Genomic DNA, 230,686 nt, shown 5'->3' on the forward strand with positions numbered 1-230,686 from the left:
CGCTCCTGCCAGGGACCGATGCTGCCGCGCTCCGGATCGATGCCGCGGTAGCGGAAGCGCACCTGGCGCAGGCCCTCGGCCAGCGACTCGGGCGCACGCGGCTTGTCCTCGGCGATCTGCTTGCCGGCCTGCACCTGCACCAGCGCGATCGCCAGGCGCTGCCGGCCGCCATCGCCGCTGACGCTGAGGTCGTGCACGTAGGGGCCGCCGCGGCCCAGGTAATCGGGAAGATCGGCGACGAACTGCATGCGCTGCGGTTCGCCGACGAAGCGCACCGGCTGCAGGGTGCGGCTGTCGATGTCCAGCGCCAGCGCCTGCGCGCCGCTCAGGCGCCGGCGCAGGAACCCCTCGACCGCGCGCATGCGCTCGCTGCGCCCGGCGATGGTCTCGCCGCGGCCGCTGATCGCGGTGGCCGAGCGCAGCGTGGCGAACGCCAGGGTCAGCCCGCCGACCAGCAGCACCGTGGCCAGCAGCACCTCGATCAGGGTGAAGCCGCGCGCGGCGGCGCGGCGCGGTGCGCGCTTCACTGCGGCACCCCGTTGCCCTGCGCGCTGACCAGGCGCAGCGTCTTCCACTGCAGCGCCTGCGCCGGCGCATCGCCCCAGCGCACCTGCAGGTTCAGTTGCAGCAGCGTCGGCGCGCCCGGCGTCAGCGTCGTGTCCGGCGGGCGCCGCGCATCGACGTACGGCGCCACGTCCAGAGTCCAGCGGTAATGGCCCTGCTCGAAACTGCCCTGTTCGCGGCCGGGTTGCAGCGGCTGCTCCACGCCTTGCGCGGCCAGCAACGATTGCGCGTACAGCGTGGCGCGGCTGAGCTGGTCGGCACGCTGGACCTGGCGCGCGGCGCCGGACAGCGAGCCGAGCAGCAGGGTCAGCGCCAGCGCCAGCAGCGCGAACGCCACGATCACCTCGATCAGCGTGTAGCCGCGTTGCGCCTTCATGGCATGCCCTGCTGCGGCGGACGCCCGACCTTGACCTCGCCGGTCAGCCAGGCCACGTCGATGCGCCAGCTGGCCTTGCGGGTCAGCAATTCGATGCGCCCGCCGGTGGCGGCGCCGTCCTCGAAGAACTGGATCGCGCCTTCGTCTTCGCGCCGCTGCGCCTCGCGTGCGCCGCTGAAGCGGATCGCCAGCGACGGCGGGATCTCGCCATGGCGGCCGTTGGGCGCCTGCCAGCGGTGCGCCTGCGGATCGATCAGGAAGCGCTGCGGCTGCCCGGTGGCGATCGCCTGCGCCCGCGTGTAGCGCAGTTGCGCGGCGATCTCCTTGGCCGACGAGCGCAAGCGCATGCCGTCGATGCCGCCGGTCAGCACCGAGGCGGCCAGCATCGCGGCGATCGCGATCAGGCCCACCACCAGCAGCATCTCCAGCAGCGACACGCCGCGCATGCGTGCACGCGCCAGCGGTACGCACGCGTGCGCACCGCGCTGGGGAACGCCGGCAGGGGCGTGGATCACGGCGCCGGGATCACTCGTACTTGATGTCGGCGTCGTAGCTGCTGCCGCCGGGCTGGCCGTCCTTGCCCAGGCTGATCAGGTCGAACGGCTTGCCGTCGCCGGGCACCTTGTACTCGATCGGGTGGCCCCACGGATCGTTCAGTTCGGCGGGCTTGGCATACGGGCCGAGCCAGCCGCTGACGCCGCCCGGCGCGGCGACCAGATCGTCGAGCTTGGACGGCAGCTTGCCGGTGTCGAGCTGGTAGTTGTCGATCTTGCCGGCCATGGTCTGGATCTGCGACTTGGCCAGATTGGCCTTGCCGCGATCGGCGCCGCCGAGCACGCGGCTGCCGACCAGGGTCAGCACCGCGCCGATCAGCACGATGACGATGATGATTTCCAGCAGGCTCATGCCCGACTGGCGCGCGGCGGAAGGGGAACGGGTCAGGGAACGGATATTTCGCATTGCATCGGATCCTTGCGGTGAAAAACCTTATGTAACCGAACGCGGTGACAAGGGTCGCCATCGGGTGCGGTGCGTGCAGCTGCGCTTCATGCGCGGGAACGGGTTTGGCGCGGCGGCGATCGACCCATGCCGCATTTCGCGCATGACGTGGCGCACAGATGGCCTGGTCATGGCTGTCGCCATCGCTTGGACCGTGCGCGGCGCGACGGGTTCACGCTGCCCTCCCTGGCGCGGCGCCACATGCGCCATGGCGCGGCGCGCGGAGGCTTCCGGCATGGGCGTCGCCGTCCATGGCGCGACAGGGCTGCACCCGGACAGACCTGCCCGGCCATGCGCGAACCAGTGGTTCGCAAATGCATGGCCTCCTTCAATCCGGCAATTCGCTGCGCCTTGGGTTCATGCCGCCATCTCTGGCGCGGCACCACGTGCGCCGGAACCACCGGCCCGGCCATCCGTGGCCGGGCGTTCGGCACCACATGCGCCATGGCGCGGCGCGCGGATGCTGCAGGTATGTCCGCTGCCGTCCATGGCGCGACAGGGCTGCACCCAGACAGACCTGCCCGGCCATCCATGGCCGGGCGTTCGGCCATGCGCGAACCAGTGGTTCGCAAACGCATGGCCTCCTTCAATCCGGCAATTCGCTGCGTCTTGGGTTCATGCCGCCATCCCTGGCGCGACGCCACGTGCGCCGGAACCACCGGCCCGGCCATCCGTGGCCGGGCGTTCGGCGCCACATGCGCCATGGCGCGGCGCGAGGATGCTTCCGGCATGGGCGTCGCCGTCCATGGCGCGACAGGGCTGCACCCGGACAGACCTGCCCGGCCATCCATGGCCGGGCGTTCGGCCATGCGCGAACCAGTGGTTCGCAAACGCATGGCCTCACCCAATCGCATTGGTGAGGTCGTACAGGGGGACGAGGACGGAAATGATCACCAGCCCGACCACCGAGGCCAGGACCAGGGTGATCAACGGCACCAGCGCGGCGAGCAGGCGGTCGATCGCCTGCGCGGTTTCCTGTTCGAAGGTATCGGCGGTCTTCAGCAGCATCGTGTCCAGCGCGCCGGATTCCTCGCCGACCTGGATCATCTGCAGCGCCAGCCGCGGGAAGCGCTTGCCCTTGGACAGCGACGCCGACAGGCCGTGGCCGTTCTTGACGTCGTCGGCCGCGGCGCCGACGTCGGCGGTCAGTGCCAGGTTCGACAGCACGTTGCGCGAAATGCCCAGCGCGGCCAGCAGCGGCACGCCGTTGCGCAGCAGCGTGCCCAGGGTGCGAGTCAGCCGCGCGGTTTCCAGCCGCGCGATCAGCACGCCGATGAAGCGCTGCTTGAGCAGCCAGGCGTCGAAGCTGGCGCGGAACACCGGATCGCGGCGCTTGCGGTCCACCGCCAGCAGCGCCAGCCCGGGCACCACCAGCAACAGGATCCACCAGTCGCGCACGAACAGGCCCACGCTCAGCACCGCCTGGGTGAACCACGGCAGCTGCACGTCCAGGCTCTCGTACATCAGCGCGAACTGCGGCACCACGTAGCCGAGCAGGAACAGCAGCGCGCAGCCGACCACGCTGACCAGGATCGCCGGATAGATCAGCGCATTGATCACCCGCCCTTTCAGCTCGCGGCTGCGCTCCAGGTATTCGGCCAGGCGCTGCAGCGTGTCGTGCAGGCTGCCGCCGGCCTCGCCGGCGCGGACCATGTTGATGTACAGGCGCGAGAACAACCCATGCTGCCGCTCCAGCGCGGTGGACAGCGGCGCGCCGCCGCGCACCGCGTCGCGGATGTCGCCGACGGTGCGCTTGGAGCGCTCGTCCTCGGGCAGTTCGAGCAGGATCGTCAGCGCGCGGTCCAGCGGCTGGCCGGCGCCGAGCAGGGTCGCCAGTTGCTGGGTGAACTGCACCAGCGCCGCGCCGTCGAACGGCTTGGGCCGGAACAGGCCGCGCAGCGAGGTGCCGCCGCCCTGCGCCGCGAGCTTGGCCTCCATCGGCATATGCCCCTGCTCCTGCAGGCGCAGCGCCACCTCGGCGTCGCTGGCGGCCTCCATCTGGCCTTCCAGGATCTCGCCGTGCGGGTTGAGCGCTTTGTAGCGGTACAGGGGCATTAGGGCTGGGAATGGGGAATGGGGAACGGGGAATCGGAAAGCAGGCTGCGCGCGTGCCGGCGCGAACGCCGCAGCCCCACTGCGCCGCTGCGCGCTGCCGCGCCGGGGACGGTGCGCATCAGGTTTCCTCCGTCACGCGCAGCACTTCCTCGATCGTGGTCTGGCCGCTGAGCGCCTTGCCGATGCCGTCCTCGTACATCGTGCGCATGCCGGCCTCGCGCGCCAGCTGTTCGATCTCGCCCATGCCGGCGTGGCGCATCACCGCGCGGCGCAGCGCGTCGTTCATCACCAGGAATTCCATGATCGTGGTGCGGCCCAGGTAGCCGGTCGGCGCGATCGCCGAGGGCCGCGGGCGGAACAGGAAAATGTCGCCCTCGGGCTGCAGCCGGCGCAGTTCGAACTTCTCGATCTCCTCCGGCGAGGCCGCATAGCGCTCGGCATGGGTCGGCTCCAGCCGCCGCACCAGGCGCTGCGCCAGGATGCCGTTGATGGTGGAGGTCAGCAGATAGTCCTCCACGCCCATGTCGAGCAGGCGGGTGATGCCGCCGGCGGCGTTGTTGGTATGCAGCGTGGACAGCACCAGGTGGCCGGTCAGCGCCGACTGGATCGCGATGCGCGCGGTTTCCAGGTCGCGCATTTCGCCGATCATGATGATGTCCGGGTCCTGGCGCACGATGCTGCGCAGCGCGTGCGAGAAATCCAGCCCGATCTGCGGCTTGGCCTGGATCTGGTTGATGCCCTCGATCTGGTATTCGACCGGATCCTCGACGGTGATGATCTTGACGTCGGCGGTATTGAGCTGGCTCAGCGCGGTGTACAGCGTGGTGGTCTTGCCCGAGCCGGTGGGGCCGGTGACCAGCAGGATCCCGTGCGGCTGCTCCAGCACCTTGCGGAACTGCGGCAGGAACGCGTCGGTGAAGCCGAGCCGGTGGAAGTCGAACACCACCGTCTCGCGGTCGAGCAGGCGCATCACCACGCTCTCGCCGTGCGCGGTGGGCACGGTGCTCACGCGCAGGTCCAGTTCCTTGCCCTGCACGCGCAGCATGATGCGTCCGTCCTGCGGCAGGCGGCGTTCGGCGATGTTGAGCTTGGCCATGATCTTGACCCGGCTGATCACCGCCGCGGTCAGGTTGGCCGGCGGGCTTTCGCCGTCGATCAGCACGCCGTCGACGCGGTAGCGCACCTTCAGCCGGTTCTCGAACGGTTCGATGTGGATGTCCGAGGCGCGCAGTTCCACCGCGCGCTGGATCACCAGGTTCACCAGCCGGATCACCGGCGCTTCCGAGGCCAGGTCGCGCAGGTGCTCGATGTCGTCGGCCGCCGTGCTGTCGCCGTCGGCGGTCTCCACGATCGCGCCCATCGCGCTGCGGCCCTGGCCGAACCAGCGCTCGATCAGGTCGTCGATCTCCGAGCGCAGGCCGACCCGCGGCAGCACCTGGAAACCGGTGGCCAGGCGCACCGCATCGGCGGCATAGGCCTCGTGCGGGTCGGACATCCACAGTTCCAGCACGCCGTCGCGCTCGCCCAGCGGGCACACGTGGAATTGCTTGAGGAAGCGCAGCGACAGCGGCTGCGCCTCGGGCAGGTGCTCCGGCGCGGTGGCCGGCAATTGCTTGGCGTCGAGCAGCGGCAGGCCCAGCACTTCGGCGCTGACCTCGGCGTGGTCGCGTTCGGAGACCAGTCCCAGCCGCGCCAGCAGCGACAGCAGGCCGCCGCCGGATTCGCGCTGCAACTGGCGCGCGCGCAGCAGGTCGCCCTCCTTGAGCCGGCCCTTGGCCAGCAACGCATCGACGATGCGCGCCTCGGGCGTATCGACAGCGGCAGCAGTGTCCTTGACGAGCGCGTTCACACAATCCCTCCAGAGCGTGCGGCGACTTTAGCAGTTCGGCGCGACCTGCCGCCCGCCCGCGCCGCATCGGCCCGCCGCACTGTCTACGACGCCGTGGCGGCGCGGCACGCCGTCATTGGCGTGACATACGCGGCGCGCAGCATCGCGCGTTGCGGCGCGGTGTGCACGCCGCGCGCGGCACCGGCGTTGCAGCGCACAAGCGCAACGGACAATGGCGCACGCTTGCGCAGCGGCCGCTGCGCCGGCAACGGCAGCGACCGGCGCGCTCGAGGTTTTCAGCTCCAAAACGCAGGAAACCCGGCCGGAGCCGGGTTTCCTGGGTCACTCCGGCGCCGTTGCCGGCGCCGTCCAGCGCACGCTTACTGGCGCGCGACCAGGCTGACGCCGCTGTAGCTCGAGGTGCCGACCAGCTTGACGTAGTAGGTGCCGGCCTGCGGCGCGGTGAAGCGCACCGTCTCGTTGTTGCCCGGACGCGCCGACTTGGCGTCGTAGCTGGTGGTGCTGGGCTCCTTGTCGAAGCTCACGTACAGCGACACGTTGCCGCTGCCGCCGTAGGTGAGGAAGCTCAGCACCGCACCGGCCTCGGCCTCGAAGCTGTACAGCACTTCGTTGCCTGCCGCACCGGTCAACCCGGCCACCGCCACCTTGTTGGTCAGCGCAGTCGCCGGCGGCGCGCACTCTTCGGTCTGCGGGTCGCACGGCACTTCCAGCGCCTTGTCCAGCGCCGCCTTGGCATCGACGATGCCGGTACCGATCGGAGTGCTGGTCGGGATCGACACCGGGAACGGACGCGCGGTCTGCTTGAGCAGGGTTTCCAGCGCGGCCGGGGTCAGCGGCGCGTTGCCGGCGGCGATCACCGCGCTCTGCACCAGGGCCGCCACCGCCGCCACGTGCGGCGAGGCCATCGAGGTGCCGCCCATGCCCATGTAGGTGTAGTTGCCCGAGGTCGGCGTGGTCGCACCGGTATAGCCGTTCTGCCAGACGAAGCCGCCCGGGTTGCCGTCGACGCTGCCGCCGCCGCCCGGACCGGACAGGTCCACCGCCGCGCCATAGTTCGAGTAGTAGGCGATGCCGCCGGTGATGCGCGTCGCGCCGACCGCGATCACGTTGGCGCAGCTGGCCGGACGGAAGTTGGCCGCATTGCCGGCGCTGTTGCCGGCCGCCACCACCACCGTGGTGCCGCGCGCCACCGCGCCGTTGATCGCATCCTGGTACAGCGTGTCGCAGGTGCCGCTGCCGCCCAGGCTCATGTTGATGACCTCGGCCGGATTGGCGTTGGCCGGCACGCCGGCGACGGTGCCGCCGGAGGCCCAGGTGATCGCGTCGGCGATGTCGGACAGGTAGCCGCCGCACTTGCCGAGCACGCGCACCGGCAGCACCGTGGCGTTCGGCGCGACGCCGGCCATGCCGACACCGTTGTTGGTGGCCTCGGCGACGGTGCCGGCGACATGGCTGCCGTGCCAGGAGCTGTCCTCGGCGAGCGAGCCCGCATAGCACTCGTTGTCGTTCTCGACCCAGTCGCCGTAGTCCAGCGCGCCCGGCACGCGCGCGTCGGTCGGACGCCGCGAGGTCTCCGCATCGGAGATGAAGTCGTAGCCCTGCAGCAGGTTCACCGCCACGTCCGGATGGTTCGGCAGGATGCCGGTATCCAGCACCGCGACGACCACGCCATCGCCCTTGGACACGTCCCAGGCGGCCGGCGAGTTGATGCCGCCGGTGGCGCTGCTCAGGTGCCACTGGTACTGCGCGTACAGCGGGTCGTTGGGCACCAGCTGCGGCTGCTCCAGCGTCGCCTTGGGCAGCTCGGTGCGCTGCAGCTTGACGTCCACCTGCGCGTACTTGACCGCCGGGTCGGCGGCGATTTCCGCCACCACCTTGTCCACGTCGGCCTTGCTCAGCTTGCCCGACAGGCGGATCAGGTCGGCGCCCACGCCCAGGGTACGCACGTATTCGGCGCGCACGCTGGCGGCCGCGGCACGCGAGATGCCGTTGCTGCCGCCCAGGCTGGCGCGGGTCACGGCCGACTGCACCGCCGACAGCTTGGCGCTGCGGTCGCTGGCGGCGGCGCTGCCGGCGTTGTAGCGCACCACGATGCGGCTGGAAGTCTGCGCGTCGGCCGGCGCGGCCTTGGCCGGTTGCTTGACCGGCAGCGACGCGGCACCGGCCGCGAATGCGCTCGAGGCCCCCAGCGACATCGCCAGCATGGCGGCGGCGATGGCATTGATACGGAGATTTTGCTTGTCGATCACGTTGACGTCCTCTTCAAAGTTTCGTGGATCAGGCGACTGTTGCGGCCGTAAAAAAGCTCCTTTTTCCCGAATCCGTTGGCCGGCCCAGCCAAGGTCCTTAGGTCTGCCCCCTCAGGCCATTGCGTGGGCGGACGGCGGCGCGCGCCGCCGTCCGCGATGGCTCACCAGCCGAAGCCGGCGCCGATGCCGACCGAGCTGTCGTCGCCGCTGAACGCGCCGCCGATGGTCAGCGTGGCGCGCTCGCTGAAGGCGCGCTGGTAGCCCACCGACAGCGCCGACTCGCCGTTCTGGAAACCGACGCCGGCACCGACCCGGTTCTGGGTGCGGATGCCCGCCGCGCTGGTGGCCATGTTGAGCATCGCCGCGCTCATCGCGCCCTGCCGGTCGATGCGGCGATCCTGGTCGCGCAACCGCGCATCGACGTCGCCGCGCAGCACGTCGAAGCTGTCGGCCATCGTGTTGAAGCGCGTGTCGGTGTACGACTTGGCGGTGGCGACGCCGCTGTCGAGCTGGCTCTTGTTGACCGCATCGGTAGCCTGGGTGCCGGCGGCAACGTTGGCGACCTGGCGCTCGTTGCCGGCGCTGCCCACCGACACCGTGTTGGCGCGGTCGGCGACCGAGCCCTGGCCCAGCGCGACCGCCCCCTGCGCCGTGGCGCTGGCGCCCTGGCCGAGCGCGGTGCCCGAGGCCGCAGTGACGCTGGCGCCCTCGCCCATCGCCACCGCATTGGTCGCCACCGCGGCGATGTGGCTGTTGGCGCCCACCGCGGTGCTGCCGTCGGCGTTGACCTTGGCGTTGCTGCCGATCGCGGTGTCGTTGGGGCCGTGCGCATAGGCGCTGCCGCCGATCGCGGTGCCGGTGACGTCATTGGCGCGCGCCGCGGTGCCGACCGCCGTCGCGCTCGTCCCCGCATCGGCCACGGCCGTCTCGCCGACCTGCGCGGTGGACGCGGTGCCGGACACGGTCGCCGACTCGGACACCGCCTGCGCGCTGGCCACGGTCGACTCCGGCTCGGCCACCGACGCCACGCTGGCGACACGCGCATTGCGTGCCACGCTGGCGGTACCGCCACTGCGCGCATCCAGTTCGCTGACCTTGCCGTCCAGCGCCGCCAGCGCATCGCCGACGTTGCTGTAGCTGGCGCCCTGGATCACGTAGGTCGGCGCCACGAACAGGCCTTGCGCGCCGAGTCCGGCGCCGCCGCCGAGGAACGTGGCCATGTTGCTCAGCGACTGGTACAGCTGGCTGCCGTTGATCGCCTCGGTGCTGCCGGCGGCGACGCTGCCCGCGGTCAGATTGACGATACGCCGCGTGGCCGGGCCGCCGCGGCCGTTGCCGCTGCCCAGCGACACCGTGTCGGCCTCGTAGACGCGCGAACCGGCGCCCAGCGCGACCGCGTTGTCGGCCGACACGCCGGCATTGGCGCCGATCGCCACGCCGTTGCTGCCGCTGTTGCGGACGAAGCTGTTGTAGCCCAGCGCCACGCCGTTCTCGCCGATCGCATTGGTCTGCAGGCCGACGGCGGTGCTGCGCGCGCCGCTGGCCGAACTGCTGGCGCCCGACGCAGTCGCGCCGGCGCCGCTGGCGAGGCTGTCCACGCCCAGCGCGGTGCTGCGCAGGCCGCTGGCCGTGGCGCCGGCACCGGCCGCGGTGCTGTTCACGCCGCTGGCGCTGGCCACGCCGCTGCCCGAGCTCTGGAAGTTGGCGCTGGTTTCGCCGGCGGCCGCCGCCACCGCATCGAGCTGCGTCTTGTTCACCGCATCGGTGGCGTTGACCGCCGCGCCGACGTTGGTGATGCGACGCGTGGCCGGCGCGCTGACGCCGTTGCCGCCGCCCACCGACACCACGTTGGCCTCGCTGGCGCGCGAACCGGCGCCCAGCGCGACGCTGTTGCTGCCGCTGGCCCAGGCGCTGGTGCCCAGCGCGGTGGCGTTGATGCCGCTGTAGGCATAGGCATCCTGGCCGATCGCGGTGCCGCCCTGCGCGGTGGCCCAGGCGAACTGGCCCACCGCGGTGGTCTGCGCCGCGGTGGCCCAGGCCGACGCGCCGAGCGCGGTCGCATCCTCGCCGGTGGCGCGCGAGCTGTAGCCCAGCGCCGACGCATACGCGCCGGACGCGGTGCTGCCCCAGCCCAGTGCCGAGGCGTAGTCGCCCGCCGCCTCGGCGCCGTAGCCGAAGGCGCTGGTGCGGGTGCCGCTGGCGCTGCTGAACGCACCGACCGCGGTGCTGTAGTCGGTCGTGGCTTCGGCCTTGTAGCCGTTGGCGGTGGACTGCAGGCCGGCAGCGGTAGCGCCGGCGCCGCTGGCGCTGCTGAACGCGGCGGTGGCCTGCGCGCCCGCACCGAGCGCGGTGGCGCCGACGTCGCTGGCGGTGGTGGTGCCGTCGAGCAGCACGTTGCCGGCGTCGTCGGTGTAGTACAGCGAACCGCCGATCGCGGTGCTGGACTCGCCGGTGGCGGTGGCGTTGTAGCCGGACGCGGTGGCGTACTGCGCGCCGGCCAGCGCGCCGCTGCCGAACGCCGAGGCGCCGGTGCCGAAGGCGTTGGACGCCTCGCCAGCGGCGGTGGCGTAGTTGCCTTCGACATAGCTGCCGACGTCGTCGGCCGGCTCTGCGCCGCCGCTGGCCTTGAACTGCTTGCCGGTGGCATCGGCGGACTGCTTGACCGCATCCAGCTGCGCGACGTTGACCGCATCGGTGGCTTCGGTACCGGCGGCGACGTTGGCGATCTGCCGCTCGCTGCCGACGCTGCCCACCGACACGGTGTTGTCGCGGTCGGCCTCGGACAGCGCGCCCAGCGCCACGCTGTTGCTGGCGGACGCATAGGCGCCGTAGCCGAAGGCGCTGGAATCGGCGGCGCTGGCGTAGGCCAGGCTGCCGATGGCGGTGCTGAAGTCGGCGGTGGCGCCGGCGCCGGCGCCGAACGCCGACGAATTGGCACCGGAGGCTTCGGCCGGAATCAGCCCGAAGAACGAGGTGCCGCCGACCGCGACGCTCTCCTCGCCGGATGCCACGCTGTACTCGCCCACCGCCACGCTGCTGGTGCCGGAGGCGGTGGAGGCGACGCCGACCGCGGTGCCGTAGTCGCCGGCGGCGAGCGCGCCATAGCCCAGCGCCGAGGACAGGTAGCCGCTGGCTTCGCTGTAGCCGCCGAGCGCGGTGGCGCCGATGTTCGAGGCACTGCTGCGGAAACCGGTGGCGGTGGCCTGGTTGTCCGACGCCACCGCCTCGCTGCCGGTGGCAGTGGAGTAGGTACCGCTGGCCTGCGCACCGGCACCGCTGGCGCTGGCGCCGATCTCGCTGGCCAGCGCACCGTTGCCGATGGCGATGCTGTCCTGGCCCAGCGCCTGGCTGTCGCTGCCGAGCGCGACCGCATCGCTGCCGCTGGACACCGCGTTGAAGCCGATCGCGGTGGCCCCGGCCGCCAGCGCGTTGGCGCCGCCGCCCAGCGCGGTGCTGCCGTCGCCGATCGCATTGGCCGCCTCGCCGGCGGCCAGCGCATTGTCGCCTTCGACATAGGCGCCGGCATCGCTGGCGTCGCTGCCGCTGGCCTGGAAGTACTTGCTGGTGGTTTCCGCCGCCTGCTTGACCGCATCGAGCTGGGCGACGTTGACCGCGTCGGTGGCTTCGGTGCCGGCGGCGACGTTGGTGATCTGGCGCTCGTTGCCGGCGCTGCCGACCGACACGCTGTAGGCGCGATCGGCCACCGAGCCTGCGCCCAGCGCCACGGCGTTGGAGGCGGTCGCCTCGCTGCCGGCGCCGATCGCCACCGCGCTTTCCGCATCGGCCAGGCTGTTGGTGCCCAGGGCGATCGTGTTGACCTGGTTGCCCAGCGCCTGGAAGCCCATCGCCACGCTGTAGTTGCCGTAGCCGAACGCGCCGCGGCCCACCGCGGTGGCGCTGAGGCCCGGTGCCCAGCTGTTGAAGCCGATCGAGGTGGCGCCGCTGCCGCTGGCCCACGCACCGGTGCCGAAGGCCGAGGCATTGGTGCCGGTCGCCCACGCCGAGGCGCCGAACGCCGACGCGCCGTCGGCGGTGGCCCAGGCATAGGCGCCGCTGGCGCTGGCGTCGTCGCCGCTGGCCCAGGCGTTGTCGCCCTGCGCCAGGCTGTAGCTGCCGGTCGCACGCGCCTTGTAGCCGCCGGCGGTGCTGTGGTCGCCGGTGGCCTGTGCGCCGTAGCCGGTGGCGGTTGCCAGCGCACCGGTGGCCTGGGCGCCGGCGCCGATGGCGGTGGCATTCTCGCCGGCGTTGGCGCCGATCAGCTGCGCGTTGCCGTCGGCATCGGTGATCGGCTGGTTGTACTGGTCGAAGGCCTGGCCCTGGCCGCCGATCGCGGTGCTGCCGGTACCGCCGGCGGTGCTGCCGTTGCCGAGCGCGACCGCGTCGCTGCCGATCGCGGCGGCGCCGCTGCCGTACGCGGCCGCGCCGTTGCCGTAGGCATTGGCCGCATCGCCTGCCGCGACCGCGCCTTCGCCATCGGCGTAGGCGCCGACCGTACCGCTGCCGCTGCTGGTGAAGAATTTGGCGGTGGTCTCGGCGGTCTGCTTCACCGCGTCCAGCTGCGCCACGTTGACCGCGTCGGTGGCCTGGCTGCCGGCAGCGACGTTGGCGATCTGCCGTTCGCTGCCCACATCGCCGACCGATACCGTGTTGGCGCGGCGCGCGACCGAGTTGGAACCCAGCGCCACGCTGTCGGCGGCGAGCGCGGTGCTGTAGTAGCCGATCGCGGTGCTGTTGGCGCCGCTGGCCCAGGACTCGGCGCCGAGCGCCGTGGCGAAGGCGCCCGGCGCATAGGCGAAGTAGCCCAGCGCGGTGCTTTCCAGGCCGGAGGCCTCGCTGAGGCTGCCGCTGGCGAGGCTGTAGTCGCCCGAGGCGATCGCGCCGGCACCGAACGCCGCCGCGCTCTCGCCGCTGGCCTGGGTCTGCACGAACAGGCCCAGGCCCGGGATCAGGTCGGCCGGACCGCCGACGGCGACGCTGCTGGCGCCGGTCGCCGCGCTCTGCGTGCCGACCGCGGTGGCGTAGTCGCCGGTGGCGTTGGCCACCGCGCCGAAAGCCGAGGCCTGCGCGCCGCTGGCGTAGGCGCCCACGCCTACCGCCGAGGCGGCGAAGCCGCCGGCATCGGCGCTGGCGCCCAGCGCGGTGCCGCCGACGCCGGCGCTGGTCGCGCCGGTGTCCACCGCCACCCCGCCGTTGGTGATCAGCGGGTCGCCGTTCTCGTCGACCGCCACACCGCCCACGGCCACCGCCGCCGGGCCGGTGGCCTGCGCGTTGGTGCCGAACGCGGCGCTGTTCTGCCCCGCCGCGACCGCGCCGCTGCCCACCGCGGTGGCGCCGCTGCTCAGCGCATCGGCACCGCCGCCGAGCGCGGTGCTGCCGTTGCCGATGGCATTGGCCGCCTCGCCCGCGGCCAGCGCATCGTCGCCTTCGACATAGGCGCCGGCGTCGCTGTTGCCGGCGCTGGCCTGCAGGTACTTGCCCGCCGCCTGCAGTTGCGCGACGTTGACCGCGTCGGTGGCCTCGGTACCGGCGGCGACGCTGGTGATCTGCCGGGTCAGGCCGCTGGCCACGTCGCCGACCGAGACGCTGTTGTCGCGGTCCGCGTAGGAATACGCGCCGAGCGCGACCGCGCTGGATGCGGAACGGTTCTGCGCGTCCTCGAGCCAGCTGCTGACCCGCGCGCCGTAGCCGATCGCGGTCGCGTCGGTGCCGTTGGCCGCGCTGTTGGCGCCGATCGCGGTGCTGCTGTCGTGGAACATCGAGGTCACCGCATCGGCGCCGAGGGCCACGCTGTTGGCGGTCCACGCGGTGGACGCCTGGCCGATCGCCACTCCGCCCTCGCCCGCGGACAGCGCATGGGCGCCGAGCGAGACGGTGTGCGGCGCGAACGAACCGGCGCTGTGGCCGATCGCCACCGAGTCGGCGGTACCGTTCTCCAGGTTCGGGAACACGTTGGCGTTGTAGCCCAGCGCGATCGCGTAGTCGCCCTGGCTCTGCGCGCCCGCGCCCAGGGCGACGCCGCCGACGCCGGTCGCCGCGGCGATGCCGACGCTGTTGCCGGCGCTTTCGGCGGCGGTGCTGACGCCGCCGATGGCGACGCTGTCGGTGCCGCTGGCCAGGGCATTCATGCCCATCGCCACGGTACTGGTCGCGGTCGCCCGCGCGCCGATGCCGGTCGCGGTGGCGTAGTCGCCCGCGGCGCGCGAGCCGTAGCCCACCGCCGTGCCCAGCGCGCCGGACACTTCGGACAGGCCGCCGACCGCAGTGGCGCCGTCCTGGAAGGTCTGCGCGTGATAGCCCAGCGCGGTACTCTGCACGCCGCTGGCCGAGCTGCCGGTGCCGACCGCGGTGCTCAGCGGATCCAGCGCCTGCGCGCCGCCGCCGATCGCCGTGGCCGCGGTGCCCAGCGCCTGCGTGGTCTGCTCGCGGCTGCCGACGATGAAGCCGTTCTCGTCGTATTCGTACACGGTGGCGACGCCGCCGATCGCGGTCGCCGACTCGCCGTCGGCGGTGGCGTTGGCGCCAAGCGCGCTGGCGTTCTGGCCGTTGGCCACCGCGCCGCTGCCGATCGCGGACGCCGCGGTGCCGCCGGCGAAGCTGCTGGAGCCCAGCGCGGTGGCGTAGTCGCCGTCGGCCAGCGCGTTGGAACCGGAGGCGGTGGCCTCCTCGCCCTGCGCCAGCGCGCTGCCTTCGCCGTTGGCGGAGAACAGGCGCGCGGTGGTGTCGGCGACGTTGGCGACCGCATCGAGCTGGTCCAGGTTCACCGCATCGGTGCCCTCGGTACCGGCGGCGACGTTGGCGATCTGGCGCTCGTTGCCGGCGCTGCCGACCGAGACCGTGTCGGCGCGATCGGCAGTGGAGCCCTGGCCCAGCGCGACGCTGCCGGCGGCCGCGGCCTTGGCGCCGTAGCCCAGCGCGGTGGAGTCCTCGGCCTGCGCCCAGGAGGCGCCGCCGAGCGCGGTGCTGGAGTCGCCGTCGGCCGAACTCAGCCAGCCGATCGAGGTGGAGAACGCGCCGTTGGCCCAGGCGCCGGCGCCGAACGCCGAACCGCCTTCGCCCTGCGCTTCGGTGGCGAAAAAGCCGAGCACGCTGCCGCCGACCGCGGTGCTGGATTCGCCGCTGGCCAGGCTCGACTCGCCCACCGCCACGGCGCTGCCGCCGCTGGCGTTGGCGCCGTAACCGAACGCGGAGGCGAAATCGCCGCCGGCCTGGCTGAAGCCGCCGTTCGCGGTGCTGGCGAGGCCGCCGGCCTCGGCGGAGAAACCGGTGGCCGTGCTCTGCACGCCGTCGGCGCGCGCGGCGGTACCGAGCGCGGTGGAGAACGCACCGTTGCCCTGCGCGCCGGCGCCGAACGCGCTGGCGCCCTGCGCCGCGGCGCTGGTGGTGCCTTCCAGCAGCACCTCGCCGTTCTCGTCGACGATCGACAGCGCACCGCCGACCGCGGTCGCCGAAGCGCCCGTCGCGGTCGCGTTGCTGCCCACCGCGGTGGCATTGCCGCCCACGCTGGTGGCGCCGCTGCCCAGCGCGCTGCTGCCGTTGCCGATCGCATTGGCGGCTTCGCCGGCGGCCAGTGCGTTGTCGCCTTCCACGTAGGCGCCGGCATCGCTGTCGGCGCTGCCGCTGGACTGGAAATACTTGGCGGTGGTGTCGGCGGTCTGCTTGACCGCGTCGAGCTGGGCCACGTTGACCGCATCGGTGGCTTCGCTGCCGGCGGCGACGTTGGTGATCTGGCGTTCGCCGCCGGCCTTGCCGACCGACACGCTGTTGTCGCGATCGGCGAGCGCATCGGCGCCCAGCGCCACGCTGTTCTCGCCCTGCGCCACGGCGGCATTGCCGAGCGCGGTGCTGTTGTAGCCGATCGCGGTGGCGAAGCCGCCGACCGCGGTCGCGAAGTCGGCATCGGCGGTGGCGCCGAGGCCGACCGCCGCGGTGGCGGTGCCGTTGGCGACGCTTTCGGCGCCGAGCGCGGTCGCGCCGATGCCGGTGGCGGTGCTGTAGTAGCCGAGGGCAGTGGATTCCAGGCCGTTCGCTTCGCTGAGCGCGCCGCTGGCCACGCTGCCGTCGCCGCTGGCGTTGCTGGCCGCGCCGGTGGCGGTGCTCTGTTCGCCGCTGGCGTTGCTTTCGGCGCCGACCGCGGTGGCGTAGTCGCCGCTGGCGCTGGCGCCGTCGCCGATCTGCAGCGCCTGCGCCTGTGCGGCCGAGGGCAGCACGGATCCGCCGGCGCCCAGCGCCATGGCGATCGCGGCCGACAAGGCCAGGCCCTGCGCGCGCCCAGCCCTGCCTTCGCGAACGAGCTGGCCGCGGGAATCGCCGCTGGCCAGTTCCGAGGCCACGGTCCACATCCCCAACGCCTTGTTCCAGACCTTGCGATAAATCCGATTCATCGAGTACTGCTCCTCAATAGGCTGGTTTTTGGTCAAAAAGCCACCCTCGCCCGGCATTCCAGCCGGCCGACCCCCTGTCGGTATATGCGCCGCATCCCTGACTCGCAGCGCGACAGGCTGGCGCCTGTCGCTGCCCGTCTGCCTTGATGAACCAAGACGAAATGCGGAACTGTCTGGAGTGTTAACCCCGTATCTTGAGTACGTCAAGTTTTTGACTAAAAACGGCACGACAAGGGATGGAGATCTCGGATTTACAACTTAATTGTTAATATTTCGATAAATTTCAATCAAAACAAGACATTCCGCCAAATTCTCGGCACGGCACTTGCCATACGTTGACATTGGGCCGGCGCGGCATTCGCTGTTGCGCCAAGGGTTTGACGCGCATCGGGGTGATGGCGGAGAAGGCTTGCCGCTGGCCTGAGGGCGAGGGCCGTGTTCCGTCGTGCACAAGCGCAACTGCGCAGAATGCAGCCGTTGGCCGGCAGCGGAAGGCCGCGGTCAGTCCGCCATCGAGGGGTGCGAAACGAGGTTTTCTTCAGCCGGTTTCAGGCTGCAGCGGCCTGGCCGCCACTCGGCGATACGAGACACGGCTCTGACGGTTCGCCGAGGCTGCGTCCGTACCCTCATCCGCCCCTGCGGGGGCACCTTCCCCCGAAAAGGGGACCATGGTCCCGACGGGAGAAGGGAACGGCCGCGGTGTGCTTTAGCCCCTCTCCCACCGGGAGAGGGGTTGGGGTGAGGGTACGGCGCGAAGCGACTCGCGGAGTTGGGTGCACGAGGCTGCGCCCGGCCCCTCATCCACCCCTGCGGGGCACCTTCTCCCGAAAAGGGGGCCATGGTCCCGAGGGGAGAAGGGAACGGCGCGGTGTGCTTTAGCCCCTCTCCCACCGGGAGAGGGGTTGGGGTGAGGGTCCGGCGCGAAGCGTCTCGCGGCGTTTGGGAGCACGAGGCTACGCCCGCACCCTCATCCGCCCCTTCGGGGCACCTTCTCCCGAAAAGGGGGCCATGGTCCCGAAGGGAGAAGGAAACAGCCGAGCACGCATAGCCCCTCTCCCACCGGGAGAGGGGTTGGGGTGAGGGTCCGGCGCGAAGCGACTCGTGGACTTGGGCGCACGAGGCTTGCTCACGTACCCTCATCCGGCCCTGCGGGCCACCTGCTCCCGGTGGGAGAAGGAACAGCCGCTGAGTGCATAGCCCTTCTGCGCCGGGCCGGCGCAGGGCGTGCTCGCCTGCACCATGCCGCCGCGCCCGCCGACGGCGGACGCGGCAGGTGGGCGCTCTCAGCCCACCCACACCCGCGCGTTGCGGAACATGCGCAGCCACGGCGAAGCGTCCACCCAGCCCTCGGGATGCCAGCTGAGGTTGAGCGCGCGCGGGGTGCGCTCGGGATGCGGCATCAGGATCGTCACCTGTCCGTCGTCGCTGGTCAGGCCGGTGATGCCGTCGGGCGAGCCGTTCGGGTTCAGCGGATAGCGCTGCGCGACCTCGCCGTTGCCGTCGACGAACCGCAGCGCCACGCGCGCGGCGGCCTGGTCCACGGCATTGTCGAACTCGGCGCGGCCTTCGCCATGCGCCACCGCCACCGGGATCCGCGAGCCGGCCATGCCGCGCAGGAAGATCGACGGCGACTCCACCACTTCCAGCAGGCTGGTACGCGCCTCGAACTGCTCGCTGCGGTTACGCAGGAAACGCGGCCAGTGTTCGGCGCCGGGAATGATGTCCTTGAGCTGGCTGAGCATCTGGCAGCCGTTGCACACGCCCAGCGCGAAGGTGTCGGGGCGCGCGAAGAACGCCGCGAACGCATCGCGCAGCGCGGGCCGCTCCAGGATCGAGGTGGCCCAGCCGCGGCCGGCGCCGAGTACGTCGCCGTAGCTGAAGCCGCCGCAGGCCGCCAGCCCGACGAACTCGGCCAGGTCCACGCGCCCGGCGATCAGGTCGCTCATGTGCACGTCGAAGGCGCGGAAGCCTGCCTGCTCGAACGCGTTGGCCATCTCGATCTGGCCGTTGACGCCCTGCTCGCGCAGGATCGCCACCTTGGGCCGCTGCCCGCTGGCGACGAACGGCGCTCCCACATCCTCGGCCGGGTCGAACGCCAGCTTCGGCCTCAGGCCGGGCGCGGCGAAATCGCGCGCCACCGCGCGCTCCTCGTCGGCGCTGTCGGGGTTGTCGCGCAGCTTCTGCATGGCATGGCTCACCGACCACCACGCGTCGAACAGCTCTTCCCAGCGCCACTCGACCAGGGTCTTGCCGGCCAGGCCCACGCGCACCACCGCGGCGGTGCTGGGACGGGCGATGCGCTGCGCGCACTCGGTCAGCGCATGCCGCTCGATCAGATCGGCGAACGCGGCGCGGTCCTCGTTGGCGACCTGCACCACCGCGCCCAGTTCCTCGTTGAACAGGCTGCGGAACGGATCGTCGCCCCAGGCATCGAGGTTGATCTCCAGGCCCTGGCGCGAAGCGAACGCCATCTCGCACAGGGTGGCGAAGGCGCCGCCGTCGCTGCGGTCGTGGTAGGCCAGCAGCAAGCCGGACTCGCGCGCATCGCGGATCAGTTCGAAGAACGCGCGCAGGCGCTGCGCATCGTCCAGGTCCGGCACCGCGCCGCCGAATGCCGGCAAGCCGCCCTCGGCATGCACCTGCGCCAGCACCGACCCGCCCAGGCGCTGCTTGCCGCCGCCCAGCCCGATCAGCCACAGCTCGCTCTCCGCCTCACGCGCCAGCAACGGCGTCAGCTGCGCGCGCGCGTCGGCTACCGGGGCGAACGCGGAGACGATGAGGGAGACGGGCGATACCGACTTGTGGGTGGCGGTGGAGCCGGGATTGGGGAGTGGGGATTCGGGATTGGCAACAGCACTGTCCGTGCCCGTCGACCCGCTTCCACCAATCCCCAATGCCGCTCGCTCTTCGGCAGCCGCAGGCTGACCATCCCGAATCCCGGCTACTGCCCACTGCGCCTGCATCGACAACGAATCCTTGCCGACCGGAATGCTCAGGTCCAGCTGCGGGCACAGTTCCATGCCCACCGCCTTGACCGCGGCGTACAGCCGCGCGTCCTCGCCGGCGTGGTTGGCCGCGGCCATCCAGTTCGCCGACAGCTTGACCTGGTCCAGCGCCTCGACCGGCGCGGCGCACAGGTTCGTGATCGCCTCGCCGACCGCCATGCGCGCCGCCGCAGCGGCATCGAGCAGCGCCAGCGGGGTGCGTTCGCCGATCGCCATCGCTTCGCCGGCGTAGGTATCGAACCCGGCCAGGGTGATCGCGCAATCGGCCAGCGGCAGCTGCCACGGACCGATCATCTGCTCGCGTGCGGTCAGGCCGCCGACACTGCGGTCGCCGATCGTGACCAGGAAACTCTTCGCCGCCACCGCCGGATGCGCCAGCACGCGCAACCCGGCCTCGCGCAGGTCCAGCGTGTCGGTATCCAGCTCCGGCCAGCGCGGCGCCGGCGGCTGCCGCGCATCGCGGTGCATCTTCGGCGGCTTGCCGAACAGCACGTCCATCGGCAGGTCGATTGGATGCTGGGAATGGGGAATGGGGAATGGGGAATGGGTAGAAGCGGGATGGGCTGGCTTTTCACCATTCCCGATTCCCGATTCCCCATTCCCGCCGTCGAAGACGCCATAGCCCACGATGAGCCGTTCCTCGGCGGTCGCCACGCCGACCGCGGCGAACGGACAGCGCTCGCGTTCGCAGATCGCGGCGAATTCGGCCAGGCGCGCCTGCGGCACGCCGAGCACGTAGCGTTCCTGCGATTCGTTGCACCACAGCTGCATCGGCGACAGCGACGGGTCGTCGCTGGGCACGCGGTCCAGGTCGACGATGCCGCCCACGCCCGAGTCGTGCAGCAACTCGGGAATGGCGTTGGACAGGCCGCCGGCGCCGACGTCGTGGAACCAGCGGATCGGATTGTCCGCGCCCAGCGCCACGCAGCGGTCGATGACCTCCTGCACGCGCCGCTCCATCTCCGGGTTGTCGCGCTGCACGCTGGCGAAATCCAGGTCCTCGGCGCTGTCGCCGGAGGCCACCGAACTGGCCGCGCCGCCGCCCAGGCCGATCAGCATCGCCGGGCCGCCGAGCACGATCACCGCATCGCCCGGCTGCAGGCGGATCTTCTCGACCTGGATGCGGTCGATCGCGCCGAGGCCGCCGGCGAGCATGATCGGCTTGTCGTAGGCGCGGGTCAGGTCCTGCGCCTCGGGCAGCTCGAAGCTGCGGAAATAGCCGAGCAGGTTGGGCCGGCCGAATTCGTTGTTGAACGCGGCGCCGCCGAGCGGGGCCTCGAGCATGATCTCCAGCGCCGGGGCCATGCGCGGGTTCAACGGGCGCTCGCCCTCCCACGGCTGCGGCAGGGTCGGGATGCGCAGGTGCGAGACGCTGAAGCCGGTCAGGCCGGCCTTGGGCTTGCCGCCGCGGCCGGTGGCGCCCTCGTCGCGGATCTCGCCGCCGGCGCCGGTGGAGGCGCCCGGGAACGGCGCGATCGCGGTCGGGTGGTTGTGGGTCTCGACCTTGATGCAGAACGCCGACGGCGTCACCGCCTCGCTGCGGTATTCGCCGCTGGCCGGGTCCGGGCGGTAGCGCGCGGCCGGCTGCCCTTCCACCACCGCCGCATTGTCGCTGTACGCGCTGAGCGTGTGCTGCGGGGTCTGCTGGTGGGTGTGCTTGATCATCCGGAACAGCGAGCGGTCCTGCTCCTTGCCGTCGATGCTCCAGCTGGCGTTGAAGATCTTGTGCCGGCAGTGCTCGGAATTGGCCTGCGCGAACATCATCAGCTCGACGTCGGCCGGATCGCGGCCGAGTTCGCCGAAGCGCTGGCGCAGGTAGTCGATCTCGTCCTGCGCCAGGGCCAGGCCCAGCCGCGCGTTGGCCGCTTCCAGCTGGTCCAGCGCGATGCGCTCGACGTCGCCGCGCGCCGGCGCCTGGAACAGCGCCTGCGCCTGCGCCGCGCCGTCCAGCAGCGACTGGGTCATCGGGTCGTGCAGCAACTTGGCCAGCGCCGCCTGCTGGCTGGCGTCGTCCGGCCAGCCGGCCAGGTCCAGGCGGGTGCCGCGCTCCACGCGGCGGATCGCCAGGCCGGCGCCGCGCACCAGCTCGGTAGCCTTGCTCGACCACGGCGAGCGCGTGCCCAGCCGCGGCACTACGTAGCGCGAGCAGGTGCCGGCCTCGGCCGCGATCGGCGCGTCCTGCGCCTGCAGGATGCGCTGCGCGGCGGCGGTATCCACCGCGCCGTCGGCGTCGCTGTCGATGAAGTAGACGTGCCAGGCGCCTGCGATGCGCAGACCGGGAACGACGGATTGCAGGCGGGTTTCGAGCCGAGCGCGACGGAACGGCGAAAGGGCGGAAGCGCCCTCGAGGACGATCATGTCCGGGGAACCGTGTGAGGTAAACGGGCTGCGTAGTGTAGCCGGGACTCGGGACCGGGGACTCGGGACTCGCAAAAGCTGTTTTCGGCGGCCGGGGAAATTCCCAGAAAATCAATAACTAACGCACACGATGCGAATGCCCGCGGCAACGCTCGCATGCCGGGGACGCGCGTTTGCGAATCCCCAATCCCGAAGGCCCAATCCCGGCCGCTTAGCGACCGCCCCCCGCCCGACCCGCCTCGGCCGCACGCTTGTCCAGCGCCTCGCGCAGCTGCGCCGGCGGCAGGTAGCCGCCGAGCTGGGTGCCGTCCGGAGCGAAGATCGCCGGGGTGCCGTTGACGCCCAGGCGCTGGCCCAGGTTGTACTGCATGGTCACCGGGTTCTTGCAGTTGGCCGCGCTCGGCACCTTGCCGTTGGCCTTGGCCTCGGTCAGCGCCTTCTTCTTGTCGGCCGCACACCACACCGCGACCATGTCCTTGTAGTCCTGGCTGCCCAGGCCCATGCGCGGGAACGCCAGGTACTCCACCGCGATGCCCTGCTTGTTGAGCTCGGCGATCTGGCTGTGCAGCTTGCGGCAGTAGCCGCACTCGATGTCGGTGAACACGCTGATGGTGTACTTCGGGTTGGCCGGGGCGAACACGATGCGCTCGGTGCGCGGCGCGGACTCCAGCAGCTTGCGGCGGTAGTTCAGCAGGCCCTCGCTAGAGGCGAACTGCCTTTCCTGGATGTCGAACGGCTGCGCCTGGAACAGGTAGCGGCCATCGTCGGACACGTACAGCACCTGCCCGCCGACCACCACTTCGCGGAAACCCGGGAACGGCGCGGCGCCGATGAAGTCGGGCTTGAAGTTCGGATCCAGCTGCAGCAGCGCCGCACGCACGCGCTGGTCGCCCGGGGTGCCGGCGGGAGCGGCGGCCGGCTTGGCGGGGGCGGCGCCGGCACCGGTAGGCGAAGCCGGCTGCGCGCAGGCGGAAAGGGACGTGGCGCCCAGCAGCGCAAAAAGAGCAAAACGGAGCATTGGCTATCCATGAGGGCTGCGAATCGGCTGGATTGTCGCATACCGATTGGTCCGCTCCATGTAGACAGGCTGAGCCGGCCCTGGACGCGGCAAGCGCAAGCGGACGCGGGCACCGCCCGGGGCGCCTCAGCCGCGCGGATGGTGCTTGCTGTGCAGTTTCTGCAGGTGTTCGCGCGCCACCAGGGTGTAGATCTGGGTGGTGGACAGCGAGCTGTGCCCGAGCAGCATCTGCAGCGCGCGCAGGTCGGCGCCGCGGTTGAGCAGGTGGGTGGCGAAGCTGTGGCGCAGGCCGTGCGGGCTGACCGAGACCGGGTCGATGCCGGCCAGCGCCGCATAGCGCTTGACCAGGCCCCAGAACTGCTGCCGGCTCAGCGGACGCCGCGCCGCATCGATGAACATCGGCACGGTGCCGTCGCTGGCCGGCACCGCCTGCCCCGCCGCCAACGCCGGCCGCGCCGTGTCCAGGTAGCGCTGCAGCCAGTGCTGCGATTCCTCGCCCAGCGGCACCAGGCGTTCCTTGCTGCCCTTGCCGGTGACCCGCAGCACGCCCTGGCGCAGGTTCACCGCGTTCGCCGGCAGGTTCACCAGTTCGCTGACGCGCAGCCCCGCGGCGTACATCAGCTCGAGCATGGCGCGGTCGCGCAGGCCGGCCGGGGCGCTGTCGTCCGGGGTCGCCAGCAGCGCGTCGATCTGGCTCTCGGCCAAGGCCTTGGGCAGGGAGCGCGGCAGCTTGGGCGGGTCCAGCAGTGCGGTCGGATCGTCGCCGCGCTCGCCGCGGCGCAGGCGCAAGGCGAAGAACGCGCGCAGCGACGACAGCCAGCGTGCGTTGCTGCGCTGCGAATAGCCCATGCGGGCACGCCAGGCCAGGTAGTCGAACAAGGCCTGGCGATCGGCGCCGGTCAGGCCGCCGCCGGCGCCGTCGCGCCAGCGCGCGAAGCCCTCCAGGTCGCGCCGGTAGCTGTCCAGGCTCTGCCGCGCCAGGCCCTGCTCGGCCCAGGCCGTGTCCAGGAACTGCTGGATCGCGGCGGCATCGGCATCGCGCAGCGGGGCGAGCCGCTGCGCCTGCTGGCGGCGTTCGGCGGGGGTGCGGAGTTCGGGCATCGGGAGAGCTTACGGGACTCGGGACTCGGGACTTGGGACTTGGGACTTGGGACTTGGGATTCGGGATTCGGGATTCGGGATTCGGGATTCGGGATTCGGGAAAAGCCTAGCGCCGACTTGGCGCGACACAAGGCGTTGGCGGCGCGAGCCGGTGACGGGTTGGTGGCCCTGCCGCTAAGCTGTGGCGATGACCGCCGCGTCCTCCACCGCCACCGCTTCCCGTCCGCGCGCGCTGCTGCCGTGGCGGCTGCTGGCGCTGTTCTACGATGCCTGGCCGGTATTGGCGCTGTGGTTCGCGATCTCCGCGCTGTTCACCCTCGGCTACACGCTCGAAGGCCACGCGCCGCGCGAGAACATCGCCCCGTTCAGCGCCTTGCAGTGGCTGCTGTGGCTGTGCTGCTGGCTGGCCGCCGGGCTGTACGCGACGCTGAGCTGGCGCCGCGGCGGCCAGACCCTGGGCATGCGCCCGTGGCGGCTGCGCCTGCATGGCGCCGATGGCGGCACGCCGAGCTGGGGCGCGCTGTGGCGGCGCTACCTGGTCGGCACGCTGTCGCTGCTGCTGGGCGGGCTGGGGTTCTGGTGGGCGCTGTTCGATCGCGACCGGTTGACGTGGCACGACCGCGCCAGCGGCACGCGGCTGGTTCGACTGCCGAAGCAAACGCCCTGACCGCAGCGGATGGGCAGGCGGCGAACCCGATTGCCGCGTCAATGCCCTGCGGCGCAAGGCGCTCCGCTCAGCCCGGTCGCGCAAGGCGTATCGCGATGCGGCGCAATGTCGCCCCCAGCAGATGTCCCGCCAAATACAGCAATAGCAGCAGCGGCGGCACCAGCAACACGTAACCGGCAATCCAGGACATGCCGCGCAACCACGCGTCGGCCCCCAGCGCATCCAGCACCAGCAACTGCGGGGTCAACGGCAGTTGCAGCAACACGAAGTGCCCTTTGTCGTCGGCACCCTGGGCACCCCACACGCACAACGCGGTCGGCACTGCATACAGCAGGCACAGGCCCACCCCGAGCAGGCTCAACCGGCGCATCGACTCAACTGCTGCGCTTGCGGAACAACAGCCACGACACGGTCAGCATCACCAGCGGCGGCAACGCGTAGGCGATGCGGTAGTCGAACTTGAGCGCGCCGGCCATGCGCCCGAAGAACAGCTGCAGCAGCCAGAACACCAGCGCGAACAGGATGCCCAGGAACAGGCGCTTGCCCATGCCGCCGCTGCGCAGCGCGCCGAACGCGAACGGGATCGCGGCGAAGCACAGCGCCAGCACGTTGACCGGATAGAACCAGCGGCTCCAGTACTGGTCCTCGTAGTCGCGCGCGTCCAGGCCGTTGCGGCGCCGGTACTCGATGCTGGTGTGCAGGTCGTGCGCGGACAGGTTGCGCGGCTTGGCCAGGCCCGAGGCCAGCGCCGCGGCGTCCAGCCGCGAGGCCCACGGCAGGCTGTCGAACTTCTCGCGCTGCACCGAACGCTCGGCGAAGGTGTCGCGGTAGGCCTGCTTCAGGGTCCAGCCGCTGCTGCGGTGCTCGGCGGTGGTGGCGTGGGTCAGCGAGGCCAGGCGCCCGGCCTGGTCCAGCGTGTACAGGCGCACGTCGCGCAGCTCCAGCCAGGTGCCGCCGCTGCCTTCCAGGTGTTCCTCGCCGGCCTGCGCGTTGAGGAAGGTGTCGCCCTCGCGCGCCCACACCCCGGAGTAGCGGGCCATGCTCATGTTGCCGTTGTACTTGGCGTTGGCCTTGATCGTGTCGGCCTGGTTCTGCGCCCACGGCGCCAGGGTCTCGCCGCTGAACACCATCGCCACGGTCAGCAGCAGCATCGTCGCCGCCGCGGCCACGCTCAGCCGCGGCCGCGACAGGCCCAGCGCGCGCAGCGCGGTCAGTTCGGAGGTGGCCGCCAGCTGCCCCAGGCCCATCAGCACGCCGATCACCGCGCCGGTCGGGAACAGGGTGTAGGCGCGCCGCGGCACGGTGTAGGCGACGAACGCCACGGCGTGGCCGAGGCTGTAGCTGCCCTTGCCGATGTCCTTGAATTCGTTGGACAAGGCCATGATCACGTCGAGCCCGAGCAGCACCGCCCAGGTCAGCAGGACGGTGCCGAGCACGGCGCGGCCGACGTAGACGTCGTGCAGGTTGGGACGCAGCCTCATGCCGCCTGCCTCCGCGGCCGCGACAGCTGGCCGTCGCGCAGATAGGTCCACACCGCCAGCACCAGCAGCGGCACGGTCAGCCACCACAGGCCCAGCGCGCGCGGCAGCTTGTCGGTGCTCAGCCACTGGGTGCCGATGAACATCAGGTTGGTGCCGACCAGGTAGGCCAGGAACGCCAGCATGATCCGGCCGTAGCGCTGCTGCCGCGGCGAACTGCGCGATAGCGGCAGGGTCAGCAGGGCGAAGGCCAGCGCCAGCAGCGGCGGGGCGATGCGCGCGTGCAGTTGCGCATTGGCCTGCGGCCGCGGGTCGCCGATCAGCTTGGCGGTGGGCAGCAGTTCCGGATCGTCGTCCTTGCGCGCCTCATCGCGGTCCGGCAGGGCCACGTCGTTGCTCACGTAGCGCATCAGCCGGTAGTCCATGCCGTCGCCGGCCAGCGGCCCTTCCACGCGGTAGCCGTCCTCCAGGCGCAGGTAACGGTCGGCCTTGCCCTCGAAGAACATCGCGCCGCGCTGCGCGGTGACCACGTCCAGGCGGTCGTCCTTCTGCCGCTGCATGAACACCTTGCCCAGCTTGGTGCCGTCGCCGGACAGGGTGCTGATGTAGACGATGCCGCCGTCGGACAGCGGGGTGAAGCGCCCGGCCTCCAGCCCGGCCATCAGCAGGCTGCGGTTGGCCTCGTCGATCAGCCGGTCGGAGGTGCGGTCGGCCCAGGGGCCCAGCCACAGCGAGCACAGTCCGACCAGGGCCACCACCGGCACCACCAGCATCAGGATCGGCCGCAGCAGGCGCCGCGGGCCGACGCCGATGGCGGTGATCACCGCCATTTCCGAGTCGCGGTACAGCCGCGCCAGCGCCAGCAGCAGGCCCAGCATCAGCGCCAGCGGCAGGATCAGCGGCAAATACACCACGAACTGCAGGCCCAACTGGGAAAACAGCAACTTGGCCGGGATGCGGCCATCGGCGATGTTGCCCAGGATGTCGACCAGCACGCCGCCGACACTGACCACCAGCAACACGATGAGGGTCGCCAAGAAGCTCTGGATGAAATCGCGCAGCAGGTATCGATCGAGCTTCGGCATGGGGGTGGGTTGATTTAAACTCTCGGATTCGTTCGCGGCGGAGCCAGCCTAACCCGGCTGGACGTAAACAGCCCGCGATTGTACGGATTTGCCAACGGAATCTGATCAATGGCCCTGGAATTCACCCTGAACCACGACGCCCCGGCTACTGCGGCGTTCGATTGCATCGTCGTCGGCATGTTCGCCGACAAGCGTCTGTCGCCCGCCGCCCAGGCCCTGGATGCGGCCAGCGGCGGACGCCTGACGGCCCTGGCCGGCCGCGGCGACGTCAGCGGCAAGACCGGCGCCAGCGCGCTGCTGCACGACCTGCCCGGGGTGACCGCGCCGCGCGTGCTGGTGGTCGGCCTGGGCGAGGCCGCCAAGTTCGGCGTGCCGCAGTACCTGAAGGCGGTCGGCGACGCGGCGCGCGCGCTGAAGAGCGGGCCGTCCGCCAAGGCGCTGTTCACCCTGTCCGAGCTGGAGATCAAGGGCCGCGACCAGGCCTGGGCGATCCGCCAGGCGGTGATCGCCAGCGACCACGCCTGCTACCGCTACACCGCCACGCTGGGCAAGAAGAAGCCCGACGACAGCGGCCTGGCCAGCCTGGCCGTGCTCGGCGAGGATGCCACCGCGCTGGCCCAGGGCCAGGCCATCGCCGCCGGCGTCAAGTTCGCCCGCGAGCTCGGCAACCTGCCGCCGAACCTGTGCACCCCGGCCTACCTGGCCGAGACCGCGGCCGCCTTCGCCCACGGCGTCGACGGCGCCGAGGCCGAGATCCTCGACGAAGCGCAGATGCAGGAGCTGGGCATGGGCTCGCTGCTGGCGGTGGCGCGCGGCTCGGCCAACCGCCCGCGGCTGCTGGTGCTGAAGTGGCACGGCGGCGGCGATGCCAAGCCCTACGTGCTGGTCGGCAAGGGCATCACCTTCGATACCGGCGGCGTCAACCTGAAGACCCAGGGCGGCATCGAGGAGATGAAGTACGACATGTGCGGCGGCGCCAACGTCATCGGCACCTTCGTCGCCGCGGCGACCGCGCGCCTGCCGCTGAACCTGGTGGTGGTGGTGCCGGCGGTGGAGAACGCGATCGACGGCGACGCCTACCGCCCCTCCGACGTGATCACCAGCATGTCCGGCAAGACCATCGAGGTCGGCAACACCGACGCCGAAGGCCGCCTGATCCTGTGCGACGCGCTGACCTACGCCGAGCGCTTCAACCCCGAGGCGCTGATCGACGTGGCCACCCTGACCGGCGCCTGCATGGTCGCCCTCGGCCACCAGACCGCCGGCCTGATGAGCAAGCACGACGACCTGGCCAACGAACTGCTGGCCGCCGGCGAGCACGTGTTCGACCGCGCCTGGCGCCTGCCGCTGTGGGACGAATACCAGGGCCTGCTCGATTCCAGCTTCGCCGACGTCTACAACATCGGCGGCCGCTGGGCCGGCGCCATCACCGCCGGCTGCTTCCTGTCGCGCTTCACCGAAGGCCAGCGCTGGGCGCACCTGGACATCGCCGGCGTGGCCAGCGACGAAGGCAAGCGCGGCATGGCCACCGGTCGGCCGGTGGGGTTGTTGTCGCAGTGGTTGCTCGACCGCGTTGCGGCCGGGAATTGAGAATGGGGAATCGGGAATCGTGAAAAGCGCCCTGTCTTCCCCCGCCGCGCGCGGCGCACTCGCCGCCGCCGGCTGTTCCCATTCCCTATTCTCCATTCCCCGTTCCCCGCTCTGATGCGCGCCGATTTCTACCTGATCGCCAAGCCGCGCTTCCTGACCGAGCCGCTGCGGCTGGTGTGCGAACTGGCGCGCAAGGCCAACGACGCCAACCTGTGGACCTTGGTGCTGGCGCGCGACGAGGCGCAGGCCGAGGAGCTGGACGAGTTGCTGTGGGCGTTCGACGACGACGCCTACATCCCGCACCAGATCGCCGGCGTCGATGTCGACGAGGAAGAGGCGCAGGTGCTGATCGTCCCGCCCGGCGTGGAAGCGCCGTCGCGCGCGCTGGTGATCAACCTGCGCGACGACGCCTACCGCGGCACCTGCGAGCGCGTGCTGGAAGTGGTGCCGGCCGACCCCGCCGCGCGCGAACCGCTGCGCGAACGCTGGAAACAGTACAAGGCGCTGGGCTTCGAGGTCAGCAAGTACGACATGTGATGAAGCCGGGATTGGGGATTTGGGATTCGGGATGGATCCCTGCACTGTCCCCCCTCCATCGGCATGGCACCGCAACGAATCCCGAATCACGAATCCCCAATCCCGGCTCCTCAATGACCACCCTCGCCCCCAGCTACGACCCCACCTCCTTCGAATCGCGCCTGTACGCCCAGTGGGAGGCGGCCGGCTATTTCAAGCCGTCCGGGCAGGGCGAGGCGTACACGGTGCTGCTGCCGCCGCCGAACGTGACCGGCACCCTGCACATGGGCCACGCCTTCCAGCAGACGCTGATGGACGCGCTGGTGCGCTATCACCGCATGCGCGGCTTCGACACGCTGTGGCAGGTCGGCAGCGACCACGCCGGCATCGCCACCGAGATGGTGGTGTCGCGCAACCTGGCGCTGGAAGGCAAGGGCGAGACCCGCGACTCGCTGGGGCGCGAGGGCTTCATCGCCAAGGTGTGGGAGTGGAAGGCGCAGTCGGGCGACACCATCGAGCGGCAGATGCGCCGCCTGGGCACCTCCAGCGACTGGTCGCGCAGCACCTTCACCATGGACCCGCAGCCGTCGGCGGCGGTGGTCGAGGCGTTCGTGCGCTGGCACGAACAGGGCCTGATCTACCGCGGCCAGCGCCTGGTCAATTGGGACCCGGTGTTGAAGACCGCGATCTCCGACCTGGAAGTGGAGAACGTCGAGGAAGACGGCTTCCTGTGGTCGATCGCCTACGCGCTCGAGGACGGCGCCAGCTACGAGCACGTCGAGCACGACGCCGACGGCAACGAGACCCTGCGCGAGACCCGCGACTACCTGGTGGTGGCCACCACGCGCCCGGAAACCCTGCTCGGCGACACCGCGGTGATGGTGCACCCGCAGGACGCGCGCTACGCCCACCTGATCGGCAGGACGGTGACGCTGCCGCTGACCGGCCGCCAGGTGCCGGTGATCGGCGACGACTACGTGGACCGCGCGTTCGGCACCGGCGTGGTCAAGGTGACGCCGGCGCACGATTTCAACGATTACCAGGTCGGCGTGCGCCACAGCCTGCCGATGATCAACCTGTTCACCCCGACCGCGGCGATCAACGACAACGCGCCTGAGAAGTACCGTGGCCTGGACCGCTACGACGCGCGCAAGGCGGTGCTCGCCGACCTGGAAGACCTCGGCATCCTGGTCGAGACCAAGCCGCACAAGCTGCAGGTGCCGCGCGGCGACCGCACCGGCCAGGTGATCGAGCCCTACCTCACCGACCAGTGGTTCGTGAAGATGGACGCGCTGGCCAAACGCGGCCTGGAACTGGTCGAGTCGGGCCAGGTCAAGTTCGTGCCGCCGAACTGGATCAACACCTATCGGCACTGGATGGAGAACATCCAGGACTGGTGCATCAGCCGCCAGCTGTGGTGGGGCCACCGCATTCCGGCCTGGTTCGACGACGCCGGCACTTGCTACGTCGGTCGCGACGAGGCCGAGGCGCGCGCGAAGCACGGCCTTGGCGCCGACGTCGCCCTGCACCAGGACAGCGACGTGCTGGAGACCTGGTTCTCCTCGCAGCTGTGGCCGTTCTCGACGATGGGCTGGCCCGATCCGCAGGCGATGGCCGAGCGCGGCTACGAGCGCTACCTGCCGTCGAGCGTGCTGGTCACCGGCTTCGACATCATCTTCTTCTGGGTGGCGCGGATGATCATGGCCACCGACAGCTTCACCGGCCAGGTGCCGTTCCGCGACGTGTACATCACCGGCCTGATCCGCGACAAGGACGGGCAGAAGATGTCCAAGTCCAAGGGCAACGTGCTCGATCCGCTGGACATCATCGACGGCATCAGCATCGAGGACCTGGTCGCCAAGCGCACCACCGGGCTGATGAAGCCCAAGGACGCCCCGAAGATCGAGAAGGCCACGCGCAAGGAATTCCCCGAGGGCATCATCGCCCATGGCGCCGACGCGCTGCGCTTCACCATCGCCGCGCTGGCCGGCCACGGCCGCGACATCAAGTTCGACCTCGGCCGCGCCGAGGGCTACAAGAACTTCTGCAACAAGCTGTGGAACGCCAGCCGCTTCGTGCTCATGAACACGGAGGGACGGGACTCGGGACTCGGGACCCGGGACTCGGCACAGCACGCGCCGGTCACCGATGCCGAGAAGTGGATCCTGGTGCGGCTGGACAAGGTCGCCGCCGAAGCGCAGGCGCACTACGCCGCCTACCGCTTCGACCTGCTCGCGCAATCGCTGTACGAGTTCGCCTGGAACGAGTTCTGCGACTGGTTCCTGGAGCTGACCAAGCCGGCCTTGAACGGCGACGACGCGGTCGCCGCCGACAGCACCCGCCACACCCTGCTGCAGGTGCTGGAGACGCTGCTGCGCCTGCTGCACCCGCTGACCCCGTTCGTCACCGAGGAACTGTGGCAGCAGGTGGCGCCGCGCCTGGGCATCGCCGCGCCGACCATCTCGCTGCAACCGTATCCGCGCGCCGGCGACCTGGACGTGAGCGCCTACGCCGGTGCCGAAGCCGATATCGAATGGCTCAAGGCCATGGTCTCGGCGCTGCGCCGGGTGCGCAGCGAACTCAACGTGCCGCCGTCCAGGCTGGTGCCGCTGCTGCTGCAGGGCGGCCACGCCGAAGACCGCGCGCGGGTGGAACGCTTCGCCTCGCAGCTGAAGTTCCTGCTGCGGCTGGAGGCGATCCAGTGGCTGGACGCGGCGCAGGACGCACCGCCGGCCGCGGCGGCGATCGTCGGCGAACTGCGGCTGCTGGTGCCGCTGGAAGGACTGGTCGACCTGGATGCCGAACGCACCCGCCTGGACAAGGAGATCAAGCGCGTGGACGCGGAGATCGGCAAGTGCAACGGCAAGCTCGGCAACGCCACCTTCGTGCAGAACGCACCGGCGGCGGTGGTCGAACAGGAACGCGCGCGCCTGGCCGACTGGACCACGCAACTGGCTGGCCTGCGCGAGCAGCGCGCCAAGCTGTAAGTCGCGGACAATCCCAAGCGCATGAAGCTGCGCGTGCCGCCGCCGCTGATCGTGGTCGCCGGCGCGCTGTGCGCATGGGTTGCCGCACATGCCTGGCCGGCGGCGACGTTGCTGCTGCCGGGTCAACGCTCGTTGGGCGCAGCGATGATCGTTGCCGGAGCGGTCGCCAACGTGGCGCCCAAGCTGCATTTTCGCCGCGCAGGGACCACGGTCAATCCGTTGCACCCGCAGCGCGCCAGCGCCTTGGTGCAATCCGGGCTGCATCGCTATTCGCGCAACCCGATGTACGTGGGGCATGCGCTGATACTGCTGGGCTGGCTACTGTGCCTCGGCCATCCGGCCGCAGGTCTTTCCCTGGCGCTCTACCTGCTGTACGTCGATCGCGTGCAGATTCCGAGCGAAGAAGAGGCATTACGCGAACGTTTCGGCGCGGACTACGCGGGTTATTGCCGGCGCGTGCGCCGCTGGCTGTAGAGGGAACTTCACAACGGCGACAATCGACCGCCGCCCGGCATCGCGGGCGGCGGTCTTCAACACTCAGAGCTTTCCGGCGCCCGCCTTGGCCTTGACGTCGTTCGCCACCTGGTTCGCCGGCAGCAGCGAATAGGTGTACGGCGGGGTCCAGCCGATGCTGTTGTTCCACGAGCAGGTCAGCGCCTTGCCGTTGAGCAGCGAGCCGAAATCGCGGTACACGCTGCCGCCGTAGTTGGCGGCGATCTTGTCGCAGCTGCTGACCCCGCTGATGTCGAAGGCGTTGTTCTCGGAGAAGATCTTCGACTCCTTGCCGACGCCATGCGCATGCGAGAACGGATACACCGCGTGGCTGGTGCTGCCGACGTGGTAGTTGTTGTACAGGTGCACCTGGCCGAACCGCACCCGCGGCGCGCGCGCGGAAATGTTCTCGAACAGCGTGTTGTGGATGGTCACCTTGAGCTTGCCGCTGTCGGTGCTGGAGGCGCTGTCGCTGGAGCCGATCAGGTTGTTCTTCTCGTGCGACTTGAACGCCGAGTACGAGATGGTCACGTAGTTGGCGCCCTTCTTGACGTCCAGCGCGCCGTCGTGATGCTGCTTGGGGCGGCCGTTGGCGGTGCCGTTCTGGTCGTCGGTGCGGCGCCCGTCGGTGAAGGTGACATGGTCCACCCACACGTTGCTGGCGCCTTCGATGGTCAGGCCGTCGTATTCGGAATTCCAGTTGCCGGCGCTGCCGTCGTCCGGATCCCACACCGGCTGCGGATCCCACGGATTCTCGATGGTGAGGTTGCGGATGATCACGTCGTTGGCCTTGACGTACAGATAGCCTTCGCGGATCTGCGCATTGGAACCGACGCCGATCAGCGTGGTCTTGGTGGGGACGTCCAGGCGCGCGCGGCTCTTCATGTCCGCGGTGGTGCTGTACGGCGTGCCCTCGCTGACGTCGATGATGCCGCTGATCTTGATGATGCGGCCGTTGCTGCCGACGCTGGCCTTCAGCGCGGTCTTCAGCTGCGCGGCGGTGCTGACGCTGTAGACGTTGGCCGCCGCGGCCTTGGAGCCGCCCTTGGTGCCGCCGTTCTGCGTCGCCCACCCGGTGCTGGCGACCTCCAGGCTGGCATCGGCGTAGGCGCTGCCGGTCGCGCCCGCCAGGCAGACTGCAAGCGCAATCGCGTGGGTGAGCGTGCGCGGGGATGCGATGAGTGACTGTGTCTTCATCCTGGAACCTCGTAAGCATGGGTGGAGTCGTCGCACGCGTGGCGCGGTTCCGCAGCGCGGAAAACGCAAGCGACGCGCGCGCATTCGCTGTCCCTTCGGACAACTGCGCCTCATGCCATCGAATCAGGCAGCGCCGAAGAGGCGCGCACTGTAGGGAGCGCGTTCGGCTTGGGAAGAGACAAATGCAGGGCGTGCGGATCCAACGCTGCGATATGGGGAAGGCATCTAACAAAACCCATTGGCGATGCCGCTTCCGCATCCGCTCCCGCTGCGGGACAACAACGCTGTCCCGACGACATGTCGCGACATTGCGCGAATGCGCGATGCATTCCGGACGTGCTGAAAAACCCGTACCGCAGGCGGCATCGTCGGCAGGCATCGGCAGAGCGACGGCGGGCGACACCGGGTCTATCGGTCGCGGCTGGCAACACCGATCACGTCCATCGCGACCGATGGCCCTGGATCACCCGGCGTCGCTCCCACCGCATTCCGTCGGCCGTAAAACGGCCAAGGCCGAAATGCTCCAATCATCGGAAGTGAAACGGCGCGCACCGGCCGCAGAGCGGCGGCGGCAGGCCGTCGCGGGTTACGACATGCCTTCGAAGAACAGCTCGATCGCCATCACCAGCGCATCCTCGCGGCCGTTCGCCGCCGGGTAGTAGCGCGGGCGGCGGCCGATCTCGTTGAAACCTTCGCTGTGGTACAGCGCGATCGCGCTGGGATTGGACGGGCGTACTTCCAGGAACACGCGGCGCGCGCCCAGGTCGGCGCCGTACTTGATCAGCGCGCGCAGCAGCAGGCGGCCGTAGCCGCGCGATTGCCGTTCCGGCGCGATGCAGACGTTGAGGATGTGCGCCTCGTCGGCGGCGACGCTGATCACGCCGTAGCCGACGATCTGGCCCTGCTCCAGCAGCACCCAGCCCGGATAACCGGCCTGCAGGCAATCGCGGAAGATGCCGCGCGTCCACGGGAACGGATAGGCGCGGCGCTCGATCTCCATCACCGTGTCGAGGTCGGTCTCGCGCAACGTGCGCAGCGTCGCCGCCGCCGGCGAGGACGCCGTGCCCAGCGCGCTCATCGCGGCGCCTGCTTGCGCAGCGCGCGCAGCTGCGGCCACAGCGCGCGCTTGGCGGCGGCATTGCCGCGCAGTTCGGCCAGCGGCCAGGTCGCCATCAACGTCTGCGTGGCCGGATCGTTCGGATTGCGCCCGGAGGCGCGCAACAACGCGATCTGCAGCCGATCGGGCAGACGCAGGCCGGCGCGGCGCGCAGCCGGCGCAGGCGCCGCGCGTTGCGGCTCCGGATAGTCCGCGGGCGCGGCCGGCGCCCGCCCGCGCAGCGACGGCTCCGCAGCCGCGGGCGCTGCGGCGCGCGGCGCGTGAGCCGGTGTCGCGTGCGCGGACGCCCTGGCCGGCGCAGCCACGTCGGCGGCAGGGGCATCGCGCTCCTCGGCCAGCGACGGCTGCGCGACCACCGCGCCGACGTCGGCGTCGGCCCCGACATAGAGCGTATGGCCCAATGCCTGCAGCCAGCCGTGCTGCTCGGCCGACCACAGCGGCGCGGCGTTGGCCATCGCCTCGCTCACGTCGCGTCCGGCAGCTTGCGCCAGCGCCGCCACAGCCAGTAGCAGGGACCGGACAGGGCGTACAGCACGCCGATCGCCAGCAACGCGCGCGACAGGTCGATGACCAGCACCGCGATCACCACCGGCGCCAGCACCAGCATCAGGAACGGCACCCGGTCGGCACGCGGGCCTTTGGCGGCGCCGCCCTTGAAGCTCCAGAAACGGATGCGGCTGACCATCAGCAGCGCCGCGACCACGGTCACGCCCAGCGCCACGTAGCGCAGCTGCTCGCCGTCCCAGCCCAGGTTGCCGTCGGCGAACGCCCACACGAAGGCCATCATCAGCCCCGCCGCAGCCGGACTGGCCAGGCCCACGAACCAGCGCTTGTCGACGGTGCCGACCTGGGTGTTGAAGCGCGCCAGGCGCAGCGCGGCGCAGGCCGCGTACAGGAACGCCACCGACCAGCCGACCCGGCCCATCACGCTGCCGTCGAACTTCAGCGCCGACAGCGACCAGTGGTACATCACCAGCGCCGGGGCCATGCCGAAGCTGACCAGGTCGGCCAGCGAGTCGTACTGCACGCCGAATTCGCTGCTGGTGCCGGTCAGCCGCGCCACCCGTCCGTCCAGCCCGTCCATCACCGCGGCGACGAACACCGCCACGCTGGCATGCACGAACTGGCCGTTGGCGGCGGCGATGATGGCGTAGAAACCGGAGAACAGGCCGGCGGTGGTGAACAGGTTCGGCAGCAGATAGATGGTGCGCGAACGGGGAGGCGGTCGGGATGGGTCCATGCCGGGCAGTTTAATCGACTTGCCAGGCCCGACGGCGGGTGCTGCAATCGGCCCTCGCCCTCGTGCCCCCGGAGAACGTGATGCGCGCCCTGACCCGGCTTTGCTGCCTGTCCCTGCTCGCCGCCAGCGGCGTGGCCGGCGCCGCCACCCTGTACCAATGGAAGGATGCGCAGGGCGTCACCCACTATTCGCAGAGCCCTCCGCCCGGCGGCAAGTACCAGGCGCGGCGGGTCGACCGCCACGGCGACGCCCCGGTCGAGGCCACCGAAGCCGCCGCCCCGGCCGAGAACGCCAACTGCCTGAGCGCGCGCAAGAACCTGGAGATCCTGGGCAAGCCGGGCAAGGTGATGACCGACCGCGACGGCGACGGCAAGCCCGACGCGGAGCTGGACGACGCCCAGCGCGACGCGCAGAAGGGCCTGGCCGAGGCCGCGATCAAGGCCTATTGCGCGCCCCCCGCCGCCGCGGAGTGAGCGCGGCGCGGCGGCACGGACGCGGCGCTGGCCGCCGCACATCCCCGCAGCGCCGGCAATGACTGGCAAAATGGGCGCCCGCCGTTAGCGAAGCCCCTCGATGCGCCTTTCCCAGTTCCACCTGCACACCACCAAGGAAACTCCGGCCGACGCCGAACTGGTCAGCCACCGGCTGATGCTGCGCGCCGGCATGATCCGCAAGCTCGCCTCCGGCCTGTACACCTGGTCGCCGCTGGGTCTGCGCGTGCTGCGCAAGGTGGAAGCGGTGGTGCGCGAGGAAATGAACCGCGCCGGCGCGGTGGAAGTGCTGTTCCCGACCATCCAGCCGCGCGAACTGTGGGAAGCCACCGGGCGCTGGAAGAAGTTCGGCGGCCTGATGCTCCGGATGAAGGACCGCAAGGAGCAGGAATACTGCTACAGCCCCACCGCCGAGGAGGCCGCCGCCGATTTCGCGCGCCAGGAACTGAGCAGCTACAAGCAGCTGCCGGTCAATTTCTACCAGATCCAGACCAAGTTCCGCGACGAGATCCGGCCGCGCTTCGGGGTGATGCGCGCGCGCGAGTTCCTGATGAAGGACGCCTATTCGTTCCACGTCAGCGACGAGGACCTGGCCCGCGAATACGAGAACATGAAGGCCGCCTACAGCCGCATCTTCACCCGCCTGGGCCTGCAGTTCCGCGCGGTGCAGGCCGATTCCGGCGACATCGGCGGCGACGCCTCGCAGGAATTCCACGTGCTGGCCGAGTCCGGCGAAGACTCGCTGGCGTTCTCCACCGGTTCGGACTACGCCGCCAATGTCGAGACAGCGGTCGCCGCCGATCCGGCGCCCCGCGCGGCGGCGCAGGAGGAACTGCGCAAGGTCGCCACGCCCACCCAGAAGACCTGCGAGGCCGCGGCGCAATTGCTCGGCGTCGCGCTGCAGCGCACGGTCAAGTCGGTCGCGGTGATGGCCGGCGACGCGTTCGTGCTGGCGCTGGTGCGCGGCGATCACGCGGTGAACGAGATCAAGCTGGGCAAGGTCGCCGGCCTGGCCGGCTACCGCATGGCCAACGAGGCCGAGATCCGCGCCCACCTCGGCAGCGAGCCGGGCTTCCTCGGACCGCTGAACCCCAGCCAGCCGATCCGCGTGGTCGCCGACCGCGACGTGGCGGCGATGGCCGATTTCGTGGTCGGCGCCAACGAGACCGGCTTCCATCTGGCCGGAGTCAACTGGGGCCGCGACCTGCCCGAGCCGGAGACCGTGGCCGACCTGCGCAACGTGGTCGAAGGCGAGCGCGCGCACGACGGCGGCGAGATCCGCCTGGCGCGCGGCATCGAAGTCGGCCACGTGTTCCAGCTCGGCCGCCAGTATGCGCAGGCGCTGGACGCCACCGTGCTGGACGAGAACGGCAAGACCGTGGCGATGGCGATGGGCTGCTACGGCATCGGCATTTCGCGCATTGTCGCCGCGGCGATCGAGCAGAACCACGACGAGGCCGGCATCCGCTGGCCGCAGCCGATGGCGCCGTGGTCGGTGGCGGTGTGCGTGATCAATCCCAAGCGCGATCCGGCGATCGACGCGGCCGGCGAGGCGCTGCTGGCCGAACTGCAGCAGGCCGGCCTGGACGCCGCGCTCGACGATCGCGGCCTGCGCGCCGGCGCGATGTTCGCCGATATCGAACTGATCGGCATCCCGCACCGCGTGGTGGTCTCCGAGCGCGGGCTGGCCGCCGGCACCTTCGAATATCGCGCGCGCAGCGGCGGCGACGCCGAGAACCTGGACCGCGCCGGATTGCTGGCGCGCCTGCAGGGTTAATCGGAAAGGCCGGGAATATATCCCGGCCTTTTTTTTTGCGCCGCGATTCGTCACGACGCGGCCTCGACATTTGCCGGGTCAATATGCCGATCGAATCAGCGGCGTTACCCCGCGTTGATTTGACAATCGGAATTCGGTGCGTATAAGTGACACCCACGCCGATCCAGCGATCGGCGTGCCTATCGAAATACCCGGAATATTTGTCAATCCGATAAAGCGATATTATGATTCCGCTCTAGCCAGGGAATGGCTGTATGCCCATCACCCATTTTCCGGAGTACAAATGACCATCGATCTCAGTGGCCTGTCGGCCAAGCAGTTGGGCGCTCTCATCAAGACGGCCAAGAAGCAACAGACCATCGTCGCCAAGCGCACGCCCATCGCCAAGGTCCGCACGCAGCTGGCACGCCTGGCCAAGTCGCACGGTTACAGCATCGACGAAGTCTTCGATGGCGCCGCTCCGGCCAAGCGCGGCCGCAAGCCGGCTGCCGGCAAGCCGGGTCCGAAGCCGGGCCGCAAGCTGGGCAAGGTGCCGCCGAAGTACCGCAATCCGGCCAATACCGCCGAAACCTGGACCGGCCGCGGCAAGCAGCCGCGCTGGCTGGCCGAGCAGGTGGCCAAGGGCAAGAAGGTCGACGACTTCCTGATCGCAGCGCCGGCCAAGTCCGCCGCGCCGGCCAAGAAGACGGCGAAGAAGGCCACCAAGAAAGTCGCCAAGGTCGCCAAGAAAGCCAGCAAGTCCGCCGCCCCGAAAAACTGATCGGCACCCCGATCCGGCAATGGGTCGGGGATCGGTCGTTTATTCGAGAAACGCCGGCGCAAGCCGGCGTTTTTTATGCCTGCCGCAGCGACCGCGGAACTAGAGATTCTTCCGCGCCGGCACCAGCAGATTGCCGAACAGCAGTCCGGCGACCAGCGCCATCACGATATTGGTCACCGCCAGCAGCGCCGACTGCCCGCCGGACACGTCGTGCTGCTGCACCAGGGTCAGCAGTCCGCGCAGGCTGGCGCTGCCGGGCACCAGCATGATGATGCCGGGCAGGCGGATCAGCGCGCCCGGACGCTGCACCAGCCGGCCGAACAGATTGCCGGCCGCGGTCAGCGACATCGCCGACAGGAAGATCCCGACCGGGCTGCCCCAAGCCTCGCCGGCGAAGCGCGCGATCGCGTAGCCGGCCACCGAGGCGGCCATCACCCACGGATAGTCGCGGCCGTTGGCCTTGAACAGCAACGCGAACGCGTACGCCGCGACCAGCAGCGACGCCCATTCCACCCACACCGCCTGCGGCCGCGACGCGTGCACCAGTGGCTCCAGTCCGAGCAACTGCGCCAGGGTCACCGCGATCACCGCGCCCACGGTGAGCTTGAGGATGGTGGTGACCGCGCCGGCGAAGCGCGCCGTGCCGGACACCCAGTGCTGGCTGGTCAGTTCGTTGACCGCATTGGTCAGCGCCATCCCCGGCAGCAGCACCACCAGCGAGGCGATGATCACCGAATTGAGGTTCAGCGGCGCCACGAAGGTCGCCACCAGCGCGGCGACGACGCCGGCCAGCAGCGCCGCCAGCGCCTCGTTGGCCTCCTTGGCGGCCGGGCGCTTGTCGGTGAGCTGGGTCAGCGCGCCGATCAGCAGGCCGATCGCGGTGGCGGTGGCGATGTCAAGCCACGGCAGCCGCCACAGCCCGGCCACGCCCAGCGCGGCCAGGCCGAAGCCGAGCACCTGCATCGCCTTCCAGCGCCGCCCCGGCGGGCGGTCCAGCTGGCGCAGCGCGGTATGGCCCTGGGCCACGCTCATGCGTCCGCTGGCGACGTCGTCGGCGATGCTGTCGGCGACGCTGAGCTTGTGCAGATCGTTGTCGCCCGGCGCCAGCCGCACCACGCGGGTGATGTCGCTGGAGCCGATCGCCTTGGTCGGATCGCTGAAGCTGAGGATCAGCCCGGTCGGGTTGGACCAGGGTTCGCAATCCAGGTCCAACTGCTGCGACAACGCCACCACCGCCGCCTCCAGGCGTTGCGCGGTGGTGCCGTAGGTGTGCAGGCGGCCGGCGATCTCGGAGACGAAGGCGATCCGTTGCGCATAGGTGGCGCTGGCAGAGGGAGTGGCGATGGGCGCGGCTTGCATGTCGGCTAGTATGGCGCGAACCCCGCGCACAGCCACCCTGTGGCGCACGACGACATTGCGGTGCAGGCGAAACAGGTATGCTCGCGCCCGGACACCCCATGATCGAACCGCAACCGCCAACACTCAGCCAGGACGACCGAGACCCCACGCGGGTGCGGCTATCCGGCAGTTGGACGCTGGCCACCGCGCTGGCGTCGTCCGACGTGCTGCGCACGCTGCCGGCCGGCACCACCGGCATCGACGCCAGCGGCATCGGCCAGCTGGATTCGGCCGGCGTGCTGCAGCTGATGCGCTACGCCACCCGCAACGGCATCGCGCACGAGGCGCTGAACTTCCGCCACGACCACCAGGCGCTGGTCAGCACCATCGAGGACGTCGCCGACGACCGCCCCAAGCGCAAGCGCGACTACGGCTTCGCCGCGGCGCTGGAGCGCCTGGGCTACGCGGTGCACCGCAACGGCAAGGAGATCGTCGCCCTGGTCGGCTTCCTCGGCGAGACCCTGGTCAAGGTGCTGCGCCTGGTGCACGAACCGCGGCGTTTCCGCCTGACCTCCACCGTGCACCACATGGAACAGGTCGGGCTGGACGCGGTGCCGCTGGTCGCCCTGCTGTCCTATCTGGTCGGCGCGGTGATCGCGTTCCTGGGCTCGACCATCCTGCGCGACTTCGGCGCCGAGATCTACGTGGTGGAACTGGTCAGCATCGCCTTCCTGCGCGAATTCGCGGTGCTGCTGACCGCGATCGTGCTGGCCGGGCGCACCGCCAGCGCGTTCACCGCGCAGATCGGCGCGATGAAGGCGCGCGAAGAGGTGGATGCGATCCAGACCCTGGGTCTGGACCCGATGGACCTGCTGGTGATCCCGCGGCTGGTGGCGCTGCTGGTGATGCTGCCGCTGCTGACCTTCGTGGCGATGATCGCCGGCCTGGCCGGCGGCGTCACCGTCGGCGCCTTCGACCTGGGCATCCCGCCACAGATGTACCTGGCGCGCATGCACGACACCATCCAGCTGCGGCACATGCTGGTGGGCCTGTCGAAGGCGCCGATCTTCGCGATCGTGATCGGCCTGATCGGCTGCCTGGAAGGCCTGCGCGTGGAAGGCACCGCGCAATCGGTCGGCGAGCGCACCACCTCCAGCGTGGTGCAGACGATCTCGCTGGTGATCATCATCGACGCGATTGCCGCGCTGTGGTTCATGAACGTGGGGTGGTGACGTGAGGCCGGGAATCGGAAATCGGGAATCGGGAATCGGGAAAGCCGGCTGCATCAGTGCATCCGGCCGGGAGTGCACGCTTTGACCATTCCCGATTCCCCAGTCCCGATTCCCGACCAAGAACTGGCCATCTCGGTCCGCGGCCTGCTCAACCGCTTCGGCACCCAGACCGTGCACGAAGACCTGGACCTGGACGTGCGCCGCGGCGAGATCCTCGGCGTGGTCGGCGGCTCGGGCACCGGCAAGTCGGTGCTGATGCGCAGCATCCTCGGCCTGCGCGAGCCCGATGCCGGCCACATCCGCGTGCTCGGCGTGGACACCGACTCCCGGCGCCGCGAAGACCGCCTGCACGTGGAGCGCAATACCGGCGTGCTGTTCCAGGACGGCGCGCTGTTCTCCTCGCTGAGCGTGGGCGAAAACGTGCAGGTGCCGCTGAAGGAGCACTTCGGCGAACTGCCCGACAGCTGGCATTACGAACTGGCGCTGCTGAAGGTGAAGCTGGCCGGGCTGCCGGCCGATGCGATCAACAAGCTGCCCTCGCAGCTGTCCGGCGGCATGCGCAAGCGCGCCGGGCTGGCGCGCGCGCTGGCGCTGGACCCGCCGCTGCTGTTCCTGGACGAACCCACCGCCGGGCTGGACCCGATCGGCGCGGCCGCCTTCGACCGCCTGATCCGCACCCTGCAGGAAGCGTTGGGGCTGACCGTGTTCCTCATCACCCACGACCTGGACACCTTGTACGCTATCTGCGACCGCGTGGCGGTGCTGGCCGACCGCAAGGTCATCGCTACCGCGCCGCTGGCCGAGATCGAGCAGGTCGACCACCCCTGGATCCAGGACTATTTCCACGGCCCGCGCGCGCGCGCGGCGCGCGACGCCAAAACCGCCTGGACCGAGACCCACTGAGCCATGGAAACCAAAGCCAACTACGTCCTGATCGGCGCCTTCACCATCGTGGCCGGGCTGGCCTTGCTGCTGTTCGGGCTGTGGGCCGCCAAGTATTCGTCCGACCGCACCTGGCAGGAATACCGGGTGGTGTTCCGCGAGGCGGTGACCGGCCTGTCGGTGGGCAGCCCGGTGCAGTACAACGGCATCGCGGTCGGCTCGATCACCGAACTGACCCTGGCGCCGAACGATCCGCGCCAGGTGGTGGCGCGGGTGCGGCTGAACTCGACCACGCCGATCAAGAGCGACACCCGCGCCAAGCTGGGCATCACCAGCCTGACCGGGCCGTCGATCATCCAGCTCTCCGGCGGCACCCCGGAGGCGCCGTCGCTGACCTCCATCGACACCAGCGACGCGCCGATCATCCAGACCACGCCGTCGGCGCTGCAGAACATCACCGACACCGCCAACCGCATCGTCGAGCGCCTGGACGAAGTGCTCAGCGACCGCAACGTGGCCAGCATCACCGCCACCCTGCACAACCTGGAAACGATCAGCGGCTCGCTGGCCGACCGCGACGAAGGCATGCAATCGCTGATCCTCAGCGCGCGCGATGCCGCGCGCAATCTCGACGTGACCCTGAAGACCACCAACGGCACCATCCAGCGCCTGGACCAGAACCTGGTGCAGCAGCTGCCGCCGATCCTGGACAAGCTGGAAAGCACGCTGAGCAAGCTCGATTCGGCATCCGGCAACGCCGACAAGATCCTGGGCGAGAACCGCGCGGCGATCAACAGCTTCGCCAACGACGGCCTGGGCCAGCTCGGCCCGACCCTGACCGAACTGCGCGGGCTGATCCGCGACCTGCGCCGGGTCAGCGACCGCCTGGACAACAACCCCGCGCGCTACCTGCTCGGCCGCGACGCCCCGAAGGAGTTCAAACCCAAATGAAGCCGACGCGCGCCCTCCTGCTGCTCGCCCTTCCGGCCCTGCTGCTCGCTGGCTGCTCCGCGCTGGGCGGCGGCAGCAAGGACCCGGTGACGATCTACGCGCCCAACGTGCGCGTCGCGCCGGACCCGACCTGGCCGCAGGTGACCTGGCAGCTGGCGATCGCCAAGCCCAGCGCCGCGCGGGTGGTCGACAGCCCGCGCATCGCAGTGCGCCCCACCCCGGGCGAACTGCAGGTCTACAGCGGCGTCAGCTGGGCGCAGCCGGCCACCGACATGCTGGAGGACACCCTGGTCCGCGCGTTCGAGGATTCCGGCCGCATTCCCGGCGTGGCCCGGCTCGGCACCGGCATCCGCGCCGACTACAAGCTGTTGCTGGACCTGCGCCGCTTCGAATCCGATTACGCCGGCCACGACGTGCCATCGGCCACGATCGAGCTCAACGCCAAGTTGCTGTACACGCCCGACCAGCGCGTGGTCGCCTCGCGCACCTTCCTCGCCGCGCAACCGGCCGCCAGCACCGCGCAGGCGCAGGTCGCCGACGCCTTCAGCCAGGCGCTGTCGCAGGTGACCGGCGACGTGGTCGGCTGGACCCTGCAGCAGGGCCAGGCCGATGCGGCCACGGCCCTGGCGCCGGTGCCAAAGGTCGCACCGGCACCGCGCCGCTGATCCAAAGCCCCTCTCCCACCGGGAGAGGGGTTGGGGTGAGGGTCCGGCGCGAAGCGTCTCGCGGAGTTGGGGGCACGGGGCTTCGCCCTTACCCGCATCCGCCCCTTCGAGGCACTTCCCCCGAAAAGGAGGCCATGCTCCCGAGGGGAGAAGGGAATTCGTGGCCGCTAACGCGCGGCGATTTTCCGAAACGTCAGATTGATCCGCTCGCCGACCGGTTTCGCAGTCCGCGGCAAGGCATGCCGGTACAGGCGCTGGGTCTCCCCGCCCATCAACAGCAAGCCACCGGCGCTCAGTTCCAGCGCCTGGCGCAGCGCCGGCTCCTGGCGATGGCGCAGCACGAAGCGGCGCGTGGCGCCCAGGCTCAGCGAGGCGATCAGCGGACGCGCGCCCAATTCCTTTTCGTCGTCGCTGTGCCAGCCCATCGCATCGCGGCCGTCGCGATAGCGATTGGCCAGCACGCTGTTGAACGCGACTCCGGTCTCCGCGGCCAGCCGTTCGCGCAACGGCTGCAACGCCGGCGGCCACGGATGCGGCGCGAAGCGGGTACCGGAATAGCGGTAGCTCGCCTCCGGGTCGCCGATCCAGCAGCTCAGCCGCGGCGAATCCACCATCCGCCCGAACAGGCGGATGCGGTGAACCTCCCAGGCCACCCCGGACAGCAAGTGCGCCAACAGCGCCGCCGCCTCGGCCGGGGCGAGCCAGCCGGGCAGCCAGCGGACGTCGGCGCCGGGCAGATCGAGTTGCATCGCGCCACGCTAGCATGCCGGCCGGCACCATACGCCAGCGTGCGGAATTTGCCCCGTCACGCACAAAGCCTGAAAATGCAGACAGCCAGATCGAGCCAACGGGAGCGGACCAGATGACGGAATTGGAGGGCGGCGCCAACGCGCCGGAGCCAGTGGAACGCGACGTCATGGAATACGACGTGGTCACCGTCGGCGCGGGTCCGGCCGGGCTGGCGTTCGCGATCCGGCTCAAGCAACTCAACCCGGACATCTCGGTCTGCGTGATCGAGAAGGCCAGCACGGTCGGTGCGCAGATCCTGTCCGGCGCGGTGATCGAACCGGCGCCGCTCGACGCGCTGCTGCCCGGCTGGCGCGACAGCCCGCCGCCGATCTGCGTGCCCGCCGGCGAAGACGAGTTCTGGCACCTGAGCAAGGACGGCGGGCGCAAGTTCCCGATCGTGCCGCCGGGCATGCGCAACCACGGCAACTTCATCGTCAGCCTCGGCGCGCTGTGCGCGTGGCTGGCGCCGCAGGCCGAAGCGCTGGGCGTGGAAATCTATCCCGGCTTCGCCGCCGCCGAGACCCTGCATGCCGACGACGGCACGGTGCTCGGCGTGCGCATCGGCGACATGGGCGTGGCCAAGGACGGGTCGCACAAGCCCGGCTACACCCCCGGCATCGATATCCGCGCCAAGGTCACGGTGCTGGCCGAAGGCGCGCGCGGGCACCTGACCAAGCGCCTGGTCAAGCGCTTCGCGCTGGACGCCGACAGCGACCCGCAGGCCTATTCGATCGGCATCAAGGAACTGTGGCAGCTGCCGGAAGGCCGCGTGGTGCCCGGCAAGATCGTGCATACCCTGGGCTGGCCGGCTGACAACGCCACCTATGCCGGCAGCTTCCTGTACCACCTGGAGAACAACCAGGTGGCGCTGGGCTACGTCAGCGGCCTGGACTACCACGACCCGGAATACCGGCCGTGGGAAGCGTTCCAGCAGTGGAAGAACCACCCGCTGATGAAGCCGCTGCTGGAAGGCGGCACCATCCTGTCGGCCGGCGCCCGCGCCATCGCCAGCGGCGGCTGGCAGTCGTTGCCGAAGGTGGAGATGCCCGGCGCGCTGCTGATCGGCGACAGCGCCGGCCTGCTCAACGTGCCCAAGATCAAGGGCACCCACCAGGCGATCCGCAGCGGCATGCTCGCCGCCGAACACCTTGCCGCCGGCGCGGCGCTGAACCCGGCCGGCTTCGACGCGCGGCTGCGCGGCTCGGAGGTGATGGCCGAACTGCGCCAGGTGCGCAACATCAAGCCCGGTTTCAAGAAGGGCATGTGGTTCGGCCTGCTCAACGGCGCCTGGGAGACCCTGGTCAAGGGGGCCTCGCCGTGGACGCTGAAGGTGACCGCCGACTGGTCGTCGCTGGACCGGCTGGGCGAACACGAACAGCCTAAGCGCGACTACGTGCAGCGCGACCTGGCGCCGCGCGACCGCCTGCAGGCCGTGTACTTCGCCGCCACCGAACACGACGAGGACCAGCCCGTGCACCTGCAGGTGCTGGACCCGCAGATCTGCGTGACCCGCTGCACCGAGGAATACGGCAACCCCTGCACCCGCTTCTGCCCCGCCGCGGTGTACGAGATCGTCGACGACGCGGCCGGCAAGCGCCTGCAGATCAACGCCGCCAACTGCGTGCACTGCAAGACCTGCGACATCAAGGACCCCTACGAAATCATCAACTGGGTCACGCCGGAAGGCGGCTCCGGGCCGAACTACCAGAACCTGTGAGCCACACGCTTCCGACACGATGCTCCTGCTGCGCCGCCGCCGCGTTCTTCGCCACGTGACATCGCGATGAGAGCCCGCTGGCGCAAGGCCGGGCTTGCCGCGCGTGCGGCCGTCGAGCGGCACGGCGGCGGCTGGCGCGGCCTGGTCGCGGTTGCCGAGCGCAGCTGGAAGGTCCTGCGAGCGCTGGGCCTTGCCGGTTTCGTGCGGCGCCTGCGCAATGCCGCGCACGCGCAAACGTCGGCACCTCCGCCATCGGATGTCGCGTTTCCCGCGCCGACGCCGATCGAGCGCGTGCAACTGCGCGTGGGCGTGATGGCCCACGTTTTTTACCCCGACCTGCTGGGTGAATTGGCTGAGGCGCTGACCGCCATGCCGGTGCCGTACGTGCTGATGGTGTCGGTCATCGACGCCGACGCGCAGGCCGCGGCCCAACAGCGCCTGGCGTCGTTGCCCAACCTGCAGACGCTGCACGTGCGCAAGGTCGCCAATCGTGGCCGCGACCTGGCGCCGTTGATCGTGACGTTCCGCGAGGACATCCTCGCGCTCGACATCGTGGCGCACTGGCATAGCAAAAAATCGCTGTATACCGGCAACGAGCGCCAGGATTGGCGCAACTACCTGACCGCGTCCCTGTTCGGTTCGGCGCAGCGGATCGGCTGGATTCTGGGCATGTTCGCCGCCGAACCGCGGCTGGGCATCGTGTATCCGGAAAGCTTCGCCGGCGTGCCGCTGTGGGCGCATACGTGGCTGAGCAACCTGCAGGCCTGTCGCGAACTGGGCCAGCGACTGGGCGTCGGCATCGATGCGACAGCCTATATCGATTTCCCGGCCGGCTCGATGTTCTGGGCGCGCGTGGAGGCATTGCGGCCGATCTACGCACTGGGCTTGAACCTGCACGATTTCCCGGAAGAGCGCGGCCAGATCGACGGGACGCTGCAGCATGCCCTGGAGCGGATGTTCGTGGCGGTGGCGCGCCAGCACGGGCTGCTGGCCGGCATTCTGCCAGCGGACGGAACGCTCGCGCTGAGCACGGAAGGAAGCCGCAACTGGATGCAGGCCTTCCAGATGCCGCTGGCCACACGCGTGGCGCTCTCGGCGATCGATGCCCACGTGGTATCGCTGGACGTGTTCGACACCCTGGTGACGCGCCCCTTCCTGACCCCTGCCGGCGCGCGCGCCTATCTCGCTCATCTGGCCGCCGAAACGCTGGGCGTCGCCGACTTCGCCATGTTGCGCGAGGGCGCCGAAGCGCGCGCGCGCGCAACGGCCGGGCGCGATGTCGACCTGGACGCCATCTATGCCGCGATGGCGCACCTCGCGGAGGCGAAAGACCTTCCCTTGCACGCCCTGCAGGAACTCGAACTGGATACCGAAGCGCGCCTGTTGCGGCCGCGTCAGGCGCTGGTCGCCGCTGCCGCCGCGCTCGCCGGCAACGGCCGGCGCCTGGTCGCCGTGTCGGACATGTACCTGGACAGCGCCGACCTGCAGAGGGTGCTGCCATCGGCAGTGCGCGGACTGCCGCAAGCCTGGTACGTGTCTTGCGAAACCGGCTGGCGCAAGGACGACGACCAGGCCTGGGAACGGCTGCCGGCGCGCGAAGGCGTGGCGGCGCGGCAGTGGCTGCATGTCGGCGACAACGAACAGGCGGATATCCAGCGCCCGCAGATGCATGGCTATCTCACGCCCGTGCATGTGCTGCGGCCAGCGGCCTTGCTCGACGTGGTCCCGGCGTTGCGCCCGTTGCGGCCTGCCGCGGGCGCATCCAGTCCCTGGCAGGATCAGTTGTGGCTGGGCCTGCTCAGTGGCCACCTGGCGGATCTGGCCGATGCCCGGCCGGAGCAGTTCGGCCACCGCCTGCGCCTGGAGTCGCCGACCTCGCTCGGCTACCTGGTCTTCGGCCCGTTGCTCGCCGACTACCTGCTGTGGCTGTCGCGCGTGGCGCTGTCGCGCGGCATCGGCCAGATCCTGTTCCTGAGCCGGGAAGGCTATCTGCTGCAAAAGGCGTTTGCGCAGCTCCAGGCGGCATGTCCGCCGCTGGCCGCGCTGCGCGGCCGCTATCTGCTGGCCTCGCGCCGCGGCACCGGCGTGCCGACGCTGCGCGAGGCCAGCGACCTGGAGGCATTGCTCGGCAGTACCTACACCGGCAGCCTGCAGGATCTGCTGCAGGCACGGCTCGGCACTGCAGCGACACGCGCGATCGCAGCGCAGCTCGGCGCCGCAGACATGCGCGGCATGGTGATGCTGCCGGAGATGCGCACCGCTTTGCTGCAAAAACTGGCGCCTGCGATGCCGGCGCTGCTCGACGTCGCCGCAGTCGAACGCGAAAGCTATCTGCGTTACTGGCGCGCCACGGTCGAAGACGCGCCAGCCATGGTGGCGGACCTGGGCTACGCAGGCACCATCCAGGCGCAACTGGGCAGGTTGACCGGAACCGCGCTGGGCGGCGGCTATTTCGCGGTGAACGACGGCATCGCGCAGGTCCAGGCCAGCGGCTGGGCCGAAGCGCGCTACTTCGATGGCCGCAAAGGGGATGCGGAAACCTCGGCGATCCTGCGACACGACCTGCTGCTGGAAACCTTCCTGACCGCACCGGACGGCCAGTTCTCGCACTTCGCGTTGCGCGACGATGGCAAGGTCGAACCCGTCTTCGCCGACAACGAACTGGATCCCACGCACTTCGCCACGGTCGCCGCAGTCCAGCAAGGCGCGCTCAATTTCGTCGCCGACCTTTGCGCCGTCGGCGGCAGCGAGACCTGGCAATTCACGTTCGACCGGGCATTGATCCAGGCGCCATTGCGCTGCCTGGGCGAGGGCCGCTGGCAGGCCGGCGACTGGGCGCGAGGCTTGGCGGTCGGCGATGCGTTCACTGGCCGCGGCCGGGTCGCCGTGACCATCTGAGCGGCGTCCGCGCCGCGGTAGCGTCAGGCTCTGCGGAAAGCGACCCCGGTCTTGGCAACCAGTTCCGCTTCGTCCACGCCGTCGGCCGCCTCGACCAGCACCAGGCCCTCCGCGCTCACGTCGAACACCGCCAGGTCGGTGATGATGCGGTCGACCACGCCCACGCCGGTCAGCGGCAGGTCGCACTCGGGCAGCAGCTTGTGGCTGCCGTCCTTGGCCACGTGCTCCATCAGCACCACCACGCGCTTGACCCCGGCGACCAGATCCATCGCCCCGCCCATGCCCTTGACCATCTTGCCGGGCACCATCCAGTTGGCCAGGTCGCCGCGCGCGCTGACCTGCATCGCGCCGAGGATCGCCAGGTCGATATGCCCGCCGCGGATCATCGCGAAGGAATCGTGGCTGCCGAAATAGCTGGCACCGGCGCGGGCGGTGACGGTCTGCTTGCCGGCATTGATCAGGTCGGCGTCCACCTCGTCCTCGCTCGGGAACGGGCCGATGCCGAGCAGGCCGTTCTCCGACTGCAGCCACACGTCCACGCCCTCGGGGATGTGGTTGGCGACCAGGGTCGGCAGGCCGATGCCCAGGTTCACGTAGGCGCCATCGGTGAGTTCGCGGGCGGCGCGCTGCGCCATTTCGTCGCGGGTCCAGGCCATGTCAGGCGTCCTTCTGGCGCAGGGTGCGCTGTTCGATGCGTTTCTCGGGATGCGGGTTGTGCACGATACGATCGACGTAGATGCCGGGTAGATGCACCTGGTCCGGATCGATGCTGCCGGTCTCGACGACCTCCTCGACCTCGGCGATGCAGACCTTGCCGGCCATCGCGCAGGCCGGGTTGAAATTGCGCGCGGTCTTGCGGAACACCAGGTTGCCGGCCGCGTCGGCCTTCCAGGCCTTGACCAGGGCCACGTCGGCCTGCAGCGCGGTCTCCAGCACGTAGTGCTTGCCGCCGAATTCGCGCGTCTCCTTGCCCTCGGCGACGATGGTGCCGTAGCCGGTGGCGGTGAAGAATGCGGGAATGCCGGCGCCGCCGGCGCGCAGGCGCTCGGCCAGGGTGCCCTGCGGATTGAACTCCAGCTCCAGCTCGCCGGCCAGGTACTGGCGCTCGAATTCCTTGTTCTCGCCGACGTAGGACGAGATCATCTTGCGGATCTGCCGGGTCGCCAGCAGCTGGCCCAGGCCGAAGCCATCGACGCCGGCGTTGTTGGAGATCACGGTCAGGCCGGTCACCGCACTGTCGCGCAGCGCGGCGATCAAGGCCTCGGGGATGCCGCACAGGCCGAACCCGCCGACCGCCAGGGTCTGGCCATCGCCCACCACGTCGGCCAGCGCCGTGGCCGCGTCGGGGAAAAGCTTGCCGCGCCGTCCGGTCGCCCGGGTAGAGGTGTCGCCCATTCGCCAGCTCCGCATCGGAAGTAGACAAGTAGTTTAGCCGGTCGCCGCGCGCGGCCCGCTGCGCACTGCCGCAATGACCGATTAAGGGCCGGAACGTTACACTCCAGGTTCCCCCATGCAAGGTCCCTCCCCTATGTCGCTTCCCGCATTCAAGGCCTACGACATCCGCGGTCGCGTTCCCGACGAACTGAACGAGGACCTGGCCCGCCGCATCGGCGTGGCATTGGCGGGGCAATTGGAGAGCGGGCCGGTGGTGGTGGGCCACGACGTGCGCCTGGCCAGCCAGGGGCTGCAGGACGCGCTGTCGGCCGGCCTGCGCGCCAGCGGCCGCGAGGTCATCGACATCGGCCTGTGCGGCACCGAGGAAGTGTATTTCCAGACCGACCACCTGCAGGCCGCCGGCGGGGTGATGGTCACCGCCAGCCACAACCCGATGGACTACAACGGGATGAAGCTGGTGCGCGAGAATGCGCGCCCGATCAGCTCCGATACCGGCCTGTTCGCGATCCGCGACACCGTGGCCGCCGACACTGCGCCTGCCGGCACGCCGACCGCGGCCGAGCACAGCCGCACGGACAAGTCCGCCTATATCGCGCACCTGCTGAGCTACATCGACATCGGCTCGCTCAAGCCGCTGAAGCTGGTGGTCAACGCCGGCAACGGCGGCGCCGGCGCCATCGTCGACCTGCTGGCGCCGCACCTGCCGTTCGAGTTCGTGCGCGTGTTCCACGAGCCGGACGGCCACTTCCCCAACGGCATCCCCAATCCGCTGCTGCCCGAGAACCGCGAGGCCACCGCCAAGGCGGTCAAGGAACACGGCGCGGACTTCGGCATCGCCTGGGACGGCGATTTCGACCGCTGCTTCTTCTTCGACGAGAACGGCCGCTTCATCGAAGGCTATTACCTGGTCGGCCTGCTCGCGCAGGCGATCCTGGCCAAGCAGCCGGGCGGCAAGGTCGTGCACGACCCGCGCCTGACCTGGAACACGATCGAGATGGTGGAAGATGCCGGCGGCGTGCCGGTGCTGTGCAAGAGCGGGCATGCCTTCATCAAGGAGAAGATGCGCAGCGAAAACGCCGTGTACGGCGGCGAGATGAGCGCGCACCACTATTTCCGCGAGTTCGCCTACGCCGACTCGGGCATGATCCCGTGGCTGCTGATCGCCGAACTGGTGTCGCAGTCGGGCCGTTCGCTGGCCGACCTGGTCGAGGCGCGCATGCAGAAGTTCCCGTGCAGCGGCGAGATCAACTTCAAGGTCGCCGATGCCAAGGCCGCGGTGGCGCGGGTGATGGAGCATTTCGCCACGCACGCGCCGGCGCTGGACTATACCGACGGCATCAGCGCCGAATTCGCCGACTGGCGCTTCAACCTGCGCAGCTCCAATACCGAACCGCTGTTGCGCCTGAACGTGGAAACGCGTGGCGATGCGGCATTGCTGGAAGCGCGCACGCAGGAAATTTCCGACCTGCTGCGCGACTGATCTCCCCTCCCCCCAGACGCACTATGGAGTTCCCCCGCCCATGAGCGACGTCCTACCCATCATCCTGTCCGGCGGTTCCGGCACCCGGCTCTGGCCGCTGTCGCGCGAGTCCTACCCGAAACAGTTCCTGCCGCTGGTCGGCGAACACAGCATGCTGCAGGCCACGTGGTTGCGTGCGGCGCCCGTGGCCGGGCACGCGCCGATCGTGGTCGCCAACGAAGAGCACCGCTTCGTCGCCGCCGAGCAGTTGCAGCAGATCGGCGTGAAGCCGCAGTCGATCCTGCTCGAACCCAAGGGCCGCAATACCGCCCCGGCGATCGCCGTGGCGGCGCTGGAGGCCACCCGCAACGGCGCCGATCCGCTGCTGCTGATCCTGCCCTCCGACCACGTGATCCGCGACGAAGCGGCGTTCCAGGCCGCGGTACGCGCGGCGGCCGCCGCCGCCGAGCAGGGCAAGCTGGTCACCTTCGGGATCAAGCCGACCGCGCCGGAAACCGGCTACGGCTACATCAAGGCCGGCGCCGGCAACGGCGTCAGCGCCGTCGAGCGCTTCGTCGAGAAGCCGGACCTGGCCACCGCGCAGGGCTACCTGGCTTCGGGCGAGTACTACTGGAACAGCGGCATGTTCCTGTTCCGCGCCTCGCGCTACCTGGAAGAGCTGCGCCGCTTCCAGCCGGCGATCGCCGACGCCTGCAGCAAGGCCTGGGAAGCGTCCAAGCGCGACGCCGATTTCACCCGCCTGGACAAGGACGCCTTCGCCGCCAGCCCGTCGGACTCGATCGACTACGCGGTGATGGAGAAGACCGCCGATGCGGTGGTGGTGCCGCTCGACGCCGGCTGGAACGACGTCGGCTCCTGGTCGGCCCTGCTCGAAGTCTCGCCGCAGGACGCGCAGGGCAATGCGCACCACGGCGACGTGATCGAGATCGATTGCCGCAACACCTACGCCTACGGTTCGCGGCTGATCGCGATGGTCGGGCTGCAGGACGTGGTGGTGGTGGAGACCGACGACGCGGTGCTGGTCGGGCACCGCGAGCGGATCCAGGAGGTCAAGGAGATCGTGGCCAGGATCAAGGCCAGCGGCCGCTCCGAGGCCACCTGGCATCGCAAGGTGTATCGCCCGTGGGGCGCCTACGATTCGATCGACAACGGCCAGCGTTTCCAGGTCAAGCGCATCACCGTCAAGCCCGGCGCCACGCTGAGCCTGCAGATGCACCACCACCGCGCCGAGCACTGGATCGTGGTCAGCGGCACCGCCGAGGTCACCCGTGGCGAGGAAGTGCTGCTGCTCACCGAGAACCAGAGCACCTACATCCCGCTGGGCGTGACCCATCGCCTGAAGAACCCGGGCAAGCTGCCGCTGGAACTGATCGAAGTGCAGTCCGGCAGCTATCTGGGCGAGGACGACATCGTGCGCTTCGAGGACACCTACGGGCGCACTTGAGTCCTGCTGCAGCGAAACGAAAAAAGCCGGGTCGATGCCCGGCTTTTTTCGTTTCCGCCCTTCAGGTCGACACGCGCCGCGCTATGCGGACTGCGGCGCCTGCGCGGCCAGTTCGCCGATCACCCGGCGCAGGCCATCGCGCCACTGCGGCAACACCAGCGAAAAATCCCGCTGCAGCCTGGAGATATCCAACCGCGAATACGCCGGACGCCTGGCCGGGGTCGGATACTCGGCCGTGGCGATCGGCAGCACGCGCGGCGCACGCGCCAGCAGGCCCGCGGCGAGCGCCTCTTCGAAGATCGCCTCGGCGAAGCCGTGCCAGGTGGTCTCGCCGGCGGCGGTCAGGTGCCAGGTGCCAGATTGCGCGGCAGCGCGTTGCGCGAGGACGTGCGCGGTGACGTCGGCGATCAACGCTGCCGGCGTCGGCGTGCCCACTTGGTCTGCGACCACGCGCAATTCGTCGCGTTCGGCGCCGACGCGCAGCATGGTGCGCAGGAAGTTGCTGCCATGCGCGGCGTAGACCCAGGCGGTGCGGAAGATCAGGTGCTGCGCGCCGGAGGCGCGGATCGCGTCTTCGCCGGCGAGCTTGGTCGCGCCGTACACGCCCAGCGGCGCCGTCGGCGCGTCTTCCGGATACGGGTGGGTGCCCTGGCCGTCGAACACGTAGTCGGTGGAGTAATGCACCAGCGGCACGCCATGCGCCGCACACCAGCCGGCGATCGCGGCCGGCACCTCGGCATTGGCGCGCAACGCGGCGTCTCGGTCCTGTTCGGCGCGATCCACGGCGGTATAGGCGGCCGCATTGACCACGGCCGTCGGCTGCAGCCGGTCCAGCAAGGCGCCCAGCGTCTGCGGCTGATCGAAGTCGGCTGTTTCGCAGGCGCTGCCGTCGGGCAAGCGGCCGCTGCGCGTGGTCGCCAGCAACGGCCCGCGCCCAGCCAGCGCGCGCAACAGCTCCTGGCCGACCTGGCCGTTGGCGCCGAACACCAGCGTGGTCACGGCGCGTACACCGGCAGGCGGTCTTCGGCGATGTCGGCCAGGAACGGCGCCATCGCATCCTTGGCCGACAGCACCGGCTGGCTGATCGGCCAGTCCACGCCGATCGCCGCGTCGTCCCAGCGCACGCCGGCGTCGGCTTCCTTCACGTACACGTCGGTGCACAGATAGCTGAACACCGCGCGCTCGGACAGCACCGCGAAGCCGTGCGCGAAACCTTCCGGGATCCAGAACTGTTTCTTGTTCTCCGCGCTCAGCACCACCGCCGCCCAGCGACCGAAGTGCGGCGAGCCGCGGCGGATGTCCACGGCGACGTCGTAGACCTCGCCTTCCAGCACGCTGACCAGCTTGCCCTGCGGGCGCGGCCACTGATAGTGCAGCCCGCGCAGCACGCCCTTGGCCGAGGTCGAGACGTTGCTCTGCACGAAGTGGGTGGGCAGCCCATGCTGGCCGAACCGCTCGGCGTTCCAGGTCTCGAAGAAGTAGCCGCGTTCGTCGCCGAACACCGCCGGCTCGATCACCACGCAGCCGGGCAGATTGGTTTCAATCACTTTCACGGAACAATTCCTCGGACAGCCAGTTCATGCAGGTATTTGCCATAGTCGTTCTTCAACAGCGGCGCGGCGAGTTTTTCCAGCTGCGCGGCATCGATCCAGCCCTGGCCGAACGCGATCTCTTCCGGGCAGCACACCTGCAAGCCCTGTCGCGACTGGATGGTCTCGATGAAGTTGGAGGCCTCGTGCAGCGACTGATGCGTGCCGGTATCCAGCCAGGCGTAGCCGCGGCCCAGCGGTTCCAGGTGCAGTTCGCCCGCCTCCAGGTAACGCCGGTTGAGATCGGTGATTTCCAGCTCCCCGCGCGGCGAGGGCTTCAACGCGGCCGCGTGCTCGCTGGCCTGGCCGTCGTAGAAGTACAGGCCGGTCACCGCATAGTTGGAGCGCGGCTGGGCCGGCTTTTCGGCGATGTCGATGACCTTGCCGGCCTGGTCGAACTCGGCCACGCCATAGCGCTCCGGATCGTTGACCCAATAGCCGAACACGGTGGCGCCGTGCTGCCGCGCGTCGGCGCGGCGCAGGGTCTCGGTCAGGCCATGGCCGTGGAAGATGTTGTCGCCCAGCACCAGGCAGCTCGGCTTGCCGTCGATGAACTCGCGGCCGATCAGGTAGGCCTGCGCCAACCCGTCCGGACTCGGCTGCACCGCGTACTCCAGGCGCATGCCCCACTGCGAGCCGTCGCCCAGCAACGCGCGGAACAAGGCCTGCTCGTGCGGGGTGTTGATGATCAGCACCTCGCGGATGCCGGCCAGCATCAGCACGCTGAGCGGGTAGTAGATCATCGGCTTGTCGTACACCGGCAGCAGCTGCTTGCTGACGCCCTTGGTGATCGGATACAGCCGGGTGCCGGAGCCGCCGGCCAGGATGATGCCTTTGCGTTGGGTCATGAGGTGCTTCCTAGGAAGTCCGCACATCGATGTGCGGGCTCTTTTGCGAGGGACTCGCGTTATGCCGCCGTGCCGATGCGTTCCAGCCGGTAGCTGCCGTCGAGCACGCCCTGCACCCAGGCCTGGTTGGCCAGGTACCAGTCCACGGTGATGGCGATGCCCTGCTCGAAGCTGTACTGCGGCTCCCAGCCCAGCTCGTTCTTCAGCTTGGACGCATCGATCGCGTAGCGCCGGTCGTGGCCGGGGCGGTCGGCGACATGGGTGATCTGGCTGGCGCGCGGCTGGCCGTCGGCGCGCGGGCGGCGCGCGTCGAGCAGCGCGCAGATCGCCTGCACCACCTCGATGTTCTGCTTCTCGGAGTTGCCGCCGACGTTGTAGGTCTCGCCGACCCGGCCCTTGGCCAGCACGGTGCGGATCGCCTCGCAATGGTCGCCGACGAACAGCCAGTCGCGCACCTGCTTGCCGTCGCCGTAGACCGGCAGCGGCTCGCCGGCCAGTGCCTTGGCGATCACCAGCGGCACCAGCTTTTCCGGGAAGTGGTACGGACCGTAGTTGTTGGAGCAGTTCGTGGTCAGCACCGGCAGGCCGTAGGTGTGGTGGAACGCGCGCACCAGGTGGTCGGAAGCGGCCTTGGAGGCCGAGTACGGCGAATTGGGCGCGTACGGCGTGGTCTCGGAGAACTTGCCGGTCTCGCCCAGGGTGCCGTAGACCTCGTCGGTGGACACGTGCAGGAAGCGGAATGCGGCGCGCGGTCCTTCCGGCAGCGCCTTCCAGTGGTCGCGCACCGCTTCCAGCAGGCCCAGGGTGCCGACCACGTTGGTCTGGATGAAGGCGCCAGGGCCATCGATCGAGCGGTCCACATGGCTCTCGGCGGCGAAGTTCAGCACCGCGTCGGGCTGGTGCTCGCGCAGCAGTTGCGCCACCAGATCGCGATCGCCGATATCGCCCTGCACGAAGACGTGGTCGGGATTGCCTTCCAGCGTCACCAACGTGTTCAGATTGCCGGCATAGGTCAATGCGTCCAGATTGATCACGCGCACCCCGCGCGACACCGCTTCCAGCACGAAATTGCCGCCGATGAACCCGGCGCCGCCGGTTACTAGCCATGTAGCCACTGTCACGTCTCCTGGTCGGCGCTGCGAGGCGCGCCGCTGCTCAAACCGCACAGGATATACGCTTTGCCGGGGATGGTCGCCTGCGCCTGCCGGGCCGGGTTCAGACTGGGGCAGCCGCCTCCGACCGCCACCATACGCCCTCGCATGGTCCATCGCCGCCGGTTAGAATCCACCGACTGCCCCGTGCCAGCCGCCGCGGCCGGGCCTTCCCGCACTGCTGAAGGATCTCGTACAAGATGAAAATCCTCGTCGCCTACAAGCGCGTGGTGGACTACAACGTCCGCATCCAGGTCAAGCCGGACGGCTCCGGCGTCGTGACCGAGGGCGTCAAGCTTTCCCCCAATCCGTTCGACGAAATCGCCCTGGAAGAGGCGCTGCGCCTGCGCGACGCCGGCGTCGCCAGCGAGGTGGTGGTGGTCACCCTGGCTCCGGCCGATGCCGCCGCGCACCTGCGCAACGGCCTGGCGATGGGCGCCAACCGCGCCATCCACGTCGTCACCGATGCCGCGATCCAGCCGCTGACCGCGGCCCGCACCCTGCTCAAACTGGTCGAGCAGGAGCAGCCGGACCTGGTGATCCTGGGCAAGCAGGCGATCGACGACGACGCCAACCAGACCGGGCAGATGCTGGCCACGCTGTGGGGCCGCCCGCAGGCGACCTTCGCCGGCAAGCTGGTGGTCGCCGACGGCAAGGCCACGGTGACCCGCGAAGTCGACGCCGGCCTGGAAACGCTGGAAGTGGACCTGCCGGCGGTGGTCACCACCGACCTGCGCCTGAACGAGCCGCGCTTCATCAAGCTGCCCGACATCATGAAGGCCAAGAGCAAGCCGCTGCAGACCCTGGCCTTCGCCGACCTGGGCGTGGAGTCCAACGACAGCCTCGCCACCACCCACTACGCGCCGCCGCCCAAGCGCAGCCGCGGCGTGATGGTCAAGGACGCCGCCGAACTGGTGGCCGCACTCAAGCAGAAGGGGTTGCTGTAATGGCCAAGATCCTCGTCGTCGCCGAACACCTGAACGGCCAGCTCAACGCGGCCACCGCCAAGACGGTCAGCGCCGCGCAGGCGCTGTCGCCGGAAACCATCGACATCGTCGTGCTGGCCGCCGACCCGGCCGCCGTCGCCGCACAGGCCGCGCAGATCGCCGGCGTGAGCCGCGTGCTCACCGTCGCCGACCCGGCCAACGCACACGCCATCGCGCAGGTGCTGGGGCCGCAGATCGCACAGCTGGCGCAGGGCTACAGCCACGTGTTCGGTCCCTCCACCACCTTCGGCAAGGACCTGATGCCGGTGGTCGCCGCGCTGCTCGGGGTCAACCAGATCTCCGACCTGATGGCGGTCGATGGCGACTATGCCTTCAAGCGCCCGATCTACGCCGGCAACGCGATCATCAGCGTGCAGGCGCCCGCCGACCAGACCGTGGTCGCCACCGTGCGCAGCGCCTCGTGGCCGGAAGCGGCACAGGGCGGCAGCGCGGCGATCGAAGCGGCCAGCGTCAGCGCCACGCTGCCCACCCACACCCGCTTCGTCGGCCTGGCCGCGGGCAGCTCCGACCGCCCCGACCTGCAGAGCGCCAAGCGCGTGGTCTCCGGCGGCCGCGGCGTGGGCTCGGCGGAGAACTTCCAGATCATCTACAAGCTGGCCGACAAGCTCGGCGCCGCGGTTGGCGCTTCGCGCGCGGCGGTGGATGCCGGCTACGTGCCCAACGAACTGCAGGTCGGCCAGACCGGCAAGATCATCGCCCCGGACCTGTACGTGGCGGTCGGCATCTCCGGCGCGATCCAGCACCTGACCGGGATCAAGGACGCCGGCACCATCGTCGCGATCAACAAGGATCCGGAATCGCCGATCTTCGAGATCGCCGACATCGGGCTGGTGGGTGACCTGTTCACCTTGCTCCCGGAACTGGAAACGGCACTGGGTTGACGCCGATGCGGTTCCGATGACTTCGCTGCCGCCCTCCGGCGCCGACGGCATGCCGATGCCGCGGCGACGGCGCATGGACCACCTGGCCGGGTTCGTGCTGCTGTTGTGCGCGGGCTACGTGGCCACGCTGTTCTGGGTGGACCGCGGCAACGGCACGTTCTCGCGATTGAGCGAGGTCGGCCACCTGATGGCGCTGGCGACCTTGCCGGTCAGCGCCAGCTACCTGTTCCGGTACTGGCGCTGGCGCTGGCTGCTGCAGCGCTACGGCCATCCGGTCCCGTTGTTCGCCGGGCTGGCCGGCTATCTGGCCGGCTTCGCCTTGACCGCGACGCCGGGCAAGGCCGGCGAATTGCTGCGTATCCGCTATTTTGCCCGCATGGGCGTGCCCGCGCGGCGCACCATCGCCGTGTTCGTGTTCGAGCGCGCGTCCGACCTGCTGGTCATCCTGGCGCTGTCGCTGCTGGCCGCTCCGGTGTTCCCTACGCTGGGTGTGCTGGCGGCGGTGGTCCTTGCCTTCGTGGGCCTGTTGTTCGGCGCGGCCGCCTGGCCGCCGCTGCTGGACCGGTTGACCGGCCTGGTGCGCTGGATGCCCGGGCGCTGGCTGCAGCGCCTGGCCCAGTTCGCGCTGGCCGCAGCGCTGGAACTGCGCGGCTGCCTCGGTGCGCGCCAGTTCGGCCAAAGCATGGTCGCCGGGTTGATGGCCTGGGGCCTGACCTCCTCGGTGTTCGTCGGCCTGTGCCTGGGGATGGGCCTGGAGCTGGATCCCATCGTGGCGTTCGGCATCTACCCGCTGGCGATGCTGGTGGGCGCGCTGTCCTTCGTGCCCGGCGGCGTCGGCACCACCGAACTGGCGATCGTGCTGATGCTCGACCGCCTCGGCATCGCCACCGCCGACGCGATCGCCGTGGCGGTGGCGGCGCGCCTGGTCACGCTGTGGTACGCCATTCTGGTCGGCGCGCTGGCGATGATCAGGGCCGAGTTCCTGCCCCGCGGCGAGAGCGCCTGATTCGCTAGGTATAATCGCGGCCCCGCAATGGACCGCCAGGCCATCGAATGTCTGCCCCTACCAGTTCCCCGCCCCACCATCCGGCAGTTTCGGGGCGCGCCCTGTGCGTGGATCTGGATGGCACCCTGCTGAACTCGGACATTCTCTACGAATCGGTGCTGGCGCTGCTGGCACGCAATCCGCTGTACCTGTTCCTGCTGCCGCTGTGGTTGCTGCGCGGCAAGGCGGCGCTGAAACGCGAACTGGCCTCGCGCGTCACCCTGCCGGCCGAGACCCTGCCCTACAACGAAAAAGTCCTGGAACTGCTGCGTACCACCACGCAGCGTCCGCGCGTGTTGTGCACCGCATCCGATGCCTTGCTGGTGACGCCGATCGCGGAGTATCTGGGCCTGTTCGAGCAGGTGATCGCCAGCGACGGCAAACGCAATCTCTCCGGGCGCAACAAGGCCGATGTCCTGGTCGAAACGTTCGGTGCCGGCAATTTCGACTATGCCGGCAACGGCAGCGTGGACCTGCACGTATGGGAGAAAGCCGGCGGCGCCTGGGTCGTCAACAATGGCAACGCGCTCAGCAAGGCCGCCGCGCAGCGCACCACGGTGCATGCGCATTGGCCCGCGCCGCCGCGCGCCCGCGCCTGGCTGAAGGCGCTGCGGCTGCACCAGTGGCTGAAGAACCTGCTGGTGTTCGTCCCGCTGCTGACCGCGCATCGCTTCCTGGATCCGGAGTCGGTGCTGCAGGCGGCGATCGCGCTGGTCGCGTTCGGCTTGTGCGCCTCCGGCGTGTACGTGCTGAACGATTTACTCGATCTCACCCCGGACCGGCAGCACCCGCGCAAGCGCAAGCGCCCCTTCGCCGCCGGCCGCCTTCCCCTGCTGCACGGCCTGTTCGCCGCGCCGGCGCTGACCGTGGCCGGGCTCGCGCTGTCGCTGGCCTGCAGCCTGGAATTCACCCTGGTGCTGCTGGCCTACTACGTGATGACGCTGGCGTACTCGCTGCGGCTGAAGCGGATCGTGATGATCGACGTGGTGCTGCTGGCGGCGCTGTACACGGTGCGGATCATCGGCGGCGCGATGGCGATCGGCGTCGAGCTGTCGTTCTGGCTGTTGGCGTTCTCGATGTTCATCTTCCTGTCGCTGGCCCTGCTCAAGCGCTATACCGAGCTGCACGCGATGCTGAGCAGCGGCAAGACCAAGGCCAGCGGGCGCGCCTACTCGGTGGAAGACCTGTCGCTGCTGCAGTCGATGGGCGCGGCGGCCGGCTACATCGCGGTGATGGTGATGGCGCTGTACATCAACAGCCCCGAGAGCGTGGAACTGTACCGCCACCCGAAAGTGCTGTGGCTGGTGTGCCCGGTGCTGCTGTACTGGGTGAGCCGGGTGTGGGTGATCGCGCACCGCGGCGACATGCACGACGACCCGATCGTGTTCGCCGCCACCGACCGGGTCAGCCAGGTGGTGGTGGTGCTGTGCGGACTGTTCGCGCTGAGCGCCATCTGATGGTGGACGCGGGGCAATCCTGGGGACGCTATCCGAAGGCGAGGCAGGTGTTGCTGCCGGTCACCGACCGGACGGCGGAACTGCCTGCGTTCGACGGCCATGCGCTGCCGCGTGGCAACGGCCGCAGCTATGGCGACAGCTGCCTGAATCCGGACGGCACCTTGCTGGCGACGCGTAGCCTGGACCGGTTCATCGCATTCGATCCGGCGACCGGCCTGCTGCGCTGCGAAGCCGGGGTCACCCTGGCCGAGATCATCGACCTGGCGCTGCCGCAGGGCTGGTTCCTGCCGGTCACCCCGGGCACCCGCTACGTGACGGTGGCCGGCGCCATCGCCAACGACGTGCATGGCAAGAACCACCACCGCACCGGCAGCTTCGGCCACCATGTGCGCGCGTTCGAGCTGCTGCGCAGCGACGGCACGCGCCGCGTGTGCAGCCCCGACGACGATGCCGAAGGCTGGTTCGCGGCCACCGTCGGCGGCCTCGGATTGACCGGCCTGATCACCTGGGCGCAACTCCAGCTGCGCCGGGTCGCGAGCGCGGCCCTGGAAACGGAGAACATCCGCTTCGGCTCGCTCGACGAGTTCTTCGCCTTGTCCGCGGCCTCCGCCGACAGCCACGAATACAGCGTCGCCTGGATCGACTGCCTGGCCGGCGGCCGCGCGCGCGGCCGCGGCCACTTCACCCGCGCCGACCATTGCCCGGGGTTGCCAGAAGAACGGCCCAAACCGCCCGGCGCAGGCCTGCCGATGCCGCTGACGCCGCCGTTCTCGTTGGTCAACCAACTGTCGCTGCGGCCGTTCAACGCGCTGTACTTCTGGCGCCAGCCTGCGCCGCGCAAGCGCTCGGTCAGCCACTTGCTGCCGTTCTTCTATCCGCTGGACGGCATCCGCAACTGGAATCGGATGTACGGCCCGGCCGGTTTCCTGCAGTACCAGTGCGTGCTGCCGCCGGCCGCCTCGCGCGATGGCATCGACGCGTTGCTGGCGGAGATCGCGCGCAGCGGCAGCGGCTCGTTCCTGGCGGTGCTGAAGGAATTCGGCAACGCGCGCTCGCTCGGCATGCTGTCGTTTCCGCGCCCGGGCACCACCCTGGCGCTGGATTTCCCCAACAGCGGCCCGGAGGTGTTCCGGCTGCTGGAGCGGCTGGACCGCATCGTCGACGCGGCCGGCGGCGCTCTGTACCCTGCCAAGGATGCGCGCATGAGCGCGGCGTCGTTCCAGCGCGCCTACGGCCGCTGGCGGGAATTCGCCGATTATCTCGACCCACGTTTTTCTTCCGGCTTCTGGCGCCGGGTCACGGAGTAGACATGCAACGCGTCCTCATCATCGGTGCCACCTCGGCCATCGCCGAAGCCACTGCCCGACGCTACGCCGCACGCGGCGCGGCGATCCATCTGCTCGGCCGCCAGGCCGCGCGCCTGGAGGCGATCGCGGCAGACCTGTCCGTGCGCGGCGCCAAGAGCAGCGTCGGCGTGCTCGACGTCAACGACGGCGCGCACCACGGCGCAGCGTTCGACGCGGCATGGGCGGCTCTCGGCGGCGTGGACGTGGTCCTGATCGCGCACGGCACCCTGCCGGACCAGGCCGCGTGCGACGCCTCGGTCGAGCTGTCGCTGCGCGAATTCGCCACCAACGGCACCTCCACGATCGCGCTGTGCGCGGCGCTGGCGCCGCGCCTGGCGGCCGGCGCGACGCTGGCGGTGATCTCCTCGGTCGCCGGCGACCGCGGCCGCGCCAGCAACTACCTCTACGGCAGCGCCAAGGCCGCGGTCAGCGCCTATCTCAGCGGCCTCGGCCAGCGCCTGCGCCCGGCCGGGATCAACGTGCTGACGATCAAGCCGGGCTTCGTCGACACGCCGATGACCGCCGCCTTCAAGAAGGGCGCGCTGTGGGCCAAGCCCGACCAGATCGCCAAGGGCATCGTGCGCGCCGTCGATCGCCGGCGTGCCGTCGCCTACCTGCCGGGTTTCTGGTGGGCGATCATGTTCATCATCAAGTCCATCCCCGAATTCGTTTTCCGCAGGATCAAGCTCTGACATGACCGACAAACACGCCAAGATCGTCATCACCGGTGCCGCCGGGCTGGTCGGACAGAACCTGATCGTCGAACTCGAGCAGCAGGGTTACACCCAGCTGGTGGCGATCGACAAGCACGCGCACAACCTGCAGATCCTGCGCGAGCTGCATCCGGCGGTGCGCGTGGTGCATGCGGACCTGGCCGAGCCCGGCGACTGGGCGCGCGAATTCGAAGGCGCCGCCTGCGTCGCCCAGCTGCATGCGCAGATCACCGGCAAGACCACCGAGCTGTTCACCCGCAACAACCTGGTGGCCACCTCGCACGTGCTCGATGCCTGCCGCGCAGCCAACGTGCCGTACCTGGTCCACATCAGTTCCTCGGTGGTGAACTCGGTGGCGAAGGACGACTACACCAATACCAAACGCGCGCAGGAAGAAATGGTGGTGGCCAGCGGCCTGCGCCACTGCGTGCTGCGCCCGACCCTGATGTTCGGCTGGTTCGACCCCAAGCACCTGGGCTGGCTGTCGCGCTTCATGGCCAAGACCCCGGTGTTCCCGATTCCCGGCGACGGCAAGTTCATGCGCCAACCGCTGTACGAGCGCGACTTCTGCCGCTGCATCGCCAAATGCATCGAACGCGAGCCCGACGGCGAGGTCTACGACATCGTCGGCGATACGCGCGTGGACTATGTCGACATCATCAAGACGATCAAGCGGGTCAAGAAGCTGCATACCCTGATCGTCCATATCCCGATCGGGTTCTTTGCCTTCCTGCTGCGCGTGTATTCGCTCTTCAGCTCCAAGCCGCCGTTCACCGCCGACCAGCTCAAGGCGCTCAGCGCGGGCGACGACTTCAAGGGCGTCGATACCGAAGCGGTATTCGGCGTGCGCCAGACGCCGTTCGAGGACGCGATCCGGGAGAGTTACACCGATCCTCGGTATAGCCGCATCGTGCTGCAGCGCTGAAGAGACCCGACGTCGATGAACCTGCGCAGCGACTACCGGATCGATCTGAGGAGATACGATCTCGGCCTTTTCTTCCTTGCCTTTGCCCTGGTCTGCCTGAAATCCAATGACGCCCTGGCGCATCCGCAGTTGTGGGCGGAAGACGCCGTTCTTTTCCTGAAAGACCAGATAGAGCAGCAGGGACTGCTGCTGTTCAGACCATACGCAGGCTATCTGCACGCCGCGCCGCGGCTGGTGACATGGTTCGCGTCCTTCGTAAGCGCGGCATACACGCCGCTCATCTACAACGCCAGCGCGATCGCCATTGCCGCAGCATCGATTTTCATTTGCGTAAAGAACCTGCGCCCGCTGATTCCGCCGTATCTGGTGCTGAGCGTGTTCTTGTTCACCCCGACGAATGGGGAGGTGTTCGGCACGATCACCAACATCCAATGGTTCCTGCAATTTCCGCTGATCACCTACTGCTTCATCGCCACGAAGGCCAGCAATCCGATCGCCAGGCATGTGCTCAAGGGTGTTTTCGCCATCGCCGCGCTAACCGGCCCCTTCTCGATCATCTGCCTTGCGCTGATGGCGCTGAGCTTGCTCGGCTTCCTCGCCCTGCGCGTCACCAGACGCTCGAACCTGCTTTCCATCGCTACCGAGTACCTCGAGCAGCGCGACTTCGGCGCCTGGGCGGTGGTGGCGGCGTGCGCGGTGATTCAACTGTCGTTCCTGTACACATCGGCGCCGGAACACCCCCAGTACACCTCCCTCGCCCGCCTCGTGGTCGGCTCGCTTGGGCAGGCCGCTCCGTTGCATATCCTGGGCTACAACCCGCTTCGGCCGGTGTTCTGGCCGATCGGCTATGCGGCAGCCGGCATGTACATCCTGTTTTTCAGCAGGCTCGCCCCTGTAGCCCGTATTGGCGTGCTTCTCTCCTTGGCCTTTGCGATCCTCGAGGTGTTGGCCGCAGCGCACAAGGTCACCGTCGAACCGCTGCTGTCGCTGCTCCACGGCGACCGTTATTTCTTCGCATTGAAAATCCTCTTCTGGTGGGTCTTCTTCATCGTTCTGAAGGATCTGCTGGGCAGCGAAAGGCAGGGCGCCAGATGCACGTTGCTATTGCTGCTGTTTATTTGCCTGTTGAACAAGGACCACATGCTGCGGCCGAGCTTTGTCGACTACGGACCCGCTGCAGAACTGCGCAAACTCGATGAGCCGGGCTCGCATACCATCAAGTTCAATCCCGAGGGCTGGGAAGCCACCATCACCACGAAGGAATGATACCAGTGCTACCGCATGCGCCATTTTCCTGATGGGCACGGCGCGTGGACGGGTCTCCGATGGATAGGAAGCGACAACGATTTGACTGGCGTTTGCAGGGGAGCACGGGCCAATACCTGCGTGGGGTGCGGCGTACAAAGCCATTTTCATTGACTGTATATTCCCTTCTTGGGTGCATGGACGCCGGTTGCTCCGGTCTCATCCCGAATGCCGCCGGGAAAACGAATGCTTCGCATGCTGCGCGACGGCATCCGCGCCCCCCTTGCCAGAGCCCCTGCAACTTCACTTTTCGAAGAAATGTCCATGTTCCGCCTATTTCGTAAATGGCATGCGATTGTCATCCTGAGCATGTCGCTGCTCGCATGCCAGCAGTCTCCGCACCCTGGCCTCGTGCAGGGTGGCGGCTGCCCGCCGAAGCAGTCTCCCTATCTCAAGCAGGCGCCGAGCATCGACGGGCGCATCACCTACTGCGACCAGGGCGACGCTTCCACCGGCGAGATCAGGACAACGGCATATCCCGCCGGGACGCGCCGCGTCACTGTGATGATGGCGGGGTATCCCGGTACAGAGGGCGTTCGCGTCCTGGCGGTCGCCACCGACGGCAGTTTCACTTCGGCACTGAAGGCAGACAAGATCGGAGACAGCTGGAAGCCGGTCACCTTCCAATTGCCCGAGGCGGCCCAGGCGCACGCGTTCTACCTTCGGCTCGTCGACGATGCGACCGGCACGTTCGGCTGGGCAGGCATGGGCTTTGATCGTGACGGCCTGGCCACGACGCTGCCCACCCACGCGCTGCCAATGGCATTGGCGATCCTGACCGCGCATCTGTGGCTGATCCTCGCCGGCTGGCTGCTGCCGCGAACGTGGACTGCGCCGGCGCGTGCGCTTTGCGCGGTGCTGGCGCTCGGCGCGGCATCCGGCTGCGTCATTGTGAGCTACATTGCATCTCCCGCCCTCGGCGGAATCATCGCCTACGGCGCTGCTGCCCTGCCGCTGCTCGCGTTGCCGCTGCGGCTGCGCCGGGGGCGGGCGCCGATTGCCGATGCCGTCGCGCTGCACCGCCTCTTCTTTCCCTCGTTCCTGCTGGCATTGCTGATTCTCTGGATCGGGCTCTATCCGTTTTCATGGGACGGACAGGATTGGCAGATCGCCGCCAATCGTTGGCGGAATCTGCCGATGGACTCGTGGCTACCGCTCACCTTCGCCGACATGGTTTCGGCCGGGCGCCTGGACGTGCCGATGATCGGCGACTGGCTGAGCAGCGATCGGCCGCCGCTGCAATCGGGCCTGTATCTGTTGTTCTTCCATTCCTGGCTGCCGCACGGCGGCCTGATCTATCAGGCCCTGTCGACGTGGGCGCAAGCGCTGGTGCTCGTGCCGCTGCTGGTCCTGGTCGGCACGCTGCCGCGGCGTTCGCAACGGGCCGCGATCGTCTTCGCGCTCGCGCTTTCCCCGCTGGTGCTGCTCAACGGCCTGTTCGTATGGCCCAAGCTCTTCGCGGCGACGTTTTGCGCCATCTTCCACATCGCCCTGTTCGGACCGGCCAGCATCGCCAGGCCGGCACGCTGGTCGATGGCCGGGCTTGCGGCAGCCTTGGCCATGCTGTCGCATGGCGGAGCGCTGTTCGTCCTGGTGGGGTCCACGGCCGCGTTCCTGCTACTGAAGCGCGGGCAAGCGTTGCCGGTGCTGGTCAAGACCGGCGCCCTTGCGGTGGCGGCCTACCTGCCTTGGGTCGCCTACCAGCGCCTCATCGACCCGCCAGGCGACAGACTGTTGAAATGGCATTTCGCCGGCCACGTCCCGGTCACCCACGATTCCTTCTTCCACGTACTGCGCGCCGCCTATGCCGATCTCGGCCTCGGCCAATGGCTCGCCGGGCGCGCCTCCAACCTGAACAGCCTGATGCACGGCAGTTTCAGCTTTTTCGGCGACGCCTTGGCGCTGTTTTGGAATCGCAGTCCTGCCGCGATCGCCACCGTCGTCGAGAACAGCTTTTTCTACGGCGCCTATTCCATGTGGTTCGCTTCGCCGCTGTGGCTGCTACCCTGTGTTGCCTATGCGTTCGCCAAGCGTCGCAGCCTGCGCCCGGTGCGGTTTCCCTCCGACCTGGCGCTCGCCGCCGCACTGTCGTTCCTGTTCTGGATCCTGGTGATCTACGAACCTGGACAGACGGTCATCCATCAGGGCGCCTACTTCAGCTTCCTGATGAGCATGCTGGTGATACTGCTCATGCTGGCTCAGTGCTTTTCGCCGGCGCTCTATGCCGTCGTCGCGCTCAACGTCGCGGTCGCTGCACTCGCCTACGCCTTCGACAGACCCTTTGATGGCGCATCCTGCGCGATCCATATCGGTGCCACGCTGGCATTGGCCGGGGGCTTGCTCGCCGCCTGCAGCCTGGCTTCACCGGAAGCGATGGACGACGAGAACCGCCGGTGTTGACCCCTGCATTGCGGCGCTCGGCGCTGCGCCTGGCGCAGGCAACGCTCGCGTTCGCACTGCTGTGGTGCAGTGCGGGCACGGCCGCCGCGGTGACGATACCGGCCATAGATGGGGGATGCCGTGCCGCTTCATCGGCAAGCCTACGCCCGAGTGAGCGCGTGGCCATATCGGCCATCACCTACTGCGCACAAGGCGACGCCACGCGCGCGACGCTAGCGGTAACCGTCAAGAGAAAATCCCTGCAGCGACTGCAACTGTTCACCGCCGGCTACATCAAGGGCGGTTCGGTGCGGCTTCTCGCCCAGCAAAGCGGCCAAGCTCCGATCGCGCTTCTGCCAGAGAAGAGCGACGACGAACAATGGCAACCCCTCTATTTTTCCGTGCCATCCGGCTGGGGCCCAGGCGACATCACCTTCACGCTGACGGATGACGCGACAGGCGGATTTGGCTGGGGCGGTCTCGGCCTAGGCAAGCGGCGCCATCTCGCTGGCGATGCCAGCGCCTATGCGATCGTCGCCCTGCATGCGGTTGCGATTGCCGGCCTGCTGTTGCTGCCGGGCTTGTTATGGCGATCATGCATCGGCCCATTGCCGCTCAGCCTGCTGCCGGTTCCAGGCATCATCCTGCTTGCGTTGAACGGCCTGGCTTTGTGGATACTGCCGGCATCGGCCGCGCAGTGGTTTCGCGCCGGCTTGGCCGGCATCTATTTGCTTTTTGCCGTCGCGCTCCTGTACCGCCGTCGGATCAGGCGTGACGGCCCCGGAACGCCAAGGTCGGGAGATCGCATCTTCATTATTGCGATCGTGTTGGCCTTGCTGCAGGCGATCAGCATCGGTCTCAATCCCCAGGGTGTCGCGCAGGAATACGGCGGCGACGGAGAGCTTCCCGGCAGAATGGTCGCCTCTCCCCCGGACCATGTGATTCCTTACGGCACCGCCGTCTATCTCCTTCATCGTTACGATGGCGATGAAAAGAGATTCGAGTATTTTGGCGACTGGTCCATCGGCTCGCGCGGTCCGTTGGTGCCGCTGGGCATCAACACCTTGCTGCAGCTTTTCGGTGCCGCCCCGGGCGATCCACCGTCCTCGGCGCGAGTCCAATGGCCTGGGGTGGACTCGGGCGTGGACCTGGCGAGGCTCTTCGGATGGATGCTCAATGCGCTCCCCATCCTCGGGGCGCTGCACCTGATGGGTGCGTTGAACGTGCCCGCCGAGCGGCGCCACCGCGCCGCGCTCTGGCTGGCGCTGGCACCATTGCTGACCATCAACGTGGTGTTCCTGTGGCCCAAGCTGCTGGCTGCCTACTTCGTCATGCTGGTCGTCGGCGACGTCCTGAATCGCCGTTACTCACGCGCGGGGATATTTGCGGCGCTCGCCTGGCTGAGCCATCCGGTGGGCGCATTGATGTTGCCCGCCATTGGCCTACTGCTTGTTGCCCAACGGCGCGGCCCCGGGTTCTGGCGAAGCAGCGCGGCGGCCAGCAGTCGGTTCCTGGGCATGTTGTTGCTGGTCATGCTCCCCTGGCTTTACTACAAGTGGCAGTTGGGCCATGGCGATGCGTTCATGAGCTACGTATTTGCCGACGGACGCGGCATCAAGCCGGCGCTCGGAATAGGCAGTTGGCTAGCGGCAAGAGTCTCCAACCTGTGGATGACACTGACTCCCGCCGCGTTCTTCTTTTCCGACGCCATGCACGACTGGATATTCGGTCCTGTGCAGGATTCCTTGCGATGGACCATTCAGTACGCGAAATCACTGCCTGGACAACTCGGCTTCGGTGCCTTTGGTTTCGCCTATGCGGCGCTGGTGCGCTCGCCGCCGGATGCGGCCCTGCGCGATCTGCGCAACTGCATCTTCGGGGCCGGGCTGGCTACCATGCTGATCTATTGGGGATACAGCACCGATGGGCTGGGCAGAAATTGCCTGGAAGTGCTGACGCCATTTGTGATCGTCTACGCCTGCGCCACATGGCCCGTATCCAAAGCCGCCTTCGCCACGATGATGTCGATCGTCGCGCTTGAGTCAATGTGGGTGGCCCTTTCCGGCTTCCTGCTGAATCCGGCATTCCGTCTGGCATCCGTGGCGTGGGACGGCTGGTTCCTGTTCGGACTGAGCGCAGCCACACCGCTGATCCTGGCCTTTCACGCCTGGCGTGCTCCATATGGCGCCCCCGGCCCTGCGGACCCAACGCACCCCGCCACCGCATCACCCATGGCGATGACACGCTAAACTTGCCTCCTGCCTGCCGCGCCCCCAGTGACTACCGGCGCTGGCGACCCTCTACTGAAGCCAATGACATGACCTCAAAGAAAAACTACGCGATCGTCGGCGCCGGCCCCATGGGCCTGATGGCAGCCGTTCGGCTCCTCGACGCCGGCCACAGCGTGGATATCTACGAACGCGACGACCGCATCGGCGGCATGTCCGCGACCTTCGATTTCGATGGCCTTCCCATCGAACGCTACTATCATTTCATCTGCAAGACCGACGATCCGCTGTTCGCTCTGCTGGGCCGTTACGGCCTGTCGGACAAGCTGCATTGGACGGATACCAAGATGGGCTATTTCTACAACGGAAAGCTCTACAAGTGGGGAACGCCGTTCGCATTGCTGGGCTTTCCGCATCTCGGGCCGATCAGCAAGTTCCGCTATGCCCTGCACGTCATGTACACCAAGGGCATCAAGGACTGGACGGCGCTGGACAAGGTCAACGCGACCACGTGGATCCGCAAGTGGATCGGCGACAAAGCGTACGACGTGATGTGGAAGGACGCATTCAGGCTGAAGTTCTTCGAGTACAAGGACAATCTTTCCGCCAGCTGGATCGGCACGCGTATCAAGCGCATCGCGTTGTCGCGGCGCAGCCTCATGCACGAGAGCCTTGGCTACCTGGATGGCGGTTCGATGACCCTGCTGGACAAGATGGCCGCAGACATCACCGCCCGCGGCGGCCGCATCCTGCTGTCGCAGGGCATCGACGAAGTCGTCAGCGAAAACGGCAGCGTCAGTGGCGTCCGTGCCGGCGGCCAGTTCCTGCCCTACGATGGTGTTGTCTCGACGGCCCCCATCCAATACGTGCCGGCGATGGTGCCTGGCCTGCCGCCCGATTTCAGCGCCCAGATCCGTGCCATCGAAAATATCCCGGTCGCCTGCGTCATCCTGAAACTGAAGCAGCCGGTCAGCGAAAACTTCTGGATGAACATCAGCGACCCGAGCATCGCGATTCCGGGCGTGATCGAGTACAGCAACCTCAACCCCACCACACCGCCAGGGCAGAAGATCCTGTATGCCCCGTTCTACATGCCCAAGACCCATCCGAAATGGAGCATGAGCAACGAAGCGCTGATCGAAGAGGTGCTTGGCTATCTGCCGAAGCTGAATCCGTCATTCCAGCGCGATTGGGTCCTGGCAACCCACTGCCACCGCTATGAATTCGCGCAGACCATCTGCCCGCCGGGCTTCCAGGATCGCCTCCCGGCGATGCGGACGCCACTGAACGGGTTTTTCATGGCCGACACTGCTTACTACTATCCCGAAGACCGTTCGATCTCCGAGAGCCTGCAGGCGGCTGACCGCCTGGCAGAAGCCGTGCTTCGCGCATGACATCGCGCAAGTTCATCAAGTTCTTGCTGGCGGGAGGAACCGCTGCCGCCGCCAACTTCGGCTCGCGCATCCTGCTCGGCCATGTCATGCCGTACACAGGGTCGATCGTGGTGGCCTATCTCATCGGCATGCTCACGGCGTTCGTGCTCAACCGCATGTTCGTCTTCGAAGCCGCCAGCACCGGCCTGAAACATCAGGCCATCTGGTTCACGCTGATCAATATCGCTGCCGTGCTGCAGACGCTCGTCTGCAGCCTGGCCTTCGCACGCTGGATTTTTCCGGCGATGGGCATGCGCTTCCATCCTGAAACGCTGGCGCACGCGATCGGCGTCGCGGTACCGGTCTTCACCAGCTATTTTGGCCACAAAGCCCTCACCTTCAAAGAGCGGCCGGCATGAACGGTGTCGCCATGCGCCATGCAAGCGGCGGCCTTGGCCAGGGCCGGCCCTATCCGACATGGTTGATAGCCGTCGCGGTGGGTCTGATCGCACTAGCTGCGCGTCTGCTTTACATCGAACACTTTGCCGTCAGCATGCCGTTCTGGGATCAATGGGACGGGGAAGGCGACAATCTGCTGAAACCGCTGCTGTCGGGCTCGCTAGGCTTGGCCGAGCTGTTGCATGCGCACAACGAACATCGGATTCTGCCGACGAAGTTGGTGACGCTGGCGAGCTATCTCGCAACCGGGCAGTGGAACAACATCTACGAAGCCAGAATCAGCGCGGCGATCTACGCAATGATTCCCGCCATTCTGGTCTGGCACGGCATGCGCATCGGCGCCTCGCTGCGCTCGCGTTTCTTGTTGGTCGCGGTGGCGATCTGCGCAGCGGTTCTGCCCTACTCCTGGGAGAACTTCCTGGTCGGCTTCCAGAGCCAGTTCTACTTCCTGATCCTGTTTGCGGTCTTGGCGATCTCGCTTGCTGCAGCGAGACATGATCGTGTCGTCGCCATCGGCGGCGTTGTCGCGCTTTCCGTGATCAGCGTGCTCACGATGGCATCCGGCCTGCTGACGCCGGTCGCAGCGGCGATCACGTATGCGCTGGCCGCCTGGCTGCTGCCGGGGCGCAAGTGGCCGCCGGTACTGGCCATTTGTCTGCTGATGGCCATCGCCGTGGCGGCTTACAAAGCCATGCCGGTCATTCCCCAGCACGCGGTCATGCGCGCGCAATCCGCGCTCGAACTGCTTGGCGGGCTGACGCGCGTGTTGAGCTGGCCGGTGCGCGGCATGCACGCGCCTGCGCTGCTGCTTTGGCTCCCGGGCATTCTCGGCGTGGCGTTGACGCTCCATGCCCGACCGGCCGGCAAGACGGACATCACAATGGCCGGCTTGCTGGCCTGGGGCGGCCTGCAGGCGGCCGCCATCGCCTACGGCCGTGGACACGACCTTGTGGAGCTGTCCCCGCGCTATACGGAGATCCTCATTCCCGGGTTGTTCGCAAATGCCTGGTTCGCCATCCGCCTAGTGCAGCTCCGCCATACCTTTACCGCGCTGGCCCAACGCGGAACTTATGCGGTGGCAGCGCTTTTTATGCTGACCGTATTCGGTGGCTGGGCCGAGCGATTCCACGTCGATATGGAGGCGCTGCGCGCACGCCACGAAGCGACGCAAGCTCAGGCGCAAGGCGTGCTGTACTACGTCGCCTCCAAGGATGACGTAACGTTCGAAAGCGGGCAGTTGCCGCTGCCTTATCCGAATTCGCAGCGGCTACACCAGCTCCTGCACGATCCGTATCTTCTCCAGGCGCTTTCCGGCAGCGACCGGCCCAGGCAACTGGAAAGCTTCGCCTCGCCGAACGATGTGCGCTAGCAGCGGCTAGAGACCGCCAGCAATTGCGGCACTAGAAGCGGCGCTCAAGGCTCTCCAGCGACGAGCGTTCCCATCGCGCATGCCGATGCCGCCTTGTCGCGTCCATATAACAGGAAGACGCGATAGCTTCCGGGCTGGATGGCAGGCAACCATGCTCTTTGGTTGTAACCCGATCGCAGCAGCGCCGGCTTGCCGAACGCCTGGGCGACATCCGGTCGTTCTCCCCCAGCCACGATGGGAACCGCGTACGACGCCGCAGCGGAGTTCAGCACAAGGGTCGCCCCGTCCGGCACCGCGTCCGCGGCATCGGCCATCCAGCCGCCGAACGTAACCCAGCCGCGCGGCCTGACCCGGGCCTGCTGGGCCGGCTTGCCGTCGACCGCATCCAGGCTGCAGCGCCCCCCCGCAGGCAAGTCGGAGACCGGCCCGGCATATTTCGCGAATGCCGGCTCGGTCGCCGCAGCGATGCCTTCGTTGGAAATCGGCGGCTGCCTATGGCACCCGGCGAGCATCACGCCGACCGCCAGCGCAAACCAAGGCAGCCGGCTCCTCATCCCGACGCCTGCGACACAACGTCGCGTGCTCATGCAAGCGCTCGCCCCGGAAGTTGCGGCTCCCAAGGGCGTGGCGGATAGGCCAGCGTGAACGGAGTGGATTCCACCGTGAGGTTGACGTTGTAGTAAGGATCCTGCTGCAACGCCTTGCCCCAGCGCGCCTTCATGAAGCTCTCCTCGCGCTTGAAACGGGCGATCTTCTCCGGGGTGGTCTCGTAGCCACGCGAAGCCGATTCGTGGTGATAGAGCTCGGCGAACGGGGTCCACAGGTTGCGATAGCCGGCCTCGCGCACGCGCAGGCAGAAGTCGACGTCGTTGAAGGCCACTTCCAGCTGCTCGTCCAGGCCACCGACCTGCTCGAACACCGAACGGCGCACGATCGCACAGGCCGCGGTCACCGCGCTCAGACTCTGCGCCAAGCCACCGCGGTGTTTGTCGCCCGGCCAGCCACGCGCCATGCCCACATAGCAGTGCCCGGCCACGCCACCGATGCCGAGGATCACGCCAGCGTGCTGGATCGTATTGTTCGGGTAGTACAGCATCGCGCCCACCACCCCGATCTCGGGGCGCAGCGCGTGCCCGACCATCTCGTCCAGCCAATCGCGACTGATGACTTCGATATCGTTGTTGAGCAAGCCCAGCACCGTGCCGCGCGCAACACGCGCGCCGGCGTTGTTGATCGCCGAGTAGTTGAACGGATGCGGATACGGCAACACGCGCACGCGCGGATCCTGCTGGACCTGCGCGAAATACTCCCTGGACGCCTCTTCCTGGGAGTCGTTGTCGATGACCACGATCTCGTAGTTGGGATAGTCGGTGCGTTCCAGGATCGAATCGATGCACTGCTTGAGCAGGTCGATGCGGTCGCGGGTGGGAATCAACAGGCTGACCAGCGGCGCCGGCTCCGGCAGCGGATACGCAATCCGGAAATAGCCGCTGTAGCTCGCCATCTCCAGCACCTTCCCGCCGTTGCCGGTCCGGTCCAGATGCGCCTGCACCGCGCGCAGCGCGGCAAGATGCGCATACGATTTTTCACCCGGCGCCATCGCGGTGGAGCCGCTGATCATGCGCCAGTGATACAGCACCAGCGGAAGATGCCCGATCGCATCGTGAGGAAGCCTCTCGGTGATCCGCAACGTCAGGTCCCAATCCTGGGCGCCTTCGAATCCCTCCAGGAAACCGCCGACCGCGCGCACCTGTTCGGCACGGTAGACCGTCAAGTGGCAGACGCAATTTTGTGAAAGGAACAGATCGGGATTCCAGTCCGACTTGAAGTAGGGATCCGAACGCTTCCCTTCCACGTCGATCTTGTCTTCGTCGGTGAACAACATCTGCCACTGCGGATTATTCTCGAACGCGTGAACGCTCTTGAGCAGGGCCAAGGGATGCAGTTCGTCGTCGTGGTCGAGCAATGCGACGAACTCGCCCCTGGCCATCTGCAGGGCCGTGTTCGACGCTGCGGAAATATGTCCGTTCTGTTCCCGTCGCTGGAACCGCACGCGCTCGTCGCGTTCGGCATACTCGGCAAGCACCTGCATCACCGCTGGATCGGTGGAGGCATCGTCGGCGATGCACAACTCCCAATTCGGATAGACCTGCTCGCGTACGCTTTCGATGCAGCGCCGCAACCAGCGCTCGGGGGTGTTGTACGTCGGCACGATGACCGAAACCAGCGGCCTGCGCGTCAGCGAGGCGAGTTCTGCATCCGCCGCCGCCTTCCACGCGGCATCGCGGCAATCGTAGAACTCCTGCCACACTTCATAGTCGGAGAAAGACCCCGAAAGCATGCGGGTCGAGTATTCGTGATAGAGCCGATCGGCCATCCTGCGGACGCCCTTGGTCAGCAGATCGATCGCCGTTCGCGCCACTAGCCGCAGCTTGTTCACGCCGCCTTCGCGGCGATCGAACGATGCGCCGAAAAGGCGCCGCATGGCGTCGCCGCGCTCGATGCGCTGCAGCTGCAGAGCGGAATGACTGAAATCCATCGGCGCGACGGAGGGATCGAAGCGGATGCCCGTGGTCGACTCCACCAGACGGACCACGATCTCGAACCGCCGCGTTTCGCCGCTGGGTATGTTCAGAGGAAGATCGATGCGCTCGGCCTCGCCGCTGTGCCTGACCCGATACGTCGGATACAGCACCGGCGCGAACATGCGCCCGCGATAGACCGACAGTTCGCCAGCGAGCAGATACCAGCCGCCAGCCAGGGCTTCGCCCTGCCACCGCAGTTCCACCTGAGGATCGCTGCCGGAGGCGCGCCACACCGCAGCGTGCGCTGCCGTGGTGGGAAATTCGGGAGCCAGCGGCGCAATCTGCTGCAACGGAGTGACGCTAAGTGCAATCGTTTCGGACATCTAGCTCTCGGGAAAAGTCCCTCGGATCACCGGGGGAGCGTACTCTATAGGATAAACGGGATGTAAATCCCGTGCCAGCGCCAGCGCGTGACGGTCAGGATCCAGCGCGAACGCGGGCGCATCGAGCGACAGGCATGGGCTATAGGCCGGATCGTCACCGAGCACCTGCTGCCAACGCGCCTGCATCGTGGCGACCTCGCCGGCAAACCGCGCCTGCTTGACCGGATCGTCCTCGATGCCCCGGCTGGCCGATTCATGATGGTAGGCCTGGGCGTGCGGCGTCCACGCATTGTCGTAGCCGTGCGCGCGCAGCCGCAGACAGAAGTCGACATCGTTGAATGCCACCGCGATCGATTCATCCAGGCCGCCCACTGCGATATAGGCCGCGCGGGTCACTGCCAGACAAGCCGCAGTGACCGCCGAATAGCGCTGCGTCAGCAGAGCGCGTCCGTACTCGCCGGCGAAATCGTGCGGCGCGTGGGCGAAGGCATGGGCGGCGACACCGCCGATTCCCAGTACGACACCAGCATGTTGCAGCGACCCGTCCGGATAGAACAGCTTCGCGCCGATCGCCCCCGCCCCCGGGCGTGAGGCCAGCCGCACCAGTTCCTGCAGCCACTGCGCATCGGTGATTTCGATATCGTTGTTGAGCAAGACCACGATCTGCGCAGTGCAATGCGCCACGGCGTAGTTGTTGATCGCGGAATAGTTGAACGGGCGGTCGTAGCGCAATATCCGGACCCGCGGGTCTTGGCCGATCGCCTCGAAATAGGCATGCGATTGCGCTTCGACGGAGCCGTTGTCCACCACTGTGATGCGATAGCGAGAATATTCCGTCCTGGCCAGCAGAGTGGAAATGCATTGCTCAAGAAGATCGATGCGATCGCGCGTCGGGACGACGATTTCCACGTCCGGCTCGGCGTCCAGCGCATATCGCACACGCAGGCGCTGCTGGTCCACCACGTGGATCCGCGCGCCTTGGGACTGCAATACCCGGCCGAGCACGCGCACGCGCGCCGTCGCATCCGCCTCGCTACGTGCGAACGGGGCGCAGATCGGGCCGACGTCGCCGTTCACGTGACGCAACATATGCGGCAAGTGCAACGGAATCGCGTCGCACTCGTGGATCAGCGCGCACAGCAGCGAGAACCACGGCGCATCCGGGTCGAGGCCATCGAGCAGGCCATCTACAAGCGCATCCCTGCGTACGAACGCGCTTCGCCCGAGATAATCCTGCTCGTACCAACGCAGGCGGTCCCACGCCGGCTTGAACAGCGGCGCGAAACGCCGCCCAACTTCATCCACCCTGTCTTCGTCGCTGTAGACCAAGGCGGCCGCAGGAAGCGAGATCACCTCGGCGAGGACCTTGGCGGTCATCGGATGGATGCGATCGTCCGCCGCCAGCACCGCCACGTAGGCGCCTTGCGCAGCGCGCAGACGCGCACCGAGCAAAGCCGCAGCATCCACGATCTGCAGCGGTGGCAGCGCACGGTCCACGGGCCACTCGTCCAACTGCTGGGCATCGGCCACGATCTCGACCGCCTGCCCCGCCAGGGAACCGAGCGCATCGAGGCATGCCGAGAAATCCGCCCCCGCTCGATCGTGGAATACCAACGAGAGAACAGGAGCCTGGACACGCGTGTCGCTGCGTGGTGTCGACACCAGCTCGGCCAGTCGCCGATCCTCGCGCAGCACCCAGGTCGCATAGCCGGCATCGCGCGCCGTCGTGTCCGCACGCTCCGTGCGCAGCAAGGCGTGCAACGATGCGTCCGCGCCCTGCTCGCGCCACTGCGACTGCGCGTCACCGACCAGTTCCAGCGCTTCCTGTGGCGCATCGCGCAGCCGTTCCCCGACACCGCCGCGCAGCAGCAACCAGAAGGCTTCGCGCTCGCTCAACCGGTAACTCTCGAGCGGCCCCAACTCGAATCTCGCATAGGCGTCTGTCGGGTCGAACCTCAGCGCCTGCAATGGCTCGGAGAACTGCACCACGACATCCAAGCTGCCGCGGCCAGCGGCCAGCGCGAGATCGATCCGGGTGTCTTCGGCGATCCCGTTGCCATAGTCCGGATAGAGACACGGGTTAGCAAGACGTCCATCCAATTCGCGCAAGACGCCACGCAGCCGGTACCAGCCGGCAGCAAGCGGCAGTGTCGACTGGGCCAGCGCGAACTGCGGATCGGACCCGACAGATTCCCAGGTCGTGACCTCGCCAGCGGCTAGGCAGGCAAGATCGGCCAACGGCGTCGCATCCCAGCGCATTCGCACCGGCGGTCGTTGGCTCAGGTCCGCCACGGTCACCGCAACTTCCACCATCTGCGTCCTTGCAGTTGCGCAAGCATGGCCATCTGCTGGCCCTGGACGGCAGCGAGCGCATCCACCTTGGCTTCCAGCGCACGTAGTGCATCGCCACGCTCCATCCCGTCCAGCGCATCGCTGAGCCGGGCGGTCAATTCACCCTGCTGCGTGCTCCATTGCTGGATCGAATCGACCAGACGATCGTCGGTGGCGACGATTCGGTCGTGCAAGGCGCCCTGGCCCTCGGCCAACTGCTGGACGACGGCCTCAATCCGTTGCAACGCCGGCACCGTCTGCGCCAGACCGTCTCCAAGCGCCGTGTGCAGCGCTTCGATGGAGGCATACATGTTCACGCCATGCTGGCCCGCCAGGTTGAGCGAGTGCTGAAGCGACGCGAACCCATCGGCGATCTCCGCATGCTGGTGACCGGCGGCAGCAACCGGAGCTGCGGCACGCGGCACCGGCGCATCGAGCATGCGTTCGATCGCTTCGCGCTGGTCCTTGCCCGTGACCTGGCGCTGAAACCCCAATTCGCGCTCGAGCCAGAGATCGAAACCATTCGCCGCCGAGGCAGCAAACAGTTCAGCCACCACATCCAGCAGCAGGGCCCGCAACGTGATCGGCTCGCCTTCCGCCATAGGCGCCACGACACTGCCGCCATAGGTGAACAACAGTGAGCGCAACAGCAGCCAGCCGAGCGTCGGGCCCTCGGCGACCCACTCGCGATCGAAGTAGACGATCCGGCCATCGGCGGCGCACAGCAAATTCGATGGCGTGGCGTCGAGATAGTCGTCGGGCAGAACGCTGTCGACGCTGTCCAGCGCAACGGCATGCCCTTCGCCGTGCAGCACCTGCGCCAATGCCTGCAAATAGCGCCGCACTTCCGCGACCAGCTCGGCACGGGTCCAGCCAGGCTGGCTCAGTACCGCGCGAATTGTGTCGACCAGCAAGGGACCCTGGAAATAGTCGGTCGCGCTCTGCACCTGCAAGCGAACCCCGGTCTCTGCCGATGGCGCGTCGGACAATCTGCGCGCATGCACGCGCACCGTTTGGTCCTGCTCCGCCACGAAAAGCGTTTCCCGGGCATAGGCGCCCAGCCGCTGCGTGCTGTAGTGATACGCCAGCGCCGATTGCTCGGCCATCGCCGAGTCGTCGGCCACGGCTTCCACCAGGAACGAATTGGCCAGATCCAGCGCCAAGCCGTTGGCCGCGACCACCGGCCAGGCACGCTGAAGATTGAATGTCGTCGGCGTGAGCTGAGGATCGCGGCGAACCGCCTGCGCCGCCAGCGCGCCGGCATTGAACAGCGCGGGGTCGGCCGAGATGCCGCGCTCGGTCAGGATCGTGGCCGGCATCTTGTAATCGGGCAACGGCGCCGAGAAGCGGCTGCGCGCATAGCCGGCGCGCCGAAGCAGCGCGTCGAGTTCGTTGCGCCCGTATGTGCGCGCGCCGCGCGATTGATAGCGGTCCTCCAACCCGACCATCGGCTGCCCCAGATGGTCTTCCGGCACGCCGGCCAAATACTTCAGGCCCAGCTGATTCTCGATGGCCAGAATCAGGCGCCCTCCTGGCGCCAGCAGCTGCCTTGCGGCCTGCAGCATGTGCAGCGCGGGGTTCTGCGCGTCGGAGAACAGACTGGCGTACTCCAGCACGCCGATCAGGGTCACCACGTCAAAGCGCTGGGCGACGGAAAAATCCTGAAAGCGTTCGGCCACCACAACGACATTGCGCAACTCGCGAGTGCGCTCGCGGGCGATGCGTGCGCGCCGCAACGAGCCCTCCAGCGCCAGCACGTCCGCCCCGCTCTCGCCGAGATAGCGCGTGACCGCACCGCATCCGGCGCCGATTTCGAGAACCCTCGCACCCGGCTGAAGATGCTGCGCGAACGGTCGCAGCAGGTTCGCGCGTTCCGTGGACAGGTGGTAACGGCTCGGCCAGTCGACGCAAGCGGCCGCCAGCTCGGAAGAAAACACGCTGACGTCGGCAGCGGCGCGCAACGTCGCCAACAGCCCATCTTCGGAGTTGTCGCCATCGCTGTAGCCGATGCTGTCGTAGCCCTCGCGGCGCCATACGGCGACGTCCGCAGGCATGACATAACCAGCGGCTGCCAATGAATCAATCATGCAATGCGTCCTCTTGAATCATCGTCGGCGTGATCGATCAAACAGCCTGGCGAGGGCTTGCGACTTCCAGACGCATGTCCAGCCCGCCCATACCGAAGAAATCGGCGTTGATCACCTTGAAATGGATGCTGTCGTAGCGCCTGTCATGGGGCACCACATCCTCTTCGCCGCGGCTGGCCACGCCGACAGAAAGGAAATAGTCGCCATCGGCCAGGTCGCAGCGGAATGCGGCCACCACATCGACCGCGCTGCCGGCAGCGCCGCCAGCGGTGAACGCAGGCAGCGGCTTGTACTCGGTATTGGTACCGTAAACGACGACGCCCTCGGCCGTCTTCAGGGTGAAGCCGACGATCGGCCTGATCACCTCGCGCTCGAACACCATTCTGACCACGAGGCGCAATTCCTGGCCGGACTCGAGAATCGGCGGATAAAGCGTTTGCGCCGATCGCAATTCGAAGTCGGTGATGCGTACGGCGCCGTCGCCCCAGCGGAACTCATGGGGATTGTAGTTGGGGCGCGACTCGTAGCCACTGCCCTCGCCGGAGAACGGCACGCTCTCTTCGAACGGCGCGTCTGCGATCCGCTCGCCTGCGTCGGGCGCGGGAGCATCGGTATCGCCGCTACCGAACAGCAAGTTGTAGTAGGCGTTGACCACATCCTTGGGCTTGCCTTGGCGCAGGATGCGGCCGCTATCGAGCAACTGGGCGAACTCGCAGTGCTGCACGATCTGATCGGCCGAGTGGCTGACCAGCAGGATCGAAGCGCCATCGTCCTTGAGCTGCTTGAGCCGCGCGAAGCACTTGGCCTGGAACTTCGCGTCGCCGACCGACAAGGCTTCGTCGACGATCAGCAGCTGCGGGTGCACCTGCGCCTGCACCGCGAACGCCAGGCGCACGACCATGCCGCTGGAATAGCTGCGGATCGGCTGGTCGATGAACGCACCGATGTCGGCGAATGCGAGGATGCGATCGAGGCTCGCATCCACTTCGTCCTTGCTCAACCCGAGGATGGCCGCATTGAGATAGACGTTCTCGCGCCCGGTGAACTCGGGATTGAAGCCGCTCCCCAGTTCCAGCAACGCCGCCACGCGCCCCTGCACCTGGATGCTGCCCTCGGTCGGGGTCAGCGTGCCGGCGATCATCTGCAGGAAGGTCGATTTTCCCGAGCCGTTGCGGCCGATGAGGCCGACCGTCTGGCCGCGGCGCACTTGCAGATCGGCGCCGCGCAATGCCCAGAATTCCCGGTAGTAGCGCCGCGAACCGCCCACCAGACCCTGCAGCAAGCGGTGCGAAGGCCGGTCGTAGATGTGGTAGCACTTGCCGACGCCGCGCGCATCGACCACCAGGTCGGCGTCGCTGGATATCGGGCTGTCCGCTTGCGCCACGGTCAAGAGCTCAGAGGACATCGGCGAACCCCCGGCGCGTCTTCTGGAAGACGAAGTAACCGAAATAGGCGAACGCCAGCGCGCCGAGCGTATACATCCCCAAGCCCGCCCAATCCGGCGCGCGTCCCCAGAATGCGACGTCGCGCGCCTCGTCGATGATGAAGGTCAAGGGATTGAGGTGGAAGACGAACTGGTACTTCGGCGGCAGCGTGCTCACCGGAACGATGGCGGAAGACAGGAACAACGTCGCCGTGGCGATCACGCCGGTCATCTGCCCGATGTCGCGCAGGAAGACGCTCAGCGAAGACAGCAGCCATCCCAGGCCGAGCAATCCGACCGCCAGCGGCAGGAACACGATCGGCAGGAAGACCAGCGTCGGGTGCATTTCGTGCCGCACGATCAGGTTCAGCACGACGAACACCAGCGAATTGGTGCAGGCGTGGAACAGCGCCGACAACACCATCGTCCAGGGCAGCACGTCGAGCGGAAACACGATCCGCTTGACCAGGTTCGAATTGCCGATGACCAAGGTGGGCGCACGCGTCAGGCATTCGGCGAACAGGCCATGCACGATCAGGCCGAGGAACAGCAGCATGGCGAAGTCGGCGATGTTGCCGCTGGTCCCCGGCCAGCGCGATTTCAGCACGTAGCCGAACGCCAAGGTATAGATGATCAACATCATGAAGGGACTGATCAGCGACCACAGCAGACCGAAGCTGGCGCCGCGATAGCGTCCGAGCACGTCGCGCCGGGTCATCTCCATCGTCAGGCTGGGATAGTGCAACCAGGCATGGAACGGACCGGTCGGCGAAATGCGATTCGCCCGTTGCAGCACGTCGTGCATGTCTCAGCTCCGCAGCGCGCGATCGAGATCGGCTTGCAAATCCCCCACATCCTCGACCCCCACGCTCAACCGCACCAGCGCATCGCTGATGCCGAGCTGGGCGCGCCGCTCCACCGGCACCGAGGCGTGGGTCATGACCGCAGGATGGTTGACCAGGCTTTCCACGCCGCCCAGCGATTCGGCCAGGGTGAACAGCTCGGTGCGTTCGCAGAAGCGCTTGGCCGCGTCGAAGCCGCCCTTGAGCACGATCGAGACGATGCCGCCGAAGCCGGACATCTGCCGCTGCGCCAGGGCGTGCTGCGGATGCGAGGCCAGGCCGGGGTAGATCACCTTGTCGATCGCCGGATGGGTATCCAGCCACTGCGCCAGCTGCAACGCGTTGGCGCAATGCGCGCGCATCCGCAGCGGCAGGGTCTTGAGCCCGCGCAGCGCCAGGAAGCTGTCGAACGGGCCCTGTACGCCGCCCACCGAGTTCTGCAGGAACGCCAATTGCTCGGCCAGTTCGGCATTGGCGCCGACCACGGCGATCCCGCCGACCATGTCGGAGTGGCCGTTGAGGTACTTGGTCGCCGAATGCACCACGATGTCCGCACCCAGTTCCAGCGGGCGCTGCAGCATCGGCGAGGCGAAGGTGTTGTCCACCACCACCAGCAGGCCGTGCTTGCGCGCGATCGCGGCGATCGCGGCGATGTCGACGATCTTCAGCATCGGGTTGGTGGGCGTCTCGATCCACACCATCCTGGTCTTGGGTCCGATCGCCGCTTCGAACGCGGCCGGATCGGTCAGGTCGACGAAGCTGAAGTCCAGGGCGGCGGTGCGCCGGCGCACGCGCTCGAACAGGCGGTAGCTGCCGCCGTACAGGTCGTCCATCGCCACCACGTGGCTGCCGCTGTCCAGCAGCTCCATCACCGTGGAGGTGGCGGCCATGCCCGAGGCGAACGCGAATCCGCGCGAACCGCCTTCCAGCGCGGCAACGCAGCGCTCGTAGGCGAAGCGGGTCGGATTGTGGGTGCGCGAGTACTCGAAGCCCTGGTGTTCGCCGGGGCTGGACTGGGCATAGGTGGAGGTCGCATAGATCGGCGGCATCACCGCGCCCGTGGACGGGTCCGGATGCTGGCCGCCATGGATCGCCAGGGTCGCCAGCGACAGCGCGGGGCCGTCGCCATTGGGGTTGGACGTGTGGTCCGTCATGAGGGGTTCCCGGAGAAGGGGCGTGATTCTAGCAGCGAGGTCTGAACGGCCCCCTGTATCGGGAGCCGTCCACGAGGCACCGTCACTGGACGCGGCGGCGCAGGTAGTTGAGCAGGTCGATGCGGGTGATCAGGCCGAGGAAGGTGCCTTCGCTCATGACGATGGCGACCTGGCCGCGGTCGAACACCGGCAACAGCGCTTCGATCGGCGATTTGACGTCGAGCCGGTCCAGCTTGCTGACCATGGCCGTGGCCACCGGGTCGCGGAACCGCGCCTCGTCGCCGTAAACGTGCAACAAGACGTCGCTTTCGTCGACGATGCCGACCAGTTGATCGCCATCCATCACCGGCAGCTGCGACACGTCGTACAGCTTCATGCGCTGGTAGGCGGTGGTCAGCAGGTCGTTGGGGCCGACCACCACGGTGTCGCGCTGGCTGTACGGGCGCAGGATCAGGTCGCGCAGGTCGCCGTGCTGCGGGCGCTCCAGGAAGCCGTTGTCCAGCATCCAGTAGTCGTTGTACATCTTCGACAGGTACTTGTTGCCGGTGTCGCAGACGAACACCAGCACGCGCTTGGGCTCGGTCTGCGCGCGGCAGTACTTGAGCGCGGCGGCCAGCAGGGTGCCGGTCGAGGAGCCGCCGAGGATGCCCTCCTTGGCCAGCAGTTCGCGCGCGGTATGGAAGCTCTCGGCGTCGCTGATCGAATAGGCTTTCCTGACCCGCGAGAAATCGGAGATGTCGGGCAGGAAATCTTCGCCGATGCCCTCGACCAGCCAGCTGCCGGACTTCTCGCTGACCGTGCCCTGCTCGATGTACTCGGTCAGGATCGAGCCGACCGGGTCGGCCAGCACCAGTTCGGTGTGCGGCGAGGCGGCGGCGAACGCGCGCGATAGGCCGGTCATGGTGCCGGAGCTGCCGCAGCCGAACACGATTGCGTCCAGCTTGCCGTCCATCTGCCGCAGGATCTCCGGGCCGGTGCCGAACTCGTGCGCCGCCGGGTTGTCGGGGTTGCCGAACTGGTTGATGAAATAGGCCCCCGGCGTCTCGGCGGCGAGGCGCGCAGCCAGGTCCTGGTAGTACTCGGGATGGCCCTTGGCCACGTCCGAGCGGGTCAGCACCACTTCGGCGCCCATCGCCTTGAGGTTGAAGATCTTCTCCCGGCTCATCTTGTCCGGCACCACCAGGATCAGCTTGTAGCCCTTCTGCTGGGCGACCAGGGCCAGGCCGATACCGGTGTTGCCGGCAGTGCCCTCGACCAGTACCGCGCCGGGCTTCAGCTCGCCGCGGCGCTCGGCCGCCTCGATCATCGACAGACCGATGCGGTCCTTGATCGAGCCGCCGGGATTGGCGCTTTCCAGCTTCAGGTACAGCTCGCACACGCCAGTGTCGAGCTTGCTGGCCTTGACGATGGGGGTGTCGCCGATCAGGTCGAGTACGGAAGAGTGAATGGCCATCGCGTCCGGATGCATCGCGCCGTCATAGCGGCTGGACCGGTGATTATCCGCGGTATGCGCCGGAATGTCAGACAAAGCGCCGAACCGGCACGAAAAAAGCCGCGATCGCGGCTTCGGAGGAGATGACGCGGACGGTGGCAAGCCGACGAGGAGGCCGGCCACCGCCCGCGACAATTGAACGCTTGTCGTGGGAGGGAGGAATCAGTGAGGCTTTTGCTGCTCGTCGTAGAGCCGCAACAGCTTTTCCTTGGCCGCGAGCTTTTCCCGCTTCATCTGCGACAGGGTGAGATCGTCGATCGGCAGCACGCCGAGCTCGGCGTCCATGCACTTCTTGTCCAGGGTCTTGTGGCGTTGGTAGAGCTGCTTGAACTCCGGATCGGACTTGATCAACGCGTCGATTTCGGTCTGCGGTTGCCCTTCGAACATAGGAATAGCCTCCTTCAGCTGGAAACAAGAACGCCCCGGCCGGAACGGCACGGGGCGTTGCCTGGGAGCGGAGTCGCGCGGGTCGCCAGCCACTCCACCGCAACGCCCGGGCCTGCTGCCCTTGGAACGTCTCGCTGCGGTGCGTGCCACTGCTTCATCGGCCCGGAGTCTCCGTGGAACCAGGCGACGGTGTGTCGCCTGGGAGTTCGACCCTACGCCTCCCCACCAGTTCCGGCAAGGGCAGCAGCGCGCGCTTTCCGCATTCAGTTGCTTGCCGCTCAGGCCCAGAGAAAAACCGCGTTAAACGGGCTCCAGGGCCTGCACCGGCCAACCCCGCTCAGGGCGCGATCACCACCTCGGCGGCACGCGCCTTGGTCGCCGGCGCCTTCTTGCCGACCGCCTGCAACCGGCTCGCCGTCACGCCACCGGCGACCAGCGCCTCGCGCAACGCGTCGGCACGCTTCTGCGCCACGCCGGCATCGGCGTCGTAGGCCTCGATCCGCACCCGGCCCTTGGCGCCGATCTGCAGATACTGCGCCAGCGCCTTGGCCTGGCCGGCGGCATCGGCCGACAGCGCCGCCTTGCCTGCCGCGAACGCCCCGCCGGTGACGGTGAAGACCTCCCCGCGCGGCTCGAAACGCGACGCCGGCAGCTTGGCCCCGGCGACCAGCTCGGCCTCCTCGCGCGCCAGCTTGGCCGACTTCTGCTGCGCGGCGCTGAGCTTGGCGGTCTGCTGCCCGGCCACGTTGGTCAGCGCCTGCTCGGCATCCTGCCGCGCCAGCTGCTCGGCCTCGGCGGCCTGGCGCAGGCTTTCGGCCTCTTCGGCCTGGATCTGCGCCTGCACCCGCAGCCGCTCGGCTTCCTGGCGCGCGCGCGCGGCTTCGCGCCGGCTGGCCTCGACCAGCAAGTCGCTGCGGGTCTTCTCCAACTGGTCGACCTGGCGCCGCGCCAGGGCGGCGCGCGCGGCGGTCTCGGCGATCTCGACGCGGCGCTCGGCGAGATAGCGCGCGTCGTCCTGCTCCTTGCGCTTGGCCGCGGCGAACGCGGCGACCGCCTGCTGCGCCTGCAGCCGCTCGTAGGCGGCCACGTCGGCACTCAGCGGATCGGCCTGCAGCGCGACCAGGCGCTGGTTCAGGACCGCCAGCTCCGGATCGTCGGCGGCGAACGCGGCCAGCGGCGCGACCAGCAACAGCAGCGCGGCCAGGCGGCCGGCCATTCCCAGGCGGCGGCTCATGGACGCGCCTCCCCGGTGTTCAAGCTGCGCTGCAGGTCGGCCACCTCGGCCTTGCGCTGTTTGAGTTGCGCATTCGCCACCGCCTCCTCGCTGCGCACCCGCGCCAGGTCGGCATCGGCCGCCACGCGCAGCGCCAGCTGCGGTGCGATCTTGCGTTGGCGGCGGTCCAGCGCCGCCTGTTGCGCCTGCTCCAGGCCCTGGCGGGCAGTGGCGATCAGGTCCGGGGCGTATTGGTCGGCGTCGGCCTGGATCGCGCGCTGCACCGCCTGCTGCGCGGTCTGCAGCTCCGGCGAGGCGACCTGGGCAAAGGCGGCGGGCGTGGCAAACAGCGCCAATGCGCACGCCATCACGTACTGCGGGCAACGGATTTGTGCGAAGCTAGTTTTCATCAAGGGGGGCCGTAGGCGGAGACGTCGAGCACGGCCATTGTCGGAAGCCTGTGGCGCGCTTGCAACGGGCGGCCGCGGATTGTTGGGGAACCATTGCGCATGGATATCGGCTACTTCCTGAAGCTGATGACCGAAAAGAACGCCTCGGACATGTTCCTGACCACGGGAGCACCGGTCTATATCAAGATCGAAGGCAAGCTGTACCCGCTCGGCGCCACCGGCCTGCCGCCGGGCATGGTCAAGAAGATCGCCTACTCGCTGATGGACGAAGGCCAGGTGCCGCAGTTCGAGCGCGAGCTGGAGCTGAACATGGCCATCGCGCTGCAGGACGCCGGCCGCTTCCGGGTCAACGTGTTCAAGCAGCGCGGCGAGGTCGGCATGGTGATCCGCGCGATCCGCAGCAAGATCCCCAGCATCGAGGAACTGCACCTGCCGCAGGTGCTGAAGGACGTGATCATGACCCCGCGCGGGCTGGTGCTGGTGGTCGGCTCCACCGGCTCCGGCAAGTCCACCTCGCTGGCGTCGATGATCGACCACCGCAACAGCACCACCACCGGGCACATCCTCACCATCGAGGATCCGATCGAATACCTGCACAAGCACAAGATGTCGATCGTCAACCAGCGCGAGGTCGGCCTGGACACCCACGCCTTCCACAACGCACTGAAGAACGCGATGCGCGAGGCGCCGGACGTGATCCTGATCGGCGAGATCCTGGACGCGACGACGATGGAGGCGGCGATCGCCTTCGCCGAGACCGGGCATCTGTGCCTGGCCACGCTGCACTCCAACAACGCCGACCAGACCATCGAGCGCATCCTCAACTTCTTCCCGGAGAGCGCGCACAAGAACGTGCTGATGAACCTGGCGCTGAACCTGCGCGCGGTGGTCTCGCAGCGCCTGGTCAAGGACAAGAACGAGCGCCGCCGCCCGGCCACCGAGGTGCTGCTGAACACGCCGATGATCCGCGACCTGCTGCGCCGCGGCCAGGTCCACGAGATCAAGGCGGCGATGGAGGAATCGCTGGAGGAAGGCATGGAAACCTTCGACCAGTGCCTGTTCCGGATGGTCAAGCAGGGCCAGATCGAGCAGGAGGAGGCGCTGCGCGCTGCCGACTCGCGCGACGGCCTGGCGCTGAAATTCCGCCTGTCCGAAGGCTCCAGCGGGGAACACGATCCCTACGCCGACTACGACGCCGGCAACAGCGGCGGCGTCAGCTCGCCGCGGATCACGCACGGCTTCGGTTGAGACAGCCGCACTCCTGTAGGAGCGGCTTCAGCCGCGACACACAGCATCCGGCAAGACCCTGTCGCGGCTGAAGCCGCTCCTACAGAAGCAGGATGCCAGCCTCAGCCCTGCGCGTCCGGTTGCCGCTCCGGGCGCGCCGCTTCGAACGCCGGCAGCGCCAGACAGGCCTGCTCGATCCGGGCGATGGTCGGATACGCCTGCATGTCCACGCCGAAGCGGCGCGCGTTGAACACCTGCGGCACCAGGCAGCAATCGGCCATGCCGGGCTGCTCGCCGTGGCAGTAGCTGCCGGTATCGGGCGACTCGGCAAGCAACTGTTCCAGCGCATCGAAGCCCAGCACGATCCAGTGCAGCATCCACTCTTCGCGTTCGGACTGCGGTACGTTCCAGACGTTCTCGAAGAACTGGGTCACGCGCAGGTTGTTGAGCGGATGCACGTCGCTGGCGATCAGTTGCGCCAGCCCGCGCACACGGGCACGGTCGATCGCCGCGTCGGGCAGCAGCGGCGGCTCCGGCCAGCGCTCGTCCAGGTATTCCAGGATCGCCAGCGACTGGCGGATCGCCTGGCCGTCGTGGCACAGCGTGGGCACCAGTTCCTGCGGATTGAGCCGCGCGTACTCAGGCGAATGCTGCTGGCCGCCGTCGCGCAGCAGGTGCACCGGCAACGCCTGGTAGGCCAGCCCCTTCAGATTGAGGCCGATGCGAACGCGATAGGCGGCGCTGGAACGCCAGTAGGTGTACAGCTGCAACGCCTCTTCCACGCTCTGCCCTCCCGTCCGGACGATCACGATACCGGTGGACACAGTAGCAGCGGCACCGCCGGTCGTCTCGGTGCCGCCACTGGCCGGCTCAGGGCCGGGAGGCGGGCTCGATGCGCTGTTCGATCGCGCCGAAGATGCTTACTCCGTCACGGTCCAGCATCTCGATCCGCACCACGTCGCCGAACTTCATGAACGGCGTGCTCGGCTGCCCGTCGCGCAGCGTTTCCACTACGCGCAGCTCGGCGAAGCACGAGGCGCCGCGCGTGGTGTCCTGGTTGGCGATGGTGCCCGAGCCGATCACCGCGCCGGCCGCCAGCGGCCGCGTCTTGGCCGCGTGCGCGACCAGCTGGGCGAAGTCGAACTGCATGTCCTCGCCGGCTTCCGGCGCGCCGAACCAGGCGCCGTTGATGTGGGTCAACAGCGGCAGATGCAGCTTGTTGTCGCGCCATGCCTCGCCCAGCTCGTCCGGGGTCACGAACACCGGCGACAGCGCCGAGCGCGGCTTGGACTGCACGAAGCCGAACCCCTTGGCCAGTTCGGCCGGGATCAGGTTGCGCAGCGACACGTCGTTGACCAGCCCCACCAGCTGGATATGCGCCGCAGCCTGCTGCGCATCGACCGCCATCGGCACGTCGTCGGTGACCACCACGATCTCCGCCTCCAGGTCGATGCCGTAGTCCTCGCTGACCACCTTGACCGCATCGCGCGGGCCGTAGAAACCGGCGCTGACCGCCTGGTACATCAGCGGATCGGTGTAGAAGCTCTCCGGCACCTCGGCGCCGCGCGCGCGCCGCACCCGCTCCACGTGCGGCAGGTAGGCGCTGCCGTCGAGGAATTCGTAGGCGCGCGGCAACGGCGCGGCCAGCGCGGCGAGGTCCAGGTCGAACTGGCCGTCGGCGCTGCCGTCGTTGAGCGACTCGGACAGCGCGTTCAGGCGCGGCGCCAGATTGCTCCAGTCCTCCAGCGCGCGCTGCAGGGTCGTGGCGATGCCGGTGGCGCGCACGGCGCGGGTCAGATCGCGGGAAACGACGATCAGGGTGCCGTCGCGGCCGCCTTCCTTCAGGGAACCTAGCTTCATGTCCGTCCAGTGCTGGGGAGCTGATCGGGCGATTGTACGGCCAGACCGCATATTGGTTGCAACTGAAACGGAATTGCCGACTGTCGGATGGTTCACTGCGACTTTTGTGCAACGCGCCAATTCAGCGTAGACTCGCCAGGTCTGCATGCGGCCGTCCGTTTCCCTTAGGGATCGCCGGCGAGGCCAGGATCGTTTCGATCCGCTCGCCCGCCCCGCCCGACGCCTTTCGTGGTGCCGACAAACCCGAGCGCTGTCTGCTCCGGGTTGATCCACCCTCTCGCAGCGCGGTTCACGGGAACGCTCCGAGCCTCACCCAACTTGCGTCTTCCCGCCGGGCATGTCCCGGCGACGGCGCGTTATCCGGAGCTTTCCTCGATGTCGTTCGAATCCCTGGGCCTGGCGCCCTTCCTGCTGCGTGCGTTGGCCGAGCAGGGCTATGAAACCCCCACCCCGATCCAGTTGCAGGCGATTCCGCTGGCGCTGGCCGGCCACGACCTGATGGCCGGCGCGCAGACCGGTACCGGCAAGACCGCCGCGTTCGGCCTGCCGCTGCTGCAGCACCTGGGCACCTCGCCGCAGCCGGTCGGCAATGGCGCACGCAAGCCGCGCGCGCTGATCCTGACCCCGACCCGCGAGCTGGCCACCCAGGTGCACGACAGCCTGCGCGGCTACAGCAAGTACCTGCGCATCCCCAGCACCACCATCTACGGCGGCGTCGGCATGGGCAACCAGCTCGACGCGCTGCGTCGCGGCGTGGACCTGCTGATCGCCTGCCCGGGCCGCCTGCTCGATCACCTCGAGCGCCGCAGCGTGGACCTGTCGGGCATCGAGATCCTGGTGCTGGACGAAGCCGACCGCATGCTCGACATGGGCTTCCTGCCCTCGATCAAGCGCATCCTGGCCAAGCTGCCCAAGCAGAACCGGCAGACCCTGCTGTTCTCGGCGACCTTCGAGGAAGGCATCAAGCAGCTGGCCCGCGAGTTCATGCACAACCCGCAGGAAATCCAGGCCACGCCGAGCAACACCGTCGCCGACACCATCACCCACCGCGTGCACCCGGTCGACGGCACGCGCAAGCGCGAGCTGCTGCTGCACCTGCTGGCCGCCGATTCGCGCATGCAGACGCTGGTGTTCGCGCGCACCAAGCACGGCGCCGACAAGCTGACCATGTTCCTGGACAAGTCCGGGCTGAAGACCGCCGCGATCCACGGCAACAAGAGCCAGGGCCAGCGCCTGCGCGCGCTGAGCGACTTCAAGGCCGGCCGCATCACCGTGCTGGTGGCGACCGACATCGCCGCGCGCGGCATCGACATCGACCAGCTGCCGAAGGTCATCAACTACGACCTGCCGATGGTCGCCGAGGACTACGTGCACCGGATCGGCCGCACCGGCCGCAACGGCTCGCAGGGCGAGGCGGTGTCGCTGGTGGCGCAGGACGAGGCCAAGCTGCTGCGTGCGATCTCGCGCATGCTCAAGCGCGAGATGGACATCCGCGACGTACCGGGCTTCGAGCCGTCCACGCCGATCCGTTGGGGCAACAACAATCCGGCCGACGAGCGTCCGGGCGGCCAGCGTCCGCCGCGCAAGAGCACCCACGCACGGCGTCCGCACGGCGACGCGCCGCGCCCGCACGCGCATGCCGGCGCCAAGCCGGCCGGCGGCGCCCAGCCGGGCGGCGCACGCCGCCAGGGCGAGCGCCGTCGCAGCGGCGGCCAGCCCAGCGCCGCGCGCTAAGCGCAGCCGACCGCAGCACCACCAACGCCGCCTCCGGGCGGCGTTCGTGTTTTCGCGACGCACCACCATCGCGAGACCGCAGCAGTGCCGGCGATCCGCCGGCCACTTCCCCCGCCACCTACAATGACGCCATGGATATCTTCAAGAGTTTTACCCTGGAGGCAGCGCACCGCCTGCCCAACGTCCCGCCCGGCCACAAGTGCGCACGGCTGCACGGGCATTCGTTCCGGATCGAGCTGCACGTCAGCGGCGAACCTGGCGCCGACACCGGCTGGGTCATGGACTTCGGCGACATCAAGGCCGCGTTCCGTCCGATCTACGACCGCCTCGACCACCACTACCTCAACGACATCGAGGGACTGGAGAACCCGACCAGCGAACGCCTGGCGATCTGGATCTGGGAACGGCTCAAGCCGGCATTGCCGCTGCTGAGCGAGGTGGTGGTCCACGAGACCTGCACCTCTGGTTGCCGGTATCGCGGTCCTGCTTGAGGCGGGGAGTCGGGATTGGGGATTGGGGATTCGCAAGGGCGGTTATGACGGGACCTGACGGATGTCGGGTGGCCGGTCCGCTCCGAGCGGCCGGTGGGCGCAATCGGTGGCTATCCGATGGGCGGACGAGCCGTGCCGGAGCTGGCCAACCGGGCGCCAACCCATTGATCTGAAAGTCAGTTTGAACGAAACCTGAGCGGCTTCAGAAAATAATGTTGCATTGCAGCAGAATGCGCGTATGTTGCACTGCAACAGCAATCAGCATTCCCTTGGAGTCGCATGATGTCCGCTCAGTTCAACGATCAATTCAGCAGCTACACCCAGCAGTTCGCCGCCGCCGCTTCGCGCGCCAACCGCCTGGCGTTGGAAAGCGCTGAGAGCGTGTTCGGCGTGCAGTTGAAGACCTTCGAGAAGAACGTCGCCGCGACCACCGGCTTCCTCGGCGAGCTCACCGAAGCGCGCGACCTGGGCAGCGTGCAGTCGCTGTGGCCGAAGGGCCTGCAGATCGCCCGCGACAATTTCGAGCGGCTGGCCACGGCCAACCAGGAAGTGTTCGGCCTCGGCCTGAAGACCTCCGAAGCCATCGGCCAGCTCGCCAAGAGCCAGTTCGAGGCGGCCAGCGACCAGGCCGCACCGAAGGCCAAGACCAAATAAGTCCACTGCGGCGCAGCCGCACGACTGACCAGTGGTACGCGCGGGTCCCTCCCCCCGCGCAGCCAAGACCCGGTAGATCCCTCCCTCTACCGGGTCTTTTTTATGGCCGGGATTTGGGATTCGGGATTTGGGATTCGCAAGTGCGGGCGTTCCTGCGCTGCCTGCCAGGGCCTAGGGCCGAAGTTTTCCAGTCCGGCATCCGGGCTGAAAGCCCCTCCTTCACAACAGTCCTTTCCTCGCGAAAGCGGCTAGTGCGCTGCGTGCGCTTCCGGCCAGGCGCGGGCTCAGTCCTGCGCCATCTGCACGCCCTGCCATGGGCGCAGCGACGCCGCCAGCGCCGCCGGGTCCGGATGCGGCCGATACGGCAAGCGTCCCCAGCACGGTATCGGCAGCCGCTCCTGCAGCATGCGCATGTTGGCGTCGATGCGTTCCATCGCCGGATCGATCTCGTTGCCGATCCAGCCGATGCAGCGCAGGCCGTCGGCGGCGATCGCCGCGGCCGTGAGCCGGGCGTGGTTGAGGCATCCCAGGCGCAGGCCGACCACCAGCACCACCGGCAGCGCCAGCGCGCGCGCCAGATCGGCCTGCTCCAGGGTCGCCGACAGCGGCGCCGCCCAGCCGCCGACGCCTTCCACCACCACCACGTCGGCTTGCGCACGCAACCGCGCGAAGGCGTCGGCGATCGGCCCCATTTCCACGCACACCCCGGCATCGGCGGCGGCCAGTTCCGGCGCCAGCGGCAGCGGCAAGGCGTAGGGGTTGAGGTCGGCATAGTCCGGGCGCGGCATGCTCGCCGCCTGCAGCGCCAGCGCATCCTCGTTGCGCCAGCCGTCCGCGCTGCGCTCGCAGCCGCTGGCGACCGGCTTCATGCCCACCGCCGTCTGCCCGCGCGCGCGCAACGCGTGCAGCAGTGCGGTGCTGGCGACGGTCTTGCCGATGCCGGTATCGGTGCCGGTGACGTAGAAGGCGGGGAAGCGCATCGTGGCAGGATCCTCGAGGTCGGCGCATGCGGCGCGGGCGCGCAGGATAGCCGGCGCGCCGCGCCGCGTCAGCGCTGCCCGGCCTTTCGCCGGTGCGCCCGGGACTGGCGCCTCGGGCTACCGCTCTGCCTCGCGCCTCGACAGGCGCCGGCGCACAGGCCGCCATCGGCCGCTGCTAGACTCGCGCGATGTTCGCTTCCTCTTCGCTCACCGGCAGCAAGCCGGAACAGTACGCCCAACTGCTCGCCCAGGCCCGTTCCCTGGTCAGCGGCGAGCCCGACCGCATCGCCAATGCCGCCAACCTGGCGGCGCTGGTGTACCACGCGTTGCCGCGGCTGAACTGGGTCGGTTTCTACCTGTACGACGGCAAGGAACTGGTGGTCGGGCCGTTCCAGGGCCTGCCCGCCTGCGTGCGCATCCCGCTGCACAAGGGCGTGTGCGGCGCCGCCGCCAGCACCGGCCAGACCCAGCGCATCGACGACGTCGAGGCCTTTCCCGGGCATATCGCCTGCGATGCGGCATCGCGCTCGGAACTGGTGGTGCCGCTGCTGCGCGCTGGCGAGCTGATCGGCGTGTTCGACCTGGACAGCCCGGACCTGGCGCGCTTCGATGCCGACGACCAGCACGGCCTGGAAGCGATCGCGCAGGTCTTCGTCGACGCACTGCGATGAGCCGGCGATGAGCACCGAAAAACTGCGCAACATCGGCCCCAAGAGCGCGGCCTGGCTGCGCCAGGTCGGCCTGCGCACGCAGCAGGACCTGGCCGCGGCCGGCGCGGTCGGCGCGTTCCTGAAGGTCAAGCGCGCCGGCTTCAAGCCCAGCCTCAACCTGCTGTATTCGCTGGAAGGGGCGCTGACCGGCTGCCATTGGCAGGAACTGCCCGAGGCGCGGCGCGCGCAACTGCTCGGCGAGCTGGACGCCGCGGCGGCGCAGTTGCCGGCGCAGCGCGGCCTGCCGGTGGCCGGACCGGTGGCGACCACCCATTTCGACCGCGACGGCGACCGCAGCGACACGCCCTATGCGCAGGACGCGTACGACGCATCCGACGACCACGAACGCGACGACGGCCACGCCAGCGAGCGCGACGACGGCTGATCCGCGCGCAACAGCGGCGATCGCGTACAATCGCGCCGCTTCAAGGTGACCTGCCGGCTCCGGCCTGCAGGTTGAAACGGGAAGCCGGTGCGTCTTGCGACAAGGCCGGCGCTGCCCCCGCAACGGTAAGCGATCCGCGCTGACGACTTGCGCCACTGTGCCTCGGGCATGGGAAGGCGTCGCAGCCGGGAGTCCGACTCCCAGATCGCCAGCCCGGAGACCGGCCTTGCAGTTCACTGGTTGCGATGCGGAGGGCGTCGCGGCGTGCCGCGCCGCGTCTGGCGCCGTCCGCTTGCACCTTCCGTTCGCGACTCCTTCGCCGTCACAGCGCGTCCGCGCGCCGGAGTTGCCCCATGTCGTTCCGCCTGCTTTCGGTCGCGATCGCGTCCGCCCTGTCCCTGCCCTCGCTGGCGCTCGCCGCCGATGCCGCCACCGACCTGGACCAGGTCCTGGTCACCGCCACCCGCACCCAGATCTCGGTCGAGGACAGCGTGGTCCCGGCGCAGGTGATCGACCGCGCCGAGATCGAGCGCAGCCAGGCCACGTCGCTGGCGCAGCTGCTGCAGGGCCGCGCCGGCATCGGCGTCTCCAACCAGGGCGGGCTGGGCAAGCTGACCACGCTGAGCCTGCGCGGCAGCGAATCGGATCACATGCTGGTGCTGGTGGACGGCGTGCGCATCGGCTCGGCCAGCGCCGGCCTGGCCGCGTTCCAGGACCTGCCGCTGAGCCAGATCGACCGCATCGAGATCGTGCGCGGCCCGCGCTCGAGTCTGTACGGCTCCGATGCGATCGGCGGCGTGATCCAGATCTTCACCCGCCGCGGCGGCCAGGGCCTGCAGCAGAACCTGAGCCTGGGCGCCGGCAGCAACGGCCTGCGCGAGGCCAGCGCCGGCTTCAGCAACCGCGGCGAGCGCGGCTGGCTGTCGGTGCAGGGCGGCTACCAGAAGACCGACGGCATCAATGCCTGCAACGGCTCGGCCACCCTGTTCGCCGGCTGCTACGTCGACGAGCCGGACCGCGACGGCTACCGCAACACCTCGCTCAGCGCGCGCGGCGGCTATGCGCTGAGCGACACGCTGCGCATCGAAGGCCAGGCGCTGAACATCGACAGCCGCAACGAGTACGACGGCGATGCGCTGTTCGCCGGCAACGAGGCCGACAACACCCAGCAGGTGTTCGGCGGCAAGCTCGACTGGACCCCGTCCGAGCGCGTGCACCTGGCCGCGCAGCTCGGCCGCAACACCGACCAGGCCGACAGCTACTACCACGCCGCCGGCAGCGACACGCGCAGCTTCGTCAGCACCTTCGACAGCCGCCGCGACACCGCCTCGCTGCAGGGCGACTTCGGCCTGGCCGAAGGCCATCTGCTCAGCGCCGGCGCCGACTGGCAGCGCGAGGAAGTCACCGGCACCACCGCCTTCGACGTGGACCAGCGCGACAACACCGGCGTGTTCGCCGAGTACCAGGGCCGCTTCGGCGCGCAGCAGGTGCAGGCCAGCGTGCGCAGCGACGACAACGAGCAGTTCGGCCAGCACACCACCGGCAGCCTCGGCTGGGGCCTGGCGCTGGACGGCGGCTTCAAGCTCACCGCCAGCCTCGGCACCGGCTTCAAGGCGCCGACCTTCAACGACCTGTACTACCCGTTTTCCGGCAATCCGGAACTGAAGCCGGAGAAGTCCAAGAGCGGCAACCTGGGCGTGGCGCAGTACGCCGACAGCTGGAACTGGACGTTCAACGTCTACGAGACCCGGGTCGACGACCTGATCTCCTACGATGCCGCCACCTTCCTGCCGGTCAACGTGGACAAGGCGCGGATCCGCGGCGCCGAGCTGACCGGCTACGCGACGCTGGCCGGCTGGGAACTGTCGGCGCAGCTCAGCCACACCGATCCGCGCAACCGCAGCGACGGCGCCAACCGCGACAACTGGCTGGCGCGGCGCGCGCAGGACACCGCGCGGCTGGACGTGGACCGCGGCTTCGGCCCGGTCAAGCTCGGCGTCACCGCGTTCGGCAGCGGCCACCGCTACGACGACGCGGCCAACAGCGTGCGCCTGGCCGGCTACGGCACGCTGGACCTGCGCGTGGAATACGCGTTCGCGGCGGACTGGACGCTGCAGGCCAAGGCCAGCAACGTGTTCGATCGCGACTACCAGACCATCAGCTGGTACAACCAGCCGGGCCGCGAGTACGCGCTGACCCTGCGCTACGCGCCGGCGGCGCGCTGAGCCCCCGCAGCGGGCTACGCCGGACGGCGTGGCCCGCTGCGCATGCATTCATCGCAGGCATGCGCGCGCGACGCGACGTGTCTCGCCCAACGCGGGTTCGGCGATCGGGCGCCACCGGCGCCGCTGGCAACATCCGTCGCGTCTGACGCCGCGCCATAGGCTTCGCCGTGCGTCGCGCGGCATGGCCCAGGCACCGCCTTCAGGGCATGGGGGACGACGTCCGCGCTTCCTCGATGAGCCAGTCCGCCAGCATCTGGATTGGCGCATCGTTCAACCGGATCGGTTCCGGCAGCACAAGACAGAAGGTCTTGGAGATCGACGTGCCGTCGGGCCATGGCGCAACGAGCCGCCCGGCGGCCAGCTCGGCCGCGACATAGAGGCGTGGTACCAGCGCGACACCGAGACCGGCCAGCGCCGCCTCGATCGACATCGCGTGGAGATCGTAGCGGGCGCCGATCGCCGGATGCGTCAGCCCCATTCCGGTTTCCTGCGCATAGCGCTGCCAGGCGTCCGGGTTCTGGCGGCGATGCAGGCGTGGCAACGCGTCGAGCGCCGTCGCGGCGTCTTTTCCAGCGAGCAGCGCCGGATGGCAGACCGGCACCAGCACCTCCTGCCACAACCGATGCGTGCGCATCCCCGTCCAGGCCGGGTGCTCGAAATGGATGGCCGCATCGAAACCGCTGCCGGCCAGGACGAAAGGCTGCATGCGCTCGGCCAGATGCACGGTGATGTTCGGGTGCCGGGTCTGGAAGTGTTTCAGGCGGGGAATGAGCCAGCGTGTGGCGAAGGTCGGGAGCACGGCGATGTCGAGGCTGGCCCCGTCGCTGCGCTGGCCCATCAGGTACTGGCTGTCGCGTTCCAGCCGGTCGAGCGTCTCGCGCACCTGTGCCGCATAGCGCTCGCCGTTCGGCAAGAGCCTGACCCGGTTGCCGATCCGGGCGAACAAGGTGACGCCCAGAAAATCTTCCAGCCGGCCGATCTGGCGGCTGATCGCGCCTTCGGTCAAGGCAAGTTCCTCGGCCGCACGCGCGAAGCTGGCATGCCGGGCAGCCGCCTCGAATGCCATGAGCGCGGAGTGGCTGGGAATCTTGCGGCGCATGTACGGCTCCAACGCGGTGATACGGCATTCGACCCGTCCACCATGACATCGAGTCACTGAAGCGTGATCGAATATCGATATTCGCGCTGAAAACGCCGGCCTACCATGAGCGGACATCAACGAAAGGCAAGGCCGACGCAATGATCTACACGGTGGAATGCAGCTTTGCCGATCCCGCCAGCGAAGCGGAATGGAACGACTTCTACAGCCTGGACAAGCTGCCGGCGCTCATCTCGGTGGAGGGCTTCCACAGTTCGCAACGCTTCAAGGCCTTGCGCCGCGGCTACCCCACCTATCTGGCAGTGCACGCGATCGATGGCCTGCACATCCTGACCGGCGAGGACTATCGCCGGAAGGGCGGCGGCAACTTCGCACGCTGGCAACAGCACATCGTCGACTGGCATCGCAACCTCTACGCCGGCCTCGATCGGGCCCCCGCCGTGGGCAGCCACGAAGTGCTGTTGTCGAGTGCCACCGGCGCCGAGCCGCTGATCGGGCTGGGACTGACTCCATGCGCCATGCATGCGGTGGAACTGGAGAAATGTCCGGAGCGCCGCTGGCTGGCGACGCTAGACCGCACCAGGCTGCCTGCGATGGATCGGCTGCCGGAGGACGTGCACGTCTACGCGCCGATGACCGCGCAATTGACCAGCGGCCACGGCAGCGCCTCCGACGTGGCGCGCTAGGACCGCCGATGCCGAACGTCACCCTCTTCCTGCCGGCGCGCACGATGCCGCCGGACACGGCGCTCTCGGACCTGACCGAGCAATGCACCGACCTCTGCACGGGCCTGCTTCTCGCCGCTGTGGAGAACGTGCATGTCATCTACGTCCCCGTCCTGCATGGTCGCGGCCACCCCATCTTCGCGGACGTCCGCTACCGGCTCGCCGCGACGCGCACGCCAACGGTCATGGCGCAGTTCATGGAAGGGCTCGATGACGCCATCCGGCGAGCGACCGGCTGCCAGGCCCGCATCCGCTGTTTCGGCTACGCGGCGCACTGCATCCATGCACGCAACTGATCGGCGATCCGGAGAAATGCGATGACGAAGGACGTTTTTCCGAGCCAGCGGATCGGCGATTTCACCATCACCGCCATCAGCGACGGCTATCTCAGCGTCGGCCTGGACGCGCTCTTGCACGTGGGCCCGGCCGACGCCCTGCAACTGCAGACCGATGGGCGGGTGGAGGACGCTTGCGCAGTCCATATCAACTGTTACGTGGTGCGTGGTCGCGGCCGCACGATCCTGATCGATGCCGGCGCCGGCGGCTTCAAGCAATGGGGCGGCCGGCTGCTGGACAACCTGTCGCTGGCAGGCCTGCGCCCCGCACAGATCGATGCGATCCTGCTGACCCACGCCCATCCCGACCATGTCGGGGGACTGATCGACGCCTCGGGAGACGTCGCCTTCCCGAACGCCGAACTCGTCGTGCAACAGCGGGAGGTCGCGTTCTGGCAGGACGACGGCAACCTGAGCCGCGCTGCCGCGCGCGCCCGCGGCAATTTCCTGCTTGCGCGCCAGGTGTTCGACGGCTATCGCGACCGGCTGCGCATCTTCGATGCAGGCGAGGTGTTGCCTGGCATCGCTGCCCTGCCGCTGCCAGGGCATACAGCAGGGCACACGGGCTATCGGCTCGACGCCGGCGATCGCAGCCTGCTGGTCTGGGGCGACATCGTGCATTTCCCGCAGATCCAGGTGCCGCATCCGGAGGTATCGATCGTCTTCGACCAGGATCCGGTGCTTGCAGGCGCGACACGGTCGCGGCTGTTGGATCTGGTCAGCACGGAGCGGCTCCTGATTGCCGGCATGCACTTCGGCGAACTCGGCTTCGCACGCATCGAGCGAACCAACGCGGCCTACGCTGTGACCTACGCGGCATGAGAGCGGCGTCTTCTCCATCTGCGGATCGGGAGGTCGCGGCAGAGCCGTGATGGCTGAGGCGACGACCGCGGGGTCGGCGCCGGCCAATGCAGCCACGCCGCTGCGGTTACGTTGCAGGCGGCGAAACGGTCCCCTGAGCGCGATTGGCAGCCCGCATCACCCCAGTGCCAGCAGCTCGCGCATGTCGTCCATCAGCAACACCACGTCGGCCGTGGCCAGGTCCAGGTCGCGCGGATAGCCGTAGCGCACCAGTGCGGCCGGCATGCCGGCGGCGTGCGCGGCCTGCAGGTCGGTGCCGGAATCGCCGACCATCAGGCAGTGCGCCGGCGGCTGCGCGAACTGCTGCGCCAGGTGCAGCAGCGGCAGCGGGCTGGGCTTGCGCTCGGGCAGGCTGTCGCCGCCGAGCGCCGCGGCGAACGCATCGGCCACGCCGAGATGGCGCAGCAGCGGCTGCACGAACGCCGAGGGCTTGTTGGTGCACAGCGCCAGCGTGACGCCGCGCGCGCGCAACTGCGCCAGCGCCTCGGCCACGCCCGGATACAGGCGCGGGCTGCGCAACAGGCATTCTTCGTAGTGGCGCATGAAAGCCGGCATTACCGCGTCGATCGGGGTGGCGTCGTGCGCATGCCGCCACGCGGTCTCGACCAGCTTGCGCACGCCCTCGCCGATCCAGCCGAGCACGGTGGCTTCGGGCACGCGCGCCAGGCCGAAGTCGGCCAGGGTGCGATTGAGCGCTTCGGCGATATCGGCGCCGCTGTCCACCAGGGTGCCGTCCAGATCGAACACCACCAGCGCGTACGGAAATGTCATTTCAGTCCTCTGTGCGAAACGCGGCCTGCATTGTAGGCGCCGCGCTCAGTCGCGATCCCAGTACGGCACCTCGCCGAAACGCGCGACCAGGAAATCCAGGAACGCGCGGACGATCGCCGGCTGCTGCCGGCGCGAGGCGTACACGCCGAAGATGTCCATCGTGTCCAGTTCGTGGTCGGGCAGCACGCGCTGCAATTCGCAGCTGCGCAGCAGCGCCGCGGCCTGGTAGGTCGGCAGCATGGCAATGCCGGCGCCGGCGCGCACCGCCTCCAGCAGCACGGTGGCTTCGTTGGCGGTGAAGTTGCCGCTGACCGCCACCGACACCGGTTCGCCGCGATAGCGCAGCGGCCATTCGTGCCTGCCCACGTAGTGATGGCCCAGGCAGTTGTGCGCGGCCAGGTCGGCGGCGCTGTGCGGCGCGCCATGCCGCTGCAGATAGGCCGGCGCCGCGCACAGCACCGAGCGGCACACGCTCAGGCGCCGCGCGATCAGCCCAGGGTCGACGCGGTGGGAAATGCGTACCGCCAGGTCGATGCGCTCCTCGACCAGGTTGACCGTGCGATCGGCCAGCAGCATGTCCACCCGCGCCTGCGGGTAGCGGGCCACGAACTCGGCCGCCGCCGCGGCCAGATGCGCCTGCCCGAACGAGGCCGAAGCGGTGACGCGCAGCTGTCCGTGCGGCTCCGGGTCGTCGCTGGCCAGTTCGTCGCGCAGCGAGGCGCCGATCGCCAGCATCGGCCGGAACCGCGCCAACGCGGTCTCGCCGGCGCCGGTCAGGGTCACCCGCCGCGTGGTCCGGTGCAGCAGGCGCACGCCGAGCCAGCGCTCCAGTTCGGCCAGATGGCGCGAGACCATCGCCCGCGACAGGTCCAGCGCCTCGGCGGCCGCGGTGAGACTGCCGCGCTCGGCGACTTCGACGAACACCGCGATCGCGGTCAGACGGTCCATTTGCTCGTTCCACGCAACAAATTGGCGACTTATACGCTGTTTATCGCGCTAATTGCCAGGACTAGGCTGTGCGCATCCCGTCCACCCTCCCCGGAGAACCTCGATGCACATCGCCCTGTTCGGCGCCACCGGCAACATCGGCCGCCATATCGCCCAGGAAGCCCTGCGCCGCGGCCACGCGGTCACCGCCCTGGTCCGCCGCACGCAACCGTTGCCGCCGGAACTGGACGGCGCCAGCATCGTGCTCGCGTCGCTGGACGACCGCGCCGCCCTCGCCGCCGCGGTGCGCGGCCACGACGTGCTGGCCAGCGCCTACGGCCCCAGCGCCGCGGCCGCCGATACCATTCCGGCCGTCGCCCAGGCGCTGATCGAGGTCGCCCGCGACGCCGGCGTACAGCGCCTGCTGGTGGTCGGCGGCGCCGGCAGCCTGGAAGTGGCGCCGGGCGTGCAGTTGGTGGACACGCCGAACTTCCCCGACGCCTACAAACCCTACGCGCTGGCGCACCGTGCCTCCCTGCAGCATCTGCAGGCCGCTACCGATCTGGAGTGGACCTTCTTCGCGCCAGCCGCCGAGATCGGCCCCGGCGACCAGCGCGGCGGCGTGCGCACCCAGGCCACCGCGCTGCTCAGCGATGCGCAGGGCCATAGCGCGATCAGCTATGCCGACTACGCCAGCGCCTTCGTCGACGAGATCGAACGCCCGCAGTACCTGCGCCAGATCGCCACCGCCGCGTACTGAGCGCAACGCCGGGCAGGCGGCAGCGCGCGTGCCGATGGCGCCGCGCAGTCGCCCCCCGCCGCGGCCGCAGCACGGTCGCGGCCCGATTCCCGCACGCCATGCCGACGCGTGGCGTCGCCTTCTCCGATGGAGTTCCGCATGCCGTCCCTTTCGTTGTCGCGCCTGAGCGCTACGCTGATCCTTGCCCTCGGCCTCGCCGGCGCCGCCGCCGCGCACGCCGCCACCGGCACCGCCGCCCACGCCGCGACTGCCGCCGCCAGCGCCGCACAGCCGGCCGCCGCGCCGCTGCAGGTGCAGGTCTACCACCCGGACGCGAACGCGATCTTCGGCGTCGCCTCGGTGCTGGTCAGCGGCGCCAGGGACGCGGTGCTGGTCGATGCGCAGTTCTCCGCGGCCGATGCGCGCGCCCTGGTCGCGCAGATCCGCGCCTCCGGCAAGCGCCTGACCACGATCTACGTCAGCCACGGCGATCCGGACTACTACTTCGGCCTGGACGTGCTGACCCAGGCGTTCCCGCAGGCCAAGCTGCTGGCCAGCCCGGCGACCGTGGCGCATATCCGCCAGACCCAGGCGCAGAAGCTGCAGGTGTGGGCACCGAAGCTGGGTGCCGACGCGCCGCAGCGCATCGTGCTGCCACAGCCGCTGCACGGCGACCGCCTGCTGCTGGAAGGCCGCGAACTGCAGATCGTCGGCCTGGACGGCGCGACCCCGGACCGGACCTTCGTGTGGATTCCGTCGATCAAGACCGTGCTCGGCGGGATCCCGGTGGTGGCCGGCGAACACGTGTGGATGGCCGATACGCAGACTCCGGCATCGCATGCGCAGTGGCTGGCCACGCTGCAACGGATCCAGGCGCTGCAGCCGCAGCAGGTGATTCCCGGACATTTCGTGCCGGGCGCGGCGCAGGACCTGGCCGCGGTGCGCTTCACCGCCGACTACATCCGCGCCTTCGACGAGGAAACCGCCAAGGCCAAGGATGCGGCCGCGCTGGTCGCGGCGATGCAGCAACGCTATCCGCAGCTGGGCGGCGTGGACACGCTGCAGCTCAGCGCGAAGGTGGCCAAGGGCGAACTGCGCTGGCCATGAACGAACTGCCGGCGCGCGGCTCAACGGAACAGCCGCCCCTGCGCCTGCCCCGGTTCGCGCTCGTGGAAGCCGGCCAGGCCCACGCCGACCAGGCGGTAGCGCGTGGACGCGGGCAAGTCGACGCGCTGGCGCAAGGCCAGCGCGATATCGGTCAGCGCCTGCAGCGATTCCGGCGGTTGCTCCGGGGTGAAGCTGCGGGTCAGGATGCGGAACTGCGCGGTCTTCAGCTTCAGCACCACGGTGCGCGCGACGCGCTCGGTGCGGCGGGTCGCGTTCCAGGTCTTTTCCGCCAGTTGCCGGATCGCCGGCTCCAGCGCGTCCAGCGCCAGGTCTTCGGCGAAGGTGTCTTCCGAGGAAATCGACTGCACCTGCTGGTCCGATTCCACCGGACGCTCGTCGATGCCGCGCGCACGCTGATACAGGCGCAGCCCGAAGCTGCCGAAATGCGCTTCCAGCTCCGCTTCGCCGTGCGTGCGCAGGTCGCCGACGGTGACGATGCCCAGCGCCGCCAGCTTGGCCTGCATCACCTTGCCCACGCCGTGCACCTTGCCGACCGGCAATGGCGTCAGGAACGCCTCCACCTGGTGCGGGCGGATCACGAACTGGCCGTCGGGCTTGCGCCAGTCCGAGGCGATCTTGGCCAGGAACTTGTTCGGCGCGATGCCGGCCGAGGCGGTCAGTTGGGTTTCCTCGCGGATCTGCGCGCGGATGGTCTGCGCGATCTCGGTGGCGGTGGTCAGCTCGCCCTTCGGCGCGGTGACGTCGAGATAGGCCTCGTCCAGCGACAGCGGCTCGATCATGTCGGTGTGGCGCTGGAAGATCTCGCGCACCTGCCGCGACACGGCCTTGTAACGCGCGAAATCCGGCGGCACGAAGATCGCGTCCGGGCACAAGCGCTCGGCGCGCAACGCCGGCATCGCCGAGCGGATGCCGAACACGCGCGCCTCGTACGACGCGGCGCACACCACCGAACGCATGCCGCGCCAGGCCACCACCACCGGCTTGCCGCGCAATGCGGGATCGTCACGCTGCTCCACGGACGCGTAGAACGCATCCATGTCGACGTGAATGATCTTGCGCATCGGCCCTGCACCCTACGCCAGCGAACGGTAGCCGCATGATAAGCCAGGCCTGCGCATGCGCTGCGAACGCATGCCTTGATTTCGCTCAGCGCGCCGCATTGCAGCACTGCCTACGCTACGCGTGCGTACGGATAAAACGTTTGATTGAAAGCGCGAGCGTCGTGCACGCTTGCGCGCCTCGACTGTCTGCCCTGGGAAATTCGCTCATGAGCCGCCTCACTTCGTATTCACGCGAACACCTTCTCGCCAGCGCGCGCGGCGAACTGTTCGGCGCCGAGGCCGCACGCCTGCCCAACGATCCGATGCTGATGTTCGACCGCATCACCCACATCGACGACAACGGCGGCGCGCACGGCAAGGGCGTGGTCCGCGCCGAACTCGACGTGCGCCCGGACCTGTGGTTCTTCCGCTGCCATTTCATCGACGATCCGGTGATGCCCGGCTGCCTGGGCCTGGATGCGCTGTGGCAACTGACCGGGTTCTTCCTGACCTGGATCGGCGCGCCCGGCCGCGGCCGCGCGCTGGGCGTGAGCGAAGTGAAGTTCAGCGGACAGGTGCTGCCGACCGCCAGGCAGGTGGTCTACGAACTGGACATCAGCCGGGTCATCAACCGCAAGCTGGTGATGGCGGTGGCCGACGGCCGCATGTCGGTGGACGGCCGCGAGATCTACACCGCCAAGGATCTGCGCGTGGGCCTGTTCACCTCGACGGAGGCGTTCTGATGCGCCGCGTCGCGATTACCGGCATGGGCATCACCTCATGCCTGGGTAACGACCTGGACACGGTGTCGCGCGCGCTGCGCGACAGCCGCGCCGGCATCCGCGCCAACCCCGAGGCGGCCGAACACGGCCTGCGCAGCCAGGTCGCCGGCGACGTGCAGCTGGACCTGGAAGCCTTGATCGATCGCAAGCTCAAGCGCTTCATGGGCGATGCGTCCGCGTACGCGTATCTGGCGCTGCGCGATGCGATCGCCGATGCCGGCCTGGACGAGGCCGTGGTCAGCGACGTGCGCACCGGCCTGATCGCCGGGTCCGGCGGCGGCTCCAGCCACTGGCAGGTGGAAGCGGCGGACCTGCTGCGCAACCGCGGCGTGCGCAAGGTCGGCCCGTACATGGTGCCGCGCACGATGTGCTCGGCGGTCTCGGCCAGCCTGGCCACCGCGTTCAAGATCAAGGGCGTGAGCTACTCGCTGTCGGCGGCGTGCGCGACGTCGGCGCACTGCATCGGCGCGGCCGCGGACCTGATCCGCCACGGCCAGCAGGACGTGATGTTCGCCGGCGGCGGCGAGGAACTGGACTGGACCATGAGCCTGATGTTCGACGCGATGGGCGCGCTGTCCAGCGGCTTCAACGACCGCCCGGCGGTGGCCTCGCGTCCGTACGATGCCGAGCGCGACGGCTTTGTCATCGCCGGCGGCGGCGGCATGCTGGTGCTGGAAGACTACGAACGCGCGGTGGCGCGCGGCGCGCGCATCCATGCCGAACTGCTCGGCTACGGCGTGACCTCCGACGGCGCCGACATGGTCGCCCCGTCCGGTGAAGGCGCGGTGCGCTGCATGCAGATGGCGATGCAGGGCGTGGACGCGCCGATCGACTACCTCAACACGCACGGCACCTCGACGCCGCTGGGCGACGTCACCGAGCTGGGCGCGGTACGCGAAGTGTTCGGCGATGCGGTGCCGCCGCTGTCCTCGACCAAGGCGCTGTCCGGGCATTCGCTGGGCGCGGCCAGCGTGCACGAGGCGATCTACTGCCTGCTGATGATGCGCGACGGCTTCATCGCCGGCTCGGCCAACATCGACGCGCTGGACCCGCGCGCCGAGGGCTTCCCGATCGTGCGCGAGAGCCGCGAGGCGACCTTGCGCACGGTGATGTCCAACAGCTTCGGCTTCGGCGGCACCAACGCCGCGCTGGTGTTCGGCAAGCGCTGATCGGACCCGTGCGCGCCGGCGACGCGCTGCGCCGGTTGCGCCGGTTCAGCGCTCCAGTTCCTTCACGCCACGGTGGCTGGCCTTGTCGTCCTTGCTCCGTTCCGGTTTGGCCGGTACCTGCGCGGGCGGCGGCGGTGATGCCTTGGGCGGTGGCGGCGGTGGCGTAGGCGGCGGCGAAGCCGCGGCCGGTTTCGGCGGATGCTGCGTGACCCACTCGACGGCGGCCGGTGACGGGGGCCACCACGCTTCGTTCGACGACGAAGGCGCGGGCGGTGGAGGCACCTTGCCCAGCGGCGGGGTGATGCCCCTCGCCTCGTCTTCCTCGGCCACGCGCCGTTGTCGCTCCAACTCGCGCGCCAGCTCCTTGTTGCGCTTGGGGTTGAGCGCATCCGGCGGCGGCGCCTGGTACATGCGCTCGCCCGGCGGCACCCATTGCGACTGCACCGGCGCTTCCACGGCGGGCGGCGCCGGCGGGTAGCCGCGCGTGTCGGCGATGCGTTGCGGGATCAGCTGGCGCTTGAGCGCCTCGGGCATCGGCGCCGGCGCAGATGGCGAGGCCTGCGCTTGCTGCCGCCAGCGTGCGCGGTCGCGGGCCCATGGCCGGCCACGGTAATGCGCGTCCCAATAGGAATCGATGGCGAATCCGATGGCTGGAGCGAAGACACCGTCGCGCGCGTCGAACTCGATCACGCCGGCCGGCAACCATCCGCGCGCCTCGCGCCAGCGCACGTCGCACCACGAAAAATCGTTGACGCACCCGTAGACGGTGAGGCTGTCGCCGCCCACCACCGTGGCGACGCGCGGATAGTCGTTGGCCGGGCCTGCGCGCAGATTGGCGCCGCTGCGGGCGAACCCGCCATTGCTCTGCGCCAGTACCGGCGTGGCGGCGGCCAGCAGCAACGGCGCGATCCAGATGCAGCGTTTCATGCCCAACCTCCTGTGCCTGACCGGCCCTGTGGCCGGCGCTTCTTCCATGGGCTCGTGCGAGCCATCGTGTTCGGCAATGTTCTAGCACGCCGATGCGCTAAGGACCTGTTAACCCGATCGGGCCCGCCATGCCTGGCCGCATGTGAGGCTGGAAGAGATGCAATGAACCGACGACATGCGCGAAGGTGCGCTCACGCCGCCGTGAACGCACCCAAGCGCATCGTCGGATTGCAAGCCGCAACAAGCGGATGTGTGCGCTATCGCCCCCTGCTTGCGCCTCGCCGCGCCGCATGCACTGCGGCGCGGCGCACGTGGATCAGCCGGCCATGCCGCTGTGCCGCAGCAAGGCGTCCAGTTCCGGCGCGCGGCCACGGAACGCGGTGAAGTTCTCCAGCGCCGGGCGGCTGCCGCCGCGCGCCAGGATCTCCTGCAGGAAACGCGCGCCGGTGGCGGCCAACTGGTCAGGCGCCTCTTCGAATGCGGCGTAGGCGTCGGCGCTGAGCACTTCGGCCCACTTGTAGCTGTAGTAACCGGCGCCGTAGCCGCCGGCGAAGATGTGGCTGAACTGGTGCGGGAAGCGGTTCCATGCCGGCGGCCGGTTCACCGCGACTTCGTCGCGCACGCGTTCGAGCAGCTGCAGCATGCTGTCGCCGGCGGCGTCGAAGCTGTGATGCAGTTGCATGTCGAACAGCGCGAACTCCAGTTGGCGCACGGTGAACATGCCGCTCTGGTAGTTCTTCGCCGCGAGCATCTTGTCGAACAGCGCGCGCGGCAGCGGCTGCCCGCTGTCCACGTGCGCGGTCATCGCCTGCAGCCGCGGCCACTCCCAGCAGAAGTTCTCCATGAACTGGCTGGGCAGCTCCACCGCATCCCATTCCACGCCGTTGATGCCGGCCACGCCAAGTTCGCCGACCTGGGTCAGCAACTGGTGCAGGCCGTGGCCCATTTCGTGGAACAGGGTGGTGACTTCGTTGTGGGTGAAGGTGGCCGGCTTGCCGTCGCCGCCGCGGCCGAAGTTGCACACCAGGTATACCAGCGGCGTCTGCACGCCGTCGGCGCGGTCGCGGCGGTTGCGGCAGTCGTCCATCCAGGCGCCGCCGCGCTTGCCCTCGCGCGCGTACAGGTCGAGGTAGAACTGCCCGACCAGGCGGCCGCGCGCATCGCTGACGCGGAAGAAGCGCACGTCCGGATGCCACACCGGGGCGCTGTCGGCCTGCACCTGCAGCCCGTACAGGTCGTTGATGACGCCGAACAGGCCGTCCAGCACCTTCGGTTCGGTGAAGTAAAGCTTCACTTCCTGCTCGGAAAAGCTGTAGCGCGCCTGCTTGAGCTTTTCGCTGGCGTAGGCGATATCCCAGGCCTGCAGTTCGTCCAGGCCCAGATGCTCGCGAGCGTAGGCTTCCAGTTCGGCGCGGTCGCGCTGCGCGTACGGCTTGGCGCGCGCGGCCAGGTCGCGCAGGAAGCCCAGCACCTCGTCGGGGTTCTGCGCCATTTTGGTCGCCAGCGAATACTCGGCGTAGCTGGCGAAACCGAGCAGGCCGGCCAGTTCGCCGCGCAGCGCCAGGATGCGCTCGATCGCCGCGCTGTTGTCCAGCGCCGCGTCGCCGAATTCCGAGGCGCGGATCGCGTTGGCGCGGTACAGGGTCTCGCGCAGCGCGCGGTCGTCGGCGTACATCTGCACCGGCAGGTAGCACGGCATCTGCAGGGTCAGCTTCCAGCCCGCCTGGCCGTCCTTTTCCGCCGCCGCGCGCGCCGCGGCGATCACGTCGTCTGGCAGGCCTGCCAGACGCGCCTGGTCGTCGATCGGCAGCGACCACGCATCGGTGGCATCGAGCACGTTCTGCGAGAACTTCGCCGACAGCGCCGACAGTTCTTCCTGGATCGCGGCGAAACGCTGCTTGTCGGCATCGCCCAGTTCGGCGCCGCCCAGGCGGAAATCGCGCAGCGCGTTGTCCAGCACCTTGCGCCGCGCCGCGTCGTAGCCGGCGGCTTCGGGCGTGGGGGCCAGCGCGCGGTATTGCGCGAACAGCGCCAGGTTCTGCCCCAGCGCGCTGGAGAAGCGCGTCACCTTGGGCAGGTTGGCGTTGTAGGCCTCGCGCAGCGCCGGGGTGTTGACCACGCCCTGCAGGTGGTTGACCTGGCCCCAGGCGCGCCACAGGCGCTCGGTGGCGTCGTCCAGCGGCACCACGAAGCTGTCCCAGCTCACCGGCGCGACCTGCTCGGCGTGCGCGACCGCGGCGTCGGCGGCGGCCAGCAGCGCATCGATCGCCGGGCCGATGTGCTCGGGCTGGATCGCATCGAAGCGCGGCAGGCCGGAAAAATCGAGCAGGGGATTGGTCATCGCGGGAATCTCGGTAGCGGGGAAAGGGCCGGCGGCGCCGGCCATGGTCGGGATATGGCGGTCAGGACAACGCGGCACAAGCCAGCGGCGGCAACCCGGCGCCGGCCACCGCCGCGGCCAGCTGCGCGTCGGCCTGCTCCACGTCGATGCCGTGCTCGCGGTACCAGTCCGGCCGGTAGTAGCTGTGCCCGTAGCGCTCGCCGCTGTCGCACAGGATGGTGACGATGGAACCGCTGCGGCCGTGCTCGCGCATCCGCGTCGCCGCCTGCAGCACGCCGACGAAGTTGGTGCCGGTGGAGCCGCCGACGCGCCGGCCCAGGCGCGCGCTCACGTAGCGCATCGCCGCCAGGCTCAGCGCATCGGGCACCTTGACCATCGCATCGACGCAGCTGGGGATGAAGCTCGATTCCACCCGCGGCCGGCCGATGCCCTCGATGCGCGAACCGCCGGTGCTGGCCAGGCCGGCGTAGTCGCGCCCGGCCAGCGCTTCGCAATAGCCTTCGAAGAACACCGACACTTCCGGATCCGCGCACAGGATGCGGGTGGCGTGGCGGCGGTAGCGCACGTAGCGGCCCAGCGTGGCGGCGGTGCCGCCGGTGCCGGGGCTGCACACGATCCATTCCGGCACCGGGTGCGGTTCTTCCTGCATCTGCCGGAAGATCGACTCGGCGATGTTGTTGTTGGCGCGCCAGTCGGTGGCACGTTCGGCGTACAGGAACTGGTCCATGAAGTGGCCGCCGCTCTCGCGCGCCAGCTGCACCGAATCGGCGTGCAGGTCGCAGGCGCGCTCGACCAGGTGGCAGCGCCCGCCCTGGAACTCGATCGCGGCGATCTTCTCCGGCGAGGTCGCGGCCGGCATCACCGCGATGAACGGCAATCCCAGCAGGCGCGCGAAATAGGCTTCGGACACCGCGGTGGAGCCGCTGGAGGCCTCGATCACCGGGCGCCCCTCGCGCAGCCAGCCGTTGGCCAGCGCGTACAGGAACAGCGAGCGCGCCAGGCGGTGCTTGAGGCTGCCGGTGGGATGGCTGGACTCGTCCTTGAAATACAGGTCGATGCCGGGGAAACCGGGCAGGTCCAGCGGAATCAGGTGGGTGTCGGCCGAACGGTTGAAATCGGCTTCGATCTTCTGGATGGCGTTGGCCACCCAATCGCGAGGGGTCATGGCGGTGCGCAGGACGGAAAAATCGCGTCCACGATACACGCCCGCCCCATGCCCCGGGGCTGCGCAGGGCGCCGGGGCGTGGCGACGTTCACCTGGCGGCTGTGGCGTCGCCCCCGGGTGGCGCGGCGCCGCTCAGGGGGCCGCGACGCCGAAGCCGGCATCGACGATGGCGCGCTCGATCGCCGCGGCGTCGGTGCGGGCCTCGTCGTACTCCAGGTCCACGCGCCCGCCGTCCAGCACGACCTGCGCCGCGGCGATCCCGGCGCTGGCTTGCAACACCCGCTGCAACCGCGCGGAGCAGCCGCCGCAGGTCATGCCCTGGACCGTGAGTTGGAGATGGCGCATTGCGGGTGTCCTCGTTGGAGTGGGGTTGCCCGGCACCGCGCTCAGCGCGGCCGCCAGCGGTTCAGCAGCAGGGAATTGGCCAGCACCGAGACCGAACTCAGCGCCATCGCCGCGCCGGCGAGCACCGGATTGAGCAGGCCGAACGCGGCCAGCGGGATGCCGAGCACGTTGTAGAAAAAGGCGAAGAACAGGTTCTGGCGGATCTTGCGCAAGGTCGCCGCGGACAGGTCGATGGCGGTGGCCACGCCGTCCAGGTCGCCATGCACCAGCACCACGTCGGCCGCCTCCACGGCGATGTCCGAGCCGGCGCCGATGGCGAAGCTGACGTCGGCCGCGGCCAGCGCCGGCGCGTCGTTGATGCCGTCGCCGACCATGCCGACGTGCGCGCCGGGTTCGGCCCGCAGGCGCTGCACCTCCTCGGCCTTGTGCTGCGGCAACACCTCGGCCAGCACCCGCGCGATGCCGACCTGCGCGGCCACGGCCTGTGCGACATGGCGGTTGTCGCCGCTGAGCATGACCACGGCGATGCCGCGCGCCTTGAGCCGCGCCACCGCCTCGAGCGCACCGTCGCGCAGCGGATCGGCGATGGCGATGTAGCCGGCGAGGCGGCCGTCCAGCGCGACCGCGACCACGCTCTGGCCCTTCGCCTGCGCCGCCTCGGCGCGCTGCAGCAGCGCCGCGTCCGGCGCCTGCACGGCCAGCTCGCGCAGCCACGCCAGCGACCCCAGCGCCACCTCGCGGGTAGCGACGCGGCCGCGTACGCCCTTGCCGGGCAGCGTCTCGACCGCGGCCACCGGCAGAGGCGGCGACCCGCGCACGCCCTCGTCGGCGGCCCGCCGCACGATCGCGTCGGCCAGGGGATGCGCCGAACCGACCTCCAGCGCGGCGGCCAGGCGCAGCAACGCCGTCGCATCGCCGCCGTCCGCCACCCCGATCGCAGTCACCTGCGGCCGGCCTTCGGTCAGGGTGCCGGTCTTGTCCAGCACCAGCGTGGTCAACGCACGCGCACGCTCCAGCACCTCGGCGTTGCGGATCAGGATGCCGGACCGGGCGCCCACGCCGGTGCCGACCATGATCGCGGTCGGCGTGGCCAGGCCCAGCGCACACGGACAGGCGATCACCAGCACCGCCACCGCATGCACCAGCGCGGTGGCGAAACTGCCGCTGAGCCACCAGGTCGCGGCCAGGGTGAGCGCGGCGATGGCGATCACGACCGGCACGAACACGCCGGCGATGCGATCGACCAGATGCTGGATCGGCGCCTTGGAGCCCTGCGCCGCATCGACCATGCGGATGATCTGCGCCAGCAGCGTGTCGGCGCCGACCCCGGTGGCGCGCGCGCGCAACATGCCGAACTGGTTCACGGTGGCGGCGAACAGGCGGCTGCCCGGCTCCTTGGCCACCGGCATCGCCTCGCCCGACAGCATCGCCTCGTCCACGCTGGAACGGCCGTCGAGCACCTCGCCGTCCACCGGCACGCGCTCGCCGGCGGCGACCACGAACACGTCGCCGACGATCAGCTCGGCGGCATCGACTTCCACGATCGCGCCGTCGCGCTCCACCTTGGCGGTCTTGGGCTTGAGGTCGAGCAGCGCGCGGATCGCCGAGGAGGTCCTGCGCCTGGCGCGCGCTTCCAGCAAGCGCCCGAGCAGGATCAGGGTGACGATCGAGGCGCTTGCCTCGAAATACACGTGCTGGCCGGCCAGGCCGAACACGGTGACCGCGGCGCTGTACAGGTAGGCCATGCTGGTGCCGAGCGCGACCAGCACGTCCATGTTGGCGCGGCCGTTGCGCAAGGCCGCGAACCCGGCCCGGTAGAAGCGCGCGCCGAGCCAGAACTGCACCGGCGTGGCCAGCAGCAGCTGCAGCCAGCGCGGCAGCGGCTCGGCGTGCTGGCCGCCGAGCGCATGCGCGATGGCGGAGATGTCCAGCATGCCGAACATCTGCACGAACAACGGCAGGGTCAGCAGCACCGCGGCAGCGAAGCGGCCCAGCTCGCCATGCCAGGCGCGGCGCTCGGCCTGTTCGCGCGCTTGCAACTGGGCCTGATCCATCTCGCGCACCACGCTGGCGCCGAAGCCGGCGCTGCCGATCCGCGCGACGATGCCGGCCGGCGCCACCAGTTCCGCCACGTACTCCACGCGCGCCCTGGCCGAGGCCAGGTTGACGCTGCCGGCGATCACCCCGGGCGTGTTCGCCAGCACCGTTTCGATCGCGGCCGCGCAGGACGCGCAACTCATGCCGCTGAGGTCCAGTGTCAGCATCTGCGTCGGCACCGTGTAGCCGGCCTGGCCGATGCGTTGCAGCAGCGCCTGCGCATCCACCTGCTGCGGGTCGTAGTCCAGGCGCACGCGCGCGGCGGCGTAATTGGCCTGGGCATCGACCCCGGGCAGCTGCTTGAGCGCCTGCTCCAGGCCGACGGCGCAGGACGCGCAGCTCATGCCGTGCACCGGCAGGCTCACCGTGGCGGTGTTGGCGGCCGGCGCGTTCACGGCTGCGGCTTGCCCGGCGCGGCGTCGCCGCGGATGTCGCCGAGGATCGGGCAGCCGGCGGGTTCGCCGCTGCCCGGGCATTCGGCGACGAGTACGGCCAGCGCATCGCGCATCTCGGTCAGCTGCGCGATGCGCCGATCCAGTTCGTGCAGGCGCTTGCTGGCCCGCTGCTTGATGCCTTCCACGCCATGCAGGCGATCGTCCTGCAGCGCGAGCAGGTCGCCGATCTCCTCCAGCGAGAATCCCAGGTCCTTGGCGCGGCGGATGAAACGTACACGCTCCACCGCGGCCGCATCGTAGTCGCGGTAGCCGGACGCGCGCCGCGGCGGCGCCGGCAGCAGGCCCTGGCGCTCGTAGTAGCGGACCGTGTCGATGGCGACGTCGGCCTGGCGCGCGAGCGCGCCGATGGTGAAGCGGGACGGAGGGGCGACCGGATTCATGCGTGCAAGCTACTCCCTGGACGCCGGTCCAGGGTCAAGCCATTGTCGCCGTTGCGCGCGAATTGTTCATTGGCGGCTCACGTTGACTCGAAACCCCTGCCCCGCAAGCCATCACCGGGCGTGGATGCGCGCCCTGGACCCGGCTCCAGGGTGCGCCGATGGCGAGCCGCCGCGCCGTCCCGGCGCTTGCCCGCGGCCATCACTGCAGTATTCTCCGCGTATCCCCTCGCGTGCCCTGCCTGTTCCGTGCCGATCTTCGCCTTGCTGACCCGCCTGCTGTTGTGCCTGAGCCTGCTGCTCAATGGCGCCGGCACGGCTGTGGCGATGCCGGGCATGCACGGCATGGCCGACGCAGCGCCAGGCACGGACCATGCCATGGCCGAGGGCCATGCTGGCAGGCACCTGCATGCCGCGCAGGTCGCCAGCGCGGCGATGCCCTGTCATGAGGCCACGCCGGCGCAGGTGCACGAGCACGACGGCGACGGCCACAGCAAGGGCGGCAAGCACGGCTGCTGCGGCACCGCGGCCGGTTGCCAGTGCCCGCATGCGCAGCCGCTGCCGGCGCTGATCGCGCTGCCGCTGGCGTTGCCGGCCGCGGCGCAACAGCTGTTCCCGCGCGGCCGCCAGGATGGCCGCGGCGCGCCCGGCCTGCCGCGGCTGGAGCGACCTCCCAGCGCCTGATCGCGACGCCGCCGCCCGCTCGGGCGGCGCCACGGCGACCGCGCCTCCGCGCGCCGTCGCTTCTGCGCACGCACCGCCCACGCGGTCGCGCATCGCATCGCATCGAGGCTCGCTCATGAAACCACCTTCCTCCGGCCTGCCGGCCCTGCCGTCGCGGCGCCGCTTCGTCACCGGACTGGCGCTGGGCGCCGCCGCCGGCATCGGCGGCCTGTCGCTGCGGCACGCCCAGGCCGCAACGCTGGCGCGCAATGGCGCCGTGCCGTATCAGCTGCACGGCACCCACTTCGACCTCGGCATCGGCAGCGCGCGGGTCAACTTCACCGGGCGCGAGCGCCCGGCCATCACCGTCAACGGCAGCGTGCCGGCGCCGATCCTGCGCTGGCGCGAAGGCGACACCGTCGAGGTGCGAGTCGCCAACCGCCTGCCGGGGCACACGCAAACCTCCGTGCACTGGCACGGCATCCTGCTGCCGGCGAACATGGACGGCGTGCCGGGCATGAGCTTCGACGGCATCTCCCCGGGCGAGACTTACCGCTACCGCTTCGCCCTGCGCCAGTCGGGCACCTACTGGTACCACAGCCACTCGCTGCACCAGGAACAGGCCGGCCTGTACGGCGCGATCGTGATCGATCCGCTGCAGCCGCCGCCCTACCACTACGACCGCGAACACGTGCTGCTGCTTTCCGACTGGACCGATCTGGACCCGGCGGCGCTGTTCCGGCGGCTGAAGAAGATGCCGTCCTACGACAACACCTACCAGCGCACCGTCGGCGACTTCCTGCGCGACGCGCGCGAAGACGGCCTGCGCGCCACCCTCGCCGACCGCGGCATGTGGGGAAGAATGCGCATGACGCCCAGCGACCTGTCCGACGTCAACGCCAACACCTACACCTACCTGCTCAACGGCGTCGCCCCCGGCGGCAACTGGACCGGCGAGTTCCGTCCCGGCGAGAAGCTGCTGCTGCGCCTGATCAACGCCTCCAGCATGACCTACTTCGACCTGCGCATCCCCGGGCTGAAGATGACCGTGGTCGCCGCCGACGGGCAATACGTGCACCCGGTGAGCGTGGACGAACTGCGCATCGCAGCGGCCGAGACCTACGACGTGCTGGTCGAACCCGGCGGCCAGGACGCCTACACCGTGTTCGCCCAGGACATGGGCCGCACCGGCTACGCGCGCGGCACCCTGGCCGTGCGCCAGGGACTGCAGGCGCCGGTGCCGGCGAACGATCCGCGCCCGCTGCTGCGCATGCAGGACATGGGTCACGACATGGCGGGGCATTCCGGCATGGACCATGGCAGTGGCGCGCCGATGAAAGGCATGGAAGGCGGCTGCGGCGCCGGCATGGCCGGCATGGACCATGCCGCGATGGACCACAGCGCGCATGCGGCTGGCGACGCCGGCGCGGCGCCCACGCATCCGTCCAGCGAGCGCGGCAATCCGCTGGTGGACATGCAATCCTCCGCCACCGCGCCGAAGCTGGACGATCCGGGCATCGGCCTGCGCGGCAACGGCCGCCGGGTGCTGACCTACGCCGACCTGCACAGCCTGTTCGACGATCCCGACGGCCGCGAACCCGGGCGCGAGATCGAGTTGCATCTGACCGGCAACATGGAGAAGTTCGCCTGGTCCTTCGACGGCATCCCGTTCGCCAGCGCCGAGCCGCTGCGGCTCAACTACGGCGAGCGCCTGCGCATCGTGCTGGTCAACGACACGATGATGCAGCACCCGATCCACCTGCACGGCATGTGGAGCGACGTGGAGAACGCCGCCGGCCAGTTCCAGGTGCGCAAGCACACCGTGGACATGCCGCCGGGCACGCGCCGCAGCTACCGCGTGCGCGCCGACGCGCTGGGCCGCTGGGCCTACCACTGCCATCTGCTGTACCACATGGACGGCGGCATGATGCGCGAAGTGCGGGTGGACGCATGAACGCCACGCCGCTCGCCACGCTGGCGCAGGCCATCGGCCTGGCGCTGCTGTTCGCGCACGGGGCTGCAGGAGCGCAGCATGTGCATGCGCCTGGAGTCGCCGATGCCGATATCGCAGCATCGGCCAGCGGACCTGCATCCACATCCGCAGCTGCAGCATGCGTGTGTCCGCCGCCCGACGATGAAACGCATATGCACACCCCGCCATCGCCGCCCGCCATCGCCAACGGTGATGACGAAGCGATGGCGCATGCCGGCATGGATCACGCTGCGATGGGTCACGCCGCACAGGCCGCCGATGCTCCGGCCGCGCCGACGGAGGGCAGCGGGAGCATGGACATGGACATGGACATGGACATGGATCGCGAAGCCCATGCCGACCATGCCATGCCGGACCATGCGGACATGCCGCACATGGACATGCACCCGGCCACGATGGAGCACGGCACGCCGACCGCAGCGCAGGCCGACAACGCCATGCACGACCACGCCGGGATGCAGCCGGGGACTGCGAAGCCGGGACCAGGGACCGGAGAGCGGGAACCCGGAAAAGCCGACGCGCGCCATGCTCACTCCAGTACGGCGGCGACGTGCACCTGCGCCAGTGCGCCCGCGTCGGCGCTACCGCGCGAGCCGATCCCTGCGCTCACCGACGCCGACCGCGCCGCCGCGTTCCCGGTCCTGCGTACGCACACGATGCTGCATGCGCCGTCGCGCACCGGCTACTTGCTGTTCGACCGGCTGGAGGGCTGGGACAACGACCGCGGCAGCGGCCAGGCCTGGGAAGCCAGCGCCTGGTACGGCGGCGACATCGACCGGCTGTGGCTGCGCAGCGAAGGCGAGCGCAGCGGCGGCCGCACCGAAGCGGCGGACCTGGAAGCGCTGTACGGCCACGCGGTGTCGCCTTGGTGGGACTTGCTGGTTGGCGTGAAACAGGACTTCGCCTCGGGCGATGCGCGCACCTCGGCCGCGTTCGGCGTACAGGGCATGGCGCCGTACAAGTTCGAGGTCGCGGCCACGCTGTACGTCGACGAAGGCGGCAGCGCCAGTGCGCGCCTGGAAGGCGAGTACGACGTGCTGCTGACCAACCGCTGGATCCTGCAGCCGCGGCTGGAAGCGGAGGCGGCGTTCGCCGACGATCGCGCGCACGGCATCGGCAGCGGCCTGTCCACGGTCGAGGCCGGGCTGCGTTTGCGCTACGCGATCAGCCGCCGCTTCGCGCCGTATCTGGGCGTGGTCCACGAGCGCGCGTTCGGCACGACCGCGGACTATCGCCGCGACGCGGGAGAAGCCGCACGCGAGACGCGCGTCGTCGCCGGCGTACGCGTCTGGTTCTGAGCGGCCGTTCGAGCGCCTGAGCCCTGTAGGAGCGGCTTCAGCCGCGACGGGCCTTCCCGATGGATCCTGTCGCGGCTGAAGCCGCTCCTACAACACCGCCTCCGCTGTATTGGCATCGATTGCAGCATGCGACGCCGCGGCGACCCACGAACACTTCGTCGTGGTGTTTCCGCCGCTCAAGCGCGCAACGAACCATCCTCCCCGATCTGCCAAGCACGCGGCGGACGCAGCGCGCCCAGCGTGCGCACCAGCTCCTGGTAACTACGTGCCAGCTGCCCGAACAGGCCCGCGTCGCTGGCGCGGGTCTCGGCCACTTCGTAGTAGGCACCGCGGCCCAGGTCGATGAAGTAGTCCACGCTGACCCGGCGCCGCGCGGCCACACCGGGAAACAGGCCGGCGATCAGCAGGCAGCCGTCGCCGACCTCGCGCAGCGCGTCGGCGCGGGCGCGCCCGACCTGCTCCTGCGCATGCAGCCAGGCCAGCGCCTGGGTACGCGACAACAGGTGTCCGTCGGCCTGGTAGCGCAACAACACGAACACCAGATAGCTCTCGCGCGATTCGTCCAGCGGCCGGCCCAGCCGCTGCCCTGCTTCGTGCACCAGCGCCTGCCACAGCTCGGCCGGCGCCCCCTGTCTGAAAGACTCGTACATGCGTCCTCCTGCGTGGTGGGAACCCTCGCCAGGAGCTTATGCATAACCCGGGCCACTGCGTTGGCAGCCGACCGCGGCGGCTGCCAATCCGGCCTGCGTGCACGGCGAACGCCGCGGAAGCCCGGCGGATACGCGGATGCCGTGCGGCGCCGCAATCACCGAGCATCCGCGCCTGAAAGCGGTGCGGCATGCACCGACGACCAGCGGCGGACCGGCAACTAGAGAGGCTCGCGACCATAACGACGTCGCATGGCGCCAGCATGTTGACCAGCACCGGTCCGCTGCACGCGCCGCGCCGGCACCGCGACGCGACCGCAACCCCGCTACTTCTTCTTGGTGGCGATCCTGCGGGCCGCTGCGATGGCCGGCTGCGCCTGGGCGCGCCGTGCCGCCACGCCGTGCAGGATCAGGTCGATGCCGGCCAGGAAGTCCATCCGGTCGTCATGCATGCGCAGCTGTCCGGCCATGCCGCGCACGAACGGGTACGCGTCCGCATCCAGCCGCGACCACGCGGTCGCCACCGCATCCAGGAAATCGGACCTGACGATGCCGCGCGTGCGCGCGAGCTGCGTGTTGGCCGCATTCTGCCCGGCAACGCCGAGGATGTAGCTCAACAACGCGGAGACCGCGGCCCACTGCTCGTGATCCGGCACGCCGAGCGCGCGCAGCTGCTGGCCGATGCGCTCGACGATGCGCACGATCGGCAACTCGCCGGGCGCGCGGTTGAGCGCCGACCCCATCCACGGGTGCGCATCGATCGCATCGAACATGCCCAGCGCCAGCGCGCGTATCGCCGCCTCCGGCGTGGCATCGGCGGAGGGCGCATGCAAGGTGCGCGCGACGATGGCGTCGCAGGCGGCGGTCAGCAGATCGCGCTTGTCGGCGACATGCCAATAGAGCGCACCGGGGCCGGTGGCGAGCCGTTCGGACAGCGCGCGGAAGGTCAGGCCGCCCTCGCCGCCGCTGTCCAGCAGCGCGATCGACGCTTCCACGATCTGTTCGCGCGAGAGCGATGCCTCGCGTCGCGGGGTGCCGCGCGTTGTCTTGGCCATGCCCCATCTTGACACGGATGGAACGCCATTCCAACATGTGGAACAACGTTCCATCAGCGCTCGCGCCGGTCCCGGCGCATCCACTCGACCAAGGATTCAGATGCACACCCCCATCGCGATCATCGGCGCCGGGCTCGGCGGGCTCATGCTTGCCCGCGTGCTGCACGTGCACGGCATCGCCGCAACGCTCTACGAAGCCGAGGTCTCGGCGGATGCCCGCCCGCAGGGAGGCTTGCTCGATATCCACACCTACAACGGCCAGCGCGCGCTCAAGGCCGCGGGCCTCTACGACGCGTTCCTCGGCCTGGTGCTTCCCGGTGCGGACGCAAAGCGGATCGTCGACAGCCAAGGCGCCATCCTGATCGACAGACCCGACGTGGGCAGCGGCGCCAGGCCCGAGGTGGATCGCGGAAACCTGCGCCGGCTCCTGCTCGACGCGCTTCCCGCGGGCACCGTCCGCTGGGGATGCAAGCTGGCCACGGCGGCCCCGCTCGCCGACGGGCGGCATCTGCTGCGCTTCGCCAACGGCGCGACCGCGACCACCGATCTGCTCGTGGGTGCGGACGGCGCCTGGTCGCGCGTACGTCCATTGCTGTCCGCCGCAGTACCCGTCTACGCCGGCACCTCGTTCATCGAGACCTGCCTGTTCGACGGCGACACCCGCCACCCGGCCAGCGCGCAGGTGATCGGCGGCGGCACGCTGATGGCGGTCGCGCCCGGCAAGGGCATCCTCGCCCACCGCCATGCCGATGGCACCCTGCAGACCTACGTGTCGCTGAACCGGCCGCAGGACTGGTTCGCCCGCCTCGACTTCGCCGACCCGGCGGCCGCACTGGCCCGCGTCGCCGCGGAATTCGCTGGCTGGGCCCCGGCATTGACGGCACTCGTCACCGACGGCGACACCGCCCCCGTGCTTCGCCCGATCCATGCGTTGCCGATCGAGCACCGCTGGGCACGCACGCCCGGCGTGACCTTGCTCGGCGATGCGGCGCACCTGATGTCGCCGTTCGCCGGCGAAGGCGCCAATCTCGCGCTCTACGACGGCGCCGAACTCGGCAAGGCCATCGTCGCCAATCCCGGCGCGATCGACGCCGCGCTGGCCGCGTACGAAAAGGACCTCTTCCCCCGAAGCGCGGCCTTTGCCGAAGAGTCGGCGCAGAACCTGACGATGTTCTTCGACGCCGATGCGCCGCAGGGCCTGGTCGCGTTCTTCGACAGCGTTGCCGGGTAGCCGAATCGGTTACGCAGAAGCCGCCGTGCCGCATCGCGCCGACCCGGCCGTGCCGGCAGCGGCCATTGGCTGCGGCCGTCACGAACCAGCGCTGTACCGGCGATCTGCATGCGCGGTGCGGGCTGGCCCGCGAAGGCACGCAGGCCGGCCCGGGCGACGCACGCCCGCACCTACTCCACCGTCACCGACTTGGCCAGGTTGCGCGGCTTGTCCACGTCGGTGCCGCGCGCCAGCGCGGTGTGGTAGGCGAGCAGTTGCACCGGAATGGTGTGCACCACCGGGCTGAGCAGGCCGGCATTGCGCGGGGTGCGGATCACGTGCACGCCTTCGGATTCGCTGAAGTGGCTGTCCTGGTCGGCGAACACGAACAGCTCGCCGCCGCGCGCGCGCACTTCCTGCATGTTGGATTTCACCTTCTCCAGCAGCGCATCGTTGGGCGCGATCACCACCACCGGCATGTTCGCATCCACCAGCGCCAGCGGGCCGTGCTTGAGCTCGCCGGCCGGGTAGCCTTCGGCGTGGATGTAGGTGATTTCCTTGAGCTTGAGCGCGCCTTCCAGCGCGATCGGATAGTGCAGGCCGCGGCCCAGGAACAGCGCGTTGTGCTTGTCGGCGAAACGCTCGGCCCACACCGCGATCTGCGGCTCCAGGTTCAACGCGTGTTGCACGCTGCCCGGCAGGTAGCGCAGCTGTTCCAGGTACTCGGCTTCCTGCGCTTCGCTCAGGCGCCCGCGCAGCTTGGCCAGCACGCAGGTCAGCTGGAACAGCGCCGCCAACTGGGTGGTGAAGGCCTTGGTGGAGGCCACGCCGATCTCGGCGCCGGCACGCGTGTACAGCACCAGCGCGCTGGCGCGCGGGATCGCGCTTTCCGGCACGTTGCAGATCGACAGGGTCTTGGCGTGGCCCAGCGACTTGGCGTACTTCAGCGCCTCCATCGTGTCCAGGGTCTCGCCGGACTGGGAAATGGTGACGATCAGCTGGCGCGGGTTGGCGTAGGCGGCGCGGTAGCGGTATTCGCTGGCGATCTCCACGCTGCACGGCAGGCCGGCGATCGCCTCGATCCAGTAGCGTGCGGTCAGCCCGGCGTAGTAGCTGGTGCCGCAGGCGAGGATCTGCACGCCGTCGATGTCGGCCAACGCATGTGCGTTGCGGCCGAACAGCGTGGTGTCGAAACCGCCGGCGTCGAACAGCGCTTCCAGCGTGTCGGCCAGCGCGCGCGGCTGCTCGTGGATCTCCTTCTGCATGAAGTGGCGGTACGGGCCCAGTTCCAGCGAGGCCAGCGAGACCTCGGACATGTGCACCTCGCGCTGCGCCGGCCGGTCCTCGGCGTCGTACACCTGCACGCCGGTCCGGCTCAACTCGGCGGTGTCGCCCTCTTCCAGGAAGATCACCCGGCGCGTGGCCTGGATCACCGCCGACACGTCGGAGGCGATGAAGTTCTCGCCCTCGCCCAGGCCGACCAGCAGCGGGCAGCCCATGCGCGCGCACACCAGCACGTCCGGGCGCGACTTGCTGACCGCGGCCAGCGCATAGGCGCCGGTCAGTTCCTTCACCGCAGCCTGCAGCGCCGCCAGCAGCGAAAGCCCCTGCGCGGCGTGGTGGTGGATCAGGTGCGCGATGACCTCGGTGTCGGTCTGCGACTCGAACACGTAGCCCAGTGCGCGCAGCCGCTCGCGCTGCTGCTCGTGGTTCTCGATGATGCCGTTGTGCACCAGCGCCAGGTCGCCGTGGCTGACGTGCGGATGCGCGTTGGCCTCGGTGACGCCGCCATGGGTGGCCCAGCGGGTGTGGCCGATGCCCAGCGTGGCGTGCAGGTCCTCGGCCAGCGCGGCGCTTTCCATCTCCGCCACGCGCCCGGTGCGGCGCACCCGGCGCACGCCGTCGCCGGCGACCACGGCGATGCCGGAGGAGTCGTAGCCGCGGTACTCCAGCCGCTTCAGGCCTTCGATCAGCACCGGCACCACGTCCCGCTCCGCAATCGCACCCACGATCCCGCACATAGCCGCACCCTGCACCGAAAGATCGCCATTCTAGCTTTGTCCGCTGAATGTCCTATAGGACCTGCCGGCGCGACTTGGGTGGGCCATCGCATGCCCTGGCGGTACGGCTCGGGTAGCAGGGACCGGCACGACGCGTCCGCACGTGGCGCGACCGAGCGGGGACCGCCGTGCCCGGCGCCGTACACGCTCCAGACGTGGATCGCGGCAGCGCGGCCTGTCCCGACCGTCCGGCCCGGCCGCGGACACGGTGTCCGCGAACGTGTCCGCGGACACGCGGACAGCCGTCCGTTGCAATGGAACCGCCATCTTTTCAAACACTTGCGATTGGCACGCGACGTGCTTTGGATTCGTTCATTCTCACTGCGCCGACCCGACCGATGATCCGCGACACTTCCGCCCAGGACCAGGTTCTCGCCCGCCCCCGCTCCGCCGCCGCCTGGCGCCGCTGGTTCTGGCCCGCACTGATCGCGTTGGCGGTGCTGCTCGGCATCGCCTTCGCCGCGCGCGGCTGGATCGCCGGCAGCCGTTCGTTCGACGCGCAGCGCGTGCGCATCGCCACGGTCAGCCGCGGCGACCTGGTCCGCGACATCTCCGCCGACGGGCGCCTGATCGCCGCCAACAGCCCCACCCTGTACGCGATCTCCGGCGGCACCGTGACCTTGAAGGTGGTCGCCGGCGACGTGGTCAAGCAAGGCCAGGAGCTGGCCGAGATCGACAGCCCCGAACTGCGCAGCAAGCTCGCCCAGGAAGAGGCCACGCTGGCCGGCCTGGAAGCCGAGGCCGGCCGCGCCGACCTGGATGCGGTGCTGGCCCGCGCCAACGCCAGCAAGCTGGTGGACCAGGCGCAGATCGAACGGCAGGCGGCCAGCCGCGACCTGGAGCGCTACCAGCGCGGCTACGACGGCGGCGCGGTGCCGCAGGTGGAACTGGCCAAGGCGCAGGATTCGCTGAAGAAGGCCGACATCGCGATGAGCCACGCGCAGAAGGACTCCGGCCTGCAGACCCAGGGCGCCGGCCTGGACGCGCGCAACAAGCGCCTGCTCGCCGAGCGCCAGCGCGCGGTGGTCACCGAGGTGAAGCGACAGGTCGATCTGCTCACCCTGCGCTCGCCGTTCGACGGCCAGGTCGGCCAGGTACAGGTGTCGCAGCACACCAACGTCGCCGCCAATGCGCCGGTGCTGAGCGTGGTCGACCTGTCCAAGTTCGAACTGGAGATCAAGGTGCCGGAGAGCTTCGCCCGCGACCTGGCGATCGGCATGCCGGCGCAGCTGACCAGCGGCGCCGGCGAACCGTTCGCCGGCGCGATCTCGGCGGTGTCGCCGGAAGTGGTCAACGGCGAGGTCAACGCGCGCATCCGCTTCACCGACAAGCAGCCGCCGGGCCTGCGCCAGAGCCAGCGCATGAGCGCGCGGGTGCTGCTGGATACCCGCAAGAACGTGCTCAAGCTCGAGCGCGGCCCGTTCGTCGAACAATCCGGCGGCCGCTACGCCTACGTGATGGACGGCAACTCGGCGATCCGCCGCCCGGTGGAGCTCGGCGTCACCAGCCTGGGCGAAGTCGAGGTGCGCTCGGGCCTGCAACCGGGCGACCGCGTCGTGGTCTCCGGCAGCGACCTGTTCGGCGAGGCGCCGCAGGTGACGGTGCATTAGAAGCCGGGATTGGGGATTCGGGAGTGGGGATTCGTAGGCCCCTGCCGTTTTCCTTTTCCGCCCGCTGATTCCGAATCTCGATCTCTCCCATTCCCCGCTCAACCACCAAGGAACCACGTCATGCTCGAAATGCGCTCCGTCTCCAAGGTCTTCCGTACCGAACAGGTCGAGACGCACGCGTTGCGTTCGCTGGATCTGCATGTGCGCGAAGGCGAGTTCGTCGCCGTCACCGGGCCGTCCGGCTCCGGCAAGACCACCTTCCTCAACATCGCCGGCCTGCTGGAGACCTTCACCAGCGGCCAGTACCTGCTCGACGGCCAGGACGTCAGCAACCTCAACGACGACGCGCGCTCGCGCATGCGCAACCAGAAGATCGGTTTCATCTTCCAGGGCTTCAACCTGATTCCCGACCTCAACCTGTTCGACAACGTCGACGTGCCGCTGCGCTACCGCGGCATGGCCGCGGCCGAGCGCAAGCAGCGCATCGAAGAGGCGCTGGGCCGGGTCGGGCTGGGTTCGCGGATGAAGCACTATCCGTCCGAGCTGTCCGGCGGCCAGCAACAGCGCGCGGCGATCGCGCGCGCGCTGGCCGGCAGCCCGCGCCTGCTGCTGGCCGACGAACCGACCGGCAACCTGGACTCGCAGATGGCGCGCGGGGTGATGGAACTGCTGGAAGAGATCAACGCGCAGGGCTCGACCATCGTCATGGTCACCCACGATCCGGAACTGGCCGCGCGCGCGCAGCGCAACGTGCACATCGTCGATGGCCAGGCCACCGACCTGCAGCGCGAGCCGGTGCTGGGGCATGTCGGCGCGGCGACGCCGCACGCCGCTGACGACCGCTGAGACAGAGCCCGCCATGCCGTTGCCGTACGCCGTGGAGCTGGGATTGACGGGGGTGCGCAGGCACCCACGTACGGTGCTGCTCGCCGTGTTCACCCTCGCGCTGGGCCTGGCCTCGGTGATGACGATGCTGACCCTGCTGACCCTGCTCTCGGCCGATCCGTTGCCGGGCCTGAGCCAGCAGCTGTACACCGGCTGGGTGGAGTCGCGGCAGGCGCAAAAGAGCAACGACGACATGGAGCCCAACCCCCTGCCGCCGTCGCACTGGAAGCTGGGCGATGCCAAGGCGTTCATCGCAGCGCATCCGGATATCGGGCAGACCGCGCTGGCGGCGAGCTATCTGACCGTCGGCGACGAGGACGGCAAGCGGCGGCAGAGCATCTACGGAGTGATGGCGCTCGGCCCGATGCCTGCGATGTTCGGCGTGCCGCTGCGGCACGGCCGCGCCTGGACCGCGCAGGAGGAACGTGCCGCCACGCCGGTGGCGATCGTCGGCCATAGGCTGAGCCTGAAGCTGTTCGGTACCGAAAACGGCATCGGCAAGCAGATCCGCGTCGGCAAGCACCTGTTCCGCGTCATCGGCATCAGCGACGACTGGCACCCGCGGCCTGCGTTCTACTTCATCCAGTCGCTGGACACGGTCTGGAACGAGACCATGATCGAGCTGTTCGTACCGGTGCAGGCGACGCTGGATGCGGCCGCAACGCCGCTGGTCGACCAGCAGTGCGACGACAGCTCGCCCGGTGGCGTGCGCTTCAACGAAATCAACGTCGCGGCCTGTCGCTGGATGAACCTGTGGGCGCAGTTGCGTACGCCCGCGCAAGTGAACAGCTACCGCGATGCCTTGCTCGCGTTCGCCAGCGCACGCCATGCCGCCGGCATCTACGCGCGGCCGCCACAGGCCACGCTGCACAGCGTGCCGGAGTGGCTCGACGCCAATCGGGTGATTCCGGACACCGTGCGCCTGAACTTCTGGCTGACCATCGCCCTGCTTGCGCTGTGCGTGGTGAACGTGGCGGGCCTGCTGGCCGCGCGATTCTTCAAGCGCGCGGGCGAAATCGGCGTGCACCGCGTGCTCGGCGCGCCGCGCCGGGCGGTCTTCGTGCGCTGCCTGACCGAAGCCGGCCTGATCGGATTGCTCGGCGGGGTGCTCGCGCTGCCTGCGACCCTGTTCGGCCTGTGGGTGGTACGCCTGCAGGATCAGAGCTACAGCACCCTGGCCCGTTTCCAGCCCGAGTTGTTCCTGCCCTTGTTGCTGCTGGCGGTATGCACCGGGCTGCTGGTCGGATTGATTCCGGCCTGGCGCGCCGTGCAGTTGCAACCGGCCCTGCAAGTGAAGAGCCTCTGAGAGGGCCATGATGACGTCGCTACGCCCCTATCTCGCGCCGCTGCGCCGGCAACGACTGATGCCATTGCTGGTGGTCGCGCAAACGGCGCTGGCCTGCGCCATCCTGGCCAACGTGCTGTTCCTGCTTTGGCAGAAGCTGGGGCCGATGCTGGTCCCGGATGGATTGCCGCGCGACGAGCTGGTCCTGGTCGACCAACTGGTCAGCAACAAGGGAAGCTGGAACGCCGCGCAGGTGCGCGCCGGCACCGAAGCGCTGCGCGCGATCCCCGGCGTCAAGGCGATCTCGCCGACGATCGGCCTGCCGATGAGTTCCACGCTGACGATGACCGGGCGCGTCACCGGTCCGCAAGCGACCGAAACGGTGAGCCTGTTCACCGGCGACGCGCTGCTCGATGCGCTCGGCCTGCAGCTGAGCAGCGGCCGCGACTTCAGTGCGGAGGAACGCAAGGACATCGATCTGGGCGCACCCGACGTGCCCGGCCAGACCGAAGCGGTCATCATCACCGACGCGTTGGCGCGACACATGTTCGGCAACCGGCCGGCACTGGGCGGTGTGCTGACCGGCAAGGACCCGCAGGACCCCGCGCGCTTCGTCGTGGTCGGGACGGTCAAGCACCTGCTGCGCTACCAGATCGACGAACTGGACGACGGCAAGGCCGAGTTCTCGATGGTGACGGCCGGCAAGGTGACCGGCGTGCCGATCCTGACCTACGCGGTCCGGGCCACGCCCGAGCAGCGCCAGGCGGTGATCGCGGAGATCCCGCAGCGGCTCAAGCGCATCCTCGGCAACGACTTGATGGAAGGCATCGACATCCGCGTGAGCGACTACGAGTCGCAGCGCGACGCGCGGCTCAAGCCGCGCCGTGCCGCCATCTGGTTGTTCGGTACGGTGAGCGCCGTGGTCGCGACGATCACCCTGATCGGCATCGCCAGCCTCAGCGGCTTCTGGATCCAGCAACGCACCCGCCAGATCGGCATCCGCCGCGCGCTCGGCGCCACCCGCGGCCAGGTCCGGCGCCATTTCCAGATCGAGAACCTGCTGGTCATCGGCAGCGGCGTCGCGCTGGGCATGCCGCTGGCGTATGTCGCCAACCTGTGGCTGCTGCAGCACTACGAGCTGCCGCGACTGCCAGCCGTCTATCTGCCGATCGGGCTGATTGCGCTGTTGCTGCTCGGCCAGCTGGCCGTCCTCGCACCGGCGCGACGCGCCGCCTCGATCCCGCCCGCCGTTGCCACCCGCAGCGCCTGACCCGGACCCACACTCCCGATGTTCGCCTATCACCTCAAGACAGCGCTGCGCAGCCTGCGCCGCAGCCCGGTACTGACCGCACTGATGATGCTGTCCATCGCCGTCGGCATCGGCGCGGCGATGACCACGCTGACGGTGATGCGGCTGTTGTCCGGCGATCCGCTGCCCGGGCGCAGCCAGCAGATCTTCTTCGCGCAACTCGATCCGCGCCCCAGCAAGGAGGCCAACCAACGGCCGTACGACAAGCTCGACTATGTCTCGGCCATGGGCCTGTGGAACAGCGGGCGCGCCGATCGCCAGGCCATGGTCGCCGAGAGTCAGATCAAGCTGCGCGCCCCGGACAGCGCCACCACGGCCTTCATGTCCCAGTTGCTGATGACCCAGGCCGATTTCTTTCCGATGTTCCAGGTCCCGTTCGCCTACGGCAGCGGCTGGCGCGCGCGCGACGATCAGGATCGGGCGCGGGTGGCGGTGATCTCGGCCGACCTCAACGCCAAGCTGTTCGGCGGCCGCAACAGCGTGGGGCGCAGCCTGCTGGTGCGCGGCACGGCGGTGCGCATCGTCGGCGTGCTGGCGCCGTGGCGGCCGTCGCCGTTGTTCTACACGCTGGCCGGCGGCAGCTTCGCCCATGGCGACACCGCCAGTTTCTACGGCCGACCGCAGGATGTGTTCATGCCGCTCTCCAGCAGCCTGGAGGTCAACGACGGTCATATCCAGCCATGGACCTGCTTCGGCAAGACGGAGTCCGCCATGGACCTGCGCAACGCGCCGTGCGTGTGGCTGCAGTTGTGGGTGCAACTGGACACGCCGGCGAAGGTCGCCGCGTACCGCCGCCTGCTGGCCGACTACGCCGCGCAACAGCATGCCGCCGGGCGCATCGGCCGTGCCGACACCGCGCGCCTGCTGTCCCTGCCGCAATGGCTGGACCATAACCGCGTGGTGCCGGGCGACGTGCGCCTGCAGAGCTGGCTGGCGGTGGCGTTCCTTGGCCTGTGCCTGTTCAACAGCGTCGGCCTGCTGCTGGCCAAGTTCCTGCGCCGTGGCGGCGAGATCGGCGTGCGCCGGGCGCTGGGCGCATCGCGTCGCGCGATCTTCGCGCAGTGCCTGACCGAAGCCAGCGTGATCGGCCTGATCGGTGGCGTCGGCGGCTGGCTGCTGACCCTGCTGGGCCTGTGGAGCGTGCGCCAGCAACCCACCGCCTACGCGGATCTGGCGCACCTGGACCTGTCCGCGTTCGCTGCCACCTTCATGTTGGCGATCGCCTGCAGCTTGGCTGCCGGCCTGTTTCCCGCCCTGCGCGCCAGCCGTATCGCGCCGGCCATGCAACTCAAGAGTCTGTGACCGAGGCACGCGACGATGCAGATCACTCCCATCCTGAGCGCCCTGTCGCGGCATCGCATCGCGGCGACGCTGATCGCGTTGGAAGTGGCGCTGGCCTGCGCCGTGCTGTGCAATGCCTTCTTCCTGATCGGCAATCGCCTGGATCTGGTGCATCTGCACAGCGGCATCGACGAGGCCGCGCTGGGGCTGGTGTCGCTGTCTGGCTGTGACGGCTGCACCGATGCCGACGTCAACGCTCGCGCGCTGGATGCGGTGCGCCGCACGCCCGGCGTGCGCGCGGCCGGCGCGGTCAACAGCGTGCCGTTCGCCACGCCGACCAACAACAACGGACTGTGCCTGGACCAGGACTGCACCCAGGTCGGCGGCGTGCCGCACTTCTACATGGTCAGCTCGGGCGCCGTCGCGGCCCTGGCACTCAAGCCAGACAGCGGCCGCGCGTTCGGCGACGCGGACTACCAACCGCTCGTAAACGGCCTGCCGACCGCGGCTGGCGTGTGGGTCACGCGCGTATTGGCCGCGCATCTGTGGCCGGGCCAGGATCCCCTGGGAAAGGAGTTCTGGGCCGGCGGCCACTTCCGCGTGGTCGGCACGCTCGACCACCTGGCGCGTCCCGATCCCGGCCGCAGCGAGGACGGCGCGGTCGGCAGCGACTGGTCGGTGGTCATCCCGGTGCGCGAAGCGGAACAGTCGGGCACGTACGTGCTGCGCGCCGATCCGCGCGAGCTGCCGCGGGTCCTCGCGCAGGCGCGCGCCGCGGTGGCGCGGGCGGTGCCCGAAGCGGTGATGGACACCGCCTACAGCAAGCCGCTGCTCGACCTGCGCCAGGAGTATTTCCAAAGCGATCGCGCCATGACCGGACTGATGGTCGCCGTCATCGTCGCGATGCTGCTGGTCACCGCGCTGGGCATCATCGGCCTGGCCAGCTTCTGGGTGCAGCAGCGCACCAAGCAGATCGGCATCCGCCGCGCGCTGGGCGCCACCCGCCACGACATCCTGCAGCACTTCCATACCGAGAACCTGCTCATCGTCGGCGCCGGCGTGGCGCTGGGCATGCTGCTGGCCTACGCCGGCAACGTCCTGCTGATGCGCTTCTTCGAACTGGAACGGCTGCCGGCCATCTACCTGCCGGCCGGTGCGGCGCTGCTGTGCGCGCTCGGCCAGCTCGCCGTCCTCGGCCCCGCGCTGCGCGCCGCCGCCGTCCCCCCCGCCACCGCCACCCGTAGCGCCTGACCCGGAGCCACCCATGTTCGGCTATTACTTCCGCCTCGCCTTGCGCAGCTTCCGCCGCAACAAGGTCCTCACCGCGCTGATGGTGCTGGCCATCGCGCTGGGCATCGGCGCCAGCATGACCACGCTGACCGTGTTCTACGTGCTCTCCGGCGACCCGATCCCGCACAAGAGCGATCGGCTGTTCTACGTGCAGGTCGATGCGCAGCCGAAAGCCGGCTTCCAGCCCGGCGAGGAGCCGGACTTCCAGAACACGCGCTACGACGCGGAGACGCTGCTGCGCGAGAAACGCGCCAAGCGGCAGGCGATCATGACCGGTGGGTCGGCGGCGATCGAACCGCTCAAGAGCGGGCTGAAACCGTTCAAGTCGGAAGTGCGCTTCACCTCGGCGGACTTCTTCCCGATGTTCGACACGCCGTTCCTGTACGGCCACGGCTGGACCGGCACGGAAGACGAGCGGCACGAGCGCGTGGCGGTCATCAGCAAGAAGCTCAACGAAAAACTGTACGACGGCGCCGACAGCGTCGGCCGCGAACTGCGCATGGACCAGAACACCTTCCGCATCGTCGGCGTGCTCGACACCTGGGCTCCCAATCCGCGCTTCTACGACATCACCAACACCTACGGTTCGGACGAACAGGCCTACCTGCCGTTCTCGGTGGCGATGGACCTGAAGATAGAGCGCAACGGCAACATGAACTGCTTCGGCGACAGCAACGGCGATCAGACCTCGCTCAATGCGCCTTGCTCCTGGATGCAGTACTGGGCGGAACTGGAGAGCCCGGCGCAGGCCGCCGACTATAAGGCCTACCTCGAGAACTACTCCAACCAGCAGCGCGCCGCCGGCCGCTTCCAGCGTCCGAATAACGTGCGCCTGCGCAACGTGATGCAGTGGCTGGACCACAACGAAGTGGTGCCGGGCGACGTGCGCCTGCAGCTGTGGCTGGCGATGGGTTTTCTTTTGGTATGCCTGCTCAACACCGTCGGCCTGCTGCTGGCCAAGTTCCTGCGCCGCAGCGGCGAGATCGGCGTGCGCCGCGCGCTGGGCGCCTCGCGCCGCGCGATCTTCGCGCAGTGTCTGGTCGAAGCCGGCACCATCGGCCTGGCCGGCGGTATCGCCGGTCTCGGCCTGGCCGTGCTCGGCCTGTGGGCCGTGCGCCAGCAGCCCTCCAGCTACGCCAAGCTCGCCCATCTGGACCCTACGATGCTGGCACTGACCTTCGCCCTGGCCCTGGCCGCCAGTCTGCTGGCCGGCCTGCTGCCGGCCTGGCGCGCGATCCAGGTGGCGCCGGCGCTGCAGCTCAAATCGTCCTGACCATCGCCCCCGCCGCACTGCGGCGGGCAGACCGCCAACGAAGGTCCCTCACAAGGTTATCGCCATGGACATCCGCCCCATCCTTTCCACCCTGCGCCGGCACAAGACCGCCGCCGCGCTGATCGTGCTGGAGATCGCGCTTGCCTGCGCCATCGTGTGCAACGCGCTGTTCCTGATCGGCAACCGCATCGAGACCCTGCACCGGCCCAGCGGCATCGCCGAGTCGGAACTGGTGACGATCTCGCTGGGCGGCATCGGCCAGCAGGTCAACGCCGCCGCGAGGACCCGCGAGGACCTGGCCGCGTTGCGCGCCGTACCCGGCGTGCGCAACGCGACCGTGCTCAACCAGGTGCCGTTCGTGCACTACTCCTGGAACACCAGCCTGGCGCTGACCCCGGACCAGGAGCGGCCCACCCTCAACGCGGCGCAGTACATGGCAGAAGAAGGCACGCTGCAGACACTGGGCCTGCGGCTGGCGGCCGGGCGCGATTTCACGCCCGACGAATACCTGGATCTGGAGACCGCGCAAACCGACAAGGACGCGCAGAAAAAAGGGACCGCCATCATTCTCAATCGTGCCACCGCGGAGAAGATGTTCCCTGGGCAGAATGCCCTCGGCAAGACCCTCTATACCGGACAGATCCCGATGCGCGTGGTCGGCATCGTGGACACGCTGGCGCGGCCGGCCGCGACCAGCGGCCTGGCCGAGATCGACTACGCGATGCTGCTGCCGCTGCGCCTGAACTACACCAAGGGCCTGTACGTGCTGCGCGTCACCGACCCGGCGCGGCGCCAGGAAGTGCTTACCGCGGCGACCGCGGCGCTGATGAAGGTGGACAGCAGCCGCCTGGTGCTGAAACAGCAGACCTATGCCGAGATCCGCGACGAATACTTCCAGGGTGACCGCGCGATGGTCTGGCTGCTCGGTGCGGTGTGCATCGCGCTGCTGATCGTGACCGCGCTGGGCATCGTCGGCCTGGCCAGTTTCTGGGTACAGCAGCGCACCAGGCAGATCGGCATCCGCCGCGCGCTCGGCGCCACCCGCGGGCAGATCCTGCGCTACTTCCAGACCGAGAACTTCCTGCTGGCCAGCACCGGCATCGTGCTCGGCATGCTGCTGGCCTACGCGATCAACCAGTGGCTGATGGGCAAGTACGAACTGCCGCGGCTGCCGCTGTACTACCTGCCGTTCGGCGCGCTGACCCTGTGGCTGCTCGGCCAGATCGCGGTGTTCGCGCCGGCGCGCCGCGCCGCGGCGGTGCCGCCGGCGGTGGCCACGCGCAGCGCTTGAAGCGTCCCCTTTGGCCGGCGTCATGCCGGCCTTTTTTTCCAGGACTTCCCATGTTCGGCTACTACTGCAAACTGGCGTTGCACAGCTTCGGCCGCAACCGGCTGCTGACCGCGTTGATGGTGCTCGCCATCGCGGTCGGCATCGGCGCGTCGATGACCACGCTGACCGTGTTCCACGTGCTGGCCGCCGATCCGATTCCGGGCAAGAGCGCGCAGCTGTTCTATGTGGAGATGAACGTCTATCCGGACGAAAAGTACGAACCGGGCGCAACCGAACCGCTGCAGCTGACCCGCCGCGATGCCGAAGCGCTGTTGCGCGACAAGCGCGGCGACCGCCAGGCGATGATGTCCGCCGGCGGCGTCACCGTGGTGCCGGCGCGCGCGGAGCAGACCCCGTTTTCCGTGGAGGCGCGCTACACCAGCGCCGATTTCTTCCCGATGTTCGCCGTGCCGATGCGCTACGGCCATGCCTGGACCGCCGAAGACGATGGCCGGCGTGCGCGAATCGCGGTGATCTCGCGGCATCTGAACGAGCAGGTGTTCGGCGATATCGACAGCGTCGGCAAGGACCTGCAGATCGGCGACACGGTGCTGCGCATCGTCGGGGTGACCGAAGACTGGAGCATGAACCCGCGTTTCTACGACATGACCAACGAGACCTACGCCGACAGCGAGGACGTGTTCGTTCCGTTCACCACCTCGCGCGACCTGGAGCTCGGCAGCAGAGGCACGATGGATTGTTGGGGCGACAGTCCGAACGGCCCGAACGGCGAGAACGCCCCCTGCGTGTGGATCCAGTATTGGGTCGAACTGGGCGACGCCGGCAAGCAGGCCGCGTACCGCGACTATCTCGACAGCTACGCGCGCCAGCAGCACGATGCCGGGCGCTTCAGCCATTCGGCGGACATCCGTCTGAGCGACGTGATGACCTGGCTGGACAGGAATCACGCAGTGCCTGCCGACGTGCGCCTGCAACTGTGGTTGGCGCTGGTGTTCCTGGGCATCTGCCTACTCAATACCGTCGGCCTGATGCTGGCCAAGTTCATGCGCCATGGCGGCGAGATCGGCGTGCGCCGCGCGCTCGGTGCGTCGCGCCGCGCGATCTTCGCACAGCACCTGGTGGAGGCCGGGATGATCGGCGCGGCCGGCGGCGCGCTCGGCCTGCTGTTCGCCTGGATCGGCCTGTGGCTGGTGCGGCGGCAACCGGCCGACTATGCGGCGCTGGCGCATATGGACGGCAGCATGCTGCTGGTCACGCTGGTGTTGGCCTTGGCCAGCAGTCTGCTGGCCGGTGCGCTGCCGGCATGGCAGGCCATGCGCGTGCAGACCGCCCTGCAACTCAAGTCGCAATGACGCGCCGCGCGCCTCCATCCCTTTCAGGACCATCAGCCGTGCACATCCACCCCATCCTCTCCAGCCTGCGCAAGCACAAGATTGCCGCACTGCTCATCGTGCTGGAGATCGCCTTCAGCTGCGCCGTGGTGTGCAACGCGTTGTTCCTGATCAACCTGCGCCTGGAACGCATGCAACGGCCCACTGGGGCGGTCGAACAGCAGATCGTGCAATTGCGCATCCGCAGCGTGGACAGGAAAGACGACAGTGCCGCATTGACCCGCGAGGATCTGGATGCCCTGCGCCGGATCCCCGGCGTGCGCAACGCCAGCGTCGTCAACCAGCCGTTGTTCGGCAGCACGGTCGGGTCCAGCGGCATCTCGCTCAGCGCCGACCAGCAACGCAGCACCTTGCGCGCTACCAACTACTTCGGCGATGCGCAGCTGCTGGACACGCTGGGGCTCACGCTCGTCGCCGGCCGCCGTTTCAATGCGGACGAATTCCTCGACTACGCACGGCTGCAGGATCCCAACGACAAGGGCACGCTGCCGGCGGTGATCCTGAGCCAGGCGCTGGCGCAGCGCCTGTTCCCGGACGGGACCGCGCTGGGCCGCAGCATCCATGTCTTCGGCGAGCATCGTATCGTCGGCATCGTGCAACGCCTGGTGCAGCCGCGCGACTTCGGCACCGCAGCCGATTACGAGGACGCGATGCTGTTCCCGGTGAACATGCCCTACACCAATGGAACCTACCTGCTGCGGGTCGACGACCCGGCGCAGCGCGAGGCAGTACTGAAGCAGGCGCGTACCGCCCTGCTGGCGCACGGCCCCAGGCGCATGGTCCAGAACAAGGACAGCAGGACCTTGCAGGAGGCGCGCGCGGCCTACTATCGCAACGATCGGTCCATGGCCTGGCTGCTGGTCGGCGTCTGCGTGGCCCTGCTGATGATCACCGCGCTGGGCATCGTCGGCCTGACCAGTTTCTGGGTGCAGCAGCGCACCAAGCAGATCGGCATCCGCCGTGCGCTCGGCGCCACCTGCCGGCAGATCCTGCTGCATTTCCAGACCGAGAACTTCCTGCTCGCCAGCACCGGCATCGTGCTCGGCATGCTGTTGGCCTACACCGCCAATCTGTGGCTGATGAACGCCTACGAACTGCCGCGGCTGCCGCTGTGGTACCTGCCGGTCGGCGCGCTGGCGCTGTGGCTGCTCGGCCAGCTTGCGGTGCTCGGGCCGGCGCGCCGCGCCACCCGCGTGCCGCCGGCGGTGGCCACGCGCAGCGCCTGACCTAGCGCAGACGACGACACGCAACCGAGGAACGTCCGGATGCTGTACTACTCCCTGACGATGGCCTGGCGCAGTCTGCTGCGCACGCCGATCGCCACCGCATTGATGGTGCTGGCGATCGGCCTGGGCATCGGCGCGAGCATGACCATGCTGACGGTGCTGCACGTGATGTCGCGCGATCCGTTGCCGGGCAGGAGCGGCACGCTCTACGCCCCGCACCTGGATCCATTGCCGGCCAGCTACCCCGAGAGCCAGGAATGGGGCAACCCTTCGGACAACCTCACCTGGCCCGACGCAATGGCCTTGCTGCGAGCAAACCGCGCTACCCACCAGGCGGCAATGGCGGGCGGGCAGGCGCTGCTGTGGCCGCAGCGCGCAACCAGTCCGCCGCTCGACTTGAGCGGCCGCTACGCCACCGCCGAATTCTTCGCCCTGTTCGGCATACCGCTGCAACGCGGACACGGCTGGAACGCAAGCGATGACCAGAACCATGCCCGCGTCATCGTGCTGAGCCGCACACTGGCCGACACCCTGTTCGGCGCACGCGATCCGATCGGCCAGAGGGTTGCGCTCGGCGAACAGCGGATCGGCTTCCAGGTGATCGGCGTGGCCGGACAATGGAATCCGCAACCGCTGTTCTATGCCGACCCGAACAGCAAGGGCGGCTTCGGTCAGCAGGACGACTTCTTCCTCCCGCTGGCCACCGCGATGGAACTGGGCCTGGACACCAGCAGCAGCGTCAGCAGCTGGGATGCGTTCAGTGGCAGCGACCAGGCGCGCCTCAAGGACCCTTCCACCACTTGGCTGCAGTTCTGGGTGCAGCTGGATACGCCGCAGCAGGTAGCCGCCTACCAGCGCTTCCTCTACGACTATGCCGCGACCCAGCACGCCAGCGGACGCTTCCAGCGCCCGCCGCAGCGTGCCCGGCTGTATGCGTTGATGGACTGGCTGCGCCACCTGCGGATGGTGCCCGACGACGTGCGCCTGCAGACGCTGCTGGCGTTGGGCTTCCTGTGGATCTGCCTGGTCAACGTGATCGCCCTGCTGCTGGCGAAGTTCCTGCGCCGTGGCAGCGAGATCGGCGTGCGCCGCGCGCTCGGCGCCCGGCGCGGCCACATGCTCCTGCAGTTCGGCAGCGAAGCCGCGCTGATCGGGCTGCTCGGCGGCGCACTGGGAACCGCGATCGCCGAACTGGGATTGTGGAGCGTGCGCCAGCGCCCGGACGACTACGCCAGGATCGCGCGGATGGACCTGCAGATGCTGCTGGCCACCGTGGCCCTGGCGGTGGTCGCCGCGCTGCTTGCGGGCCTGCTGCCGGCCTGGCGGGCCAGCCGGATCAACCCCGCCCTGCAGATCAAGGACATCTGACATGAACCTGCCGATCCGCCCCATCCTCTCCAGCCTGCATCACCATCGCCTCACCGCCGCGCTGCTGACGCTGCAGGTCGCGCTGACCTGCGCCTTCGTCGCCAACGCGGTGTTCCTGATCGGCGGCCGGATCGAACGGTTGCGGACCCCGAGCGGCCTGCCCGAGGACGAACTCTCGCTGATCTCGGTGCGTGGCCTGCAGGGCAGCGACAATGCGCAGGCCCAGCAGCAAGCCGACCTGCTGGCGCTGCGCAGCATCCCCGGGGTCAAGGCGGCGACCGCGTTCGGCGCCAGCATGCCGCTGTCCGGCGGCGCCAACGACTATGGCGGCTGCGCCGACCGGGAAGCGCTGGAACGTGCGAACGCGCAGCGATCGATGGACGTTTCCGGTTGCATCCAGGCCACGTATTACGTCGGCTCGCCAGGTTTCGTGCAGGCCATGGGCGCGCACCTGGTCGCCGGCCGCGATTTCCATGCCGACGAATACTCCACCGCGTCCCCCAGCGCGCTGATCGTCACCCGCGCGCTGGCGCAACGGCTGTGGCCGGACCAGCCGGCCGTCGGCAAGACGCTCTACGGCGACAGCCAGAGCACCGTCGTCGGCGTGGTCGACGACCTGCTGCGCCCGATGCTGCGCGGCGCCGCGGTCGATCGCCTGGTCGCGCTGTCGCCACAGCGTCCCATGGGCTCGCAGACGCAATACCTGCTGCGCAGCGCCCCGCAAGACCGCGACCGGGTGTTGGCCGCCGCGGCCGGCGTGCTGGCCAAGGCCGGCCCGCTGCGGCTGATTCCGAACGAGGGGCGGCGCAGTTTCGCGCAGGTGCGGCAGCGCTACTTCCAGCGCGATGCCACCATGATCGGGCTGCTGCTCGCGGCGACCACGGGCCTGCTGTTCGTCACCGCCCTGGGCATCGGTGGGCTGGCCAGCTTCTGGGTCCAGCAGCGCACGCGCCAGATCGGCATTCGCCGCGCCATCGGCGCGACCCGCCGCGACATCCTGCGCTACTTCCAGACCGAGAACCTGCTGATCGTCGGCAGCGGCAGCGTGCTGGGCATGGCGCTGGCAGTGCTGCTCAACCAGGCGCTGATGCGCCACTACGACCTGTCGCGCCTGCCGCCGGGCTACCTGCCGGCGGCGGCCATGGCCTTGCTTGCGCTCGGCCAGCTGGCGGTGCTGTGGCCGGCACAACGCGCCGCCGCCGTGCCGCCCGCGGTCGCCACACGCAGCGCCTGAGCGGATCGCGTCGGATCATGGATCGATTGCTGATCTCGCCGTACAGGCACCCGCTGCTGGCGATGCTGATCGTGCTGCAGATGGCGCTCGGCTATCCGGTGCTGCTCGCCATGGGCACGCTGGCGTCGCAGGCGCATGCGCGGATGCACGCCTCCAGCGGCATCGACGACGATGCGCATCTGCTGACGCTGCGGCTCAACGGCCGCTTGTCCGCCGCGCAAGCGCAGCGCCAGGCGGCGGCACTGCGCGCGATCCCCGGCGTCCTGCACGTGGCGGCGATCAATCAGCTGCCGTTCGGACCCGAGCACTGGAGCACGCTGATGGGACCGCGCGCCGACGGCGCCGGCGGACAGTTCCGCGTGACCACCTACCTCGGCGGTCCCGGACTCGTGGCGGCGCTGGGTCTGCGCCTGCAGCGCGGCCGCGATTTCGCCAGCGACGAGTACCGCGACCTCGCCTCGCCCACCGCGCTGGACCTGGCGCAGCGGGTGATCCTGACCCAGTCGCTGGCAGCGAGGCTGTTCCCCGGCCGCGACGCGGTGGGACAGGCGGTGTATCTGGGCGGCCGGCCGCCGGCACGGGTGGTCGGCATCGTCGAGCGGCTGCGCGCGCCGGGCACCGGCGACGAGGACGGCGCCATCCTGGCGCTGCGCCTGCGCGACGACGGCGACGCGCTGTATGTGCTGCGCATCGCGCACGGCGATCCGACGCAGCTCCGCGCGCGCCTGGGGGCGGATGCGCAGCGGATCGCAGCGGGGCGGATGCACGAGCTGGGCAGCGCCGGCGAACTGCGCTCGCAGCAACGGCGCCTGCATCGCCAGCGGCTGATGCTGCTGGCGGCAGGTGCGGCGCTGTGGCTGCTCGCCACGACCGCGACGGTCTACGCCATCAGCGAGCTGATGGTGCGCCAGCGTTACCGGCAGATCGCGTTGCGTCGCGCGCTGGGCGCGCGCGCGGCGCAGATCCGCCGGCAGCTGCATCAGGAAAACCTGCTGCTGTGCGGCCTGGGCGTCGCCATCGGCGCGGGCGTCGCCGCGCTGCTGCGCCGGGTCCTGCCGGATGCCGCAGCGCTGTCGCCGCCGCCACTGCACGCCCTGGCCATCGCGTCACTGTTGCTCGCTGCCGGCTGGCTGGCGATGCGCGGACCGGCCGTTCGCGCGGCGCGGCTGTCGCCTGCGGCGTATCGGTGATGGGCATGCGCGTAGTCGCCACATCCCCTGCGCCCGCGATGGCATCGGCCGCACGCCGATGGCCGCTGGCGCACACGACAAGCCACACCGGGACTGCGATGATGCCGCTTCGTCCGGCATTCGCCCGTTCCGCCCAAGCCATCCGACAAGGTTCCCGATGCCCTGCATCCTGATCATCGACGACAACCCCGCCGTCGCCACCGCGCTGGAAGTGCTGTTCTCGCTGCACGACATCGAGACGGTGCATGCAGACAGTCCGGATGCCGGCCTGCAGCGCCTGGCCGAGGGCGATATCGACCTGGTGCTGCAGGACATGAACTTCACCGCCGACACCACCTCGGGCGAGGAAGGCGTGGCGCTGTTCGATGCGATCCGCGCGCGCCACCCGGACCTGCCGGTGATCCTGCTGACCGCCTGGACCCAGCTCAGCAGCGCGGTGGAACTGGTCAAGGCCGGCGCCGCCGACTACCTGGCCAAGCCCTGGGACGACCGCAAGCTGCTGACCACGGTCAACAACCTGCTGGAGCTGTCCGAAGCGCGGCGCGAACTGGAACGGCGCCGCGACGGCGAACGCCGCCATCGCCAGCAGCTGGCGCAGCGCTACGACCTGCGCGGCGCGGTGTTCGCCGATCCGGCCAGCGAGCGCGCCATCGCCCTGGCCTGCCAGGTCGCGCGCTCGGAACTGCCGGTGCTGATCACCGGCCCCAACGGCAGCGGCAAGGAGAAGATCGCCGAGATCGTCCAGGCCAACTCGCCGATGCGACAAGGCCCGTTCGTGGCGCTGAACTGCGGCGCGATTCCGGCCGAACTGATCGAAGCCGAGCTGTTCGGCGCCGAGGCCGGCGCCTACACCGGCGCCAACAAGGTCCGCGAAGGCAAGTTCGAGGCCGCCGACGGCGGCACCCTGTTCCTGGACGAGATCGGCAACCTGTCGCTGGCCGGGCAGATGAAGCTGCTGCGCGTGCTGGAGACCGGGCGTTTCGAACGGCTGGGCTCCAACCGCGAGCGCCAGGTCAAGGTGCGGGTGATCAGCGCCACCAATGCCGACCTGACCGCGATGATCCGCGACGGCACGTTTCGCGAGGATCTGTACTACCGGCTCAACGCGGTGGAGCTGTCGCTGCCGGCGCTGGCCGACCGGCCCGGCGACATCCTGCCGCTGGCCGAGCACTTCCTGTCCGGCGCCAAGCCGCTGTCGGCCGGCGCCGCCCAGGCGCTGCAGCGGCACGCCTGGCCCGGCAACGTGCGCGAGCTGCGCAACGTCGTCCAGCGCGCCGAACTGCTGGCCGGCGGCCGCGTGATCGAGGCCGCCGACCTCAACCTGCCCAAGCCCGCAGCGCAGCGTGCCGCACCCGGCGCCGAACCGGACCGCGAGCGCATCGTCGCGGTGCTCGGCCGCGCCAACGGCGTCATCGCCCAGGCCGCGGCCGAACTGGGCATGAGCCGGCAGGCGCTGTACCGGCGCATGGACCGCTACGGAATCCCGCGCGAATGAAACTGCGCCGCTCGTTCACCGTCGGCCTGTTCCTGCGCCTGTTGCCGGTGCTGGCGCTGGCCGCGGCGATGCCGTGGCTGCTGGCGTACTGGATGGACCGCGGCTGGGAAGTGGTGACCTTCTCGGCGCTGTCGCTGCTGGTGCTGATGTGGTGGACGCTGCGCCGCGCCACCGCGCCGATGCGCTCGCTGTTCCGCGCCCTGGCCGGGACCGTCAGCAGCTACCGCGACGGCGAATACAACTTCGGCGTGCACTGGCGCGGCGACGACGAACTGGGCGAGATGGTCGCCGCGCACCGGCAGCTGGGCGAGATCCTGCGCGAGCAACGCCAGGGCCTGGCGCAGCGCGAACTGATGCTCGACACCATGGTGCAGAACACGCCGGTGGCGATGCTGCTGACCTCCAACGGCGGCGACGGCCTGCGCCGCGTGGTGTTCTCCAACCTGGCCGCGCGCAAGCTGCTGCACGGCGGCTGGAAGCTGGAAGGCCAGCGCCTGGACGACCTGCTGCTGGGCATGCCGCCGGCGCTGCGCGAGGCCGTGGCGCGCGGCGGCGACAGCCTGTTCACCATCGACGACGAGGAGGATCCGGAAGAGGAGCAGGTCTACCATCTGTCGCGGCGCCGCTTCCGTCTCAACGGCCGCCCGCACGAACTGCTGCTGATCCGCCTGCTCACCGCCGAACTGCGCCGCCAGGAAGTGCATACCTGGAAGAAGGTGATCCGGGTGATCAGCCACGAATTGAACAACTCGCTGGCGCCGATCGCCTCGCTGGCGCACTCCGGCGCCGAGCTGGTGCGGCGGCAGAAGGTGGAGCGGCTGGAGGAAGTCTTCGGCACCATCGAAGAGCGCGCGCGGCACCTGGAAGGCTTCATCCGCGGCTACGCGCGCTTCGCCAAGCTGCCGCAGCCGCAGTTGCAGACCGTGCACTGGGCGCAGTTCCTGGGTGGGCTGCAGCAGCAGATCCCGTTCGCGCTGGAACTGGAAGCGCCCGACCTGCACAGCCGGGTCGACCCGGCGCAGCTGCAGCAGGCGCTGCTGAACCTGGTCAAGAACGCGCACGAGTCCAGTCCCGAGGGCCTGGCGCCGGCCGACAGCGTGCGCATCCGCGTCTCCACCCGCCCCGAATGGCTGCGCATCGAGGTGCTGGACCGCGGCAGCGGCATGAACGAAGCGGTGCTGCACAACGCGCTGATGCCGTTCTATTCCACCAAGCGCAACGGCACCGGCCTGGGCCTGGCGCTGACCCGCGAGATCGTCGAAGCGCACGGCGGCCGCCTGTCGCTGCAGAACCGCGACGAAGGCGGGCTGTGTGTGGCGGTGCAATTGCCGCTGGCGTCGGCGGGCTGATGACGCCTCACGCATCCCTGTAGGAGCGGCTTCAGCCGCGACAGACATTTCCGGTAGAACCTGTCGCGGCTGAAGCCGCTCCTACAAGGGTGCATACGTGCTCAATCGTGTCCGGTGCCGCTCGACGATGCACGGCGTCGGCGCCGGCCGTGGCGCTGGCGGGAATCGCGCCGGAATGGCGGTGCCGTTGCCGCTGGCATCGGCGAGCTAGCGCATTTCGATCCAGGCGATGCCACGTGATGTTGCCACTGTAGGAGCGACTTCAGTCGCGACGGGCTCTACCGGTAACACCCGTCGCGACTGAAGTCGCTCCCACAAATTTCCTCATCGCACTGCATGCCGCAGATTCGCCGTTGCGACCCCCAGTTCTACTCGTGCACGGTGCCGCTCTCGACGATGCGCGGTGTGCCCAGCGCGCCGCAGGCGTCGTCGGCTCCGGTCGTGGCGGTCGCGGGTATCGCGCCGTAATAGCCGACGCCGACCGTGTTGTCGACGAAGCGCCCGCCCTGCGACGGACATTCGCCCTGCTCCGGATCGAACCAGTCGGAGAACGCGGCGTACTTGCCGGCGCGCACGAAATGGTTGCCGCGCACCTGGGTATCGTCGGACGCATCGCGGGTGCGCACCACGTCGCCGTTGACGTCGGTGAAACTGTTGCCCTCGACGGTATTGCCGGTCGAATGCCGCGCGAGATACAGCGCATGGATGTAGCCGGAGGTTTCCTTGCTGTTCTCGATCGCGCTGAACTGATTGTCGGCGATGACGTTGTCGCGCGAGTTCTGCAAGCGGATCGCCGCATACGAGTACGCCGGATCGCCCTGGCCGTGGATGCCGCCGATGCGGGTGAAGCGCATGCCGCGGATCTCGTTGCCGGCGTTGCCGTCGGCGGCCGCGTTGCTGCTGCCCAGATCCATCGCCATCCAGTAGTCGCTGACCTCCAGGCCGACGAACTGCAGCTGGGTGCACTGGTTGCCGCCACCGCGCAGGGTGAACCAGGTGCCGCCGCCGCGTCCGTCGAAGTGCGGCATCGTGCCTGCACCGGAGGCGGCGACGATGCGCAGCGGCGCGCCGTTGCGGAACGTCCAGCGTACCGACTGGCCCAGATAGGTCCCGGGCGCGACCACGATTTCCACCGCGGCCGGCGGCGGCTGCGCCAGCAGCCGTTGCTGCGCGGCGCTCAATGTCTTCAAGGCGGTCGCGGCGCTGGTCCCGGCCGCGGCATCGTCGCCGTCGGGCGCCAGGTACAGGCGGAAGGTCTGCGCGTGCACGACGCTCGCCGCCATCAGCAACACCAGGACCCACCAGCGCATGCGTCGTACCGACATCGAACACCTCCATGGAGCGTTGCGACGCTGGCGCCGGATCCGGCCAGCCGCGCCACCTTAGCGCGGCTCCGCGCGTGCGGCTGCGATGCCTGTCACGCGCCGCCCTGCGCGCGCTGGCGGCTATTTCTTCTTCGGCCGCTTCCAGTCTTCGTGCGTCGCCTGCCGCGCCCGCGCCACGGTGAGCTGGCCGGCCGGCGCGTCGCGCGTGATCACCGACCCGGCGCCGATGGTCGCGCCGGCACCGATCGTCAGCGGCGCCACCAGCGCGCTGTTGGAGCCGACGAAGACGTCGTCGCCGATCGTGGTCTGCGACTTGTTCACGCCGTCGTAGTTGCAGGTGATGGTGCCGGCGCCGATGTTGACCCCGCTGCCGATCGTCGCATCGCCCAGATAACTCAGATGATTGGCCTTGCTGCCGACGCCGAGCACCGCCTTCTTGGTCTCGACGAAGTTGCCGATGTGCACGCCGTCGGCCAGCACCGTGCCCGGCCGCAGCCGCGCGAACGGACCGATCATCACCGCGCCCTCGGTGACCACGCCTTCCAGGTCGCAGTGCGCGCGCACTTCGGTACCCGGCCCCAGCACCACGTCCTTCAGCCGCACGAACGGGCCGATGCTGACCCCGTCGCCCAGTTCCACCTCGCCTTCCAGCACCACGTTCACGTCGATGCACACGTCGCGGCCCACGCGCACGCGGCCGCGCTGGTCCAGCCGGTTCGGATCGAGCAGGTGCGCCCCCTGCTCGCACAGCGCACGCGCCGCGCGCAGCTGCCAGGCGCGCTCCAGCTGCGCCAGCTGCCACGGGTCGTTGGCGCCCTCGGCCTCGATCGGATCGGCCACCAGCACCATCTCCGCCGGGGTGAATTCGGCGGCGGCGGCGGCGAACACGTCGGTCAGGTAATACTCGCCCTGCGCGTTGTCGCTGCGCAATTGCGCCAGCCAGCGCTTGAGCGCGGTGGATTCGGCGGTGACGATGCCGGTGTTGATGGCGCGGATGCGGCGTTGATCGTCGTCGGCATCCTTGTGCTCCACGATCGCCGCGACCTTGCCTGCCGCGTCGCGCACGATGCGGCCGTAGCCGCTGGGATCGTCGGGTTCGGCCACCAGTACCGCCAGCCGCCCCGGCGAGTGCAGCAGGCGCAACAAGGTGTCGGCGCGGATCAGCGGCACGTCGCCGTACAGCACCAGCACCGTGGCCGCATCCGGCACCTCGGCCATCGCCTGCTGCACCGCATGCCCAGTGCCCAGCTGCTGCGCCTGCTCGGCCCACAGCAGATCCGGCTGGTCGCCGAAGGCCGCGCGCACCGCGTCGCCGCCATGGCCGTAGACCACATGGATCGCCGCCGGCTGCAACTGGCGCGCGGTGTCGATCACGTGGGCCAGCATCGGCCGGCCGGCGATGGGTTGCAGCACCTTGGGCTTGGCGGACTTCATCCGCTTGCCCGCGCCGGCGGCAAGGATCACGACGTGCAGGGGCAGGCTCATGGGGAAGTTCCATTCCGGGTCAGACGGGGATTTTAGAGGCAGCCACGTCAGCGTGCCGCAACGCCCGCAGCGTCGCGACGCCGCGGCATTTACATCTGCGTGGCAGACGCTAGCATGCGCGCTTGATCCCAACCCAGGGCTTCCATGAGTCTGCTGCGCCAGGGCAGTCAATTCGTCGTGATCGGATTGCTGCAACTGCTGATCGACTGGAGCGTGTTCGTCGCGGCGACCGCCGCCGGCATGCCGCCGATCCCGGCCAACGTGCTCGGCCGCGTGTGCGGCGCCCTGCTCGGCTTCTGGCTCAACGGCCGCATCACCTTCGCCAGCGGCGACGGCGCGCGCCTGGGCTGGCAGCGGTTCGGCCGCTTCATGGCGGTGTGGATCCTGATGACCCTGCTCAGCACCTGGCTGGTGGCGCTGTGCGTGGACGCGCTGGGCCTGCGCCTGGCCTGGCTGGCCAAGCCGGTGGTCGAAGGCCTGCTGGCGGTGCTGTCGTTCTTCGTGGGGCGGCACGTGGTGTACCGCTAAGGCGCAGCACGCAGCACACCCCTGTAGGAGCGGCTTCAGCCGCAACAGGCACTCTCGGCAACGCCCGTCGCGGCTGAACGCTCCTACAAAAAACAGGCCGCTGCGCACGGCGCGGCCCGCGCGCCCTCGACCGCGCAGGCCGCATGCCGGTGCAATCGGGACGACTGCGCCCCGCTCGCCTCGCTCAGTGGCAGAAATCGCCCAGGCTGCGCACCAGCGCGGTGCGATGGACCTGGTCCAGCTGCCAGCGCAGCGCATAGGCCTCGGCCGCGCGCGCGGTCGCCGCGGGACACTCCGGCGCCTGCCGCGCCGCAGCGCTGGCCTGCAAGGCGTCCAGCATTTCGCCCTGCAGCTGGTCCAGCCGCGCACGCAACGCGGTCAGATCCGGACGCGGCTGGTCGGGGGCGCGGCCGCGCAGCCGCCAGCGTTCCAGCAACTGGTATTGCACCAGCTTGTTGGACTCGATCTGCATGCCGAAGAAGCGCGCCGCATCGTCCGCATCCACGCCGTGCGCCGGCGCCTGCTCGCGCACGCTGGCCAGCACCGCGGCTTCGCGCGTGGCGTCCAGCACCGGCTTGCCGCTGTCCCATTTGCTCAGCGCCACCTGGTCGCCGATCGCGTTGCGCTCGACGATGCGGTCGAGCAGCGGTTCCAGCGGCGTGGCGCTGCGCGCGGGCATCGCGCAGCCCAGCATGGCAGTGCCGGCCAGCAGCGCGCTCAGCACGCGCGGGAGTGTGGCAGCGACGGAAGCGGTCATCGGGTCTCTCCTGAAAAACCGTCTGCGTGGGGGAATGAATCCGCAGATCGGGCGGCCATCTTGCCGAAGCCGGAGGACGTTTTCATTGCATCGCGCCGCGCCTGGCGCGCGCCGGCGCCGCCGAGTCAGCGGCGATAAAGCCTGCGCCGTGCGCCGCGTCACTGTTGCGGCGATGCCGGCGCTACGCGCGAGACGGCAGCTGCGCTCCTCGCCGCTGCGAAACGGCACGGCGTACAGCGGACGTGGCCCACAAACGAAAAACGCCGGCAGTCGCCGGCGTCTTCGTCGCATGCCTGCGCCAGACGGCGCGCGCCGCGAGACTCAGTGCTTGAGGTTCTTGCGCAGGCGTTCCAGCGCCTGCAGCTGCGCGGTGACTTCCGCCAGCTTGGCCTGCGCCTCGGCCACGTCGATGCCCTCGCCGCGGTTGGCCAGCATGCGCTCGGCGTCTTCCTTGGCCTTGCGCACCGACGCCTCGTCGATGTCCTGCGCGCGGATCGCGGTGTCGGCCAGGATGGTCACCACCTGCGGCTGCACCTCGAGGATGCCGCCGGAAATAGCGAAATCCAGCTGCTCGCCGCTGGCGGTGGTGACCACCACCTTGCCGGGCTTGAGCCGGGTGATCAGCGGCGCGTGCTTGGGCGCGATGCCCAGCTCGCCCAGCTCGCCGGTGGCGACCACCAGGGTCGCTTCACCGTGGTAGATCTCATGCTCGGCGCTGACGATGTCGCAACGGATGGTGCTCATGGTGCCTCACTGGGTGAGGCGGGAATCGGGAGCCGGGAATCGGGAATGGGAGAAGCGAGCTGCCTTCTCTTAACCACTACGCGATGCCTCGGATGCCACGTGTCCCGCCTTTGCGATTCTCGATTCCCGATTCCCCATTCCCGGATTCCGGCCGCCACGCGGCCGGGATCCAGATCAGGCCTTCTCGGCCATCTTCTTGGCCTTCTCGACCGCTTCTTCGATGCTGCCGACCATGTAGAACGCCTGCTCCGGCAGGTGGTCGTACTCGCCTTCGACGATGCCCTTGAAGCCGCGGATGGTGTCCTTCAGCGACACATACTTGCCCGGCGAGCCGGTGAACACTTCGGCCACGTGGAACGGCTGGCTGAAGAAGCGCTCGATCTTGCGCGCGCGCGACACCGACTGCTTGTCTTCTTCGGACAGCTCGTCCATGCCCAGGATCGCGATGATGTCCTTCAGTTCCTTGTACTTCTGCAGGGTCATCTGCACGCGGCGGGCGGTGTCGTAGTGCTCGTGGCCGATCACGTTCGGATCCATCATGCGCGAGGTCGAATCCAGCGGATCCACCGCCGGGTAGATACCCAGCGAGGCGATGCTGCGCGACAGCGCGACGGTCGAGTCGAGGTGGGCGAAGGTGGTCGCCGGCGACGGGTCGGTGTAATCGTCCGCGGGCACGTACACGGCCTGGATCGAGGTGATCGAGCCGGTCTTGGTCGAGGTGATGCGCTCCTGCAGCACGCCCATTTCCTCGGCCAGGGTCGGCTGGTAGCCCACCGCCGACGGCATGCGGCCCAGCAGCGCCGACACTTCGGTACCGGCCAGGGTGTAGCGGTAGATGTTGTCGACGAACAGCAGCACGTCCTTGCCCTTGCCGTTCTCGTCCTTCTCGTCGCGGAAGTACTCGGCCATGGTCAGGCCGGTCAGCGCCACGCGCAGACGGTTGCCCGGCGGCTCGTTCATCTGGCCGTACACCATCGCGACCTTGTCCAGGACGTTGGAGTCCTTCATCTCGTGGTAGAAGTCGTTGCCCTCGCGGGTACGCTCGCCCACGCCGGCGAACACGGACAGACCCGAGTGCGCCTTGGCGATGTTGTTGATCAGTTCCATCATGTTGACGGTCTTGCCGACGCCGGCGCCGCCGAACAGGCCGACCTTGCCGCCCTTGGCGAACGGGCACATCAGGTCGATGACCTTGATGCCGGTTTCCAGCAGCTCGGTGGCCGAGGACTGGTCTTCGTAGCTCGGCGCGGCGCGGTGGATTTCCCAATGGTCGGTGGCCTGCACGTCGCCGGCCTCGTCGATCGGGCGGCCCAGCACGTCCATGATCCGGCCCAGCGTGCCCGGGCCGACCGGCACCGAGATCGCGCGGCCGGTGTTGGTCGCCAGCAGGTTGCGCTTGAGGCCGTCGGTGGAACCGAGCGCGATGGTGCGCACGATGCCGTCGCCCAGCTGCTGCTGGACTTCCAGCGTGATGGCCGTGCCCTCGACCTTCAGTGCGTCGTAAATCTTCGGCACATCGGCACGCGCGAATTCGACGTCGACGACCGCGCCGATGATCTGAACGATCTTGCCCTGACTCATTTGGATAACTCCACTAATGTCTATGCGAATCTGGTGTCGGGAATGGGGAAAGGGGAATCGGGAATGGGAAGATCAAGCGCTGCTGCTTCGACCATTCCCGTTTCTCCATTCCCCATTCCCGGCTACACAGCGGCTGCGCCGCCGACGATCTCGGAAATTTCCTGGGTAATCGCCGCCTGGCGCGCCTTGTTGTAGATCAGCTGCAAGGTGCTGATCAGCTTGTTGGCGTTGTCGCTGGCCGCCTTCATCGCGACCATGCGCGCGGCATGCTCGGAGGCCACGTTCTCCAGCACCGCCTGGTACACCAGCGACTCGATGTAGCGCGTCATCACGTGCTCCAGCACGGTCGCGGCATCGGGTTCGTACAGGTAGTCCCAGTCGTGGTGCGCGACCTGGTTCTCCGCCGCCGGCAGCGGCAGCAGCTGGTCGAAGCTGGCCTTCTGCGTCATCGTGTTCACGAAGCGGTTGTAGACCAGGTAGACGCGGTCGACCTTGCCCTCGGTGAACGCATCCAGCATCACCTTGATCACGCCGATCAGCTGTTCCAGCTGCGGCACGTCGCCGAGGTGGCTGACGCTGCCAACCATGTCGACCTTGAGCCGGCGGAAGAACACCGAGGCCTTCTGGCCGATGGTGACCACGTCGATGCCGGCGCCCTTGTCCTGCCACTGGCGCACTTCGCCCAGCATCTTGCGGAACAGGTTGTTGTTGAGGCCGCCGGCCAGGCCGCGATCGGAGGAGATCACGATGTAGCCGACGCGCTTGACCGCGTCGCGCTGCACCAGGAACGGATGCGTGTAGTCGGTGCTGGCCTGCGCCAGATGCCCGATCACCTGCTTCATCGCCTGCGCGTACGGGCGCGAGGTCTTCATCCGATCCTGCGCCTTGCGGATCTTGGAGGCCGAGACCATCTCGAGCGCGCGCGTCACCTTGCGGGTGTTCTGCACGCTCTTGATCTTGGTTTTGATTTCGCGTCCGCCTGCCATTTCTCGCTCGCTCCGCTCGCTTCGTGGGAATGGGGAATGGAGAATCGGGAATGGGCAAACGCCCGGATCCCGCTCCTACGATTCCCTATTCTCGATTCCCGATTCCCTGCAGCTGGATTACCAGCTGCCCGTGGTCTTGAACTCGCCGATGCCCTTCTTGAACGCCGCTTCGATCTCGCCGTTCCAGTCGCCGCTGTCGTTGACCTTGGCGATCAGCTCGCCGGCGGTGTTGGCGAAGTGCGCGTGCAGGCCTTCCTCGAACGCGCCGATCTTGTTGACCGGCACGTCGTCCAGGAAGCCTTCGTTGACCGCGTAGATCGACAGCGCCTGGTTGGCGATGGACATCGGCAGGTACTGCTTCTGCTTCATCAGCTCGGTGACGCGCTGGCCGCGCTCGAGCTGCTTGCGGGTGGCTTCGTCCAGGTCCGAGGCGAACTGCGCGAACGCCGCCAGCTCGCGGTACTGCGCCAGCGAGATGCGGATGCCGCCGGAGAGCTTCTTGATGATCTTGGTCTGCGCGGCGCCGCCGACGCGCGACACCGAGATGCCGGCGTTCACCGCCGGACGGATGCCGGCGTTGAACAGGTCGGTTTCCAGGAAGATCTGGCCGTCGGTGATCGAGATCACGTTGGTCGGCACGAACGCGGACACGTCGCCGGCCTGGGTTTCGATGATCGGCAGCGCGGTCAGCGAACCGGTCTTGCCCTTCACTTCGCCGTTGGTGAACTTCTCCACGTAGTCCTCGGACACGCGCGCGGCGCGCTCCAGCAGGCGGCTGTGCAGGTAGAACACGTCGCCCGGATACGCTTCGCGGCCCGGCGGGCGCTTCAGCAGCAGCGAGATCTGGCGGTAGGCCACGGCCTGCTTGGACAGATCGTCGTACACGATCAGCGCGTCTTCGCCGCGGTCCATGAAGTACTCGCCCATGGTGCAGCCGGCGTAGGCGCTGATGTACTGCATCGCCGCCGATTCGGAGGCGGTCGCGGCGACCACGATGGTGTGCGCCAGCGCGCCGTTCTCTTCCAGCTTGCGCACGATGTTGGCCACGGTCGAGGCCTTCTGCCCGATCGCCACGTACACGCACTTGATGCCGGTGGTCTTCTGGTTGATCACCGCATCGATCGCCAGCGCGGTCTTGCCGGTCTGGCGGTCGCCGATGACCAGCTCGCGCTGGCCGCGGCCGATCGGGATCATCGCGTCGACCGACTTGTAGCCGGTCTGCACCGGCTGGTCGACCGACTTGCGCCAGATCACGCCCGGCGCCACGCGCTCCACCGGCGCGGTCTGCGAGGTGCCCAGCGGGCCCTTGCCGTCGATCGGCTCGCCCAGCGCGTTGACTACGCGGCCGAGCAGTTCCTTGCCCACCGGCACTTCCAGGATGCGGCCGGTGGTCTTGGCCACGTCGCCTTCGCGCAGGTTCTCGTAGTCGCCGAGCACCACGGCGCCGACCGAGTCGCGCTCCAGGTTCAGCGCCAGGGCGTAGGTCTCGTTCGGCAGTTCGATCATTTCGCCCTGCATCACGTCGGCCAGGCCGAAGATGCGCACGATGCCGTCGGACACGCTGGTGACCGTGCCTTCGTTGCGCGACTCCGCAGTCAGCTTGACCTGCTCGATGCGGTTCTTGATCAGTTCGCTGATTTCGGAGGGATTGAGCGTGGTTGCCATCTTGGTTTCCTTCGGATCGTCCACCGCGCGAAGGCGGATGGCGACGTGTGGTTAGCTTCTTTGAGAATCGGGAATGGGGAATCGGGAATCGCTGGTGGCGTCGCCGCCGGGCCGGGTTCTCTCTTCTCTATTCGCCATTCCCGCTTCTTAATGGGCCAGTGCGGATTGCAGGCGCGACAGCTTGCCTTTCAGCGAACCGTCGATGACCACGTCGCCGGCGTCGATCACCGCGCCGCCGATCAGCGAAGCGTCCACCGCCGTGGTGATCTCGACCTCGCGGCCGAAGCGCTGCTTCAACGCCACCTTCAACGAGGCCACCTCCGCGTCGCTCAGCTGGGTGGCCGAGGTCACGTTGGCCTTGACCACGCATTCAGCCTCGGCACGCAGCTGATCGTACAGCCCGGCGATCTCGGGCAGCAGCGGCAGCCGCTGCCCTTCGGCCAGCAGGCTCAGGAAGCGCGCGTACTGCTCGTCGGCCACCTGCGGCGCCAGCAGCGCCACCGCCTGCTCGCGCTGCAGCTGCGGGTTGTGCAGCAACGCCGCCACGCGCGGATCGGCGGCGACCTGGGCGGAGAACGCCAAGGCCTGCGACCATGGCGCGAGCTTGCCGGCATCGCTGGCCGCGGCGAACGCGGCGCGGGCATACGGACGCGCCAGTGTGAGGGCCTGGCTCATCTCAGATCTCCGCCGCCAGCTCGTCGAGCAGCGCCTTGTGGGCGTTGGCGTCGATTTCGCGCTTGAGCAGCTTTTCCGCACCGCTCACCGCCAGCAGCGACACCTGGCGACGCAGGTCCTCGCGCGCACGGTTGGCCGCGGCGTCGATCTCGGCCTGGGCCAGATCCTTCTGCCGGTTGGCCTCGGCGATCGCCTCGTTCTTGGCCGCTTCGACGATCTGGTTGGCGCGCGCGTGGGCCTGATCGATGATCTCGTTGGCCTTGACGCGTGCGTCTTTCAGCGCTTCGTTGACCTTTTCCTGCGCCTGCGCCAGATCCTTCTGACTGCGATCGGCGGCGGCGAGGCCTTCGGCGATCTTCTGTTGGCGCTCTTCGATGGCCTGCATCAGCGGCGGCCAGATCTTGGTCGCGACGATCCAGATCAGACCGGCAAACGCCAGCGCCTGGGCAAAGAGGGTGAGACCGATATTCATTGGGTACGCTCAGCCAAAGTGACGGGGTGGACGCGCCGCCATCGCGGCGGGCGCGTCCGAACCTTCATCCGCAGCGGGGCGGCCGCATCGCTGCGACCGTCCGCCGGTGCTACTGGATCAGCCGCCCTGCGGCAGGCGCGACACGAACTCGCCGATCATCGGGTTGGCGAACGCGAACAGCAGGCCGACCGCGACGCTGATGATGAACGCGGCGTCGATCAGGCCGGCGGTGATGAACATGCGCACCTGCAGCACCGGGATCAGTTCCGGCTGGCGCGCGGCCGACTCCAGGAACTTGCCGGCCATGATGGCCAGACCGAGGCCGGCACCCAGCGCGGCCAGGCCGATCATGATGCCGACGGCGAGGACGGTGGAGCTCTGGACTTGGGCGAGGTTGGTCAGGACGGCGAAGTACATGGTTTTCTCCGAGAACTAAAGTTGCTTGAGGATGGTGAATCGAACGAAGGGTTGCTTAAAACGCGTGAAGCAGAAACGTCAGTGGCTGTCTTCCGCCAGGCTCAGATACACGATGGACAGCATCATGAAGATGAAGGCCTGCAGCGGGATCACCAGCAGGTGGAACAGCATCCAGCCGAAGCCGAACGCGCCGCCGGCCAGTGCGCCGACGATGCCGGCACCGCCCAGCACCCAGATCAGCAGGAACACGATCTCGCCGCCGAACATGTTGCCGAACAGTCGCATCGCCAGGGAGATCGGCTTGCTCAGCCACTCGACGATATTGAGGATCAGGTTGAACGGCAGCATCCACTTGCCGAACGGGGCGGTCAGGAATTCCTTGGTCATCCCGCCCACGCCCTTGGAGCGCAGCGAGAAGAAAATCATCAGGAAGAACACGCTGATCGACATGCCCAGGGTGGCGTTGACGTCGGCGGTGGGCACCGGCTTCCAGTAGTGCACGCCGGCCCAGCTCAGCGGGATCGCGATGAAGTCCGCCGGGATCATCTTGATGAGGTTCATCATCAGGATCCAGAAGAACAGGGTGATCGCGATCGGGGTCACCAGCTTGCTGGTGCCGTGGTAGGTGTCCTTGGCCTGGCGGTCGACGAACTCCAGCAGGATCTCCACGAACGCCTGCCACTTGCCCGGCACGCCGGCGGTGGCCTTGCGCGTGGCGATCCAGAAGCCGAACACCATCAGCAGGCCGGACAGCACCGACATGACCAGGGTATCGACGTGCACCTGCCAGAACCCGCCCTCCTGCACCTGGAAGGTGAGGTTTTGCAGGTGGTGCTGGATGTAGGAGGTAGGGGTTGCTTCCTCGCCCGCCATGAGTCCTGAGCCTTTATCGTGATTCGATCAACGTCTGGCCAGAGCCAGAACCTGGAACATCAGCCCGGTGGCGATACCCGCCAACAGGGCCAGAGGAGGCAGCCGCCACCAGGCAAAGCCCAGCGCGAGTACCGCGAATACCAACACCCACTTCAGCACCATGGCCACGATCAACCGCGCCATCGCCGCACCAGCCGCCTGCACGCCGCCGCTCAACGCGGTGCGTGCCGCCAGCCATCCTCCCGCCACCGTCGCCAGCCCGGTTGCGGCAGCGCCCATGGCGTACTTCGGCCCCAGCAGCAGGAACGCCAGGGAAACCACGGCCACCGCCACCAGCGGGTAAATCGCTGCGCGCAGCATCAGCCGCCGACCCGCATCAACGGAGTTCAGCACAGAAAATCCTGCAGTTGGTGGTGGGTTGAGGACGTCTTCGCGTCCGTCGAGCCGCGGAATTATAGCAATGGGACAATTTGCGAGACAACCGCCAAAGGTCGCGGCCGTCCCCGGATCCAGCCAAGCCGCCAACGATAGCACGTCGCGGACCCGCACCGCGGCCCGCATTGATGCATCGCAACAGGGATTTGCGTGGGAACTTTTCCTCCCGCCTCCGGTCCGATCATGCAGGGACTGCGCCCATCCTCGTCGATTTGCAGCGCGGACCCATGGAGCCCCGGGCGACCGGGGCTCTTCTTTTTGCCTGCGATTCCGTGACCGATGCCACCTCCATACCTTCACGGATGGTGGACACGGTTTTAAGGATAGTTGCGGCACGCGGTGGCGCTCGCCATCGGCGCATCCATCCCCAGATGACGGAGCTTCGCCCCCTATGAAACATTTGCTCGCCCTTGCGTTGCCGTGCGCGCTCGCCGCCGCCTACGCCCTTCCCGCCCACGCCGCCGACACCGACGACCGCTTCACCATCCGCCTCGGCGCGATGAACGTGGACAACGACAACACCCTGCGCGGCAACACCACCATCGCCGGCAACGAGATCTCCGGTTCGCAGGACTTCGACTTCGGCGGCAAGGAATGGGAGCCGCGCGTGGACGGCGTGTTCCGCATCAGCACCCGCCAGCGCCTGATCTTCGACTACTTCAAGTACGACAAGGACCGCCGCGAGGAACTGGGCGAGAACCTCAGCTACGACGGCGTCACCGTACCGGCCGGCAGCTTCGTCAAGGGCGAGATGAAGTACCAGGTGGCCAGCCTGGTGTACGACTACTCGGTGATCGACACCCCGCAGTTCAGCATGGGCCTGCAGATCGGCGCCGAGTGGGCCAAGGTCCAGGCCAATGCCTACGCCGACCTGGGCGACCTGTATTCGGGCACCTTCATCGACGAGAGCGAAGACGGCGCCGCGCCGGTGGTCGGCCTGCGCTTCACCGCGCAGCCGAACGAGCATTGGCTGTTCAGCGTGCAGGGCCAGTACGTCAACACCAAGTGGGGCGATTTCGGCAAGTACGACGGCGACCTGAGCCGCGCCAATGCCATCGCCGAGTACCGCTTCACCAAGAACTTCGGCATCTTCGCCGGCTACGACTGGTTCAAGCTGGACGTGGACCGCGAGACCGACTCCAACTCCGCCTCGCTGACCAATGTCGGCCTGAAGCAGGAGTTCAAGGGCCCGGTGGCCGGTGTGACCTTCGCGTTCTGATTCCTTCGGGACTCGGACTCGGGACTCGCAAAGAGCTTCAACGCAAACCCCCGCAGCGATGCGGGGGTTTGTCGTTTATGGGACCGGTTGGCAGGCAGTCGGATCCTGCGGCGGCCTGGACGGCGATGCCGGCGCGGGTGCGGCGGACACCGCTCACGGCGGCTTGGTCACGCCCGCCACCAGCAGGTGCCGGTGAATCTCGCAGTAGCACTCGTCGTGCCAACCGTAGTGCGGATCGCGGCACACCGAATGGCGTACCGCCGCGGGCAGGCTGCCCACGGCGCTGCGCAGATCGTGCCGCAAGGCCACGAACACCGAGCCGGGCTCGGGCCAGTCGGTCCGATGCGGCGGCTCCTGCATGCGGTTGCCCTGGCCCAGCTCGCGCTCCAGCAGCGCCTGCAGTTCGGAACACAACGACTGCGTGTGCATCGCATTCTCCGCAATCGCGGCGCGGTGCCGCGCAGACAGGACGACGCCCCGCGAACGGGGCGTCGTCGGCGTCGCGCGTGCGCCAGCCGCTTACTTCTTCTTCGGGATGTACAGGTCGGTGATGGTGCCGTCGTAGACCTCGGCGGCCATGCCGACCGACTCGCTCAGGGTCGGATGCGCGTGGATGGTGTGGCCGATGTCCTCGGCCTCCGCGCCCATCTCGATCGCCAGGCCGATCTCGGCCAGCAGGTCGCCGGCATGCACGCCGACGATGGCGCCGCCGACGATGCGGTGCGTGTCCTCGTCGAAGATCAGCTTGGTGAAGCCCTCGGTGCGGCCGATGCCGATGGCGCGGCCGCTGGCCGCCCACGGGAACTTGGCCACGCCGACCTTCAGGCCCTTCGCCTTGGCCTCGGTCTCGGTGACGCCGACCCAGGCGATTTCCGGGTTGGTGTAGGCCACCGACGGGATCACCCGCGCCACCCACTCCTTCTTCTCGCCCGCCGCCACTTCCGCGGCCAGCTTGCCCTCGTGGGTGGCCTTGTGCGCCAGCATCGGATTGCCGACGATGTCGCCGATGGCGAAGATGTGCGGCACGTTGCTGCGCATCTGCCGGTCGACGGGGATGAAGCCGCGCTCGGTGACGTTCACCCCGGCCTTCTCCGCGCCGATCTTCTTGCCGTTCGGCGAGCGACCCACCGCGACCAGCACGCGGTCGTAGCTGGTCGCGCCCAGCGCCGGCTGCTCGCCTTCGGCCGCGGCCTCGAAGGACACGGTGATGCCCTTCTTGTCGGCCTTGACCTCGGTGGCCTTGGTCTTCAGGTAGACCTCCACGCCCTGCTTCTTCAGCCGGTCGGCCAGCGGCTTGACCAGGTCCTTGTCGGCGCCCGGCATCAGCTGGTCCATGAACTCGACCACGGTGACCTTGCTGCCCAGCGCGCTGTACACGGTGGCCATTTCCAGGCCGATGATGCCGCCGCCGACCACCAGCAGGGTCTTGGGGATCTCCTGCAGTTCCAGCGCGTCGGTGGAGTCCATCACCCGCTTGTCGTCCCACGGGAAGTTCGGCAGCTTCACCGCCTGCGAACCGGCGGCGATGATGCACTGCTCGAAACGCAGCAACTGGGTCTTGCCGTCGGCGCCGACGATCTCCAGCTCGTTGGGCGACACGAACGACGCCACGCCGGTGACGGTGCGCACCTTGCGCTGCTTGGCCATGCTGGCCAGGCCGCCGGTGAGCTTGCCGACCACGCTTTCCTTGTACGCGCGCAGCTTGTCCAGGGCGATCTTGGGCGCGCTGAAGGTCACGCCGAAGTCGCCGGCATGGGCCACCTCGTCGATCACCGCGGCCGCGTGCAGCAGCGCCTTGGACGGAATGCAGCCGACGTTGAGGCAGACGCCGCCGAGGCTGGCGTAGCGCTCGATCAGCACCGTGTCCAGGCCCAGGTCGGCGGCGCGGAACGCGGCGGTGTAGCCGCCGGGGCCGGCGCCGAGCACCACCATCTTGCATTCGATGTCGGCCGGCTTGCCGCTGGCCAGCGCCGGCTTGGGCGCCGGCGGCTCGGCCGGGGCGCGATGCGACGGCGCCACCGGCGGCTTGCTGGCCGGCGCCTCGGCCTTGGCCGGCGCGGGCGCGGCGACCGGCGCGGCGCCGGCGTCCTCGGTTTCCAGCAGCGCGATCACCGCGCCCTCGGACAGGACGTCGCCGAGCTTGACCTTCAGCTCCTTGATCACGCCGGCCGCCGCCGACGGCACTTCCAGCGTGGCCTTGTCCGACTCCAGGGTCAGCAGGCCCTGGTCCTTCTTCACCGTGTCGCCGACCGCGACCAGCACTTCGATGACCGGAACCTCGCTGTAGTCGCCGATATCCGGGACCTTGACCTCAATGACCGCCATGCAGCTTCTCCTGTGGCCCGGCCGGCACGCCGGCGGGCGATTGCAGTTCTACGGCGGCGCCGCGATGGACGCGGCGCACGCGGGTGGGGGAAACACGGGCCGCGCCGGGCGCGGCGCCGTTGCGGCAGGACTTACAGCAGCACGCGGCGCATGTCCGCCAGCACCTGGCTCAGGTAGGTGGTGAAGCGCGCCGCCGCGGCGCCGTCGATGACCCGGTGGTCATAGCTCAGCGACAGCGGCAACATCAGCTTGGGCGCGAATTCCTTGCCGTTCCACACCGGCTGGATCGCCGACTTGGACACGCCCAGGATCGCCACTTCCGGCGCATTGACGATCGGGGTGAACGCGGTGCCGCCGATGCCGCCGAGCGAGCTGATCGAGAAGCAGCCGCCGCTCATCTCGGCCGGGCCGAGCTTGCCGTCGCGCGCCTTCTTGGCCAGTTCGCCGCTCTCGCGCGCCAGCTCGACCACGCCCTTCTTGTCCACGTCGCGGATCACCGGCACCACCAGCCCGTTCGGGGTGTCGGCGGCGAACCCGATGTGGAAGTACTTCTTCAGGGTCAGGTTCTCGCCGGCCGCATCCAGCGAGGCGTTGAAGTCGGGGAACTGCTTCAGCGCCGCGGCGCTGGCCTTGAGCAGGAAAGCGAGCATGGTCAGCTTGATGCCGGCCTTCTCGTTCTCCTTGTTCAACGCCACGCGCAGGGCTTCCAGGTCGGTGATGTCGGCCTGCTCGAACTGGGTGACGTGCGGGATCATCGCCCAGTTGCGCGCCAGGTTGGCGCCGGAGATCTTCTTGATCCGCGACAGCGGCTTGACCTCGACCTCGCCGAACTTGGCGAAGTCCACCTTCGGCCACGGCAGCAGGTTCAGGCCGTTGCCGCCGCCGGCCGACGGCGCGCCGCCAGCCGCTGCGGCCGGCACGCCGCCCGCCAGCGCGGCCTTGACGTAGCGCTGCACGTCGTCCTTGGTGATGCGGCCGCCGTGCTCGGTGCCGCTGACCTGGAACAGGTCCACGCCCAGTTCGCGGGCGAACACGCGCACCGCCGGGCTGGCGTAGGGCACCTTCTGCGGCAGCACGCTGTCGGCGTTGAACTCCACCGGCGGGCTGCTCGGGGTGCCGGCCGACGGCGCGGACGCGCCCGCCTTGGCCGGCGCCGAGCCCTGCACCTGGGCGATCTCGCGCTGCGCGAGCTTGTCCGGCGCGGCCGAGGCCGGGACCGGCTCCACCCCGCCGCCGGTCTCGGCGCTGGGCTGGATCGCGCCTGCCGCCGGCGCGTCGGCATTGGCGCCGGCCACTTCGATCAGCGCCACGACCTTGCCCTCGGACAGGCTGTCGCCGACCTTGACCTTCAGTTCCTTGACCACGCCGGCCACCGACGAAGGCACTTCCATCGTCGCCTTGTCCGATTCCAGGGTAACCAGGCTCTGGTCCTTGGCCACGGTGTCGCCGACCGCGACCAGCACTTCGATGACCGGCACGTCGCTGTAGTCGCCGATGTCCGGCACGCGCGCCTCGACGATGCCGCCGCCGGCATTCCCTGCCGGGACCGGCTTGGTCGCCTGCTGCGCGGCCGGCGCCGGCGAGGCCGGCTCCTGCTTGGCCGGCGCTGGCGCGGCCTTGGCCGCTGCCGGCGCCGGTGCGGCGGCACTGGCACCGTCCTCGGCCACTTCGATCAAGGCCACCAGCTTGCCTTCGGACAGGCTGTCGCCGATCTTGACCTTCAGCTCCTTGACCACGCCGGCGAACGGCGACGGCACTTCCATCGTCGCCTTGTCCGACTCCAGGGTGACCAGGCTCTGGTCCTTCTTCACCGTGTCGCCGACCGCCACCAGCACTTCGATTACCGGGACGTCGCTGTAGTCACCGATATCGGGGACAAGTGCTTCCTTGATTTCGGCCATGCGGGCAACTCCGGCAACTAATGAGGGGGAAACCCCTATTGTGGCGGCCCGCAGCCGCAGCGCCAACCTTTGCCGGGCAAAAAAACCCGCAGCGGGCGCGCCGTGGCACCGGGAAGCGCGTGTCTGCGGCGTTCGCGGCGGACTGTACGCCTGCGCATTGTCCCGGGGTCATCGCCGCCACGCGCGGCGCGCCGCCTTCACGGGCAGGCGCCTAGCATGCGCCGCACCCCGATCGGAGTGCCGCCATGCGTGCGTTCGTGCTGTTGATGTCGTTGGCGATGCCGCTGGTCGCCTGGTTCTCGCAACGCGGCGCGTTCGGCCCGACCAACGGCGCGATCTCCGACCGCTACCCGACCCTGATCGTCGCCGCCGGCTACGCGTTCGCGATCTGGGGCCCGATCTTCCTGCTCGACCTGGCCTTCGGCCTGTGGCAGCTGTCGCCGCGGCGCCGGCGCGACAGCGCGCTGGCGCAGGTGCGGCTGCCGGCGGCGCTGGGCTTCGGCCTGACCGCGCTGTGGATGCCGGTGTTCTCGCAGCAGCAGTTCCTGCTGGCGCTGGCGGTGATCTGGGCGGCGCTGGGGTGCCTGGCGCTGGCCGCGCTGCGCCTGTCGCGCGATCCGCGCGCCGAGCCGTGGCAGGCGCTGTGGGCCTGGCTGCCGCTGTCACTGCACGCCGGCTGGCTGTCGCTGGCCGCCTTCCTCAACACCGCGCAGGTGATCGTCGCCTACCGCTGGCTGTCCACCGAACACATGCTGCCGTGGAGCCTGGTGCTGTTCGCGCTGGCCGGTGCGCTGCTGCTCGGCCTGAACCAGGCGATGCGCGGCAACCTGGCCTATGTCGCGGCGGCGCTGTGGGCGCTGGCCGCGGTCTACGTCAAGCAGGCCGGCAGCGGCCTGGACGGCGCACGCAGCGCGGCCTGGGTGGCGTTGGCGCTGGCTGCGGTGTTGCTGATGCAGACCCTGTGGCTACGGCTGCGCGCGCCGGCGCGACGCGCGCTGCACTGAGTGGTCCTCCGCTAGCGCGCCGCCGACGGCGGCGCGAGCCAGACCTGCAGCGGCGCCCAGGCCTGCTGCAACCGCGGCAGCGAGAACGCGGCGTTGGCCGGGCTGATCGAGGGCAGCGCCAGCACCGTCAGCGGCGGTTCGCGCGGCGCCAGCTGCGGCTGCACGAAACGCGCGAACGCCTGCGCCGCCGCCGCGCCGTTGCAGGCGATCGCGCGCAACTGCGGCAACTGCGCGATGCGCGCGGGCAAGGGATTGGGCACTTCGCTGCCGCGCACGATCGCCGCATCCAGGCTGCCGCTGCGCCGGCACTGGCCGATCACGTCCCACAGGCCCGCGCCGCAGGCCTGCATCGCCTGCAACCGCGCGGCGTAGTCCAGTTGCGGATCGAAGCCGCACAGCGCGCTCAGCAACGGCCACAGGCGATTGCGCGGATGCGCGTAGTAGCGCGCGTGCTGCAGCGACATCGCGCCGGGCATCGAGCCGAGAATCAGCACCCGGCAATCGTCGCGAATCTGCGCAGGCAGGCCCTGCAACACGTCCTGCATCGTCACGTCGCGCGCATCTGGGTGAACATCGCCAAGTCTTAAAACCTCGTTATTTCAAGCATCCGACGCCGGTGTCTGAACGATGCCTGCATCCGCTCGGCCGAGGTCGGCGTCGATTCATCTTCTCATCGATACGGTGTGCGCGCCCACTCCTGTGGCCCCACAAAAAAAAGATTGAGGAGATTCCCATGCGGTCCATTCAAATCCTGAGCCTGGCTGTCGTTTCCGCCCTTGCGTTCGCGCCTGCCGCATTTGCGCAGGACGGCGACACCGCATCCGGCAAGCGCTTCGCCGTCGTCGGCAGCGCGACCCTGCTCGACCCCCATTCCAAGCCGGCCAACGGCCTCGACGTCGACGGCGGCCCGGCCCCGACCATCAGCGCCAGCTGGCTGATCAACGACAACTGGGCCGTCGAACTGTGGGGCGCCGCCGACAAGTTCAACCACCGCGTCAGCGCCAGCGGCGTGGGCAAGGTCGGCACCGTCGAGCAGCAGCCGATCGCGCTGAGCGGCCAGTATCACTTCGGCCAGGCGGACAACGTGTTCCGTCCGTTCGTCGGCGTCGGTTACTACGAGTCCAACTTCAGCAACGAGAAGATCGACGGCCTGTCGGCCAGCGGCCAGCACGTCGGCCTGGACACCGCCAAGGGTGCGATCGGCACCGTCGGCGTGGACATGAACATCAACTCGACGTGGTTCGCCCGCGCCGATGCTCGCTACATGCATTCGCGTCCGGAAGTGCAGGTCGCCGGCAGCGGCACCGGCCAGGACCTGAAGCTGGATCCGTGGCTGGTCAGCTTCGGCGTCGGCGCGCGCTTCTAAGCACGCCTGCTCCGCGTCACATGCAAACGGGCCTTCGGGCCCGTTTGTTTTTGTGGCTTCACGCATCTGCGCGCGCGCGGCTCAGCGCGGCGAACGGTCGTAGCCGCGATAGCGATCGAAATGGCGCACCTTGCGCCGCAACAGCCACGCATACGCGCACGCGTAGCCGAGCAACAGCGCCGCCGCCGCAAGCAGGCTGGCGTGGCTCATCCAGCCCTGCGCCGGCCATGCCGCGCCTTCGCTCATGCTGCGCCAGCCCTGCAGCAGACCGGCGCCGATGCGCGCCACCACCAGCAGCGTCAACGCCAGCACCAGCCACAGGTTCGGCGTGTAGTACAGGCCCTGCGGCAGCGGTTCGAACCGGCTCAACCAGATGCCCAGCGCGCCCAGCCCCAGGCCTGCCACCCAGCCGATGCAGGCATACATCGCCGCATCGGGCCACCAGTGCGCGGCGATCAGCGCGAAGCCCAGCAACACGAGGCTCGACACCAGCGCCGACCAGAACTGCACGCTGGCCAGCCACGCCCGCGCCTGGCGCCGCGAGGTGCCGTAGCGGAAACGCTGCAGCAGCGACAACGGCAACAGCACCGCGGTCACCGCCAGCGCGATCACGATCGCCAGGGGAATGGCCAGCAACAGCGGCATGCGCGGGCTCCGCTCAGAACGCCGGCAGGACCGCGCCCTGGTACTTGCGCTCGATGAAGGCCTTGACCTCGGGGCTGGTCAGCGCCTTGGCCAGCTTCTGCACGCGCGGATCGTCCTTGTTGTCGGCGCGCGCGACCAGGAAGTTCACGTACGGCGAGTCCTTGCTCTCGATCGCCAGCGCATCGCGGGTGGGATTTAGGCCGGCGTCGAGCGCGTAGTTGGTGTTGATCAGCGCCAGGTCGACCTGGTCCAGCACCCGCGGCAGCATCGCCGAATCCAGCTCGCGGAATTTCAGCTGCTTCGGGTTGGCGACGATGTCGCGCTGGGTGGACAGCGCATTGCCCGGATCCTTGAGCTTGATGACCCCGGCCTTGTCGAGGAGGATAAGCGCGCGGCTGTTGTTGCTGGGATCGTTGGGAATCACCACGTCGGCGCCCTGCGGCAGCTCGGCCAGCGACTTGAAGCGGCGCGAATAGGCGCCGAACGGCTCGATGTGCACGCCGATCACGGTGACCAGATCGCTCTTGCGATCGCGGTTGTAGGCATCCAGGTACGGCTCGGTCTGGAAGTAGTTCACGTCGATCTGCTTCTGCACCACCTGGTCGTTGGGCTGCACGTAGTCGTTGAACACGCGCACGTCCAGGGTCACGCCCTGTTTCTCCAGCAGCGGCTTGACCACCTCGAGGATCTCCGCATGCGGCACCGCGGTGGCGGCGACGCTGAGCCGCGCGGTGTCGGTCGCGGAGGTGGACTTGCCGCAGGCGGCCAGGGCGAGCACGGCGGCGCCGAGCAGCAGACGAAGCGGGAGTTTGGTCATGGGCGGGAATCCGGAAACGTGGGGAATGAGAATGACGCGGACGGCACTGCGGGCAAGCTAGCAGACCCAGCCGCTGCGCGCGGAGAAAAGGCTGCCTGGCTTTTCTGTAGGAGCGGCTTCAGCCGCGACCGCTTCACCGATAGACCCGGTCGCGGCTGAAGCCGCTCCTACAGAAGAGCGATGCAAGGCACTGCGCACTCAGCGCCGGCTGTAATGCGCGACCAGCCGATCGCCGAGCATCTGCAGCCCCTGCACCAGCAACAGCAGCACCACCACGGTGATCAGCGCCACGTCGGCGTGCGAGCGTTGGTAGCCGTCGCGATAGGCCAGGTCGCCGAGCCCGCCGGAACCGATCGCGCCGCCCATCGCGGTGAAGCCGATCAGGGCGATGGTGGTCACCGTGGCGCCGGCGATCAGCCCCGGCCGCGCCTCGGGCAACAGCACCCGCGTGACCAGTTGCCAGGTGGTCGCGCCCATCGCCAGGCTGGCTTCGACCACGCCGCGGTCCACTTCGCGCAGCGCCGTTTCCACCAGCCGCGCATAGAACGGCGCCGCGCCCACCACCAGCGGCAGGATCGCGCCGCGCACGCCCAGCGAGGTGCCCATCGCCCACAGCGTCAGCGGGATCATCGCGATCATCAGGATGATGAAGGGCACCGAGCGCAGCACATTGATCGCCAGCGCCAGCGTGCCGTACAGCAGCGGCCGCTGGTGGGTCTGGCGCGGGCCGGTCAGGAACAGCAGCACGCCCAGCGGCAGGCCGATCAGCAGGGTCAGCGGCAACGAGCCGCCGAGCATCAGCAGCGTGTCCAGCGTGGCGCGGCCGATCTCGGCCCATTTGCCCGCGTCGAGATTGCGGAAGAAGCCAGTGGCGGCGGTCGCGAACGGGATCATCGGCGCAGTTCCTCGACATGCACGCCGGCGGCGACGAACCCGGCCTGCGCCGCGTCCAGGTCGCCGCCGACCAGGGCCACGGTCAGCTGGCCGTACGGGGTGTCCTTGATCCGGTCGATGCGCCCGGACAGGATGTTGTAGTCCACCGCGGTCTCGCGCGCGATGCGTCCGAGCAGCGGGGCGTAGGTGTCGCCGCCGAGGAAGGTCAGGCGCACGATGCGCCCGGCCACCGCGGTGAAGTCGCGATGCAGTTCGCCTTCGTCGACGTGTTCGGCCTCGGACACGAAGCGGCGCGTGGTCGGATGGCGCGGGTGCAGGAACACCTCGGTGACCGGCCCGCTCTCGACCAGGTGCCCGGCGTCGAGCACCGCCACGCGGTCGCAGACGCGGCGGATCACTTCCATCTCGTGGGTGATCAGCACGATGGTCAGGCCCAGCTCGCGATTGATCTGCGCCAGCAGGCTCAGCACCGAGGCGGTGGTCTGCGGATCCAGCGCGCTGGTGGCCTCGTCGCACAGCAGGATCTGCGGCCCGGTGGCCAGCGCGCGGGCGATGCCGACGCGCTGCTTCTGCCCGCCCGACAGCTGCGCCGGATACTTGCTGGCGTGCTCGGCCAGGCCGACCCGGGCCAGCAGCTCGGCCACCCGCGCCTCGATCTGCGCGCGCGGGGTGCCGGCCAGTTCCAGCGGGAAGGCGACGTTGCCGGCCACGCTGCGCGAGGACAGCAGGTTGAAGTGCTGGAAGATCATGCCGATGCGCCTGCGCAGCGTGCGCAGCCCGGCGCGGTCCAGCGCGGTGACGTCCTCGCCGTCGATCAGCAGACGCCCGCCGCTGGGCTCCTCCAGCCGGTTGATCAGCCGGATCAGGGTCGACTTGCCGGCGCCGGAGTGGCCGATGATGCCGAACACCTCGCCGGCCCGGATTTCCAGGTTGAGCGGATGCAAGGCCACGATCGGTTGGCCGGCGACGGGGTAGGACTTGTGCAGGTGCTCGAACTGGATCACCGCGCGGGGCCGGCAGCGAAGGGGGCGCAAAGCCTAGCAGGCCAGGCCTGCAGGCGTTATTCCATTCGATTCTAACGCTTGCGCCTGGAAGGCCGCCGGCAACGACGGCGGCTAGGGATGCGCCAGCGGCGGCGGCCGCACGGTGGCGCGGACCCGCTCGCGGTGCAGCAGGTACAGGCCGCTGGCGACGATGATCGCCGCGCCCAGCCAGGTCCAGGCGTCGGGCAGCTTGCGCCACAGCAGCCAGTCCCACGGGATCACCCAGATCAGGCCGCTGTACTCCAGCGGCGCGATCAGCGAGGCGTCGCCGCGGCGGAACGCCTGGGTCAAGGCAACCTGCCCCAGCGCGCCGGCCAGGCCGAGCGTGGCGATCCAGCCGGCATCGGCCAGGCGCAGCGGGATCCAGGCCGGCCACGCCAGCGCGCCGGCGCCGAGCGCCATGATCAGCAGGAACCAGACCACCAGCGATTGCGGCGTCTCGGTCCGCGCCAGCAGACTGACCAGCACCGCCGCGAGCGCGTAGGCGGTGGCCGCCAGCAGCACCATCAGCCCCGGCAGCGAGACGAAGCCGCCCACGCCCGGGCGCAGCACCACCAGCACGCCGACCAGGCCGATGCCGATCGCGGCCCAGCGCCGCGGGCCGACGTGTTCGCCCAGCAGCGGCACCGACAACGCCGTCACCAGCAGCGGCGCGACGAAGTAGATGGTGTAGGCGGTGGACAGCGGCAGGCTGCGCAGCGCCCAGGCGAAGCAGCCGATCATCGCGATGCCGAGCACGCCGCGCAGCAGGTGCAGGCCCCAGCGCACCGGCACGATCGAACGCGGGCCGGCGGTGGCCAGCACCCACAGCAGCACGAACGGCAGCGAGGCGCCGCCGCGCAGCGTGGCCACCTGCAGCGCCGGATAGTGCGCGGTCAGCAGCTTCATCGCCGCATCCATCAGCGCGAAGCAGGCGACCGCCGCGATCATCCAGGCGGCGGCCGCGGTATTGGAACGTGAGCTGGGCATGCGCGGATTATCGCCGCGATCGGGCGCCCCGCCCACCCGTGCAGACGGTCACGTCGTGGCAGCGGCTGCGCTGGCGCCGGGCGCGCACCGCTGCCGCGCTGCGGCGCATCGCGCCGAACTGCCGATCGCGGCGGCGGGCAGCGGCGCTGCAGCGAGATCGGTAGGATAGGGGGTCTTTCCCGAGGACCTGCCATGCCTTCCTTCGACGTCGTCTCCGAAATCGACAAGCACGAACTGACCAATGCCATCGACCAGGCGAACCGCGAGCTGTCGACCCGTTTCGATTTCAAGGGCGTGGAGGCCAGCTTCGAGCTCGACGACCAGGTCATCAACCAGGCCGCGCCCAGCGACTTCCAGGTCAAGCAGATGACCGACATCCTGCGCGCGCGGCTGATCGCGCGCGGCATCGACGTGCGCTGCCTGGAATTCGGCGACGTGGAGACCAACCTGGCCGGCGCGCGGCAGAAGGTCACGGTCAAGCAGGGCATCGAGCAGAAGCTGGCCAAGAAGATCGTCGCCACGATCAAGGACGCCAAGCTCAAGGTGGAAGCGCAGATCAACGGCGACAAGCTGCGCATCAGCGGCAAGAAGCGCGACGACCTGCAGGACGTGATGGCGCTGCTGAAGAAAAGCGACTTCGAGCTGCCGCTGCAGTTCGAGAATTTCCGCGACTGAGCCGCGGGCGGCGCCACGCGCCGCATCCGCCCCGCCCGATCGCCGCCCGCCCTCGCCCGCCGGAATCGCCTTGAACGACCTCGACCCCACCGTTGACCCGATCGCGCTGACCCGGCAATGGCTGGAACGCGCGGTGATCGGCCTGAACCTGTGCCCGTTCGCCAAGGCGGTGCACGTCAAGCAGCAGATCCGCTACGTACTCAGCGACGCGACCACGCCCGAGGCCTTGCTGGAAGAGTTGAGCGAGGAACTGCTGTTGCTGCGCGACACGCCGGCCGAGCGGATCGACACGACGTTGATCGTGCACCCGCAGGTGCTGGGCGATTTCCTGGACTACAACGATTTCCTGGACAACGCCGACGCCGCGGTGGACGCGCTGGACCTGCACGGCATCCTGCAGGTGGCCAGCTTCCATCCGCACTACCAGTTCGCCGGCACCGCGCCGGACGACATCGGCAACTACACCAACCGCGCGCCCTTCCCCACCCTGCACCTGCTGCGCGAGGACAGCGTGGAACGCGCGGTGGCCGCGTTCCCGGACGCGGACGTGATCGTGGAGCGCAATCTGCAGACCTTGGAGAAGCTCGGGCTGGAAGGGTGGAAGAAGCTGTTCGAGAGCCGGGATTCGTGATTGGGGATTCGGGATTCGGGATTGGTAACAGCGTAAGCGGCAGCGCACAGCCACCGCTCTTGCGAATCCCTAATCCCCACTCCCGGCCCCGAACACCTGCGCCAATTCCGCCGCGTCCAGCGCGCGCCATTGCCCGGCTGGCAGTGTCACGTCCAGCGCAAAGCCGCCGATGCGGCTGCGGTGCAGCGCCACCACGTGGTTGCCGACCGCGGCGAACATGCGCCGCGCCTGGTGGTAGCGGCCTTCGTACAGGGTGATGCGCGCCTGGCGCGGGCCCAGCACCTCCAGTTGCACCGGCAGCAGCGGCGTGGTCTCGCCGTCCAGCAGCAGCGTGCCGCTGGCGAACTGCGCCGCCTCGTCGCCGCGCAGGTCCTCGGCCAGGGTCGCTTCGTAGACCTTGGCCAGCTGCGATTTCGGCGAGACGATGCGATGCAGCAGCGCGCCGTCGTCGGTCATCAGCAGCAGGCCGCTGGTGTCGCGGTCCAGCCGCCCGACCGTGGACAGCAACGGCGAGCGCAGGCGGAAGCGCGGCGGCAGCAGGTCGTAGACGATGCGGCCCGGGTCCTTGGTCGAACAGGTGTAGCCGACCGGCTTGTGCAGCGCCAGGATCAGCCCCGGCGGCGGGTCCAGCGCCTCGCCGTCGACCCGGATCGCGGCATGTTCGACGCGGTCGTCGGCATACAGCACCTCGCCGTCGGCGTCGGTGATGCGGCCTTCGCGGAACATCAGGGTGACCTGCTTGCGGCTGCCGTAGCCCAGGTTGGCCAGGTGCTTGACCAGCTTCACCGGCGCACCGTGGCGCGGGCGCGCACCGCCAGGATCAACTTGAAGCCGTCGCGGGTGGCGATCACGCGGGTCTCGCCGAAGCTGGCGTCGAGCACCGCCTCGTACGGCAGGTGCCGGTTCGCGACCAGGTACAGCCTGCCGCCGGGCTTGAGCGCCTGCGCGGCCACGGCGATGAAGCGGCGGCCGATGTCTGGGCGCTCCATGCGCCCGGGCGCATGGAACGGGGGATTGCTGACGATGAAGTCGTACTGCGCCGGCAGCCCCGCGGTCACGTCGTGCCAGTGGTAGCCCATCTCCACCGCGGCCGGCGCCTGCGCCAGGTTCGATCGCGCCAGCGCCAGCGCGCGCGCATCGGCCTCGAACAGGTCCAACGCGGCGATCTTCGGGCAACGCGCGAGCAATTCCGCCGACAGGTAGCCATAGCCGGCACCCAGGTCGGCGCCGCGGCCGGCCAGGTCGGCCGGCAGGTGCTCGGCCAGCAGCGCCGAGGCCGGATCGATGCGGTCCCAGGCGAACACGCCGGGGCGGCTGCGGAAGCGTCCGTCCAGGATCGGCCGCGCCGCGTCCAGCCTGGCCCAGCGCTGCTGCAGCGCGGCGTCGTGGCCGCCGTGCAGCGGCGCGGTCCAGTACACGCGGCAGTGGTGCTTGGTCAGCTTGCCGCCGAGGCCGGCCAGCTGCTGCAGGTCGTCCTCGCCGGAGCGGGCGCCCTCGTTGTTGGACTGGCACGCCACCACCATCCCGCCCGGCGCGGCCAGTGCCAGCGCGCGCGCCAGCAGCGCCCGCGCCTCGTCGCGCTGGCGCGGCGGCAGCACCAGCACCAGCGCATAGCCGCCGGCGTCGTCGTGGTCGTCGGCATCCTCGGCGCGGACCTGCCAGCCGCCCTGCTCCAGGGCGGTGGCGAACGGGCGGTAGCCCTGCTCGCAGACCAGCTGCGCCGGCTGCGCGTGCTGGCGCAGCGCCCAGCCGTCGCGCGCGCGCAGAAACAGCACCTTGCCGGCCGGCCAGCGCAGCGCGCCTTGGGCGAAGGGCAGGAACAGGGTGTCGAGGGGAGCGTCTTGCAGAGCCGGCATCGGGATCGGAATCGGTCGGGGAGCGCGCATTCTACCGGCAGCCCGGCGCCGGCCCGGTTTTGCGCTAAACGAACGCATCATTGATGCAACGGCAACATTGGCGCGCCTAGGCTGCAAAGAACCCCGACAGATGGAGAGGCATATGCGCGCAGTGTTCATCGGTGGCGTCGTCGACAACAGCGAAGTGGATCTGGAAGGCAGCCAACCGCCGCTGCACTATCCGGAAAACACCGGCACCGGACGCCCGCGCTACCGCCTGCACCAGCGCGGCGAGCGCGACGACGGCAGCGTGGTCTACGCGGTCTATGCCGCGCCCGAACTCGGCGATGCCGAGGTGGAACGCGTGGTCGGCGAGCGCGGCTATGCGCGCCGCTTCGGGGCGGAGCCGGCGCCGGTGGAGCATTAGGGCGAAGCGGAGCGCGCTGGATCGCTCGCTCCAGCGACTTGCCAGGACTGGGTATTTCGACCCAGATGCGGTTACTTGTAGGAGCGACTTCAGTCGCGACGGGCCTTATCGGTAGAGCGCGTCGCGACTGAAGTCGCTCCTACATTCGATCGGCGGTTCTTTCGATCGGAATCAAATCGCCGCATGAAGATGCGGCGACTCACAGCTCTGCGGAGTTGCGCGCTGAGGCTCGCCGCCTGGTCAGCTGCGCCGAATGGCCACAGGCAAGCTTGAGCCAACGCAACAAGCCGCCTGCTTTTGCCGAAGTACAGACACATCGGTCATCAACGCCATGCGCGCCGATGGACTCGACTATCCGGAGTACGTACTCAAAGACAGAGGGGGTGTCGCTACCGACACGCCAACGAGCAGAGGTGCCGAAAGAGGAGCTTTCGGCGCGCCACCCGGGTCCTGCAAGAGAGCCGGGCGCCGCGACCGACCATCGCCGATTACGGCCCGGCCTTCGGCGTCACCCGCCAGATCACGTTGCCGACATCGTCGGCCACCAGCAACGCGCCAGGCTTGTCCACCGCCACCCCGACCGGACGGCCCTGGGCCTTGCCTTCGGCATCGAGGAAGCCGGTCAGCACGTCCTGCGCCTTGCCGCTGGGCTTGCCGTTGGCGAAGGGCACATAGATCACCTTGTACCCGGACGGCGGATCGCGGTTCCAGGAGCCGTGCTGGCCGATGAAGGCACCGCCCTGATACGCCTGCGGCAGCAGCGCGCCTTCGTAGAAGGTCAGGCCCAGCGAGGCGGTATGCGCGCCCAGCGCGTAGTCGGGCTTGATCGCGCTGGCCACCATCTCCGCGTTCTGCGGCTGCACGCGTTCGTCCACGTGCTGGCCGTAGTAGCTGTACGGCCAGCCGTAGAAGCCGCCTTCGCGCACCGAAGTCAGGTAGTCGGGCACCAGATCGCTGCCGATCTCGTCGCGCTCGTTGACCACCACCCACAACGTGTCCGCACCGGGCTGCCAGGCCAGGCCCACCGGATTGCGCAGGCCGCTGGCGAACACCCGGGTGGCGCCGCTCTGCGCATCCACTTCCAGGATCGCGGCACGATTGAGCTCGGCGTCCATGCCGTTCTCGGCGACGTTGCTGTTGGACCCCACGCCGACATACAGCTTCTTGCCGTCGCGGCTGGCCAGCAGGCTCTTGGTCCAGTGATGGTTGATGCCGCCCGGCAGGTTGGCGACGAAGCTCGGCGGTGCGCTGATCTGGGTGTCGCCGTCCTTGTACGGGAAACTGACCAGCGCGTCGGCATTGGCGACGTACAGGCGGTCGCCGACCAGGGCGATGCCGAACGGCGAATACAGCCCCTTGAGGAATTGCGTGCGCACCTCCGCCACGCCGTCGCCATCGGCGTCGCGCAGCAAGGTGATGCGGTTGGCGCTGGGCACGGTGGAACCGGCCTTGGCCATCATCGCGCCCTGGATCTTGTCGCGCAGGCCGCTGCTCTCTTTTTCCGGCGCGGGCGGCGCGGCGGTCTCGGCCACCAGCACGTCGCCGTTGGGCAGCACGTACAGCCAGCGCGGGTGGTCCAGGTCGCGGGCGAAGGCCTGCACCGCCAGGCCGGCGGCCGGCACCGGCGCGGCGCCATCGGCCCAGCGCTTGACCTCGGCGACCTTCACCGTGGGAATCATGCGCTTGACCGGATCGGGCAACACCGGATCGGGCCCCATCCCCTCCTCGATGGAATGCTTGGCGGTATCGCCACAAGCGCTCAACGCGGCAGCGGACAGGAGACACAGTGCCCAACGGGCCGGGGACGAGGGAAGGCGCATCGCTGCTCAACTCTCCAGGGTGGCGACAGGACCACCGATGATGCACAGCACGCGCTCGGCAAACGTGAAATAGATGTCAATTGCGGCGACGCGCGGGCATACCGCGGTCACGATGCGGGTGCCAACGGCTGCACTTCGCGGATCCGGTCCAGCCAGATGTAGTGCTGCTGCGCAGGATCCAGCAGATCGTCCAGCCGCAGCACGCCGTTGATGCCCTCGTGTTCGTGGTGGTCGCGAAAGGTCTGCAAGGTGGGCCGCACCGAGACCGTGCCGCTGACCTGGGTGCCGTCGTCCAGCAGCACCAGGACCTGCGCCTGTTCCGGCAAGTGCGGCAACCATGCCTGCAGCGCGGCGATGGTTTCCGGATCGGTGTGCACCGCGTCGGCGTATTTGCTCATGCGTCTCTCCAGCGAGGGAAACCGGGAACGCTAGCGGCCATGGCGTGAATGCCCGGGAAAAACGCCGGAGCTACCCCTGCCGCGCGAAACGCACCGCGGACACCAACTGCGCCACGCTGTACGGCTTGGCCAGATGCTCCTGGAAACCGGACTGCAAGGCGCGCTGCCGATCGTCGTCGCGCGCCAGCGCGGTCACCGCCACCGCCGGCAACTCGGCCGCCTGCAGGCCCATGTTCTCGCGGATCGTGCGGATCAGGCCGTAGCCGTCCATGCCAGGCATGCCGATATCGGTGACCATCACGTCGATGCGGGCGTGGCCGCCATCGTCGAGCACCGCCAGCGCCTCGCTGGCGGAACCGGCCGCGACCACTTCGGCGCCCTGCTCCTCGAGCAGCCGCCGCAGGTATTCGAGCATGTCCGGCTGGTCTTCCACCGCCAACAGGCGCATGCCCTTCAGCGCGTACGCCTCCACCACCTGCTCGGCCATCGCGAAGGCGCGCACCTCGCGCAGCGGCCGCTTGCCCGGCGTATTGCGGTGCAATGGCAGGCGCACGGTGAACACCGAACCGCAGCCGCGGCCGTCGCTGGCGGCGCTGACCTGGCCGCCATGCATTTCCACCAGCTGCTGCACGATCGCCAGGCCCAGGCCGAGCCCGCCGTGCAGACGCGTGGTGGTGCCATCGGCCTGGCGGAACCGGCCGAACAGGTGCGGCAGGAAGTCCGGCGGAATGCCGTCGCCGGAATCGCGCACTGCCACCGTCACGTGCTCGCCATCGGCATCGAGGTCGATCACCAGCTCGATCCGCCCATGCGCCGGGGTGAACTTGATCGCGTTCGACAACAGGTTCCAGAACACCTGCTGCAGGCGCGTGGCATCGCCCAGCACCAGGCACGGCTGCGGCGGCTCGCGCAGGCTCAGCGCCTGGTCCTTGCCTTCGGCCACCGGCTCCTGCGCGCGCAGCGCCTCGCGCACCTGTTCGGTCAGGTCCAGCGTCTCGATTTCCAGCTGCACCTTGCCCAGCAGCATGCTGCTGAGATCGAGCATGTCCGAGATCAGCCGCTGTTGCGCGCGCGCGCTGCTGGCGATCACCGACAGGCCCTTGCTGCTCGGATCGCCCGGCGGCAGCCGTTGCAGCAGCAGGTCGCTCCAGCCAAGGATCGTGGTCAGCGGGGTACGCAGCTCGTGCGACAGCGTGGCCAGGAATTCGTCCTTCAGCCGCGCCATGCTCTCGGCGGCGTTGCGCGCGCTGCGCTCCGATTCCAGCAGCTGTTCGCGGGCCAGTTCGATGTCGCGGCGCTCGGTGACGTCCGGGCTGCTGCCGGCCAGGCCGATGAACTCGCCCTCGGCCGAATAGCGCGGCACTGCGGTCATTTCCACCCAGCGCCAGGCGCCGTCGTGGCGGCGCGCCCGCACCAGCGCGCGCAGGTTGCGCTGTTCTTCCAGCGCGCTGCGCAGTTCGAAGGCGAACACGCCGGCGTCCTGCGGATGCAGCACGTCGCCCCAACCCGGCTGCGCGTCGTCGGCCTGCAGGTCGATGCCGAAGAATTCGGCGTAGGCGGTATTGGTGAAGCGCAACTGGCCGGTGGCGTCCAGCACCCAGACCGGCATCGGCAGGCCCTCGGCGAGCGCGCTGAAGCGCGCCTCGCTCTCGGCCAGGTCGCGCTCCACGCGCTTGCGTTCGGTGATGTCGAGGAACTGCACGGCGACCAGGCACTGTTCCGGCGCACCGATGCGGAACGCATCCACCGCCCACCAGCGGCCCAGCGCGGATGCGTAGTTCTCGAACTTGGTCGAGCGCCCGCTCAGCGCGACCTCGCCGTACGCGCGGAACCAGTGTTCCTCGTGAGTCGGCGACAGCTCGCGCATGCGCCGACCGATCACGTCGCGCATGCCGGTCTCGCGCTCGAACGCCAGATTGACCTCCAGGAACACGTAATCGACGGCGCGTCGGGCTTCGTCGAACAGCACCTGCACCACGCAGAAACCGGAGTCGATCTTGTCGAAGATCTCGCGGTAGTGCAGGCCCGACGCCTGCGTGCGCGACGTGGAGGAAGATTCGGTGCTGACATGCATGAGGGAGTTTGCTCTGGAGACGGCCTGCGGTGGCAGAGGCGACGACGCGCTCCGCGCCTGCGGCGCGATGACGATGGCTCAGGACCGGAAAATGCTCAGCCCGGAACAGCGCGACTGACCCTGCATCTTGTTAAGCCGCTCCGCTGCCGTCAAGCCGGCCAGGCTGGCCGGTGCTGCAGCCGCACCGGGTCACCAGAGAAAAGCGACGACCAGCACGATCCCCAGCAGGGACAGCGCGATACCGGCGATGACGCCCCATTGGGTCAGCCGCGCGCTGCGCAGCGCCTGCTCTTCCAGCCAGCGTTCGGCCTCCTGCCGCCACGACGGCGGTGGCGACTGATCCAGCATCTGCTGCACCCGCACCACCCCCAGTTCGCGGCATTGCTGCCGGCACTGTTCGGGCGCGGCGACGTCGTCGGGCGCGATTGCATAGGACATGCGCGGTCTCCTTGTCTCTCTAGCCCAGCGTGAAACGCGGGCTGTCGCTGGCCAGTTCGTGCTCTACCGCCATCCGCGCCAGGCGCGTGTAGTTCGCGCGCGGGCCGGCGCCGCGGCCCACGATCAGGCCCAGGTATTCCAGGCCGGTCCAGACCCGCGCCTTCCACTCGACCCCGCTCTCGGCCAGGACCAGGGTCAGCGAATAGCGGAACGCCTGCCCCTGCGGACTGCGGTAGGCATAGATAGGCGGAAACTGCACCGCCACGTCCTGCTGCTCGCCCAGCGAGGCCAGGTAGCGGCGCAGTTCCTGACGCACGTCTTCGCCCGGGTTCAGGCGCAGGTGGCGCGCGGCCGCGTCCAGGTCGGCCTGCTGATCGACGAAACTGGCCGCACCGCTCGCCGGGCTGTGCCCATGCCGCTTGGCCCAGTCGATGAACTGCAGACGGACGTCCGACGCTGCGTGGGCCTGGTGGAACAGCGGCATCTTCATGCGATCGATCCCCGAATCGTGTTCATGTGTAAGTGTGCGGATGGTCGCGCGGGCGGCGTGAAGCACGCGGCGACGCAGCGTGAACCGCACGTCACATGCCAGGGCCCATGAACCGGCGGAGAACGATGGCGGCCGGCGGGCGCGGCGCGATTGCGGCGGCGCCCGCGCAGGCACACACTGGCGGGGCCGTTTCCGTGGAGATCCGCGATGAAGATCCGATATGCCTGGACGGCGCTGGCCCTGGCCTGCCTGGTGGCGGGCGGCGCCTCCGCCGAAGTCCGCAACGTCACCGATCCGCAGGCCGCGCGCAGCACCGAGGGCGACAGCCCGGTGCAGGTGCGCTGGACAGACCCCGCCGCCTTCAGCGAACTGCGCTACAGCCGCAATCGCTGGGAAGCGCAACGCGGCGACTGGGTGCGCGACCTGGCCGATTACCTGCAGCAGCGCGCCAGCAAGCAACTGGCGCCCGGCCAGCGGCTGGAGGTGGAGCTGACCGACATCAAGCGCGCCGGCGACTACGAGTCCTGGCACGGCCCGCAATGGAACGATGTGCGGGTGATGCGCGACATCTACCCGCCGCGGATCAGCCTGACGTTCACCCTGTACGGCGCCGATGGACAGGTGCTGGAGCAGGGCGAGCGCAAGCTGCTCGACAGCAGCTACCTGATGAACAGTTCGATCGGCCTGAATACCGACCCGCTGCGCTACGAGAAGCGGATGCTCGACGACTGGCTGCGTCGCCAGTTCCGCGACAAGGCGGCGGTGGCCGAGCGCTGAGCGGGTGGCGTGTCTTCGGGTGCCTGTCTGTCGCGGCTGAAGCCGCTCCTACAAGGCGCTCGCGGTGAGGGTGCTGGATGCACGCAGGAGGGGCTTCAGCCCCGACGGTATCCGACGCCGAAGGCCTGTCGCTTCGCTTGTCGCGGCTAAAGCCGCTCCTACAAGGCGCGGCGCCGGTCAGGCGCCGGCGGCCGCTCAGCCGTCCAGGTACTGCCGCGGCGCGCGCTTGAGTCCGCACAGCAGGCGGTAGGCGCTGGAGCTGCAGCGCGCCGCCAGGGTGTCGATGCGCGGCTGCGCGCCCCACAGTTGCACCTCGCTGCCGAGCCCGGCCTGCGGGTGCTCGGTGAGGTCCACGGTCAGCATGTCCATCGACACCCGCCCGATCAGCGCGCCGGGCGCCCCGTCGATCAGCACCGGGGTGCCGTTCGGCGCGAACTGCGGATAGCCGTCGGCATAGCCGATCGCCACCACGCCGACCCGGGTCGGCCGCGGCGCGACGAAACGCGCGCCGTAGCCCACCGGCTCGCCGACCGCCAGCTCGCGTACCGCGATCACCTTGGACTGCAGGGTCATCACCGGGCGCAGCTCGCCCGGCAGCTCGGCGCCGGCGGCGAACGGGTCGGCGCCGTACAGCATCAGCCCGGGCCGGCCCCAGTCGCTGTGCAGTTGCGGCCAGCCCAGCAGGCCCGGCGAATTGCACAGGCTGGTCTCGCCGGCCAGGCCGGCGGTGGCCTGGCGGAACACCTCGGCCTGCTCCAGGGTGCGCGCGCTGTCCAGTTCGTCGGCGCGCGCGAAATGGCTCATCAGCACCAGCCGCTCGACCTGCGGCAGCGCGCTCAGCCGCGCATGCGCAGCACGGAATTCGTCGGGCGCCAGGCCCAGCCTGTGCATGCCGCTGTCCAGCTTCAGCCACAGGCACAGCGGTTGCGGCGCGGCATAGGCGGCGATCGCCTCCACCTGCCACGGCGAGGCCACCGCGCACCACAGCCGGTGTTCGGCGATCAGCGGCAGTTCGTCGGCGTCGAAGAAGCCTTCCAGCAGCAGGATCGGCGCGGCGATGCCGGCCTGGCGCAGCTCCAGCGCCTCCTCGATGCAGGCCACCGCGAAGCCGTCGGCCTCCGCTTCCAGCGCGCGCGCGCAGGCCACCGCGCCGTGCCCGTAGGCATCGGCCTTGACCACCGCCAGCGCCTTGCCGCCGCCCAGTCGCCGGGCCAGGCGGTAGTTGTGGCGCAGCGCCTGCAGATCGATCAACGCACGGGCTGGGCGCACGAACTTGCCTCTGCGACGGGCGCCGAGGCGCCACGCGAATAACGGAAAATGTCCAGGCCCTCGCCGCTGATCTGCGGCCGGCGCTGGGCGATCAGGTCGGCCAGGTAGCGACCGGAGCCGCAGGCCATGGTCCAGCCGAGGGTGCCGTGGCCGGTGTTGAGGAACAGGTTGCGGTAGCCGGTGGCGCCGACCACCGGGGTGCCGTCGGGCGTGGCCGGGCGCAGCCCGGTCCAGAATTCGGCGCGGGCCAGATCGCCGCCGCGCGGGTACAGGTCGTTCACTACGTTTTCCAGGGTGGCGCGGCGCCGCGCCGGCAGCGACAGGTCGAAGCCGGCCAGTTCGGCCATGCCGCCGACGCGGATGCGCTGGTCGAAGCGGGTGATCGCTACTTTGTAGGTTTCGTCGAGGATCGTGGACATCGGGGCCAGCGCCGCGTCGCGGATCGGCAACGTCAGCGAATAGCCCTTCAACGGATACACCGGCAGGCGGATGCCCAGCGGCGCGAGCAGCTGCGGAGAATAGCTGCCCAGGGCGACCACGTAGCGATCGGCGCGCTCCAGGCGGCCGCCGATGCGCACGCCGTCGAGGCGGTCGCCCTCGGCATGCAGGCCGTCGATCGTCTCGCCGTAGCGGAACTGCACGCCGGCCGCGGCGGCCAGCGCGGCCAGGCGCTGGGTGAACAGGCGGCAATCGCCGGTCTGGTCGTTGGGCAGGCGCAGCGCGCCGACCAGGGTGGCCGGGGCGCTGGCCAGCGCCGGCTCGATCCGGGCGATGCCGGCGCGGTCGAGCAGTTCGTAGGGCACGCCGTACTCGCGCAGCACCTCGATGTCCTTGGCCGCGCCGTCCAGCTGCGCCTGGGTGCGGAATAGCTGGGTGGTGCCGAGCTGGCGGCCTTCGTAGGCGATGCCGGTGTCGGCGCGCAGCTGGTCCAGGCAGTCGCGGCTGTACTCGGACAGCCGCACCATGCGCGCCTTGTTGATCGCATAGCGCTCGGCGGTGCAGTTGCGCAGCATCTGCGCCAGCCACAGGTACTGGCGGATGTCGCCGGTGGGGGTGATGGCCAGCGGCGCGTGGCGCTGGAACAACCATTTCAGCGCCTTCAGCGGCACCCCGGGCGCGGCCCACGGCGAGGCGTAGCCGGGCGACACCTGGCCGGCGTTGGCATAGCTGGTCTCCAGCGCGGCCGCGGGCTGGCGATCGACCACCGTCACCTCGCATCCGCTGCGCGCCAGATACCACGCCGTGGCCGTGCCGATCACACCGCTGCCGAGAACCAGAACCCGCATGCGCTTACCTCTGTCGGATCAAATCCCTGGCTGAATGGCGCCACGGATGGGTTTAGGCGCAGTATATGGAGCGCAAGCCAGGATTTTCCGCTGATTTTCGAATACCAAGCAGGGCAATCCCCTGCCCCAGCCCACCGAGACCCGCGCCATGGCCGCACGCGCCCGCGAACTGGACAAGATCGACCGCAAGATCCTGCGCATTCTGCAGCAGGAAGGGCGTATTTCCTTCACCGAACTGGGCGAGCGGGTCGGCCTGTCGACCACGCCGTGCACCGAGCGGGTGCGCCGGCTGGAACGCGATGGCGCCATCACCGGCTACTACGCGCGGCTGGACCCGCACTTCCTCAAGGCCAGCCTGCTGGTGTTCGTGGAGATCAGCCTGGCCTACAAGTCCGGCGACATCTTCGAGGAGTTCCGCCGCGCTGCGCTGAAGCTGCCCAATGTGCTGGAGTGCCACCTCGTCTCCGGCGACTTCGACTACCTGCTCAAGGCGCGGATCAGCGAGATGGCCTCGTACCGCAAGCTGCTCGGCAGCACCCTGCTGACCCTGCCTCACGTGCGCGAGTCCAAGAGCTACATCGTGATGGAAGAAGTGAAGGAGACGCTGAGCCTGCCGATCGCCGACTGAGCGCAAGCCCCTCTCCTGCCGGCGACCGAATGAAGTCCCGTGGGAGAGAGGGGGTTGGGTGAGGGTGCGGCGCGAAGCGGCTCGCGGCATTTGGGTGCACGAGGCTGCGCCCGTACCCTCATCCGCCCCTTCGGGGCACCTTCTCCCGACGGGAGAAGGGAGCAGCCCTAGCCCCTCTCCCATCGGGAGAGGGGTTGGGGTGAGGGTACGGCGCGAAGCGTCTCGCGGAGTTTGGGGGCAAGAGGCTTCGCCCTTACCCGCATCCGCCCCATCGGGGCACCTACCCCGGAAAAGGGGGCCATGGTCCCGAGGAGAGAAGGGAGTGGGCGCATGCCGCAGCGGCCTGCGCGACGGACGCGCTTACGCCAGCAGCTTTTCCAGCTCGTCGCGCGAGGTGTGCGCGTGGTTCTTGGCGAGCTCCGACACCACCCGCTTCTGGACTTCCTTGTGCAGCAGCGGCCGCAGCTGGCCCAGGGTCTGCGGGTCGGCGACCAGCACCAGGTGCTCGAAGTCGCTGCGCAGCGCGCTCTGGTACAGGCGCTCGGCCAGCTGGCGGACGAAGCCGGCCTCGTCCATGGTCATCGGCCGGTCGCCGTCTTCGACGCCCTCGATCGGCGTGGGCGTCAGCACTTCGGTCTGCTCCAGCAGCGAGGTCTGGCCGGCCAGATTGGTGCGGAACAGGCGTGCGCTGACGCGATCGGCGACGACCACCAGGGTGTTGTCGGGAAGCTTGCTCATCGGTTCTCCTAGCGAAGGTACGGCGCAGGCAGCGGGAGCGCCTGCGTCGGGCCAGTCTAGGAAGCGGTTCGTGAGGATCGCGACCACGGACCGTTGCCGCGCTTTCACGCCACGGCCATGCCGGCCGCCGATCGGCGCCTACTCGTCGATGCGCTGGCCGTCGCCGCTGGGCACGGTGCTGTAGTAGCGGCCGCTGCGCGTGTCCAGCACGCGGTTGGGGCCGACCTGCACCGCGCCGGGAATGAGGCGGCCGCCGCGGTCGTACAGCTTGACCGGGCGGCGGTCGGCGGCGGCATTGGCGCCGTCGGCGGGCGCCGGCTTGGCCTTGGCCGGCTTGTGCGCGGGCGACTGCGAGGACGTCGGGCGATCGTCCAGGCTGGACCGCACCGGCGCGGCCTTGGGCACCGGCGCCGATTCCAGCGCGGTCGACTGGCGGGTGGCGGTCGGCGACGACGGGGCCGGATTCAGGCTCTGCGCCGTCGCCAGCGCCGGTGCCAGCAACGCGATGGCCGCCAGGCGAATGAGGGAAGGATGCACAACCGCTCCGTAGCACCGTGATCGGAAACGCCGACGCTAGCGCAAGCGGGGCGCCACGTCGATGCCCCGCCGCTGCGGCTTGATCGCGGCGCCGCCGCCCTCATCTTGTGCGCATCCTTCCGCGTCACAGGCCCCTGCCATGAGCCGATTCGACCTCACGCCTCCCACGTCCGCCGAACGCGAGCAGTTGATCGCCGGGCTCAACGACGAAGAGCGGCGGGTGCTGCTGCAGCACGGCACCGAGGCGCCGTTCTGCGGCGTGTTCCTGGACAACAAGCTGGAGGGCGTCTACAGCTGCCGGCTGTGCGGCCTGCCGTTGTTCCGTTCCAGCGCCAAGTTCGATTCGGGCACCGGCTGGCCCAGCTTCTTCGCGCCCTACCATCCGGCCCACGTGCGCGAGATCCGCGACACAAGCCACGGCATGATCCGCACCGAAATCGTCTGCGCACGCTGCGACAGCCATCTCGGCCACGTGTTCCCGGACGGCCCGCCGCCGAGCGGCGAGCGGCATTGCCTGAACTCGGTGTCGCTGCAATTCACCGAACAGGGTCAGGCGCTGCCGAACCCGTTGCAGCGCGGCGGCGGCGACACCGAACCGGCCTGACCGGCGACGGCCTGGCGCCGCGCGACGCGGAGGGGTCCCGGCATGGGTCCCCTCTTGGTTGTTTAGCGATCCTGCCGCGCAGCGCGCGCGGGCACGGATCCACACCGCACCGCACCCGGCCGCCGGCGCAGGCCTGCAGTCCGATGCGCTGCGCGTGCCATGGCACCGCGGCATAGCGGCGCAAACCGCATTCGCTGCGCCGCGCGAACGTGTGGCGCTGCCGATGCTCGGCTGTCCCCTGCGCGTGCATCGGGTCGACGCGGACAGCGCTGCGCGCCATGCCAAGGCCGAGGGCAACGTGTGCTGGAACCCTCCGCGCGATGCCGCCACGCTCAGCCTGTTCGAGCACGGCGATACGCTTGAGAGAATGCGCCAGGGCAGCGGCGCAGCCGACTGAAGCCAGGCGTCCACACGCCAGCGTACGCCGTCGCAGCGACGACAAACATGACGCCTTCAGATGCGTCTTCACGCAGGCGCGGCCGTGCCGCCGCCTTCAGAAAGCCGCCGCCGGGCCGAAATGGAGGTATCCCCGTTCACGGCTCGCAGGCTGCTTCCGCCATGCTCATCATTGTTGGCTTCCTTGTCGTCATCATCAGCGTGGTCGGCGGCTACGTGCTCTCGCACGGCAAGCTCGGCGCGCTGTGGCAGCCCTACGAACTGATGATCATCGGCGGCGCGGCGCTGGGTGCGTTCCTGGTCAGCACCCCCGGCAAGATCGTCAAGGCGACCTTCGTCGACATCGCCGGCGTGTTCAAGGGCCCGAGGTACAAGTCCGACGACTACCGGGCCACCCTGACCCTGATCTACGAACTGCTGAACAAGGCGCGGCGCGACGGCTTCATGGCGCTGGAAGATCACGTGGAGAAACCGGCCGAAAGCGCGATCTTCAGCAATTATCCGAAGGTGCTGGCCGACCACCACCTGCTCGACTTCATCACCGACTGCCTGCGCCTGATGATCGGCAGCAACATCGAGCCGCACGAACTGGAGCCACTGCTGGAACTGGAGCTGGAGAAGCACCACCACGAGGCGATGGCGCCGGCGCATGCGTTGAGCAAGGTCTCCGACGGCCTGCCCGGCTTCGGCATCGTCGCTGCGGTGCTGGGCATCGTCATCACCATGGGCTCGATCGGCGGCCCGATCGAGGAGATCGGCCACCACGTCGGCGCCGCGCTGGTCGGCACCTTCCTCGGCATCCTGCTGGCGTATGGCTTCGTCGCTCCGCTGGCGGCGGCGATGGAAGCGCGCGCCGAACAGGACAGCCGCATCTTCGAGTCGGTGAAGACCGCCCTGCTGGCCTGCCTGCGCGGCTACAACCCGAAGATCGCGCTGGAGTTCGCGCGCAAGACCCTGCCGAGCAACGTGCGGCCGAGCTTCTCGGACTTCGAGACGCACCTGAAGACGATCAAGTAGCGCTGCCGCCATGCCCGAAGCCAAAGCTACCGTCGTCATCCGCCGGGTCAAGAAGGTCCAGGGCGGCGGCCATCATGGCGGCGCCTGGAAGGTGGCGTTCGCCGACTTCGTGACCGCGATGATGGCGTTCTTCCTGGTGCTGTGGCTGGTCGCGGCCACCACCAAGGAACAGCGCATGGCGATCTCCGAATACTTCCGCAATCCCAGCCCGCTGGAGGGCAAGAGCCCGGCGCCGAGTCCGGGCATGGCCGGCCCCGGCGGCGCCAGCACCTCGATGATCAAGCTCGGCGGCAGCGCCGACATACAGCGCGGCAACAACAAGGATCCGTTCGGCAGCAAGAGCCTGGCGGGCGACACGGAAAGCAAGACGGCGCAACGCGAGAAGGAAAAGCAGCGGCTGGAAACGCTGATGCAGGACCTGAAGGAAGCGATCGACAAGAGCCAGGCGCTGGAGCCGTTCAAGGACCAGTTGTTGCTGGACCTGACCCCGGACGGCCTTCGCATCCAGATCGTGGACAAGGAGAACCGGCCGATGTTCGACATCGGCAGCGCGGTGCTCAAACCCTATACCCGCGACATCCTGCACGAGCTGTCCGGCTTCATCAACGAAGTGCCCAACCACATCAGCATCACCGGCCACACCGACGTCACCCAGTACAGCGGCAAGAACGGCTACAGCAACTGGGAGCTGAGCGCGGACCGCGCCAATGCGGCGCGGCGCGAACTGGTCGCCGGCGGCATGGGCGAGGACAAGGTCTCGCGCGTGGTCGGCCTGTCGTCCTCGGTGCTGTTCGACAAGCAGAATCCGGACAACCCGATCAACCGGCGCATCAGCATCGTGGTGATGACCAAGGACGCCGAGGATGCGGCGCTGGCCGGCAGCGATCACGCCGTGGCGCTGGGCCAGCGGCAGAACGATGCCGACACCAAGGTGCCGGACTTGAGCGCTGGCGGCGCTGCGTCGGCGCCGGCGCGGGCTACGACTGCGACTGCGGTTGCGGCGACGGTGCCAACCGCGACTCCGGTAGCGAATGCGGCGGCCCCGGCGGCAGGCATCGCCAAGCCGGCGACGGTGACGATCGCGCCGCCGCGCACCACCTCACCGGAGGCCGCGGCCGACGCCGCCCGCGAAGCGATCCGCGCGGTCAACAGCGTCACCGGCAACACGCCGCGCAGCAGTGCCGCGCCGTCGCCGGCAACGGCGACGGCCGCCGCCGAGAGTCCGGCGCAACGCTGACGCCGTTTCCTCTCGGGTTGTATCCGGCCTGCGCAGGCTCCGGCCACGGCCGGAACTGTCCCGATCAAGCCAGGTCGCGACCAACTCCTGAAAGAAGCTCGCGGCCATGGCGTCGCGGTTCCCGACTTCGCTCGTCGCGGCTGAAGCCGCTCCTACAAGGGCTCGCGGCCAACTGGCCGGGTGAATCGCAGGAGGGATTTCAACCCCGACGGATAGCCAGCGACGCGCCGCAGCGCTTCTCACTGCGGCAGCGGTTGCGCCACGCCCTGTGCGATCGCCTGGCGGGTGATCCGTTCGATGTCGCGTTGCAGCGTCGCGTTGGCGACCTGCTGGCGCTTTGCCAGCACCTCCTGTTGCCGGGCCAACACCTCCTGTTGCTCGGCCAATGCCGATTGGCGCGTTTCCAGGGCCGCCATCTGCTGCGCGAAGTCCGCATGCGCGGCATCGGTACGTGCCGCGGATCGGGCAGCGGCCTGGCCGCCGCTGGCGGCAAGCCGCGCCTGCTCGCTGGCGCGCCTGGCCTCCTCCATCGCCTGGCCTGCCTGGCCCTGTGCGATGGCGCCCTGTTGCCGGCCGATCTCGCCCTGGCGCGTGCCCAACCGCCCCTGCCGCTCGCCCAGCTCGCCCTGTTGCCGCCCCAGCGCTTCGACCGGCGCGTAGGCCGCCTTCAGCTGCTGGATCGTGGCCGCGTCGCGCACCACGTAGCGCTTGCCATCCCTGCGGATCCACCACAGCGTCTCGTCGCCGTGGCGCGCGCGCCGCGCCTCGCGCAGGTCGTCGCTGCTGCCGTACATGTTGGTGCTGGATTTTTCGAACAGCACCGATGCGTTGCGGCGATCGTCGGACAGGAGGGTGATGGTGGAAGTGTTCGTCAGCCGATGCGCGCCGGCCACGGGCGCGGGCGGCACCGGTGGCACCGGTGGCACCGGTGGCACGGGCGGAACAGGCGGCACTGCGGGCGACGCCGGCTCGGCCGGTTCGGCGATGTCGGTGGCGGCGTCCTGGGCGCTCGCCTGTGTGGACGCGATGGCGCCGGCCAGAACCAGCAGTGCGGCGCCGCGGCGCCAGAGTGGGGTGTTGGAGTGCAGCATGGCGGATCTCCTTGTGGGCATGGCGGATGGGCGAAGCGATGACCTGGGCCGTAGCGACCAGCGGCCCGAGCGGCGACACGAACGCGCGTCGCCGACTTCGGTACCGGATGCACCGCTGCCCTCGCTGTAAATCCGCCGCTCGCGAGCGGGCAGCGGTGACAGGACTGGATAGCTACAGCTGTAGTCAAACTAGTCATGCCTACAAATGTAGTCAAGCCTGCCGAAGGTCATGCCCGGCCGCCCCGCTTACAATGGCGGTCACTCCGCGAGCGAGACGAACGTGTCCAAGCAATCCAAAGCCAAGCGCGACAAGCGCAAGAAGCAGCAACCCAAGCGCGCCTTTGCCCGACTGGGCCGCGACCAGCCCATCGCCAACCACGCCGTGCTGCAGGACGAAAGTGGCCGCGTGCTGGCCGCGATCGGCCTGCAGGGCAACGAGTGGCTGCTGTCGGTCGGCGGCCAGACCATGGGCAACGCCGACAACCCGGTGCCGATGCTGGCGATGCTCAAGCATCTGGCCAACGTGCAGGAGCAGGAAGGCAAGACCATCACCCTGGACTATTCGACCCAGTTGCAGCAGATGATCGACGACCTTGCCGCCGACGAGGGCAAGACCGCGGCCGAGTACCTGGATGCGCTGGTCGCCGAGTTCGCCGAGAGCGATGGCGATGCGGACGCCGAAGAAGACGGCGTCGCCGAGGCGAGCGACGCTGCTGCCGAAGACGCGGATGCCGAGGCATCGGCGGGCAAGGCAAGCGACGCGGTGGCGACCACGGACGCCGACGCGGACGCGGACGCCGACGGCAAGCACAAGCCAGCCTGATCGGCGCGATGGCGGTCTACATCGACGATGCGGTGCATCCCTGGCGCGGCCAGCGCTGGGGACACCTGCTTGCCGATACGCTGGACGAACTGCATGCGATGGCGGCGCGGCTGGGCATTCCCCGCCGCGCCTTCCAGAACAAGCTCAGCGGCGCGCACTACGACGTGCCCGCCGCCTTGCGCGACGAAGCGATCCGGCTCGGCGCGGTGCCGGTGTCGCGGCACACCGATCGCGCACTGATGAAGGCGCTGATCCGCCAGGCCCGCGCGCAGGCGCGCGGCGAAGCCGATTGAACATGCATGGCGGCATCGGAGTACGGCGCATTGCGGTGGCGCGGGCTTGCGGATGCGTTGGGATGCCGCTCCCCGCAGCGGCCGGCGCGGTAACGGCCTGCGACTCCGCGCGTCGCGACTGAAGTCGCTCCCACAGGGAGCTGCGGATGCTCGCTGCTGCGATGCTTCGGATGCTTGGCTGGTGCGCTGCAGGAGGAGATTCGGCCCCGACACCCGACGATGCCGGCGCAGTTCCGGACTCCGTTCGTCGCGGCTGAAGCCGCTCCTACAGGGAGCTTGCAGCAAGTTGGCTGGATGCACTGTGGGAGGGGCCTTAGTCCCGACTGCATCCAAAGTCGGAACATCCACCGCTTCGCGCGTCGCGACTGAAGTCGCTCCCACAGGGAGCTGCGGATGCTCGCTGTTGCGATGCTTCGGATGCTTGGCTGGTGCGCTGCAGGAGGGGATTCGGCCCCGACACCCGACGATGCCGGTGCAGTTCCGGGCTCCGTTCGTCGCGGCTGAAGCCGCTCCTACAGGGAGCTTGCAGCAAGTTGACTGGGTGCGCTGTGGGAGGGACTTCAATCCCGACTGCATCCAAAGTCGGAACATCCACCGTTTCGCGCGTCGCGACTGAAGTCGCTCCCACAGGGAGCTGCGGATGCTCGCTGTTGCGATGCTTCGGATGCTTGGCTGGGGCGCTGCAGGAGGGGATTCAGCCCCGACACCCGACGATGCCGGCGCAGTTCCGGACTCCGTTCGTCGCGGCTGAAGCCGCTCCTACAGGGAGCTTGCAGCAAGCTGACGGGGTGCGCTGTGGGAGGGACTTCAGTCCCGACTGCATCCAAAGTCGGAACATCCACCGCTTCGCGCGTCGCGATTGCCGCGCCTAGAACGGGTCGCTGCCCGGGCGCAGGTCGATGCCCAGGATCGCCGCCAGGCGCTGCATGTCCTCGTCGTCGCGGCTGAGCGCCATCCAGCCGGCGCGGTCGTCGCCGCCGGTGTCCCAGCACCAGATGCTGTAGCCGTACTCGCGCAGGCGGTCGTAGGCCACCGCCAACAGCGAGGCGGTGTCGTGGGCGCCGAGGAAATCCTCGTCGTCGACGTCGCCGCCCCAGTCGAGGCGCAGGTTCCAGCGCGCGGCCAGTTCGTTGATCGCGCCGATCAGCGCTTCGCTATCGCCGCCGTCCACGTAGAAGCCGGAGGTCCAGTCGATGGCGTCCTTCAGCGTCCACAGCCAGCCGTCGCCGTCGCTCTCCACTTCGCCCGCCGCCTCGCGGTAGGCGTTGAACTGGCGCAGCGCGGTCTCGTCGTCGCCGGGATTGATCAGCAGCAGCAGGTTCCAGATCAGCCCCTGCTGGGTATCCGGATCGTCGTCGTCCGCGTCGCCGCTGAGGTCGTCGGGATCTTCGTAGTCGGCGCTGTTGTCGGGCATGGCGGCGGATCGGGCAGTGCGGGACGCGCAGTGTGACGCGCCGGGCGCGGCGACGGAAGCGCAGCGAAACTCGGCAGCGACGCCGCAGGCGTTTATCCTTCGCCCCCGGAAGACGGCGCCACCCGCCGTCAAGCGAACCCATGACGATGAGCGATACCCCTCCCGATCACCTGGCGATCAGCCCGCAGAGCCCGTTCCACGATGCCGAGGCGCTGGCGCGCGGCGTCGGCATCCGCTTCAACGGCGTGGAGCGCGACAACGTGGAGGAGTATTCGGTCAGCGAAGGCTGGATCCGCGTGCAGGTCGGCAAGGCGCGCGACCGCCGCGGCAATCCGATGACGATGAAGATCAAGGGCGCCGTGGAGGCGTACTACCTCGAGAGCAACTGACCGCGCGGGCGCGGCGAGCGCGCGGCATCGCGCGATGGCAGCTGCCCGCGTTGGCGATCGATGCACTCATGGTGGTCGTGGTCTGCCGCCCCCCCGGTCGTGTGCCGCAGTTCGTCTGGATTACGGTCGGGCTGGCGCGTCGCGTCCGCCTGCGCCGCAGGCCGGGTACGTAGTCACCGACCTATTCTGTCGCGGCTGAAGCCGCTCCTACACAGGGCGTGTCGCGTGGGGCTTCGGCCCCGGTAGTGGCCAGATCCGTCCTCGCGTTGCCTTTCCACCGCGCCGGATCGCGGCGGCTGCCCCGTGCACAAGCGTCGCAGCGGCAACGCGCGACGGCGCCGGCTCAGGACTTGAGCCGGTAACCGCTGCGGAAGATCGCCCAGACCACGAGCAGGCACAGCGCCAGGAACACCCCGGTCATGCTCGCGCTGACCGCGATGTGCACGTCGGCCTTGCCGAAGAACGCCCAGCGGAAGCCGCTGACCAGATACACCACCGGATTGAACCAGCTGATCTTCTGCCACAGCGGCGGCAGCATGCTGATCGAGTAGAAGCTGCCGCCGAGGAAGGTCAGCGGGGTCACCACCATCAGCGGGATCACCTGCAGCTTCTCGAAGCCGTCGGCCCAGATGCCGATGATGAAACCGAACAGGCTGAAGGTCAGCGCGGTCAGCACCAGGAAGCCGAACATCCACAGCGGATGCGCGATCTCGTAGGGCACGAACGCGCGCGCGGTGAGCAGGATCAGCAGGCCCAGCAGCACCGACTTGCTCGCCGCCGCGCCGACATAGCCGATCACCACCTCCCACCACGCCACCGGCGCCGACAGCACCTCGTAGATGGTGCCGGCCCAGCGCGGCATGTAGATGCCGAACGAGGCGTTGGACACGCTCTCGTTGAGCAGCGACAGCATCACCAGCCCGGGGATGATGTAGGCGCCGTAGCGGATCCCGTCGATGTCGCCCATGCGCGAGCCGATCGCCGCGCCGAACACCACGAAGTACAGCGAGGTCGACAGCACCGGCGAGGCGATCGACTGGGTCAACGTGCGAAAGGTGCGCGCCATCTCGAAACGGTAGATCGCGGCGATCGCATGCAGGTTCATGCGCGCGCCTCCGTGCGGCCGGCGGCCGGGCGCACCAGGTTGACGAAGATCTCCTCCAGCGAGCTTTCGCTGGAATGCAGGTCCTTGATCTCCACGCCCTGCTCTTCCAGTTGCCGCAGCAGGCTGCCGATGCCGGTCTGCTCGGCCTGCACGTCGTAGGTGTAGGTCAGCACGGCGCCGTCGGCGGACAGTTCCAGCGGCTGCGCCGCCAGCGCCGCGGGCAGCGCCGGCAGCGGCGCCTGCAGGGTCAGCGCCAGCTGCTTCTTGCCGAGCTTGCGCATCAGCGTGCGCTTGTCCTCCACCAGCACCAACTCGCCGCGGTTGATCACCCCGACGCGGTCGGCCATGTCCTCGGCTTCCTCGATGTAGTGCGTGGTCAGGATGATGGTGGTGCCCTGCTCGCGCAGGCGCCGTACCATCTGCCACATGTCGTGGCGCAGCTCCACGTCCACGCCGGCAGTGGGCTCGTCCAGGAACAGGATGCTCGGTTCGTGCGCCAGCGCCTTGGCGATCAGCACGCGCCGCTTCATGCCGCCGGACAGGGTGGAGATCTTGCTGTCGCGCTTGTCCCACAGCGACAGCTCGCGCAGCACCTGCTCCAGGTAGGCGGGATTCTTCGGCTTGCCGAACAGGCCGCGGCTGAAGCGCACCGTCGCCCACACCGTCTCGAACGCGTCGGTGGCCAGTTCCTGCGGCACCAGCCCGATCTTGGCGCGCGCGGCGCGGTAGTCGCGCACGATGTCGTGGCCGTCGGCCAGCGCGGTGCCGGAACTGGGATTGACCAGGCCGCAGACCACGCTGATCAGCGTGGTCTTGCCGGCGCCGTTGGGCCCGAGCAGGGCGAAGATCTCGCCGCGCTGGATGTCCAGGTCGATGCCTTTCAGCGCCTGGAAGCCGCCTTTGTAGGTCTTGGTGAGCTGCTGGATGGAAATGATCGGCGACACACGAACTCCTTGCGCAGCGGTCGGGCGCTGCGAACGCCGACAGGGTAGAGGTCCGCTACGCTCCGATAAACCGCGTTCAGCGGAAGCAGTCTCCCGCATGCGGGATAGTGGCGGGACTCGGGACTCGGGACTCGGGACTCGAAGAGCCTAGCAGCAACATCGTCACGAGCATGGCAAGCGCAGCGTCCGCCAGCCAGGCCGGCATCCGCCGCGACGCTCTCGCCTATTCCCTACTCCCTATTCCCCATTCCCAGCCCTCAATTCTTCCGCCGCGCCTCCAGCAGATCCAGGTTGCGGATCAGCCGGCGCGCGATCTCGTCGGAGATCTTGCGCTGGCGGGTCAGCTTGAACAGCTCCTGGCGTTCGGCCTGCAGGCCGGCGTGGCGCAGCTGGCGCAGCACGTCGTCCAGCCGCCGCGCCTCTTCCGGGTCGCTCTCCATCGCCTCGCCATGGTCGAGGTGGCGCTGGTACAGGGCGCTGACCCGGATCGCCGCCTCGTTGTAGAGATCGGCATGTTCGCTGTCGTGGACCAGCCGCTGGCGCAGTTTCTCCACCGCCGCCAGCGCCGCGCGCGAGGATTCGCGCCGGGCCAGGTCCTCCTCCAGGCGGTCGCTGGGTTCCTCCGGCAGTTCCAGGCCGCGCAGCAGCCGCGGCAGCGCCACGCTGGCGACCAGCAGCGAAGTGACGATCACCGCGCTGGCCAGGAAGATCACCAGGTCGCGCGCCGGGAACGCGGCGCCGGTGGGCAGCAGCAGCGGCAGGGTCAGCACGCCGGCCAGGGTGATCGCACCGCGCACGCCGGCCAGCGAGGCCGCCACGACGATCCGCCACGGCGGGCTGAGATGCGCCTCGCCGCGGCGCCGCGCCTTGAGCAGGTTCCAGCGCAGCGACAGCCACACCCACACGAAGCGCAGCAACAGCAGGCCGACATAGATCGCCAGCGCATAGCCCAGCAGCCACCACGGATTGAGGTGTCCGGCCTCGTCGATGTTGTGCACCGCGCCCTGCACGATCCCCGGCAACTGCTCGCCGAGCAGCACGAACATGATGCCGTTGAGGGTGAACTGGACCATGTCCCACACCGCCGAGCGCTGCACGCGCATGCTGCCCGGGGCGCGGCCGCTCAGTTCCACGTAGCTCATGCTGATGCCGGCGGCGACCGCGGCGAGGATGCCGGAGGCGTTGATCGCCTCGGCCAGCAGGTAGGCGGCGAACGGCAGCAGCAGGTTGACCAGGATCGCCGCGCCGGGCTCCTCGCCGACCTGGCGCCAGATCCAGCGCTGCGCCAGGCTCGCGCCCAGGGTCACGCCGACGCCGGCGGCGACGCCGACCAGCGCCACCCACAGGAAGGTCAGCGAGGCGTCGGCCAGCGAGAACGCGCCGGTCATCGCCGCGGCCACCGCGAACTGGAAGCAGACCAGGCCCGACGCATCGTTGAGCAGCGACTCGCCCTCCAGGATGTGCATCAGCCGCTTCGGAATCGGCGCCCGCGCCGCGATCGAGGACACCGCGACCGGATCGGTCGGCGACACCACCGCGGCCAGCGCGAACGCCACCGCCAGCGGCATCGCCGGAATCATCCAGTGGATCAGGAAACCGGCGCCGACCACGGTGAACACCACCAGCCCCAGCGCCAGTTCCAGGATCGCGCCCTTGTCGCGGAACAGGCCCTGCTTGGGGATGCGCCAACCGTCCAGGAACAGCAGCGGCGGCAGGAACAGCAGGAAGAACAGCTCCGGCTCCAGCGCGTACCCCTTCTTGAACACCCCGGCGATGACCGCGCCCAGGCCGATCTGCACCAGCGGCAACGGCAGCGAGAACGGCAACACGCGGACCAGATAGCCGCTGGCCACCACCGCCAGCAACATCGCCAACACCACTTCGATCGAATGCATGCTCGTCCGGACGGCGGTGCCGCACCGCCGGCACCGCACCATGAATGGGGGAAGCGGCAAGCAAAGCGCACCGCAGGCGCGATGTCCAGTGACAGCGGCGCGCGGCATTAAGCCGGCGGCGCGTCTGCAGCGGCCCGCACACACTCCGCTGGCGCCGTGCCGAGGTCGCGGCGCAAGCTGCGCTACCCGGCCGCACCGCGGCACGCGATAGTATCGATCCGCCCCATTCCCACACCGAAACCCCCGCAGCGTCGCCGTCGGAGACTCCATGCTGACCATTCAAGAGCTCAACACCTTCATCGACGACCAGGCGGTCGGCGACAGCGTCTCGCAGATCTGGACCCTGATCGGCCAGCATTTCGAGCAGGCCCAGGCGACCCTGCCCGCCGAACAGGCGATGCCGCGGCGCGAACTGTCGTTCCACGATCATGTGCGGCTATTGGGCTATCTGTGCCTGCTGCTCGAGGGCATTCCGGGCGACCTGGTGGAGATCGGGGTGTGGAAGGGCAAGTCGCTGGTGCTGATGAACGAGGTCAGCAACCGCCAGCGCAGGGTGATCGGCCTGGACCCGTTCGCCTTGCCGAACCAGTTCGAGGAATTCAACCACTATCGCCAGCTGCTGCTGCCCAATGCGCAGTTCATCCGCGGCTACTCGGAGTTCTGCGCCCAGCACTTCTACAACATGAAACCCGAAGTGGCATTGCTGCATATCGACGGCGGCCACACCGGGCGCAACGTGCTGCTGGATTTTCTGCTGTATGCGCCCAGCGTGGTGAGCGGCGGGTTCGTGGTGTTCGACGACTACGGCGACCACCAGCATTCGCCGGAAGTCGGGCCCGCGGTCGACCTGCTCAGGGCCACCGGCTACTTCAACGACTTCCATGTGCTGGGCTGCGCGCATGGGTTCGAGAACAGCTACGTGCTGCAGCGCCGCTGAGCCGACGGCGCTGTGTCCGTCCGCCGCCTGCCCACGCTGGCAGGCGGCGCTGCCTGCGTGAGTCCCCAACGACGCAACACCTGCGGTGCGGCATTGGGCACGAGCCCGTCGCCGCGCGCGGTCTTGCTGGCTGCAGCGTGTGCGCAGCCTCTGCGCAGGCACGCTTGCCGGAGTGCCCTTGGCGCGCGGGGGCCATACCCGCCCGCGATGCGCATTCATCATTATCTGGGTGGCGTGATGCAACCGCGCCAGCGCTGCGCCCGTAAAGCGTGTGCACGGTCGACTGGCCGCGCATCCCCTAAAGGAGCAAACCCATGAAGATCCACTTGCTGGCCCTGGCCCTCGCCGGCCTCGTCTCGATGCCCGCCATGGCCGCCACCGGCCAAGCCGCGATGCACGACCACGCCGCGATGACCGAGGCCAAGCCGAATCCGATGGTCGGCGGCGCCCCGATGTACGCGACCAAGGACATCATTGACAACGCGGTCAACTCCAAGGATCACACGACCCTGGTCGCCGCGGTCAAGGCCGCCGGCCTGGTGGACACGCTGAAGGGCGCAGGCCCGTTCACCGTGTTCGCACCGACCAACGCCGCCTTCGCCGCACTGCCGGCGGGCACGGTGGACACGCTGCTCAAGCCCGAAAACAAGGACAAGCTGACCCAGGTCCTGACCTATCACGTGGTCGCCGGCAAGCTCGATGCGGCGACGCTGCTGGCGCAGATCAAGGCCGGCGGCGGCAGCGCCAAGCTGACCACGGTGCAGGGCGAAACGCTGGTCGCCAAGACCCGCGGCGGCAAGGTCACCCTCACCGACAGCAAGGGCAATACCGCCCACGTCACCACCGCCGACGTGATGCAGAGCAATGGCGTGATCCATGTGGTGGACAAGGTTTTGATGCCGTAAGCACACCTCGGGGAGTGCATTGGCATCGCGAGGACGGCTTTGGCCGTCCTCGTTTTGCGCCGTGCATGCGAATGGCGACAGACGGCGCGGCCTGCCCGCTGCAATGGCGGGCGAACGCGCACAGACGGTCAGTCGTCGGCACTGGCTGCGCGCGGCGTCTGCATCTGTTCTGCAAGAACGCGCAAGTCCTGCACGAAGCCTCGATAGGCGGCATCGACCGCATCGTTGCCGCGCTGGCGCAACACCCATGACGGATGCACGGTGGCCAGGGCACGGGTGCCGTCGGCCAGCGCCTGCCACTGCCCGCGCTGCGCCATCAGCGCAAAGCCGTTGCCGAGCACCGCGTGCGCCGCGGTCGCGCCCAGGCACAGCACGATGCGCGGCCGCACCCGCGCCAGCTCGCCGGCCAGCCAGAAGCGGCAGGCCTCGACCTGCGCGCGTTCGGGATTGCGATGCAGCCGTGTCTTGCCGCGTTGCTCGAAGCGGAAGTGCTTGACCGCGTTGGTCACGTACAGCCCGGCGCGGGCGATGCCGAGTTCGTGCAGCGCGCGATCGAACAGGCGCCCGGCCGGACCGACGAACGGCCGCCCGCTCAGGTCCTCCTCGTCGCCGGGCTGCTCGCCCACCACCATCACCGCCGCATCGTGCGGCCCCTCGCCGAACACGGTCTGCGTGGCCGGCTGCCAGAGCGGGCAACGCCGGCACTCGCGCGCCGCGGCGCGCAGCGCATCGAAGCTGCCATCGGCATCGACCACCACCGGCGGCGGCGGCGCGGGAATGCGCCGACGCACCGGCTCCGGCGCGCGCTCGGCCATCTCGCGTACGCGTTGCCCGGCATCTCGGATCAGACCCGGCAGCAACTGCGTCTCCGGCAGGTTCTTCCAGTACTTCTGCGGCATCTCCTGGCGCATCATGTCCGGGTTGAGCCTTGCCGGATTGAAGATGTTGGCGTAGTAGGTGCGCCACAACGCATCCTGCGCATCGTCGGCCGGCGCATCGGCGCGTTGCGCGCCGCCGCCGAACTGCAGCGCCGCACCATCCCAGCGCACGCTGCGGTAAGGGGTCAGGATCGCCCAGCGCATGCCGGCGAAACGGCGCGCGAAGAACGGCGCGACGCGATCGACGATGCGATGTTCCGGCTCGAACCAGGCGACGAACGCCTCGGCCTCGCCGGGCACCTCGCGGAAGCGCACGAACGCCTTCATCTTGTGGCTGTCGCGGCGCACGGCCTGCGCCCACTGCTGCGCCCGGTGCACATCGGCATCGGTGACCCGCTGCAACAGCGCCCGCTCGCCCGACGCGATCCGCCACAACAGCCGATACAGCAACGCAAGCCGCTGCGGATCGCGATGGCACAGCACCGCCCCCGCCAACGCCAGGAACTCGGCGGACACCCGCGGCGGCGCCACCGTCGACGGCAACGTGGCCACATCGGTCCCGGCCAGCAACCCGCCCTGCGCATCCCCTTCCCAGACCAACATCTCCGGCGCCACCTGCGCACACCACGCCGCCCGCGCCGCCGCCCGCCACGCCTCCAGACTCCACGCCGGCACCACCTCAGCCCGAAACACGACCCAGCCCCCGCATCCCCCCACCAACACCAACGCGACAGACACCAGCACCACCATCACCACAGCAACAACCGTGGTTGCCGTTGCAGCAGCGGTTGTTGTTGTTGTTGCTGTTGTTGCTGTTGTTGTTTTTGCTGTTGCTGTTGCTGTTGCTGTTGCTGTTGCCGGTGATCTTGCTTTTAAAACTTCCCGCCTTAAAGCGAGCCGAGCACCGCAGTGGCGAGCGGCCGAAGAGGCGCCCCTGTTTGAGCGAAGCGAGTTTGGGCGCCGTGCCGTTCGCCGCGAGGAGCGCAGGGGACCGGTGCGGCTCCATCGCACCGGCTCGTGTCGGGCGGGAGCGGTTTTGGTTACTTTTGCCAAGACAAAAGTGACTCGCGCCGACCGGCGCGAAAGCTCTTGATCTTGCTCTTGCTTCAGCTACTGCCTCTGCAGTTGCAGTTGCAGTTGCAGTTGCGGTCGCAGCTGCGGCCAACAGCGCAACAACCCAGCCCCCACAGCGCCACAGCACAGAGTCAATCAAACAACCCACCCTGCCGCGGCGCCGGCGCCAACTGCGCCCGCAACCGCAGCGGATCGTCCAAACGCCGGCGCGGATGATGATCCACCACACTGACGAACGGCAGCACCTTCTTCATCGGCATCCGCAACCGCGCCAGATCCTCGATCCGCAACCGCGCATGCCGCCGCGACAGCAACAACCGCTCCACATTGCGCGTGCCCAGGCCTGGCACCCGCAACAACATCTCCCGCGCCGCCGTATTCAGATCGACCGGAAACCGCTCCGGATTCCGCAATGCCCAGGCCAGCTTCGGATCCACATCCAGATCGAGCATGCCGCTGGCCGCCTCCGGCGCGATCTCCTCCACCGAGAAATCGTAGAACCGCAGCAGCCAGTCGGCCTGATACAGACGATGCTCGCGCTGCAACGGCGGCGCCTGCAGCGGCAGCTTCGACGATGCATCCGGAATCGGACTGAACGCCGAGTAGTAGACCCGCCGCAGTCGATAATTGCCGTAGAGATTGTGGCTGGTGCGCAGGATCGCGCGGTCGTCGGCAGCGTCGGCGCCGACGATCATCTGCGTGCTCTGCCCGGCCGGCGCGAACCGCGGCGGCTTGGCGCTGAGCTTGCGCTCGGCCTTGCGCGCCTCCTTGCTTTCCTCGATGCGCCAGCGCAGCTCGCCCATCGCCGCGCGGATGCCGCCGACGCTCTTTTCCGGCGCCAGCCGGGTCAGACCCTGTTCGGTCGGCAGCTCGACATTGATGCTCAGCCGGTCGGCATAGCGGCCGGCCGCGGCCAGCAGTTCCGGCGCCGCATCGGGAATCGTCTTGAGATGGATGTAGCCGGCGAAGCGGTGCTCCTCGCGCAGCTGCCGCGCCACTTCCACCAGCTGTTCCATCGTGTAGTCGCTGTTGCGGATGATGCCGCTGGACAGGAACAGGCCCTCGATGTAATTGCGCTTGTAGAAATCCAGGGTCAGCTTGACCACTTCGGCTGGGGCGAAGCGCGCGCGGCGCACGTTGCTGGACACGCGGTTGACGCAGTACGCGCAATCGAACACGCAGAAGTTGGTCAGCAGGATCTTCAGCAGCGACACGCAGCGGCCGTCGGGCGTGTAGGAATGGCAGATGCCCATGCCCTCGGTGCTGCCGATGCCGCCGCTGCGCAGCGAATGGCGCTTGTCAGCGCCGCTGGAGGCGCAGGAAGCGTCGTATTTGGCCGCGTCGGCGAGCACGGCGAGCTTTTCGAGGGTATTCACGCGTGGACGATGCCCGCTGGCCGTCTCAGCCTGTGAGACGGCGAGGCGTGTTTTCCTTCACCGCGATGAATCGCTCAGGCGCGCGCCTGAGCGCTGCGGCGGTCGCGCTCAGGCCGCGGCGCGCTGCACCGCGCCGTCGAACCGGTACAGGTCCATCGCCAGCAGCCCGGCATCGATGCCGGCATCGATGCGCTGCGCGCCCAGCCCCTCTTCGCCGGCGGCGCCCATCGCGAAGTAGATCGGCAGCCAATGCTCGTCGGTGGGATGCGCGCGCTCGGCGAACGGCGCCTGGCGGCGGTAGTCGAGCAGGGCCGGCAGGTCCTCGCGCCGCAAGGCCTGTTCCACCCACTCGATGAACGGGCGCACGTAGGGCGCGTCCTTGCCCTCGGCGTAGCGGCCGAAGTCGTGCAGGTTGTGGGTGATGCTGCCCGAGCCGACCAGCAGCACGCCGTCGTCGCGCAGCGGCGCCAGCGCGCGGCCCATCGCCAGCTGGTGGGCGGGGCCCAGTTCCGGCTGGATCGACAGCGGCAGCACCGGGATGTCGGCCTGCGGGTACAGCAGCGACAACGGCACCCACACGCCATGGTCCAGGCCGCGGCGCTCGTCCACAAAGGGCTGCAGGCCGGCGCGTTCGAGCCGTTCGGCGACCTCGCGCGCCAGCGCCGGCGCGCCCGGCGCCGGATACTGCATCTCGTGCAGCGCGCGCGGGAAACCGCCGAAATCGTGGATGGTCTGCGGCTGCGCCGCCGCGCCGACCAGCGGCCGCCGCGCCAGCCAGTGCGCCGACGCCACCACGATCGCGCGCGGACGCGGCAACGCCGCCGCCAGTTCGGCCAGGCGCACGCCCACCAGACCCGGGTCCAGCGCGGTCATCGGCGAACCATGCGAGATGTACAGCGAGGGCAGACGGGACATGACAGGTTCTCCAGGGGGGATCAGGCGCGGCGTCCGCCGATCAGGACACTGCCGGGGCCGGCGGCGCCGGCACGCGTGGCCCTGGATCGCAGGGGCCATGGCGGCAGATCCACAGGGTATTCCCGTCACGAGGGGGGATAAATTACCCTGCGCCCGGATATCTATTTCGGGAACGGCAACAATGGATACGCTGGAAGCGATGCGCGTGTTCGTCACCGTGGTCGACCGCAACGGCTTCAACGCTGCCGCCGACGCGCTGGGCATGTCCACCGCCAGCGTCACCCGGCAGGTCGCCTGGCTGGAGAAGCGGCTGGGCCTGCGCCTGCTCAACCGCACCACGCGCCGGGTCAGCCCGAGCAGCGTCGGTACCGCCTACTACCAGCGCTGCCAGGTGCTGCTGGCCGAGTTCGACGACATGGAGGCGGCGGTCGGCGAGCAGGCGCTGACCCCGTCCGGCACCCTGCGCATCAACGCGCCCTTCAGCTTCAGCATCGCCCGGCTGGGACCGCGGCTGGCCGGCTACCGGGCGCGCTATCCGCAGGTCGCGCTGGACCTGTCGCTGTCCGACCGCATGGTGGACATCGTCGAGGAAGGCTACGACATGGCGATCCGCATCACCCGTCAGGTCACCCCGACCCTGATCGCACGCAAGCTCGGCGAGGTGCAGGCGTATCTGTGCGCCTCGCCGGCCTACCTGGAACGCGCCGGCATGCCGCGCCTGGCCGCCGACATCGCCGGCCACGAATTCCTGACCTACAGCTACATGCCGCTCGACGAGATCGTCCTGCATGGCCCCGACGGCGAAACCCGGGTTCGCGTGCAGGGCGGGCTGCGCGCCAACAGCGGCGACGTGCTGCGCGAGGCCGCGATCTCCGGCATGGGCATCGTCCTGCAGCCGGACTTCATCGCCCAGGACGCGCTGGAGGACGGCCGCCTGGTGCGGGTGCTGCCCGACCACCGGCTCGCCCCGATCGGCGTCTACGCGGTCTATGCCAGCCGCAGCCACCTGGCGCCGAAGGTGCGCAGCTTCATCGACTACCTGGTCGAAGTCGGCATCGAACGCGAGATGCACGCCGCCGCGGCACCCTGATCCGCGGCCACCGCTCGGACACAACATCCCGCACGTGGCGCTGATCGAAGCGGCGGCGCATGCGCACAATGCCCGCGCTTCATCCCCCTTTCTTTCAGGAGTTCGCCCATGAGCAAGATCGCCATCGTCTATTTCAGCGGCTACGGCCATACCGTCAAGCAGGCCGAGGCGGTGCACGCCGGCGCCGCCAGCGTCGGCGAGGCCACGCTGTACCGCATCGACCAGGACGGCAACCTGCCGGAAAGCGCCTGGGAAGCCATCGGCCAGGCCGATGCGATCGTCTACGGCAGCCCGACCTACATGGGCGGCCCGGCCTGGCAGTTCAAGAAGTTCGCCGACGCCAGCTCCAAGCCGTGGTTCGCGCAGGCGTGGAAGGACAAGGTCGCCGCCGGCTTCACCAACTCGGCCTCGGTCAACGGCGACAAGTTCTCCACCATCGAATACTTCTGGACCCTGTCGCAGCAGCACGGCCAGGTCTGGGTCGGCACCGGCCTGCTGCCGGCCAACACCAAGGCGCACGGCCCGGCCGACACCAACTGGACCGCCGGCTCCGGCGGCGCGCTGGCGATCTCGCCGTCGGACGCCTCGCCGGAGGAAGCGCCGCGCACCGGCGACCTGGAGACCGCCAGGCTGCTCGGCAAGCGCGTGGCCGAATACGCGGCCAAGCTGAAAGGCTGAGCCGCGCACGGCGTCGCCCGCCGTGCGGGCGACGCCGGTTGCGCGGTTGCGCGACCGGTGTCGGCGCCGCACACGAACGGACGCGGCGGCTACTGCGCCGCCGCGTTCGCCGCGCGCAAATGGTCGATGAACACGCGCAGCTTCGGCGCCAGGTGTTCGCGCGCCGGATAGTAGAGATAGAAGCCGGCGAAAGGCTGTTGCCAGTCGTCGAGCACGCGGACCAGACGGCCGGCGGCGACATCGGCGGCGACCACCGATTCGAAGCCCTGCGCCAGGCCCAGCCCTGCCAGCGCCGCCGCATGGGTCAGGCCGCTGTCGTTGAACACCAGGGTACCGGTCACCTCCACTTCGAAATCGCGGCCGTCGCGGGTGAACTCCCAGGCCATGCGCCGGCCATTGCTCATGCGATGCACGATGCAGTCGTGCTCGACCAGGTCGGCCGGCGTCTGCGGCGGCGGATGGCGTCGGAAATAGCCCGGTGCCGCACAGATCACCTGGCGCTGCATCGGCCCCAGCGGCACCGCGATCATGTCGCGCGCCAGGCATTCGCCCAGGCGGATGCCGGCATCGAAGCCCTCGGCCACCACGTCCACCAACGCCGGGTCCACGCACAGCTCCACTTCGATCTGCGGATAGCGCGCCAGGAACGACGGCAGCCACGGCATCACCAGTTGGTCGGCGACCACCCGCGGCAGGGTGATGCGCAGGCGCCCGGCCGGGCGTTCGCGCACCGTATCCAGGTCCAGGAAGGCCGCCTCGATCTGCGCCAGACCCGGTTTGACCCGTTCCAGGAAGCGCGCGCCGTGTTCGCTCAGCGCCACCCGGCGCGTGGTCCGGTGCAGCAGACGCACGCCCAGTTGCGCTTCCAGCGCACGCACCGTCTGCGACAGGGCCGAGGCCGAGACGCCGAGTTCGTCGGCGGCGCGGGTGAAGCTGGCGTGGTGGGCGACGCGGGCGAAGGCGACCACGGCAGGCAGGGGACTGGCAGCCATTGTGAAGCTCAACTTCAAGGAAGATGCAGACTATGCCAGTTTATCTACCTGGTCGGGCGGCGCATCCTGCCGTTCCCGCGGTCCGATCCGCTTGCCAGGAAGCTCCTCATGTCGCTCGACCACTACCGCCTGCTCGGCCGCTCCGGCCTGCGCGTCAGCCCCATCTCGCTGGGCACGATGACCTTCGGCAACGACTGGGGCTGGGGCGCCGACGCCGCCGAAGCCAGCCGCCTGTTCGCGCGCTATGTCGAGCTTGGCGGCAATTTCATCGACACCGCCAACACCTACACCAACGGCAGCTCCGAGACCCTGCTCGGCACCTTCGCCGAAGGCCGCCGCGACCGCCTGGTGATCGCCAGCAAGTACACCCTCAACCCCTTCCCCGGCGATCCCAACGGCGGCGGCAACCACCGCAAGAACCTGCTGCAGTCGGTGGAGGCCAGCCTGAAGCGGCTGCGCACCGACTACCTGGACCTGCTGTACCTGCACATCTGGGACGACACCACGCCGGTGGAGGAAGTGATGCGCGGCTTCGACGACCTGGTCCGCGCCGGCAAGATCGTCTACGCCGGCATCTCCGACACGCCGGCCTGGCAGGTGGCGCGGATGCAGACCCTGGCCGACCTGCGCGGCTGGTCGCCGCTGGTGGCGCTGCAGATCGAATACAGCCTGGCGCAGCGCACGGTCGAAGCCGAGCTGGTGCCGATGGCCGAGGCGCTCGGGCTCGCGGTGCTGGCCTGGTCGCCGCTGACCATGGGCATCCTGACCGGCAAGTACAGCCGCCAGGACTTGGCCGCGGTGCAGCGCCGCGCCGCCGATGGCCAGGCCGGCGCCGAACGCGGCGATGCCGCGCATGCGCACGAAATGCTGACCGAGCGCGCGCTGGACATCGCCGATGTGGTCAAGCAGGTCGCCGCGGAGATCGGCCGTTCGCCGGCGCAGGTGGCGCTGGCCTGGCTGCTGCAGCGGCCGGGCGGCGGCGCGATCCCGATCGTCGGTGCGCGCACCCTGGCGCAGCTGGACGACAACCTCGGCGCGCTGGAGCTGCAACTGGACGCGGCGCAGTTGCAGCGGCTGGACGCGGTCAGCGCGGTGGCGCATCCGTTCCCGCACGCGTTCGTGCGCCTGCCGATGCCGCGACACCTGGTGTCCGGCGGCACCCGCCTGCGCCCACGTACGCCGGCGATCTGAACCGCGGCGCCGACGCGTGACCGAACGCGGCACTGACTGTGCGCAAACGTCGGCCATGGCATGGTCGGCGCCTGCGCAGATCGCGGCGCGGCGGCACGTTTGCAGGATCGGACAAGGATCCTGCGCGATCGCGATAACCCACCGCCGCGTCGCGCCCGCATCCTCCCTGCCCCGCGACGACCGCGTCCGCGCCGCGTCTTTTCTTCTCCCGTCCCTCCCACTTCGCAACAGGAGTTTCCCGATGCAAACCCGCACTCTCGGCCGCAACGGCCCCCGCGTGTCCGCCCTCGGCCTCGGCTGCATGGGCATGAGCGCGTTCTACGGCGGCCGCAACGACGACGTGGCCTCGATCGCGGTGATCCATGCCGCGCTCGACCATGGCGTCACCCTGATCGACACCGCCGACATGTACGGCCCGCACACCAACGAAGTGCTGGTCGGCAAGGCGCTGGCCGGGCGCCGCGACCAGGCGTTCCTGGCCACCAAGTTCGGCATCAAGCTCGATCCCAACGATCCGAGCATGCGCGGCGTCGACGGCCGCCCCGAGTACGTGCAGGCCGCCTGCGAGGGCAGCCTGCAGCGCCTGGGCGTGGACCACATCGACCTGTACTACCAGCACCGGGTGGACCCGAACGTGCCGATCGAGGACACCGTCGGGGCGATGGCGCGGCTGGTGGAACAGGGCAAGGTGCGCTTCCTGGGCCTGTCCGAGGCCGCCGCCGGCACCATCCGCCGCGCGCATGCGGTGCATCCGATCACCGCGCTGCAGAGCGAGTACTCGCTGTGGTCGCGCGATCCGGAGAGCGACCAGGTGCTGGACACGGTGCGCGAACTGGGCATCGGCTTCGTGCCGTACTCGCCGCTGGGCCGCGGCTTCCTGACCGGGGCGATCCGCTCGCCGGAGGACTTCGAGGCCGACGACTATCGCCGCCATTCGCCGCGCTTCCAGGGCGAGAACTTCGCCCGCAACCTGCAACTGGTGGAACAGGTGCGCACGCTGGCCCAGGCCAAGGGCGTGACCCCCGGGCAGCTGGCGCTGGCCTGGGTCCTGGCGCAGGGCGAGGACCTGGTACCGATCCCGGGCACCAAGCGCCTGGCCTACCTGGAAGAGAACCTGGGCGCGCTGCAGGTGACGCTGAGCGCCGAGGATCTGGCCCAGATCGAGGCGATCTTCCCGGCCGACGCCGCCGCCGGCACCCGCTACCCGCCGGCGATGATGGCGACACTGCAGCGCTGACCAGCCGCTGCGATCCGGCCGCGCCGCGCCTGCGGCCGGCCGGGACGCGGCGCGGGCCGATTTGCCCGCGCCGCGCCGGCGTCGCATGATGCCGGACGTGATCTCGTTCATCGTTCCCGCCCACGACGAAGCCGCCCTGATCGGCGACACCCTGGCGTCGCTGCATATCGCCGCCGAAGCCTTGCGGCTGGACTACGAGACCCTGGTCGTCGCCGATGCCTGCAGCGACGACACCGCGCAGATCGCGCGCCGCCATGGCGCGCAGGTGCTGGACGTGCAGTTGCGGCATATCGCCGCCACGCGCAATGCCGGCGCCGCCGCCAGCCACGGCCGCTACCTGCTGTTCGTCGATGCCGACACCCGCGTCAACACGCCGCTGCTGGCGGCGGCGCTGCGCGCGCTGCACACCGGCGCGGTCGGCGGCGGCGCGCAGGTGCAGCTGCTCGGCAACGTCGCCTGGCACGAACGCGTGGCGCAAGCCCTGTTCGGCTGGTTGTTCCGCCGCACCGGCATCGCCCCCGGCTGTTTCCTGTTCTGCACGCGCAGCGCGTTCGACGCCGCCGGCGGCTTCGACGAGCGCTACTACGCCGGCGAGGACGTGGCGCTGAGCCGCGCGCTGGCCCGGCGCGGGCGTTTCGCGATCCTGCGCGAGCCGGTGCACACCTCCGACCGCAAACTGCGCAGCTTCAGCAAGCGCGAGCACCTGGGCCTGCTGCTGCAGTTGCTGCGCCGCGGCCGCGGCATGCTGCGCTCGCGCGACGCGCTGGGCTTCTGGTACGGGCAGCGCCGCGGCCGCTAGGCCGCGCCGCCCATGTCCGCACAGGTTGCGTCGGGCCGGCAAAGCGCTTGCGCCCAACGCGGGCGACTTCCTACTCTCTGCAAATGGGCGAGAACAGCAACCTGGAGATCAGGAACGCGGCGATGGCGGACCGGCAGGCGATCGTGGCGCTGATGGCGGCGCTGGACTATGCCGGAACCGAGGACTTCATCGAAGCCCGCCTGGCGCAGCTGCTGGCGCATCCGGACGAGGCCTTGCTGGTGGCCGCCGCAGGGGACAGCGTCCTGGGCGTGTTGTCGCTGCATTTCCTGCCGCAGTTGGCATTGGCCGGCGACATCTGCCGCATCAGCTATTTCTGCGTCGACGATCGCGCGCGCGGCGCCGGGGTGGGAGAGCGTTTGCTGGCGGAAGGCGAGGCGCTGGCGCGGCAGCGCGGCTGCGACCGCCTGGAGGTGCACTGCCATGGCCGGCGCGAACGGGCGCACGCCTTCTATCGGCGGGAAGGCTTTGTCGAAGCGCCCAGATATTTCGCCAAGTCGCTGCGCGATTGAGGACTGTCTGAGATCGCCAGCCGCAAGCGGCGGCGCGATCTTCCCGAGCGCGGTTGCCGGCGCCGATCCGCTGGCAGTACGCTGCGCCCCCTTTGCGCGAGCTTTCGCAATGACCGTCGACCCCAGCAGGCCCATCGCGGTGCGCATCCTCGGCACAGGCGACTATCTGCCGGCGCGGAAGGTGGCCTCGGACAGCTTCGACCAGCGCTGGGGCAAGCCCGCCGGCTGGACCCTGCGCCATGCCGGGGTCGGCGTGCGCCACTACGCCGGCGCCGACGAACCGGCCTCGCTGATGGGCGAACGCGCCGCGCGCGCGGCGCTGGCGGCGGCGCAGCTCGAACCGGACCAGGTCGATTGCGTGATCTCCGCCTGCAGCCTGATGGAGCAGGCGATCCCGTGCAGCGCCGCGCTGCTGCACGCGCGCCTCGGCCTGCAGGGCAGCGGACTGGCCGCGTTCGACATCAACGCCACCTGCCTGAGCTTCATCGCCGCGCTGGACCTGGCCGCCTGCGCGATCGCCGCCGGCCGCTACCGGCGCGTGCTGATCGTGTCCAGCGAGATCGCCAGCGTCGGCCTCAACGGCGAGGACATGGACACCGCACCGCTGTTCGGCGACGGCGCCGCGGCGGTGGTGCTGGGCGCGGACAGCGGCGACAGCGGCTCGCAGCTGCTGGCCGCGCACCTGGAAACCTATTCCGAAGGCATCGAGCATTGCCGGGTCCGCGCCGGCGGCACCCGTCTGCGCCTGGAGCACGGCATCGACGCGTTGCGCGCCGGCTCGCTGTTCGAAATGAACGGCCGCGCCACCTACCGGCTCGCCGCGGCGAAGTTGCCCGGGTTCCTGCAGCGGCTGCTGGACAAGGCCGGCGTCGAACTCCCGCAGTTGCAGCGGATCGTGCCGCACCAGGCCAGCGCCAAGGCGCTGCGGCATCTGCAGGTCGCCCTGCGGCTGGCGCCACACACGCTGGTCGACGTGATCGGCGAACGCGGCAACCAGATGGCGGCCTCGATCCCCAGCGCCCTGCACCAGGCCATCGCCGACGGCCGCATCGTGCGCGGCGACCTGATCGGCCTGATCGGCTCCGGCGCCGGGCTGGCGTTCGGCGGCGCGGTGCTGAGGTACTGACATGGCGCGCATCCTGGTCACCGGCGCCTCCGGCTTCATCGGCGCGCACATCGTCCGCGCCCTCGCCGCCGAAGGCGCGCAGGTCCGCGCCAGCGGCCGCAATGCCGCCGCCCTGGCCGCCTTCGCCGGCGACCCGCGCATCGACGTGGTCCGCGCCGAGCTGTGCCGCGACGATCTGGCACCGTTGCTCGCTGGCTGCGACGCGGTGATCCACTGCGCCGCGCTGTCCGCGCCGTGGGCCAGCGCCGAGCTGTTCCGCCAGGCCAACGTGGTCGCCACCGAGCGCATGCTCGCCGCCGCGCAGCGCGCGCAGGTGCGCCGCTTCGTGCATTTCAGTTCGCCGAGCATCTATTTCCGCTTCGCCGACCAGTACCAGGTCACCGAGGACTTCACCCCGCCGGCGCGCTGGATCGGCGGCTATCCGCAGACCAAGTGGGAGGCGGAGGAAAAAGTGCGCGCCGCCGCCGCGGCCGGGCTGCCGGCATTGGTGCTGCGTCCGCGCGCGGTGTTCGGCCACGGCGACAATGCGATCGTGCCGCGGCTGCTGGCAGTGGCGCAGCGCGGCTGGTTCCCGCTGGTGCACGGCGGACGCGCGATGATCGACGTGTGCTGCGTGGAGAACGCGGTGGCCGCGGCGCTGGCCGCACTGCGCGCCGAACACCTCGGCGACGGGCGCGCCTACAACATCAGCAACGGCACGCCGATCGCGGTGCGCGACCTGCTCACCGCGTTGTTCGCGGCATTGCAGCTGCGCGTGCGCCTGCTGCCGGTGCCGCGCCGCGTGGCCCTGGCGCTGGCCACCGTCGGCGAACAGATCGCCTTGCGCCGGCGCGGGCAACCGGAGCCGCGACTGAGCCGCTACGGCATCGGCGTGCTCGGCTATTCGCAGACGCTGGACATCGGCCGCGCCCGGCGCGAACTCGGCTATGCGCCGGTGCTGTCCACCGAGGCCGGGATCGCGGCCCTGGCGCGCACGTGAAGCAACCCCGGCAAGCGCCTGGCCAGGCCTGCCCGGCATCGCCCGCCGACGCAGGCGCGCGCACGTCTGCAGGTGTGGGAGGGGCTTCAGTCCCGACGCGACTGGCCCGCCAAAGCGCCGCGACCGAAACATCGTCCACGCACTGCGCGGCCGGACAGGAACGCCCATGAGCGCACCGACGCTGCGCTGGCGGCTGTACGAAGCCGGGCATTGCACCCATCCCGAACGCGCCACGCGCCGCGGCGCGACGCTGGCGCCCTGCCAGTTCCCGGCGCTGGCGGCGCTGCTGCAGCATCCGGTGCATGGCAACCTGCTGTTCGACACCGGCTACTCGCAGCACTTCCTCGCCGCTACCGCGCGCTTCCCCGAGCGCCTGTACCGCGTGCTGACGCCGGTGCATCTGGCGCCGGGACAATCGCTGCGCGAACAGCTTGCACGCGACGGCATCGACGCGGCGGCGATCGACTGGATCGTGCTGTCGCATTTCCATGGCGACCACGTCGGCGGCGTGGCCGATTTCGCGCAGGCGCGCATCGCCTGCGCGCAGCAGGCCTGGGACGATCTGCAACGGCGCGGGCGATTGGCGGCGCTGCGCGAAGGTTTCCTGCCGGCGCTGCTGCACGGCGCACGCGCACGCATGCACTGGTTCGAGGCATTGCCGGCGTGCGCCGCGCCCACGGCGCTGCGCGGCTTCGGCACGCTGCGCGACCTGTTCGGCGACGGCAGCGTGCTGCTGGTGCCGCTGCCCGGACACGCGCCCGGCCACTACGGACTGTGGTTCGAGGACGCGCACGGGCCGGTGTTCCTGGTCGCCGATGCGGCCTGGTCCAGCGCCGCGATCGCCGACGGCACGCCGCCGCCGGCGCTGGTCACCCACCTGCTCGGCGAGCACCGCGTCTACCGCGACACCTTGGCGCGGCTGCACGCGCTGCGCCTGGCCGAACCGGCGCTGCGCATGGTGCCCTCGCATTGCCGGCAATGGCGGCCGGCCGCGCACGAGGCCGGCGGTGCCTAGCGCGCCGGCGGTGCTGATCACCGGCGCGCGCGCGCCGGTGGCGCTGGACCTGGCGCGCCGCTTCGCCGCGCAGGGCTGGCGCGTGCACCTGGCCGACAGCGTGGCCTGCCGCATCTCCGGCTGGTCGCGCGCGGCCAGCGCCAGCCATCGCATCGCCTCGGCGCGCTACGCCCCGGCCGCCTACATCGCCGACCTCAACGCGCTGGTCGCGCGCCAGCGCATCGCGCTGTTGCTGCCCACCTGCGAGGAGGTGTTCTACCTGGCCCGCTACCGGCAGGCGCTGCCGGCGCAGCTGGACGTGCTGGTGGACGCCTTCGACACGCTGCGCGCACTGCACAGCAAATGGCACTTCCTGCATCTGGCCCGCACGCTCGATGCCGACGTGGACGTGCCGGACAGCGTGCAGGTGCGCAGCCTGGCGCAGGCGCGCGAATGGGCCGGTACTGCGCCGCTGGTGCTGAAGCCGGAATACTCGCGTTTCGGCGTGCACGTGCGCGTGCATCCGCATGGGCTGCCCACCGACGCGCCGCCTTTGCCCGAACAAGGCGCCTGGGTCGCGCAACGCTATTGCGCCGGCGAGGAACGCTGCTCCTACGCGGTAGCGCGCGACGGCGTGCTGCTGGCGCACGCGGTGTACCGCCCGCGCTACCGGCTGCAGCGCAGCTCCAGCTATTACTTCGACGCCGCGCCGGCGCCGCAGATCGAGCGCTTCACCGCGCAGCTGGTGCGCGCGCTGCGCTTCAGCGGGCAACTCTCCTTCGATTGGATCGTCTCGGCGCAAGGCCGCTACAGCGTGATCGAATGCAACCCGCGTGCGACCAGCGGCCTGCACCTGTTCGCCGCATCCGACCCGCTGGTCGCCGCGCTGGACGGCAGCCGCCGCGACCCGGCTGCGCTCGTGCGCCCGGCGCCGACGCGCGCGGCGATGCTCGGCCCGATGATGCTCGGCGTCGCACTGCCGGCCGCATTGCGTCATGGCCGGCTCCGCCAGTGGCGCGAGGACTACGCCCGCGCCGACGATGTGCTCGCGCCGCGCGGCGACCGGCGTCCGCTGGCCGGTGCGCTGCGCGACCTGGGCAGCCATGCGCGGCTGGCGCTGGCCCAGCGCTGCACCGTGCGCGAGGCGTCCACCCGCGATACCGAATGGGACGGCGAGGCCCTGCCGCCGCCATGAACGGCGCCGCCGAGGCCGGCATCGACTACGCCGTGCAGGCGCAGCGTTTCGCCGACCTGCATGCCGGCCGCGATGCGCAGGGCGTGGCCGGCAACCTGTACGCGCGCATCGACATGCTGCAGGCCGGCACGCTGTCGGTGCCGGTCACGGTGAGCGAGGAGCGTGCGGGCAACGCCTGGGTGTGCTCGCCGCGCACCACCTATGCCGACTACGCCGCCGAGGAGGCCGCGCGCCTGTTGCCGCCCGCGTTGGCCGCACCGCTGCGCGGGTTGTGCGGCGGCATCGGCGCCTGGCTGGACTGGGCGCGGATCGACCGCGCGGTCACCCTCAACAACTGGCTGCTGTCGACCAACCTGTACCCGCCGCTGCCGGCCGAAGGACTGGGCGCCCTGCTGGACGCCGCACGCGCGCGCTGGCCGGACCACGCGCTGTGGTTCCGCTCGTTGAACCGGGTGGACACGCCGCAGTGGCTGGACGCGCTGCAGGCGCAGGGCTTCACCCTGATCGGCAGCCGCCAGGTGTATCTGTACGACGACTGGCCGGCGCTGCTGCACCACCGCGACCTGGCGCGCGATCTCAAGCTGACCGCGCGCACCGACCTGCAGCGCTGCGGCAACGACGCGATCGGCGAGGCCGACTACCCGCGCATCGCCGCGCTGTACGCGCAGCTGTACCTGGACAAGTATTCGCGCTGCAATCCGGCCTACCACGCCGGGTTCCTGCGCGCCTGGCACCGCGCCGGGCTGCTGCGCTTCGACGGCTTTCGCGGCGAGGACGGCACGCTGGCCTGCATCACCGGCCTGTTCGGCATCGGGCGAACGCTGACCGCGCCGATCGTCGGCTACGACCTGCAGCAGCCGCAGCGGCTGGCGCTGTACCGCACGCTCACCGCCTGCGGCTTCGAGCATGCGCTGCGCCACGGTCGCCGGCTCAACCAGAGCGCCGGCGCGGCCAGCTTCAAGCGCCAGCGCGGCGGCACCCCGGTGATCGAGTACAGCGCGGTGGACGCGCGCCACCTGCCGCTGCGCCGGCGCCAGCCGATCGCCGCGCTCGGCGCGCTGACCGAACGCATCGGCGTGCCGCTGATGCGCCGCTATCGGCTGTGAACCACCGGCATGCCTTCGCCGCGACGGTCGCAGCAGTGGAGCGCTAAAGGCCACGTACCCGCCGCCGATATCAGGGCAAGCCCAAGCGGCAGCACCAGGAACCCGGATGGACCGAACCGCCCCCTCCCGTCGACCTGTGCCGCGCGTGCAACGCCGACCCGGCGTCCGCGCGAACGGACTCGTGTGCCGCGGAGCGTTTGGAAACGTTTGCAACCCGAAAACCGCTGCAAACGGGCGGCTCGCATATTCTCGCGGCCCTATACTGGGCGGCATCTGAAAATCGTTTGCGGCGTGGATCGGGGGACCTGTGGAATGGATCGCACACCTGGCTCACGCTGGCACCTTGCTGATCGTCAACGCCATGCTGGCGGCGGTGTCGTCGGCGCTGTTCTTCGCCATCCGCTTGACCGGGCGCAAGGCCAAGCACACTGACGGATTGCTACTGCTTGGCCTGAGCTACGCCACGTTCGCGGCTGGCTTTGGCGCACTCGTGCTGCCGGCGGGGTTGCCGGCGCACGCCACCGCCCTGGGTTTGATCGGCAACCTGACGATCGATGCCGCCACGGTGTTGGAGTTGTGCGCGGTGAACGCCTATCTGCGGCGGCCGCTGATCCAGCCCTGGATCCTGGTCTCGGTCGCGCTGATCGGCGCGGCGGAGATCTATTGCCTGCACAGTGGAGGCGAGAATCTCAGGGTCATGGTGGTTTTCGGCTGCACCCTGCGCGGCCTGTTGACCGTTGCCACCGGCATGGCCTTGTGGCGCCATGCCGACCCGACGGCACGCACCGCGGCGCGCTTCACTGCCGCGTTCCACTTCCTGTGGGCCCTGATGCTGCTGCTGCGCATCGCCTGGTGGTCGATTCATCCGCTCGCGGACACGAGCTTCGACCCGACGTCGAAATTCGGCCTGCTCGCGCGCATGGTCCTGACCTCGATCATCACCCCCGGGTTCCTGTGGATGCTGGCCCGGAAGATGAACGCGGAACTGATTCGCCACGCCTCGCAGGACGCCCTCACCGGCGTCGCCAACCGCCGCGTCATGTGGGAAAAGGGCGAGTCGGCCACGCAGGAGGCGCGCGGCAGGCACTCGCCGATCGCAGTGCTGATGATCGACGTCGACAATTTCAAGTCGATCAACGACCGCCTGGGCCACGCGACCGGCGACCAGGTCCTGGTCGCCATCGCCGACACGCTGGCGCGGCATATCCGCAGCCCGGACGTGCTCGCCCGCGTGGGCGGCGAGGAGTTCATGGTACTAATCCCGCAAGGCGAGGAATCGGTGGTGCGCGACATCGCCGAGCGCCTGCGGCGCATGGTCGAACGCCAGGACATCATGGCCTCGTCCGGCACGGCGGTCGCCTGCACGGTCAGCATCGGCTATTGCATTTCCGGCGGGGCGCAGATCGAGTGGCAGAAGCTGGTGGGCATCGCCGACCAGGCGCTGTATGCGGCCAAGCGCGGCGGGCGCAACCGGGTGACCGGCACGATCGTCGCGTAGCGCGCCGCGCGTTCCTGGGCGCCGCAGCCACCTACGCCGTGCGCGTGCATCCAGACATCGGCACGCCGCGCATGCGACGCTAGCGGCCATGACCGACTGGCATCCCTCGCTGTACCGACACTGGTTCGCCGTGGCCCGGGCCGACGCGCTGCGGCAGCGGCCGCTGGCGGTGACGGTGATGGACCGGCATGCGGCGATCGCGCGCTGCGCCGACGGCAGCCTGCTCGCGCTGGAGGACCGCTGTCCGCACCGGCATGCGCCGCTGTCGGCCGGCTGCGCCAGCGGCGACGGCCTGGCCTGCCCCTACCACGGCTGGCGCTTCGGCCGCGACGGCGCGCTGCGCGAGATCCCCGGCATGCCGCCCGGACAGGCGCTGCCGGCGGTGCGGGTGCGCGCCTTCGCCGCGCGCGAACACGACGGCTTGATCTGGCTGCGCCCGGATCCCGACGGCGACGCGCACCCGGCGCAGCTGGTGCAGGAACTGCACCCTTCGGCGCGGCGCTTCCTGTGGCGCACGCGCTGGGAGGCGCACGTGGTCGATGCGCTGGAGAACTTCCTCGATCCGTTGCACACCCACCTGCTGCATCCGGGACTGGTGCGCCGCGGCGGTGCGCGCACGCCGATGCGCGCCTGCCTGCAGACCGGCGCCGAAGGCTTCCACGTGGACTACGTCGGTGCGGCCGCGCAGAGCGGCTGGCTCTACCGGTTGTTCGAATCGCCGCGCACGCTGGAGCGCGCGCATTTCGCCGCGCCCGGTACCGCACAGATCGAATACCGCTATGCCCGTGGCGGCCGCGTGCGCATCAGCCTGCACTTCACGCCGGTGGGCGAGCGCAGCACCGAGGTGTTCGCCAGCCTGCACGTGGACGGGCGCTGGGCGCCGGCATGGGCGGTGCGCTGGCTGGTGTGGCCGCTGCTGCGCAAGGTCGGCGAGCAGGACCGGCGCATGCTCGCGTTGCAGGCGCACAACCTGCGGCGTTTTCCGGGCGTGCGCGGCGCCTCGACCGCGCTGGACCTGGTCCGCGAACCGTTGCGCCGCTACTGGGACGGCGAGCCGCTGCCGGCAGCGGGCGCGCCGCACTGCATCGACCTCATGCTGTGACCGCATCCGGCGCATCGCGCGCGCCGAGCGCGGCGAGCACCTGCGCCAGCGGCGCCGGCCGGCCCAGCAGGTAGCCCTGCACCTGGTCGCAGCCATGCGCGCGCAGCCACTGCAACTGCGCGTCGTTCTCCACGCCTTCGGCGACCACCTGCAGGCCCAGGCTGCGGCCGAGCGTCAGCAAGGCCTCGCAGATCGAGGCGTTGCGCGCATCGCGATCCACCTCGGCGACGAAGCTGCGATCGATCTTCAGCGTGTCCAGCGGCAGGTCGCGCAGATAGGCCATGCTGGAGAAGCCGGTGCCGACATCGTCCAGCGCCACGCCCACGCCCAGCGCGCGCAACTGCCGCAGTACGTCCAATGCCTGTTGCGGCTGCCGCATCAGGCTGCTCTCGGTCAGTTCTAGGTGCAGGCCGTCGGCGGCCAGGCCGGCCGCGGCGCAGGCCTGCACCAGGTCCGCGACCAGATCGCCGTCGAAGAACTGCAGCGCCGACACGTTCACCGCCACCGGCAGGTCGGCCCAGCCGTGCAGCGCCAGCTGGCGGCGCGCCTGCGCGGCGGCCTGCATCACCCAGCGGCCGAGCGGCAGGATCAACCCGGTGTCCTCGCACAACTGGATGAACTGGTCGGGGGCGATGAAGCTGCCGTCGTCCTGCGGCCAGCGGATCAGCGCCTCGAGCAGCCGCGGCGCGCCGGTATCGGCGCGCAGGATCGGCTGGAAATGCAGCTCGAACTCCTGCCGCGCGATCGCCTGATGGATGCGCCCGGCCAGGCGCAGGCGCTCGCCGATCCGCGCGGACATGCTGCGCTCGAAGCGGGCGACGCTGCGTCCGTCGGCCTGCGCCGCATGCGCGGCCTGCGCGGCGCTGCCGATGGCTTCCTCGGCGCCGGCGGCGTCGTCCGGACACAGCGCCACGCCGATGTGCGCCTGCAGCTGCTGGGTGAAGGCGCCGCCCTGCACTGGTGTGGACATCGCCTCGAGCAGGCCCTGCAGCGCCTGCGGCAGCTGCTGCGGATCCAGGACCGCCAGCACGAAATCCTGCGACGGCTGGTGCGCGGTCAGGCCGAACCGTTCGCCCAGCCCGCGCAGCCGCGCCGCTACCGCGCAGCGCACCGCATCGCCGGCGGCGCGGCCCAGGGTGTCGCCGATCAGCGCCAGCCCGCGCAACTGCACGTACGCCACCGCATAGCCCGCCTGCCCACGCGCATCCAGCGCTTCGGCCAGGGCGCGCGGATCGAGCAGCCCGGTGGTGACGTCGTGGCTGGCGCGGAACGCCAGTTCGCGCTCGTGGGCGATGCGCTCGCTGACATCCTCGGCCAGGATCAGGCGCGCCGGCGCGCCGCCGAAGTCGACGTCCGCGCTGTGCACCCGCACCGACAGCAGGCTGCCGTCCTTGCGCCGATGGGTCCACACGCTGGGCGCGTCGAAGCCGTCGCGCGGCTTGCGTACGTCCGCCAGCAGCCGTTCGGCGTCGGCGGGCGGACGCAGGTCGAGCAGGGTCATGGCCAGGAATTCGTCGCGGCTGTAGCCGTACTGGCGGATCGCGGCCTGGTTCACTTCCAGGAAACGCAGGCTGTCCACCGCGAACAGCCAGAACGGCAGCGGGTTGCGCTCGAACACCAGGCGGAACTGACGCTCGGCATCCAACAGCCGCGCCTGCGCCTCGAGCCGCTCGCTGACGTCCTGCACCGCACCGGTCATGCACAGCCCGCCGCGGCCCTGCACCCGCGCGCCGCGCGCGGCCAGCCAACGCAGGCCGCCATCGGGCGAATGCATGCGGTACACCACGTTGTATTCGCCGTTGCCGTGCAGCGCCTCGTCGTACAGCTGCTCGACCCGCGCGCGATCGTCGTCGTGCACCCGGGCCAGGAACGCGCTCAGGCTCATGCGCAGCTGCGGCGCGCCGAACAGGGTACCGGTCTGTTCGGCCAGCAGCAGGTGGCGCCGGTCGGCCTCGACCCGCCAGGTGCCGATGCCGCCCATCGCATGCGCCAGGCGCAGGTCTTCGTCGCCGCGGCGCAGGCGCTCCAGCAACTGCCGCTGGCGGTCCTCGGCACGGCGCAAGCTGCCCAGCAGGAAGGCGAACCCGAGCAGATACAGCAGATACACCAGCGCCGCAGCGCCGGCGAACCACCACCACGGCGCCAACGCTTCGCGCACCGCCAGCCCCGACACCGCCAGCAACGGGTAGTCGCGTCCACCACTGACCGCCAGCATGCGCGGCTGCCGGTCGAACACGGTGCTGTGCATGCCCAACGCACTGCCCTGCGGCAGCCCGCGCACCAGGCCCAACGGCAGCAGCACGCGGGTACCGTCGGTGCCGGCAGCGGGACTGCTTGCCGCAAGCAGCAGGCCATGCGTATCGGTCAGCGCGACCACGCCGTCGCGGCCGGCATCGACCCCGCCGACGATGCGCTGCAACGCCGCGACCCGCCAGCTCGCCACCACCCAATCGCCCGACGCCAGCGGCAACGCCAGGCGCACCACCGCTTCGCCGTCGGCCAGGCGTTGATACGGGCCGACGAACACCTGATCGCCATTGCGGCGCGAACCCAGCGCCCATGCGCGCACGTCCGGATCGCCCTCCGTCCCGTAGCGGCGCCGGCCCTGGGCATCCAGCAACGCAATGCCATGCAGCTCCGGATGCCGCAGCAGCACGCCGCGCAGCGATGCCTCGATCAGCGCCGGCGCGCGTGCCGGCGCGTCGGCCAGCAGCGCCTGCGCGCCCATGCCTTCGCCGCGCAGCGCCTGGCTCAGGTTGTCCAGCTCCAACTGCAGCAGACGGTCGGCGCCCGTCGCCAACGCCAGGCTCTGCCGCTGCGCCGCGGCCAGGCGGTTGGCGCGGTCCTGCGCCAGCACATAGGCCAGCCCGCACGCCAGCAGCAGCGCCAACGCCAGGCCCCAGACCAGGATCGCGCGCAACGGCGCGCGCAACGCGCGCCGCAGGCGCTGCCGGAAGCGGACGTCGTAGAGCTTGTCGGCGGCGGAGAAACGGCGCTGCATGGGTCCTGCATAGAGCGGCTCAACCGTGCCGATCTTGAATCCCTCCAGCATCCGGGCCGGTACTTGCCAACCGACCGGAGGCTCGGTGCGGGCCGGAGTGTGCGGCCATCCCGATGCGTCGACACAGGCGTACGGGACGTCCGGCGATGCCGGTGCCATGTATGAACAATACAGCCCGTCAGCATGGCCCCCCGCGCTCCGGCCAATGTGGCGCAATCGGGAGTTGGCGCAGGGCGCGTCCTGCCCTGCGTCAGCGGCGATATCGTCCGCATGCACCTGCTGATCCGCTTTCCGCGTGGGGTGCTGCCTCCGGTTCCGCCAAGACCCAAAAAAAGCCCTGCATGACGGTAAAATGCGCAGGAGGGGTGCGGGGCCAGCAAGCGGCCCATTCGGCGGACGTGGTTGGCACAAGCGAGCGCACAACCTCCACGTTCCCCCAATTTTTGGACTCCAAGCCGCAGTGGCAAGCCTCCAGCGCAACCGCCTCCCCGCCACGTTCGTGAACGAAAGTCACGAAATCCTTGCGGCATGCCTCGGCGCCTTTGCGATCTTCCTGGCCGCATCCGCGGCATCGTTGATGCTCGCCCAACAGCTCTCGCTGCGCTTTTCCGTCGCCGCTTGCATCATCGGCGGCTTGGCGCTAGCGACGCTGTCGGTCACGGCCGTGCGGGTGATCGTCCACTATCGGCGCCTGCACCAGCCGGGTCAGCGCCTGCACCTGGTCGGCGTGCTGGCGCTTGCGCTGGCCGGTGGCTGGCTGGCGATGTCGATCAACCGCCCCGATATCGACGACTCCATCTATGTCCCGAAGGCGGTGTACTACATCGCGCATCCGGACGCCCCGGTCGACACCGGCGTGAACTGGCTGGCCGGTCTCGAGCGGACTCCCCAATCCGGCGTTTTCCCCTACTACGAACTCACCCAGGCAGCGCTTTCCTGGCTCGGCGGCCGTCCGTATCTGGACGTGTACCACGTGCTGTTCCCGGGAATCGTCGGGTTCTTGATGTGCGCCGCGGCGATCTTGCTCATCGGCCTGTTCGAAGCGCGCCCCCGGACGATCCTGATCTGCGGCGCCTTCTACCTGCTGCTGTTGCTCGCGCTTGGGGAAACGCATCGTGCCTACGGCAATCTGAGCATCGCCCGCGCCTTCCATGGCAAGTACATGTTCCTGTCCGTGGGCGTTCCGGCGTGGATCTACTTCTCGCTGCGCTATCTGCGCCAGCCAAGGTGGAGCACATGGCTGATCCTCCTCGCGCTGGGCATCGGCATGGCCGCCGCCACGCCGACGGCGATGGTGTTTCTCCCGTTCCTGGCGCTGACCCTGGCCCTGGCGTTCCATGTACAGGCGTCCGGATCCTTCGCCTCGATCGCGGCGCTGCTGCCGGCGCTGCGCTACGGTGTCTCGCTGGCGCCGGTGGTGCTGATGGCGATCGTCTTTCGCTTTTACGCAGTCGACAACATCGCCGCAGGCAGCCAGATCAACGCGGGCTTCCCGAAGACGTTCGCCGACCAGCTGCGCCTGATCGTGAATCCGGACTACCCGCTGACCCCGGTGCTGTTCGTGGCGTCACTCGCGCTGGTGCTCGCGTTCTCCGCGTATCGCCGCTTTTTCGCCATCTGGGTGACGACGCTGTGCGTCCTGCTGCTGAATCCATGGGTGTCGCAATTCGTCATGCTCCACCTGACCACCGAGAACATCTATTGGCGGATGTTCTACCTGCTTCCGTTTCCGCTGCTCGCGGCGCTGGCGCTGGCGCCGCTGGCGAATGCCGGCCGCACCGGCCCGATCTGGGCGGGGCTGTGCCTGGCCGCCGCCGGCCTCTTGGCGACGATCGGGCCGACCTCGGTGCTGCGGCACGACAACGGCGCGGCGCTCGCCCTGCCAGGCTACAAAATCGGTGCGAACGACCGCGCCTCCGCACAGCAGTTCATTCGCCGCGCCGCGCCAGGCTCGGTGTTCGCTCCGGTCCAACTCGCCAGCAACATCCTGCTGCTGTCGTCGGATTTTCCGCAGTACTTCATGCGCGAAGACTATCTCGGCCTGATGATGGCGAGCGTCCCGGCGCATGTTTCCTTCCAGCAGAGACTGGACGCCGCCTTCTACCTCTACAGCAATGGCGCCACGCCGGAAGCGGAAAAGGCCTTCCGTGCCATGATCGCCGCGGCGGATGGGCCGCAGCATGTCCTGGTTCCTGCCAACGCCGACCGGTACGCCGCCATCGCCTCGCAGCTCGCTGCCGCAGGCTATCGTCGCGCATTCGCCGTGGCAGGCGGATACGCGGTATTCAGCCATCCACCAAGGCACCAGCAGTGACCAAGAAAGTCGCCATCCTGCAATCCAACTACATTCCGTGGAAGGGCTATTTCGACCTGATCGCCGCGGTCGACGAGTTCATCCTGTACGACGACATGCAGTACACCCGGCGCGACTGGCGCAACCGCAACCAGATCAAGACCCCGCAGGGCGCGCAATGGCTGACGGTGCCGGTCCTGACCAAGGGCAAGTATCATCAGCGCATCGCTGATACCGAGCTGGATGGGCGCGAATGGGCCGAACTGCACTGGCGCGCGCTCGCGCAGAACTATCGCCGCGCCCCGCACTTCGACGAGATCGCCGCCTGGCTGCAGCCGCTCTACCTGGAACCGTATACCCACCTGTCGCAGATGAACCGGCGCTTCCTGGAAGCGATATGCGGCTATCTGAAGATCGACACCGTCATCAGCAGTTCCGCTGACCACGCGCTACTGGACGCGAAGACCGAGCGCCTGGCCGACCTGTGCGCGAAAGTGGGCGCCACGACCTACATTTCCGGCCCCGCGGCGAAGGACTACATCGACGAAGACGTCTTCCGGCAATACGGCATCGAGCTGGTCTGGTTCGACTATGCCGGCTATCCGGAATACCCGCAGCTATGGGGCGACTTCGTGCACGGCGTGAGCATCCTCGACCTGCTCTTCAATTGCGGTCCGGACGCGCACAGATACATGAGGTACGTGCATCCATGAAGCTGTCGATCGTCTCCACGCTCTATCAGTCGGCGCCATACATCGCCGACTTCCATCGGCGCGCCAGCCTCGCGGCGCAGAAGCTGGTCGCGGACGACTACGAGATCGTCCTGGTCAACGATGGCTCGCCGGACCACAGCCTCGAGCTGGCGATCGCCTTGAGCGAAGCCGATCCGCACGTGGTCGTGGTGGATCTGTCGCGCAATTTCGGCCACCACAAGGCCATGATGAAGGGCCTGGCGCATGCCGCCGGCGAGCTGGTGTTCCTGATCGACAGCGACCTGGAGGAAGAACCCGAATGGCTGGCCGCGTTCGCCGACGACCTGCATCGGCACGATGCCGATGTCGTCTACGGAACGCAGCTGCAACGCAAGGGCAACGCGTTCGAACGGTTGAGCGGACAGTGGTTCTATCGCGCGTTCAAGCTGCTGACCGGCATGGCGCTGCCGGAAAACGTGGTCACCGCACGCCTGATGCGCCGGCGCTACGTGCAGGCACTGGTGGCGCATCGCGAGCGCGAAGTGTTCATGGCCGGGCTATGGCATATCACCGGCTTCCGGCAACGCCCGTGGCCGGTCACCAAGCACAGCACCAGCCAGACCACGTATACGCTGCGCCGCAAGCTCTCGCTGCTGGTGAACTCGGTCACCTCGTTCAGCAACACGCCGCTGGTCGGCATCTTCTACGTCGGCGTAGCGATTTCCCTGATGGCGCTGGTCTATAGCGCCTACCTGCTGGTGCAATGGGCGTTTCTGGCACGGCCGCTCAGCGGCTGGACCTCGGTGATGGCATCGATCTGGCTGCTGGGTGGCATGATCATCTCCTTCATCGGCGTGATCGGCATCTACCTGTCGAAGATCTTCTCCGAAACCAAGCAGCGCCCCTATACGATCGTGAGACAGATCCATGCACAACGACACGACTGAGCTGCTCGCCGACGTCGCCGGCTACTACAGCGACAAGTTGGCCCAGCATGGGCAGACGGCGCGCGGCGTCGACTGGAACGGCGAGGACAGCCAGACGCTGCGATTCGCCCAGCTGTGCATGCTGGCCGGCAGCGACGGCGCATTCTCGGTGAATGACCTGGGCTGCGGCTACGCCGCGCTCTACGACTACCTGCGCGAGCGCCACGCCGGCGTGGACTACGCCGGCTTCGACGTCTCCGCCGACATGGCCGCGGCTGCAGCCAAGCGGCACGAGGCCGATCCCAACGCCAGATTCGTCGTCGCCGCGGAACCGGACCGCATTGCCGATTACGGCATGGCCAGCGGCATCTTCAACGTGCGGCTCGGCCACGACCCGGCGCGCTGGCAGTCCTACGTGGAAACCACGCTGGATGTACTCGATCGCACCAGCCGCGCCGGCTTCGCGTTCAATTGCCTGACCAGCTATTCCGATCCCGAGCGCATGCGCGAACACCTGTACTACGCCGACCCCTGTCGCTACTTCGATCTGTGCAAGCGGCGCTACTCGCGCAACGTCGCGCTCCTGCATGATTACGGACTGTACGAATTCACGATCCTGGTGAGGAAAACGCCGTGAGCAAAAAACCCCTGGTCATCTTCGGCGCCGGCGACATCGCGCAGCTGGCGCACTACTATTTCAGCACCGACTCGGACTACGAGGTGGTGGCCTTCACGATCGACGCCGACTACATCACCGACGGCCACTTTTGCGGATTGCCGGTCGTGGCGTTCGACCGGCTTGCGGCGTCCTATCCGCCCGAACGCAACGCGATCTTCATCGCGCTGAGCTATTCCAAGCTCAATGCGATACGCAAGGAGAAGTATCTGGCCGCCAAGGCGGCCGGCTATCGGCTTGCCAGCTACATCAGCTCGCACGCCACCGTGCTCAACGACGGCCGGATCGGCGACAACTGCTTTTTGCTGGAGGACAACACCATCCAGCCATTCGTGCAGATCGGCGATAACGTCACGCTGTGGAGCGGCAACCATATCGGCCATCACTCGACGATCGACAGCCACTGCTTTCTCGCTTCGCACATCGTCGTTTCGGGCGGGGTGGAGATCGGCGAGCAATGCTTCATCGGGGTGAATGCGACGCTGCGCGACCACATCCGCATTGGCGCCAGGACCGTGGTCGGCGCCGGCGCCCTGCTGCTGGGCGATGCCGAACCGGAAGGTCTCTATATCGGCACCGCCACCGAGCGATCGCCGGTGCCCAGCACGCGCCTGAGGAAGATATGACCTGCATGCACGCAGCCGACGCGACATGCCGTGCCGCCGGCCCGGCCGAGTGCTGGCCGAGCCCCACCCTGCTGGAGCGCCACTGATGCCGCCACGGCCGTTGGATTATCTGTACATCGCCGCCACGATCGCCTTTACCGTGTATGGCCAATTGATCCTCAAATGGCGGATCGCCAAGCTGGGCCCCCTGCCCGCCGAGGCGTTCGACAAACTCAAGTTCCTGGTGTCGTTGCTGTTCGACCCGGCGATCTTTTCCGGATTCGCCGCGGCGTTCCTGGCTTCGCTGGCATGGATGGCGGCGATGACCCGGTTCGAACTCAGCCACGCCTATCCTTTCATGAGCCTGAATTTCGTCATCGTGCTGTTGCTGAGCGGCTGGCTGTTGAGCGAACCGCTGACGCTGCAACGCGCGGCTGGCGTTGCGCTGATCGTGGCCGGGACCGTGGTTGCCGCGCGTGGCTGAGCCGCTCGCGCAGCCTCCCGCTTCCGAGTGGCGTCAGTGGCTGGGGGCGCTGCTGGTCGTCCTGTTGCCGGTGCTGGCGCTATGCACCCTCTATTCGCCGCGCTGGGAAACCAACGACGACGTCGGCATGGCGATGCTGGCGCATGGTTACGGCATGGCCGCTGTCGGCTCGCCCAATCTGGTGTTCTCCAACGTCGTCTGGGGTTACATCGTGCGCCTGCTGCCCACGCTGGGCGGCATCGATGGCTATACGCTTGCGACATTCGCGGCGCTCGTCCTGGTCGGGACCACCCTGCTGCATTGTCTCAGGCGCCTGGGCAACGGCTGGGTAGTGACGGGCAGCGTTCTGCTTCTGGTGTTGCTGCGCCCAGTGCTGCTTCCGCAGTTCACCGTCAACGCCGGGCTGCTGGCCGTCGCTGCGGTGGCTTGCCTGCGCCTGTATGCCCACGCGAGGCGCGTTCCGGCGCTGTGGCTGGGTACCACGCTGCTGTTCCTGAGCGGCATGGTGCGCAGTCACGAATGCCTGCTGGTCGTGCTGATCGCGCTGCCACTGCTGCCCTGGCGCGCATTGACCCAAGGGCATGCGCCGCGCTGGGCGGCCGCGGCGCTGTGCGTGGCGCTGCTGGCCGCCGCGCTGCTGGACCGGCATGCCTACGCCACCCCGGCGTGGAAGGACTTCAACGACCTGAATCTGGTGCGGGCCGCGTTCACCGATTTCGGCGCCGGCGACTACCTCAACAAGCGCCCCGACATCCTGGCGCGCCACGGCTATACGACGAACGACATCGAGCTGCTGAGCCGCTGGTTCTTCGCCGACCCGCGCATCGCCGATCCGGTCGCATTGAAAGCCATGTTGGCCGAAGCCGGAACGATGCCGCTTCGCGAAAACGGATTGGCCACCGGCTGGCAAGGCATCCGCGCGCTGTGGCACCCGAACCTGCTGCCCTTGCTGATTGCCGCGCTGTTGCTTGGCGTGCTGCTGCCCAGCCGCAAAGTCGCCGCTGCCTGGCTGCTTTGCGCTTTGGCCGTATTCGCGATGGGTGCGCTGGGCAGGCCGGGCGTCCTGCGCGTCTACGTGCCACTGATCGCCTTGCTCACCGTGGCGCCGCTGCTCCTGGGCAATGCAGGCCGCACCGGCAGACGTCCTGCGATCCTGGCCGTCGTGACGCTTGCGGCCTTGGCCAATGCGTGGCTCTCCGCCGCCGCATGGCAGACCGCGCAACGCGCAGACGAGCAGGCGCGCAGCGACCTGGCATCCCTTCCGCACGGGTCGATCGTGGTGTGGGGCGCCACCTTCCCCTACGAGGCCGTGTACCGGCCATTCACGCGTGCCGCCGAGCACGACAGGTACCGGTTGTACGCCCTGGGCGCCTTTACCCTGGTGCCGAACTCCGTCGCCAGGCACGAAGATCAGGCTGGACGCGGATTCGTCGGCCTGCTGCAGCGGCGCGAGGGAGTGACAATCCTCGCCAACGAGCAACGCCTGCAATGGCTGGACCTGTATTGCAGGCAGCGCCTCCAAGGCGAGCCGGCGCAATTGCAGGCGTGGCATGCCGGCGCACTGCTGGCCAGCCGCCACCGATGCACGGCGGCGCGGTGACGGCCCACGGCTGCGCCGCTTCGCTTCCACCAGACCACTCCTTCAAGACCGCGGACACGTATCGAATGAGCACCGATTCCATCCCCTTCAACTGGCCGCACATGACCGGGAAGGAGCTGTACTACATCGCCGAGTCGCATTTCAACGGCCGCCTTGCCGGCGACGGTCCGTTTACGCGGCGTTGCCACGACTGGCTGCAGAGGCACACCGGCGCACGCGCGCTGCTGACCCACTCCTGCACCGCGGCGCTGGAGATGGCCGCCTTGCTGCTGGACATCCAGCCCGGCGACGAGATCATCATGCCGTCGTACACCTTCGTTTCCACCGCCAATGCCTTCGTCCTGCGCGGCGGCGTTCCGGTGTTCGTCGATATCCGCGAAGACACGCTGAACCTGGATGAGCGCCTGATCGAAGCCGCCATCACCTCCCGCACCCGCGCCATCGTGCCGGTGCACTACGCGGGCGTCGCCTGCGACATGGACGCCATCCTCGACATCGCCGCGCGCCATGGCCTGAAGGTGATCGAAGATGCGGCGCAGGGGGTGATGGCCAGCTACAAGGGACGCGCACTGGGCGCGATCGGCGACATCGGCGCCTACAGTTTCCATGAGACCAAGAACGTGATCAGCGGCGAAGGCGGCGCCCTGCTGATGCGCGATGCCGCGTTGGCACAGCGCGCGGAGGTGATCCGCGAGAAGGGCACCGACCGCAGCCGCTACTTCCGCGGCGAAGTGGACAAATACACCTGGCAGGACGTCGGCTCCTCGTTCCTGCCGGGGGAGCTGACCGCCGCCTTCCTGTGGGCGCAGCTGGAAGAGGCCGACCGCATCACCCAGGACCGGCTGCGCAGTTGGGCCCGCTATCACGCCGCCCTGGAATCGCTGGAACGCGACGGCAGCATCCGCCGCCCGATCGTCCCCGACGATTGCCAGCACAACGCGCACATGTATTACGTCCTGCTGCATCCGCAGGCCGATCGGCAGCGCGTGCTGGAAACGCTGCGCGCCGCCGGGATCGGCTCGGTCTTCCACTACGTGCCCCTGCACGACTCGCCCGCCGGCAAGCGCTATGGCCGAGCCGCGGGCGAACTGCCGATCACGCAGCGGCAGTCCAAGCGCCTGCTGCGCCTGCCGCTGTGGACGGGGCTGAGCGCGGCGCAGCAGGACCGGGTGGTGGACGTCTTCACGCGCGCGCTCGGCTGAGCCTTTCCGCACACGCGCCGACGCGCGGCCGCAGCCGCGCCTGACAACGGGAATTCACATGGCCGCGCACTGGAAGAAGCTGGGACTGGTATTCAACGCGAGCGGCCAGGCGCCTTGGCTGCATGCCTATGCCGCCGTACCGATTGCCGAGCGCCTCGGCGACAGCGATCGCTACCGGATCTATTTCAGCAGCCGCGACGCGGCGAACCGCAGCTTCACCTCGTGGGTCGTCGTCGATATCCGCCATCCGCAGCGCATCCTCGATGCCGCCACCGCGCCGGTGCTGCAACCTGGAGGCCTGGGCGAATTCGACGACAGCGGCGCGATGGCGACCTGGCTGGCGACGCACCGCGGCCGGCGCTACCTGTACTACATCGGCTGGAACCTGGGCGTGACCGTGCCCTTCCGCAATTCGATCGGCCTGGCAACGTCAGCCGGAGCCGAACAGCCGTTCGCGCGCCACTTGCCCGGGCCGATCGTCGACCGCTCGGCCACCGAGCCGCATTTTTGCGCGAGCTGCTGCGTGATGCCGGGCGACGATCTCTGGCGCATGTGGTATCTGTCGTGTACCGGCTGGGAGCTGCAGGACGGGACGCCAAGGCACCGCTATCACCTCAAGTACGCCGAGTCCGACGACGGCATCGCCTGGCGTCGCGACGGCGAGATCGCGATCGATTACGCCGATGCCGACGAATACGCCATCTCCCGTCCCTGCGTGATCCGCGATCCCGACGGCTGGCGCATGTGGTACTCGTATCGCGGCGCCGCCTACCGCATCGGCTACGCCGAGTCCGCCGACGGTCGACGCTGGCAGCGACTGGACCATCTGGCGGGGATCGCACCCTCGCCCAGCGGCTGGGATTCGCAGATGATCGAATATCCCTTCGTGTTCGATCACGAGGGCGAACGCTACATGCTCTACAACGGCAACGACTACGGCCGCAGCGGATTCGGGCTCGCGGTTCTGGAACGCGGCTAGGCCAGCCACACACCCGCGCCGAGCACGCCGCTCACTCCGGCCACTGCGCCAGCCGCTGCGGCGCGATGCCGACCCGGCGGCAGGCGCGCTGCGCGATGCCGTCGTTGAGCGCGATGCGGAACAGCGGCGCCAGCCCCCGCAGCACCCGCGACGCGACCGCGGCCTGGGCGCGTTGCAGGCGCCCGTGTCCGAGCATCGCGCTCGCCCACGGCGGCAGCAGCGCCGCGCCGGCGCCCAGGAACAGCTCGCGCGACAGGCCCGCCGCCGGCACCGGCAGGCGCAGCCCGGCCAGCACCGCGAGCACCTCGCGCGATCGCGCATCCACCCGCAGTTGCGGGCGCACCTGGGCGAAGTAGTCCAGCACCTCGCGCTCGCTGGCCGGCACCGCCTGCGCGCCCAGCGCCTCGGCCACGCGTCGGCCCTCGGCGTAGTAGCGATCGGCGATGGCGACCGGCACCGCGCGGCAGTAACGGCGATAGCCCTGCAGGAAGCCGTAGGCCTCGGTGACGTGCACCCAGGTCAGCAGCGCCGGATCGTCGGCGGCATAGGCGCGGCCGTCGGGCGCGTGGCCGCGGATCCGCGCGTGGATGCTGCGCACGCGCGCGATCAGGCGCTGCGCTTCGGCCGATGGCGCATAGCTGGTGGCGGCGACGAACTGGGTGGTGCGGCGCAGGCGCCCGACCAGGTCCTCGCGGAAGTTGGAATGGTCGTAGACGCCGGCCAGCGCCAGCGGATGCAGGGTCTGCAGCAGCAGCGCGCACAGGCCGCCGGAGAGCATGCCGGGGAACTCGGCGTGGATGCACCAGGTAACGCTGTCGGGACCGAACAGGCCGGCATCGCCGAGCGGCTGGTCGTAGTCGATCCCGCCCTGGCCGCGCGGGAATACGTCCAGCACCCAACGGCGGATCCGGGCAGCGGCGGGAGCGGTGAGGGTACGCAGCATGGCGGTCATCGCGGCATGGTAGCGGGCGGCGATGCATGCGCCGTGCAAACCGGTGCGCGCAGACTTGGCGACGGTGCCCAGGGCTCCCGGCCGCAACAGCGCATTGCCGCGCGGGTTTCATGTGCATCTGCAACATGCCAATTCCGGCCACTGTGCTAGAAAGAAGCTGCTTCAAGATCGCCCGAGACACCGCCGTCCGCCACCGCATCTGCAGGGAGCCTGTCATGATCGCTTTGTTCAAGGGGTTGGGGTTGTTGCTGGAGGACAACGCGCTGCACCAGCGCTCGTTCCCGGAACAGGTCGCGCATTGGCAGCACAAGAGCGAGGCGCAGCTGCGCTCGGAAGTGGATCTGCTGGCCAAGGCCAAGCAGCAGTGGCTGGTGGTCTCGATCATCGGCTGGCAGGCGATTTCGCTGATCATCCTGGGCGTCATCACCAACCAGCTGTGGCAGCACGACTACCACCTGACCTTCTCGCGCATCGTCATCGTGGTCAGTTCCTGGGTCGCGATCCTGTTCGTGATCTGGTTCATCGCCAACATGTTCGACCGCACCGCCGGCTTCGAGCGCTGGCTCACCGCCTTCAACAGCCGCGAGCCGCTGTCGGCCGACGCGGATACCGTGGAGTGCGTCGCCGACGCGCTGAACATGGCGCGCAAGTATCCGGAGATCCTCGAGTACAAGCGCGAGGTGGTCGCCAATCGCGAACTGCGTCACGAGGACATCCGCATCATGCGCGAGATGGGCCGCATCCGCCTGCATGCCGAACTGGTCGCCGCGCTGATCCAATTCGAGGGCGTGCCGCCTGGCGGCCAGAACGGCGTGCTCCGCGTCGCCGGCTGAGCCGGCCGACGCGCATCGCAGCGATCGCGTGCGGATCCACAGCACGCGCGTTGCATCCGCCTCGACATCGGAGAAGGGCGCGACGGTGCCTGCCGGCCGCCGCCATGGCGGCCACCGCCGCACCCTGATGTCGTCAGGGCACCGCACTGACGCATCCACCGTAACGCACACAGCGCCGGCATCGGCGCTGCAGCCCCCCAGCGCCGGCGTCATCCGCGCTGGAGCGCCTGCGCTGTCCTGGCGACAGCTCAGGGCTGCCTGTCGCCAGCAGCGCCCTGGATGCGCCGCTGCGGTAAGTGCCGGTCCGGCCTTCTCGATCACCGGCCGCCGCTGCAGCAAACGCCCCCGCTTGCCCGACCGCCCGCGTGCGCGGCCGCGGCTTGCCCTTGCCTGGCGAGCGCCCGGCGCCGACGGACGGGTCTTCGCAATCGCCACATCGCGAAATATAATCATTCTCGATTAGCCCCTCCCCACCCCACGGTCTCGATGAAACTGCACCCCCTCCCGTTCGCCTGCCTGCTCGGCATGGCGGCTTCCACTGCTGCGCGCGCGGCCGACGACACCGCCGATACCGCGCAGGCCACCGCCCTGCCTGCGGTGCAGGTCCGCGCCGAGGCAGCCCACAGCGGCTTCCGCAGCACCAGGCCGGCGCAGTCCGACAAGTCGGACACGCCGCTGGCGCAGACGCCCTTCTCGATCACCGTGGTGCCGCGCGCGCTGCTGGACAGCCAGCAGGCGCAGACCCTGGCCGATGCCTTGCACAACGTCTCCGGCGTGGTCGCCAACACCTATGGCCGGCGCGGTTGGGACGACCTGATCATCCGCGGCCAGACCGCGTCCGACTCGCTGTTCGTCGATGGCCTGCGCACCGCCTCCAACAACCGCGTCGCCGAGCAGCTGTTCGGCATGCAGCAGGTGGAAGTGCTGAAGGGCCCGGCCTCGCTGCTGTACGGCCAGGTGCTGCCGGGCGGGCTGGTCAACCTGGTCAGCAAGCGGCCCGAAGCCACGCCGCTGCGCCGCGCCGAACTGGGCGTGGGCAGCGATGGCCTGCAGCAGGGCAGCTTCGATCTGAACCAGCCGCTGTCGGCCAACGGCAAGACCGCACTGCGGCTCAACGGCCTGGCGATGAATGCGGACGATCCCACCGACCACGTGTATTTCCGCAGCCGCTGGATCGCACCGGCGCTGTCGCTGGACCTGGGCGAGCGCACCGACTTCGTGCTCCTCACCAGCTACCAGGAACGCGACTACATCCGCCAGCAGGGCCTGCCCTGGGAAGGCAGCGCCGAGGCCAACCCCAACGGCAAGATCGATCGCTCGCTGTTCACCGGCGAACCCGCGCAGCCGCCGTACCACAGCCACCAGAGCCGCATCGGCTACGTGCTGGACCATCGCTTCGACAACGGCTGGACCCTGCACCACGCCGCGCGCTGGCAGGAATTCGGATTGGACGGCTTCATCATCGCCAACAACGGCCTGGCCGCCGACCTGCGCACGCTGCGCCGTACCGCCACCGACCAGCACTACGACGGACGCACCTGGGTGCAGGACACCTACCTGCAGCGCGGCTTCGCCACCGGCGCCTGGCAGCACACGCTGACCGCCGGCGTGGACGCGTTCAAGACCTGGGAATGGAACGTGCAGTCCACCTGCCGGGTCGGCACGCTGGACGTGTACGCGCCGGTCTATGGCGGCGCGGTCACCTGCCCGGCCACGCCCAGCCGCGACAACCTCAGCGTGGTCACCTCCGGCGGCCTGTACCTGCGCGACCGCATCCAGTTCACGCCCGATTGGCAGCTGCTGCTGGGCGTGCGCCACGACCGCAGCCGCAACCTCAGCGAGGACTACCTCACCGGCACCAACACGCGCAACGACGCCAGCGCCACCACCGGCTCGGCCGCGCTGATGTTCGACGCCGGCGGCGGGCTGCACCCCTATGCCAGCGTCGCCACCTCGTTCTATCCCAACGTCGGCACCGACGCGCAGGGCGCGCAGTTCGATCCGGAGCATGGCCGCCAGGTGGAGCTGGGGGTGAAGATGGAACTGGACGCGGGCACCAGCCTGAGC

General features: G+C 69.0%; 201 protein-coding genes, 1 pseudogene and 1 riboswitch (2 of these 203 only partly in view). Of the genes and pseudogenes, 104 read left to right on the plus strand and 98 right to left on the minus strand.

Features of this window, described 5'->3' with window-relative positions:
- The 12 genes and pseudogenes from AB8810_RS19675 to xerD form a co-directional block, all read right to left on the minus strand.
- Positions 1-527: the 5' portion of a type II secretion system protein J gene (locus AB8810_RS19675; RefSeq protein WP_369914617.1), read on the minus strand. Its footprint begins 124 nt before the window's first position; the window shows 527 of its 651 coding nt (coding positions 1-527); the start codon lies at positions 525-527; its stop codon lies beyond the left edge, outside the window.
- The gene (locus tag AB8810_RS19680) at positions 524-940 is read right to left on the minus strand and encodes a prepilin-type N-terminal cleavage/methylation domain-containing protein (protein WP_179568513.1); all 417 of its coding nucleotides are present in this window, start codon (positions 938-940) and stop codon (positions 524-526) included. The genes AB8810_RS19675 and AB8810_RS19680 overlap by 4 nt, the downstream gene beginning before the upstream one ends.
- A complete protein-coding gene (locus tag AB8810_RS19685) occupies positions 937-1,386 on the minus strand; it encodes a GspH/FimT family pseudopilin (RefSeq protein WP_241093847.1) in 450 nt (149 codons plus the stop codon). The genes AB8810_RS19680 and AB8810_RS19685 overlap by 4 nt, the downstream gene beginning before the upstream one ends.
- Positions 1,387-1,465: 79 nt before the next feature.
- Entirely contained in the window at positions 1,466-1,900 is a 435-nt protein-coding gene (gene gspG / locus AB8810_RS19690; RefSeq protein ID WP_179568521.1) for a type II secretion system major pseudopilin GspG, read from the minus strand.
- Positions 1,901-2,779: 879 nt separating this feature from the next.
- Complete coding sequence (locus AB8810_RS19695) at positions 2,780-3,994, minus strand: type II secretion system F family protein (RefSeq protein ID WP_179568523.1); 1,215 nt, start codon at positions 3,992-3,994, stop codon at positions 2,780-2,782.
- Between the two features lie 118 nt (positions 3,995-4,112).
- Complete coding sequence (gene gspE / locus AB8810_RS19700; protein WP_179568525.1) at positions 4,113-5,843, minus strand: type II secretion system ATPase GspE; 1,731 nt, start codon at positions 5,841-5,843, stop codon at positions 4,113-4,115.
- Positions 5,844-6,202: 359 nt separating this feature from the next.
- Positions 6,203-8,092: a S8 family peptidase gene (locus tag AB8810_RS19705; RefSeq protein WP_369914619.1), complete on the minus strand. Its 1,890-nt coding sequence runs from the start codon at positions 8,090-8,092 to the stop codon at positions 6,203-6,205.
- A gap of 161 nt (positions 8,093-8,253) precedes the next feature.
- Positions 8,254-14,217: a hypothetical protein gene (locus AB8810_RS19710; protein WP_369916689.1), complete on the minus strand. Its 5,964-nt coding sequence runs from the start codon at positions 14,215-14,217 to the stop codon at positions 8,254-8,256.
- Positions 14,206-16,530, minus strand: a pseudogene (locus AB8810_RS19715) (ESPR-type extended signal peptide-containing protein); the annotation flags it as partial. The pseudogene AB8810_RS19715 and the gene AB8810_RS19710, both read right to left, overlap by 12 nt.
- A gap of 1,226 nt (positions 16,531-17,756) precedes the next feature.
- Positions 17,757-21,836, minus strand: a complete 4,080-nt coding sequence (purL, locus tag AB8810_RS19720) for a phosphoribosylformylglycinamidine synthase (protein ID WP_369914620.1) — start codon at positions 21,834-21,836, stop codon at positions 17,757-17,759.
- 211 nt (positions 21,837-22,047) lie between these two features.
- Positions 22,048-22,854 (minus strand): DsbC family protein, encoded by an 807-nt coding sequence (locus tag AB8810_RS19725; protein WP_191825443.1) that lies wholly within the window; start codon positions 22,852-22,854, stop codon positions 22,048-22,050.
- A 126-nt stretch (positions 22,855-22,980) separates the two neighbouring features.
- On the minus strand, positions 22,981-23,955 hold the full coding sequence (gene xerD, locus AB8810_RS19730; protein ID WP_369914621.1) for a site-specific tyrosine recombinase XerD: 975 nt from the start codon (positions 23,953-23,955) through the stop codon (positions 22,981-22,983).
- 187 nt (positions 23,956-24,142) lie between these two features.
- Here xerD and AB8810_RS19735 point away from each other — a divergent pair, with 187 nt between their 5' ends.
- Positions 24,143-24,622 carry an RDD family protein gene (locus tag AB8810_RS19735; RefSeq protein WP_369914622.1) on the plus strand — a complete coding sequence of 160 codons (480 nt, stop codon included), beginning with the start codon at positions 24,143-24,145 and terminating at the stop codon, positions 24,620-24,622.
- Positions 24,623-24,689: 67 nt separating this feature from the next.
- Here the strand turns inward: AB8810_RS19735 and AB8810_RS19740 are convergent, their stop codons facing one another.
- From AB8810_RS19740 to lptF, 3 genes are read right to left on the minus strand one after another with little or no spacing between them, the layout of a single operon-like run.
- Complete coding sequence (locus AB8810_RS19740) at positions 24,690-24,992, minus strand: hypothetical protein (protein WP_179568537.1); 303 nt, start codon at positions 24,990-24,992, stop codon at positions 24,690-24,692.
- A gap of 4 nt (positions 24,993-24,996) precedes the next feature.
- Entirely contained in the window at positions 24,997-26,103 is a 1,107-nt protein-coding gene (gene lptG / locus AB8810_RS19745) for an LPS export ABC transporter permease LptG (RefSeq protein ID WP_369914623.1), read from the minus strand.
- A complete protein-coding gene (gene lptF / locus AB8810_RS19750) occupies positions 26,100-27,185 on the minus strand; it encodes an LPS export ABC transporter permease LptF (protein ID WP_206256644.1) in 1,086 nt (361 codons plus the stop codon). Before lptF ends, lptG begins: the two co-directional genes overlap by 4 nt.
- A 108-nt stretch (positions 27,186-27,293) precedes the next feature.
- Here lptF and AB8810_RS19755 point away from each other — a divergent pair, with 108 nt between their 5' ends.
- The 4 genes from AB8810_RS19755 to AB8810_RS19770 all read left to right on the plus strand — a co-directional run bounded on the left by AB8810_RS19755 (position 27,294) and on the right by AB8810_RS19770 (position 32,752).
- Positions 27,294-28,775, plus strand: coding sequence for a leucyl aminopeptidase (locus AB8810_RS19755; RefSeq protein ID WP_206256643.1), 1,482 nt, complete (start codon positions 27,294-27,296; stop codon positions 28,773-28,775).
- Between the two features lie 111 nt (positions 28,776-28,886).
- The gene (locus AB8810_RS19760) at positions 28,887-29,312 is read left to right on the plus strand and encodes a DNA polymerase III subunit chi (RefSeq protein WP_369916690.1); all 426 of its coding nucleotides are present in this window, start codon (positions 28,887-28,889) and stop codon (positions 29,310-29,312) included.
- A 113-nt stretch (positions 29,313-29,425) separates the two neighbouring features.
- Positions 29,426-32,278: a valine--tRNA ligase gene (locus AB8810_RS19765; protein ID WP_369914625.1), complete on the plus strand. Its 2,853-nt coding sequence runs from the start codon at positions 29,426-29,428 to the stop codon at positions 32,276-32,278.
- 21 nt (positions 32,279-32,299) lie between these two features.
- Entirely contained in the window at positions 32,300-32,752 is a 453-nt protein-coding gene (locus AB8810_RS19770) for an isoprenylcysteine carboxylmethyltransferase family protein (protein ID WP_179568553.1), read from the plus strand.
- Between the two features lie 63 nt (positions 32,753-32,815).
- Here the strand turns inward: AB8810_RS19770 and AB8810_RS19775 are convergent, their stop codons facing one another.
- From AB8810_RS19775 to pssA, 4 genes are all read right to left on the minus strand, one after another.
- On the minus strand, positions 32,816-33,967 hold the full coding sequence (locus AB8810_RS19775; RefSeq protein ID WP_225209903.1) for a polysaccharide lyase family 1 protein: 1,152 nt from the start codon (positions 33,965-33,967) through the stop codon (positions 32,816-32,818).
- Between the two features lie 586 nt (positions 33,968-34,553).
- Positions 34,554-35,045, minus strand: coding sequence for a ribosomal protein S18-alanine N-acetyltransferase (gene rimI / locus AB8810_RS19780; RefSeq protein ID WP_179568555.1), 492 nt, complete (start codon positions 35,043-35,045; stop codon positions 34,554-34,556).
- Positions 35,042-35,539, minus strand: a complete 498-nt coding sequence (locus tag AB8810_RS19785; protein ID WP_369916691.1) for an alanine acetyltransferase — start codon at positions 35,537-35,539, stop codon at positions 35,042-35,044. Before AB8810_RS19785 ends, rimI begins: the two co-directional genes overlap by 4 nt.
- Positions 35,540-35,547: 8 nt before the next feature.
- Complete coding sequence (gene pssA, locus AB8810_RS19790) at positions 35,548-36,324, minus strand: CDP-diacylglycerol--serine O-phosphatidyltransferase (RefSeq protein ID WP_179568557.1); 777 nt, start codon at positions 36,322-36,324, stop codon at positions 35,548-35,550.
- An 80-nt stretch (positions 36,325-36,404) separates the two neighbouring features.
- On the opposite strand from pssA, the gene AB8810_RS19795 reads away from it, so the two are divergent.
- From AB8810_RS19795 to AB8810_RS19805, 3 genes are all read left to right on the plus strand, one after another.
- Positions 36,405-36,797: a DUF4124 domain-containing protein gene (locus AB8810_RS19795; RefSeq protein WP_191825436.1), complete on the plus strand. Its 393-nt coding sequence runs from the start codon at positions 36,405-36,407 to the stop codon at positions 36,795-36,797.
- A gap of 100 nt (positions 36,798-36,897) precedes the next feature.
- Entirely contained in the window at positions 36,898-38,592 is a 1,695-nt protein-coding gene (locus AB8810_RS19800) for a proline--tRNA ligase (RefSeq protein WP_369914627.1), read from the plus strand.
- 283 nt (positions 38,593-38,875) lie between these two features.
- Positions 38,876-39,352, plus strand: coding sequence for an H-NS family nucleoid-associated regulatory protein (locus AB8810_RS19805; RefSeq protein ID WP_191825434.1), 477 nt, complete (start codon positions 38,876-38,878; stop codon positions 39,350-39,352).
- Between the two features lie 99 nt (positions 39,353-39,451).
- Here AB8810_RS19805 and AB8810_RS19810 read toward each other — a convergent pair whose 3' ends face one another.
- Positions 39,452-40,711 (minus strand): threonine/serine exporter ThrE family protein, encoded by a 1,260-nt coding sequence (locus AB8810_RS19810; RefSeq protein ID WP_179568563.1) that lies wholly within the window; start codon positions 40,709-40,711, stop codon positions 39,452-39,454.
- A gap of 98 nt (positions 40,712-40,809) precedes the next feature.
- Between AB8810_RS19810 and AB8810_RS19815 the strand changes: the two genes are divergently transcribed.
- From AB8810_RS19815 to AB8810_RS19830, 4 genes are all read left to right on the plus strand, one after another.
- Positions 40,810-41,922 carry an ABC transporter permease gene (locus AB8810_RS19815; protein WP_179568565.1) on the plus strand — a complete coding sequence of 371 codons (1,113 nt, stop codon included), beginning with the start codon at positions 40,810-40,812 and terminating at the stop codon, positions 41,920-41,922.
- A gap of 81 nt (positions 41,923-42,003) precedes the next feature.
- Positions 42,004-42,825: an ABC transporter ATP-binding protein gene (locus AB8810_RS19820; RefSeq protein ID WP_369914628.1), complete on the plus strand. Its 822-nt coding sequence runs from the start codon at positions 42,004-42,006 to the stop codon at positions 42,823-42,825.
- A 3-nt stretch (positions 42,826-42,828) separates the two neighbouring features.
- Entirely contained in the window at positions 42,829-43,755 is a 927-nt protein-coding gene (locus AB8810_RS19825) for an MlaD family protein (protein WP_179568569.1), read from the plus strand.
- Positions 43,752-44,420, plus strand: coding sequence for an ABC-type transport auxiliary lipoprotein family protein (locus AB8810_RS19830; protein WP_369914629.1), 669 nt, complete (start codon positions 43,752-43,754; stop codon positions 44,418-44,420). Before AB8810_RS19825 ends, AB8810_RS19830 begins: the two co-directional genes overlap by 4 nt.
- Positions 44,421-44,587: 167 nt before the next feature.
- On the opposite strand, the gene AB8810_RS19835 is transcribed toward AB8810_RS19830, so the two are convergent.
- Positions 44,588-45,169 carry an alpha-ketoglutarate-dependent dioxygenase AlkB gene (locus AB8810_RS19835; protein WP_369914630.1) on the minus strand — a complete coding sequence of 194 codons (582 nt, stop codon included), beginning with the start codon at positions 45,167-45,169 and terminating at the stop codon, positions 44,588-44,590.
- A gap of 113 nt (positions 45,170-45,282) precedes the next feature.
- Here AB8810_RS19835 and AB8810_RS19840 point away from each other — a divergent pair, with 113 nt between their 5' ends.
- Positions 45,283-46,926, plus strand: a complete 1,644-nt coding sequence (locus AB8810_RS19840; protein WP_369914631.1) for an electron transfer flavoprotein-ubiquinone oxidoreductase — start codon at positions 45,283-45,285, stop codon at positions 46,924-46,926.
- A 66-nt stretch (positions 46,927-46,992) separates the two neighbouring features.
- Entirely contained in the window at positions 46,993-49,824 is a 2,832-nt protein-coding gene (locus AB8810_RS19845; RefSeq protein WP_369914632.1) for a rhamnan synthesis F family protein, read from the plus strand.
- Between the two features lie 23 nt (positions 49,825-49,847).
- Here AB8810_RS19845 and AB8810_RS19850 read toward each other — a convergent pair whose 3' ends face one another.
- Positions 49,848-50,480 carry a CoA transferase subunit B gene (locus AB8810_RS19850; protein ID WP_191825428.1) on the minus strand — a complete coding sequence of 211 codons (633 nt, stop codon included), beginning with the start codon at positions 50,478-50,480 and terminating at the stop codon, positions 49,848-49,850.
- Position 50,481: 1 nt separating this feature from the next.
- Positions 50,482-51,219 carry a CoA transferase subunit A gene (locus tag AB8810_RS19855; protein WP_369914633.1) on the minus strand — a complete coding sequence of 246 codons (738 nt, stop codon included), beginning with the start codon at positions 51,217-51,219 and terminating at the stop codon, positions 50,482-50,484.
- Between the two features lie 133 nt (positions 51,220-51,352).
- Here AB8810_RS19855 and AB8810_RS19860 point away from each other — a divergent pair, with 133 nt between their 5' ends.
- The gene (locus tag AB8810_RS19860; protein ID WP_191825426.1) at positions 51,353-52,699 is read left to right on the plus strand and encodes a phosphomannomutase; all 1,347 of its coding nucleotides are present in this window, start codon (positions 51,353-51,355) and stop codon (positions 52,697-52,699) included.
- A gap of 40 nt (positions 52,700-52,739) precedes the next feature.
- Positions 52,740-54,143, plus strand: coding sequence for a mannose-1-phosphate guanylyltransferase/mannose-6-phosphate isomerase (locus AB8810_RS19865; RefSeq protein ID WP_369914634.1), 1,404 nt, complete (start codon positions 52,740-52,742; stop codon positions 54,141-54,143).
- Positions 54,144-54,224: 81 nt separating this feature from the next.
- On the opposite strand, the gene rfbD is transcribed toward AB8810_RS19865, so the two are convergent.
- The 4 genes from rfbD to rfbB are packed head-to-tail and all read right to left on the minus strand — an operon-like array spanning position 54,225 to position 57,695.
- Positions 54,225-55,142 (minus strand): dTDP-4-dehydrorhamnose reductase, encoded by a 918-nt coding sequence (rfbD, locus tag AB8810_RS19870; protein ID WP_369914636.1) that lies wholly within the window; start codon positions 55,140-55,142, stop codon positions 54,225-54,227.
- Positions 55,139-55,696 (minus strand): dTDP-4-dehydrorhamnose 3,5-epimerase, encoded by a 558-nt coding sequence (gene rfbC / locus AB8810_RS19875; protein ID WP_369914637.1) that lies wholly within the window; start codon positions 55,694-55,696, stop codon positions 55,139-55,141. Before rfbC ends, rfbD begins: the two co-directional genes overlap by 4 nt.
- The gene (gene rfbA / locus AB8810_RS19880; RefSeq protein ID WP_179568591.1) at positions 55,693-56,580 is read right to left on the minus strand and encodes a glucose-1-phosphate thymidylyltransferase RfbA; all 888 of its coding nucleotides are present in this window, start codon (positions 56,578-56,580) and stop codon (positions 55,693-55,695) included. Before rfbA ends, rfbC begins: the two co-directional genes overlap by 4 nt.
- A 59-nt stretch (positions 56,581-56,639) precedes the next feature.
- Positions 56,640-57,695, minus strand: a complete 1,056-nt coding sequence (gene rfbB, locus AB8810_RS19885; protein WP_369914638.1) for a dTDP-glucose 4,6-dehydratase — start codon at positions 57,693-57,695, stop codon at positions 56,640-56,642.
- A 236-nt stretch (positions 57,696-57,931) separates the two neighbouring features.
- On the opposite strand from rfbB, the gene AB8810_RS19890 reads away from it, so the two are divergent.
- The 13 genes from AB8810_RS19890 (at position 57,932) to AB8810_RS19950 (ending at position 74,218) form a co-directional block, all read left to right on the plus strand.
- Entirely contained in the window at positions 57,932-58,678 is a 747-nt protein-coding gene (locus tag AB8810_RS19890) for an EtfB protein (RefSeq protein ID WP_369914639.1), read from the plus strand.
- Complete coding sequence (locus AB8810_RS19895; RefSeq protein ID WP_191825423.1) at positions 58,678-59,619, plus strand: electron transfer flavoprotein subunit alpha/FixB family protein; 942 nt, start codon at positions 58,678-58,680, stop codon at positions 59,617-59,619. The genes AB8810_RS19890 and AB8810_RS19895 overlap by 1 nt, the downstream gene beginning before the upstream one ends.
- Positions 59,620-59,635: 16 nt before the next feature.
- Positions 59,636-60,625 carry a YbhN family protein gene (locus tag AB8810_RS19900; RefSeq protein WP_369914640.1) on the plus strand — a complete coding sequence of 330 codons (990 nt, stop codon included), beginning with the start codon at positions 59,636-59,638 and terminating at the stop codon, positions 60,623-60,625.
- Between the two features lie 107 nt (positions 60,626-60,732).
- On the plus strand, positions 60,733-62,121 hold the full coding sequence (locus AB8810_RS19905; RefSeq protein WP_369914641.1) for a UbiA family prenyltransferase: 1,389 nt from the start codon (positions 60,733-60,735) through the stop codon (positions 62,119-62,121).
- Positions 62,122-62,123: 2 nt separating this feature from the next.
- The gene (locus tag AB8810_RS19910; protein ID WP_369916692.1) at positions 62,124-63,428 is read left to right on the plus strand and encodes an FAD-dependent oxidoreductase; all 1,305 of its coding nucleotides are present in this window, start codon (positions 62,124-62,126) and stop codon (positions 63,426-63,428) included.
- Positions 63,429-63,430: 2 nt separating this feature from the next.
- Positions 63,431-64,159 (plus strand): SDR family oxidoreductase, encoded by a 729-nt coding sequence (locus AB8810_RS19915; RefSeq protein ID WP_369914642.1) that lies wholly within the window; start codon positions 63,431-63,433, stop codon positions 64,157-64,159.
- Between the two features lies 1 nt (position 64,160).
- Positions 64,161-65,105: an NAD-dependent epimerase/dehydratase family protein gene (locus AB8810_RS19920; protein ID WP_369914643.1), complete on the plus strand. Its 945-nt coding sequence runs from the start codon at positions 64,161-64,163 to the stop codon at positions 65,103-65,105.
- Between the two features lie 15 nt (positions 65,106-65,120).
- On the plus strand, positions 65,121-66,371 hold the full coding sequence (locus AB8810_RS19925; RefSeq protein WP_369914644.1) for a hypothetical protein: 1,251 nt from the start codon (positions 65,121-65,123) through the stop codon (positions 66,369-66,371).
- Positions 66,372-66,605: 234 nt separating this feature from the next.
- A complete protein-coding gene (locus AB8810_RS19930) occupies positions 66,606-68,810 on the plus strand; it encodes a hypothetical protein (protein ID WP_369914645.1) in 2,205 nt (734 codons plus the stop codon).
- Positions 68,804-71,038 (plus strand): hypothetical protein, encoded by a 2,235-nt coding sequence (locus tag AB8810_RS19935; RefSeq protein ID WP_369914646.1) that lies wholly within the window; start codon positions 68,804-68,806, stop codon positions 71,036-71,038. Before AB8810_RS19930 ends, AB8810_RS19935 begins: the two co-directional genes overlap by 7 nt.
- Positions 71,039-71,106: 68 nt before the next feature.
- Positions 71,107-72,411 carry an NAD(P)/FAD-dependent oxidoreductase gene (locus tag AB8810_RS19940; protein ID WP_369914647.1) on the plus strand — a complete coding sequence of 435 codons (1,305 nt, stop codon included), beginning with the start codon at positions 71,107-71,109 and terminating at the stop codon, positions 72,409-72,411.
- The gene (locus AB8810_RS19945) at positions 72,408-72,809 is read left to right on the plus strand and encodes a GtrA family protein (RefSeq protein ID WP_369914648.1); all 402 of its coding nucleotides are present in this window, start codon (positions 72,408-72,410) and stop codon (positions 72,807-72,809) included. The genes AB8810_RS19940 and AB8810_RS19945 overlap by 4 nt, the downstream gene beginning before the upstream one ends.
- Positions 72,806-74,218 (plus strand): hypothetical protein, encoded by a 1,413-nt coding sequence (locus AB8810_RS19950; protein ID WP_369914649.1) that lies wholly within the window; start codon positions 72,806-72,808, stop codon positions 74,216-74,218. Before AB8810_RS19945 ends, AB8810_RS19950 begins: the two co-directional genes overlap by 4 nt.
- Before the next feature lie 44 nt (positions 74,219-74,262).
- On the opposite strand, the gene AB8810_RS19955 is transcribed toward AB8810_RS19950, so the two are convergent.
- The 11 genes from AB8810_RS19955 to AB8810_RS20005 form a co-directional block, all read right to left on the minus strand.
- On the minus strand, positions 74,263-74,805 hold the full coding sequence (locus AB8810_RS19955; protein WP_369914650.1) for a hypothetical protein: 543 nt from the start codon (positions 74,803-74,805) through the stop codon (positions 74,263-74,265).
- The gene (locus AB8810_RS19960; protein ID WP_179568617.1) at positions 74,802-77,126 is read right to left on the minus strand and encodes a glycosyltransferase family 2 protein; all 2,325 of its coding nucleotides are present in this window, start codon (positions 77,124-77,126) and stop codon (positions 74,802-74,804) included. Before AB8810_RS19960 ends, AB8810_RS19955 begins: the two co-directional genes overlap by 4 nt.
- A complete protein-coding gene (locus tag AB8810_RS19965) occupies positions 77,127-79,439 on the minus strand; it encodes a glycosyltransferase family 2 protein (RefSeq protein ID WP_369914651.1) in 2,313 nt (770 codons plus the stop codon). It abuts the gene before it with no gap.
- A complete protein-coding gene (locus AB8810_RS19970; protein WP_369914652.1) occupies positions 79,421-81,544 on the minus strand; it encodes a class I SAM-dependent methyltransferase in 2,124 nt (707 codons plus the stop codon). The genes AB8810_RS19965 and AB8810_RS19970 overlap by 19 nt, the downstream gene beginning before the upstream one ends.
- A 37-nt stretch (positions 81,545-81,581) precedes the next feature.
- Positions 81,582-82,949 (minus strand): ABC transporter ATP-binding protein, encoded by a 1,368-nt coding sequence (locus AB8810_RS19975; protein WP_369914653.1) that lies wholly within the window; start codon positions 82,947-82,949, stop codon positions 81,582-81,584.
- Positions 82,939-83,772 (minus strand): ABC transporter permease, encoded by an 834-nt coding sequence (locus AB8810_RS19980; protein ID WP_179568623.1) that lies wholly within the window; start codon positions 83,770-83,772, stop codon positions 82,939-82,941. Before AB8810_RS19980 ends, AB8810_RS19975 begins: the two co-directional genes overlap by 11 nt.
- A gap of 3 nt (positions 83,773-83,775) precedes the next feature.
- Entirely contained in the window at positions 83,776-84,963 is a 1,188-nt protein-coding gene (locus AB8810_RS19985) for a cystathionine gamma-synthase (protein ID WP_191825416.1), read from the minus strand.
- An 82-nt stretch (positions 84,964-85,045) separates the two neighbouring features.
- Entirely contained in the window at positions 85,046-86,416 is a 1,371-nt protein-coding gene (locus AB8810_RS19990; RefSeq protein WP_369914654.1) for a pyridoxal-phosphate dependent enzyme, read from the minus strand.
- 201 nt (positions 86,417-86,617) lie between these two features.
- Positions 86,618-86,842, minus strand: coding sequence for a YdcH family protein (locus AB8810_RS19995; RefSeq protein ID WP_009575526.1), 225 nt, complete (start codon positions 86,840-86,842; stop codon positions 86,618-86,620).
- A gap of 337 nt (positions 86,843-87,179) precedes the next feature.
- Positions 87,180-88,076, minus strand: a complete 897-nt coding sequence (locus AB8810_RS20000; RefSeq protein WP_179568629.1) for an OmpA family protein — start codon at positions 88,074-88,076, stop codon at positions 87,180-87,182.
- Positions 88,073-88,465 (minus strand): DUF4398 domain-containing protein, encoded by a 393-nt coding sequence (locus AB8810_RS20005; protein ID WP_179568631.1) that lies wholly within the window; start codon positions 88,463-88,465, stop codon positions 88,073-88,075. Before AB8810_RS20005 ends, AB8810_RS20000 begins: the two co-directional genes overlap by 4 nt.
- Before the next feature lie 99 nt (positions 88,466-88,564).
- Between AB8810_RS20005 and AB8810_RS20010 the strand changes: the two genes are divergently transcribed.
- Positions 88,565-89,713 (plus strand): PilT/PilU family type 4a pilus ATPase, encoded by a 1,149-nt coding sequence (locus AB8810_RS20010; RefSeq protein WP_179568633.1) that lies wholly within the window; start codon positions 88,565-88,567, stop codon positions 89,711-89,713.
- Between the two features lie 101 nt (positions 89,714-89,814).
- Here the strand turns inward: AB8810_RS20010 and maiA are convergent, their stop codons facing one another.
- Positions 89,815-90,474 carry a maleylacetoacetate isomerase gene (gene maiA / locus AB8810_RS20015; protein ID WP_179568635.1) on the minus strand — a complete coding sequence of 220 codons (660 nt, stop codon included), beginning with the start codon at positions 90,472-90,474 and terminating at the stop codon, positions 89,815-89,817.
- Between the two features lie 88 nt (positions 90,475-90,562).
- A complete protein-coding gene (locus AB8810_RS20020) occupies positions 90,563-91,552 on the minus strand; it encodes a fumarylacetoacetate hydrolase family protein (RefSeq protein ID WP_206230133.1) in 990 nt (329 codons plus the stop codon).
- A gap of 375 nt (positions 91,553-91,927) precedes the next feature.
- Here AB8810_RS20020 and AB8810_RS20025 point away from each other — a divergent pair, with 375 nt between their 5' ends.
- From AB8810_RS20025 to AB8810_RS20035, 3 genes are all read left to right on the plus strand, one after another.
- Entirely contained in the window at positions 91,928-93,286 is a 1,359-nt protein-coding gene (locus AB8810_RS20025) for a DEAD/DEAH box helicase (protein WP_179568644.1), read from the plus strand.
- A gap of 131 nt (positions 93,287-93,417) precedes the next feature.
- A complete protein-coding gene (gene queD / locus AB8810_RS20030; RefSeq protein WP_179568646.1) occupies positions 93,418-93,777 on the plus strand; it encodes a 6-carboxytetrahydropterin synthase QueD in 360 nt (119 codons plus the stop codon).
- 282 nt (positions 93,778-94,059) lie between these two features.
- On the plus strand, positions 94,060-94,431 hold the full coding sequence (locus AB8810_RS20035) for a phasin family protein (RefSeq protein ID WP_191825413.1): 372 nt from the start codon (positions 94,060-94,062) through the stop codon (positions 94,429-94,431).
- A gap of 284 nt (positions 94,432-94,715) precedes the next feature.
- Here the strand turns inward: AB8810_RS20035 and bioD are convergent, their stop codons facing one another.
- On the minus strand, positions 94,716-95,411 hold the full coding sequence (gene bioD / locus AB8810_RS20040; protein WP_369914657.1) for a dethiobiotin synthase: 696 nt from the start codon (positions 95,409-95,411) through the stop codon (positions 94,716-94,718).
- Positions 95,412-95,599: 188 nt separating this feature from the next.
- On the opposite strand from bioD, the gene AB8810_RS20045 reads away from it, so the two are divergent.
- The 3 genes from AB8810_RS20045 (at position 95,600) to btuB (ending at position 98,731) form a co-directional block, all read left to right on the plus strand.
- Positions 95,600-96,082 (plus strand): GAF domain-containing protein, encoded by a 483-nt coding sequence (locus AB8810_RS20045; protein WP_179568652.1) that lies wholly within the window; start codon positions 95,600-95,602, stop codon positions 96,080-96,082.
- Between the two features lie 7 nt (positions 96,083-96,089).
- Positions 96,090-96,506: a TfoX/Sxy family protein gene (locus AB8810_RS20050; protein ID WP_179568654.1), complete on the plus strand. Its 417-nt coding sequence runs from the start codon at positions 96,090-96,092 to the stop codon at positions 96,504-96,506.
- A 26-nt stretch (positions 96,507-96,532) separates the two neighbouring features.
- A riboswitch (cobalamin riboswitch) is annotated at positions 96,533-96,750 on the plus strand.
- 109 nt (positions 96,751-96,859) lie between these two features.
- Complete coding sequence (btuB, locus tag AB8810_RS20055; RefSeq protein WP_369914659.1) at positions 96,860-98,731, plus strand: TonB-dependent vitamin B12 receptor; 1,872 nt, start codon at positions 96,860-96,862, stop codon at positions 98,729-98,731.
- Between the two features lie 199 nt (positions 98,732-98,930).
- On the opposite strand, the gene AB8810_RS20060 is transcribed toward btuB, so the two are convergent.
- Positions 98,931-99,830, minus strand: coding sequence for a LysR substrate-binding domain-containing protein (locus tag AB8810_RS20060; protein ID WP_179568658.1), 900 nt, complete (start codon positions 99,828-99,830; stop codon positions 98,931-98,933).
- Positions 99,831-99,970: 140 nt separating this feature from the next.
- On the opposite strand from AB8810_RS20060, the gene AB8810_RS20065 reads away from it, so the two are divergent.
- From AB8810_RS20065 to AB8810_RS20075, 3 genes are read left to right on the plus strand one after another with little or no spacing between them, the layout of a single operon-like run.
- Complete coding sequence (locus AB8810_RS20065; protein WP_179568660.1) at positions 99,971-100,516, plus strand: sugar ABC transporter; 546 nt, start codon at positions 99,971-99,973, stop codon at positions 100,514-100,516.
- 8 nt (positions 100,517-100,524) lie between these two features.
- A complete protein-coding gene (locus AB8810_RS20070; protein ID WP_369914660.1) occupies positions 100,525-100,851 on the plus strand; it encodes a hypothetical protein in 327 nt (108 codons plus the stop codon).
- A 21-nt stretch (positions 100,852-100,872) separates the two neighbouring features.
- Entirely contained in the window at positions 100,873-101,712 is an 840-nt protein-coding gene (locus AB8810_RS20075; protein WP_369914661.1) for an MBL fold metallo-hydrolase, read from the plus strand.
- A gap of 156 nt (positions 101,713-101,868) precedes the next feature.
- Here the strand turns inward: AB8810_RS20075 and gph are convergent, their stop codons facing one another.
- On the minus strand, positions 101,869-102,522 hold the full coding sequence (gph, locus tag AB8810_RS20080) for a phosphoglycolate phosphatase (protein WP_179568680.1): 654 nt from the start codon (positions 102,520-102,522) through the stop codon (positions 101,869-101,871).
- A gap of 45 nt (positions 102,523-102,567) precedes the next feature.
- The gene (locus AB8810_RS20085; protein WP_369914662.1) at positions 102,568-103,470 is read right to left on the minus strand and encodes a LysR family transcriptional regulator; all 903 of its coding nucleotides are present in this window, start codon (positions 103,468-103,470) and stop codon (positions 102,568-102,570) included.
- A 103-nt stretch (positions 103,471-103,573) separates the two neighbouring features.
- On the opposite strand from AB8810_RS20085, the gene AB8810_RS20090 reads away from it, so the two are divergent.
- Both AB8810_RS20090 and AB8810_RS20095 read left to right on the plus strand, forming a co-directional pair.
- Positions 103,574-104,209, plus strand: coding sequence for an NAD(P)-dependent oxidoreductase (locus AB8810_RS20090; RefSeq protein ID WP_206256600.1), 636 nt, complete (start codon positions 103,574-103,576; stop codon positions 104,207-104,209).
- Between the two features lie 138 nt (positions 104,210-104,347).
- Positions 104,348-105,295, plus strand: a complete 948-nt coding sequence (locus AB8810_RS20095) for an MBL fold metallo-hydrolase (RefSeq protein ID WP_369914663.1) — start codon at positions 104,348-104,350, stop codon at positions 105,293-105,295.
- Positions 105,296-105,315: 20 nt separating this feature from the next.
- On the opposite strand, the gene dinB is transcribed toward AB8810_RS20095, so the two are convergent.
- Entirely contained in the window at positions 105,316-106,377 is a 1,062-nt protein-coding gene (gene dinB, locus AB8810_RS20100) for a DNA polymerase IV (protein WP_179568696.1), read from the minus strand.
- 206 nt (positions 106,378-106,583) lie between these two features.
- Here dinB and fabA point away from each other — a divergent pair, with 206 nt between their 5' ends.
- Entirely contained in the window at positions 106,584-107,099 is a 516-nt protein-coding gene (fabA, locus tag AB8810_RS20105) for a 3-hydroxyacyl-[acyl-carrier-protein] dehydratase FabA (protein ID WP_179568698.1), read from the plus strand.
- A complete protein-coding gene (gene fabB / locus AB8810_RS20110) occupies positions 107,099-108,307 on the plus strand; it encodes a beta-ketoacyl-ACP synthase I (RefSeq protein ID WP_179568700.1) in 1,209 nt (402 codons plus the stop codon). The genes fabA and fabB overlap by 1 nt, the downstream gene beginning before the upstream one ends.
- Positions 108,308-108,352: 45 nt before the next feature.
- Here fabB and AB8810_RS20115 read toward each other — a convergent pair whose 3' ends face one another.
- From AB8810_RS20115 to AB8810_RS20140, 6 genes are all read right to left on the minus strand, one after another.
- A complete protein-coding gene (locus AB8810_RS20115; RefSeq protein ID WP_369914664.1) occupies positions 108,353-109,234 on the minus strand; it encodes an SH3 domain-containing protein in 882 nt (293 codons plus the stop codon).
- A gap of 316 nt (positions 109,235-109,550) precedes the next feature.
- Positions 109,551-111,575 (minus strand): M3 family metallopeptidase, encoded by a 2,025-nt coding sequence (locus AB8810_RS20120; protein WP_369914665.1) that lies wholly within the window; start codon positions 111,573-111,575, stop codon positions 109,551-109,553.
- Between the two features lie 61 nt (positions 111,576-111,636).
- Complete coding sequence (locus tag AB8810_RS20125) at positions 111,637-112,740, minus strand: PLP-dependent cysteine synthase family protein (protein WP_179568704.1); 1,104 nt, start codon at positions 112,738-112,740, stop codon at positions 111,637-111,639.
- 132 nt (positions 112,741-112,872) lie between these two features.
- Positions 112,873-113,085, minus strand: a complete 213-nt coding sequence (locus AB8810_RS20130) for a heavy-metal-associated domain-containing protein (protein WP_179568706.1) — start codon at positions 113,083-113,085, stop codon at positions 112,873-112,875.
- Positions 113,086-113,126: 41 nt separating this feature from the next.
- The gene (locus AB8810_RS20135) at positions 113,127-115,577 is read right to left on the minus strand and encodes a heavy metal translocating P-type ATPase (RefSeq protein WP_369914666.1); all 2,451 of its coding nucleotides are present in this window, start codon (positions 115,575-115,577) and stop codon (positions 113,127-113,129) included.
- On the minus strand, positions 115,574-116,017 hold the full coding sequence (locus AB8810_RS20140; RefSeq protein ID WP_179568708.1) for a heavy metal-responsive transcriptional regulator: 444 nt from the start codon (positions 116,015-116,017) through the stop codon (positions 115,574-115,576). Before AB8810_RS20140 ends, AB8810_RS20135 begins: the two co-directional genes overlap by 4 nt.
- Positions 116,018-116,263: 246 nt before the next feature.
- Here AB8810_RS20140 and AB8810_RS20145 point away from each other — a divergent pair, with 246 nt between their 5' ends.
- The 3 genes from AB8810_RS20145 (at position 116,264) to AB8810_RS20155 (ending at position 119,968) form a co-directional block, all read left to right on the plus strand.
- Positions 116,264-116,698 (plus strand): CopL family metal-binding regulatory protein, encoded by a 435-nt coding sequence (locus AB8810_RS20145; RefSeq protein ID WP_369914667.1) that lies wholly within the window; start codon positions 116,264-116,266, stop codon positions 116,696-116,698.
- Positions 116,699-116,813: 115 nt separating this feature from the next.
- Positions 116,814-118,631, plus strand: a complete 1,818-nt coding sequence (locus AB8810_RS20150) for a copper resistance system multicopper oxidase (RefSeq protein WP_369914670.1) — start codon at positions 116,814-116,816, stop codon at positions 118,629-118,631.
- Positions 118,632-118,822: 191 nt separating this feature from the next.
- Positions 118,823-119,968: a copper resistance protein B gene (locus AB8810_RS20155; protein ID WP_369914671.1), complete on the plus strand. Its 1,146-nt coding sequence runs from the start codon at positions 118,823-118,825 to the stop codon at positions 119,966-119,968.
- Positions 119,969-120,144: 176 nt separating this feature from the next.
- On the opposite strand, the gene AB8810_RS20160 is transcribed toward AB8810_RS20155, so the two are convergent.
- Entirely contained in the window at positions 120,145-120,618 is a 474-nt protein-coding gene (locus tag AB8810_RS20160) for a hypothetical protein (protein ID WP_191825396.1), read from the minus strand.
- Between the two features lie 323 nt (positions 120,619-120,941).
- Complete coding sequence (locus AB8810_RS20165; protein ID WP_372530397.1) at positions 120,942-121,670, minus strand: TetR/AcrR family transcriptional regulator; 729 nt, start codon at positions 121,668-121,670, stop codon at positions 120,942-120,944.
- 100 nt (positions 121,671-121,770) lie between these two features.
- On the opposite strand from AB8810_RS20165, the gene AB8810_RS20170 reads away from it, so the two are divergent.
- Positions 121,771-122,901, plus strand: coding sequence for an FAD-dependent oxidoreductase (locus tag AB8810_RS20170; RefSeq protein ID WP_369914674.1), 1,131 nt, complete (start codon positions 121,771-121,773; stop codon positions 122,899-122,901).
- Positions 122,902-123,071: 170 nt separating this feature from the next.
- On the opposite strand, the gene glmS is transcribed toward AB8810_RS20170, so the two are convergent.
- The gene (glmS, locus tag AB8810_RS20175) at positions 123,072-124,901 is read right to left on the minus strand and encodes a glutamine--fructose-6-phosphate transaminase (isomerizing) (protein ID WP_179568721.1); all 1,830 of its coding nucleotides are present in this window, start codon (positions 124,899-124,901) and stop codon (positions 123,072-123,074) included.
- A gap of 377 nt (positions 124,902-125,278) precedes the next feature.
- Here glmS and AB8810_RS20180 point away from each other — a divergent pair, with 377 nt between their 5' ends.
- From AB8810_RS20180 to AB8810_RS20250, 15 genes are all read left to right on the plus strand, one after another.
- Complete coding sequence (locus AB8810_RS20180; protein ID WP_369914675.1) at positions 125,279-126,550, plus strand: efflux RND transporter periplasmic adaptor subunit; 1,272 nt, start codon at positions 125,279-125,281, stop codon at positions 126,548-126,550.
- A gap of 120 nt (positions 126,551-126,670) precedes the next feature.
- Positions 126,671-127,396: an ABC transporter ATP-binding protein gene (locus tag AB8810_RS20185; RefSeq protein WP_369914676.1), complete on the plus strand. Its 726-nt coding sequence runs from the start codon at positions 126,671-126,673 to the stop codon at positions 127,394-127,396.
- Positions 127,397-127,409: 13 nt separating this feature from the next.
- The gene (locus tag AB8810_RS20190; protein WP_369914677.1) at positions 127,410-128,741 is read left to right on the plus strand and encodes an ABC transporter permease; all 1,332 of its coding nucleotides are present in this window, start codon (positions 127,410-127,412) and stop codon (positions 128,739-128,741) included.
- A gap of 7 nt (positions 128,742-128,748) precedes the next feature.
- Positions 128,749-129,990: an ABC transporter permease gene (locus AB8810_RS20195; RefSeq protein ID WP_372530398.1), complete on the plus strand. Its 1,242-nt coding sequence runs from the start codon at positions 128,749-128,751 to the stop codon at positions 129,988-129,990.
- Positions 129,991-130,008: 18 nt separating this feature from the next.
- A complete protein-coding gene (locus AB8810_RS20200; protein ID WP_369914679.1) occupies positions 130,009-131,331 on the plus strand; it encodes an ABC transporter permease in 1,323 nt (440 codons plus the stop codon).
- A 15-nt stretch (positions 131,332-131,346) separates the two neighbouring features.
- Entirely contained in the window at positions 131,347-132,561 is a 1,215-nt protein-coding gene (locus AB8810_RS20205; protein WP_369914680.1) for an ABC transporter permease, read from the plus strand.
- Positions 132,562-132,574: 13 nt separating this feature from the next.
- On the plus strand, positions 132,575-133,873 hold the full coding sequence (locus AB8810_RS20210) for an ABC transporter permease (protein WP_369914681.1): 1,299 nt from the start codon (positions 132,575-132,577) through the stop codon (positions 133,871-133,873).
- Positions 133,874-133,937: 64 nt separating this feature from the next.
- Positions 133,938-135,164: an ABC transporter permease gene (locus AB8810_RS20215; protein WP_369914682.1), complete on the plus strand. Its 1,227-nt coding sequence runs from the start codon at positions 133,938-133,940 to the stop codon at positions 135,162-135,164.
- Positions 135,165-135,214: 50 nt separating this feature from the next.
- Entirely contained in the window at positions 135,215-136,516 is a 1,302-nt protein-coding gene (locus AB8810_RS20220) for an ABC transporter permease (RefSeq protein WP_369914683.1), read from the plus strand.
- Between the two features lie 38 nt (positions 136,517-136,554).
- Entirely contained in the window at positions 136,555-137,781 is a 1,227-nt protein-coding gene (locus AB8810_RS20225) for an ABC transporter permease (protein WP_369914684.1), read from the plus strand.
- A gap of 39 nt (positions 137,782-137,820) precedes the next feature.
- Positions 137,821-139,149 carry an ABC transporter permease gene (locus AB8810_RS20230; RefSeq protein ID WP_369914685.1) on the plus strand — a complete coding sequence of 443 codons (1,329 nt, stop codon included), beginning with the start codon at positions 137,821-137,823 and terminating at the stop codon, positions 139,147-139,149.
- A 1-nt stretch (position 139,150) separates the two neighbouring features.
- Positions 139,151-140,383 (plus strand): ABC transporter permease, encoded by a 1,233-nt coding sequence (locus tag AB8810_RS20235; protein WP_206230469.1) that lies wholly within the window; start codon positions 139,151-139,153, stop codon positions 140,381-140,383.
- 17 nt (positions 140,384-140,400) lie between these two features.
- The gene (locus AB8810_RS20240; protein ID WP_369914686.1) at positions 140,401-141,573 is read left to right on the plus strand and encodes an ABC transporter permease; all 1,173 of its coding nucleotides are present in this window, start codon (positions 140,401-140,403) and stop codon (positions 141,571-141,573) included.
- Between the two features lie 157 nt (positions 141,574-141,730).
- Complete coding sequence (locus AB8810_RS20245) at positions 141,731-143,068, plus strand: sigma-54 dependent transcriptional regulator (RefSeq protein ID WP_206230467.1); 1,338 nt, start codon at positions 141,731-141,733, stop codon at positions 143,066-143,068.
- Positions 143,065-144,417 (plus strand): HAMP domain-containing sensor histidine kinase, encoded by a 1,353-nt coding sequence (locus AB8810_RS20250; RefSeq protein ID WP_206259243.1) that lies wholly within the window; start codon positions 143,065-143,067, stop codon positions 144,415-144,417. The genes AB8810_RS20245 and AB8810_RS20250 overlap by 4 nt, the downstream gene beginning before the upstream one ends.
- A gap of 368 nt (positions 144,418-144,785) precedes the next feature.
- Here AB8810_RS20250 and AB8810_RS20255 read toward each other — a convergent pair whose 3' ends face one another.
- Positions 144,786-145,742, minus strand: coding sequence for a right-handed parallel beta-helix repeat-containing protein (locus AB8810_RS20255; protein WP_369914687.1), 957 nt, complete (start codon positions 145,740-145,742; stop codon positions 144,786-144,788).
- A 120-nt stretch (positions 145,743-145,862) separates the two neighbouring features.
- A complete protein-coding gene (gene glmU / locus AB8810_RS20260) occupies positions 145,863-147,227 on the minus strand; it encodes a bifunctional UDP-N-acetylglucosamine diphosphorylase/glucosamine-1-phosphate N-acetyltransferase GlmU (RefSeq protein ID WP_179568754.1) in 1,365 nt (454 codons plus the stop codon).
- A gap of 144 nt (positions 147,228-147,371) precedes the next feature.
- On the opposite strand from glmU, the gene AB8810_RS20265 reads away from it, so the two are divergent.
- Positions 147,372-147,755, plus strand: coding sequence for a GtrA family protein (locus tag AB8810_RS20265; RefSeq protein WP_179568756.1), 384 nt, complete (start codon positions 147,372-147,374; stop codon positions 147,753-147,755).
- Positions 147,756-147,939: 184 nt separating this feature from the next.
- On the opposite strand, the gene AB8810_RS20270 is transcribed toward AB8810_RS20265, so the two are convergent.
- The 10 genes from AB8810_RS20270 to AB8810_RS20315 all read right to left on the minus strand — a co-directional run bounded on the left by AB8810_RS20270 (position 147,940) and on the right by AB8810_RS20315 (position 156,318).
- Positions 147,940-148,512 carry a chorismate mutase gene (locus AB8810_RS20270; protein ID WP_179568758.1) on the minus strand — a complete coding sequence of 191 codons (573 nt, stop codon included), beginning with the start codon at positions 148,510-148,512 and terminating at the stop codon, positions 147,940-147,942.
- 321 nt (positions 148,513-148,833) lie between these two features.
- A complete protein-coding gene (locus AB8810_RS20275; protein WP_179568760.1) occupies positions 148,834-149,256 on the minus strand; it encodes a F0F1 ATP synthase subunit epsilon in 423 nt (140 codons plus the stop codon).
- Between the two features lie 174 nt (positions 149,257-149,430).
- A complete protein-coding gene (atpD, locus tag AB8810_RS20280) occupies positions 149,431-150,837 on the minus strand; it encodes a F0F1 ATP synthase subunit beta (RefSeq protein WP_179568762.1) in 1,407 nt (468 codons plus the stop codon).
- A 122-nt stretch (positions 150,838-150,959) separates the two neighbouring features.
- Positions 150,960-151,823, minus strand: coding sequence for a F0F1 ATP synthase subunit gamma (atpG, locus tag AB8810_RS20285; protein ID WP_145705144.1), 864 nt, complete (start codon positions 151,821-151,823; stop codon positions 150,960-150,962).
- Positions 151,824-151,940: 117 nt separating this feature from the next.
- The gene (gene atpA / locus AB8810_RS20290) at positions 151,941-153,488 is read right to left on the minus strand and encodes a F0F1 ATP synthase subunit alpha (RefSeq protein ID WP_179568766.1); all 1,548 of its coding nucleotides are present in this window, start codon (positions 153,486-153,488) and stop codon (positions 151,941-151,943) included.
- Positions 153,489-153,635: 147 nt separating this feature from the next.
- The gene (locus AB8810_RS20295) at positions 153,636-154,163 is read right to left on the minus strand and encodes a F0F1 ATP synthase subunit delta (RefSeq protein WP_179568768.1); all 528 of its coding nucleotides are present in this window, start codon (positions 154,161-154,163) and stop codon (positions 153,636-153,638) included.
- 1 nt (position 154,164) lies between these two features.
- A complete protein-coding gene (locus tag AB8810_RS20300; protein ID WP_179568770.1) occupies positions 154,165-154,635 on the minus strand; it encodes a F0F1 ATP synthase subunit B in 471 nt (156 codons plus the stop codon).
- 117 nt (positions 154,636-154,752) lie between these two features.
- Positions 154,753-155,052 (minus strand): F0F1 ATP synthase subunit C, encoded by a 300-nt coding sequence (gene atpE, locus AB8810_RS20305; RefSeq protein ID WP_046978353.1) that lies wholly within the window; start codon positions 155,050-155,052, stop codon positions 154,753-154,755.
- 78 nt (positions 155,053-155,130) lie between these two features.
- Entirely contained in the window at positions 155,131-155,925 is a 795-nt protein-coding gene (gene atpB, locus AB8810_RS20310) for a F0F1 ATP synthase subunit A (protein WP_179568772.1), read from the minus strand.
- Positions 155,926-155,952: 27 nt separating this feature from the next.
- The gene (locus AB8810_RS20315) at positions 155,953-156,318 is read right to left on the minus strand and encodes an ATP synthase subunit I (protein WP_179568774.1); all 366 of its coding nucleotides are present in this window, start codon (positions 156,316-156,318) and stop codon (positions 155,953-155,955) included.
- Positions 156,319-156,751: 433 nt separating this feature from the next.
- Between AB8810_RS20315 and AB8810_RS20320 the strand changes: the two genes are divergently transcribed.
- The gene (locus AB8810_RS20320) at positions 156,752-157,579 is read left to right on the plus strand and encodes a hypothetical protein (protein ID WP_179568776.1); all 828 of its coding nucleotides are present in this window, start codon (positions 156,752-156,754) and stop codon (positions 157,577-157,579) included.
- Between the two features lie 153 nt (positions 157,580-157,732).
- On the opposite strand, the gene AB8810_RS20325 is transcribed toward AB8810_RS20320, so the two are convergent.
- The 3 genes from AB8810_RS20325 to aceF all read right to left on the minus strand — a co-directional run bounded on the left by AB8810_RS20325 (position 157,733) and on the right by aceF (position 161,805).
- Positions 157,733-158,008, minus strand: a complete 276-nt coding sequence (locus AB8810_RS20325; RefSeq protein ID WP_369914689.1) for a hypothetical protein — start codon at positions 158,006-158,008, stop codon at positions 157,733-157,735.
- Positions 158,009-158,098: 90 nt separating this feature from the next.
- Positions 158,099-159,904: a dihydrolipoyl dehydrogenase gene (lpdA, locus tag AB8810_RS20330; protein WP_369914691.1), complete on the minus strand. Its 1,806-nt coding sequence runs from the start codon at positions 159,902-159,904 to the stop codon at positions 158,099-158,101.
- Between the two features lie 131 nt (positions 159,905-160,035).
- Entirely contained in the window at positions 160,036-161,805 is a 1,770-nt protein-coding gene (gene aceF, locus AB8810_RS20335) for a dihydrolipoyllysine-residue acetyltransferase (protein WP_369914692.1), read from the minus strand.
- Positions 161,806-162,050: 245 nt separating this feature from the next.
- Here aceF and AB8810_RS20340 point away from each other — a divergent pair, with 245 nt between their 5' ends.
- Positions 162,051-162,809 carry a hypothetical protein gene (locus AB8810_RS20340; RefSeq protein WP_369914694.1) on the plus strand — a complete coding sequence of 253 codons (759 nt, stop codon included), beginning with the start codon at positions 162,051-162,053 and terminating at the stop codon, positions 162,807-162,809.
- Between the two features lie 11 nt (positions 162,810-162,820).
- Here the strand turns inward: AB8810_RS20340 and AB8810_RS20345 are convergent, their stop codons facing one another.
- Entirely contained in the window at positions 162,821-163,354 is a 534-nt protein-coding gene (locus AB8810_RS20345; protein WP_369916693.1) for a DNA-deoxyinosine glycosylase, read from the minus strand.
- Between the two features lie 188 nt (positions 163,355-163,542).
- Between AB8810_RS20345 and AB8810_RS20350 the strand changes: the two genes are divergently transcribed.
- A complete protein-coding gene (locus AB8810_RS20350; RefSeq protein WP_179568786.1) occupies positions 163,543-164,175 on the plus strand; it encodes an OmpW family protein in 633 nt (210 codons plus the stop codon).
- A gap of 81 nt (positions 164,176-164,256) precedes the next feature.
- Here AB8810_RS20350 and AB8810_RS20355 read toward each other — a convergent pair whose 3' ends face one another.
- The 5 genes from AB8810_RS20355 to AB8810_RS20375 all read right to left on the minus strand — a co-directional run bounded on the left by AB8810_RS20355 (position 164,257) and on the right by AB8810_RS20375 (position 168,543).
- Complete coding sequence (locus AB8810_RS20355) at positions 164,257-164,820, minus strand: DUF1453 domain-containing protein (protein WP_179568788.1); 564 nt, start codon at positions 164,818-164,820, stop codon at positions 164,257-164,259.
- Positions 164,821-164,833: 13 nt separating this feature from the next.
- Positions 164,834-165,637, minus strand: a complete 804-nt coding sequence (locus tag AB8810_RS20360; protein ID WP_179568790.1) for a MetQ/NlpA family ABC transporter substrate-binding protein — start codon at positions 165,635-165,637, stop codon at positions 164,834-164,836.
- A gap of 198 nt (positions 165,638-165,835) precedes the next feature.
- Complete coding sequence (locus AB8810_RS20365; protein ID WP_191825374.1) at positions 165,836-166,531, minus strand: methionine ABC transporter permease; 696 nt, start codon at positions 166,529-166,531, stop codon at positions 165,836-165,838.
- Entirely contained in the window at positions 166,528-167,535 is a 1,008-nt protein-coding gene (locus AB8810_RS20370) for a methionine ABC transporter ATP-binding protein (RefSeq protein WP_369914696.1), read from the minus strand. Before AB8810_RS20370 ends, AB8810_RS20365 begins: the two co-directional genes overlap by 4 nt.
- Before the next feature lie 111 nt (positions 167,536-167,646).
- A complete protein-coding gene (locus AB8810_RS20375) occupies positions 167,647-168,543 on the minus strand; it encodes a DMT family transporter (RefSeq protein WP_369914697.1) in 897 nt (298 codons plus the stop codon).
- 192 nt (positions 168,544-168,735) lie between these two features.
- Between AB8810_RS20375 and AB8810_RS20380 the strand changes: the two genes are divergently transcribed.
- Together AB8810_RS20380 and AB8810_RS20385 are read left to right on the plus strand one after the other, a co-directional pair.
- Positions 168,736-169,218, plus strand: a complete 483-nt coding sequence (locus AB8810_RS20380; RefSeq protein ID WP_179568798.1) for a YajQ family cyclic di-GMP-binding protein — start codon at positions 168,736-168,738, stop codon at positions 169,216-169,218.
- Between the two features lie 70 nt (positions 169,219-169,288).
- A complete protein-coding gene (locus AB8810_RS20385) occupies positions 169,289-169,849 on the plus strand; it encodes a DUF1415 domain-containing protein (RefSeq protein WP_191825372.1) in 561 nt (186 codons plus the stop codon).
- A gap of 69 nt (positions 169,850-169,918) precedes the next feature.
- Here AB8810_RS20385 and AB8810_RS20390 read toward each other — a convergent pair whose 3' ends face one another.
- Both AB8810_RS20390 and AB8810_RS20395 read right to left on the minus strand, forming a co-directional pair.
- Entirely contained in the window at positions 169,919-170,635 is a 717-nt protein-coding gene (locus AB8810_RS20390; RefSeq protein WP_369914698.1) for a pseudouridine synthase, read from the minus strand.
- A complete protein-coding gene (locus AB8810_RS20395; protein WP_369914699.1) occupies positions 170,632-171,705 on the minus strand; it encodes a class I SAM-dependent methyltransferase in 1,074 nt (357 codons plus the stop codon). The genes AB8810_RS20390 and AB8810_RS20395 overlap by 4 nt, the downstream gene beginning before the upstream one ends.
- Positions 171,706-171,847: 142 nt before the next feature.
- On the opposite strand from AB8810_RS20395, the gene AB8810_RS20400 reads away from it, so the two are divergent.
- Positions 171,848-172,111 carry a hypothetical protein gene (locus AB8810_RS20400; RefSeq protein WP_369914700.1) on the plus strand — a complete coding sequence of 88 codons (264 nt, stop codon included), beginning with the start codon at positions 171,848-171,850 and terminating at the stop codon, positions 172,109-172,111.
- 488 nt (positions 172,112-172,599) lie between these two features.
- Here AB8810_RS20400 and AB8810_RS20405 read toward each other — a convergent pair whose 3' ends face one another.
- The 5 genes from AB8810_RS20405 to AB8810_RS20425 all read right to left on the minus strand — a co-directional run bounded on the left by AB8810_RS20405 (position 172,600) and on the right by AB8810_RS20425 (position 177,331).
- Positions 172,600-173,931 carry a sorbosone dehydrogenase family protein gene (locus AB8810_RS20405; RefSeq protein WP_179568808.1) on the minus strand — a complete coding sequence of 444 codons (1,332 nt, stop codon included), beginning with the start codon at positions 173,929-173,931 and terminating at the stop codon, positions 172,600-172,602.
- A 107-nt stretch (positions 173,932-174,038) separates the two neighbouring features.
- On the minus strand, positions 174,039-174,329 hold the full coding sequence (locus tag AB8810_RS20410) for a DUF3247 family protein (RefSeq protein WP_179568810.1): 291 nt from the start codon (positions 174,327-174,329) through the stop codon (positions 174,039-174,041).
- A 70-nt stretch (positions 174,330-174,399) separates the two neighbouring features.
- Entirely contained in the window at positions 174,400-176,403 is a 2,004-nt protein-coding gene (locus tag AB8810_RS20415) for an ATP-binding protein (RefSeq protein ID WP_191825367.1), read from the minus strand.
- A gap of 189 nt (positions 176,404-176,592) precedes the next feature.
- Positions 176,593-176,841 carry a hypothetical protein gene (locus AB8810_RS20420; RefSeq protein ID WP_369914701.1) on the minus strand — a complete coding sequence of 83 codons (249 nt, stop codon included), beginning with the start codon at positions 176,839-176,841 and terminating at the stop codon, positions 176,593-176,595.
- A 19-nt stretch (positions 176,842-176,860) separates the two neighbouring features.
- Entirely contained in the window at positions 176,861-177,331 is a 471-nt protein-coding gene (locus AB8810_RS20425) for a hypothetical protein (protein ID WP_179568814.1), read from the minus strand.
- Between the two features lie 207 nt (positions 177,332-177,538).
- Here AB8810_RS20425 and AB8810_RS20430 point away from each other — a divergent pair, with 207 nt between their 5' ends.
- Entirely contained in the window at positions 177,539-178,108 is a 570-nt protein-coding gene (locus AB8810_RS20430; RefSeq protein WP_179568816.1) for a DUF3016 domain-containing protein, read from the plus strand.
- A 195-nt stretch (positions 178,109-178,303) separates the two neighbouring features.
- Here AB8810_RS20430 and alr read toward each other — a convergent pair whose 3' ends face one another.
- Positions 178,304-179,377, minus strand: coding sequence for an alanine racemase (gene alr / locus AB8810_RS20435; protein WP_369914702.1), 1,074 nt, complete (start codon positions 179,375-179,377; stop codon positions 178,304-178,306).
- Complete coding sequence (locus tag AB8810_RS20440) at positions 179,356-180,663, minus strand: D-amino acid dehydrogenase (RefSeq protein ID WP_191825364.1); 1,308 nt, start codon at positions 180,661-180,663, stop codon at positions 179,356-179,358. Before AB8810_RS20440 ends, alr begins: the two co-directional genes overlap by 22 nt.
- 148 nt (positions 180,664-180,811) lie before the next feature.
- On the opposite strand from AB8810_RS20440, the gene AB8810_RS20445 reads away from it, so the two are divergent.
- Entirely contained in the window at positions 180,812-181,291 is a 480-nt protein-coding gene (locus tag AB8810_RS20445; protein ID WP_179568821.1) for an Lrp/AsnC ligand binding domain-containing protein, read from the plus strand.
- A gap of 360 nt (positions 181,292-181,651) precedes the next feature.
- Here AB8810_RS20445 and AB8810_RS20450 read toward each other — a convergent pair whose 3' ends face one another.
- Both AB8810_RS20450 and AB8810_RS20455 read right to left on the minus strand, forming a co-directional pair.
- Positions 181,652-182,029: a host attachment protein gene (locus AB8810_RS20450; RefSeq protein WP_179568823.1), complete on the minus strand. Its 378-nt coding sequence runs from the start codon at positions 182,027-182,029 to the stop codon at positions 181,652-181,654.
- A 138-nt stretch (positions 182,030-182,167) separates the two neighbouring features.
- Positions 182,168-182,566, minus strand: coding sequence for a hypothetical protein (locus tag AB8810_RS20455; RefSeq protein WP_369914703.1), 399 nt, complete (start codon positions 182,564-182,566; stop codon positions 182,168-182,170).
- A gap of 139 nt (positions 182,567-182,705) precedes the next feature.
- Between AB8810_RS20455 and msrB the strand changes: the two genes are divergently transcribed.
- The 4 genes from msrB (at position 182,706) to motB (ending at position 185,820) form a co-directional block, all read left to right on the plus strand.
- Positions 182,706-183,170, plus strand: coding sequence for a peptide-methionine (R)-S-oxide reductase MsrB (gene msrB / locus AB8810_RS20460; RefSeq protein WP_206230447.1), 465 nt, complete (start codon positions 182,706-182,708; stop codon positions 183,168-183,170).
- A 223-nt stretch (positions 183,171-183,393) separates the two neighbouring features.
- On the plus strand, positions 183,394-183,567 hold the full coding sequence (locus AB8810_RS20465; protein WP_369914704.1) for a hypothetical protein: 174 nt from the start codon (positions 183,394-183,396) through the stop codon (positions 183,565-183,567).
- 161 nt (positions 183,568-183,728) lie between these two features.
- Positions 183,729-184,583 (plus strand): flagellar motor stator protein MotA, encoded by an 855-nt coding sequence (gene motA / locus AB8810_RS20470; protein ID WP_206230446.1) that lies wholly within the window; start codon positions 183,729-183,731, stop codon positions 184,581-184,583.
- A gap of 10 nt (positions 184,584-184,593) precedes the next feature.
- Positions 184,594-185,820, plus strand: coding sequence for a flagellar motor protein MotB (motB, locus tag AB8810_RS20475; RefSeq protein ID WP_369914705.1), 1,227 nt, complete (start codon positions 184,594-184,596; stop codon positions 185,818-185,820).
- Positions 185,821-186,059: 239 nt separating this feature from the next.
- Here motB and AB8810_RS20480 read toward each other — a convergent pair whose 3' ends face one another.
- Positions 186,060-186,911 carry a hypothetical protein gene (locus tag AB8810_RS20480; RefSeq protein ID WP_369914706.1) on the minus strand — a complete coding sequence of 284 codons (852 nt, stop codon included), beginning with the start codon at positions 186,909-186,911 and terminating at the stop codon, positions 186,060-186,062.
- 280 nt (positions 186,912-187,191) lie between these two features.
- On the opposite strand from AB8810_RS20480, the gene AB8810_RS20485 reads away from it, so the two are divergent.
- A complete protein-coding gene (locus tag AB8810_RS20485; RefSeq protein WP_191825359.1) occupies positions 187,192-187,734 on the plus strand; it encodes a hypothetical protein in 543 nt (180 codons plus the stop codon).
- An 8-nt stretch (positions 187,735-187,742) separates the two neighbouring features.
- Positions 187,743-188,027: a DUF4031 domain-containing protein gene (locus tag AB8810_RS20490; RefSeq protein WP_145705080.1), complete on the plus strand. Its 285-nt coding sequence runs from the start codon at positions 187,743-187,745 to the stop codon at positions 188,025-188,027.
- A gap of 868 nt (positions 188,028-188,895) precedes the next feature.
- On the opposite strand, the gene AB8810_RS20495 is transcribed toward AB8810_RS20490, so the two are convergent.
- Complete coding sequence (locus AB8810_RS20495; RefSeq protein ID WP_206230441.1) at positions 188,896-189,441, minus strand: hypothetical protein; 546 nt, start codon at positions 189,439-189,441, stop codon at positions 188,896-188,898.
- Between the two features lie 146 nt (positions 189,442-189,587).
- On the opposite strand from AB8810_RS20495, the gene AB8810_RS20500 reads away from it, so the two are divergent.
- Entirely contained in the window at positions 189,588-189,830 is a 243-nt protein-coding gene (locus AB8810_RS20500) for a DUF3297 family protein (RefSeq protein ID WP_179568840.1), read from the plus strand.
- Between the two features lie 343 nt (positions 189,831-190,173).
- On the opposite strand, the gene AB8810_RS20505 is transcribed toward AB8810_RS20500, so the two are convergent.
- The 3 genes from AB8810_RS20505 to AB8810_RS20515 form a co-directional block, all read right to left on the minus strand.
- Complete coding sequence (locus AB8810_RS20505) at positions 190,174-190,935, minus strand: ABC transporter permease (protein ID WP_179568842.1); 762 nt, start codon at positions 190,933-190,935, stop codon at positions 190,174-190,176.
- Positions 190,932-191,879 (minus strand): ABC transporter ATP-binding protein, encoded by a 948-nt coding sequence (locus AB8810_RS20510; protein WP_369914707.1) that lies wholly within the window; start codon positions 191,877-191,879, stop codon positions 190,932-190,934. Before AB8810_RS20510 ends, AB8810_RS20505 begins: the two co-directional genes overlap by 4 nt.
- A 257-nt stretch (positions 191,880-192,136) precedes the next feature.
- Positions 192,137-193,774, minus strand: a complete 1,638-nt coding sequence (locus AB8810_RS20515) for a Na+/H+ antiporter (RefSeq protein WP_179568846.1) — start codon at positions 193,772-193,774, stop codon at positions 192,137-192,139.
- Positions 193,775-194,042: 268 nt separating this feature from the next.
- On the opposite strand from AB8810_RS20515, the gene AB8810_RS20520 reads away from it, so the two are divergent.
- On the plus strand, positions 194,043-194,711 hold the full coding sequence (locus tag AB8810_RS20520; RefSeq protein ID WP_179568848.1) for a class I SAM-dependent methyltransferase: 669 nt from the start codon (positions 194,043-194,045) through the stop codon (positions 194,709-194,711).
- Between the two features lie 359 nt (positions 194,712-195,070).
- Positions 195,071-195,616 (plus strand): fasciclin domain-containing protein, encoded by a 546-nt coding sequence (locus AB8810_RS20525; RefSeq protein WP_369916694.1) that lies wholly within the window; start codon positions 195,071-195,073, stop codon positions 195,614-195,616.
- A gap of 128 nt (positions 195,617-195,744) precedes the next feature.
- Here the strand turns inward: AB8810_RS20525 and AB8810_RS20530 are convergent, their stop codons facing one another.
- The 4 genes from AB8810_RS20530 to AB8810_RS20545 all read right to left on the minus strand — a co-directional run bounded on the left by AB8810_RS20530 (position 195,745) and on the right by AB8810_RS20545 (position 199,859).
- Positions 195,745-197,187: a UdgX family uracil-DNA binding protein gene (locus tag AB8810_RS20530; protein WP_369914709.1), complete on the minus strand. Its 1,443-nt coding sequence runs from the start codon at positions 197,185-197,187 to the stop codon at positions 195,745-195,747.
- Positions 197,174-197,500 carry a hypothetical protein gene (locus AB8810_RS20535; RefSeq protein ID WP_369914710.1) on the minus strand — a complete coding sequence of 109 codons (327 nt, stop codon included), beginning with the start codon at positions 197,498-197,500 and terminating at the stop codon, positions 197,174-197,176. Before AB8810_RS20535 ends, AB8810_RS20530 begins: the two co-directional genes overlap by 14 nt.
- A 199-nt stretch (positions 197,501-197,699) precedes the next feature.
- Positions 197,700-198,944: a putative DNA modification/repair radical SAM protein gene (locus AB8810_RS20540; RefSeq protein WP_369914711.1), complete on the minus strand. Its 1,245-nt coding sequence runs from the start codon at positions 198,942-198,944 to the stop codon at positions 197,700-197,702.
- Between the two features lie 108 nt (positions 198,945-199,052).
- Entirely contained in the window at positions 199,053-199,859 is an 807-nt protein-coding gene (locus tag AB8810_RS20545) for a class III extradiol ring-cleavage dioxygenase (RefSeq protein ID WP_206230436.1), read from the minus strand.
- Between the two features lie 181 nt (positions 199,860-200,040).
- Here AB8810_RS20545 and AB8810_RS20550 point away from each other — a divergent pair, with 181 nt between their 5' ends.
- Both AB8810_RS20550 and AB8810_RS20555 read left to right on the plus strand, forming a co-directional pair.
- Positions 200,041-200,949 (plus strand): LysR family transcriptional regulator, encoded by a 909-nt coding sequence (locus AB8810_RS20550; protein ID WP_179568860.1) that lies wholly within the window; start codon positions 200,041-200,043, stop codon positions 200,947-200,949.
- A gap of 108 nt (positions 200,950-201,057) precedes the next feature.
- The gene (locus tag AB8810_RS20555) at positions 201,058-201,627 is read left to right on the plus strand and encodes a flavodoxin family protein (protein ID WP_206230435.1); all 570 of its coding nucleotides are present in this window, start codon (positions 201,058-201,060) and stop codon (positions 201,625-201,627) included.
- Between the two features lie 89 nt (positions 201,628-201,716).
- On the opposite strand, the gene AB8810_RS20560 is transcribed toward AB8810_RS20555, so the two are convergent.
- Complete coding sequence (locus AB8810_RS20560; protein WP_179568864.1) at positions 201,717-202,619, minus strand: LysR family transcriptional regulator; 903 nt, start codon at positions 202,617-202,619, stop codon at positions 201,717-201,719.
- 108 nt (positions 202,620-202,727) lie between these two features.
- Here AB8810_RS20560 and AB8810_RS20565 point away from each other — a divergent pair, with 108 nt between their 5' ends.
- From AB8810_RS20565 to AB8810_RS20615, 11 genes are all read left to right on the plus strand, one after another.
- On the plus strand, positions 202,728-203,810 hold the full coding sequence (locus AB8810_RS20565) for an aldo/keto reductase (RefSeq protein ID WP_179568866.1): 1,083 nt from the start codon (positions 202,728-202,730) through the stop codon (positions 203,808-203,810).
- A 241-nt stretch (positions 203,811-204,051) separates the two neighbouring features.
- Positions 204,052-205,047, plus strand: coding sequence for an aldo/keto reductase (locus AB8810_RS20570; protein WP_369914712.1), 996 nt, complete (start codon positions 204,052-204,054; stop codon positions 205,045-205,047).
- A 97-nt stretch (positions 205,048-205,144) separates the two neighbouring features.
- On the plus strand, positions 205,145-205,846 hold the full coding sequence (locus tag AB8810_RS20575) for a glycosyltransferase (protein WP_206259652.1): 702 nt from the start codon (positions 205,145-205,147) through the stop codon (positions 205,844-205,846).
- Positions 205,847-205,929: 83 nt separating this feature from the next.
- Positions 205,930-206,376, plus strand: a complete 447-nt coding sequence (locus AB8810_RS20580; RefSeq protein ID WP_369914713.1) for an N-acetyltransferase family protein — start codon at positions 205,930-205,932, stop codon at positions 206,374-206,376.
- 109 nt (positions 206,377-206,485) lie between these two features.
- Positions 206,486-207,502, plus strand: a complete 1,017-nt coding sequence (locus AB8810_RS20585) for a 3-oxoacyl-[acyl-carrier-protein] synthase III C-terminal domain-containing protein (protein WP_369914714.1) — start codon at positions 206,486-206,488, stop codon at positions 207,500-207,502.
- A gap of 1 nt (position 207,503) precedes the next feature.
- A complete protein-coding gene (locus tag AB8810_RS20590; protein ID WP_179568874.1) occupies positions 207,504-208,481 on the plus strand; it encodes an NAD(P)-dependent oxidoreductase in 978 nt (325 codons plus the stop codon).
- Positions 208,482-208,647: 166 nt separating this feature from the next.
- On the plus strand, positions 208,648-209,496 hold the full coding sequence (locus AB8810_RS20595; protein WP_179568876.1) for an MBL fold metallo-hydrolase: 849 nt from the start codon (positions 208,648-208,650) through the stop codon (positions 209,494-209,496).
- On the plus strand, positions 209,489-210,670 hold the full coding sequence (locus tag AB8810_RS20600; RefSeq protein WP_179568878.1) for an ATP-grasp domain-containing protein: 1,182 nt from the start codon (positions 209,489-209,491) through the stop codon (positions 210,668-210,670). Before AB8810_RS20595 ends, AB8810_RS20600 begins: the two co-directional genes overlap by 8 nt.
- Entirely contained in the window at positions 210,667-211,776 is a 1,110-nt protein-coding gene (locus AB8810_RS20605) for a hypothetical protein (protein ID WP_369914715.1), read from the plus strand. The genes AB8810_RS20600 and AB8810_RS20605 overlap by 4 nt, the downstream gene beginning before the upstream one ends.
- Before the next feature lie 343 nt (positions 211,777-212,119).
- Positions 212,120-213,274, plus strand: coding sequence for a diguanylate cyclase (locus AB8810_RS20610; RefSeq protein WP_369914716.1), 1,155 nt, complete (start codon positions 212,120-212,122; stop codon positions 213,272-213,274).
- Positions 213,275-213,362: 88 nt separating this feature from the next.
- Positions 213,363-214,376, plus strand: coding sequence for a Rieske 2Fe-2S domain-containing protein (locus tag AB8810_RS20615; protein ID WP_191825343.1), 1,014 nt, complete (start codon positions 213,363-213,365; stop codon positions 214,374-214,376).
- Here the strand turns inward: AB8810_RS20615 and AB8810_RS20620 are convergent.
- On the minus strand, positions 214,366-217,377 hold the full coding sequence (locus AB8810_RS20620; RefSeq protein ID WP_369914717.1) for an EAL domain-containing protein: 3,012 nt from the start codon (positions 217,375-217,377) through the stop codon (positions 214,366-214,368). The genes AB8810_RS20615 and AB8810_RS20620 overlap by 11 nt on opposite strands.
- Before the next feature lie 499 nt (positions 217,378-217,876).
- Here AB8810_RS20620 and AB8810_RS20625 point away from each other — a divergent pair, with 499 nt between their 5' ends.
- From AB8810_RS20625 to AB8810_RS20665, 9 genes are all read left to right on the plus strand, one after another.
- Complete coding sequence (locus AB8810_RS20625) at positions 217,877-219,691, plus strand: hypothetical protein (protein ID WP_369914718.1); 1,815 nt, start codon at positions 217,877-217,879, stop codon at positions 219,689-219,691.
- Positions 219,688-220,383: a WbqC family protein gene (locus AB8810_RS20630; RefSeq protein WP_369914719.1), complete on the plus strand. Its 696-nt coding sequence runs from the start codon at positions 219,688-219,690 to the stop codon at positions 220,381-220,383. Before AB8810_RS20625 ends, AB8810_RS20630 begins: the two co-directional genes overlap by 4 nt.
- Positions 220,380-221,309, plus strand: a complete 930-nt coding sequence (locus tag AB8810_RS20635) for a glycosyltransferase family 2 protein (protein WP_369914720.1) — start codon at positions 220,380-220,382, stop codon at positions 221,307-221,309. Before AB8810_RS20630 ends, AB8810_RS20635 begins: the two co-directional genes overlap by 4 nt.
- Entirely contained in the window at positions 221,290-221,925 is a 636-nt protein-coding gene (locus AB8810_RS20640; protein ID WP_191825340.1) for a methyltransferase domain-containing protein, read from the plus strand. The genes AB8810_RS20635 and AB8810_RS20640 overlap by 20 nt, the downstream gene beginning before the upstream one ends.
- Entirely contained in the window at positions 221,922-222,590 is a 669-nt protein-coding gene (locus AB8810_RS20645) for an acetyltransferase (protein ID WP_369914722.1), read from the plus strand. The genes AB8810_RS20640 and AB8810_RS20645 overlap by 4 nt, the downstream gene beginning before the upstream one ends.
- Positions 222,591-222,639: 49 nt before the next feature.
- Positions 222,640-223,053, plus strand: a complete 414-nt coding sequence (locus tag AB8810_RS20650; RefSeq protein WP_369914723.1) for an EamA family transporter — start codon at positions 222,640-222,642, stop codon at positions 223,051-223,053.
- Positions 223,046-224,653 (plus strand): hypothetical protein, encoded by a 1,608-nt coding sequence (locus AB8810_RS20655; protein WP_369914724.1) that lies wholly within the window; start codon positions 223,046-223,048, stop codon positions 224,651-224,653. Before AB8810_RS20650 ends, AB8810_RS20655 begins: the two co-directional genes overlap by 8 nt.
- Positions 224,654-224,718: 65 nt before the next feature.
- On the plus strand, positions 224,719-225,855 hold the full coding sequence (gene rffA / locus AB8810_RS20660; protein WP_191825337.1) for a dTDP-4-amino-4,6-dideoxygalactose transaminase: 1,137 nt from the start codon (positions 224,719-224,721) through the stop codon (positions 225,853-225,855).
- Between the two features lie 58 nt (positions 225,856-225,913).
- Positions 225,914-226,834: a hypothetical protein gene (locus AB8810_RS20665; protein WP_191825336.1), complete on the plus strand. Its 921-nt coding sequence runs from the start codon at positions 225,914-225,916 to the stop codon at positions 226,832-226,834.
- A 31-nt stretch (positions 226,835-226,865) separates the two neighbouring features.
- Here AB8810_RS20665 and AB8810_RS20670 read toward each other — a convergent pair whose 3' ends face one another.
- Complete coding sequence (locus AB8810_RS20670) at positions 226,866-227,786, minus strand: oxygenase MpaB family protein (RefSeq protein WP_369914725.1); 921 nt, start codon at positions 227,784-227,786, stop codon at positions 226,866-226,868.
- A 215-nt stretch (positions 227,787-228,001) separates the two neighbouring features.
- On the opposite strand from AB8810_RS20670, the gene AB8810_RS20675 reads away from it, so the two are divergent.
- Together AB8810_RS20675 and AB8810_RS20680 are read left to right on the plus strand one after the other, a co-directional pair.
- Positions 228,002-228,619, plus strand: coding sequence for a hypothetical protein (locus AB8810_RS20675; protein WP_179568904.1), 618 nt, complete (start codon positions 228,002-228,004; stop codon positions 228,617-228,619).
- A 486-nt stretch (positions 228,620-229,105) separates the two neighbouring features.
- Positions 229,106-230,686: the 5' portion of a TonB-dependent receptor gene (locus AB8810_RS20680; RefSeq protein ID WP_369914726.1), read on the plus strand. 516 nt of this gene lie beyond the right edge of the window; 1,581 of the gene's 2,097 nt are visible here — the first part of the coding sequence; its start codon is at positions 229,106-229,108; the stop codon falls past the right edge of the window.

The organism is Xanthomonas sp. NCPPB 3005 (assembly GCF_041228095.2).
Taxonomy (GTDB): domain Bacteria; phylum Pseudomonadota; class Gammaproteobacteria; order Xanthomonadales; family Xanthomonadaceae; genus Xanthomonas_A; species Xanthomonas_A bonasiae.

Bases quoted from the DNA above. Each gene is read 5' to 3' on its own strand.
- AB8810_RS19680 (WP_179568513.1), bottom strand. From the start codon at position 940: ATGAAGGCGCAACGCGGCTACACGCTGATCGAGGTGATCGTGGCGTTC.
- AB8810_RS19685 (WP_241093847.1), bottom strand. From the start codon at position 1,386: ATGCGCGGCGTGTCGCTGCTGGAGATGCTGCTGGTGGTGGGCCTGATC.
- gspG (WP_179568521.1), bottom strand. From the start codon at position 1,900: ATGCGAAATATCCGTTCCCTGACCCGTTCCCCTTCCGCCGCGCGCCAG.
- AB8810_RS19695 (WP_179568523.1), bottom strand. From the start codon at position 3,994: ATGCCCCTGTACCGCTACAAAGCGCTCAACCCGCACGGCGAGATCCTG.
- AB8810_RS19710 (WP_369916689.1), bottom strand. From the start codon at position 14,217: ATGAATGCCCTGGCCAGCGGCACCGACAGCGTCGCCATCGGCGGCGTC.
- purL (WP_369914620.1), bottom strand. From the start codon at position 21,836: ATGATCGTCCTCGAGGGCGCTTCCGCCCTTTCGCCGTTCCGTCGCGCT.
- AB8810_RS19725 (WP_191825443.1), bottom strand. From the start codon at position 22,854: ATGCTCCGTTTTGCTCTTTTTGCGCTGCTGGGCGCCACGTCCCTTTCC.
- xerD (WP_369914621.1), bottom strand. From the start codon at position 23,955: ATGCCCGAACTCCGCACCCCCGCCGAACGCCGCCAGCAGGCGCAGCGG.
- AB8810_RS19735 (WP_369914622.1), top strand. From the start codon at position 24,143: ATGACCGCCGCGTCCTCCACCGCCACCGCTTCCCGTCCGCGCGCGCTG.
- AB8810_RS19740 (WP_179568537.1), bottom strand. From the start codon at position 24,992: ATGCGCCGGTTGAGCCTGCTCGGGGTGGGCCTGTGCCTGCTGTATGCA.
- lptG (WP_369914623.1), bottom strand. From the start codon at position 26,103: ATGAGGCTGCGTCCCAACCTGCACGACGTCTACGTCGGCCGCGCCGTG.
- lptF (WP_206256644.1), bottom strand. From the start codon at position 27,185: ATGCCGAAGCTCGATCGATACCTGCTGCGCGATTTCATCCAGAGCTTC.
- AB8810_RS19755 (WP_206256643.1), top strand. From the start codon at position 27,294: ATGGCCCTGGAATTCACCCTGAACCACGACGCCCCGGCTACTGCGGCG.
- AB8810_RS19765 (WP_369914625.1), top strand. From the start codon at position 29,426: ATGACCACCCTCGCCCCCAGCTACGACCCCACCTCCTTCGAATCGCGC.
- AB8810_RS19770 (WP_179568553.1), top strand. From the start codon at position 32,300: ATGAAGCTGCGCGTGCCGCCGCCGCTGATCGTGGTCGCCGGCGCGCTG.
- AB8810_RS19775 (WP_225209903.1), bottom strand. From the start codon at position 33,967: ATGAAGACACAGTCACTCATCGCATCCCCGCGCACGCTCACCCACGCG.
- rimI (WP_179568555.1), bottom strand. From the start codon at position 35,045: ATGAGCGCGCTGGGCACGGCGTCCTCGCCGGCGGCGGCGACGCTGCGC.
- AB8810_RS19785 (WP_369916691.1), bottom strand. From the start codon at position 35,539: ATGGCCAACGCCGCGCCGCTGTGGTCGGCCGAGCAGCACGGCTGGCTG.
- pssA (WP_179568557.1), bottom strand. From the start codon at position 36,324: ATGGACCCATCCCGACCGCCTCCCCGTTCGCGCACCATCTATCTGCTG.
- AB8810_RS19795 (WP_191825436.1), top strand. From the start codon at position 36,405: ATGCGCGCCCTGACCCGGCTTTGCTGCCTGTCCCTGCTCGCCGCCAGC.
- AB8810_RS19800 (WP_369914627.1), top strand. From the start codon at position 36,898: ATGCGCCTTTCCCAGTTCCACCTGCACACCACCAAGGAAACTCCGGCC.
- AB8810_RS19805 (WP_191825434.1), top strand. From the start codon at position 38,876: ATGACCATCGATCTCAGTGGCCTGTCGGCCAAGCAGTTGGGCGCTCTC.
- AB8810_RS19810 (WP_179568563.1), bottom strand. From the start codon at position 40,711: ATGCAAGCCGCGCCCATCGCCACTCCCTCTGCCAGCGCCACCTATGCG.
- AB8810_RS19815 (WP_179568565.1), top strand. From the start codon at position 40,810: ATGATCGAACCGCAACCGCCAACACTCAGCCAGGACGACCGAGACCCC.
- AB8810_RS19825 (WP_179568569.1), top strand. From the start codon at position 42,829: ATGGAAACCAAAGCCAACTACGTCCTGATCGGCGCCTTCACCATCGTG.
- AB8810_RS19830 (WP_369914629.1), top strand. From the start codon at position 43,752: ATGAAGCCGACGCGCGCCCTCCTGCTGCTCGCCCTTCCGGCCCTGCTG.
- AB8810_RS19835 (WP_369914630.1), bottom strand. From the start codon at position 45,169: ATGCAACTCGATCTGCCCGGCGCCGACGTCCGCTGGCTGCCCGGCTGG.
- AB8810_RS19840 (WP_369914631.1), top strand. From the start codon at position 45,283: ATGACGGAATTGGAGGGCGGCGCCAACGCGCCGGAGCCAGTGGAACGC.
- AB8810_RS19845 (WP_369914632.1), top strand. From the start codon at position 46,993: ATGAGAGCCCGCTGGCGCAAGGCCGGGCTTGCCGCGCGTGCGGCCGTC.
- AB8810_RS19850 (WP_191825428.1), bottom strand. From the start codon at position 50,480: ATGGCCTGGACCCGCGACGAAATGGCGCAGCGCGCCGCCCGCGAACTC.
- AB8810_RS19855 (WP_369914633.1), bottom strand. From the start codon at position 51,219: ATGGGCGACACCTCTACCCGGGCGACCGGACGGCGCGGCAAGCTTTTC.
- AB8810_RS19860 (WP_191825426.1), top strand. From the start codon at position 51,353: ATGTCGCTTCCCGCATTCAAGGCCTACGACATCCGCGGTCGCGTTCCC.
- AB8810_RS19865 (WP_369914634.1), top strand. From the start codon at position 52,740: ATGAGCGACGTCCTACCCATCATCCTGTCCGGCGGTTCCGGCACCCGG.
- rfbA (WP_179568591.1), bottom strand. From the start codon at position 56,580: ATGACCCAACGCAAAGGCATCATCCTGGCCGGCGGCTCCGGCACCCGG.
- AB8810_RS19890 (WP_369914639.1), top strand. From the start codon at position 57,932: ATGAAAATCCTCGTCGCCTACAAGCGCGTGGTGGACTACAACGTCCGC.
- AB8810_RS19895 (WP_191825423.1), top strand. From the start codon at position 58,678: ATGGCCAAGATCCTCGTCGTCGCCGAACACCTGAACGGCCAGCTCAAC.
- AB8810_RS19900 (WP_369914640.1), top strand. From the start codon at position 59,636: ATGACTTCGCTGCCGCCCTCCGGCGCCGACGGCATGCCGATGCCGCGG.
- AB8810_RS19915 (WP_369914642.1), top strand. From the start codon at position 63,431: ATGCAACGCGTCCTCATCATCGGTGCCACCTCGGCCATCGCCGAAGCC.
- AB8810_RS19920 (WP_369914643.1), top strand. From the start codon at position 64,161: ATGACCGACAAACACGCCAAGATCGTCATCACCGGTGCCGCCGGGCTG.
- AB8810_RS19925 (WP_369914644.1), top strand. From the start codon at position 65,121: ATGAACCTGCGCAGCGACTACCGGATCGATCTGAGGAGATACGATCTC.
- AB8810_RS19930 (WP_369914645.1), top strand. From the start codon at position 66,606: ATGCTGCGCGACGGCATCCGCGCCCCCCTTGCCAGAGCCCCTGCAACT.
- AB8810_RS19940 (WP_369914647.1), top strand. From the start codon at position 71,107: ATGACCTCAAAGAAAAACTACGCGATCGTCGGCGCCGGCCCCATGGGC.
- AB8810_RS19945 (WP_369914648.1), top strand. From the start codon at position 72,408: ATGACATCGCGCAAGTTCATCAAGTTCTTGCTGGCGGGAGGAACCGCT.
- AB8810_RS19950 (WP_369914649.1), top strand. From the start codon at position 72,806: ATGAACGGTGTCGCCATGCGCCATGCAAGCGGCGGCCTTGGCCAGGGC.
- AB8810_RS19955 (WP_369914650.1), bottom strand. From the start codon at position 74,805: ATGAGCACGCGACGTTGTGTCGCAGGCGTCGGGATGAGGAGCCGGCTG.
- AB8810_RS19960 (WP_179568617.1), bottom strand. From the start codon at position 77,126: ATGTCCGAAACGATTGCACTTAGCGTCACTCCGTTGCAGCAGATTGCG.
- AB8810_RS19965 (WP_369914651.1), bottom strand. From the start codon at position 79,439: ATGGTGGAAGTTGCGGTGACCGTGGCGGACCTGAGCCAACGACCGCCG.
- AB8810_RS19970 (WP_369914652.1), bottom strand. From the start codon at position 81,544: ATGATTGATTCATTGGCAGCCGCTGGTTATGTCATGCCTGCGGACGTC.
- AB8810_RS19975 (WP_369914653.1), bottom strand. From the start codon at position 82,949: ATGTCCTCTGAGCTCTTGACCGTGGCGCAAGCGGACAGCCCGATATCC.
- AB8810_RS19980 (WP_179568623.1), bottom strand. From the start codon at position 83,772: ATGCACGACGTGCTGCAACGGGCGAATCGCATTTCGCCGACCGGTCCG.
- AB8810_RS19985 (WP_191825416.1), bottom strand. From the start codon at position 84,963: ATGACGGACCACACGTCCAACCCCAATGGCGACGGCCCCGCGCTGTCG.
- AB8810_RS19990 (WP_369914654.1), bottom strand. From the start codon at position 86,416: ATGGCCATTCACTCTTCCGTACTCGACCTGATCGGCGACACCCCCATC.
- AB8810_RS19995 (WP_009575526.1), bottom strand. From the start codon at position 86,842: ATGTTCGAAGGGCAACCGCAGACCGAAATCGACGCGTTGATCAAGTCC.
- AB8810_RS20000 (WP_179568629.1), bottom strand. From the start codon at position 88,076: ATGAGCCGCCGCCTGGGAATGGCCGGCCGCCTGGCCGCGCTGCTGTTG.
- AB8810_RS20005 (WP_179568631.1), bottom strand. From the start codon at position 88,465: ATGAAAACTAGCTTCGCACAAATCCGTTGCCCGCAGTACGTGATGGCG.
- AB8810_RS20010 (WP_179568633.1), top strand. From the start codon at position 88,565: ATGGATATCGGCTACTTCCTGAAGCTGATGACCGAAAAGAACGCCTCG.
- AB8810_RS20020 (WP_206230133.1), bottom strand. From the start codon at position 91,552: ATGAAGCTAGGTTCCCTGAAGGAAGGCGGCCGCGACGGCACCCTGATC.
- AB8810_RS20025 (WP_179568644.1), top strand. From the start codon at position 91,928: ATGTCGTTCGAATCCCTGGGCCTGGCGCCCTTCCTGCTGCGTGCGTTG.
- queD (WP_179568646.1), top strand. From the start codon at position 93,418: ATGGATATCTTCAAGAGTTTTACCCTGGAGGCAGCGCACCGCCTGCCC.
- AB8810_RS20035 (WP_191825413.1), top strand. From the start codon at position 94,060: ATGTCCGCTCAGTTCAACGATCAATTCAGCAGCTACACCCAGCAGTTC.
- bioD (WP_369914657.1), bottom strand. From the start codon at position 95,411: ATGCGCTTCCCCGCCTTCTACGTCACCGGCACCGATACCGGCATCGGC.
- AB8810_RS20045 (WP_179568652.1), top strand. From the start codon at position 95,600: ATGTTCGCTTCCTCTTCGCTCACCGGCAGCAAGCCGGAACAGTACGCC.
- AB8810_RS20050 (WP_179568654.1), top strand. From the start codon at position 96,090: ATGAGCACCGAAAAACTGCGCAACATCGGCCCCAAGAGCGCGGCCTGG.
- btuB (WP_369914659.1), top strand. From the start codon at position 96,860: ATGTCGTTCCGCCTGCTTTCGGTCGCGATCGCGTCCGCCCTGTCCCTG.
- AB8810_RS20060 (WP_179568658.1), bottom strand. From the start codon at position 99,830: ATGCGCCGCAAGATTCCCAGCCACTCCGCGCTCATGGCATTCGAGGCG.
- AB8810_RS20065 (WP_179568660.1), top strand. From the start codon at position 99,971: ATGATCTACACGGTGGAATGCAGCTTTGCCGATCCCGCCAGCGAAGCG.
- AB8810_RS20070 (WP_369914660.1), top strand. From the start codon at position 100,525: ATGCCGAACGTCACCCTCTTCCTGCCGGCGCGCACGATGCCGCCGGAC.
- AB8810_RS20075 (WP_369914661.1), top strand. From the start codon at position 100,873: ATGACGAAGGACGTTTTTCCGAGCCAGCGGATCGGCGATTTCACCATC.
- gph (WP_179568680.1), bottom strand. From the start codon at position 102,522: ATGACATTTCCGTACGCGCTGGTGGTGTTCGATCTGGACGGCACCCTG.
- AB8810_RS20085 (WP_369914662.1), bottom strand. From the start codon at position 103,470: ATGGACCGTCTGACCGCGATCGCGGTGTTCGTCGAAGTCGCCGAGCGC.
- AB8810_RS20090 (WP_206256600.1), top strand. From the start codon at position 103,574: ATGCACATCGCCCTGTTCGGCGCCACCGGCAACATCGGCCGCCATATC.
- AB8810_RS20095 (WP_369914663.1), top strand. From the start codon at position 104,348: ATGCCGTCCCTTTCGTTGTCGCGCCTGAGCGCTACGCTGATCCTTGCC.
- dinB (WP_179568696.1), bottom strand. From the start codon at position 106,377: ATGCGCAAGATCATTCACGTCGACATGGATGCGTTCTACGCGTCCGTG.
- fabA (WP_179568698.1), top strand. From the start codon at position 106,584: ATGAGCCGCCTCACTTCGTATTCACGCGAACACCTTCTCGCCAGCGCG.
- fabB (WP_179568700.1), top strand. From the start codon at position 107,099: ATGCGCCGCGTCGCGATTACCGGCATGGGCATCACCTCATGCCTGGGT.
- AB8810_RS20115 (WP_369914664.1), bottom strand. From the start codon at position 109,234: ATGAAACGCTGCATCTGGATCGCGCCGTTGCTGCTGGCCGCCGCCACG.
- AB8810_RS20120 (WP_369914665.1), bottom strand. From the start codon at position 111,575: ATGACCAATCCCCTGCTCGATTTTTCCGGCCTGCCGCGCTTCGATGCG.
- AB8810_RS20125 (WP_179568704.1), bottom strand. From the start codon at position 112,740: ATGACCCCTCGCGATTGGGTGGCCAACGCCATCCAGAAGATCGAAGCC.
- AB8810_RS20130 (WP_179568706.1), bottom strand. From the start codon at position 113,085: ATGCGCCATCTCCAACTCACGGTCCAGGGCATGACCTGCGGCGGCTGC.
- AB8810_RS20140 (WP_179568708.1), bottom strand. From the start codon at position 116,017: ATGAATCCGGTCGCCCCTCCGTCCCGCTTCACCATCGGCGCGCTCGCG.
- AB8810_RS20150 (WP_369914670.1), top strand. From the start codon at position 116,814: ATGAAACCACCTTCCTCCGGCCTGCCGGCCCTGCCGTCGCGGCGCCGC.
- AB8810_RS20155 (WP_369914671.1), top strand. From the start codon at position 118,823: ATGCACACCCCGCCATCGCCGCCCGCCATCGCCAACGGTGATGACGAA.
- AB8810_RS20160 (WP_191825396.1), bottom strand. From the start codon at position 120,618: ATGTACGAGTCTTTCAGACAGGGGGCGCCGGCCGAGCTGTGGCAGGCG.
- AB8810_RS20165 (WP_372530397.1), bottom strand. From the start codon at position 121,670: ATGGCCAAGACAACGCGCGGCACCCCGCGACGCGAGGCATCGCTCTCG.
- AB8810_RS20170 (WP_369914674.1), top strand. From the start codon at position 121,771: ATGCACACCCCCATCGCGATCATCGGCGCCGGGCTCGGCGGGCTCATG.
- glmS (WP_179568721.1), bottom strand. From the start codon at position 124,901: ATGTGCGGGATCGTGGGTGCGATTGCGGAGCGGGACGTGGTGCCGGTG.
- AB8810_RS20180 (WP_369914675.1), top strand. From the start codon at position 125,279: ATGATCCGCGACACTTCCGCCCAGGACCAGGTTCTCGCCCGCCCCCGC.
- AB8810_RS20185 (WP_369914676.1), top strand. From the start codon at position 126,671: ATGCTCGAAATGCGCTCCGTCTCCAAGGTCTTCCGTACCGAACAGGTC.
- AB8810_RS20190 (WP_369914677.1), top strand. From the start codon at position 127,410: ATGCCGTTGCCGTACGCCGTGGAGCTGGGATTGACGGGGGTGCGCAGG.
- AB8810_RS20195 (WP_372530398.1), top strand. From the start codon at position 128,749: ATGATGACGTCGCTACGCCCCTATCTCGCGCCGCTGCGCCGGCAACGA.
- AB8810_RS20200 (WP_369914679.1), top strand. From the start codon at position 130,009: ATGTTCGCCTATCACCTCAAGACAGCGCTGCGCAGCCTGCGCCGCAGC.
- AB8810_RS20205 (WP_369914680.1), top strand. From the start codon at position 131,347: ATGCAGATCACTCCCATCCTGAGCGCCCTGTCGCGGCATCGCATCGCG.
- AB8810_RS20210 (WP_369914681.1), top strand. From the start codon at position 132,575: ATGTTCGGCTATTACTTCCGCCTCGCCTTGCGCAGCTTCCGCCGCAAC.
- AB8810_RS20215 (WP_369914682.1), top strand. From the start codon at position 133,938: ATGGACATCCGCCCCATCCTTTCCACCCTGCGCCGGCACAAGACCGCC.
- AB8810_RS20220 (WP_369914683.1), top strand. From the start codon at position 135,215: ATGTTCGGCTACTACTGCAAACTGGCGTTGCACAGCTTCGGCCGCAAC.
- AB8810_RS20230 (WP_369914685.1), top strand. From the start codon at position 137,821: ATGCTGTACTACTCCCTGACGATGGCCTGGCGCAGTCTGCTGCGCACG.
- AB8810_RS20235 (WP_206230469.1), top strand. From the start codon at position 139,151: ATGAACCTGCCGATCCGCCCCATCCTCTCCAGCCTGCATCACCATCGC.
- AB8810_RS20240 (WP_369914686.1), top strand. From the start codon at position 140,401: ATGGATCGATTGCTGATCTCGCCGTACAGGCACCCGCTGCTGGCGATG.
- AB8810_RS20245 (WP_206230467.1), top strand. From the start codon at position 141,731: ATGCCCTGCATCCTGATCATCGACGACAACCCCGCCGTCGCCACCGCG.
- AB8810_RS20250 (WP_206259243.1), top strand. From the start codon at position 143,065: ATGAAACTGCGCCGCTCGTTCACCGTCGGCCTGTTCCTGCGCCTGTTG.
- AB8810_RS20255 (WP_369914687.1), bottom strand. From the start codon at position 145,742: ATGTCGGTACGACGCATGCGCTGGTGGGTCCTGGTGTTGCTGATGGCG.
- glmU (WP_179568754.1), bottom strand. From the start codon at position 147,227: ATGAGCCTGCCCCTGCACGTCGTGATCCTTGCCGCCGGCGCGGGCAAG.
- AB8810_RS20265 (WP_179568756.1), top strand. From the start codon at position 147,372: ATGAGTCTGCTGCGCCAGGGCAGTCAATTCGTCGTGATCGGATTGCTG.
- AB8810_RS20270 (WP_179568758.1), bottom strand. From the start codon at position 148,512: ATGACCGCTTCCGTCGCTGCCACACTCCCGCGCGTGCTGAGCGCGCTG.
- AB8810_RS20275 (WP_179568760.1), bottom strand. From the start codon at position 149,256: ATGAGCACCATCCGTTGCGACATCGTCAGCGCCGAGCATGAGATCTAC.
- atpD (WP_179568762.1), bottom strand. From the start codon at position 150,837: ATGAGTCAGGGCAAGATCGTTCAGATCATCGGCGCGGTCGTCGACGTC.
- atpG (WP_145705144.1), bottom strand. From the start codon at position 151,823: ATGGCAGGCGGACGCGAAATCAAAACCAAGATCAAGAGCGTGCAGAAC.
- atpA (WP_179568766.1), bottom strand. From the start codon at position 153,488: ATGGCAACCACGCTCAATCCCTCCGAAATCAGCGAACTGATCAAGAAC.
- AB8810_RS20295 (WP_179568768.1), bottom strand. From the start codon at position 154,163: ATGAGCCAGGCCCTCACACTGGCGCGTCCGTATGCCCGCGCCGCGTTC.
- AB8810_RS20300 (WP_179568770.1), bottom strand. From the start codon at position 154,635: ATGAATATCGGTCTCACCCTCTTTGCCCAGGCGCTGGCGTTTGCCGGT.
- atpE (WP_046978353.1), bottom strand. From the start codon at position 155,052: ATGTACTTCGCCGTCCTGACCAACCTCGCCCAAGTCCAGAGCTCCACC.
- atpB (WP_179568772.1), bottom strand. From the start codon at position 155,925: ATGGCGGGCGAGGAAGCAACCCCTACCTCCTACATCCAGCACCACCTG.
- AB8810_RS20320 (WP_179568776.1), top strand. From the start codon at position 156,752: ATGAAACATTTGCTCGCCCTTGCGTTGCCGTGCGCGCTCGCCGCCGCC.
- AB8810_RS20325 (WP_369914689.1), bottom strand. From the start codon at position 158,008: ATGCACACGCAGTCGTTGTGTTCCGAACTGCAGGCGCTGCTGGAGCGC.
- lpdA (WP_369914691.1), bottom strand. From the start codon at position 159,904: ATGGCGGTCATTGAGGTCAAGGTCCCGGATATCGGCGACTACAGCGAG.
- aceF (WP_369914692.1), bottom strand. From the start codon at position 161,805: ATGGCCGAAATCAAGGAAGCACTTGTCCCCGATATCGGTGACTACAGC.
- AB8810_RS20340 (WP_369914694.1), top strand. From the start codon at position 162,051: ATGCGTGCGTTCGTGCTGTTGATGTCGTTGGCGATGCCGCTGGTCGCC.
- AB8810_RS20345 (WP_369916693.1), bottom strand. From the start codon at position 163,354: ATGCAGGACGTGTTGCAGGGCCTGCCTGCGCAGATTCGCGACGATTGC.
- AB8810_RS20350 (WP_179568786.1), top strand. From the start codon at position 163,543: ATGCGGTCCATTCAAATCCTGAGCCTGGCTGTCGTTTCCGCCCTTGCG.
- AB8810_RS20355 (WP_179568788.1), bottom strand. From the start codon at position 164,820: ATGCCGCTGTTGCTGGCCATTCCCCTGGCGATCGTGATCGCGCTGGCG.
- AB8810_RS20360 (WP_179568790.1), bottom strand. From the start codon at position 165,637: ATGACCAAACTCCCGCTTCGTCTGCTGCTCGGCGCCGCCGTGCTCGCC.
- AB8810_RS20365 (WP_191825374.1), bottom strand. From the start codon at position 166,531: ATGATCCCGTTCGCGACCGCCGCCACTGGCTTCTTCCGCAATCTCGAC.
- AB8810_RS20375 (WP_369914697.1), bottom strand. From the start codon at position 168,543: ATGCCCAGCTCACGTTCCAATACCGCGGCCGCCGCCTGGATGATCGCG.
- AB8810_RS20380 (WP_179568798.1), top strand. From the start codon at position 168,736: ATGCCTTCCTTCGACGTCGTCTCCGAAATCGACAAGCACGAACTGACC.
- AB8810_RS20395 (WP_369914699.1), bottom strand. From the start codon at position 171,705: ATGCCGGCTCTGCAAGACGCTCCCCTCGACACCCTGTTCCTGCCCTTC.
- AB8810_RS20400 (WP_369914700.1), top strand. From the start codon at position 171,848: ATGCGCGCAGTGTTCATCGGTGGCGTCGTCGACAACAGCGAAGTGGAT.
- AB8810_RS20405 (WP_179568808.1), bottom strand. From the start codon at position 173,931: ATGCGCCTTCCCTCGTCCCCGGCCCGTTGGGCACTGTGTCTCCTGTCC.
- AB8810_RS20410 (WP_179568810.1), bottom strand. From the start codon at position 174,329: ATGAGCAAATACGCCGACGCGGTGCACACCGATCCGGAAACCATCGCC.
- AB8810_RS20415 (WP_191825367.1), bottom strand. From the start codon at position 176,403: ATGCATGTCAGCACCGAATCTTCCTCCACGTCGCGCACGCAGGCGTCG.
- AB8810_RS20420 (WP_369914701.1), bottom strand. From the start codon at position 176,841: ATGTCCTATGCAATCGCGCCCGACGACGTCGCCGCGCCCGAACAGTGC.
- AB8810_RS20425 (WP_179568814.1), bottom strand. From the start codon at position 177,331: ATGAAGATGCCGCTGTTCCACCAGGCCCACGCAGCGTCGGACGTCCGT.
- AB8810_RS20430 (WP_179568816.1), top strand. From the start codon at position 177,539: ATGAAGATCCGATATGCCTGGACGGCGCTGGCCCTGGCCTGCCTGGTG.
- AB8810_RS20440 (WP_191825364.1), bottom strand. From the start codon at position 180,663: ATGCGGGTTCTGGTTCTCGGCAGCGGTGTGATCGGCACGGCCACGGCG.
- AB8810_RS20445 (WP_179568821.1), top strand. From the start codon at position 180,812: ATGGCCGCACGCGCCCGCGAACTGGACAAGATCGACCGCAAGATCCTG.
- AB8810_RS20450 (WP_179568823.1), bottom strand. From the start codon at position 182,029: ATGAGCAAGCTTCCCGACAACACCCTGGTGGTCGTCGCCGATCGCGTC.
- msrB (WP_206230447.1), top strand. From the start codon at position 182,706: ATGAGCCGATTCGACCTCACGCCTCCCACGTCCGCCGAACGCGAGCAG.
- AB8810_RS20465 (WP_369914704.1), top strand. From the start codon at position 183,394: ATGCTCGGCTGTCCCCTGCGCGTGCATCGGGTCGACGCGGACAGCGCT.
- motA (WP_206230446.1), top strand. From the start codon at position 183,729: ATGCTCATCATTGTTGGCTTCCTTGTCGTCATCATCAGCGTGGTCGGC.
- motB (WP_369914705.1), top strand. From the start codon at position 184,594: ATGCCCGAAGCCAAAGCTACCGTCGTCATCCGCCGGGTCAAGAAGGTC.
- AB8810_RS20480 (WP_369914706.1), bottom strand. From the start codon at position 186,911: ATGCTGCACTCCAACACCCCACTCTGGCGCCGCGGCGCCGCACTGCTG.
- AB8810_RS20490 (WP_145705080.1), top strand. From the start codon at position 187,743: ATGGCGGTCTACATCGACGATGCGGTGCATCCCTGGCGCGGCCAGCGC.
- AB8810_RS20495 (WP_206230441.1), bottom strand. From the start codon at position 189,441: ATGCCCGACAACAGCGCCGACTACGAAGATCCCGACGACCTCAGCGGC.
- AB8810_RS20500 (WP_179568840.1), top strand. From the start codon at position 189,588: ATGAGCGATACCCCTCCCGATCACCTGGCGATCAGCCCGCAGAGCCCG.
- AB8810_RS20505 (WP_179568842.1), bottom strand. From the start codon at position 190,935: ATGAACCTGCATGCGATCGCCGCGATCTACCGTTTCGAGATGGCGCGC.
- AB8810_RS20515 (WP_179568846.1), bottom strand. From the start codon at position 193,774: ATGCATTCGATCGAAGTGGTGTTGGCGATGTTGCTGGCGGTGGTGGCC.
- AB8810_RS20520 (WP_179568848.1), top strand. From the start codon at position 194,043: ATGCTGACCATTCAAGAGCTCAACACCTTCATCGACGACCAGGCGGTC.
- AB8810_RS20525 (WP_369916694.1), top strand. From the start codon at position 195,071: ATGCCCGCCATGGCCGCCACCGGCCAAGCCGCGATGCACGACCACGCC.
- AB8810_RS20535 (WP_369914710.1), bottom strand. From the start codon at position 197,500: ATGGAGCCGCACCGGTCCCCTGCGCTCCTCGCGGCGAACGGCACGGCG.
- AB8810_RS20545 (WP_206230436.1), bottom strand. From the start codon at position 199,859: ATGTCCCGTCTGCCCTCGCTGTACATCTCGCATGGTTCGCCGATGACC.
- AB8810_RS20550 (WP_179568860.1), top strand. From the start codon at position 200,041: ATGGATACGCTGGAAGCGATGCGCGTGTTCGTCACCGTGGTCGACCGC.
- AB8810_RS20555 (WP_206230435.1), top strand. From the start codon at position 201,058: ATGAGCAAGATCGCCATCGTCTATTTCAGCGGCTACGGCCATACCGTC.
- AB8810_RS20560 (WP_179568864.1), bottom strand. From the start codon at position 202,619: ATGGCTGCCAGTCCCCTGCCTGCCGTGGTCGCCTTCGCCCGCGTCGCC.
- AB8810_RS20565 (WP_179568866.1), top strand. From the start codon at position 202,728: ATGTCGCTCGACCACTACCGCCTGCTCGGCCGCTCCGGCCTGCGCGTC.
- AB8810_RS20570 (WP_369914712.1), top strand. From the start codon at position 204,052: ATGCAAACCCGCACTCTCGGCCGCAACGGCCCCCGCGTGTCCGCCCTC.
- AB8810_RS20580 (WP_369914713.1), top strand. From the start codon at position 205,930: ATGGGCGAGAACAGCAACCTGGAGATCAGGAACGCGGCGATGGCGGAC.
- AB8810_RS20585 (WP_369914714.1), top strand. From the start codon at position 206,486: ATGACCGTCGACCCCAGCAGGCCCATCGCGGTGCGCATCCTCGGCACA.
- AB8810_RS20590 (WP_179568874.1), top strand. From the start codon at position 207,504: ATGGCGCGCATCCTGGTCACCGGCGCCTCCGGCTTCATCGGCGCGCAC.
- AB8810_RS20595 (WP_179568876.1), top strand. From the start codon at position 208,648: ATGAGCGCACCGACGCTGCGCTGGCGGCTGTACGAAGCCGGGCATTGC.
- AB8810_RS20605 (WP_369914715.1), top strand. From the start codon at position 210,667: ATGAACGGCGCCGCCGAGGCCGGCATCGACTACGCCGTGCAGGCGCAG.
- AB8810_RS20615 (WP_191825343.1), top strand. From the start codon at position 213,363: ATGACCGACTGGCATCCCTCGCTGTACCGACACTGGTTCGCCGTGGCC.
- AB8810_RS20620 (WP_369914717.1), bottom strand. From the start codon at position 217,377: ATGCAGCGCCGTTTCTCCGCCGCCGACAAGCTCTACGACGTCCGCTTC.
- AB8810_RS20635 (WP_369914720.1), top strand. From the start codon at position 220,380: ATGAAGCTGTCGATCGTCTCCACGCTCTATCAGTCGGCGCCATACATC.
- AB8810_RS20640 (WP_191825340.1), top strand. From the start codon at position 221,290: ATGCACAACGACACGACTGAGCTGCTCGCCGACGTCGCCGGCTACTAC.
- rffA (WP_191825337.1), top strand. From the start codon at position 224,719: ATGAGCACCGATTCCATCCCCTTCAACTGGCCGCACATGACCGGGAAG.
- AB8810_RS20665 (WP_191825336.1), top strand. From the start codon at position 225,914: ATGGCCGCGCACTGGAAGAAGCTGGGACTGGTATTCAACGCGAGCGGC.
- AB8810_RS20670 (WP_369914725.1), bottom strand. From the start codon at position 227,786: ATGACCGCCATGCTGCGTACCCTCACCGCTCCCGCCGCTGCCCGGATC.
- AB8810_RS20675 (WP_179568904.1), top strand. From the start codon at position 228,002: ATGATCGCTTTGTTCAAGGGGTTGGGGTTGTTGCTGGAGGACAACGCG.